The following is a 224,292-nucleotide window of genomic DNA, read 5'->3' as shown; positions in this document are numbered from 1 at the left end:
TGATCATGGTGCCGTTCCAGGTCACGCTGATTCCCACTTTTATCGTGCTGGCCAGAATGGGCGGCGTGGATACCTACTGGGGACTCATCCTCCCCACCCTGGCGAATGCCCAGGCGGTATTCCTCATGCGGCAGTTCATCGGCGGGCTCCCCGACGAGTTGTTCGAGGCGGCGAAACTCGACGGAGCAGGTGATCTCCGCGTGTTCTTCACGATCGTGCTTCCGCTGTGCAAGCCGGTTCTCGCGACACTCGGACTCTTCGTCTTCCTGTGGCATTGGAACGACTTCCTCTGGCCACTCATCGTCACGCAAAGCTCCGACCTGTGGACGCTCACGGTGGGCATCTCCTCCCTCCAGCAGAAGAACGTGACGCTGAGCAGCGTTCTCGCCGGATCGGTCATCGCGCTCGTCCCGATCTTCCTCGCCTATCTCATGGCGCAGCGCTACGTCGAGGAGGGCGTCACGAGCACGGGGATCAAAGGATGAGTGCCGAGGTCTTCGTAGAGAAGCCGAGGGACGAATGGCCGAACTGACCGCACCCCGGGTGCTCGCTCTCGTCGCCGAGAAGCTCCAACCTCGCTTCTTCGATCAGCCAACGCTCGATCGACTCGCGAAAGCCTCCGGGGGATCCCGCCCATCCGGCCTCCTTTTCCGTGGCAGCCTCCCCGCCGTCGGCCCCGATATCGACCTCTCTGCCGTGGAGGTTCTGATCACCGACTGGGGGACCCCACCACTGGATGCGGTCACCCTCGATCGCTTCCCCGCGCTGAAACTCGTGGCGCACACGGGCGCCAGCGTCAAGTCCTTTGTCACCGATGAGCTTTTCAGGCGAGGAATCCTGGTCACGCAGGCCGGTGACGCGATGGCCCGACCCGTCGCGGAGGTCTCGCTGGCGTTCACCCTGGCCCTGCTTCACCAGCTACCGCGTTTCGACCACGCCATGCACGACCGCGCCGACTGGGCGCTTGCCGAGCAAGCTCCCCCGCAACACGAGATCGATGGTGCGACCATCGGCATCGTGGGGGCGTCTCGCACCGGACGGGCATACCTGCGGCTCGTCCAGTCGCTGGGTGCGCGCACCCTCATCTACGATCCGACCCTGGACGCTGACGATGCGCACGCCCTGGACACCGAACTCGTCGGCCTGGACGCGCTACTCAGCCATTCGCGCATCGTCGCCCTGCACGCGCCATCCCTCCCCGGGACCTATCGAATGCTCTCGGCCGAGCAGTTCGCGCTGATGCAGGACGGGGCAGGCCTGGTCAACACCGCGCGGTCATGGCTCGTCGACCCCGCCGCACTGCTGGCCGAGCTTCAGAGCGGTCGGATCGACGCGGCTATCGACGTGTTCGACGACGAACCGCTGCCGACCGACAGCCCGCTGCGCCTACTCCCGAATGTGCTGCTCACGCCGCACCGCGCCGCCGGCACGTTCGAAGGACACCTGCGTCAGGGCGGAATCGTCGTCGATGAGATCGAGGCGTTCTTCGGCGGCAAGCCTCTCAAGCACACCGTGGGCCCGAAGGACCTGAACCGAATGGCCTGACTCGGGAGCCGCGGTCATCCTGGAGTCGAGAACGCAAGTGTGCGGCACCCTTGCGGGCACCGCGCACTCGACGATCGTCTAGCGGTCGCAGCCGCCGTCCTTGTCGGGACGGGACATCGGCCTGGAGACGTCGTCGATGCCCTTGTAGGCGTATGGGTCCTCACCGGCGACCATGACGATGTCGCGGAAGTCGAACTCCCCCACGTACTCGCCCGCGGGCATCTCCCTCCACGGGAGCAGCGAGGTCGCGCTCATATAGTGATTGGCGAGCGCGCGACGATATCCGTGCTTGCCGGAGTTCTCCAACGAGCGGTGCAGGAGGTAACCGTTGAAGATCACCGCGGCGCCCGCGGGGATCTCGACGGGGACGGCATCCGCGTCGGTGTACGGGAAGTCGAAGGCCTCCCGCGTGCAGTCGAACCGCGCGTCGTCCTGCTCGCGGTCCGGGTAGAGCACCCCTCGCCGGTGCGAGCCGGGGATGACCCAGAGGCATCCGTTCTCCACCGTGGCATCGTCGAGTGCGATCCAGACCGCGGTGAGCGAACGATCCCGCGTCGGGATGAAGTGCTCGTCCTGATGCCAGGCCTGACCCGGCTTCCCCTCCGACTTGATGAACAGCATCGACTGCATGGCCTTCACATCGGGGCCGATCGCGCCAGTCAGCGCGCTGACGATCCGCGGATTCTTGAGCGCGCGGAGAGCGACGTCGGACACCTTGTGCGGGTAATGGATGCAGAGGAATCGCCGCAGGACGTCCTCGTCGGACTCGACCGTGGCGACCTCGGGCTGGTACGAGATCTCCCCGAGGTCGCCCCGACACAGGCGGAGCGCCTCCTCATTGACCTCGGCGACCTCCTCGGGGCTCAACGCATTGCGGAGGATCCCGTAGCCGTCGACGCGGATCTGCTCGATCAGGGCGTCCGTGACGTCGTCGTGAAGGACGACCGACCGGGAGGCTCGCTCCATGGTCTGGGTGTTCATTGTGACTCCTTTATCCATAACAAGTATTGATTGATCCATGTTCTCCCCCGATCTCGGGCTTCTCAATGCCAGATCAGTGCCATAGAATATCTGATCGTGACATGGTCCCCGCTGCGTATCCGACCGCAGCCCGTTCGGGTGGCGGACTATCTGCCCGCGGAGACCTATGGGCCGCGCGTGCTCCACGACTACGAGTTCGTCTGGCTGCTCAGCGGCTCAGCCCAGTGGCGCGTCGAGGAACGGGCTGCGGCGGGCGGGGGGCCGACTCGGCATGAGCACGACCTGCGGCCCGGCATGCTGGCGCTGGCCAGGGCGGGCACCACAGACTCCTACCGGTGGGACAGCCGGCGGGCATCGTCCCACGCCTTCGTGCACTTCGAGGTCGAGTCGCGAGGCCTCCTCGGCCCGGAGAGCGACTGGCCGCTCATACAGACGATGACCGGCAACGAACCCCTGGCGGGACTGTGCTCCTATCTTCTGAACCTCGCGAACGATGACAGCCGGGAGGCCCGCCTCCGCAGCGAGGAGATCGTCACGCTGCTCCTCGACATCTTCGTACGCGGGCCACTGCCACCGGCGGCGAGATCGCTCATCCCTGCGCGACTGGTGCTCGTCATCGACGTCATCCGCTCCATCTGGGAGACCGACGGCATCCGGATCGTCTCCACCTCGGAGCTCGCCCACGCCACGCGGATGTCTCCCGGCCACCTCTCCCGACTGTTCCACCAGGAGTTCCACTGCGGCCCGGCGGGCGGCCTCGAGATCATCCGCCTCACGCGTGCCGCCATCGCACTACAGCGCAGCAACCTGTCCCTCACCGAGGTCGCGGCGTTGTCGGGCTTCAGCAACCCGTACCACTTCTCCCGACGGTTCTCCCTCATCTACGGGACCTCTCCAGGACGGTTCCGCAGGCACGGTCGCAGCGATCCGCTGCAACCCCTCGAGGAGGCGGGCCTCCTGCCGCTGTGGGGCGCGTTGTTCGACCGCGAACGGCTCGCTCCGGAGTCCCCGCGGCACTGAATCCCACGGCACTGAGCACCGTAGCGCTGCGCAGCTGCGCCCAGCAGGCCTCGACTATCTCGCCGGCAGGATCCCGGCTCGGTGATGCGCACGACTCGACGCGGTCACGATCCCCTCGAGGATGGCGTGGGTGTGCTCCCATGCCACGGGCGAGACGATGGGAAGACCACGGCGACCGGCGTCGACCATCCCGAGGAAGTGCTCGATCGTCCTCTCGTAACCGAACGGATCCTGACCACCGGAACGGAGCTCGATCGTCTCGGTCCCGTCCAGGGTCTCGAGTGCGACGCTGTAGCGCTCCTCCTCCGTGGCGCCGATCACCTCGATCGTCCCGAGCACGCCGTTCGACCAGCGCACCCCGATCACCGCCGTATCCTCGCTCTTCAGTCCCTCGAGATGACGGATCCCGGACATCGTCGACTCGATCTCGAAGCGCGCGCCCAGGAGAGTGACGAGCAGTTCCATCCCGTGGATACCGATCGTGACGATGGCGCCCCCACCGACCCGGACATCGTCCTGCCAGTCGGTGGAGCCGGCAAGCCAGCGGGCGACATCATGTCGCACCGTGGCTCTCGCCGTCAGAACCCGGTCCAGGTCGATCCGGGCGGCAAGGCTCTGGACCGGTTCAGCGAAACGAAGGACCGAGGTGCTGAGAACCCGCTCGGCGATCGGGCGCACCTGCGCGTCGACATCCGCGAGTTGTTCGAGGGTCGCGGCGGCCGGTTTGTTGATGAACACGGGAATCTCGTGGTCGGCGAGCGCAGAGACGGCTGCGGCGATCTCCGGCGGCCTGGTGGAGATGATGGCGCCATCCGGACCGGAGTCGATCACGCCGGCAAGCCCGTCGTGCGCGCTCGCAGTGGGGAAGCGATCCAGGAACACGGCCAGCCGGTCCGCCTCGGGTTCCCACACCTGGACGGCGGCATCCGGATGTCGCGAAATGATGGTCGCGGCATCGGCGAAGGGGTGGCTCGTCGCCAACCCGATGAAGCCGATCGTCAGCGGTCGACTCCGTGATTCACGCGTGTTTCCCACGGCGCTAGTTTCTCATAGCCGGTTGCGCCGCAGGGGCAACAGCCAGCAGGCGGCCGCGCAGTCGAAGAGGGTCCGAGGGTCGCCGGGGAGCCCGTCGTCGAGTGCCAGCGCGACGACGCGGGAGTCTCCCCGACCCGCCACAAGGAGCTCAGAGCCGCTGACGAGCAGATGTTGCGGCCACACCACGCCGGAGTCGACCTCGGAGACCAGACGCGGCGCGCCCTGCCCTACGGCGAGGGTACTGATCGTATCGAGACCACGATTGGCGACGTAGACATATCGACCGTCGTCCGAGCGCTGGATGTCACCGGGATAGTTCCGGGGCCGCTCGCTCATTGCACGCGCGGTTCGCTCCGTGCTCGACGAGACGTACCACCCCTCCCGATCGTCCAGCCCTCCGGCCAGCACGGTGGAGGCGAGCTCACCGCTGAGCACGACCTCGCCTCCCGGCAGGGTGACGCCGTGACGCGGACCGGTCCCGGCCGGCACCGTCGTCTCACGCACCGGTGTCACCACTGCACCACCGCCGTTCGCGGAGACCGCGAAGGTCCGTACGAGGTCGGCTCCGAGATCGATGACGCGCAGCAGCCCGCCGTGGAAACTGACGTGATGGGGGTGAGAGCCCTCCTGGCGCTCGGGATCGACGCTCGCCCCCTTCAACTCGACGCCCTCACCTGCCCCGAGAAGCGACCCCTCCTCCCCCAGCGGCCAGATCCGCAGCGAACCCGTCGCGTAATTGGCCACGACGAGCAGCTCCCCTCCGGGGGAGATCGCGACGTGACAGGGCTCCGCGCCACCGCTCGGCGTCTCCCCGAGCGCCACGGCGCCCTCTCCGGATACATCCCAGACGTGGACCAGTCCCTCGCGCCCCAGCCCGGACAGGCCGTAGACGACCGGCAGCACGGGATGCCAGGCGAGGGCCAGGAGATTGTCCACCATGGCGAGCTGCTCGCCCTCCCACTGAGCACCGCGCCTCAGAAACCGATGGAGTCCGTCCCTGGGGCCGACCCCCATGCCGGCCACATAGACACCCTCGGCATGGGAGCGGCCTCGCGGTTCAGGCATCGCCGCTCGGCTCGCTCCGCTCCGGAGCGACGGCCCTGGCCATGGCGAGATTGCCGGACAGCAGGCCGCCATCGACCGGCAGGACCACTCCTGTGATCCATGCTGCGGCATCCGAGGCCAGGAACAGGAGCGCGTCGGCGACGTCGGCCGGCTCGCCGATACGGCCGAGCGGGTACCACTGCGCCGCCTTCTCGAAAACGAGAGGATCGAGCTCCCTCCTGTGGTCCCAGTACTCTGTCGCCACCGTGCCCGGCGCGACAGCATTGCACCGGATGTTGTTCCGGCCGTATTGAATCGCGATCGACCTCGTGAGGCTCAGAAGCCCCGCTTTCGCCGCAGAATAGGCCTCATTGCCGAAGTAGGAGAGCCCGTTCACCGAGCCCACGTTCAGAATCACGCCCCCGCCCCGTTCGATCATGCCGGGCACGATCTCCTGGCTTGCGAAGAACGGGCCCATGAGGCCTACCGCGAGATCGCGCTCGACCTCCTCGGGAGCGATCTGGAGAAAGGATGCGTCGCTGCAGGTCGCAGCGTTGTTGATGAGCACGTCAGTGCCACCGAAACGAGTGTCGACGGCTCGGACCATGGCCCCGAGGGACTTGCGCGAGGTCACGTCGACTTCGAGCGCGAGAGACCCCGGGATCGAGGCGGCCACTCGCTCCGCCGCCGAGAAGTCGATGTCGGCGATCACCGCGTTGGCGCCCTCGGCCGCGAACCTTCGAGCGGTCACGGCTCCGATACCGCTCCCCGAGCCGGTCACGATCACTGTTTTTCCTGAGAATCTCATTGCTCTCCTGTTCCGGCCCCGGGGCGCGTCGGTCGATTAAGCGGCAAGGCCCCGCTTCTCGGAAGCGAGGCCTTGCTGAGTCATGGGTCTACTTGCTGTCGTCGTCCGCCACCTCGGCGTCGGCATCTGCGGCCTCGTCGGCCACCTCCGACTCCTTAGCGCGCTCGAGTTCGACGACGTCGGCCTCAGCGGGAGCATCCTCCGTTGCGTCGGCCTTGCTCTCGGAACCCGCCTCAGGAGCCTCATCGACTATCGCCTCGACGGGCTCCTGCTCGAGCGACGAGGACCCGGTGGCATCCGGAGCGGTCTCGTCGGCCGGCGCGTCCTCCACCGGCGCAGCCTTCGGCTTCTTCGTCTCGGCCTTGGCCTTCGGCTTGGCGTTGACGGGCTCGAGCACGAGCTCGATCTGCACCATGGGGGCGTTGTCGCCCTTGCGGAAGCCGAGCTTCGTGATGCGGGTGTAGCCGCCCTCGCGCTCCGCGACGAGCGGAGCGATCTCGGTGAACAGCTCGTGCACGACGCCCTTGTCGCCGATCACGGCGAGCACGCGACGGCGCGCGTGCAGGTCGCCGCGCTTGGCGAAGGTGATGAGCCGCTCGGCGACGGGACGCAGGCGCTTGGCCTTCGTCTCGGTCGTCTTGATGCTCTTGTGGGTGAACAGCGCAGCGGCGAGGTTCCCGAGCAGCAGTCGCTCGTGAGCCGGTCCGCCGCCGAGACGCGGGCCCTTGGTTGGCTTAGGCATTATCAGTTATCTCCAGGATCGAAAATGGTCGGGGCCGACTCAGTTGGACTCGTCGTCGTCGTAGCCGCTGTAGAAGTGGGCTCCGTCGAATCCGGGGACCGTGTCCTTGAGCGAGAGGCCGAGCTCGACGAGCTTGTCCTTCACCTCATCGACCGACTTCTGCCCGAAGTTCCGGATGTTCATGAGCTGCGTCTCCGAGAGCGCGACGAGCTCGCTCACCGAGTTGATGCCCTCGCGCTTGAGGCAGTTGTAGCTGCGCACCGACAGGTCGAGGTCCTCGATCGGCATGCTCAGCTCGCTCGAGAGCACGGCGTCGACCGGCGCGGGGCCGATCTCGATGCCTTCTGCGGCGCTGTTGAGCTCACGCGCCAGGCCGAACAGCTCGGTGAGCGTGCGGCCCGCCGAGGCGATCGCGTCACGCGGGGTGATCGCGTTCTTGGTCTCGACATCCACCACGAGGCGGTCGAAGTCGGTGCGCTCACCGGCACGCGTCGCCTCGACGCGGTAGGTGACCTTGAGCACGGGCGAGTAGATCGAGTCGATCGGAATCTGCCCGGCCTCGCTGAACTCGCTGCGGTTCTGCGTCGCAGAGACGTAGCCGCGGCCGCGCTCGATCGTGAGCTCGAGCTCGAAACGCGCCTTGTCGTTGAGTGTCGCGATGACGAGCTCGGGGTTGTGGATCTCGACGCCGGCGGGTGCGGAGATGTCCGCCGCGGTCACCTGGCCACCACCCTGCTTGCGCAGGTACGCGGTGATCGGCTCATCGTGCTCGCTCGAGACGACGAGGCCCTTGATGTTCAGGATGATCTCGGTGACGTCTTCCTTCACACCGGGGATCGTGCTGAACTCGTGCAGCACGCCGTCGATGCGGATGCTCGTGACGGCCGCGCCCGGAATGGACGACAGCAGGGTACGGCGAAGCGAGTTGCCGAGGGTGTAACCGAAGCCGGGTTCGAGCGGCTCGATCACGAACCGCGAACGGAACTCGGAGATGTTCTCCTCGGTCAGGGTTGGACGCTGTGCAATGAGCACTGTTGATTCCTTTCGGCGAAGTGTCCGCTATATGACACTTGTTTCTCGACGAGGTGGCTGGCCTGTCGGTCTGTTGAGTTGTGCGCTGGAGCTTGGAGCGAAGGCCATTTCTGGCCTTCGCGGCGACGCCAGCACCGACCGGCTCTGCCCGTCGGATCTGACGCTTACTTCTGGTTAGACACGGCGCCGTTTGGGCGGACGGCATCCGTTGTGCGCCTGCGGGGTCACGTCGTTGATCGAACCGACCTCGAGGCCGGCTGCCTGGAGCGAGCGGATCGCGGTCTCGCGCCCGGAACCCGGACCCTTGACGAAGACGTCGACCTTCTTGACGCCGTGCTCCTGCGCCTGGCGCGCGGCCGACTCGGCCGACATCTGGGCGGCGTAGGGCGTCGACTTGCGCGAGCCCTTGAATCCGACGACGCCGGACGAGGACCAGCTGAGCACTGCGCCGCTCGGGTCGGTGATGGTGACGATCGTGTTGTTGAACGTCGACTTGATGTGGGCCTGGCCCACGGCGACGTTCTTCTTCTCCTTGCGGCGCGGCTTGCGAGCGGCCGACTTGGGTGCTGCCATGTTCGTATCTCCTGTCGAAATCTTCGGGGGGCCGCGCTAGCGGGCCTTCTTCTTGCCGGCGACGGTGCGCTTCGGGCCCTTGCGGGTGCGCGCGTTCGTCTTGGTGCGCTGACCGTGCACGGGCAGTCCCTTGCGGTGCCGGATGCCCTGGTAGCTTCCGATCTCGACCTTGCGACGGATGTCGGCGGCCACCTCCCGGCGAAGGTCGCCCTCCACCTTGAAGTTGCCTTCGATGTAGTCGCGGAGTGCGATGAGCTGGTCATCGCTGAGATCCTTCACGCGGATCTCCCCGCTGATGCCGGTGTCGGCGAGGGTCTTGAGCGCCCTCGTGCGGCCGACGCCGTAGATGTATGTCAAGGCGACTTCCACCCGCTTGTCGCGGGGAATGTCGACGCCTGCTAGACGAGCCATGGTGGCTTCTCCTGTGAATGAGTGGAGGTCTGCAGCAGTACCTGTTCCCGGGCCTCCAACCCGGGGTGTCCTCGCTCGCGCGATTGGCGGTACTGCCTTTTTTTCCTCTCGGATCGAGCGTGTCGAGATCCCGTCGCGGTTACCCGGATGGTGGTCTCGGCAAGCTCGACCAGAGAAACTTTGTTAGCCCTGCCGCTGCTTATGCCTGGGGTTCTCGCAAATGACCATGACCCGGCCGTTGCGGCGGATCACCTTGCACTTGTCGCAGATCTTCTTGACGCTGGGGTTGACCTTCATGATTGTTGCTTTCTCGCTGTCCTCGTACCCGCGGGGTGCCGCGGGCCGTTACTTTCCAGCAGGCTCTACTTGTAGCGGTAGACGATGCGGCCGCGGGTCAGGTCGTATGGGCTGAGCTCTACGATGACCTTGTCCTCGGGGAGGATTCGGATGTAGTGCTGGCGCATCTTGCCCGAAATGTGGGCGAGAACGCGGTGTCCGTTGGTCAGCTCGACGCGAAACATCGCGTTGGGCAGCGCCTCGACTACTGCGCCCTCGATCTCGATGACACCGTCTTTTTTGGCCATAACTCACTGTCGCTTGCCAGCACCGTCTGCACAGTGCTGTTTGCTGGTCGTGCGGGTTGATTGCGGTGAAACGGGCACGAAAGTACGCACCCCAAGACACCAAAGAGCAATCTTATGCTATTTTTCGCCCCTTCGCCACGTAGCCGCTCATCCCGCCGAGAGGAGCCTGCCCGAACCGACGACAACCCCGTCCTCGTCGCTCACGAGCATCATGCCCGGCTGGATCTCAACCCCTCCGATCCACACCGGTACCTCGCTGTCGCCGGCTCCCGTCTTGGCGCTCGTGCGCGGATTGGAGCCGACCGCCTTGATCCCGAGGTCCAGCAGCCGCAACGCCGCGACATCCCGTACGGCGCCATGGACGACGACGCCGGCCCAGCCGTTCTCGAGCGCGGTCGCCGCGAGAACATCGCCCATGAGCGCGGTGTGAAGCGAGCCACCACCGTCCACGACGAGCACCCGCTCCAGTCCGGGGCGCCGAACAACCGACCGCAGGAGGGCGTTGTCCTGCCAGCAGCGCACGGTGGAGACGAGGCCATGGAACTGCCGCCGGCCCCCGTAGTCGGCGAATTGCACGTCGCAGGACGCGACACCGTCGCCGTGCCGGTCGACGAGATCCGCGGTCGACGGGACGCTGCTCATCCGACCACCTCCGGGGCCAGGTGCCGTCGACCGGGCAGGGAGGTCCGGTCGACGGCAGACTGCTCCACGTTCAGGAGGAGACGCGGGCCGGCAAGACCGTCAGCTGCTCGACGACCTCGTGCGTCGGGCGCACATCCGCGTACTTCATCGCCATGTCGAAGAGGTTCGCATTGTGCGGGGTGATGGCACGGTCGAACACGGCGTCGCTGGGAACGACCACGCGATAGTTGTAGGAGAAGGCATCGATGGTCGTGGAGCGCACGCAACCGCTTGTGGTCGCTCCGGTGATGATCAGGGTGTCGACCTCGAGGTCGACGAGGTAGCTCGCGAGCGACGTTCCGAAGAACCCGCTCGGGTGCCTCTTGGGTACCAGGATGTCCTTCTCCCGCGGCGCGACCCCGGGCGGGAAGTGATATCCCCGCTCCGGAACCTCCATGATGGAGGGCATCTTCGAGCCGAGCCGGCCGGCATCGTAAGCCAACTTGGGCGCCACGTGAGGGTAGAGCACCGGCCAATCCTTCTCCCGGAACAGGGCGAGGATGTCCTCGATCCTCTCCATCGCATCCCAGGCGGCCTCACCGCAGCTCGTCTTGTAGTCCTTGATGGACTCGAAGAAGGGCTTACGGGTGTCGCCCGTCGTGCGGTACTGCACGTCGATGATGAGCATCGCCGGGCGTTTGCCGATGCCGCCGGGGCCACCGAATTCGGCAGCTGCGTATCGGCGCACGTCCTCGTCCGTGACGAGCCCGTCCCAGGGCTTGCTCGATTGCGCGTCTACCATGTTGTCCTCCTGATGTTGATAGGTGATGGTCGCTGAAGCCTGACGGTCATTCGATTCCCGCCTCCGCGAGCGCCGCGGCACCGGAGTGCGCGCGGGAGAGATAGGCCCCGAAGGCGGGCTGGAGCTCGCCGTCGCGCACCGCGAACCGGCCGCGGACGATGGTGTCGGTGATCCGGCAGTCGAGCGTCGTGCCCTCCCACACCGAGTACGCCGCTGCGCTGTGCTGGGTGGATGCGCTCACAAGCGTCTGGGCATTCAGGTCGACGACCGCGAAGTCGGCATCGGACCCGACGGAGATGACGCCCTTGCGCGGGTAGAGTCCGAACAGCTGCGCCGGCCGCGTCGACGTGAGGTCGACGATGCGTTCGAGCGGAATCCCCCGATGCTGATGCCCTTCGCTGATGAGCGTCGGCAGCAGGGTCCCGACCCCGGGGAAGCCGGCCGACGCGCTCCAGATGTCCTTGTCCTTCGCGGTGAAGTGGCGTGAATTGTGGTCGGATCCGATGGTGTCGACGAGCCCGTCGCGGATGGCGTCCCAGAGGGCATCCTGATCGTCCTGCGTCCGAATCGGCGGGTTGACCTTCGCCCGTGACCCCATGGGGGTGTCGTAGGTGAGGGTCAGGTAGTGCGGACAGGTCTCCACGAAGACGTTCGGATAGTCGCGCCGGATCCGCTCCAGCGCCTCGAGGGCCTCCCGCGAGCTCACGTGAACCGCGTAGAAGGATGCGCCGAGCACCTTCGCGAGGTAGGCGACGCTCTGCGCTGCCTCGGCCTCCACGAAAGGCGGCCGGGTCTCGTTCCACGCCTCGAGGCCCGCCTCCGGAGTGCGGGGCACGTCGCCCCGGAGGCGCCAGATGAGCTCGACGTTCTCCGGATGGGCGTTGATGAGCGCGCCAGACTCCGCGCCGACCTTGAGCAGGTCGAACATGAAGGAGTCGTCGATGCCGGGAACCCCGAGGTAAGCGCCCTCATCTCCGCGGAAGTTCATGAAGAACTTGAAACTGGAGACCCCCAGGTCGGAGACGTAGGAGGGCACCGCCTCGAGCTGCTCCTTCGTGACGATACAGAAGTGGAATCCGAAGTCGGTGTGCGAATGCTCCCCCATGACCTGGGTGGAGGTGGCGAAGGATTTGTCGTAGGCATCCGGACCGATGAGGTAGACGAGCATCGTCGTGATACCCCCAGCGGCGGCGCTCGCCGACTCGGCGGAGGCATCGATCGGCTCCTCGGGGGCGGCGATGTTCTTGCCGAGGTGGACGTGCGGGTCGATGCCGCCGGGGAGCACGACCTTGCCCGAGACGTCCACCACCTCGGCGGCCGGCGCCGGATCGTCGTGCGCCACGATGGCCGCGATGATCCCGTCCCGCACGCAGATGTCCACCGCGGTGAGGCCCTGCCCGGGCAGTACGGCCTGCCCTCCGGTGAGCCGCAGATCGTAGTCCGTCGAATTGTCCGTCATCGCCTGTTCCTTACTGTTCGCACTCGCCGCCGATGGTCGCGAGCATCATTAGACGTAAAGCGCTCCGAGCGCGGCCACCGGGTCCTTGCCGAAGTCGTCGCGCACACCCTCGAAGACGGTCTCCCCGTTTCGTACGACCATGAACCGATCGCACAGTTCCAGGGCGACGTCGATGTTCTGCTCGACGAGCAGGATGCTGAGCCCATCGCCGCGCATGAGCGCGAGGAACTCGGCCACCTCCTTCACGAGCACGGGGGCGAGGCCCGAGGTCGGCTCATCGAGAACGAGGAGCACCGGATCGCCGATGAGGGCGCGACCGATCGCCAGCATCTGCTGTTCGCCGCCGCTCAGCGAGTTCGCTCGCTGGTTGCGGCGGTCCTTGAGCCTCGGGAACAGGGTGAACACCCTCTCGAGACCGTCAGGCCGGCCGGGGCGCCGCTTGGTGAGCGCCTGCTCGCCCAGCATGAGGTTGTCCTCGACACTCAGCGCGCCGAAGAGTTCCCGGTCCTGAGAGACCTGCAGCAGCCCGAGGTGGGCGGTGCGGAACGGAGAGAGCCGTGAGATGTCCTGACCCAGCAGCCGCACGGTGCCGCACTCCTTGCGGGCGAAGCCGCTGATCGCATCCACGATCGTCGTCTTGCCGGCGCCGTTGGCGCCGAGCAGGCCGAGGACCTCCCCGGGGTTCACGGTGAACGAGATGTCCCTCACGACCGTGGAGTTGCCCCGGATGGCGTTCACACTCTCGACCTGAAGCACGGGCTCGACAGTTTTCGCGTTCATAGCTCCTCCTAGCCCAGGTACGCCGCGACGACGTCTTTGTCGCTCTTGATCTGCTCCGGTGTGCCCCGACGCAGTTCGCGACCGAAGTTCATCACGACGATCTCGTCCGAGACCGAGAAGAGGAAGTCGGATGCGTGCTCCGTGACGAGCACGGCGGTTCCGCCCGCGGCGACGTCGCCGAGCACCGCGGCCAGCTCCGCTCGCTCCGCGACGGTGAGGCCGGCCGCGGGCTCGTCGAGCATGAGCACCTTGGCGTCGGCGGCCATGGCTCTGGCGACCTCGACGCGGCGGCGAAGCCCCGCTCCGAGATCCGAACCCATCTGCGAGGCGACGGACAGGAGGTCGAACCGTTCGAGGACCTCTGCCGCCCTCCGCCTCGTGTCACGCCTCCGCAGGAACCGGCCGCTCATCCGGGAGCCGTGGTCCAGCCCGAGGGCGATGTTCTCGATCGCAGTCAGGTCGTCCACGAGGCCGCCGAGCTGGAACGTCCTCGCGATCCCCAGTCGTGCCCGACCGTGCGCGGACAGCCGGGTCACGTCCCGGTCGCCGAGGACGACCCTCCCGCTCGTGAGCTCCTGGTGGCCGCTCACCGCGTTGAAGAAGGTCGTCTTGCCGGCACCGTTCGGCCCCATGAGCCCGGTGACCCTGCCCGCCGACAACTCGATGGAGACGTCGGCGACGGCTGTCAGGCCACCGAACTGGACGACGATGTCCTCTGCCCTCAGCACCACTTGCTGCTCGCTCACAGTACTTCCTCCCTCAGGGGGCGCCAACGCTTCGAGAGCGCGCCATAGATGCCCTTGGAGAAGAACAGCACGGCGATCAGGAGCACGGCGCCATAGATGAGTTCGCTGAGCCCCGGGAACCCTCGCAAGTACTCGCGCAGCAGCACGAGAACGACCGACCCGACGATCATCCCCCTCGTCGAGCCGAGACCTCCCACGATCACGATCAGGAAGAGGAAGATCAACTCCCGGAACATGAAGGTCTCGGGGAGGAACCGCAGCGAGAGGAAGCCGAACCAGGCTCCGGCGACGGCCATCAGGGCGGAGGTCACGGTGAAGGCCGAGAGCTTGCTTCGCCACACATTGATCCCGAGAGACTGGGCGACCCCCGGGCTCCTCCGAACAGCTCGCCATCCTCTGCCGAGCGGGGTTCGCTCGAGGTAGCGCGCGAAGACATAGGTGAGGATGACGAGCACCAGTCCGACGTAGTAGAGACCTCCCTGGGCAAACAGCGGCTTGCCGCCCAGCACCAGGAACTGCGGCGCGGGGATCGCGAACCCGCTGTAGCCGCCCGTGATATCGGAGAAGTTCCGGTAGAAGTAATCCAGGATGAACATGAAGGCGATGCCGGAGATCGCGAAGTAGTAGTGGTTGAGCTTCATGGTCATCGCGCCGAACACGATCCCGACGAGCCCTCCGGCAACACCCGCGACGATGATGACCAATTCCGCAGGGAGGCCGAGAACCGACATCCGGCCCCCCACGAAGGCGCCGAGCCCGAAGAAGGCGGCGCCCGTGAAGATCAGAAGTCCTGCCCAGCCGAGCGAGATGTTGAACCCGATCGTCGCGATCGCATAGCTCAGCGCGAGGCTCAGGATGAACAGCTGGAATCCGTTGAGGAACAGCGGTGCCGAGGCCGCGAGCGCGACGATCGCCACGGCGACCACCGGACCGAGCCAGCGGGGAGCGGTGAAACGGGAGGCGGCTCCGCCTTGCGGGTTCGCCACGCGACCCGTCACCTTCGCCATCACCTTGTCCAGCGCGCGGCTCATGTCATCACCTGCATTCTCGTGTCCTTCATCCCCAGAAGCCCGCTCGGACGGGCGATCAGCAGGGCCAGCACGACGACGAGGCCCGCGACGGCGCCGAGCTGCGTGGAGATATAGAAGCCGGAGAACCCCTCGAGCAGGCCCATCGCGAGGCCACCGATGAGAGCGCCGGGGATGCTGCCGAACCCTCCGAGTGCCATGGCCGCAAGGCCGATGACGAGCGGCCGGTTGCCGATATCCGGTCCGACCAGGAGGGTGGGTGCGGCGAGGATGCCGGCGAGGCCTGCGAGTACGGCGCCGAGGGCCCACATGATCGCGAAGACGCGCTTCACGTTGATCCCGACCAGGTCCGCCCCGCGGAGGTTGCTCGTGCAGGCGCGGATCACGAGGCCGATCCTGGTGCGCTGGAAGAAGTAGCCGAGGACGAGGCTCACGGCGATGAGGCTCGCGATCATGGCCAGATGCTGGGTGTTGATCGCCAGCCCCGCCGACTTGATGTAAGCCGCGTCACCGAGGAGCGGCGGCATGCCGCGCTGGTCGACGGTGAAGTAGCGGGCGATGCCGGTCACGATGAACGACACGGCGACGGTCGCGAAGACCTGCGTCACATGGTCCTTCTTCAGGAGCGGCTCGAAGGCGACCTTGTCGATGACCCAGCCGAGGATCGCCATGAACACGAGCGAGCCGACGATCGCCACGAGGTACGGAACGCCGAAGATCATGAGCTCCAGCGCGACGAAGGCGCCGAGCATGAAGAGCGAGCCGTGAGCGAAGTTCACCGTCGTCGTGGACCGGAAGATCAGGGTCAGGCCCAGTGCGAGAAGTGCGTAGACGCTCCCCTGGCCAAGCGAGGAGATCAGGACCTGGAGCAGGTCGGTGAGTGCGGTACCCAAGTGGTTGCTTCCCTTTCCCTGGATGGAGCTTCGTGATCGAGGTGGTGCCGGAGGACGGGATCCCGTCCTCCGGCACCGCTCGGGCGGTTACCCGCTCGAGACCTGGGCCTACTTGCGGGACAGCCAGTCCTTCCAGTCCGTGACGACGATGGTGCGCGAGTCCGTCGCTTTCGGGTCGAGCACGGTGAACCGGATGGTGATACCGGGGCGACGCGTCCGCGGGTCGTCCGCGTCGAACGCCTGGAAGCTCATCTCGCCACTGGGGATGGTGGTGTACGTTCCCGTTTCGGCGGTCTTGATCCAGTTGTCCCAGGTCAGGTCGTCGCCCATGCGCTTGAGCACCTCGATGTTGAACTCGGTGCTCACCGCGCCTTCGAGCGCGACGCTGTCGAACTGCAGCTCCGGGAAGCCGTCCTTGAGGAGCTCGCGGTGGTGGTCGTACGCGGGGTCGTCGATCGGCGCCGTGTAGGAGTAGGCGCTGAAGAAGTTCTCCACGAGTGCACGATCACCGAGACGCTCGACCTGCTCATCCGGCCTGGTTCCGTCACCGGTCACGATCGGGATGTCCAGCCCCTGTGGGCCGGCGGCACCGAGGAACACGGTCATGGGCTGCGGGTAGGCGAAGACCGCTGCCATGTCGGAGTTCGCGTTGAGCAGCTTCCGGATGGCCGGCGTCATGTCGCCACCCTCCGGGTCGAGCTCCTCGACCGTGCCGATGCTGGCACCGGCCTTCTCGAGCTCGGTCTGGGCCGCCGTGCCGAAGCCCTGGCCCCATTCGTCGCTCGTTGCGGCGACGGAGACGGTCTTCGCGTCCTCGTTCGAGGCGATGAATCCTGCGATCGCCTCAACCTGCTCGGCCGCGGTCGGCTTCGGGTGGAAGAGGTTGCGGACCGGCGGGTCCGAGATGGCCGCGCTCGCCGCGTTGACGACGAGGAACGGGATGCCGAGGTCTTCGATGAGCGGCTTCGAGGCGATGATGGCGTTGCTGCACGAGCCGCCGTGGATCATGAAGACCTGGTCCTGCTCGACGAACTTGCGGATGAGGCCCTGCATGCTGGCGGCATCGCAGTTGTCATCGCCGAGCACGAGTTCGATCTGGCGGCCGTTGATGCCGCCGTTCTCGTTGATCTCCTGGTACATCATCTCGGCCAGGCGCTGGGCCTTGCTGTAGACGGATGCGTTTCCAGAGTATGGGGCGAGCATGCCGATCTTGATGGTGTCATCGGTCACGCCCTGGGAGTAGCCGCCCTCCGAGTCGCCGGCCGGGCCGGTGGCACAGCCGGTGACGACGAGCGCCAGAGCGGCGATCATCGGGATCGTGATCTTTCCTGCACGGCTCTTGGCGAAGCCGCGAGGACGAAATGCGGTGCGAGGCACTTGGTGGTCCACGGTTACCCTCTCTTCAGTCTTCATTGACAACAAACCAACTCCCGGTATGTTATGTAGACAACCGGCCGCTTGTCAACCGATCTCGCACGAATAGTGCAGGCGGTCCGCACCACTCCCGCCATCCGAGAGAAGAGAGGCCGCCGTGCCCAAGACCGTCATCAACATCCCCGATGCCCCGCAGCCCGGCGGACCCTATAACCAGGCCGTCGTGGCTAACGGGCTCGTGTTCGTGGCCGGCTTCGGGCCGCGCGACCCGAAGACGCGAGAGATCCTGGGAGACGACATCGCCGCTCAGACCAGGATCACCCTCCGGCACATCGAATCCGTGCTGGCCAGCCATGGCCTCGGACTGTCCGATCTCGTCCAGGTGACCGCCTATCTTCAGGATCCGGCGCGCGACAAGGCCGCTTTCAATGCGGCGTATGCGGAAGTCGTTCCGCAGCCCTGGCCGGCCCGCGCGACGATCGGCGCCCAGCTGGCCGGCTTCCTCGTAGAACTCGATGCCATTGCGGTAGACCATAGCAGCGAAGAACCCGCCGCATAGGGATCCGGATGCCGACGTGACAGTAGACCGTCGGCATCCGGGCTCACGACGATGGGCGCTCCCCCTCAGACGCGACCGTGCACGAGCTCCCCGCGTACGATCACGCCCTGGATGTCCGCCGCTGACGCCCGTTCGACAAGGCTGGCGACGAGATCCACTGAGTCGACCAGGTTCGGCGACTGCGCATCCAGTACGACGATGGATGCCTCCTTGCCTGCGACAAGAGAACCGAGTTCGTCATCGAGACCGAGGATCCTGGCACCCTCGATCGTGGCCGAGGCGACGAGCGCGCGAGGATCGACCACCGCCGTATCGTGCGTGACGGCCCTCGTCACCCGGCTGAGGAAGTCGAGCTCCGCCAGCACGTCCGGGCTGTTCACCATGAGGTTGTCCGTGCCGATGCCCACTCGTCCGCCCAGGCCGAGGATCCTGGCATAGGGCGAGAACCCGTTTCCCAGAGCGGCCTGGCCGCGAGCGCACAGCACGATGGGGGCACCGCTCTCGACGATCGTCGAAAGCTCTGCATCCGAGGCATCGGTCATGTGGACGACATAGTCCGGGGCGATGAAGCGCACGACCCTCTCGACGTCCGCGAGACCGGCCCTGGTCAGCGACAGTTGCCGGTAGAGGTCGGTCTCGCAGGCGTGAGTCGCAAGGCGCTTGCCATGACGGCGCACGATATCGGCCGTCTCCTTCAGGCCGGCATCCGTCGTCTCGTTCGCCCAGACCGGGGAGAATCCGTCAGCGACGCTGAGGGCGTCTTCGATCTCCTGACGGTATTCCTCGGCGAGACCCTCCTCGTTTCCCAGGAAGCCGTCGTCCGTGTGCATCGGGGCATGGGCGTGGCGCGCATAGATGATGTCGCGGATCGGCAGGCCGTCGCACGCCTCCCGCAATTCCTTGACGCCCTCGATTCCACCCTCCCGGAAGTCGGCGAAGGCCACGACACCGAGCCGGAGCATGTGCTCCGCGGCGCGGCGCATGGCACCGATCCGCTCCTGGCGGGAGTGCTCGGCCATCCAGCCGTGCCGGAGGCCCTCCGGCTGCCAGAGAAGGTTGGTCCCGGCCGGGTATCCATATCCCCTCTCCTTGAGGATGGCGTCTCCGATGTGGGTGTGGCAGTTGATGAGTCCCGGGATGAGGAGCTTGCCGCTGGTATCCACGATGGGCACCCCCGCAGTCGGCTTCCCGCGCCCGATGCTCGCGATGCGTCCCTCACGTATCGTCAGGTGTGCGTCGCTCACGAGCTCGAGGTCATCGCCGACGAGGGCGTCTCCCCCCGCGAGAATGTATTCCGAACCCAGGTCCCCGTGTCCCATATGCTTCAATCCTTCGCTCGACTCTCATAACAAACCTACTGTTGGTATGTTATGAGTAGGGTTCCGGAAGTGTCAATATGTTCAATGGCTCTTCGGCCGTCGGGCACCGCCTACACAGAGAGGGGGGCAGGATGCTCAAGCAGGAGAGGGCGCGCATCACCCGGGGCAACATCGTCTCCAGCGCCTCACGCTCGTTCCACGATCACGGCTTCGCCCGAGCCTCCCTCTCCGACATCATCGAAGAGGCCGGTGTCACCAAGGGCGCGCTCTACTTCCACTTCGAGTCGAAGGAGGATGTCGCCGCAGCCGTGCTGGACGCCCAGCTCGAGCACGTGACTGCCGTCTTCACGGAGTTGGAGAACTCGGGACGCCCTCCACTGGAACTGCTCGTGGACCTCTGCTCCCTTCCAGCCAGGCCCCGGGAAGACGAGCAGGAGCTGCCCGTCGACTTCCGTCTCGCCACGGAACTGGCGAGCCTTCAGCCGGCCCTCGCCTTCTCGTTCTATGAGCGGTGGCTGCAGATGATCACCGCCCTCACACGCCGCGCCGAGGCTGCCGGCGCCCTCAAGAGCGGCATAGATCCGGACGTGCTCTCCAGGTTCCTTCTCGACACCATCACGGGCACAGAGCTCCTCTTCGCGGTCTTTTCCGCGGGAGAGGAGCGCGAAGACCACGGTCGCGGTCTATGGCGACTCCTCCTCCCACAGATCGCCGCGGAAGAATACGCGCAGGGGATCGACCGTATCCTCGACCGGGTCTTCAGTCCCGTCTAGCCCAGGTCCACACGGCCCGGCTCGGTACGGCCGAGGAACCACTCGGGTACCGAGACGAATCGGTCGCCCTCCATGCCGAGAGCGTCGCCCTGGCGGTAGTCGAAGTCCTCGACCCTCCCCACGTAGAGCGTTCTGTCGCCGAGGTCGTAGTCGGCCCACTCGGTGCACTCGAAGTGGGCCAGCATGCCGCGAAGGCGCGGCGCATACTCGCCCGCCACCCAACTCGGCTCGCTGCCGCACTGCCCGCGGAAGTGGGCAGCCAGACTGCGGTGCTCTGCACCGAGCACGTTGATGACGAAGGGCCGTCCGCGCATCGCGTCATGGACGATCGTCGACTTTCCGACCGGGACGAGCACGAGGGGCGGCTCCTTCGACACCGAGGTGAAGGAACCGACCAGCGTTCCAACGGGACCCTGGTCGCCCTCGGCCGTGATGACGGCCGCTCCCGTGACGAACCGGCCGAGGCTGCTCTGCAGATGTCGATGCCACGCAGGTCTCTCCAGGCCCGGGTTGGCGATCACTTCCGGCGACGTGAGGTTCATCATCGATTCCCTGCGGTCGAGACACTTCTTACCGTGGTAGCGCTGGCAAGAGATAGTGTTCTATAATCGAACGACTCTTCTCTTATATAGAACACTACTAGGTAGGTCTCGTGGCTGCAACGTCCGATCTCGCCCCCCACTCTCAGACCTTGTCTCGAGGCATCAACATCCTCGAGGTTCTCGCCACCGCGGGGCGCCCGCTCTCCATCGCCCAACTGGCTGCGGCGCTGGGCGTGCATCGTTCCGTCGCGTACCGGATCCTTCGCACGCTCGAAGACCACAACCTGGTCGCCCGCGACCCCTCGGGGGGAGTGCGACTCGGCGCCCGCCTGGCCGAGCTCTCGCAAGCGGTGTCCCGAGAGCTCCAGGTTGCGGCGCTGCCCGAATTGACCGCCGTCGCGAACGACCTCACCATGACAGCGTTCCTCGCCGTGATGGAGGGCAAGGAATCCGTCATCCTCACCAGTATCGAGCCGCGACATCAGGCCGCGACCATCGTGTACCGGCCGGGATCCCGTCACCCGGTCACCCATGGCGCCCCGGGCATCGCCATCCAGTCATTGCTCGATGAAACGCAGTGGAAGGCCGCCTTCCACGACGAACCCCGGCGCCCTGATGTGGAGAAGATCACCACGATCGGATACGTCACCACCCGGGGTGAGGTGATTCGAGGGATGGCCGCCACCGCCGTCCCCCTGAGCATTCCCGGCGAGATGCCGACAGCGCTCGCCGTGGTCTACGTCGAGTCCGAGCTCTCCGAGGACCAGATCGGGCAACGGCTGCTCATAGCGGCGCAGCGAATCGAGAGCGCGTTCAGCCAGTAGGAGGCAGCGCGACCGGCACGATCCCATACGACGCCAGTCCCGCCGCCCCGCCGTCCTCCGCCGTGAGCACCCAGACCCCGTCGGCGTGCACCGCGACCGAGTGCTCCCAGTGGGCGGATGCCGAGCCATCCGTCGTCGCCACGGTCCAGTCATCCTCGCGCACGAGGGTCTCGATCCCGCCCGCCGTGACCATGGGTTCGATCGCGACGACGAGTCCCGGCCTGATGCGCGGCCCCCGGTCACGCACACGGTAGTTGTATACGGTCGGCTCCTCGTGCATGGACCTCCCGATGCCGTGACCGACGTAGTCCTCGAGGATGCCGTACGCCTGACCATCGACCGCGTGCGACTCCACATGGTCCTCGATCGCTGCGCCGACCTCACCGAGGCGGCTCGCGCCGGCGAGCGCCGCGATGCCCGCCCAGAGCGCCCCCTCGGTCACGGCCGAGAGTCGCTCGCGGGCCGCGACAAGAGCCGGTCGCGTCGCATCCGGGACGACCATGGTGAAGGCGGCGTCCCCGTTGAACCCGTCCACCCGCGCGCCGCTGTCGATCGAGACGATGTCACCCGCCTGCAGGACGCGATCGCCGGGGACGCCGTGCACCACTTCCTCGTTGACCGAGGTGCATACCGTGTGGTGATAGCCCGGAACGAGCATGAAGTTCGGTTCGCCGCCCGCCGACCGGATCGTGTCCTCCGCGATCGCGTCGAGTTCACCGGTCGTGACTCCCGGCCGGATCGCGGCGCGCACCGCGGCGAGGGAGGCGGCCGTCACGAGGCCCGGGCGGACCATCATGCGGAGTTCGTCCGGCGACTTGTAGATCCCGTTGCGCGACACCACGGGAAGAGGTCAGCCGTGGGTGGCGTCGGACGCCGCAGCGGATGCGGCGTCGGGAATGGCGACTCCCCGCTCGGCCAGCCCCGACAGGATGCGTTCGCCGACGACCTCGACATCGCCGAGCCCGTCGACGGTCACGAGCAGCCCGCGGTCGCCGTAGACCTCGATGAGCGGCGCCGTCTCGCGGCGGAAGACATCCTGGCGGTGCCTGATGGCCTCCTCCGAGTCGTCGACCCTCCCCTGCTCGATCGCGCGCTTGCGGAGGCGGGTGACCACGACCTCCACGTCCGCGACGAGTCGGATGACCGCGTCGAGTTCCTGGTGCTTCTCCGCGAGGATCTCGTCGAGGAACCGCACCTGCGAGGTCGTGCGCGGGTAGCCGTCGAGCAGGAAGCCTGCTGCGGCATCCGGCTCCTCGAGCCGCGAGCGGACGAGCTCGTTGGTGAGCGAGTCCGGGACGTAGTCACCGGCATCCACGATGCTCTTCACTTCGAGGCCGAGCGGCGTCTCGTTCTTGATGTTGTAACGGAAGATGTCGCCGGTCGCGATCGCCGGAATCCCGAAGAGCGTCGAGAGTCGTGCGGCCTGCGTTCCCTTGCCCGCGCCCGGCGGGCCGATGATGAGAAAGCGACTCATCGCAGCAGTCCCTCGTAGTGGCGCTGCTGCAGCTGTGCATCGATCTGCTTCACCGTTTCCAAGCCGACGCCGACGATGATGAGGATGCTCGCGCCGCCGAACGGGAAGTTCTGGTTGGCCCCGAACAGGCTGAGCGCGAAGAGCGGGATGAGCGCGACGATGCCGAGGTACAGAGAGCCGGGCAGCGTGATCCGGGTGAGCACGTAGTCGAGGTACTCCGCCGTCGGGCGGCCGGCCCGAATACCCGGGATGAAGCCGCCGTACTTCTTCATGTTGTCAGCGACTTCCTCCGGGTTGAAGGTGATCGCGACGTAGAAGTAGGTGAAGCCGATGTTGAGCAGGAAGTAGACGAGCATGTAGAGCGGGCTGTCGCCCGACCGCAGGTTGTCGGTGATCCACTGCACCCATCCCGCCGGCGCTTCGCCCGGAGCGGGCTGGTTGAACTGCGCGATGAGAGCAGGCAGGTACAACAGGCTCGAGGCGAAGATGACCGGGATGACGCCGGCCATGTTGACCTTGATCGGAATGTAGGTGTTGTTGCCGCCGTAGGTACGACGGCCGACCATGCGTTTCGCATACTGCACGGGGATTCGTCGTTGCGACTGTTCGACGAACACGACGAGCGTCATGATCACGAGGCCCAGCACGAGCACGAGAAGGAACGCCTCGAAACCCTTGGCGACGGCGATGCCCCACAGCGCGGTCGGGAAGGTCGCCGCGATCGAGATGAAGATCAACAGGGACATGCCGTTGCCGATGCCGCGCTCGGTGATGAGCTCGCCCATCCACATGATGAGGCCGGTCCCGGCCGTCATGGTGATGACCATGAGCAGGATCGCGTACCAGGCGTCGTTGCTCAGCAGCTGGCTGCACTCGGCCGTGGTCGAACTCGGGAACAGGGCGCCGCTGCGGGCGACCGTGACGAGGGTCGTCGACTGCAGGATCGCGAGGCCGATCGTGAGGTACCGGGTGTACTGCGTGAGCTTGCCCTGGCCGGCCTGGCCCTCCTTGTAGAGGGTGTCGAAGTGGGGGATGACGACACGCAGCAGTTGCACGATGATCGACGCGGTGATGTACGGCATGATGCCGAGCGCGAAGATCGACAGCTGAAGGAGCGCCCCGCCGCTGAACAGGTTGACGAGGTCGTAGAGCCCGGTCGTTCCCGCACTGCTGGCCAGGCAGAGCTGGACGTTGCCGTAGTCGATGAACGGCGTGGGGATGAACGACCCGAGCCGGAACAAGGCGACGATGCCCAGCGTGAAGCCGATCTTCCTGCGAAGATCTGGCGTGCGGAAGATCCGCATGATTGCGCCGAACACGAGGCCTCCTGAGTTTACGGGTAGAACGGTCCGGGCGGCCCTTTCGGGCCCCCGCGACGGCTACGGTTCACTGGCAGGGATCTCCGGATGGCGAGCCATCCGGCCTGCTCACTTGACCGAGCCGCCAGCGGCGACGATCTTCTGCTCAGCTGAACCGGAGACCTTGTCGACCGCAACATTCAGCTTAACGTCAATCTCACCGCCCCCGAGAACCTTGACTTTCTCGTTCTTGCGAACGGCGCCCTTCGCGACGAGGTCGCTCACAGTGACCTCGCCGCCCTTCGGGTACAGTTCGGCGAGGCGCTCGAGGTTCACGACCTGGTACTCCACGCGGAACGGGTTCTTGAACCCGCGCAGCTTCGGCGTGCGCATGACGCTGTTGAGGTTTCCGCCTTCCAGCCCGACGCGCACCTGGTAGCGTGCCTTCGTTCCCTTGGTTCCACGACCGGCCGTCTTGCCCTTCGAGCCCTCACCGCGTCCCACGCGGGTCCTGGCCGTCTTGGCACCGGGCGCAGGACGCAGGTGGTGGACCTTGAGCACCTGCGGCCGGGCGACATCCTCGGATTTCGCCTTCTTCGGTGCAGCGGTCTTCGCAGCCGGCTTCGTCGTGGAGGGGGACTTGGCAGCTGCCGGCTTCGCGGCAGCGGTCTCCGCCTTGGGAGCAGCAGCCTTGGCTGCAGCGGCCTTCGCCGGAGCAGCTTTGGTGGTGGCAGCCTTGGGTGCGGCAGCCTTGGCGGCCGGCTTCTCGGCGGCAGTCTTCGCGGTCGCCGTCTTGGGCGCGGCAGCCTTCGCGGCAGCCTTGGGCGCAGTGGCCTTCGGGGCCGCGGCCTTCGCCGGAGCCTTCTTCTTCTCGGCTTCGTCAGCCATTAGTCAATCTCCTCGACTTTCACCAGGTGAGCGACCGTCCGGACGTAACCGCGGTTCTGCGAGTTGTCCTCGCGCACCACGACATCGCCGATGCGCCTGAGCCCGAGGCTCCGCAACGTGTCGCGCTGGTTCTGCTTCTCACTGATCTTCGACTTGATCTGGGTCACCTTGAGGCGCGCCATCAGACACCTGCCTTCTCTGCAGCTGCGGCCTTCGAGGTCTCCGCCTGGATCCGGAGGATCTGCTCAGGCACGACGTGCTCGATGCTCAGCCCGCGACGTCCAGCGACCGCGCTCGGCTCTTCGAGCTGCTGCAGCGCCGCGACCGTCGCGTGGACGATGTTGATCGTGTTCGACGACCCGAGCGACTTGCTCAGGACATCGTGGATGCCTGCGCACTCGAGCACCGCGCGAACCGGACCGCCGGCGATGACACCGGTACCGGCGGCGGCGGGGCGCAGCAGCACGACACCGGCGGCCGCCTCACCCTGGACGGGGTGCGGGATGCTCTTGCCGACGCGCGGGACGCGGAAGAAGTTCTTCTTCGCCTCCTCGACGCCCTTCGAGATCGCGGTCGGAACCTCACGCGCCTTGCCGTAGCCCACACCCACGAGTCCGTTGCCGTCACCGACGACGACGAGCGCCGTGAAGCTGAAGCGCCGACCGCCCTTGACGACCTTGGAGACGCGGTTGATGGTCACAACGCGCTCGAGGAACTGGCTCTTGTCGGAGTCCCGGCTTCCCCGCTGCTGGTTGGGGTTGCGCTCGCGTCCGCCGCGACGGGCCTCACGAGGCTCGTTGGCGGCATCCGCCTCCTCGACCACCGGGGCCGCGGTCTCGGCGGCCTTCGCGGTCTCGGCACCCGTTGTGGGCTCTGCGGCCGCAGTGGTCTGCTCGACCTCGGTCGCTTCTGCAGTCACTTGCTGCTCCTTGTCATTCGTGCTCTCGTCGCTCACAGGTTCAATCCACCCTCTCGAGCTCCTTCAGCGATCGCTGCGACGCGACCGGCGTAACGGCTGCCTCCGCGGTCGAAGACGACCGCATCGATACCGGCCTTCTTCGCACGCTCCGCGACGAGCTCGCCGACCTTGCGGGCCTTGGCGGTCTTGTCCGCGGAGAGTCCGCGCAACTCGGTCTCCATGGTCGAGGCCGAGGCGAGGGTACGACCCTTGCTGTCGTCGACGACCTGAACGAAGACGTGGCGGGCGGAACGCGTCACCACGAGGCGCGGACGCGCCTCGGTACCGACGACCTTCTTGCGAAGACGGGCGTGCCTGCGATCCCTGGCCGCCGACTTGCTCTTCCCTCTGGTTCCTGTAGCCATGCTTACTTACCAGCCTTTCCGGCCTTGCGGCGGACGACCTCGCCGGCGTAGCGCACGCCCTTGCCCTTGTAGGGCTCTGGCTTGCGCAGCTTGCGGATGTTCGCGGCGACCTCGCCGACCTGCTGCTTGTCGATGCCGTGCACCGCAAGCTTGGTGTTGCCCTCGACCGAGAACGTGATGCCGGCGGGCGGGTCGACAGTGATGGAGTGCGAGTAGCCGAGGGCGAACTCGAGCGAGTTGCCCTTCTGCGCCACCCGGTAACCGGTACCGACGATCTCGAGGCCCTTGGTGTAGCCCTCGGTGACGCCGATGATCTGGTTGTGGATGAGCGTACGCGTGAGGCCGTGAAGCGACCGCGACTCCCGCTCGTCGTCCGGACGGGTGACGAGCACCTGGCCGTCCTCGAGCTTGACCTCGATGGGATTCGCGACGGTGAGGCTCAACTCACCCTTCGGACCCTTGACAGTGACAGCCGAGCCGTCGACCTTGACATCGACGCCCGAGGGAACGTCGATGGGAAGCCTTCCAATACGTGACATGACCGGCTACCACACGTAGGCGAGGACTTCCCCACCCACGCCCTTCCCTGACGCCTCGCGGTCCGTGAGGAGCCCCGAGGAGGTGGACAGGATGGCGACGCCGAGCCCGCCGAGAACGCGCGGGATCTCGGTCGACTTGGCGTAGACCCGCAGACCGGGCTTCGACACGCGCTTGATGCCGGCGATGGAGCGCTCACGGTTCGGTCCGTACTTGAGGTCGATCGTGAGCGTCGAGCCGACGCGCGCGGGCTCGACCTTCCATCCCACGATGTAGCCCTCCGTCTTGAGGATCTCGGAGATGTGGGTCTTGAGCTTGCTGCTCGGCATCGACACGGTCTCGTGGTACGCCGAGTTCGCATTGCGCAGTCTGGTCAGCAGGTCTGCGACCGGATCTGTCATTGTCATGGTGTTATTCCTGTTTCTCGTCTGGTTTCGACATCCGTTACGCGAATGCCGACCTGGTCGATCGGTTACCGCTGGTGGATATTACTGTTCGGTGGTCTCGTTGCTGCGAAACGGGAAGCCGAGCGCCTTGAGGAGCGCACGACCCTCGTCGTCGTTCTTCGCCGTCGTCACGACGGTGATGTCGAACCCGCGGACGCGGTCGATCTTGTCCTGGTCGATCTCGTGGAACATCGCCTGCTCGTTGAGACCGAAGGTGTAGTTGCCGTGACCGTCGAACTGGCGGTCGGACAGCCCGCGGAAGTCGCGGATGCGGGGAAGCGCGAGCGTCAGCAGACGGTCGAGGAACTCCCACGCGCGGTCGCCGCGCAGCGTGACGTGCGCGCCGATCGGCTGGCCCTCGCGCAGCTTGAACTGCGCGATCGACTTGCGGGCGGCGGTCACCTGCGGCTTCTGGCCGGTGATGGCGGTGAGGTCCTTCACGGCGCCGTCGATGATCTTGCCGTCGCGGGCGGCCTCGCCGACACCGGTGTTCACGACGATCTTCGTCAGGTTCGGAACCTGGTGGACGTTCGTGAAACCGAAGTCGCTCTTCAGCTGCGCCGAGATCTCGGTCTTGTACTTCTGCTTGAGGCGCGGCTGCACCTTGACAGCCTGCGCGGCAGTAGTTGTGTCAGTCATTACAGGTCCTCACCTGAGCTCTTGGAGTAGCGGACGCGGACGGTCCTTCCCTCCTCGTTCTTCTCGACGCGGAAACCCACCCGGGTCGGCTTCTTCGTCTTGGGGTCGACCAGCGCCACGTTGGAGATGTGGATGGGGGACTCGAACGTCTCGAGGCCACCCGTCTTCGTTCCGCGCTGGGTCTGGCCGACACGCGTGTGCTTCGTGACGAAGTTGATGCCCTCGACGATCACGCGGTTCCTCTCGACGAGGACCTCCTTGACGCGACCCTGCTTGCCGCGGTCACCGCCACGAGCCTGCGACGGCCCGCTGATGACCTGCACGAGGTCGCCCTTCTTGATCTTCGCCATGACTAAATGACCTCCGGTGCCAGCGAGATGATCTTCATGAACTTCTTGTCGCGAAGCTCACGGCCGACCGGCCCGAAGATGCGGGTGCCGCGGGGGTCACCATCCGCCTTCAGGATCACAGCGGCGTTCTCGTCGAACTTGATGTAGGAGCCGTCGGGACGACGGGTCTCCTTCCTGGTGCGGACGATGACGGCCTTGACGACCTCGCCCTTCTTCACGTTCCCACCCGGGATCGCATCCTTGACCGTCGCGACGATCACGTCGCCGAGGCCGGCGTAACGCCGCCCCGACCCGCCGAGGACGCGAATCGTGAGGAGTTCCTTGGCGCCGGTGTTGTCGGCGACCTTGACTCTGGATTCCTGCTGAAGCATGGTTTCTTCCTGTTCACGAGCAAGCCGCGAGGCTTACTTGGCCTTCTCGAGGATCTCGACGAGCCTCCAGCGCTTCGAAGCGCTCAGGGGTCGGGTCTCGCTGATGACGACGAGGTCGCCGACACCGGCCGAGTTGGCCTCGTCGTGCGCCTTGACCTTGGAGGTGCGGCGGATGACCTTGCCGTACAGCGGGTGCTTCACGCGGTCCTCGACCTCGACGACGATGGTCTTGTCCATCTTGTCGCTCGATACGTAGCCGCGCCGGGTCTTGCGGTAGCCGCGCTCGAGAGCGGGCGCCTCGGCCACCTTGTCAGTGGTCTTCGCCATCAGCTGGCCTCCTCAGTGGTCTCTGCGGTCTCGGATGCCGCGGGAGCGTCATCCTTCTTCGCCGTCTTCTTCTTGGGTTTCGCCTCGGCCTTGGCCGGGACCTCGATCGCCGCCGGCGTCGCCCGGATGCCGAGCTCGCGCTCGCGGATGACCGTGTAGATCCGCGCGATGTCGCGCTTCACGGCGCGCAGGCGACCGTGGCTCTCCAGCTGTCCGGTCGCCGACTGGAAGCGCAGGTTGAACAGCTCTTCCTTGGCCTTCTTGAGTTCGTCGACAAGACGCTCGTCCTCGAAATTGTCGAGCTCGTCGGGGCGAAGCTCCTTGGAACCGATCGCCATTATGCGTCGCCTTCCTCGCGCTTGATGATGCGTGCCTTGAGGGGCAGCTTGTGGATGGCACGCGTGAGCGCTTCGCGGGCGACGGTCTCGTTGACCCCGCTCAGCTCGAACAGCACGCGTCCCGGCTTGACGTTCGCAACCCACCACTCGGGGGAGCCCTTCCCGGAACCCATGCGGGTCTCGGCGGGCTTCTTCGTGATCGGGCGGTCCGGGAAGATGTTGATCCAGACCTTTCCGCCACGCTTGATGTGACGGGTCATCGCGATACGAGCGGCCTCGATCTGGCGGTTCGTGACATAGGCGGGGGTGATCGCCTGGATGCCGAACTCGCCGAACGACACTGTCGTGCCACCGGTCGCCTGGCCGCTGCGCCCCGGGTGGTGCTGCTTGCGGTGCTTGACTTTACGTGGAATCAGCATGTCTAGGCCTCTGCTCCTACGGCCGCGGGAGCGGCATCCGTGCGTGCTCCACGACGCGGGCGGTCGCCGTCACGGCGCTCGGGGCGCTGGGACTTGGCGGCGGCCTGCTCGCGAGCGAGTTCGCGGTTGGTGATGTCACCCTTGTAGATCCACACCTTCACGCCGATACGGCCGAACGTCGTGCGGGCCTCGTAGAAGCCGTAGTCGATGTTGGCGCGCAGCGTGTGCAGCGGGACCCGGCCCTCGCGGTAGAACTCGGAGCGGCTCATCTCCGCGCCGCCGAGGCGGCCGGAGACCTGGATGCGAACGCCCTTGGCGCCGGCGCGCTGGGCGCCCTGCAGTCCCTTGCGCATCGCGCGGCGGAACGCGACACGCGCGCTCAGCTGCTCGGCGATGCCCTGGGCGACGAGCTGCGCCTCGGCCTCGGGGTTCTTGACCTCGAGGATGTTGAGCTGGATCTGCTTGGCCGTGAGCTTCTCGAGGTCTGCACGGATGCGCTCCGCCTCCGCACCACGGCGCCCGATGACGATGCCGGGGCGCGCGGTGTGGATGTCCACGCGAACGCGGTCACGGGTGCGCTCGATCTCGATGCGGGCGACGCCTGCACGGTCGAGGCTCGTCTTGAGCAGGTTGCGGATCTTCACGTCCTCGGCGACGAAGTCGCTGTAGCGCTGGCCGGCCTTGGTCGAGTCGGAGAACCACCGCGACACATGGTCGGTCGTGATCCCGAGTCGGAACCCGTACGGATTGACTTTCTGTCCCATTACTTCTTCCCTGCCTTCTTCGAGGCCTGCTCGACGTGGGCATCGGTCGGGGTCGAGAGTACGACCGTGATGTGGCTCGTGCGCTTGAGGATCTGGAACGCGCGCCCCTGGGCACGCGGCTGGAACCGCTTGAGAGTCGCCCCGTCGTCGACGAACGCCTTCGTGACGAAGAGATCCTGCTCATCGAGGTAGCTGTTCTCGTTGTCCGCCTTGACGCGGGCGTTGGCCATCGCCGAGGCGACGAGCTTGTAGACCGGCTCGCTCGCACCCTGCGGCGCGAACTTCAGGATGGCCAGGGCCTCGGCAGCCTGCTTGCCGCGGATCATGTTGACGACACGACGAGCCTTCTGAGGCGTAACGCGGATGTGTCGCACGCGTGCGATCGACTCCACCATTTCTCTTCCTCCTTCACGCCCCCGCGTCAGCGGCGGCGGCCCTTCTTGTCGTCCTTCACGTGGCCGCGGAAGGTGCGGGTCGGGGCGAACTCCCCCAGCTTGTGGCCGACCATCGTCTCGGTGACGAAGACCGGGATGTGCTTGCGACCGTCGTGAACGGCGATCGTGTGACCGAGCATGGCCGGCACGATCATCGAGCGGCGCGACCAGGTCTTGATGACGTTCTTGCTCTTGGCCGTGTTCTGCGTGACGACCTTGCGAAGCAGGTGGTCGTCGACGAAGGGGCCCTTCTTGAGGCTGCGTGGCATCTTTCCTGACTCCTACTTGCGCTTCTTGCCGACGGTGCGGCGGCGAACGATGAGCTTGTCGCTCTCGAGGTTGGGCTTGCGGGTGCGGCCTTCCTTCTGGCCCCAGGGGCTGACCGGGTGACGTCCACCGGAGGTCTTGCCCTCACCACCACCGTGGGGGTGGTCGACCGGGTTCATCGCGACACCGCGGACGGTCGGGCGAACGCCCTTCCACCGCATCCGGCCGGCCTTGCCCCAGTTGATGTTCGACTGCTCGGCGTTGCCGACCTCGCCGATCGTGGCGCGGCAGCGCGCATCCACGTTGCGGATCTCGCCCGAGGGGAGGCGCAGCTGGGCGTAGGGGCCGTCCTTGGCGACGAGACGCACGCTCGAGCCTGCGGAGCGCGCGAGCTTGGCGCCGCCGCCCGGCTTGAGCTCGATCGCATGGATCACGGTACCGACCGGGATGTTGCGCAGCGGCAGGTTGTTGCCCGGCTTGATGTCGGCCGAAGCGCCCGACTCGACGATGTCGCCCTGATTGAGCTTGTCCGGAGCGATGATGTAGCGCTTCGTTCCGTCCACGAAGTGCAGCAGCGCGATGCGCGCCGTGCGGTTCGGGTCGTACTCGATGTGCGCGACCTTGGCGTTGACGCCATCCTTGTCGTTGCGCTTGAAGTCGATGACGCGGTACTGGCGCTTGTGGCCACCACCGATGTGGCGCGTCGTGATGCGGCCGGCGTTGTTGCGGCCACCCGTCTTCGGCAGCGGGCGCAGCAGCGACTTCTCCGGGGTCGAGCGGGTGATCTCAGTGAAATCGGCGACCGATGAGCCGCGACGACCCGGGGTCGTGGGCTTGTACTTGCGAATTGACATGATGTATCCCTTGCGCCCTAGCCGACAGCCGTGAAGATGTCGATCGAGCCGGACTTGAGCGTGACGATGGCGCGCTTGGTGTCCTTGCGCTTGCCGATGCCGAAACGGGTCCGGCGCGTCTTGCCCTTCTTGTTGAGGGTGTTGATGGAGGCGACCTTCACGTTGAAGATCTTCTCGATCGCGAGCTTGATCTCCGTCTTGTTCGAACGGGGGTCGACCTCGAAGGTGTACTTGCCCTGGTCGATGAGCCCGTAGCTCTTCTCGGACACGACCGGCGACAGGATCACGTCGCGGGGGTCCTTGACTGTGACGCTCATGCGCCGGCCTCCTCGGTGTTCTTGCGATTCACAAAGGACTCGAAGGCGCCCTTCGTGAAGACGATGTCGTCACTGACCAGCACGTCGTAGGCGTTCAACTGGTCGAACGGCAGCACGTGCACGGTCGGGATGTTGCGAACGCTCTTGTAGCTCAGCTCGTCGCTGCGCTCGAGCACCACGAGAACGTGCTTGCTCGTGGCGATGTCGCCGAGCAGCGCGACGACGGCCTTCGTCGACGGGGCATCCCCGACCGACAGCGAGTCGACGACGTGGATGCGCCCGCCGCGAGCGCGATCGGAGAGGGCTCCGAGGAGCGCCGCCGCGATCATCTTCTTGGGGGTGCGCTGCGCGTAGTCGCGGGGGTGCGGCCCGTGCACGATGCCACCACCGGTCATCTGGGGGGCCCGGATCGAGCCCTGGCGAGCGCGACCGGTTCCCTTCTGCTTGAACGGCTTGCGGCCGGCGCCGGAGACCTCGCCCCGGCGGAGCGTGTTGTGCGTTCCCTGCCGGGCGGCGGCGCGCTGCGCGACGACGACCTGGTGGATCAGCGGGATGTTGGCCTGGACGTCGAAGACCTCGGCGGGCAACTCGACGGAGCTGACCTTCTTGCCCTTCGCGTCGAGAACATCGAGCGTTGTGGAGTCGGCCATGGCCTTACGCCTCCTTCACTGAGGTGCGGACGAAAACGATGCGGCCGCGAGCGCCGGGCACAGCGCCCTTGACGAGCAGCAGGCCCTTCTCGGCGTCGACGGCGTGGACGGTGAGGCCGAGCACGGAGACGCGGTCCCCGCCCATCCGGCCGGCCATCCGCATGCCCTTGAAGACGCGGCTGGGGGTCGAGGATGCACCGATCGAGCCGGGCTTGCGGTGGTTGCGGTGTGCACCGTGGCTCGAGCTGACGCCGGCGAAGTTGTGGCGCTTCATGACACCGGCGAAGCCCTTGCCCTTGGAGGTGCCGACGACATCAACGCGCTTGCCTGCCTCGAAGAGGTCGACGGCGAGCTCCTGGCCTAGCGTGTACTCTGCGGCATCCGCTGTACGGATCTCGGTGAGGTGGCGGCGCGGCGTGACACCGGCCTTGGCGAAGTGGCCGGTGGCCGGCTTGTTCGCCTTACGCGGGTCGATCTGGCCGTAGGCGATCTGCACGGCGCTGTAGCCGTCGATCTCCGGCGTGCGCAGCTGCGTCACGACGTTGGGCGAGATCTCGATCACAGTGACCGGGATGAGCCTGTTGTTCGCGTCCCACACCTGGGTCATGCCGAGCTTCGTGCCCAGCAGCCCCTTCGTGGTTCTCGTTGTCTCAGTAGCCATGATTCTCAATAGTCCTTGCAGCCCGGAGCCCCGCGGCTCAGAGCTTGATCTCGATGTTGACGTCGGCGGGCAGGTCGAGGCGCATGAGCGAATCGACGGCCTTCGGAGTCGGGTCGATGATGTCGATCAGGCGCTTGTGGGTGCGCTTCTCGAAGTGCTCGCGGCTGTCCTTGTACTTGTGAGGGGAACGGATCACGGCGACCACGTTCTTCTCCGTCGGGAGCGGCACGGGGCCGACCACTGTTGCACCGGCCCTGGTGACCGTGTCGACGATCTTGCGTGCCGAGCTGTCGATGACCTCGTGGTCATACGACTTAAGTCGGATGCGGATCTTCTGTCCCGCCATAGCCTGACTCTCTCTCTTGTACCTGGCGCATCCGTACGGATGCCCCGTTGCCGAAAGCGCTTCTGCTTTCGCACCACTGTTTTCGTTTCACATGCCCTGGAGACCGGCCCCTGGGCACAACGTCATTGTCTGCTGCTTCACCGACCCCCGCGCTCGGGCGTGTCGCCCCTGTGAGACACACGTGTCACCACGGATGTCTCGGGTGTCGGTTGTCGGTTGCGCCGTTTCACGGGATTCCTCCCGGTCGGCACGCGTTCTGCTACCCGCGGCCTAGGTGCCGATCCTGGAGGATTCCGCCCTATGCACTGCCTGGCAGTGATTCACCCGCTGTCACAGCAGGGAGAAGTATTGAACTAGAAGAGTCTGCCACACCCGGGCATTTGCTGCAACCCGGGCGTGTCGCCCCATCACCCCCGTGAATGCGCCCTCACACGCCGTTTGCTCCCGGACGCCAGGGGGCAGAAGTGTGGCGCGGGCGCAATCGCATCCCCACGTCTCCGCTATCGAATCGGAAGCCCCGCATTCCGCAGGTGCGCCCGGAGTGCTGCCGGCCGGATGGCGATGTTCCAGTCCCACCGCGACACCTCGAGTTTCAGGGCGCGAAGCCGATTTTCGCGAATTCGCTCGTCGCGCATGACCTGCTCGGCGCTGCGCCCCCCACGATAGAGCTCATCCAGGTACTTGATGTCGCCATCCGCTTCACCAACCAGGTTGAACGATGGCCAGTCGAAGTCAGTCTCACCGATGAATCCGCGGTAGTCCGAAAACGGGGACTGCAGCAGCGGGCGCGGACATCCGATCACGCGCATATTCACGCGACTCACCGATTCCAGCGGGGAGTCTGCAAGCTCCGTGGAGAACTCGATGACCCCCTTCGTGCGAGCATGTGCGCGGATCGGCAGCGAACGCTCCCAGACGTCGAGAAGAGCGGCCTTCGTCGTCATGGGCAGGATTTGCCCACGGCGGTCGACATGCAGGGCACGATCGGCCATGGTCACGGCAACCAGCGGAGATGCCGAAGCCGCGACATCCAGAACGGTGCGAGCTATTGAGGTGACAAACAATCCATCGATCTCCACGACGTCGGCATCGTCGAGTAGAAGGGAGTGCTTCACTACACGGTTTCGTGACCGGCCACCTGCCGTCTGCCCGACGATCGTGTGGACCGTCGATGGCCATGCTCCGACCATGGGGAGTCCGTGGATTGCGGCGGCAGAAAGGTGGGAGAGCACCGGTCGAAACTGCCGCGTCGTGGCCACAGCACGGATGAGCGTCAGATACTTCTTTCGATCGTCCAGCGCGGTCCACACATCTGCGGGGAGGTACGCGCCCCTGGCGACGCGGTGCAGTCGGCCGGATGTCGCGGACCGTGCGAGATCCTCTCGACGTGGAAAGGAATCGCCAAGGTCACGCGCGTAACGAAGTTGGGCGTCGATGTCTGACATCCAATGAGAATGCTCTCGGGACAGCACATGTCCCGCGTCAACGTGGGCATTCTGTGGAACTCGGCAAGGTGAGACGCCTGTGGAAAAGTGGAGGGTCGTACGCGAATGCGCCCGCGCGACACGTTTGAACCCGCGCGTACGTGGGCAATTGCGTCGAGCGGGCGCATACGGCCAGGCATGCCCGGCCGCTGTGAGAAGCTACTCGTTGCCGATCTTGCCGTCGACGGCGTCGCGGACGCCATCGACCTGCTCGGAGAACTTGCCACCGGTCACCTTGTTGGCGAGGTCTTCAGCGCCGTCCAGCACCTTGTCACTGATGTCCTCGGCCTGCTCGCTCTTCAGCGCATCCTTGGCACTGTCCGCGAAATCACCCAATCCAGCCATGACCTTCTCCTTCAGTTCATTGAGGCAGTCATCCTACCCACCCGAACTGCACGAATGCAGACATGACGGAGGGCCGCATCCGAAGATACGGCCCTCCGCACGAGATCTCGCTACGCGCTGTGCGCTACTCGATCTGAGTCTCGCCGGGTCAACGCGCTGCGCGCATCGACCCGTCGTGACTCACTTGAGAACCTTGACGACCTTGCCGGCGCCGACGGTGCGGCCACCCTCGCGGATCGCGAATCCGAGACCCTCTTCCATGGCGATCGGCTGGATCAGCTCGACCGTCATCTCCGTGGTGTCGCCCGGCATGACCATCTCGGTGCCCTCGGGCAGCGTGATGACGCCGGTGACGTCGGTGGTGCGGAAGTAGAACTGCGGACGGTAGTTCGCGTAGAACGGGTTGTGGCGGCCACCCTCATCCTTGGACAGGATGTAGGCGGTGCCCTCGAACACCGTGTGCGGGGTCACCGAACCGGGCTTGACGACGACCTGGCCGCGCTCGACATCCTCGCGCTTGGTGCCACGGAGCAGCAGGCCACAGTTCTCGCCGGCCCACGCCTCGTCGAGCTGCTTGTGGAACATCTCGATACCCGTGACGATCGTCTTCTGCGTCGGGCGGATGCCGACGATCTCGACCTCGGAGTTGATCGCGAGGGTTCCGCGCTCGGCACGACCGGTGACGACGGTTCCACGACCGGTGATCGTGAAGACGTCCTCGATCGGCATGAGGAAGGGCTTGTCCTTGTCGCGCACCGGGTCGGGGATGTTGTCATCCACGGCCTGCATGAGCTCGACGATCGACTCGACCCACTTCTCGTCACCCTCAAGAGCCTTGAGGCCGGAGACGCGGACGACCGGAGCGTTGTCGCCGTCGAAGTCCTGGCTGGAGAGCAGCTCGCGGACCTCGAGCTCCACGAGCTCCAGGATCTCCTCGTCGTCGACCATGTCGGCCTTGTTGAGTGCGACGAGCAGGTACGGGACGCCGACCTGCTTGGCGAGCAGCACGTGCTCGCGGGTCTGGGCCATCGGGCCGTCGGTGGCGGCGACCACGAGGATCGCGCCATCCATCTGCGCCGCACCGGTGATCATGTTCTTGATGTAGTCGGCGTGCCCTGGGGCGTCAACGTGCGCATAGTGGCGCTTCGGAGTCTCGTACTCGACGTGTGAGATGTTGATCGTGATACCACGCTGGCGCTCTTCGGGCGCCGAGTCGATCGACGCGAAGTCGCGCTGGACGTTGACGGCTGACGGATACTTGTCCGCGAGCACCTTGGAGATCGCTGCGGTGAGCGTCGTCTTGCCGTGGTCAACGTGACCGATGGTTCCGATGTTGACGTGCGGCTTAGTCCGCTCGAACTTGGCCTTAGCCACTGTGGTCCTCCTCAGGACTTCTCGAGTAGAGACTCCGGACGCGGGTTTGCGCCCTGGGCTTCTACGGGATTGTTTTATGTTACGGGATACTGCTGATTGGTGTTACTCGCCCTTGGCCTTCTGGACGATCTCGTCGGCGACCGCGCGCGGCACCTCAGAATAGCTGTCGAAGCTCATCGAGTACACGGCACGGCCGGAGGTCTTCGACCTCAGGTCGCCCACATAGCCGAACATCTCCGACAGCGGTACGAGTGCCCGGACGACCTTCACACCGGTGGCATCCTCCATGGACTGGATCTGGCCACGGCGCGAGTTCAGGTCGCCGATGACATCACCCATGTATTCCTCAGGGGTGCGCACCTCGACGGCCATGAGCGGCTCGAGCAGCACGGGGTTCGCCTTGCGAGCGGCCTCCTTGAAGGCCATCGACCCGGCGATCTTGAACGCCATCTCCGAGGAGTCGACGTCATGGGCTGCGCCATCCAGCAGGATGGCCTTGACCCCGACCATGGGATAGCCGGCCAGGACGCCGACCTGCATGGCATCCTTCATTCCGGCATCCACCGACGGGATGTACTCACGGGGCACGCGGCCACCGGTGACCTTGTTCTCGAACTCGTACGGGTGCTCCCCGGCGAGGTCGAGCGGCTCGAGCGAGATCTGCACCTTCGCGAACTGGCCGGAACCACCGGTCTGCTTCTTGTGGGTGTAGTCGTGCTTGTCGACGATGCGCTTGATGGTCTCGCGGTAGGCGACCTGCGGCTTGCCGACGTTGGCCTCGACGTTGAACTCGCGCTTCATCCGGTCGACGAGGATGTCGAGGTGAAGCTCGCCCATCCCCTTGATGACCGTCTGGCCGGTCTCCTGGTTCTGCTCGGTGCGGAACGTCGGGTCCTCTTCGGCGAGCTTCTGGATGGCGACACCCAGCTTCTCCTGGTCGGCCTTCGTCTTCGGCTCGATCGCCACCTCGATGACCGGCTCCGGGAACGTCATCGACTCGAGCACGACCTGCGCGTTCGGGTCGCACAGGGTGTCACCGGTCGTGGTGTCCTTGAGGCCGATGACCGCGTAGATGTGGCCGGCGGTGACCGAGGGGACCGGGTTCTCCTTGTTGGCATACATCTGGAAGATCTTCCCGATGCGCTCCTTCTTGCCCTTCGTGGAGTTGGCGACCTGGCCACCGCTGTCGAGGTGACCGGAGTACACGCGGATATAGGTGAGACGCCCGAAGAACGGGTGGACGGCCACCTTGAACGCGAGGGCCGCGAACGGGTCCTTCGGGTCCGGGTGACGCTCGATGACCTTCTCCTCGTCGCGCGGGTCGCGCGCTTCGATGGCGCCGACGTCGAGCGGGTTCGGCAGGTAGTCGATCACGGCGTCGAGCATCGGCTGCACGCCACGGTTCTTGAACGCCGACCCGCAGAGCACCGGGTACATGGCGCTCGAGACGGTGAGCTTGCGGATGCCGCCCTTGATCTCGGCTACGGTGAGCTCCTCGCCCGCGAAGAACTTCTCGAGCAGTGCGTCGTCGGTCTCGGCGACGGCCTCGAGCAGCTCCTGGCGGTACTTCGCCGCCTTGTCCTTGAGGTTCTCCGGGATCTCCTCGACCTCGTACTTGGCGCCCATCGTGACATCGCCCTTGGAGTCCGCGGGCCACACGAGCGCGCGCATCTCGACGAGGTCGACGACGCCCACGAAGTCGCTCTCCGCGCCGATCGGCAACTGGATGACGAGCGGCTTGGCACCGAGACGGTTCACGATCGTGTCGACGGTGAAGTAGAAGTCGGCGCCCAGCTTGTCCATCTTGTTGACGAAGCAGATGCGCGGGACGTTGTACTTGTCCGCCTGGCGCCAGACCGTCTCCGACTGGGGCTCCACGCCCTCCTTGCCGTCGAATACCGCGACCGCGCCGTCGAGCACGCGCAGCGAACGCTCCACCTCGACGGTGAAGTCGACGTGACCGGGGGTGTCGATGATGTTGATCTGGTTCTTGTTCCAGAAACAGGTCACGGCGGCGGACGTGATGGTGATGCCGCGCTCCTGCTCCTGCTCCATCCAGTCGGTCGTCGACGCGCCGTCGTGGGTCTCACCGATCTTGTGGTTGACACCCGTGTAGAACAGGATGCGCTCGGTCGTCGTCGTCTTGCCGGCATCGATGTGCGCCATGATGCCGATGTTCCGGACCTTGCTCAGGTCGGTGAGCACTTCCTGTGCCACTTGGTTTCCTATCTATTTGAAGTCATGAGTTTGACCGAGGCCCGAGACGGGCCTCGGCGCTGGCGTCGCGGCGAAGGCCAGAAATGGCCTTCGCTCCAAGCTCCAGCGCGCCACCGAACGGCGGCAGGCCTTCGGCCTACCACCGATAGTGCGCGAAGGCCTGGTTCGACTGAGCCATCTTGTGAGTGTCCTCACGACGCTTGACTGCCGCGCCGAGCCCGTTGGAGGCGTCGAGGATCTCGTTGGTGAGCCGCTCGGTCATGGTCTTCTCCCGACGCGCCTTGGCGTAGGTCGTGAGCCAGCGCAGCGCGAGGGTGTTCGCGCGGTGCGGCTTGACCTCGACCGGGACCTGGTAGGTCGAGCCACCGACACGGCGACTCTTGACCTCAAGGGTGGGTCGCACGTTGTCGAGCGCCTTCTTGAGCGTGACGACGGCATCCGCACCGTTCTTGGCGGAGACCCCGGCGAGCGCTTCGTAGACGATGCGCTCGGCGAGGGCCTTCTTGCCGTCGAGCAGGATCTTGTTGACGAGCTGGCTGACGATGGGAGCGCCGTAGACCGGGTCGCTGACCACGGGGCGCTTGGGTGCTGGTCCCTTGCGAGGCATTACTTCTTCTCCATCTTCGCGCCGTAGCGGCTGCGAGCCTGCTTGCGGTTCTTCACGGCCTGGGTGTCGAGTGCGCCACGGACGATCTTGTAGCGGACACCGGGGAGGTCCTTCACACGACCGCCGCGGACGAGCACCATCGAGTGCTCCTGCAGGTTGTGGCCTTCGCCGGGGATGTAGGCGGTGACCTCTGTGCCGTTGCTCAGCTTCACACGGGCGACCTTGCGAAGGGCCGAGTTCGGCTTCTTCGGTGTCGTGGTGTAGACGCGGGTGCACACACCACGCTGCTGGGGGTTGGCCTTCAGGGCCGGCGTCTTGGTCTTGGCGACCTTCGGCGAGCGCCCCTTACGGACCAACTGTTGGATGGTTGGCACTGATGTGACTCCTTGAATTGACTGCACGGTGACAGTTGGTGCTGATTGCGGCCCGCATGTTGAAATCCGCGATGCTGGCCGACGTGATCCATCGCACGACGCAGTGTCTGATTCGTTGATGGATATGCCGTGGGGGCGCTGGCCGAGTCGTTCAACTCGTTCAGTCGAGCCCAATTCCGGTTGGTGCCTCAGTGCTCGCCCACCTGTGATTTTGGGCACAGGAAGACGTGCGGCAAAGCGCACACCCAAAGAACACTAGTCGCTCACCGGCACACGGTCAAATGAGTTCGCCCAGCGCGCACAGGAGTCCGGTCCCGGATCGCTCAGCGGGCACGCGACCGGCCGATCGCAATGAGAGGCAGCAGCAGAACAGGAAGAAGCGCGAGAACCGCGGAGGCGATGACGAAGGGACTCCCGAGATAGCGGGCGAGGAACAGCACTCCGGTGAGCAGCTGCTCCTGCCCCGCGACGTAGACGATCGCCCCGGCGAACGGCCCCAGCAGGTAGACGAGCAGGGCCGTGACCACCGCCCGCGCCACCGGTATCGCCGGGCGGGCGGAAGTCGGCCTCAGGCCTCCGAGCACGGAGACGAAGACGATGGCAAGCGCGACGACGGCCATGATCGGCCCGACCAGCGGACCGGCATCCTGCTCCTGGATGACGTCGCGGTCGGCGAGCAGGCTCACGAAACCGTCGAAGGCGAGCAGGATCGCCCCGTACAGCACGGTCACCATGACCGCGACGAGCAGCGCTCGCGAGAACGAGCCGGATGCCGGGGCCGGGTCAGACGGCCGATTGGCCGGCAAACTCCGCTCTCTTCTCTGCTTCGTCGCGCTCGAACTCCTGCCAGGCCTCGTAGTTGCGTTCGCGCACCTTGCGACCGCGGGCCGCGATCGCCGCGCCGAACCATACCGAGACCTCGCGCGCGAGGAGCGCGGCGACGACGACCGCGGGGTTGAGGGCGAAGCCCCGGAACAGGTCTGCCGCCTGGGAGCCGGTCAACCCGAACCCGCCGGCCAGGAGGAGAAGGACGCCGATGGTCGCGAAGTAGACGACAGCCGCGATCACGAGCGAGCCGAGCACCCACGCCCACCAGCTCGCCCGGTTGGCGAGGAGCACCCAGAGCACCATGGCAACGAGGAACACGAGTACCGGAACGTAGAACAGCGGGCCGCTCACGAACTCGCCGACGGCACCCCCGAGGCCATCCGGATTCACGAACAGGATGAGCAGAGCCGTCACGCCCGCGTATGCGGCCGCGAAGACGACGGCTGCGAGGATGGCGAGCACCGTGCCGAGCCCGCGGTTGCCCTTGCGCCTCGGTGGTTGGGGAGCGGTGACGTAGACGGTCTGCACGGGGACGGGTGCGGCCTCGCCCGTGCTGCTGCTCGCTGCGGCACCCGTAACGCCTTCCGTCACGTCGGCGGTTGCGGTGCCTGACTGCTCGGCCGCGTGCTCCGCGGCCTGGTCGGCGCTGGCCTGCACACTCGCAGCGGCGTCCTCCGCGGCAGCCTCGGTCGGCTCGGTCTCGTCCGCTGGATCTATCCTGGCGTTCATCCGTCCCACTCCTCACGCGTCGGGGCATCCGCGCCCGATCAGGGTCACTCTAGCAACGGATGCCCGGCGCGCGACAGGTGGGAGGCTATTGCCCCGGAGTCGGCGAGGGCGACGGCGTGCTGTCGAGCGAGCCGACCGGAGTCGGTGTCGGCGGCGGCGCCGCAGGGTCGACGAGCACGTAGACGAAGCCGGAGATGTTGCCCACATACCCTTTCGCAGTGGGGGCCTCCTCGGAGTCAGGCTCCGTGGCCGCGGCATCCGCCGATTTGGCGACCGTGAGCTTGATAACCAGGAAGAGCCGCTCACCGTATTGCAGATCGTTGATGAACTCGATGACTTGAGGGCGCGTGCCGTCCACGGTCAGGTCGATCGGGATCGCGACGAAGTTGTCCGCCGTGACGAGCGGGTCGGTCGTCTCACCCGGAGCCGCGACATAGCTCTGGCCGTCCCCGGCGCTGAAACTCGTGAGCACCACCCCGCTCGACGCCTCCAGGTCGTGGAGTTCTCCGAGGAAGGTCGAGAGGTCGTCTCCCGGTGGCAATGAGGCCTGCGCCGCAGCGAGCTGCTCCTTGAGCAAGTCGAGCTGGGTGAACTCCTTCTTGAGTGCATCCAACTTCTTCTGGTGCAGGACGTTCTGAGCGTCGACCGAGGCACGTTGCTCGTTCGCAGCGCTCATCTCGTCGAACTTCGGCGCGACACCGAGGAACCAGCCGAGGGCGAGAACGGCGACGCCGGCAATACCGGCAATGACCAGCCAGAGCTTGTTGTTCATCGTCACTCCCCTCCGTCCGTGCTCGAATCGGTGTCGGCCGCATCCTCATCGGCGGCGTCCTGCGCGGCCTGCTCCTTCTCCGCCAGCGCCTTGTCGCGCTCGGCCGCTGCGGCCTCGTCGAAGCGCAGCAGGAGGGCGTCCTTGTTCACGTGCATCGTGATCGTGACCTCATAGGTCTTGGCCGCCCCGTCGAGGGTCACCGAGCCGGGCGACGCGTCGACGAAGCCGTCGAGGGTCGCGAGCGCGTCCAGCCACTTCTGCACATTGGGGAGCGAGGTGCTCGTCGCCGTGAACCTGAGCTCGCCGATCCGGTCTCCCTGGAGGGGGACGGAGGGCGGGGCGAACGCCGTGAACGGCGTCGCCGTCTCCGCGACGACGTTCGTCACGAGCGTTCCGGCCGGAAGGCTTTTCTGGATGTCGGTGAGATAGTCTTTCCAATCGATTTCCGTCGAGGTTCCGACCCTCTGGGCGACGACGGCCTTCTCGAGCATCGAGGTGACCTGCCTGACCTCGGCGTACTTGGCCTGCTCGGCGAGCAGCTCCACCGTCCGCGCGTTCGCGGCGTCGAGCTGGGCCTGCGCGCCGATCGCGAAGAACGACGCACCTCCGTAGGCCGCGATCACGATGAGCACGGCGAGCACAATGAGTGCAATCGCATTGCGCCGCATGACGCGGCCCCTCGCGGCGAGCCCCACCTCGGGCGGGAGGAGGTTCGCCTGCGGAGGCCCCCCGAGGATGAGGCTCCCGCCGTCGTTGCTGTTCTTTTTCATGCTGCGGCACCCCCCAACGCCAGTCCGAGCGCCACGTTCATGCCGAGCTGACTCTGGGTGCCTCTCGATGCTTCTTTGGCGACGTCGATGCTCCCGAAGGTGTCGCCGATGACGACGGGGATCCGGGTCATCTCGGAAAGCGCGTCGGCGAGGCCGAGCAATTGTGCGCCGCCGCCGGTGAGCACGATGCCCGAATACGGTTCGTTCTGGCGGGTATTCGCGAAGTAACCGAGGGTGTTCCGCAGGCTGGTCAAGAGCGTACCGGTGACCTCGCGGATGATGGCGACCACCGGCGCCTCTTCCGCCGTCACATTCACCCCGCCCAGTCCGATCGATCGCTTGGTGTTCTCCGCCTCGATGGGGGAGATGTCCAGCCGATCGGCGAGGGCAGCCGTGAGATCCTGGCCACCGTTGGCGAGGATGCGCACGAAGTGCGGAACCCCTGCGATGGTGACGATGACGTTGGTGGTTCGCGCACCGATGTCGATGTGGGCGACGTTGCCCATCATCCGGGCGGGTGAAGTGAGTCTGGTGAGTGCGAAGGGGATGAGGTCGACGCCCACCGGGCTGAGCCCGGCCAGCTGAACGGCGCGTACGTTCGCGAGCACCGGGTCCTTGATCGCCGCGACGAGGAGGCCGTTGACGACCGGCCCGGTCTCGGACGCAGCCTCGGAGATCGGATAGAAGTCGAGGAGCGCGTCGGAGACGGGCACCGGCAGCATCTCCTGCACGTGAGTGGGCAGCGACTCGCGGATCTCCCGCCGGCTCAACTTCGGTACGGCGAGGTCGCGCACGAGGACCTTCGCGTTCCCGACACCCAGTACGACCTCCTTGGAGCTGAACTTCGCCGCGGCCCACAACTGCCGCAACGCAGCGGCGACAGTGTTGACTTCGAGGACTTCGCCGTTCTTCACGGCGCCCTCCGGCAGCGGCATGCTGAAGAACCGGACGACCGACGGTCGCTTGGTCCCGACCCCTGCGACCTCGACCGCTCGAACGGTGTTGGAGCCGATATCGACCCCGACGAGTTGAGTGCTGGCCATCACATCCCCTAACTGATTCCGAACAGGCCGAGATACGTGCTCATGATGTCACGTCCGAACAGGATTCCGAGCCAGGCGCCCAGGAGCATCCATGGGCCGAATGGTACCGCTGTCTTGCCGGATGCCTTACGCAGGGCCAGGAGGATGAGTGAGAAGATCCCCCCGAGCAGGAACGCGGCGAAGGCGCCGACGACGATCGCCTGCCAGCCGATGAACCCCAGGAACAGGCCGAGCAGGCCCGCGAGCTTGACGTCCCCCATGCCCATTCCCCTCGGGTAGGCGAGGACGAGCAGGAAGTAGAACGTGAACAGGGCCGCCGCGCCGATCGCGGCGCCCAACAGAGCCGTGAGGTCGCCCGCCAGCAGGCCGGAGACCCCGAGGAGCACGGCGCCCACGAGGTAGCCGGGGAGCACGATCCGATTGGGAAGGGTGCGGGTGTCGAGATCGATCAATGCCAGTGCGACGGTGATGGCGGCCAGGTAGAGATAGGCGACCAGGGCCAGACCGGATGCGAAGGTGGCGGCGACACCGGACCACGGTTCGTCGGGAAGCTGCGTGAGCAGGAACCATGCGGTCACGATCGCGAAGAACACACCCGTGCCGAACTCGACGAGGGGATAGCGCACCGAGATCGGGGCGTGGCAGTCGCGGCAGCGCCCCCTCAGCACGAGCCAGGACACCACCGGAAAGTTGTCGTACCAGCGGATGGCCGCTCCACAGCGCGGGCAAGAACTCGGCGGCGACACGATCGAACGTTTCGCCGGCACTCGGTAGACGACGACGTTGAGGAACGAGCCGATGAGCAGTCCGAAGACCCCGACACCGATGATGGCCAGGCTATCCAACGCTGCGATCTCTCATCGTGATGAGGGCACCGGGTTGCGGCTTCGTGATGATCGGGGTGACCGTCGCTTCGTTGAAGTCGACACCGGCGGCGCCGATCGGCACGTAGGTGAAGCTCGGGTTGTTCTCGGCATAGCTGTCGCCTCCGGCGATGATCTGGCCCTGCCAGGTGAAGCCGTTCTTCCCGTCGAAGGCGCACGGTGTGTACAGCAAGGCCGCGATGGGCGGGGAGATCGTCAAGGTGTTCTTGATCGAGAAGTCGCCCTGGTAGCTGTAGTCGCACGTGGGCGCCTTGTCGCCGACGGGGCCGTTGTCCGGGGTGATGAACCACAGACGGTGCCCCGCCGAGCTCGATGAACTGAACGCGAGCGAGTTCGTGCTGGGAAAGTCGAACTTGTTGGCGAAGATCACCAGGTCGCTCGTCAGTTTGATGTTGGTGTTCTGGTTCAGGCTGATTCCCCCGACGCAGCCGAGGGCGTTCAGGATCAGCGGGTAACCGGGAGAGGTGCCGCCCATGTTCCCCGAGCTGAGCTTGCAGGTTCCTGGGCTGGTCACCGTCTGCACCTCGAAGGGAAGCCCGTCGCTCGTGAGCCAGTCGCCCGGCTTGTAGGTGAGGTTGACCCAGTCCGGGCTGGGAGGTACGACCGAACTCTGGGTGTACGTTCCACCCACTTGCGTCCCGGGCGGATTCGGATCTACCGATCCGGCGGTGAGGTCGCCGTCGATGCGACCGGTGTTGAGTTTCGCGGAACCAGTCACTACTGCGCTGCCGGTGACGTTGCACTTCCCGCCGAAGACGAGGTCGCCGAGCACGAGGATGCTGCCGTTGATGACGGAGTTGTTCTTGTCGCAGGTGAAGTTGCCGTCTTTGACGAGAAGCCCGTTCGATCCTGCCTCGGAGATGTCGAAGGTCGAGTTGGCATCCACCTGGAAGTCACCATGGATGTAGACAGCGGATCCGCTCGGGTTCACCCCCGGATGCAGGTACTGGTACACCGCCTCGACAGTGCTGGTATCGCCCGCGGAAACCCCTGCGACGGCGGGCGCTTCGGCCGTACCAATCGAGGTGATACGCACCTGGGAGGTCTTGACGGTCGGGCACCCGACGACCCAGCCGGCCCCGTCGTTGCGTTCGACTTTCGCAGAATAGGCCGGGGAACCGGTGGAAGCATAGACGCCGGCAGTGGGCTGGCTGTTGCAATTGCCCGCCGAGTACAGGCCGGTACGCGCGGCGACGATGCCCGCGTCGGCGGCGGCGTGCGATTGGATCGATGCACGCGAGAAAGTGCTCCACCCCAACCCCTGGACGACAGAGGACATGATGAGCGTCGTCAGGAGCAGACCGATGGCGAAGGCGCCGAGGACGGCGGCCAGCGCTGCCCCGTCCTCGCCGCGAACGGGAACCAACCGTTTCAGAAACATGCCAAACTCCCTGATGCTCCAGCTCTGCTTGTCGCCGAGCTCCTGATGTCAATGGGAAGTGTGAGGCCGTCAAGGCCAAGAATCGAAAGTGAGAGCCGTTCATTGAGCGCGCTGAAGATACCGGTCCCCGATGCAGGCTGGACTCCCTTGGTGAGGAGGGTCCAGGAGGAGAGGTCTGCCGTCGTGGGTGGCGCAATCGCGGTTGAGGACGAAGTGAACCAGACGGCACCTTCACCCGTCGGGGAGTAATACCAGGCAAGGCAACGCCAGTCGACGGTGTCGTCGAAACTGGCGGTCCTTGCCACAAGGAGTTGATCATCGTCGACCGGGGACGTCAGGCGGAAGTCAGAAGAGTTGCGAATTCCCGTGACGACGGATCTAGCGACGAGTTGGCCGGCCGTCGAGGTTCTGGTCATGCTCACGACCGTGTCGGATACGGTCAAGGCACTGATGATCATGCCGCCCACCATTGCTATGACAAGCGACAACAGAAGGGAATACACGAGCAGTTCGATGAGCGAGAATCCCTTGTCGGAATCGATCGCCTGCACGGAGTTCACACCCTCACGTGATTCGTTCATTTCAGGGCTCCGAGATGAAAAGGTACGTTGTCGTCGACGTCACGACGACACCGGTGTCATTGCGCGTGACCGTCACGGTCACGGAGACCGAGGCCGGGTTCTCCGCCGATACTGTGCAGGAGCCCACCGCCGTATCGATGGTCAAGTCGACGCCGCGAGAATCGGTGGTCGCCACAGTCGCCGGTGCCACCTCGCTGCACGAGGTCCAGGTCCGCACATGCTCGAGCTCGTCGTTGGCGAGCAGGGTGGCAGTTCCCAGAGTGGCATTCGATGCCGCCAGCCGAAGTCCCTGGACCAAGATGGGCAGAAGCGAGACGGCGAGAATGCCGAGAAGCATGATGGAAATCAGGATCTCGATGAGTCCGAATCCGCCGTCCGCCCGGACCGAATCAGGTTCAGTGACACGGGAACTGGCCCCTTGACGATAAAGCTTGTTCACGTTCCCTCCCCTCAAGGTTCGCGATGGGCGATGCACTACGACGCCGTCAGTTTGTCGACATCGAGTTAAGTGTCAAAGGTGGGGGACCGCAGTTGCGGCACCCCACCTCGACGTCAGATGTGACTACGGCGTCGCCGCACAGGTGGCGTTCTCGACGACTCCTCCTTCGGCGCTGATCGACCTGAAGGCCGCGCCTCCGTCAATCGCGGCGTGTGCTCCCGAGATGCAGAAGTTCGTTCCCGGGCCGGTCGGTGCCGTCACGAATGCCAGAGTGACATCGGCCGACGGCGTGTAACCCCACGAACCAAGCGACGCGGCGTCGAGCGCCGGCGCGGTCGCGGTCGGGTCATCCGTGTAGTACGCGATGATCGCCGTCTTGGCGTTCGTCAGGTCCGAGGTGACCGCGGCCTTCTTGGCGTTGTCCTGGACACCCAGGAACACCGGGATCGCGATCGCGGCGAGGATGCCGATGATGAGCACGACGACCAGGAGCTCGATGAGGGTAAAGCCCTCTTCGCGCTTGAGGCCGGCGCGCCGGTCGTTGAGCGACTTATTCATGCGAAGAAACATTGCTGTCTTTCCTGTCTGTCAATGAACTTGGACAGGGCCCCCAAAAAATACTTGACCCCCGGCTATCATGTTGGCCCACCTGGGTACCCCCTTGTAATCCCGCAAAGGGGGGGCATCCAGCATTTCGGTGCCCCCAAATGGAGGGACGACGACTATTTGATCAAGCTGAAGATGTTGAAGATCGGCAGGTACAGTGAGACGATCATGCCGCCGACCACGATCCCAAGGAAGGCGATCATCAGCGGCTCGATCATCGCAGTGAGTTGCTCCGTCGCCGCCTGCACCTCGTCGTCATAGAAGTCCGCAATCTTCCCGAGCATCTGCTCCAGCGCACCGGAGTCCTCACCAACGGCGACCATCTGGGTCACCATGGCCGGGAACACCTTTTCATGGCTGAGTGGTTCAGCGATCGACTTGCCCTGACGAACGGATTCGGCAACTTTCTGCAGTGCTCGTTCCACGACCATGTTCCCTGAGGTCTCACCGACGATCTGCAGAACGTGAAGAATCGGCACACCTGCGCCCATCATGCTCGCGAAGTTACGACTGAACCGCGCAACCGCGATCTTCTTGAATAGCTGTCCGAAAACCGGGATCTTGAGCTTGAGGGGATCAACGACATTCCTCACCCGCTCGGTGTGCTTGTTTCTCTGCCACCACACCGAGAAGACGATTACGACGACCAGCAGCGCCGGACCGAGCCAGACCATGATCTCGGAGAGCCACACGAGTATTTGAGTCGGCAAAGGCAGTTGGCCACCGAACTGCTCGAACATCTGCTTGAAGATGGGCACGATGAAGAGCAGCATCCCCACGACGGCGAGAACCGCCATGATGAGCACGATCACCGGGTAGGTCATGGCGGACTTAATGGTCGCCTTGAGTTTCACCTCTGACTCGAAGTTCTTTGCCACCGCATTCAGCGACTCGTCAAGGAACCCGCCGGTCTCGCCAGCACGGACCAGGCTGATCATGATCGGTGGGAATGACGTACCGTGTTTCCCGAATGAGTCGGACAGCGACGAACCGCTCTCCACATCCCTCGAAACCGAGGAGAGGATCTTGGCGAGAGTCTTGTTCTCGGTCTGCTCCGCCAGAATCGTCAAGGTTCGCAGCAGCGAGAGGCCGGAACTGATCATCGTTGCCATCTGCCGGCTCATGACGGCAAGGTCCTTGAGCTTGACCGCCGAAGTGAACGAACCGAGGTTGATCTCCATCTGGAGACCCGTGCCTCCCGAAGCTTCCTGAATCGACAATGGCGAAATACCCATGGTACGCAGCCGGTTGGCGACCGCCCCCTCCGTCATGGCGTCGATGCGGCCCTTGACGAGCTTGCCGTCGGTGTCTCGGCCTTTGTAGGCGAAGGTCAATGCGCTTGCCATGTCAGAACTTCCTCGCCGAGAAGTCGTCGCCGAAATCGGATGCAGCATCGGCCATTCGACTCGACTCCATCCCACCACCCGAATCCGCACGGTGAATTAGCGTCTTGAGCGCCTGGACGTCGTGCGCCTTCTCCATCGCCGCAGCATGGGTGATCTTGCCCTTGTCGACGAGCTCGGCCAGGTGCTGGTCCATCGTGAACATGCCGAGCTCGCGTCCGGCCTGCAGAGCAGACGGAATCTGGTAGGTCTTGCCCTCGCGGATGAGGTTCGCGATGGCCGGGGTGATCACCATGACCTCGGTCGCCACGACGCGGCCCTTGCCGCTCGCCACCTTCACGAGCGTCTGGCAGACGACACCCTGGAGCGTCGCGGCGAGCTGGGCGCGCACCTGGTCCTGCTGGAATGGAGGGAACACGTCGATGACACGGTCGATCGTCTGGGCGGCATCCTGCGTGTGCAGCGTCGCGAAGACGAGGTGGCCGGTCTCCGCCGCGGTGAGAGCGACCGAGATCGTCTCCAGGTCGCGGAGCTCGCCGATGAGGATGACATCGGGGTCCTGCCGCAGCACGTGCTTGAGCGCCGCGCTGAAGCTGTGCGTGTCGCTGCCGACCTCACGCTGGTTGATGAGCGAGCGCTTGTTGCCATGCATGAACTCGATCGGATCCTCGACGGTGACGACGTGGTCGGTGCGCGTGCGGTTCACGAGGTCGATGAGCGCGGCGAGCGTCGTCGACTTGCCCGAACCGGTCGGACCGGTCACGAGCACGAGACCACGAGCGAGCTCGGCGAAGCGGGCCACAGTGTCGGGCACGCCGAGGGCCTCGAGCGGCTTGATCTCGGTCGGGATGAGCCGGAACGCCCCGCCGACCGCATCGCGCTGCTGGTAGAAGTTCACGCGGAACCGAGCACTCTCCGACACCGCGAAGGCGAAGTCCAGTTCCAACTCCTTCTCGAAGAGCTCCCTCTGGGCCGGCTTCAGGATGCTCTGAAGCGCACTCGTCACCCGGTCCCGACTCCAGACCTCAGAACCCTCGACGGGCGTGAGCGCGCCGTCGATACGCAGCATGGGCGGCGCATTCGAGGTGACATGCAGGTCGGATGCGGTGAGTCGCACGACCTCCTGCAGCGCAGCGATGAGGTCCGGGTCTGCATCCGGATGCGGCTGGAATCCGGTCTCGATGTGCCCTTCCGGATCGATGTCCTCGAGCAGGGTGTCCTTCGTCGGCGGAGCCATGGCGGGGATGCTGGCGGCCACGGGGGACGGCGCCTGCACAGGCGGGAATGCAGCCGAGGGCGGTGGCATCGCGGGCGACCCAGTAGGCGGCCCAGCAGGAGGCGGCCCGGCAGGGACTGCGGCGGCCGGAGCAACAACAGGAGCTGGAGCGGCGGCCGGAGCGACCTGCGGCGGCGGCATGGGCGGCAGCGGAGCAGAGACAGAGGGCGCGGGCGGCATCGGCTGCGCGACCGCCGGAATCACCACCTGCGGGTTCGGCATACCCGGCATCGCCGGTGGCGGAGCCGTCTGGTACGGAGTCGGAGCGACCGGCGGTGCGACGGCCGGCGCGGGATCCGCCTGGACGGCGTGCGTACGTGGACGCAGCCTCTCATCATCGCCGAAAACCGGAATCTCGTGTACTTGCTTACCCATCAGGTACCCCCAAGGACCTTTCCGCCTGAACTCAGGCGACGACTCTCAGAATCTCTTCCACCGAGGTGAGGCCCATCTGGGCCTTCATCCAGCCATCCATCCGCAGCGGGATCATCCCCTGCGAGCGGGCGGTGCGGGCGATGTCGGCGGCGGAAGCGCGATCCACGGCGAGACGCTCGATCTCCTCGGTCACCGTCATGACCTCATGAACGGCGATACGGCCCCGGTAACCGGTGCCGGAGCAGGTCTGGCAGCCGACCGGGCGGAACAGCGTCGGGATCGGCTGGCTCGGCTCGAACCCGACCCGCAGGTTCACGAGCTCGGCCGGGTTCGGCTGGTACGACTCCTTGCAGCGGTCGCAGAGCCGGCGCGCGAGGCGCTGGGCGACCACGCAGTCGAGGGCCGACCCGACGAGGAACGGCTCGATCTCCATCTCGGTGAGACGGGTCACGGCGCTCGGCGCGTCGTTGGTGTGCAGAGTGGAGAGCACGAGGTGGCCGGTGAGGGCGGCCTCGATGGCGATCTGCGCGGTCTCGTGGTCGCGGATCTCACCGAGGAGCACGACATCCGGGTCGGACCGCAGGATGCTGCGCAGCGCGCTCGCGAAGGTGAGACCGGCCTTCGGGTTGACCTGCACCTGGTTGATGCCGGGCATCCGGTACTCGACCGGGTCCTCGACGGTGATGACGTTGATCTCCGGCTTCGCCACGGCGTGCAGCGTCGTGTAGAGAGTCGTCGACTTGCCGGAACCGGTCGGACCGGTGACGAGGATCATGCCGTACGGCTTCGTGAACGACGCCCGGTACGCCGCCATGTTCTCGTCAAGCATCGCGAGGTCGCCCAGCGACATCGTCGACTCCGCGTTGTCGAGAATACGCATGACGACCTTCTCGCCCCACACCGTCGGCAGCGTCGCCACCCGGAGGTCGATCTTGCGGCCGCCATGGCTCACCGACATGCGGCCGTCCTGCGGCTTGCGGCGCTCGGCGATGTCGATGTCGCTCATGATCTTGAGGCGCGAGATGACGCCGTTCTGGATCGCCTTCGGCGCCTGCTGCATCTCGTGCAGCACACCGTCGATGCGGTAGCGCACGTTGAGCTGGCGCTCGGCCGGCTCGATGTGGATGTCCGACGCGCGGTCCTGGATGGCCTGGCTGATGAGCAGGTTGACGAAACGCACGATGGGCGCGTCATCCTGCTGCGCCTCCTGTTGGCCCGCGAGTGCCAGGTCGGTACCGGCGCTCTCCTCCTCGAGTTCGGTGGTGAGGTCGCTGAGTTCGCCGTCGGCGCGGTGGAAACGGTCGATCGCACTGATCAGGTCGCTGCGCTCGGCAACGACGAGATGGATCTGCAGTCGCGTCGCTGCGCGCACATCGTCAATGGCGAAGACGTTTCCAGGGTCGACCATGGCAAGAGTTAGGGAGTCCTCACTCATGGCGATCGGCAACACTTCGTGACGACGGCACAGCGAAGCTGCGACGAGAGATACTGCAGTGCGATCGACCGGGTATTCCAGCAGCTCCACGAACGGCAGACCCGCCTGGGCCGCGCGCGCGGAAGCCACTTGGGCTTCAGTGAGCACCCCCTGCTCGACAAGGGCGCGAACGGAGAGTTCCTCCTCGCCCCAACCGCCAGGAATGCTATCGAGACTCTCGATCGGCATGACGCCGCGTAGAATCAGAATCTCCGTCAAGGAAGCCACGGAACTCCTCCCTAAAGTTGTTCCCCCGAACAGCGCACCTCCCGCGTCGGGTGGAGCGAGAACACTGCGCCGAGTTCCCAATCTAACTCGGCGTGTCGTTACATGCCATACCCGCTATTGGGGGGTACACGCGCGCGGGAGCTGGGAGCGAAGGCCATTTCTGACCTTCGCCGCGACTCCACTCAGGCATTGAGAGCCTGGGCCGGCCCGAAGAACGGGCCGGTCCAGGCTCTCAGAACTCGCTCGCAGATCGACTATCCGAGCTGCGCACCCCCAGCGGTCAGGAGTAAGTACCGGGCGCGAAGTCGTCGCTGCTGAAGGTGTCGAAGTCGACGAAGGAGAGATCCGACTCGCTGAACGTCGCCTCATCCGTGAAGATGCGGTTCGGGTAGCGCTCGGCCTTCGCCTCCTCCGTGGCCTCCACGGAGACGTTCCGGTACACCGGCAGGCCCGTCCCGGCGGGGATGAGCTTACCGATGATGACGTTCTCCTTGAGACCCATGAGCGGATCGGACTTGCCCTCCATGGCGGCCTGCGTGAGAACACGCGTGGTCTCCTGGAACGACGCCGCCGACAGCCACGACTCCGTCGCGAGGCTGGCCTTGGTGATACCCATGACCTCCTGGCGAGCGGATGCCGTCTTACGGCCCTCGGTGAGCGCGGCCCGGTTCAGCTCGTTGTACCTCGAACGGTCGACGAGCTCGCCCGGCAGCAGTCCGGTGTCGCCGTGGTCGACCACGGTGACCTTGCGGAGCATCTGGCGGACGATGACCTCGATGTGCTTGTCGTGGATCGGAACGCCCTGCGACCGGTAGACGCCCTGGACGCCCCCGACGAGGTGCTCCTGCACGGCGCGCACGCCGCGGACCCGGAGGACCTCCTTCGGGTCGACGGCACCGACATGCAGCTGCTGCCCGAGTTCGACGTGCTCGCCGTCCTCCACGAGGAGGGTGGCGCGCTTGAGCACCGGGTAGGCGATCGGCTCGTCACCGTTGTCCGGCGTGAGGATGACCTTGCGGCTGCGATCGGTGTCCTCGATCGTGATCCGACCGGCGGCCTCCGCAATCGGGCTCGCGCCCTTCGGGGTGCGCGCCTCGAACAGCTCCGTCACGCGGGGCAGGCCCTGCGTGATGTCGTCTGCGCTCGCCACACCACCGGTGTGGAAGGTCCGCATCGTGAGCTGGGTTCCCGGCTCACCGATCGACTGGGCGGCGATGATCCCGACCGCCTCGCCGATGTCGACGAGCTTGCCGGTCGCGAGCGACCGCCCGTAGCAGGCTGCGCATACGCCGACGGCCGACTCGCAGGTCAGCACCGAGCGCACCTTGGCGTGCGTGATGCCCGCCTTGATGAGCTTGTCGATCATGACGTCGCCGATGTCCTCGCCGGCCTGGGCGATGATCTTGCCCTTGGCATCCGTCGCATCCTCGGAGAGGCTGCGCGCGTACAGCGAGTTCTCGATGTTCGGGTCCCGGACGAGCACGCCGTCGACGTTCGGCGCCGCGACGATGAGGTCGAGGCCCTTCGTCGTGCCGCAGTCGTCCTCACGGATGATGACATCCTGCGAGACGTCCACGAGACGACGCGTCAGGTAGCCGGAGTCCGCGGTGCGGAGCGCCGTGTCGGCCAGTCCCTTGCGGGCACCGTGCGTCGCGATGAAGTACTCGGCGACCGACAGGCCCTCGCGGTAGCTCGAGATGATCGGGCGCGGGATGATCTCACCCTTCGGGTTCGACACGAGACCGCGCATACCGGCGATCTGGCGGACCTGCATCCAGTTACCACGGGCACCGGAGGTGACCATGCGGTTGATGTTGTTGTCGACGGGAAGGTTGTCCTCCATCGCCTTGGCGACCTCGGCCGTGGCCTTGTTCCAGATCTCGATGAGCTCCTGGCGACGCTCGGCGTCGGTCGTGAGGCCCTTCTCGAACTGCGTCTGGACCTTCGAGGCCTGCTTCTCGTAGCCCTCGATGATCTGCCGCTTCGACGGCGGGGTGAGGATATCCGAAAGCGCGACCGTCACACCGGAGCGGGTCGCCCAGTGGAAGCCGGCATCCTTGACGCGGTCGAGGGTCGCAGCGACCTCCACCTTCGGGTAGCGCTCGGCGAGGTCGTTGACGATTGACGAGATCTGGCCCTTGTCGGCAACGGCCTCCACGTATGGGTAGTCCGCCGGAAGCGTCTCGTTGAAGAGCGCGCGACCGAGGGTCGTCTCCTTGAGCACGGGGCCACCGGTGTAACCCTCAGGCGCCTCGCCCTCGGGGAACACGACGTCGTTCAGCCGGATGCGGACCTTCGCGTTGAGGTCGAGCGTGCCCTGGTCCTTCGCGAGGATCGCCTCAGCGACACTCGAGAACGCACGACCCTCGCCCGCGACACCCTCCTTGAGGGTGGTCAGGTGGTGCAGGCCGATGATCATGTCCTGGGTCGGCAGGGTGACCGGGCGGCCATCCGACGGCTTCAGGATGTTGCTCGAGGCGAGCATGAGGATGCGCGCCTCCGCCTGGGCCTCGACCGACAGCGGCAGGTGCACCGCCATCTGGTCGCCGTCGAAGTCGGCGTTGAACGCCGCGCACACGAGCGGGTGGAGCTGGATGGCCTTGCCCTCGACGAGCTGCGGCTCGAACGCCTGGATGCCCAGGCGGTGCAGGGTGGGGGCACGGTTGAGCAGCACCGGGCGCTCGCGGATGATCTCCTCCAGCACGTCCCACACCTGGGGACGGCTGCGCTCGACCATGCGCTTGGCGCTCTTGATGTTCTGCGCGTGGCTCAGGTCGATGAGGCGCTTGATGACGAACGGCTTGAACAGCTCGAGCGCCATCTGCTTGGGCAGGCCGCACTGGTGCAGCTTGAGCTGCGGACCGACGACGATGACCGACCGGCCGGAGTAGTCGACGCGCTTGCCGAGCAGGTTCTGGCGGAACCGGCCCTGCTTGCCCTTGAGCATGTCGGAGAGCGACTTGAGCGCACGGTTGCCGGTGCCCGTGACGGGGCGGCCACGGCGGCCGTTGTCGAACAGGGCGTCGACGGCCTCCTGCAGCATCCGCTTCTCGTTGTTGACGATGATCTCCGGGGCGCCGAGATCGAGCAGGCGGCGGAGGCGGTTGTTGCGGTTGATCACCCGGCGGTAGAGGTCGTTGAGGTCGGAGGTCGCGAAGCGGCCACCGTCGAGCTGCACCATCGGGCGAAGCTCCGGCGGGATGACCGGGACGACCTCGAGCACCATCGCGGCCGGCGAGTTGCCGGTCTGCAGGAACGAGTTGACGACCCGCAGGCGCTTGATCGCGCGGATCTTCTTCTGGCCCTTGCCGTTGGCGATCTCATCGTGGAGGCTGTCCGACTCGGCCTGCAGGTCGAACGCCTGCAGCCGCTTCTGGATCGCCTCGGCGCCCATGAATGCCTCGAAGTAGATGCTGTAGCGGTCCTGCAGCTCGTGGAAGACCGAGTCCTCCGGTTTCAGGTCGCCGACCTTGAGGTTGCGGAAGTCGTCCCACACGCGCTCGAGCTGGTTGATCTGCTCGTCGAAGCTCTTGCGGGTCTGCGCCATCTCCTTCTCGGCGCCATCCTTCGTGCGACGCTTCTGGTCGGACTTCGCGCCCTCTTCCTCCAGGGCGGCGAGGTCGGTCTCGAGGCGCTGAAGACGCTCGGCGACGCGCGTGTCGCGCTGGTTCTCCAGCTCCTTCATCTCGAGGCGGATCTCGTTCTCGAGACCGGGCAGGTCGGCGTGGCGACCCTCCTCGTCCACCGAGATGACCATGTAGGCGGCGAAGTAGATGACCTTCTCGAGGTCCTTCGGCGCCATGTCGAGCAGGTAGCCGAGGCGGCTCGGAACACCCTTGAAGTACCAGATGTGGGTGACCGGCGCTGCGAGCTCGATGTGGCCCATGCGCTCACGACGCACGGAGGACTTGGTGACCTCCACGCCGCAGCGCTCACACACGATGCCCTTGAAGCGCACGCGCTTGTACTTGCCGCACGAGCACTCCCAGTCGCGGCTCGGCCCGAAGATCTGCTCCCCGAACAGGCCGTCCTTCTCCGGCTTGAGCGTGCGGTAGTTGATGGTCTCCGGCTTCTTCACCTCACCGTGCGACCACTTGCGGATGTCCTCCGCGGTTGCGAGTCCGATACGCAGCTCATCAAACGTTGTGACGTCGAGCAATGTCTCTCCTAGTGCCTGAAATTTTCGAATTCGTTGATGGGCCGGGTTCAGATCTCGTCGATCGACGAGTTCTCGAACCGGGCGGAGATGTTGATGCCGAGCTCCTCTGCGGCGCGGAAGACCTCGTCATCCGTGTCCTTGAGGCTCACCGCCGTGCCGTCCGCCGAAAGCACTTCGACGTTGAGGCACAGCGACTGCATCTCCTTGATGAGCACCTTGAAGCTCTCGGGGATACCGGGCTCCTGGATGTTCTCGCCCTTGACGATCGCCTCGTACACCTTGACGCGGCCGAGGATGTCGTCGGACTTGATCGTGAGCAGCTCCTGGAGTGCGTAGGCGGCACCGTAGGCCTCGAGGGCCCACACCTCCATCTCGCCGAACCGCTGGCCGCCGAACTGAGCCTTACCGCCGAGCGGCTGCTGCGTGATCATCGAGTACGGGCCCGTCGAGCGTGCATGGATCTTGTCGTCGACAAGGTGGTGCAGCTTGAGGATGTACATGTACCCGACCGAGATCGGCTCCGGGAACGGCTCGCCGCTGCGGCCGTCGAACAGGCGCGTCTTGCCGGTCGAGTCGATGAGGCGCTCACCGTCACGGGTGGGAAGCGTCGAGTCGAGGAGTCCCTCGATCTCCGCCTCGAGCGCGCCGTCGAACACCGGGGTGGCGACCTTCGTGCCGGGGGCTGCCTTGTGCGCGGCCTCGGGAAGACGAGCGGCCCACTTGGGCTTGCCCTCGACCTCCCAGCCCTGCTTGGCGACCCAGCCGAGGTGCGTCTCGAGCACCTGGCCGAAGTTCATCCGGCCGGGGATGCCGAGCGGGTTCAGGATCACGTCGACCGGGGTGCCGTCCGCGAGGAACGGCATGTCCTCGACGGGCAGGATCTTCGCGATGACGCCCTTGTTGCCGTGACGGCCCGCGAGCTTGTCGCCCTCGGTGATCTTGCGCTTCTGGGCGATGAACACGACCACGCGCTGGTTGACGCCCGAGCCGAGCTCGTCGTCGCCGTCGGTCGCGTCGAACACCTTGACGCCGATGATCGTTCCCTCTTCACCGTGAGGCACCTTGAGGCTCGTGTCACGGACCTCGCGGCTCTTCTCGTTGAAGATCGCGCGGAGCAGTCGCTCCTCGGCGGAGAGCTCGGTCTCGCCCTTCGGCGTGACCTTGCCGACGAGGATGTCGCCGGGGCGGACCTCGGCGCCGATGCGGATGATGCCGCGCTCGTCGAGGTCGGCCAGCAGCTCCGGGCTCACGTTGGGGAGGTCACGGGTGATCTCCTCCTTGCCGAGCTTGGTGTCGCGGGCGTCGACCTCGTACTCCTCGATGTGGATCGAGCTGAGCACGTCATCCTTCACCAGGTTCTGGCTGAGGATGATGGCGTCCTCGAAGTTGTGCCCCTCCCACGGCATGAACGCGACGAGAAGGTTCTTGCCGAGCGCGAGCTCGCCGTTCTCCGTGGCGGGGCCGTCGGCGAGGACCTCGCCGGCCTCGACGCGGTCACCCGCGTTGACGACGACCCGGTGGTTGTAGCTCGTGCCCTGGTTGGAGCGGTCGAACTTGCGGAGGTAGTAGTCCTGGGTGCCGCCCGCGTCGAGCTGGACCGTGATGACATCCGCCGAGACCTCGGAGACGACGCCCGGCTTGTCGGCGGTGAGGACGTCACCCGCGTCGACCGCGGCGTAGCCCTCCATGCCGGTCCCGACGAGCGGGCTCTCGCTCATCAGGAGCGGGACGGCCTGGCGCTGCATGTTCGCACCCATGAGGGCGCGGTTCGCGTCGTCGTGCTCGAGGAACGGGATGAGGGAGGTAGCGACCGACACCATCTGGCGCGGGGAGACATCCATGTAGCCGATCTCCTCGACCGGGAACAGGTCGACCTCCCCGCCCTTCGAGCGGGCGAGGACGCGGTCCTCGGCGAAGTGCGAGTCGCCCGTGAGCGGCGCGTTGGCCTGGGCGACGACGAACTCGTCCTCCTCGGAGGCGGTCAGGTAGTCCATCGTGTCGGTGACCTTGCCCTTGACGACGCGGCGGTACGGGGTCTCGATGAACCCGAACGAGTTGATGCGCGCGAAGGATGCGAGCGAGCCGATGAGGCCGATGTTCGGGCCTTCAGGGGTCTCGATCGGGCACATGCGGCCGTAGTGGCTCGGGTGCACGTCGCGGACCTCGACGCCGGCGCGCTCGCGGGAGAGGCCGCCGGGGCCGAGCGCCGACAGACGGCGCTTGTGGGTCAGGCCCGCGAGCGGGTTGTTCTGGTCCATGAACTGCGAGAGCTGGGAGGTTCCGAAGAACTCCTTGATCGCCGCGACGACCGGACGCACGTTGATGAGCGTCTGGGGCGTGATCGCCTCGATGTCCTGGGTCGTCATCCGCTCGCGCACGACGCGCTCCATGCGGGAGAGACCGGTGCGCACCTGGTTCTGGATGAGCTCGCCGACCGCGCGGATGCGGCGGTTGCCGAAGTGGTCGATGTCGTCGACGTCGAGGCGGATGTCCACCTTCTTGCCGTCACGGGTGCCCTGGATCGTCTTCTGCTCCTCGTGGAGCGCGACGAGGTACTTGATCGTCGCGATGATGTCGTCCTGGCTGAGCACCGAGTTCGACAGCGGGGCCTCGATCCCGAGCTTGCGGTTGATCTTGTAACGACCGACCTTCGCAAGGTCGTAGCGCTTCGGGTTGAAGTAGAAGTTGTCGAGCAGCGCACGGGCAGCCTCGGCGGCGACCTGCTCGCCCGGACGAAGCTTGCGGTAGATGTCCTTGAGCGCCTCCTCCTTGGTGAGGATGGTGTCCTTCTCGAGAGTGGCCTCGATCGAGGCGTAGCCCTTGAAGGCCTCGAGGATGTCCTCGCTCGTCATGCCGAGCGCCTTGAGGAAGACGGTCACCGACTGCTTGCGCTTGCGGTCGATGCGCACGCCGACCTGGTCGCGCTTGTCGATCTCGAACTCGAGCCATGCGCCACGGCTCGGGATGATGCGGGCGGAGTAGATGTCCTTGTCCGAGGTCTTCTCCTGGGCGCGGTCGAAGTAGACCCCGGGGGAGCGGACCAGCTGGGAGACGACGACGCGCTCCGTGCCGTTGATGACGAAGGTGCCCTTCGGGGTCATGAGCGGGAAGTCGCCCATGAACACGGTCTGGGTCTTGATCTCACCAGTGAGGTGGTTCATGAACTCGGCCTCGACGTAGAGCGGGGCGGAGTAGGTCTTGCCCTTCTCCTTGCACTCGTCGATCGTGTACTTCTTCTCCTCGAGGAACGGGTTCGTGAAGGAGAGCTGCATCGTCTCGCCGAGGTCCTCGATGGGGGAGATCTCCTCGAAGATCTCCTCGAGGCCGGTAAGGGCGGGCAGGTCCTGGCGTCCGGCGGCTTTCGCCTCCGCGGCGCGCTGGACCCACAGCTCATTGCCGACGAGCCAGTCGAAGCTCTCGGTCTGCAGTGCGAGCAGATCGGGAACCGTCAGGGTGTCGGTGATCTTCGCGAACGAGAGACGCTCTGCCGAGCGACCGTTCTTGAGGGGCTTCTTGGATGAATTCGAGGTGGATGCGTTGCGCGCAGCAGCCAAGGAAATAACCTCCGGGGCCTCGCTAAAAGGCCGGTTACAGTCGGTGATATGTGGGCTTCACGACTCGCCAGAACCCCATAGGGTTATGCCCTGGACCGTGGTGTCCGGACATGCGCAGCCGACCGCAATATGAAGGCAGAGATTATCTGGGAGCGCAAAGAACAACTATAGGTCGGAAAGCCGAATCTGTCTACTTAATTCTTGACCGAATCCGGATTCTGCGCTATAACCCGTTCTTTCTGCGGTAAGCCATCGCGGCGAGCGCCTCCCAGATGAGGCCGTGCGCGTTGTTGATCGTGATGTCCGCGTGGTCGTAGGCGGGGGCTACCTCCATGACATCCATCGCCACGACGTTCGTGTCGAGCACGATCTGACGCACGATGCGCAGCAGGTCGATGGGGGCGAAGCCCCCCGGCGCCGGCGTCCCCGTGGCCGGTGCGAAGCCGGGGTCGAGCACGTCGATGTCAATAGAGAGGTAGATCGCGTCGGTGCCGTCGAGTGCCTCGGCCACGACATCCTTCATGACCTCCTTTGCGCCCCGCTCCCAGATCTCCTGCATGGGGTGGTGGCGAAGACCGTTGTCGCGCATCCACTTCTGGTCCTCCTCGCCGGGCCAGTACCCGCGCAGGCCGACCTGGATGAAGTTGTGGCCCGGGATCGCACCGGACTCGATGAGCCGACGCATGGGGGAGCCGTGGCTCGCGAGGTTTCCGTCGATGTGCTCCGCCGTGTCGGCGTGGGCGTCGAAGTGGATCATGCCCACCTTGCCGAAGCCGTGGTGCTCGGCGACGGCGGTCGCGGCGGGCCAGGTGATCGAGTGGTCGCCGCCCAGGATGATCGGGATGATCCCCCGGCTCGCGATCTCGGCCACCCGCTGGTGGATGGCCTCCTTCGACGGCTCCCACATACCGTGGCTCATGATGGCGTCGCCGTAGTCGACGACCTCGAGGTGGTCGAACATCTCGACCTGAAGGTCGAGGTGGTAGGTGCCGGGGTCGTAGGCGTTCGCCCTCATCGCCCTCGGGCCGAAGCGGGCGCCGGGCCGGTTGGTCGTGTTGTCATCCCAGGGGGCGCCGACGATCGCGACATCCGGCTGCCACTCATCGAGCTGCTCGGGCTCGGTCAGGAGAGGCCGCATGCCGAAGGTCGCCGGACCCTGGAAGGAGGATGCGTCGAGCTGGGCGCGCAGGCCGGGCGGGAGGTCGCGCTTCGGTCCGGGTTTCTGCGATCCGGTGCTCATGGCCTCGACACTAGTGCCGATCTCCGTCGGCAATCATTCGCGATCGATGCCGAACTCTCGGCGCATGAGCAACTGGACGTCGCGGTCGAGGCCGTCGATCTTGAGGTTCATCGTCTCGAAGCGGGCATTCATCTCTGCACGCAGGCCACCGATCTCACCGCGAATACCACTGATCTCGCTGCGCACGACCCTGATGAACAGCGTCGAAACGATGGTGAGCATGCCGAACATGAGGGCCGTGAAGACGCCGATCATCGTCCATACCTGCGGCTCGGTCACGTTGATCACCTTCCTATTCTCCCGGTTTCCCCTGAGAATGCCAGCACTTCGGGAGGCGCCCCGCGTGGTCGCAACCGATCGGTGGAGTGTGCGCACATCCGAACCCTGTGAGGGAGTGGTCACGACCTTGGCTAGGGTCGAGGAGTGCACGAGAATCGGTCGGCGGTCCTGAAGTTGAGCGGCTTCCGCGCGGTCATCGAACCCGACCACTGGGTGCCGGGTTCCTACACGCTCGTCGTCGACGGCACCCCGCAGTCGCACGTCAACGTCGAAGACCCGTCGCAGCTCTTCTTCGAGTACGTGCAGCGCATGGGCCATGTCATCGACCGCGTTCGGATGCCGGGCGAGCCGATCACGGCCGTGCACCTGGGTGCGGGGGCGCTCACCCTCCCGCGCTACATCGAGACCACGAGGCCGGGGTCGCGGCAGCAGGTCATCGAACTCGAGAGCGACCTCGTCGACCTCGTGCGCCAGGTGCTGCCCTGGTCGAGGCAGGCCTCGATCCGCATCCGCTACGGGGACGCCAGGGACGTCATGGGCCGGCTGCCGGCGGGACTCCATGGCACCGTCGACCTACTGATAGTCGATGTGTTCGCCGGCGCACGGACCCCGGCGCACGTCACGAGCGCGGAGTTCTACCGCGAGGCCGTTTCGCTGCTCGCCGGCGACGGGGTCATTCTCGTGAACATCGCGGACGGCCCGGGCCTCGCCTTCGCACGCGGGCAGACCGCGACCCTGCGATCGGTCACCCGAGATGTGGCGGCGCTCGCCGAACCACAGGTGCTCAAGGGCCGTCGGTTCGGCAATGTCGTGCTTGCCGGCTCACCCAGTCCGCTCCCGCTCGAGTGGATGCCGCGCCTGCTCGCCGGCGGGCCGCATCCCGCGAAAGTCGTCTCCGGCAGGGAGCTCGTCGACTGGATCGCGGGCGCGCCGATCGTCACCGATGCGACCGCCGTCGCCTCGCCACTGCCCTCCGCGGGCATCTTCCGCGCCCGGTCCTGAGAATTCACACCCTCTCGGCACCGAACTCCTGAATGATGGGAGCATGCGAGGGTCCGGGGTGAGGACGCAGTGGGTGGCGGTTGCGGCCGTTGCCGGCCTGCTCCTGCTCTCCGGATGCTCGGACAGCGAGCCGGGCGTGCCGAGCGCGGCGCCCCTGCCCACGACATCCGGTTCGCCGTCGGGCGAGGCCACGCCCGAGCCGACGCTCGAGCCCGGGCCGGTAACCCCGGCCGGCGACCCGACGGTGCTCGTGACCGGACTGACCTCGCCGTGGTCGATCGTGCGCCTCGCATCCGGTTCAGCCCTCATCAGCGAGCGCGACACCGCTCGCATCGTCGAATATTCGGCTCCCGGCTCGACCCGGATCGCCGGCACCGTCGAGGGCGTCGCGCACGGGGGCGAGGGCGGCCTCCTCGGCCTCGCGGTGCTCGAGACCGGCGACACCCGCTACCTTTACGCGTACTACACGTCCGCCTCCGACAACCGCATCGTGCGGATGCTCCTGCTCGGCGCACCCGGTGCGTACCGTCTGGGCGCCCAGGAGGCGATCCTCACCGGCATCGCGAAGGCCAGCAACCACAACGGCGGCCGCATCGCGTTCGGACCCGACGGCAAGCTGTACGCGACGGCCGGCGACGCGGGCCAGCCGAGCCGCTCGCAGGACGCCAACTCGCTGAACGGCAAGATCCTTCGGCTGAACCCGGACGGCTCCGTCCCCTCCGACAACCCGTTCCCCGGCTCGCCCGTCTACACCCTCGGCCATCGCAACCCGCAGGGGCTCGCCTGGGATGCGAGCGGGCAGCTCTGGGCATCCGAGTTCGGGCAGAACACCTGGGACGAGTTCAACCGCATCGAGGCGGGCAAGAACTACGGCTGGCCGATCGTCGAAGGGATCGGCCAGCGCGAAGGCTACGTCGACCCGGTGCTGCAGTGGAAGACCTCCGAAGCGAGCCCGAGCGGTCTGGCCTTCACGCGCGACACCTTCTTCATGGCTGCCCTGCGCGGCCAGCGACTGTGGGCCGTCTATCCCGGCCCGGCGGCGGATGCTGTGGCCTGGTTCACCGGCGAGTTCGGCAGGCTGCGCGACGCGGTTGCCGGCCCGAACGGAACCCTGTGGGTGCTCACCAACAACACGGATGGCCGGGGGAGTCCGAAGTCGGGCGACGACAAGCTGCTGCAGATCCGCCTCGAGCCGCTGCGCGAAGGCTAGATCGGGCAGGTTAGGGTGGTCCGCAAGGATCAGGAGCCTTAACGTGAGTATAATTCTAGGTTACGATGCGGCGACCCTTCGGGAGAAGGTCGACCTCATCGAAGCGGGACAGCGTCTCGCACTGCTCGAAGACCAGGATGAGCCGGCAACGCTCACCGAGCGCATCGGGCTGCTCAGGCTCGTCGGGCGCCTCGACGAGGCACTCGTGCTCGCCGAGGAGTCGCTCGCGGCCACGCGAGAGAACGGCGACGAGGAGCAGGTGCTGCTGGCCCGCATCCGTCGTGCGCAGGTGCGACAGTTCCGGGGCGAACTCGACATCGCCCTCGACGAACTCGCCGACTGCGCCACGAGCGCCCACGACCACGGCTGGGAGTCGACGGAGGCCGTCGCGCTCCAGCACCATGGCAAGGCGCTGTTCGAGAAGGAGGACTTCGCGGCGGCGCTCACCGATTTCCGGAAGGCGATCGCCCTCCGGGAGAGCATCGACGCCCCGGCCGAACTCGTGGAGAGCTGCCGGTTCGCGGCGGAGACCGCGGAGGCCCGGCTGGCCGAGCCTCCGTTGGGCGACCCTCCGCTGGCTGAGGTCGGCTGAACCCTCCGTCTCCTCTCCTCCACAGGCCTGATCCGGCGAGGAACTCCCCCGCCGACCGTGGCGCGCGGCCCCCGTCGGTGGGTGCGGGTTATCGTCGAGTCATGGCGGAATTGATGCGCGTGCGACGGTGGGCGGATGCCCTCATAGCGCTGCATCTCGACCCGGCCGAGTGGTCGTTCGGCTTCGACACCGCGAAGACCAGGGCCGGACTCTGCGACTACAGCGCGAAGCGCATCACCGTCTCGAGATACCTCGCCGCACGGTTCGACGACGACGAGATCCACCAGGTGCTGCTGCACGAGGTGGCCCACGCCCTCGCCGGCAAGCGAGCCGGTCACGGCCCCGCCTGGCGGGCGGTGGCGCGCGAGCTCGGCTACGTCGGCAAGCGCACGCACGATGGAACCGTCGCGGACGAACTCGCTCCCTGGCTCGGGACCTGCCCTGCGGGGCACGAGCTCTACCGCTACCGGCGGCCGACGAGACCCATGTCGTGCGGAAAATGCTCGCGGCGCTTCGACGAGCGCAACCTCATCTCGTGGTCGCACCGGATCGTGACGGCGGCAGCCAGGCGGCGCGCTGCCGTGGGCTAGCGTGCCGGGCGCGCGGCGAAGAGGACGATAATCGATCGGTGGGCGAACGCGAGAAACCGGTTTCCGAACCGTCGCGCTGGCGCTACGTGAGCCGACTCTGGCGCCGTTCCCGCAACAGGCTTCCGATGAACAGCGACATCGAGGTCGCCCGCACCGTCGTCGGCGTACCGGTCGCCGTGCGCATCCGGCCCAGTTACCTCGGCATGGCCATGCTCGGCGGAGCCGTCGGGACGTTCGCGCGTTTCGGGCTGACCCTCGTCGCGCCGAGTTGGGCGTCGCTGAACGCTGGAACGATGATCGTGAACCTCCTCGGGCCGTTCCTGCTGGGAGCTCTCCTTCAGGCGCTGTCGGAAGGCACCGAGACGAGCCGCCGACGCGGGCTCCGGATCGTGGTCGGAGTGGGGTTCCTCGGAGCGCTCACGAGCTACGCCGAACTGGCCCTGGACATCGTGACCGTTGCGGGGCGCGGCGATCTGCTCCTGGCCGTGACCTACGGGGTCGGCACGATCGCCCTCGGGGCGCTCGCCACCTGGCTGGGCATCTTCACCGCGGCACGCTGGCAACGCCACGCGGCACGGCACGCGGTGGGGTCCCAATGATGGTGCTCTCACTCCTCGTGGCGGTCGCGGGAGGAATCGGCGCCGCACTCCGGCTCGCCCTGAACGGGGCGATTCACCGACGGGTCAAACCCGAGTACCCGATCGCCATGACGATTATCAATGTCGGTGGATCGTTCGCACTCGGACTCATCACCGGCCTTCTCGACGGGCGGATCCTCCCCGAGTCGTGGGCGATCGCCCTCGGGGCCGGACTCGTCGGCGGGTTCACCGCTTTCAGCACGACGAGCTTTCACACCCTCCGACTCGTGCAGGAGAAGCGCTGGTGGTCTGCCGTGGCGAATTCGTTCGGGATGATCACCCTCTCCGTCGTCGTCGCGGGACTCGGGCTCTGGCTCGGCCGCATGCTGTGACCGCGTACCCGCGCACTCGTCAGGCGAGCGTCGCGGCCGGCCTCCCACGCCGACGGCTGTAACTGTCGATACTGGTTACATGGAGATCGCGACCGGTCAGTGGCTCGAGTCCGGCGAGGGAACCCGATGGTGGTTCGACGCGGGGGCGCTCGCGCTGGACTTCGCCTGGACGGGCGCCATCAACGGCGAACATCTCGAGACACTGCACGCGCCGGCTGACCTCGGCGTCTGGCTGGCCGACCGGTTCCCCCGGCTGGACCAGTCCATCGGCGAACGCGAGCTGAGCGACGCACTCATGCTGCGCGCGGCCATCGCGGGGCTCGCAGCAGGTGCGGCGACGGCGAGACCCGCCACGGCATCCGACATCGACATCATCAACCTGTTCGCGGCTACGCCCGACGTGCCGCCGGCGCTGGCCGGCGGTTCACGCCAAGCCGGTGCCGGTGCTGTGCGGGCGACGCAGGCGCTCTCGGCGATCGCGCGCGACGCCGTGCGGATCTTCGATCCGGATGCCGATGGGCGCATCCGGGAGTGCGCGGCCGAAGACTGCGGCTACCTCTATCTAGACACCTCGCGCAGCGGCAACCGGCGCTGGTGCTCGATGCAGCGCTGCGGCAACCGGGCGAAGGTGCGAGCGCACCGAGCCCGAACCAATGGCTTGAAGGTCAGCGGCCTGCAGGTCAGTCGATGACCTGCACCTCTTTCCAGAACGCGACGTAGTTGCTGTAGTCCTGTCCGACCCGCTCGAAGGAGCTCGGCATCGGGTTCGGGTAGCTCCAGGCGCGATCCTGCAGCGCGGTCGACCCGTCCGAGACGGTGAAGTACTGGCAAACGCCCTTCCACGGGCAGGTGTACGGAGTCGGACTCTCGGTGAGGTGCCCCGGCTTCACGCTCGACGGCGGAAAATACCAGTTGCCTTCGATGGAGATGAGGTCGTCCTTCGACGCCTCGGCGATCACGGTTCCGTTCAATACTGCCTTCAATGGATTCTCCTCAGACTCATCTGGGGAAACGTCATTCGGTGAAGGCGTATTCCTTCAGCACCGGAACGACGTTCGACGAATCCAGTTCCGACGCGAGAGCGACATCGGCGCCGAAGCCGCCTTCGATCAGCTCCTTGCCGCTCGCGGAAGCGCTCACGAGGTGGCCGACAGCACCCCGCAGGCCGGTGAACGCGGCGCAGGCCGCTGCCGCCTCCGGGGAGCAGTAGTCGATTCCGACCGTGGCGAGCGCGTCGATGATGGCGCCGGCACCAAGCTGGTCTTCGACCGAGAACCGGATGCTGCCGTCCTCACGCGTCTCACCGGCCGCGATCACGGCAACCGCAAACCGGTCGCCCTTCTCAGCCTGCCGCGCGAGCACCCATTCGGCCACGGCGGTACGGTTGCGCAGATCCCCCGCGACAACGGCGGGGCGCAGCCCGTCGACGTCGGGGAGCGCCGGGGACAGGACGTCGACCACGACGATGACATCGACATCCGCACCGATCGTCTCGGCCCCGGCGAGGCCCCAGTCGAAACGAACCTGGTACTGGCTCTGGTCATGGGGATGTGTCATCCCGTCATGCTATGGTGGAGTTTCTTGCGAACGCGAATCTCGTGTTCCCTGCGTCGTAGAACGCATCACCGCCCATCATCGGGCTGATTCTCTTCATACGGCGAACAAGTGCGGCCACCGCCGCGTTTGCCACCGACCTCCTTGGTTTCGACACGCCGCTTTGCGGCTACTCGGCCGACGAGTCACCACCAAGAAACAACCATGACTGAAACCACCTTCGGCACGCTCGGCGTGCCTGCACCACTCGTCGCCGCCCTCACCCGTGGCGGCATCACGAGCCCCTTCCCGATCCAGGAGGACACCCTCCCCGACACGCTCCGCGGACGCGACGTGCTCGGCCGCGGCAAGACCGGCAGCGGCAAGACGCTCGCCTTCTCCATCCCGATGGTCGCGAGGCTCTCGGATGGCGGTCGCCCGCAGGCGGGTCGACCACGCGGCCTCGTGCTCGCCCCCACGCGCGAGCTCGCCACCCAGATCACCGCGACCATGGAGCCGCTCGCCGCAGCCTATGGCCTGAAGATCACCACGATCTTCGGCGGCGTCTCCCAGCAGCGCCAGGTCGCAGCCCTCAAGGGCGGCGTCGACATCGTCGTGGCCTGCCCCGGCCGCCTCGAAGACCTCATGCAGCAGAAGTTCGTGACCCTCGACGCGATCGAGATCACCGTGCTCGACGAGGCCGACCACATGGCCGACCTCGGGTTCCTGCCCGTCGTCACGCGCATCCTCAACAAGACGCCGGACGGCGGCCAGCGGATGCTGTTCTCCGCCACCCTGGACAACGGTGTCGACAAGCTCGTCAACCGCTACCTGCACGACGAGATCCTGCACTCGGTGGATGACGCCACGAGCCACGTGGAGGCGATGACCCACCACGTCTTCGAGGTCGACGGCGTCGACGCGAAGAAGGACCTCGTGCAGGCGCTCGCCTCGGGCACCGGGCGCCGCATCCTGTTCATGCGCACCAAGCACCACGCGAAGAAGCTCGCGCGGCAGCTCATCGAGGCCGGCATCCCGAGCGTGGATCTGCACGGCAACCTCTCCCAGCCGCAGCGCGACCGCAACCTCGCGGCCTTCGCCGCGGGGGATGCCCGGGTGCTCGTCGCGACGGATGTCGCAGCCCGCGGCATCGACATCGACAACGTCGAACTCGTCGTGCACGTCGACCCGCCCGCCGAGCACAAGGCCTACCTGCACCGCAGCGGCCGCACCGCTCGCGCCGGCAGCTCGGGCGACGTCGTCACCGTGATGCTCCCGGCTCAGAAGGCGGATGTCGCGGTGCTGCTGCGCAAGGCGGCCATCGCTGTCACGCCGCAGCGGGTCACCGCGAACTCACCCGCCGTCACCGAGCTCATCGGCGAGGTCGCGGCGTATGTGAAGCCGGCACCGCGTGCGGCGAAGCCGGCGCGGGGGCAGTCGCAGGGCGGACGCTCGCAGGGCGCGAACGCGCAGCGCAAGCGTGCGAACCGCGAGCTTGCCGGTGGACGCAATGGTGGACGCGGTACCGGCGGATACGCCGGCAATAGTTCAACAGGCGGCGGCCAGGCGGCGAGCGGGCGCGGTGCCGACGGGCGCGCGTCCAGCGGGCGCGCGTCGGATGCGCCGCGCCGGGACCGCTCGGGCCGGCCCGCGGCATCCGGTGCCCCACAGGGCGCCCGCTCGGGCCAGGCTCGCGAGGGCCATGCTCGATCTGGCCAGGCACGCACGGCTCAGGCACGCGCCGGGCGCACTGGCTCCACCTCGCAGCGCAGCTTCACGAGTTACAGCACCTCGACCCCCACCGGCGGCGAGCGCCGCGCGGGGCGTCGCGCCCAAGGCTGATAGCCACAGGGCAGACACCCACAGGGCAGACACCCACACAAGGGTCCCGAATGCCCCTTCCCCTCACCCGGGAAGGGCACTTCGGGGCCCTTTTCTGCGCAACCCTCCTCCGCGAGGGGCCAGTAACTGTCGTTCATGAGGTCGCACAAGAGCAACTACTGACCCCTCGCAACCCTGAGGGCGGTCGACCCGGCTTCGGCGCGATGCCGCCGAACGCTCAGGGCTCGCTCGGGGGCGCCAGGCGCAGGATGACCTCGGTGACGTACGGGGCGTCATCCGGTGCCGCGATCGTCGCCCCGGCCAGCAGGTCGTCGATCGAGACCTCCTGCGTCAGTCGATACACCGGCGCGGTGCTGTCGTAATCCGCGTCGCAGTAGGCCCGCGTCCCTTCGGTGCTGCCCCACGATTCGGCGAGCTGCACCGTGACCTCGACGGTGACGCTCTCGGAGAGGCGCGCGTTCTCGAGCACCGCACTCGGGGGAAGGTACGACTCATTGCCGTAGATGCAGTCATCCGCGGGCAGGTTCGGCTCGATGTACTGTCCGTCGACCTTCACCCGGAACTGGCGGACCTTCGTCTGATCGACGCTCTCCTTGAGCCCGAGGCGCTGGCCCAGCACCACGTTGTAGCGGTAGCCGGGGACGATGATCCTCGAGTCGGGCCACGGGTTGCCGCCCGGCCCGCCGAAGACGTTCGTGTTGCCGCCCTCGTCGGTGAGAGCCACCTGGATCGAGTAGGCCTCGCCGGGGCAGGCGCCCGCGAACACCACACTCGTGCCGGTCGCGGTCTCTCCGGAGACCTCGAAACCCGAGGAGCCGGGCCGCTGGCAGTCGCCGAGGAGCTTCGCGGTGTAGCTGACCGGGCGGTCCACCTCGAGGACGAACTGCACGAAGGTCGAGCGCGGATCCGAGCTCGCGGGGAAGGTCGGCGTGACCAGCCAGTCCATCTGCGGCAGCGGATCGAGTTCATGCTCGACGGCTCCCGCCCGCGGTGGTGAGAACACCCAGGTGTCGGCGCCCCGGATGCCGTCGGTCCAGTCGACCCGGAGCCGGGCCGAGCCGATGGTCGTCGCCGGGCACGGGCCCACGATGCCGGAACCGCACTGCTCGCCCGGCCGCTGCTGAAGCTTCACCGGGACCGAGTACCAGGCCGTCTCGGGGGTCACGCAGTCGTCGTGGCAGTCGATGCTGCCGAGCGGCAGGAGCGCGCTCCAGTCCGTTCTCCAGTCGCCGTTGAGGGTCGCCTCGGTCGTCACCCACACGTCGCCGCGCGTCACGTCGTGCGGGTCCGCACCGCAGGTGCGGGGCGTGTCGGAGGATGCCGACAGCAGCGTGCAGGACAGGTGCGACCCGGTGCCCTCCCACTGCGCCACGATGCTGGTCTTCGCATGCTCGTACCCGGAGCGCAGGTCGAGCTCGTCGAGGGTGATCGTGGGCCGCGGGGTGTCCGGCGTCTGCACGACCATCGAGTAGCGGTACTGGGCCTCGTGCCACAGCCAGCCCGGGCGATCCGGCTCGTAGACTCCCGCGCACACGAGCACGGTGCTGCCGGAGGGCACGTACACGCCGAGACTCGTGCGCTTGGTGTAGCGCGGCAGGTAGCCGTGGTCGGCCAGGTACTCGGCGGAGACATCCACGGTCGTGGCACCACGCGACTGGTCGACGAGTGGCAGCCGGTCGTCGGTCGCCGTACAGTCATCGGCGTCGCCAGGGTCGATGACCTGCACGTTGAACCTCACCTCGGTGCCGTCGCGGTGCGGAGCGGAGGCCAGGATGGCGTTGCGCCCGAGCGGCTCGACGCGGAAGGGCGGCGCGGTGCGGTCATCCGGAAGCGAGAACGGCGTCGTCATCGAACTCGTGAACTCACGTCCGAGGGTGTCGTGGATGGCGAGCTCGTAGTCATAGCGCACGTACTTCTCGAGCCCGTCGAGGATGCCGCAGTGCTGGAGCGTGGCCCAGTCGCCTTCGAAGGCCTCCGCCTCGGCGAGCCCGCTCTCCCAGTCATCGGTCTGTTGCGGGGAGCTCGAGAGGGCGATAGTGGTCGGGTGGTCCTCCTCGCCCCACGCCCAGTAGCGCAGCTCGATGGCCCCGGGCGCGTTCGTGACGACGCTGTAGCGCAGCGCATTCGGCCCGACCTCCGCGGCGGGGCAGTGGGCGATCTCGTAGGGGTTGGTGATCTCGACGGGAGGGTTGGCGCGGAGCATGCCCCACAGGTTGTCGGGCGAGATCAACGCGAAGGTCGCGCCGTGGAGGCCGTTCGGGCAACCCCCGACCTCGCCGCCCTCCTCGGGCGAGCAAGGGTCGTCGCTGCCGTCGACCGGGGAGAAGTCCCAGTCGTCGACGACGGGGTCCGGCGACTCGGAGAGGATGCCGAGGGCGCCCTCGATGTCGCTGCCCGGCAGCGGCAGGCCGTCCGCGTCGACTGGTACGGTGCGCGTGCCCTGCTCCGGACTCGTCGTGACGTCGTCCTCGTCGGCGCCGTCGGCCGGGGCATCGGGCGCAACCGGTCCATAGCCGATCGGCTGCAGGACCGGGAACTCGGCGGTCGTCGGCGCGGCCGCGGGCGCCGGTGCGGCAAACATCGAGCCGACGACGATGGATGCGGCACCAACAGCGACGACGGATGCCGTGGCGATCGCCGGGCGGAGCCAGCGGGGTGTTGTGGGCATGTCCTCGGCTCCTCTCAGATCAGGCACTGGACACTGACGACGAACGACTTCGGCGTGCTCTGGTTGCCGGCCGCGTCGTGGGCGACCATCGTGAAGGTCACGTTGCCGAAGGCGTCGTTGGGTGGGTTGTAGGTGAACTTCCACGTGCTCCCCGACTTCGTCATCGAGCCGTTGCCCGAGTCGGCCCCGTTCCAGCTGATCGACACACCCGTCACACCCTTGTTGTCGGATGCGGAGATCGAGATCGTTGTCGCCTCGGGCGCGAGGGTGGAGCACCAGATGTTCTGCACCCCACTCGGTGTACCGAGCGTCGGAGGCGTCGTGTCCGCGGCAGGCGGTTGCGGCGGGGCGGGCGGCTGCGGCACGGGCGAAGCAGACGGCGTCGGAGGCTCCGTCGGCTGCTCGGGGGCAGGGACGACCGTGACGACCGGTTCGGGGCATCCGTCGACCTCGAGCGAGGCGAGATCCGGCTCGCCCTCGTCGAGCACGAGGTCCGACACCGGCAGCCACACCGTGTCGGCGCGGTCGAACGGGCTACGCACCGCGAGGTAGGCAGAGTCGTCGCTGCGGGCGACGGCGAGCACACGATCGCCGGGCCGGAAGGCGACGACGACGCTGCCACCCGGGCAGTCGAGGCCGCTCGTGAACTGCGCGACCGGGAACCCCGGAACCGGAGCGGAGTCGGCGGGCTGGAGCGACCCGAACACCCCGGATGCGCCGACCACCGCCCCGGCGATCGCGACGACGAGGCCAGCGCCCGCCCAGGGCAGCCAGCTCCAGCCGCTGCTCGCGGCGAACCCGGAGTCGCCGGAAGGAGTGCCGGTGTCGCCGGCCGCCACCCGCGAACGGATGAGCTCGGCGACACCGGTCGGGTCACCTGGTTCAGCGACGCGCTTGAAGCTTCCGCTCAGAACGGTGTCGATGTCAGCCATGGTGATCCTCCTTCCTCAGCCGTGCAGCGAGCGCTGTGCGCGCCCGGTGCAGCTGGGTCTTGATGGTCCCCTCGGTGACGCCGAGCCCCTCAGCGATCGTCGTCACCGATTGGTCCAGCAGGTAGTGGAGGACGCACACCTGCCGCTGGCCGTGGGGCAGCTCGCGCAGCGCGGCGACGACATCGCGGTCGAGACCGGCCATGGTATCCGTCGATTCGGTCTCGGGAACGCCGACCTTCTGAAGGGCCCGGGCCTCCGCATCCTTGCGACGGTACGAATCGCGGATGCGATTGCTCGCCACGACCGTGATCCACGCGGCGATGTTGTCGACCGGATGCCGGGGCGGTTTTGCGAGGAACCCCACGATGGCATCCTGAACCGCGTCGACCGCATCCTGCCGGTTTCCGGTGATGAGGCCGACCGCGCCGACCACGGCCGGATACTCGGTCTCGATGAACGATTCGAGGTCCAGCCTGGTCTTCTCAGCCAGTGCGGGGTTCACGTTTCTTCGACGTACTCCTCCCCGGGCAGGGTTGACGAGTTGTCGAGAGTATTACGGAAGACAGCCCACCGAGGCAAGGGCAGCGCGGATGAGCACACCGCGTCCGCCCTCCATTTCGCGCGCCAGTTCGTCGCTCGCCGCCTCGTCGGGGGCGAGCCAGGTGACTTCGAGCGCATCCTGTCTCGGCTCGCAGGTTCCGGTGACCGGCACGACGTAGGCGAGCGAGACGGCGTGCTGGCGTTCGTCGGTGAACGCGCTGATCCCCGGCATCGGGAAGTACTCGGCGACCGAGAACGGCACGGGGCTCGGCGGCAGCTGCGGGAACGCCATCGGACCGAGATCCTTCTCGAGGTGGCGGAAGAGCGCCTCGCGCAGCGTCTCGCCGTACATGACCCGACCGGAGACGAGCGTGCGGGTCATCTCACCGGTCGGCGACGCGCGCAGCAGAACACCCACCTCGACGACCTGGCCGAGCCCGTCGGTGCGCACCGGAACGGCCTCGACATAGAGCAGCGGCAGGCGCATCCGGATGCTGGTCAGCTCGTCGTCCGACAGCCAACCGGAGTTGGGGTCTGGCGTTCCGACGGAGCTCATGCTCCATTGTGGCTCATGCGGGGTCGCCGGGGGTGCAAGGATTGACGGGACGAAAGGGGGCGACCGTGGGGATCGATCCGGATGCGGTGCTCTGGTCGGCGCCGGAACGCGAGCGGGCGGGGCGACCGCTCCTCGTGCTGCTTCACGGGTACGGCTCGCACGAGGGCGACCTCTTCTCGCTCGCGCAGTCACTGCCGCTCGAGCCCGTCATCGCCTCCGTCCGGGCGCCGCTGGCACAAGGCCCCGGGTACGCCTGGTTCCCGCCCGTGGGGCCCCTCCTGGCCGGCCAGTCTCCGGCGGGACAGGTTCCGGCGGGGCAGCCGTCGGTCGAGGAGCGCTTCGCAGCGATCAATGAGTCGACGTCGGCACTCATCGACTGGCTCGACACGACCGAATCCACGGGCGTCGGTCTCCTCGGATTCTCCCAGGGCGCCGCGATGGCGCTGCAGTTGCTGCGCGAACAACCGACCAGGTTCGACTATGTCGTGGCGCTCAGCGGATTCGTCGTCCCGAACGACCATGGCGGCGACGCGCGTCTCGCCGAGCTGCGTCCGCCGGTGTTCTGGGGCCGCGGCACCGACGACACCGTCATCGCGTCATCCCTCATCGATCACACGATCGAGTGGCTGCCCGCCTACTCAACGCTCACCGAAGGCATCTACGAGGGCGTGGGCCACTGGGTGTCGCCGGACGAGATCAGCGAGCTAGGCGCCTTCATCCGCTCACAGTTGTGACCCGGCCGTGAACGAAACGAAGGAGTCCGAGCGCAAGACGGCTCCGGCGGTTCAGCAGCACCGCGAGGAGGCGCTCCCCTTTCGTTTTCGTTCAGCGCGTCCCCGGGCGCGCTGGCCCAGGGTGCACTGGCTCAGGGACGATGCCAGCGCGCGGCGAGGATGACGATCGTCGAGGTGATGGTCGCGAGGCCGAGCACGATGAGCATGGGGGCGCCCCACAGCGTCGACTGCATGAGGACCGAGCTCGCAAACCCGAATCCGGCCTGCTGCTGCGGGGAATTCACCCACTCGATGACGAGACTCATCACGCCGGCCCCGGTCAGAACGAACGCCAGGCCGAGCGCCCACAGCACGAAGAACCACGGGTTGATGCGACGCCACCGCGATACCGGCCCCACGTCCTCGAATGCCATGACTCCGGGTTCGCCGGCGGCATCCTCGGGGATAGCGAAGAGCGAGAGCCCGTCGGGGGCTGCCCCCGTGGTGGCCTCCGTGGCCTCGCGGCGGGATTCGGGCCAGTCGCGACGCGGTGGGGTGCGATCGAGGGTCGGCTCCGACCAGTCGCGACGCGGTTCCTCGCGCAGTGGGGCCGAGGGCGGCGTTTCGCGATGCACTCTCGGGTCGTAACCCGGTTGGAAGGCCGGGCTGAACCGCGGATCGAACCGCTTGCTCAGGCCTTCATTGCTCAGGCCCTCGTCGCCCCGACCTTCCTTGCCCAGGCCCTCGGGCTCGCTCATGACATCCTCCCGTCGGCACGAGTCTAGCGAGGGCCGATCATCGGGCATGCTTCGAGGGGATGCCCTGCTCGCTACAGTGTGGGAATGAAGAGGCTCGCCGCACTCGCCGTCGTGATCCTGCTGATCGCTCTCGCGGTGTACTACGTCGTGGCGAACCTTCCGGGTGCGGTCGACAGCTCGCTCGGGGACACGGATGGCACGGGCGGCCCAGGCGGCAGCAACCCGGGCGGCGGAGGCGGCACGGTCGTGGCATCCGGGGTCGAGAGGCCGGCCGAGGCGACCCTCTCCCACGTCGCCTACGTGCACGACGGGGACACCCTCTACCTGCAGCCGGATGGCACGACCTCGCGCGCCGAGGAGATCACGGTGCGCCTCATCGGGATCGACACCCCCGAGCTGCGGCCCGCCGTCGAGTGCTACGCACTCGAGGCGCGCGACCGGCTCCGTGAACTGCTCCCGCAGGGCGCTGCCGTGTGGATCGCGGAGGACGAGGGTGCGCTCGACCAGTACGGACGCAGCCTGCTCTATCTGTGGACGGAGCGCGGAGACTTCGTGAACCTCGAACTCGTGGCCGAGGGCTACGCCTGGGCGGTCGACATCGCCCCGAACGACGCGTACTGGCCCGAACTCGAGGCCGCCGAGCGTTCGGCCTCGGATGCCCGGCTCGGCCTGTGGGGAAGCTGCTGATCGCTGTCCCGGGTCCGTCGGTGCGCCCCCGTCTGCAAGGCTCACGGATGCCCGAAATGTTAGGGTAGCCTCAGCCGGGCTGGTCCGAATGCGCCGGTTCTCGCACTTGAAGGGGCCCGATGAGCCACATCACGTCAGCCATCCTCGACGAGAGGGGCTTCGTCGTCCTCGACCGCTATGAGCAGTCGAAGGACCCGAAGGAATGGCTCGACCTAGAGTACGTCGACTGGAAGTCATCCGGCGATACCCGGTTCGCCCCACTCGCCAGCGCGGCGGGCGAGATCGACGCCAACGGATTCTGGAACCACCGGCCGCCCCGCACCGACAAGGATGGCGTGTGGATCGAGTCGCAGGTCGCGAAGGCGCCGAACCTCGTTCGCCGGGCGAAGGAGCCGGGAGCGAACGTCGGCCGTTGCCGGGTGATCGAGTTGCAGCCGAGCTCCTACGCAGATGCGCTGTACAACCTGCACCAGGACGACAACAACCGGCTCAACCCGGACGGCACCGGCTGGATCGTGCGCGGCTACTACAACCTCTCGGACGACCCCGACTCGTTCATGGTGCTGCGCGAAGAGCGCTACGACCCCACCACCGAGGTCCGTATCCCCCTGCCCGCCGGAACGCAGGTGATCATCGACACACAGCGGTTCTGGCACGCCACCTGGCATCCGGGCACTGCACCGCGCTACAGCCTCATCACCTCGTGGGAGTCAGGCCCAGCCCTCGACGCCTACATCGAGAAGTACCACGGTCACACGACCCACGTGAACACCCCGCTCGAACCAGACCTGGCCGAGAAGGCTCAGGCGACCCTGCAGCGTCGCCTCGCCGAGCGCGCCGAGGCCCTCGCGGAGAAGCGCAGCGGTCGTTAGCAGTCGCCGCGCAGGGAGTGCGGTCGGTCTGGTCCCGCCGTCCCGCCGTCCCGCCGCTCCGCCGCTCCGCCGCTCCGCCGCTAGGATCGGATTCTGCCGCCCAGTGACCACCCGGCGACGAGGCTTCGCGACATCCGCGGTGTCGGTCGCGCCGACCCACGAGAGACGAGACCACGTGTCGGAGACAGGACAACGACAGCCGGCCGAGCGACCACGCAGGAAATGGGACGGCTATCGCCGGATCTCCGCCTGGGCCGGACTCGTGGAGGCGCTCGCCGTCGTCGTCATCGTCATGACGCTCGGCCACAACCTCACGGGCGGCCAGGATGAGGGCACCACCTGGGCGATCATCGTGCTGCTTGCGGCCCCGGCCGTGCTCGCCGGACTCGTCTCCGGCAGTCGCTTCTTCGCGCTCTACGCCGGCTACGCGCAGCGCCTGGATCCCACGGCGGAGCTGTCCGCGGCGGATTCGGCCGGCGGTGCAGCTGCCGCGAGCTCGGTCATCGGCGACGGACTGTGGGGCTCGCTCTTCGCCGGGCTCGCCGGCAGCATCCCTGCGACGTTCGCCCTCTCGACGCTCTTCGGGCTCCTCACGGTGATCATGATGCCGGTCTTCGTGCTGGTGATCGGGATCGCATGGTTCGCCGGCTGGACTATCGGCGCCGTCGCATCGCTGTTCTTCAGCACGGCCATCGGCATCGCGGTAGGCGCCGGACGGCGGAAGCGGATCGGCGAGCGCCTGCCCTGGATGCTCGTGGCCGGCATCCTGCCCGCCCTTCTCGTGGCGGTCGTCATCCCGGCGATCGGCACGCGCTTCGCCGATGGGCGGATCGACGTCTGGGGGGCGATTCTTGCCACGGCCGGGGTGCCCGTGGAGGGCGCCGAGTTCGTACTCGGCGGCGTCCTTCAGGTGATCGTCGTTGTGGCGATCTGGCTCACGGCTCTGCTGTTCGCCGCCATTGTGGTGGTGGGCACGCCGGCGCTCGTGCAGCGTCGCGGTCGGGGTCTCTCCGGAGAGCAGGCGGAATCGTGACCATCCGCCCGACGACGCTCGGAACCCGCGCGGTGCTGGCGAGCCTCTGCCCGCCGGTATCCGGGTGATCATCCGCAGCAGGACGGTGGAGGCGCTCGACCCCTCGCTCCTTTGCGGAGTTCAGGCTGCCCGCTCGTCCTCGCGACGACGACGTCTGCGCGCGATCACGTACCACGCGACGAGCAGCAGGAGCACGAGGGCGGCGAGCCACCAGCCCAGCCAGATGCCACCGGCCGGCGAATGAGCGGAGACGGTCTGTGCGTCGAGCACGCGGATCCCCACCTGCATGGTCACCGGCTGGCCGTGCGCGCCCACCCCGATCACGATCAGCGTGTGTACGCCCGCCGCCAGGGCGTGTGGCAAGGGCACGCTCTCCCCTGTCGCGCCCGAGGCATCCGTGTGCGACACGGCCAACTTGAGCGGATCCGACATGGCCCAGATCGTCACGACCGACCGCGGGGAGAATCCGGCCGTGGTGACCCAGAGCTGGCCGGAGCGCTGCACCTCGACCACGCCATCCGCGGCGAGCGGGAGAATCGTGTCGTCCCGCTGGGCGGCGACGGTCAGGCTCAGGCCACCCGCCGCGCCGATCTTCACCGTGGTCTTCGAGGCGCTCACTGTCGACGAGACCGCGCTTCCGTCGCTCGTCACCGCGGCATGTCCCGGCTTCGACTCGTGCAGCAGAGCTAGCACGGAACTGTCGCTTTGGACGCTCGGCGGTGCGGGCGTCGTCACCGGAGCAGTGGGCTCGGTCGGCGCTGCAGCGGGGATGAGCGCGCGTCCCGTTAGGCTCGCGCTCGCCGCGCGGTAGCCGTCCTGCGCGGCGACGAGCCGTACCTGGGCCGTCTCTCCCGCGGCCAGGCCTACGACCGTCACCCGTTTGCCGTCGCGCGTGATGGTTCCGGCCGAGGTGGACAGCGCATAGCTGAATGCTGCCGAGTAGTTCGTGATCATGAACCCGAATCCTGTGGCCGCGGCGACCGGGCTCGAGAAGGTCGGCACGACACCCATGTCGATCGCGGTGCCCGCGACATCGGTGGTCGCGTCGAGCGCGCCCGTGGCGGACGCCGTGACGTGGGCCGTCGTCGTGGCACCGGCGGCCAACCCGGTCACCGTGACGGTCGAGCCGGAGAGCGTCGCCGTGCCCGCGTCGGACGTCACCGCGTAGGCGGTGCCGGGCTCCAGCCTGATCGTGAACGTGAAGCCGTCGATCGTGCGCGTGACCGTCGAGACGGCCGGCGCGACCCCGGTGAACAGGGCGGCTCCGGTCTGGGTCGCGGTGGCCACATCGACGCCCGGGTCGGTCGCCGTGACCGTGACATCGGCCGACGCCCCGTCGCTCAGGCCGGTCACCGTGATGGTCGAACCGCTGAGGGTCGCGACGGCTCCCCCGGTCACGCCGAGCGTGTAGCTCAGCGTCGGTTCGTAGTTGGCGATATCCACTTCGAAGCCGGAACCCGTGGACACGAGGTCAGTGAAGGTCGGTGCGGTCCCGACGGCCATGGCGGCGCCGGAGTTGATGGCGGATGCGGTCGTCGATCCGCTCTTCGCGACCGATACGGTCACCGTCGAGCCGGCGTCGAGAGCCAACCCGCTCACCGTCACAGCGGCTCCGCTGCGAGTCACCGTTGCCCCGCCGTCGGCAGCGAGGGTGTATGTCGCCGCGGCATCGTAGTTGGTGATGGTGAAGCCGAAGCCCGTCGTCGTCGCGATGTTGCCGGAGAAGGTCGGGGCGATTCCCGTCAGCAGGGCGGCACCGACGAGGGACGTTTCCGTCGTGGTCGTCGCCGCCTTCATCGCGGTGATCGTCACCTGCGATGAGCCGCCGTCGCTGAGCCCCGTTACGGTGATGGAGGAGCCGCTGAGTACGACGGTCGCGCCATTCGTCGCGGTCGCAGAGTACGTGGTCGACGCGTCGTAATTGCTGATGACCGACGTGAAGCCGGTGGCCGTCGGCGACGCGGCAGCGAGCACAGGAACCGTGCCGGCGGCGAGTGGCGTGACGGCGTCGGATGCCGCGCTCACCGGCCCCGTGCCGTCGGAATTCGCCGTGAAGACCTCGAAGGTGTAGCTCGAGCCGTTGGTGAGACCGGTGACCTGAACGGAGCTCGTCGTGGACGTGGCGCACTGCGTGTACGCACCGCCCTCCACCGAGCACCACACCGTGTAGCCGGTGATCGCGCTGGCGCCGGTGCTCATCGGAGCGGTCCACGAAACGGTGGCCGTCGCGTCGCCCGCGACTGCGGTGACATCGGTAGCGGCGCCGGGCTGCAGGGACGGTGTTGCGGGCACGCGAGGTGCCGACCGCACGCTGTACATGGCCGAGGTGTTCTGGGTCTGCAGGGAGACGTAGTAGGTCCTCCCATTGATCAGCCCGGTGATCACACAGCTCAGCCCAGCGGTCGTACAGCGGCCTGCCGTCGAGCCACTGCTCAACTCGGTGAATGCGGTGGCGGTGTAGTTGAGCAGTGTTCCACCGTTGAGGTCCGCGGCGGCCCAACTGACCGTGATCTGTCCGTTCCCGCCGTTCGCGATGATCGTGGCGGTGTCGGGGGCCGAGGGGTAGGTGAACGGCGTGCCCTCCCGGGTGTTCGAGGCGGCGCCGACGCCGGCCGAGCTCACGGCCCGCAGCGCAACGGTGTAGGTGGTGCCGTTGGTCAGGCCGGTGATGAGGATCGGGCTGCTCGTGCTGCTCGCGGTCTCCCAGGTGACGCCGCCATCGACCGAGTACTGGTAGCCGGTGATGGGACGGTCACCGGCGCTCCCGGCGCTGAACGCGGCGCTGATGGTGCCATCGCCGACCGTGAGTGAGTTGAGGGTCGGGGCCGATGGGCGCGCCAGCGGAGTCACCGGCACGCGCGGAGTGGAGGCTGCACCGGTGCCCGCGGTGTTGATCGCCGCGACCTCGACATAGTATGTCGTCCCGTTGGTCAGACCGTTGAGCGAGCAGAAGGTCGCGCCGCTCGTCGAGCAGGTGGAGACCGCCGTGGTGCTCGCGCTACTCGCGTACGCCGAGACGGAATAACCGGTCACAGGAGCCCCACCGGTGAATGCCGGCGCCACCCAGGTGACGTCAGCGGATGCGGAGTTCGAGACCGCGGTGACTGAGCTCGGCGCGTCGGGAACGGTGTGCGGCGTCGCCGACGCGGGTGACGACGCGACGCCTGCCCCAATGGCGTTGTCGGCCCGCAATTGGATGGCATACGCGGTGCCGTTGGTCAGTCCTCCGATCGTGAAGGGGCTTGAGAGCGTACCGGTCGGCGTCCAGCTGGATCCGTCGTCGAGGCGGTACTCGAGTTGCGTGACGGGCGAGCCGCCGTCGGCCCCGAGCACGAAGACGACGCTCACGCTCGCGTTGCCCGCGGTCACCGCGATCGACGGGGCCGCGGGGGCCGAGGCCGGCGCGACGATCGTCGTCGCCGAGGCCGGGCCGGTGCCGACCGCTGTCACCGCACGCACCTGCAGCGCGTACCCGGTTCCGTTAGCAAGGCGTGTCATTCCGTCGGAAGAGATCACGGTGAGTGTCAGCGGGCTGACCGTTCCAGCGGCCGTGGTCCAGCTCGCACCACCATCGGTCGAGTACTCCCACGCGGTGACCGGCGAACCACCGTTGTCGGCGAGGGCGACGGATGTCGTGAGTGTCTGGTCGCTGCGGACGACCCCGTTGATCGACGCCTGGCCGGGCAGCCCCACCGGTGTCGCCGTGACAGCAGCGGAGTCGTCGCCCGCCCCGACCGAGTTGATGGCCCGCACCTGCACCGGGTACGCGGTGCCGTTGCTCAGGCCGCTGATCACGAACGAGGTGCCGAGAGTCTCCGTGGACACCCAGTTGTTACCGCCGTCGATGCTGTACTCGTAGGCGGTGATCGTCGCACCGCCATTGGATCCGGCGGTGAAGCTGACGCCGAGCGACCGGTTCGATGGCGTGACCGCGGTGATCGTCGGCTCGCTCGGGTAGGTCGTGGCGATACCGCTCGCCACGGCCGAGGCGGTGCCTGCACCGACCGCGTTCACGGCACGGAGCTCGACGTAGTAGGTGACACCGTTCGTCAGCGGGGTGGTCCCGTCGTTCGACTTGGTAGTGATGACGACCGGACTGGAAACGCTGTCGCCGTCAGTGCGGGTGCGCCAGGTGGCCCCCGCATCCGTCGAGTACTCGTAGGTGGTGATCGCCGAGCCGCCGTCATACGACGGGGCGGTGAAGGCGGCCGACAGGGTCGCGTCGCTGCCGGCGACCGTGTTGCCGACGATCGACGGGGGCCCGGGGACCGTGGCCGGAGTGACGGCGACCGCGACGGATGCGGCACCGGTGCCCACCGAGTTGATGGCGCGAATGCTCACGGCGTACACGGTGCCGTTCGTGAGTCCGCTGATGAGCACGGGACTCGACGAGCCGGGCACGGTCGTCCAGGCGCCACCCGCGGTGGTCTGGTACTCGTAGCCCTCAATCGGGGAGCCACCGGTGGTTCCCGGGCTGAAGCTCACGCGAGCTGTGCTGTCGCCGGCGATGGCCGCGGTGATCGTCGGAGCTCCCGGCAGCGCCGGGGTGGTGGCCGACGCGGGCACCGATGCAGCTCCGGTGCCGACCGAGTTGACGGCGCGTAGCGCCACCGAGTAGGTGGTGCCTGCGGCGAGGCCCGTCACGGAGATCGGGCTGGAGGTACCGCTCGCGGTCGTCCAGCTTCCACCGTTGAGTTGGTACTGGTACGAGGTGATCTCACCACCACCACTGAATCCGGGCGTGAAGGCGACCGAGAGGGTACCGTCCCCGACTCCCAGGGAACTGATGGTCGGTGCGCCGGGCACAGCCAACGGGGTGCCGGATGCCGGGGTGGAGACCGCCCCTGCACCGACAGAGCTCTCGGCGCGGACCTCGACCGTGTAGGAGGTTCCGTTGATCAGGCCCGGGATGACGAGCGTGGTCGAGGTGGAGGCCACGGCGATCCACGAACCGCCATCGACCCGATAGTCGTAACCGGTCACCGGAGCGCCCGAGCTCGGCGCTGTGAGCGTGAGGCGCAGTGCTCCGTCCTGGGCGGTGACGAGCGAGATCGTGGGTGCCGTCGGCGGACCGAGAGGCGTGACCGGCGAGGACGATGCCGAGTAGGCCCCCGCCCCGACCGAGTTCACCGCAGCGACCTGGAAGATATACGTCGTTCCGTTGCTGAGACCGGTGACGGTTCCCGAGGTCTCCGTCGTGTTCTGGGCGATCCCGCTACTCCAGGTGCTGCCGCCGTCGCTGCTGTACCGCACGAGATAGTCGCTCACGACGGACTGGCCGCTGTCGGTCGGTGCGGTCCAGATCAGGTGGACGGAGCCATCTGCGGCCGTGCCGCTGACAGCGCTCGGCGCGGCAGGGGCCCCGGTCGTGTACGAGATCACCACGGACCCGGCCAGGCCGTTGCTGGAGTAGTACTGGTACGACGCGGTCAGGCCGGCGAGCGAAGCGGTCGAGTTCTGCCCGACCGAGCCGCCGAAACCGTACCACTCGTTGGACGTGCCCGCACCGAACTCGATCTGCCCCTGGGCTCCACCTTGAGCGCCGCCGCCGCCACCACCGGAACCGCCACCATCGTTGTTGGAGCAGCTGGTCTGGATGCACGCGTCGTTCGCGTTGATGCCCGCCTGGCCGTTGGTCGTGGTGCTGTCGCTGCGGCCCATGTAGGTGGCCGTCGCGGTACGTCCCTGCGTGGACGCGAACTGACCGCTGCCGCCGTTGCCACCACCACCACCGGCGACCACGGATGCGCCGGAGAGCTGAACCACAGACGCCGCACCACCCGCGCCGCCCACTCCAGACGACCCGTTCGCGCCGGCCCGACCGCCGACGCCTCCGGCATAGCTGCCGAGGGGGTTGCTGCCGCCGATGGGGGGAGCGGTATTCGCGTTGACCCTGCTGCTGCCCGTTGCGCCACCGCTGCCGACACCGATCGTGAGCACCTGGTTCGGGGCCACCGCGATGGTGCCGGAAACCACACCGCGGTAGCCGCCTGGTGCAGGCGCCGGAGTGGCATCCGCGCCGCCGTTGCCACCCGCTCCGCCGGTGACCGTGATCGTCAGGGCCGAGATTCCTGCAGGCACGGTGAAGGTGGCGACGCTGCCTGTGTAGGAGAACGTCTGGGTGACGGTCGACGGGCCGGCGATGGCTGCGTGCGGCGTCGCGACGAGCAGAGCGCCGACAGCGACGGCCGATGTCGCCAAGGCGATGAGACGCGCACGGCGCGAAGACAGGTCGAGCTGCATGGGTTCCCCTCGGGAGCCGACGACCTTGCGGCCGGCGAAGGAATGGCGCCTGGGTACTGGCGCCTTCTGGAGCCTATTACGCGAGAGAACTTCGCCCCGACACCCAATGCGGGGGGTACCCTGCCCGGGCTGGGATGAGCCTGTCCGCCACATGATTGAGGACGAACCACGGCTCCAACCGGGCGGCAACTATACCTGAACCTCTGCCGACGCCCACCGGGTGAGACGACACGGCAGCGATCAACGGGAAAGTCTTCTGATCAGGACTTTTGTTGCGGAGACGGAGGGATTTGAACCCTCGGTTCCCTTACGGGAACTCCACCTTAGCAGGGTGGTGCACTAGGCCGGACTATGCGACGTCTCCAGTTGCTCGCACCATCATAGCCGCCGCGGGCCACGGCTCCGATTCGAGAGCCGACGTCGGCAGGCCGGTGCGGTGCCCCATCGCGCGATCATGCCGGAGCGTACGCCCAGCACTCGACTTCGACCTCGGCGCCGAGGGCAAGAGCATTGGCGCCGAACGCGCTCCGCGCAGGCAGACGCCCCGCGTCGAAGTATTCGAGGTAGATCGTGTTGAACTCACCCCACCTGGCCATATCGGCGATCATGATCGTCGCCTTGACGACATCCGCCATGCTGGAGCCCGCCAACGTGAGCGATGCGGCGATGTTGTCCATCGTTTGCCGGGCCTGGGCTTGAAATCCCTCGGCGAGCACGCCGTCGCTGCGAACCCCGATCTGACCCGATAGATAAAGCATGTCGCCAACGCGGACGGCTGTGGAGAAGGGCAGGTCGTGTGGCGCTGCGATGAACTCGATCTGGGGTCTGCTCATGACACTCCTCGTGATCCGACTCGGCGTTCTCGGGCCAGAAAGTCGGCGACCAGCCTGTTCCAGGAATCCGGATCTTCGAAGTAGGGGGAGTGCCCGAGGCCGGGCATCTCGACGAGCCTCGCGTTGGCCAACCACGAAGAGGCCTGCCGTAGAAGCGCTGTCGTCATGAGCCCGTCGCGTTCGCCCGCGATCATCAGGACAGGAATGTCCAGCCGCCGAAGCTGCTCGTCGTCGAAGGTGGTCTCGGCGAGCATGCGCATGAGTTCGGAATCCGCGGGCCGGTCACCGAACGTGCCGAGCGCCTGGTAGAGGTATGCCCGTGCGGGGTCCCTGAGACGCAGGCTCTCATCGATCGCAGGATGCCCGCCCAGCGGGAGCGCACCACCTGCGACCGGTGCAGGCTGCTCGCGCACGGGTTCACGCTCAACCGGGATTCCCGCGGTCGTGCAGGCGAGCACGAGCGACGCGATCCGCTCAGGTATGGCGAGTGCCGCGCCCAAAGCCACCCAGCCGCCCATGGACTGGCCGACGACATCGGCACTGGACACCTCGAGGTGGTCCAGGAGAGCGCCCAGGTCGGAGACTGCGGTGAGCGGTCCGTGCTTACGGTTGACGTTCGAGGATCTGCCGAACCCCCGCTGATCCCACGTGATCACCCGATTGCCCCGCGCAAAGTACGGTACCTGCTGATACCAGACCGTTGCGTTGCCGCCGAGGCCGTGGCACAACACGAGGTCCGGTCCTGTTCCGGCTGTTTCGAACCAAATTCGTTCCCCATCGTCGACCTCGACGAAGCCCTCGGTTCTCGAGGCGCCCACCAGGGTCATCGGAGCGCGCTCGTCGAATCGCGCACCACCAGTTCGGGTTGGAAAACGATTCGCTCCGGTTCGAATCCCGCGCCGCCCGCTACCTGGCGGAGCAGGAGCTCGACCGCGGTGCGTCCGATCTCGGCGCTCGGCTGGCGGACGGAGGAAAGGGAGACCATCGCCGTCGATGCGAAGTCGATGTCGTCGTAACCGATGAGGGCGATGTCATTGGGCACGGAGACCCGCCCGGACAGGTTGAAGGCCTGCAGAACACCGAGCGCGAGGAGATCGTTCGCTGCGAAGATCGCATCCGGTCGGGCGGAGGCCTTCCGTTGACTGATCCTTTCGCCGGCCTGACGCCCCTGGAGCACCGTGAGCGACTCGGTATCGATCACCTCCAACGTTGCCCCCGGGTGCTGGGCGATGGCATTGCGCGCTCCCGTGAATCGATCGCTGACCTGACGGATGCTGTGCGGGCCACCGACGAACGCGATGCGGCGGTGCCCGTTCTCGATCAGATGGTTCACGGCGAGATATCCGCCCGCGACGTTGTCGACCGTCACCGATGAGAACCGGTCGCCCTCGGTCTGCCAGTCCACGAGCACGGTCGACAGGCCCCGTTTCTTGAGGTCCCGAAGTCGGTTCATGGCCCCCCCGAGCGGTGACACGAGCAACCCGAAGACCCGCTGCTCTGCGAAGAGGTCGATGTAGACCCGCTCCCGCGCCGGGTCTTCTTCCGTGTCGCCGAGCAGGACCGTGAGGCCCTCCTCGGTGGCGCGGCGCTCGGCACCCCTGGCCAGGTCGGAGAAGAACGGGTTGCCGATGTCGAGGACGACCAGGCCGATGCAGCGGCTCTGGCCCGCCCTCAGTTGACGTGCAGCGTCGTTGCGAACGTATCCGAGGGAGTCGATCGCGGACTGGACGCGTTCGGAGACGCTCGCCGACACGCTTCCAGGACGATTGAGGACGTTGGAGACCGAGCCCACCGAGACTCCGGCGAGCGCTGCCACATCACGCAGACTGACAGAGCTCACGAACCCACCTTCCGATCCGAAATCCGGACAGTTCCCAGCGACTCTCCGTCCGTGTCGTGGAGTCGTGAGGACTCATTGACGACGGCTACACGTGTCAATAAGCTTACCTATGAAACGATTCAAATCTACTATCCGCTACCATGTGGTTCGTCCGCTGATTCCGTGAGTACCGATGAAACTCGATGATGCCCGCTGGCAGGGTGAATGGATCTGGTCCGCCGGGGCGGACCATCCGAAACCCACGTCGCGATTCGGCGGATTGCCCGCAACCGACATCGGCGATACCAAGGTTCTGTTCCGACGCGAGTTCTCCCTGAACGACCTTGCGCAGACGGCTCGTGTTCGGGTCGCCTCCAATTCGCGACACATCCTCTACGTCAATGGACACGAAGTGCTTCGGGGGCCTATTCGTTCGTCGGCGCGAGAGCTGTTCCATGACCTCGTCGACATCAGCGAGTACCTCGTGATCGGCGTGAACTGCATCGCCGTGCTCGTGCGTTACTACGGGTTCCCCACGAGCTGGTGGGAACCGACGCCGATGACGGGGCCGGGAGCTGCCGGCGGCCTCGTGCTCGAGGCACAGTTCGATACGGGACATTCCGAAACCGTGACACTGCTCACTGGTCCGTCCTGGCGTGCTCAGATCGCCAAGGCCTGGACACCACACCGGCCGACCGACGAGATCTCTGCCCAGATCCCCGAGGTCATCGACGCAGCCCGGTTCGACCCGGCATGGACAATGCCAGGATTCGACGACTCGAGCTGGGAACCGGCGGTGCCGGATGCGACCGTCCAGTTCGGTCGACCCCCGTCTACGCGGCCGCCGTCCGAGCCCTTCGGCACTCCTCTCGGTAATCCGCTTCCGCGGCCCGAACCCAGACGGCGCGAGCCGTGCGCCGTCTGGCACGTTCCCCTCGCCGGCAGCGCGGCCGACTCCCCAACGGTCCTCCGCGAGATGCTGGTCCAGTTGGCAGGTACCGAGCTGCCTGACGCCGACCAGAAGACGCCGCTCCCCGCAGAGATCCCATCACACACCGGCTGGGTGCTGGATCTCGGCGGCATCGTGTCGGGCATCCTCTCCTTCCGATTGACCGCGGATCCCGGCGTGCGACTGGCCGTCAGCCTGGTCGAGGTTCTCGAGTCGTTCGCCCTGGACTCCGCCAATTACATCGAATACACCGCGCGCGGCGACGCCGACGGCTACGACAGTCTCGAATTCATGGGTGGTCGATATGCCATCGTGACGACGATCGGAGCAGGAACGCTTCGCCTGGACGAGTTCGCCGTCGTGGAACATCTGCGACCTCGGCCCACCGGGCCGAGCTTCTCCTGCGACGACGAAGCCTTGAATCGGTTGCACGCCGTTGCACTGCGAACCGTTGACCTCTGCTCTCGCGACGCCTATCTGGACTGTCCGACGAGGGAACAGCGGGCATGGGTCGCCGATTCGGTCATTCACCAGTCGGTCGATCTCACGAACAACACCAACTGGTCGCTCGCCATCCGAAATGTACAGCTCCTGGGGCGCGCACGGGGTGACGGCCTCCTGCCGATGGTGGCGGCGGCAGACTTCTCGGACCCCGGCTTGGTCACCATCCCGGATGCATCCCTGCACTGGACCCGTACGGTGCATAACCTCTATCGCTACACCGGCGACGAGGCTCTGATAGCCGGCCTTATGCCGACCTTCGAGTCCGTTCTGCGCTGGTTCCTCCCATTCCAGGGCGATGATGGCCTGCTGCGGGATGTCACCGGCTGGGTTCTCATCGAGTGGGCTCCCACCGAGGTGGAGGGTGCGGTCGCCGCACTCAACGGGCTGTGGGGGAGGGCACTGCTGGACTTCGCCGAGATCGCCGAGTGGCTGGGAGATCAGAGCCGGGCTCGGTGGGCGCGTACGGTTCACACTCGACTGCGCGAGGGGTTCGAGCGTTTTTGGGATGCCGAACGCGGGATCTACACCGACTCACTCCAGAACGGCGCGAGGAGTCGCCGCCTCAGCGAACATGCGAACGCAGCGGCGGTTGTCGGGGGGCTCGTTCCCGACTCTCGCAGAGCACGACTTGCCGAGGTCCTGCTCGATCGGGCCCGGGTCGTGGATCCGACCATGCTCATCGCGGATTACACACCATCGATGTTCTTCCGCCAGACTCTTGAGCTGCGTTACAAGCCCAACTGGGATGTCGAGCACGACCTGGTCGCCGCCCAGCCGTTCTTTCGCTACGTGGTGCATGATGCCCTCGCCCTGCTGGGCAGGGCCGATGCGTTGCCTGCGCTGCTTCACGACTGGGACCGCATGTTGGCGATCGGCCCGAGCGCCCTGCGCGAGGTCTGGCGCGGCCAGTCGTATGCCCATGCGTGGTCTGCCACGCCGGCGCGTGACCTCGTCCGGTATGTCGCGGGCATCTCACCCGCGGAACCGGGATTCGCGACGGTGAGAATCGAACCACGGCTTGGCCCCTTGCGAAAACTCGAGGTCACAGCCCCAACCCCGCACGGACCGGTTCACGTCGAGGTAGAGGATGGACTCCTCACCATGGAGTCACCGCGCCCGGTGTATCTGGTCGGCTTGGGTGGGGCTGTCGACGAACATCCGGCCGGCCGAACGAGCGTCGCGTGGCCGAACGGGGATGCGCCCGAAGGAGGAACTCCGCGATGATGGCCCGCCTGCAGGGGCCGCGTGTCACGGACGCGCTCGAGCCAGCCCCTCGCGCAATGGCCAGCTTCATTCGCGCTCGCCCCAATCGATTGTGGCGGCGACGGGTTCGAGCCGTGCCAGAATGATGTCCGTCATGGCGGCCACGATGGCCTCCGGGCCTCGTGGGACCCTGCCTACGAGTTCCTCGAGAGGCAGCCTCCCAGCGCGCATCAGCTCGAGGGTCGCGGTAAGGCGTTCGCGCGTCCATCCGGAGACGAAGTGGGCGGTGAGTTCCTTCTTCTGCATCGCTTCCATGTCCCCCCACGTCGTCACGCCGCCGGGCGTGTGCCCGCTGAACACGATCTGGCCCGTGCGCTCGGGCAGCGCGGGGAAGTAGGTGCCGAAGGAGTCGGACGTCTGGATTGTGTCGATCGCCACCCTGGGCGCGAATTCGACAACGCGGTCGAGCGGTTCGGTGCGGCTGTTGAGGGAGCTAAGTCCGAGACGGGCGAGCTGTGCGAGTCGTGAATCGTGCCGTCCGACTACGAGCACCCGGAATCCGCGAGCGAGCGCGCACAGGGCAGCGGACGAACCGATGATCCCGTCGCCGATGACGACGACTCCCGATCCGGCCGGTGCGTCGATCCGAGACGCAGCGTTGTACCCCACTTGCGCCGACACGAACAGCGACGCGGCTCGGGCGTCGATGCCCTCGGCGGAATACACGGTGCCGACGCTGGATGCGGCGCGCGCGATGTGAGCCCCCCAGAGTGGATGCACGCCCTCGAGCCCCACGCTCATCGTCGCCGCGACGAGTTGGCCGGGCTCGAACTCGGTCACATCCGCGCCGACCTCTTCGATGACCCCGACGCGCTGGTAGCCGGGGCACAGCGGATACTCGGCGTTGACCCACGTGAACCGGCCCCGCAGCATCCACTTGTCAGTGCCCGTGCTGATGCCCGAATACAGGGTGCGGATCATGACCTCGGCTCGGCCGAGCGGGGCGAGAGCAACCTCGCCGATGGTGATGTCATCGGCTCGCGCGGAGATCACAGCGGTTGACCTGCTCGACATTCAATTGCTCCTCTTCGCCAAGGTGGTGTCCGTCACAGTGGCACCGAGCACGAGCTCTGCGAATCGGAGCCCGATATGCCGTTGGGCGGCGGAGTCCGGGTGCAGACCGTCCCGCATCGGCATTGACTCGCTCTCTGCCTCACCGTAGAGCTCGCGCCCGTCCAGGTAGTGCAGGTTCGAGTCGGTCCGGGATCGCCACTCGACGATCTGTTGGAGAAGTTCGCGGGTCAGGGAGAGGCTCAGGCGACCGCGCTGAAGATCGTGTGGCTGACTCTCGGTTTCCGCGCGACGCGCACCAGGCAGCCCGACCATCATCGTGGGTCCCGGCCGATCTTCGACGACAGGACACAGTATGGCCGAGACCACCCAGATCGGCGTAGTCGTGTGGCGCTCGCGAATGGTGTCGAGAAACGCCGTCACCGCCGACAGAAACGTTCGCACCCGAAATCCGTCATGGTTGATGACGTTGATCCCGATCTCGAGAGAGATGAGGTCGGCTTCCCTGTCGCGGATCGTTGTGGCTACCAGCGAGTCGAGCAGGGCGTTGCCGCTGAAGCCCATGCTCAGAAGATTCCTCCCGGCCGCCGTCGCGGCTACGGCCGCCCAGATCCCCGTGGGCGCCGACGCATTGACCCCGTGACTGATGGAGCTTCCGTAGTTCAACCAGATCGGCCGCGCATCACGCACGGCCGCGAGCGGGGCATTCGCGTCAACCGATGCCACCGCGACCTCCACATCGTGAGGAAGCCAGATCTCCACGGTCTTGTCGCGTCCAGGCAACCCCTCGAAGTCGACGGTCACCGGGACGCCCGGGCTCACCGTCGAACTGTTGGTGAGAACCTCCATCGTCCGAATACCACCGGAGGGGACGACGAGGTGAGAGCACGGTCGACCATCGACGAGAAGGTCGAATCGCCCAAAGGACTCGACGGGTTCGTCGGGAAAGAACACGGCTGCCGTCGTCGTGACCACCAGCCTGATGGTGGTGGCGCGCGTCGCCATGACGAGTCTCACTCCACTGGGCTGGGCCTCCACGACCCGGAAGAACTCCATGGGGATCTTGGCGATGGCGGACTCCGGGAGTCGGTGGAACACCAGTCCGGAATCGGTCTGCTCGACATGGTCGGCACCCTCGACGGCGAACTCGCCCTGCGTCGTCTTCAGGATCGGCCAGTGCGCGACATCCATCGGAGGCGCAGGCTCGGTGTCGTGGAGGGATGTCGCCATGTCAGAGCACCGACTCCGACTCCGCCAGAAGTCGACGCGCCTCCCTGCGCTCGCGCTGTTCGTCCGGGTCGGACACCGGCGCCGCGAGCAGAAGCTTCCTGGTGTAGGCCTGTGTCGGATGATCGATCACCGCGCCCGTAGCGCCGTGCTCGACGATCTCACCCTGGTACATGACAGCCACACGGTGGCAGACGGCTCGCACCACGGAGAGATCGTGGGAGATCACGAGCAGGGCGACCCCGGTGCGCTCCTGAATGTCGATCAGGAGATCCAGCACCCGAGCCTGAGTCGAAAGGTCGAGCGCGCTCACCGGTTCGTCGCAGATGATGAGCCTCGGCTCGAGCGCGAGCGCTCGGGCGATCGCGATTCGTTGTCGCTGGCCGCCGGAGAACTCCACCGGGTAACGCTCCGAGGCATCGGATGGCATCCCCACCCGGTCGAGCAGTTCACGCACCCGCCTGCGGGCCTCGGTACCGCCGATACCCGCAGCCCGAAGCGGCTCGGAGAGGATGTCCGATACGAGTAACGATGGATTGAGGGAGGAGTAAGGGTCCTGGAAGACGACCTGGATCTCCTTCGCCAACGCCCGGCGCTCACGGCGCCGAGCGTGGGTGATGTCCCGACCGGCGTAGAGAATGCGCCCCGATGCGACCGGGACCAGGCCGAGGATGCTTCGCCCCAACGTCGTCTTCCCCGAACCGGATTCGCCGACGAGACCGAGGGTTTCGCCTTCCTGAATCGAGAGCGAGACATGGTGCAGCACACGGTTGGCAGGCTTGCGCCATCCGGCCTTTCGGTACTCGACCTCGAGGTCCTCGACCTGGAGCAGCGCGGTCCCCTCCCGGCTCATGCCCTCACTCCATCCCGTGACGTGAGCGGGGCGCGCATGGGTACGTTGTCAAGAACCGAATCCAGCAGCAGGCGGGTGTAGGGATGCTCCGGCCGCTTCATGATCGCCCTCGTCTCCCCGGTCTCCACGATCTCTCCGTCTTTCATCACGGCTACGCGCTCGCAGATGTCGGCGACGACGCCGAAGTTGTGCGTCACGAGGATGAGCGCCATCGATCGCTCCTGCTGAAGATCGCGCAGGAGGTCGAGCACTTCGGCCTGCACCGTGACGTCGAGCGCAGTCGTGGGCTCGTCGGCAATGAGCAGTTTCGGATCGCAGGAGACGGCGATCGCGATGAGCACGCGCTGAGCCATCCCACCGGACAGCTGGTGCGGGTAGTAGTCGTACACCCGCTCCGGTTCCTTGATGTTCACCCGAGCGAGCAGTGACAGTGCCCGTTCCCGCGACTCGACTCTCGAAAGCCCGAGCTTCTTCCTCATGGCGAACCCGAACTGCTGACCGACGGTGAAGGCTGGGTCGAGGTTGGACATGGGCTCCTGAGGAACGTAGGCGATCTCCCTCCCGCGCAGCTGGTTGAGCCTCTTCTCCGTGAGCTCGAGCAGCGGCAGTCCGTCGAACACGATTCGACCGGATGTGACGATCGCCTCCGGAGGGAGGAGCCCGAGGATCGCGAACGCGGTCTGCGTCTTTCCGGAACCGCTTTCGCCGACGAGCCCCAGCACCTCGCCCCGATTCACCTGCAGCCCGACCTTCCTCACGACGGTTCGGGACTTCTCCTTCGAGAGCGGGTAGGCGATGGAGAGTTCACGAACGGAGAGGAATGCATTCGGCTCGCCGAGCTCCGCCGCGCCTGGTGGAGTCACGGCATGGGCGATCGCCTTGCGGGCTGTGCCGCCACTGCTGCGCGGGTCCCCCAGCGTGTCTCGCACGGCATTGCTCAGGAAGACGAACGCGAGCACCGTGAGAATGATCGAGAGCGCGGGCCACAGGATGGCGAAGGGGGAGATATACAGCGCGTTGAACGAATCCTGGAGCATGCCTCCCCAGGTCGGGCTCTCCGGGCTGCCCAGTCCGATGAACTCCAGGGCGGCTTGAATCACAAGGGCGATTCCGGCGATGTACGCCATTTCGATGATGATGGGGGCACGGATCACCACGAAGATGTGCCTGCTCATGATGCGGATGTCCGACAGCCCCGATACCCGAGCAGCGTCGACATAGAGTTCGTTGCGCACGGAGATGACGACATTGCGGACGAGTCGGAAGTACGCGGGCGCGATGAGGATGCCGACGACGATCATGCTCGTGACCGTCGACGGCCCGACCACGACGAACACGGCGATCAGCACGATCATGCCGGGAACCGCCTGAATGAGGTTGGAGAGCCAGGCCCCGATGGCATCGAAGGTGCGTCCGTAGTATCCGGCCATGAGTCCCACGGTCACGCCGATCGCGACAGCCACCGAAACGGCGATCGCGGCACCACCGATGGTGTTCGCCGTGGCGAACATGAGACGGCTGAGGATGTCACGGCCCGCCCTGTCGCCACCGAGCAGGTACTCGGACTGGAATGGCCCGATGTTGACCATGGCGAGTTTGGTCAGGTTCGGGTCGAAGGGCGTGAGAATGGCGCCGAAGAACGAGAAGAACAGCACCGTGGAGAGGATGACGGCGGAGATCCAGACCGTCGGCTTCCTGGCGAGCCGGCGGAGCGTTCCCTGCCGGATGAAGGTGGGGAGCTCCGGCGCCACCACAAGTCCGAGTTCGCCGCTCATCATGCCCTCGACTTCGGGTTGGCCCACGCGATCGCCAGGTCGACCACGATGTTGACGATGACGACCACCACCACCAGGAACAGCACGGTGCCCATGATGACCGGAATATCCGACTTGAGGGCCGAGGCGATGACCAGCGATCCGATGCCCGGAAGCGCGAAGACCTGCTCGATCACCACCGCACCGCCGAGCAGCCCCACGAACTGCATTCCGAGGGTCGTGAGGCCCGGGGCGCTCGCATTCTTGAGGGCATGACGGAGATACACGGCACTAAGGGGTATACCTCGGCTGCGGAGCGTGCGGATGTAGTCCTGCTTCATGACGTCCATGACCGCGCCTCTCACCTGCTGGGACGCGGAGGCGATCGTTCCGACCGCGAGAGCCGTCACCGGAAGGACCAGGGAGAGCATCCATCCACCGAGGGATCGCGTCGGAGGGATGTATCCGGTCGCCGGCAACAGCTTGAGGTTGAGAGCGAAGAGAACCACGAGACCGATGGCGATGAGGAAGTGGGGGGTCGCGAACCCGAAGACGCCGAAGGTTCGCAGTCCGGAGTCGACCCATCCGCCCTTGTAGGCGCTGTAGAGCCCGATGACCACCGCGAAGACGAGCGTGACGAGCAGGGTGAATCCGACGAGAGCGAGCGTGACGGGGACGCGGGACAACAGGGTTTCGATGACGGGTCGGTGGTCGCTGAGGGACCGACCGAGGTCACCGTGGAGGAGGTTGCCGAACCACACGAAGAACTGCACGATGAGAGGCTCATTGAGTCCGAGCTCCTGGGCCCGCTGCACCACGGCGGCCTGATCCGCGTCCGGTCCGAGAATGAGTCGGGCGATGCGCTCGCCATCGCTATAGATGAGAGTGAACGTCACCGCAGAGACGACCACGGTCAGCACGATGCCTGCCACTACTCGCCGAGCGAGAAATACGAGCATGAAGATTCCCTACTGCTTCACCGAAGTGTGCCACGTCGCAGGGTTGGATTCCCTGCGACGTGGCATCGGGGCCTCTACTTCGCGGGCTTGATGTCCCAGATCAGGGGTTCGACCTGTCCGGGGCTCAGTTCCGCCGTGATGGCACTGTCGGTTCCGTACAGCACGTGAGGCGTCGCCCACGGTGCGTACCAGGCGTTGTCGATGAGGTACTGCCCGATGTTCTGGAAGGCGGCCTTCTGCTCGTCGCCAGCACTGGTTCGTGCGGCCTCGATGTAGCCGTCGAGTACCGGGTCCTCCGTCTTGAACACGTTCCACAACGCTGTCGGGGTCACCATGCCCTTCACGTCCCGCCAGTCATCGAAGCTCGGAAGGTTGACGAAGACGAGCGGGTACTTCTTGGCGAAGACCTCATTGAAGTAGTCGCCGAGCTGGAACGAGTCCACCGTCAACCGGATTCCGATCTCGCCGAGCTGCTGCTTGATGATCGGCATGATCACGTCGTGGTTGCCGGTGATCGCCGGTATCTTCATGTCGAAACCGTCCGCGTATCCGGCCTCGGCCATGAGCTTCTTGGCTGCCTCGATGTCGAACGGATAAGTGTCCTTCTCGCTTGCGACGTAGGCAGCACTGCCTTCGCGGAACACCTGGTTGTTAGCCACCCCGTAGCCCTGGAAAAGATTCTTCACGAGCGATTCGCGGTCGAAGACCATGTTGATCGCCTGGCGCACCTTCACGTTCGCGAGCGCCGGAACAAGGGTGCCCCCACGGTCGATGAGATGGAGGCCGGCCCAGTTGGCGATACCCGAGTTGAGGGTGAGACCGCTCGCCTCGATGTCCGCGGCATTGGCCGCCGGCACCATGGCACCATCGACCTCACCGGCCTTGAGGGCGTTCATGCGAGCCGCAGTATCCGCCATCGGACGAAGCACGAGCTTGTCGAACGGGTAGGAGGCCGGATCCCAGTAATCCTTGTTACGCACGTAGGTGTATACGGATCCAGGGGTCGTGTTCGCGTCATCGAGGATGTACGGACCTGAACCAACCGGCACGACCGACTTGTCCTTGTCCGGGTTGGCGATGTCCGCCGGGAGGAAGACCGCACCGAGGGAGGCCGCCATCGCGGGAAGGATGGCCGGGTCGGCCTGCTTCAGGGTGACGACGACCGTCGTCGCATCCTCCGCCACCGCATCGGCGATCGACGACGCCGCCTGGGTGACCTCGCCGCCGCCGCCATCACGGAAGGTGAGGAGGTTCTTGACGACCGCCTCGGCATCGAGCGGAGTGCCATCCGTGAACTTCACATCGTCGCGAAGCGTGAGGGTGAGTACGGTGAGGTCGTCGTTGTACTCCCACTTGGTCGCGAGATTGGGCAGGATCTCCAGATCCGGCGTGATCTTCACGATGGTGTCGTACAGCGGCATCCAGTATGCCGACGACTGGTGAACCTGGGTTCCGATGTCGGTGCGGACAAAGCCCCACAGGCTGTCGGAGGAAACTGCCAGGGTCAGCGTCTGCTCCGCATCGGTGCCTGGCTCGTCCGTGGGGGTACATCCGCTGAGGGCCAGCGCGGCGACCGAGGCCGCGGCAAGCGCCGTCACAATCCTCTTTCTATGTTTCATTCTTCTTGCCCCTTCTATCTACGACGTTGTACGGGCCACCCGCAACATGAATCGTTTCAATGTTGTGGTTTCTACTGAGGGTACAGGTGCGGGGCAGGCTTGTCGAGTGCCGTTATGAATCGTGATAATTTCCGACCTCCCTTCACCCCGGGGTCACCCCTCGACCGGAGTCGTTGTGAGCTCAACAGCCATCATGTCGAAGATGTCGACTGCCATACCGACGGTCACGATGTCGCCACCCACGCGCCAGGGAAACGGCTCACCGGAGCCGACATCGCGCACGGCGGCCACCGCGGAACCCTCAGGAACGCGAATGCGGACCGCCATGGGCACCGGAACGCCCGACGCATCGCCGGCAAGTCGCAATGCGCTGACGACAATGCGGCCGCGATCGGGTTGCTCGAACCCCGTGACCCACACATCCGGGTGACCCGCCGCAGAGAGTCGGGGGTCGAGACCGAGTTCGTCGGCCAGCAGGTGGAGAAACGTCGCCTCATGCGCGGGACTGTCGATCGACTCGATCGGCGCACTCGAGTAGAGGGCACGCCCGGCGCCGACGTCATTCATGACGATCGCGGGGTGCGCGGTGTCGTCCCACGGCGGCGACGAATGGATGCTCGCGAAGTCCCTGGCTGTCATGCTGCCATCGGACGGGTAGCCGAAAGGCAGCGTCAGACGCGCAAGCACCCGCGCGCCTTCGGCCGCCGAGATCCGGGGAAGCCCGAGCGGAGCCCCTGGGCCGGTGGGCAGCGGGCGTCGCTGCCCGACCGGCAGATAGGGCTCCGGCTCCATGGCCGCCACAAGACCCGGCGTCTCCGGACGAAGATACACCATCACGCCCTCCTCCGTGCCGGTCTTGTGGCACCCGAAGAGGTCTGCGAGCGCAAAATCACCGCTCGTCGATCCGTCGGATAGGAGAAGGGAACTGCGACCACTCGCATAGAGTCGCCCGCCCCCTCTCACGTAAGCACGCAGGGCCTGAACGTCCTCGGACGACAGCCGACGGGCATCCGGCAGAACGATCACCGAGAACTCGCCGAGCCTCCCGTTGTCGAGACGCGTCACGACGGAGAACGGTATGTGGCCGCGGCGGAGAGCGCGAACCGCGCCCATCACCGCATCCTGGTGGCGAGATCCACCTCCCGGTACAGCATCCGCCACGAGGTCGACGCCGGGTTCTTCGATGCGGGAGTCATCCGAGTAATAGATCGCGACATCGGCGATCGCGCTGCCGCCCGTCTCCGCCTCGAAGGGGCGGGTCGCGCCGAACACACGCCCGATGCGCTCATACACCTTCTCGTTCAACCGGCCGGACGGCTCAACGGCGTCGATGAACAGGAACGCGGAGTCGGCCGCAACCGCCGCGAAGGCCTGGGTGAGCATCTCGTGCTGGGTCTTCGTGCTGGAGTGGTTGAACAGATCCCTCGTCCGCGTCGTCATGAACTCCGGTAATGCGGGGCGTCGGAACCCCCGCATGAGTTCAAGAACGAAGACCTGTTCGTCGAACCCGCCGTAGAGGTCTCCCGCAGCGAAGTCGTCGAGGCCGGCGTCCTGCGCCCGTTGCGTCTGGAACCAGCCGCGGAGCCCCGGGGCGAGATTGTGGGTGACAGCGATCCCTGGTCGCACCCGGCGCGCAGTCTCCATGAGGTCGGCCGCGAACCCGGAGATCCACCGCTCACGCGCGGACTGGAAGGTGCACCAGGCGGTGTCGCCCCAGTCGATGACCTTCGGAATGTCCATCCCGTGTTCGGCATGGAACCGGGTGGCACAGGCCTCGCATACGCACACCGCGGTCCAGAACGCCATGTCCAACCACAGTGTCTCAAATCCGTACCGCTCCAGAAGTGCGGTGATCTGGGCCTTCTCGTAGTCCACATACTCCGGATGATTCGGGCACATCGTGCCGTAACGATGGCCGAGCACCGTCCACTCCTTGCCCACCGCTCGGCTGGCCGGGATGATCCGCCAGTCGGGGTGGGCCTCGGCGGCCCAATTGTCGAAGATGACACTGTGGTAGGCGGCAACGGCGATTCCGGCTTCCTCGAGCGCCGCCTTCGCCTCTCCGACGAAGTCGCGCTCATGTGCGGCACGATGAATTCCGCCCACCGGTGTCGGCCAGTAGTTCAGCCCCAGGTGCGACTTGCAGTACAGGAGCGCCCCATCCGCTCCCGCCAGCCGGTAGAGACGCACGAGTTCGGTGGGTTCATAGTCCGAGAGAAATCTCTCATCCCAGTCCGGGATGTGCATGTCGAGGAGCAGCCGTCGGCGAGAGCGGAGGTAAGCGTTCATGATCCCTGTGCGAACTCAGACGCGAAGCGCCAGTTCCGCATTCCCCGGACCGAAGTGCTTGAGAATCACCAGGTCATCGGTTGCACTGCGGTTCGTGATCTTCACCCCTTCACGCGCCGCCACCTCCGAGACGAAGAACTCGTCCTGGCTGAGCTGCCCGTATCGGATCAGGGTCGCGGCTGCGATGTCGTGGGACCCGAAGGCGCCGAACCCCTGAACGGCGATGAGGCCGTATGCGTCCGTATCGATGATCGTCACCGTCTGTCCCGGATGCACCGTGAGCTCCTTCGCACTGAAGTGCGGCGACCGGAACACGATCCACTTCTCCACGTAGGCTCCCCCGCCGTCGGCCACGGACTGCTCGGTGGAATAGGGAACCATGAATCGATTCCTGACGAAGTGCGGGTCGGTATTGAGGTCCCACTTGAGCAGACCGATGATGAAGTCGAGGTCGCCATGCCTGCCCGTCGGCACGTCCTTCCAGAGCAGCTCCTCCGGCACCTCCCGGTTATTGCTCCAGGACTCGCACATGCAGAACACATCGCATGCGGCCTGGGGTTCGTAGGTCGCGACGCTCGCCGGTGCATGCAACACTCCGGACGGGATGTCCCAACCGGTTCCCAGCCGGGTGCGATAGCCGAGGGAGAGTTCGGTGATGCGATTGTCGCCGCCCTGCGCGAAGCGTTCGAGCCGCTCCTTCACCTGTTCCGGCCTGACGTCGGGTTGGAGCCCAAGGAAGGAGATCGGCTGGTCGCCGAGATGGTTGTTCATGTGCGGTGAGTAATAGTAGGCCTCCGGCTTGCCGGGCTTGCCGACCAGGGCGGCCTTCTCATCGGTGTGATGGACGTGAAACGGCAGCGCCTGCTGGTTGTCGAAGAACTTGGAGTACATCGGCCACGACGCGTGAGCGCCGTACACACGGCCCCCGATCAGCTCCGCCTTGTGGTGAGCGACGAACTCGTCGAACGGGATCAGCGGGCCACCGTCCGGATCCACAACGAGGCTGAGGCCTTCGTCCGTGCCGGTCAGCGGTCCGTTGTCCGCGCGAACTGCGGAGGCCAACCACCGCTCATCGATCCCACCGCGAGTCTGCCCGAACGGAAAGTAGTCGTCCGGGTGCAGCCGGATGCGCCGCCCGGGAGTGCAGAACGCTCGAGGAACCCAGGCAGGAGCGAGCCGCACGATCCCGTTTCCGGCGTCGAGGGCACGATCCATTCCCGAAGCAGTGGCTCTTACGTCGTCGTACGCTCCGACTGCGATCATCAGCATTCCTTACGTTGACCCGGCCTGGTGGTGCGCCTAGTATAAGGCGTGCGATGAAACGATTCAATCGTGATCGACTGGAAGTACCGGGGAGTCGGGTCGTCCTCACGACGGGCCCGCGCTGCAGAGAGAAGGCGTCATGAGTTCGATGTTCACCAGTCAGGATCTGGACGCACTCGCAGACCAGTCCATCGAGTTGCCATCCTGGGCATTCGGAAACTCAGGAACACGATTCCGCGTCTTCCCCCAGGCCGGCGTACCGCGTGACCCCTTCGAGAAGGTGGCCGACGCGGCCAAGGTCCACGAGCTGACGGGCCTGGCACCCATTGTCGCCCTGCACATCCCCTGGGACCTCGTGGAGGACTTCGCCGCATTGCGTCGCTATGCGGAAGACCTCGGGATGACACTGGGGACCATCAATTCGAACACGTTCCAGGACGACGCGTACAAGCTCGGCAGTCTCACCCACAGTGATCGCAGGATCAGACAGCAGGCCATCGACCATCACTTCCAGTGCATCGACGTCATGGGCCAGACCGGATCCCGAGACCTGAAGATCTGGTTGGCCGATGGGACGAACTACCCGGGCCAGGACGACATCCGCGGGCGTCAGGATCGGCTTGCGGACTCGCTCGCAAAGATCTACCAGCGCCTGGGCGAGGACCAGCGCCTGGTCCTGGAGTACAAGTTCTTCGAGCCGGCGTTCTATCACACCGACGTACCCGACTGGGGAACCGCCTATGCTCACGTCGAAGCCCTCGGCGAGCGCGCCCTCGTCTGCCTCGACACCGGCCACCACGCACCAGGGACGAACATCGAGTTCATCGTCGCGCAACTGTTGCGACTCGGAAAACTCGGCGCCTTCGACTTCAACTCCCGGTTCTACGCCGACGACGATCTCATCGTCGGCGCCGCGGATCCGTTCCAGCTGTTCCGGATACTCGTCGAAGTCATCCGCGGAGGAGGTTTCGGCAGCACGAGCGGCGTGTCCTTCATGCTCGACCAGTGCCACAACATCGAGAAGAAGATTCCTGGCCAGATCCGCTCTGTGCTCAATGTGCAGGAGATGACCGCGCGTGCGCTCCTCCTCGACCGTGCTGCTCTCGGTAGTGCACAGGATGCCGGCGACGTGCTCGCCGCGAACGATGTCCTCATGGACGCCTTCTACACGGATGTCCGTCCTGCACTCGCCGAATGGCGGGCATCCCGCGGCCTTCCAGCGAACCCGATGGCCGCCTATGCCGCAGACGGCTACCAGGAGCGCATCGAACTCGAGAGGGTCGGCGGCGCGCAGGCCGGGTGGGGCGCGTGAGCGACACCACCACAGGCGACCTCATCGCCCGGTCGAACCGACTCGGTGCCGACCCGAAGAACACGAACTATGCCGGCGGGAACACCTCCGCAAAGGGCTTCGGCACGGATCCCGTCACCGGTGAACCCGTCGAGTTGCTCTGGGTGAAAGGCTCGGGCGGCGACCTGGGCACACTCACGGAGGAGGGACTCGCGGTCTTGCAGCTGGATCGTCTGCGCGCGCTCGTCGATGTCTATCCCGGCGTAGGCCGCGAGGACGAGATGGTCGCGGCCTTCGACCACTGCCTGCACGGTAAGGGCGGTGCCGCCCCATCGATCGACACCGCGATGCACGCGCTTGTGGATGCTGCGCATGTCGACCACCTGCATCCGGACTCCGGAATCGCCATCGCGACCGCCAAAGATGGTGAGGACCTCACCACAAGGATCTTCGGCGACAAGGTGGTGTGGGTTCCCTGGCGACGCCCCGGGTTCCAGCTGGGCCTCGACATCGCCGCGATCAAGGACGAGAACCCGGGCGCGGTCGGCTGCATCCTCGGCGGACACGGCATCACGGCATGGGGCGACTCGAGCGCCGCGGCCGAGAAGAACTCGCGCTGGATCATCAGGACTGCGCAGGATTATCTCGACAAGCACGGCAGGAAGAACCCGTTCGGACGCACCGTGGCGAAGAAAGCCGCCCTCGACCCCGCCGAGCGTAGAGCGAAGGCTGCCGCTCTGGCGCCGACTATCCGTGGAATCGCCTCCCACGACAGGCCGATGGTGGGACACTTCACCGACGATGAGCGCGTGCTCGACTTCCTCGCCTCCGCGAATGCACCGCGGCTCGCTGCCCTCGGCACAAGTTGCCCCGACCACTTCCTCCGCACCAAAGTCAGGCCGATGCTGCTCGACCTGCCGGCCGCGGCTTCGCTCGAGAAGATGAGAGGGCGGCTGAGGGAACTGCACGAGAACTACCGCGCCGAGTACACGGCGTATTACGAGAAGTACGCCACCGCCGACTCACCGGCCATGCGCGGTGCCGACCCGCTCATCGTCCTGGTGCCGGGAGTGGGCATGTTCTCCTACGGCGCGAACAAGCAGACCGCTCGGGTGGCGGGGGAGTTCTACCTGAACGCCATCAATGTCATGCGGGGGGCGGAATCGGTCTCCACCTACAGCCCGATCTCGGAGGTCGAGAAGTTCCGCATCGAGTACTGGGCCCTCGAAGACGCCAAACTGCAGCGTATGCCGAAGCCGAAGAGCCACGCGACGCGCATCGCGCTGGTGACGGGAGCAGCATCCGGAATCGGCAAGGCGATCGCCGCCCGGCTGGCCGCCGACGGCGCCTGCGTGGTCGTCGCAGACCTGGACCTGGCACGCGCGCAGGCCGCCGCCGCGGAGATCGGCTCCACCGACGTCGCGGTCGGGCTGGCCGTGGATGTCTCCGACGCCGCCGCGATCGAGGGGCTGGTTCGCGACGCGGTACTCGCATTCGGCGGTCTCGACATCATCGTGAACAACGCCGGCGTCTCCCTCTCGAAATCGCTTCTCGACACGACCGAAGAGGACTGGGATCTCCAGCACGACATCATGGCCAAGGGTTCGTTCCTGATCTCGAAGGCGACCGCGCCCGTGCTCATCGAGCAGGGAATGGGGGGCGACGTCATTTACATCGCGAGCAAGAACTCGGTGGTCGCCGGACCCAACAACATCGCCTACTCGGCGACCAAGGCGGATCAGGCGCACCAGGTGCGACTCCTCGCGGTCGAGCTCGGTGAACACGGCATCAAGGTCAACGGTGTCAACCCGGACGGGGTCGTACGAGGGTCGGGAATCTTTGCGTCAGGCTGGGGAGCGAACCGCGCCAGGACCTACGGGATCGCCGAGGAAGAGCTGGGCAGGTTCTACGCTCAACGCACGATTCTCAAGCGCGAAGTCCTCCCGGAGAACGTCGCCAATGCCGTCTCCGTACTCACCGGGCCCGACCTGTCGCACACCACCGGACTTCATATCCCGGTCGACGCCGGCGTCGCGGCCGCCTTCCTGCGATGAACGCCGGAGTCGTCGCCGCCGTCGACCTCGGCGCGACGAGCGGGCGAGTACAACTGGGGTACGTCGGGCAGGGCACGCTCCGGCTCACCGATGTCGCCCGATTCCCCAACCTGCCGGTTCGTACCGCCGACGGCCTCCATTGGAGCATCCTCGAGCTGTATCGCCGGGTGGTGGATGGGCTTGCTGCGGCGGTGCGCCAGGAGCCTGGATTAGCGAGCATCGGCGTCGATTCGTGGGGAGTCGACTATGCGCTCATGCGGGATGGTCGGATACTGGGCTCACCTTATGCGTATCGGGACGAACGCAGTGCCCCCGCCGTCGAGGTCGTGCACGAGATCATGTCTCCGGCGGAGCTGTACTCTCGCAACGGATTGCAGCACCTTCCGTTCAACACGCTCTTCCAGCTGACGGCCGACCGCACCGCCGGAACCCTCGAGTTGGCCGACTCATTCCTGCTGCTTCCCGATCTGTTCGCCTACTGGCTGACCGGGCACTCCCTCGCCGAGCGCACGAATGCCTCGACGACGGGGTTGCTGGGCGTCGAGACAGCGGAATGGGACAGGGCTCTCATCGAACGCCTGCACCTCCGGCGCGAGCTGTTCCCCCAGCTCGTCGACCCCGGCACACCGCTCGGTGGACTCACCGGGGAAGTCCTCCGCGACCTGGGCGGGACGGAGGCTGTCGTGACAACGGTGTGTTCGCATGACACCGCCTCGGCGGTCGTAGCCATCCCGGCCCTCGATCCCGACTTTGCCTACATCTCGTGCGGGACCTGGTCACTCGTCGGGGTCGAACTGGAGCATCCTGTGCTCAGCGAAGCAAGCCGGCTGGCCCGGTTCACCAACGAGGGCGGCTTCGACGGTCGGGTGCGCTACCTGCACAACGTCATGGGCCTGTGGTTGCTCAATGAATGCGTACGTGAGTGGAAGAAGGACGGTTCGACGGTTTCGGCTTCCGAGCTCGTCGAACAAGCCGCAGTGGTCAGCGAGGCCGTTCCGATCTTCGACGTCGACGATGAGGTGTTCCTGGCCCCGGGGAACATGCCTGCGCGAATCTCGGCCTGGCTGGCCGCCCGTGACCTGCCTGTGCCGTCTTCCCGCCCCGCCATGGTGAGTGCGATCCTGCGGTCACTCGCCGAAGCCTACGCTCGGACGATCCGATCGGCAGCCGAGCTGAGCGGGCGTACGGTGTCGGTCGTGCACCTGGTCGGTGGTGGCGCGCAGAATGGGCTGCTCTGCCAGTTGACGGCGAACGCCGTGGGACTGCCGGTGGTGGCCGGCCCCGTCGAGGCGACGAGCATCGGCAACGTGCTGGTGCAGGCGCGCGCGCTCGGATATGTTTCAGGCGACCTCGACACTTTGAGGGCGCTCATCGCGCCCGCCTTCCCCACAATCCGCTACGAACCTCGATAGGAACTCTCCGATGGTCACTATGGTGAAGCGCCAGTTCCCTCGCCCTTCCGAGATCCTCGAACTGATGCACTTCAAGAAGCCCGAGTTCAACGCGAAACGTCGACGGCTGGCGTCGGCGCTGACGATTCACGACCTGCGTGACATCGCGAAGCGTCGCACCCCGAAAGCGGCATTCGACTACACCGATGGTGCCGCCGAGGGCGAGATCTCGCTCGCGCGTGCACGCCAGGCCTTCGAGGATGTGGAGTTCCATCCCTCGGTGCTGCGCGATGTCTCGCAGGTCGACATGTCGTGCACGATCTTCGGCGGACCATCGGCGCTGCCGTTCGGTATCGCCCCGACCGGCTTCACCCGGCTCATGCACACGGAGGGCGAAATGGCCGGAGCTTCGGCCGCGGGTGCCGCGGGCATCCCGTTCACCCTGTCGACCCTCGGGACCACGTCGATCGAGGCCGTCAAGGAGGCGAACCCCGCCGGTCGCAATTGGTTCCAGCTCTATGTGATGCGAGACCGGGAGATCTCCTACGAGCTCACGCGCCGTGCCGCTGCAGCCGGCTTCGACACCCTGTTCTTCACCGTCGACACCCCTGTCGCCGGCGCCCGCCTTCGAGACAAGCGGAACGGCTTCTCGATCCCGCCGCAGCTCAGCCTGGGCACGATCGCGAATGCGATCCCACGCCCGTGGTGGTGGTGGGATTTCCTGACCACCCCGAAGCTCGAGTTCGCGTCGCTGAAGTCGACCGGCGGCACGGTCGGCGAACTTCTCGACGCCGCCATGGACCCGACGATCAGCTTCGCGGACCTCGACATCATCCGCGTAATCTGGCCGGGCCAGCTCGTCGTCAAGGGTGTGCAAAGCGTGGCAGACGCAGAGGCACTGGCCGCGGCCGGTATCGACGGCATCGTTCTCTCGAACCATGGCGGTCGTCAGCTCGACCGTGCTCCGATCCCGTTTCACCTCCTGCCCGCCGTCGTCAAAGCGGTAGGCAACGACATCGAGGTGACCGTGGACACCGGCATCATGAACGGAGCGGATGTCGTCGCCGCGATCGCGCTCGGCGCCGGATTCACGCTCATCGGCCGGGCCTATCTGTATGGCCTGATGGCTGGAGGTCGCGCCGGAGTCGATCGGGCGATCGAAATTCTCACCGGCGAAGTCGAACGCACGATGAAGTTGCTCGGTGCTCATTCCGTCGCAGAGCTCGAGCCGGGGCATGTGACGCAACTCGCTCGCCTGGTACCGCGCCGGCCATGAGGCGCGGCATCGCCCGGGATTCACCCGACCTGGTCCCCCGGATGGGGGCAGCCGCCTTCCTTGTCCGGCCCCAAGTCGCCGGATAGCCTCGAACTGGCGAACAATTCCGGCTCACCCCGACCCCGGATCGACCCGATCGCCCGCTGATCACCCGAAGGCGCAGACGCATGCCGCACCCCGTCCACGTGACGCTCCACGAACTCACGCTCCCCAGGATGCTCGCGGAAGCCAGCCCGGAATCGATCGGCTACGCCATCATCGCGATCGGACTCGTCGGTCTCGGGCTCGCGCTCGTAGTGCTCTTCGTCGCCACCCGGCGACGCCAGCATCACCGCTGAACACGGGGCCCGGTCGGCTCGCGCCCGGTCAGTTCGCCTTCGAGCAGGTGTAGTCGGCAGCGCTCTGCCCCTTGACGCCGGGGAGCACCTCGAGACCCCCCGTCGTCGGAGCCTCGCTCTCCTTCGGGGCGTTCGGGTCGGCGACCGAACCGATGCCGGTGTTGCCGGCCTGCAGGGTGAATGGCTCGTCGGCCCGGATCTTCGCGAACAGCGCGTTCGCCGCCGACGTCACCGGCGCCACCTTGCCTGCGTAGACGCCCGGCTGCCCGGTCACGCCCGGGTACTGCACGAACAGCACGCGGTCGAGCGGCAGGTTCTTGAGCACCTGCGCCATCGAGATCATCGTGTTCAGGTTCTTGAGGCTGTTCGACACGGTGAGGTTCTGGGTCGCGACCGTGGCGATGTTGTAGAGCTTGCCGAAGTCGTCCAGCACCCCGCCGCCCTTGACCGTGCGCACGAGTGAGGAGAGGAAGACCTGCTGGTTGCTGATCCGCCCCAGGTCGCTGCCGTCGCCCACGCCGTGCCTGGTTCGCAGGAAGGCCAGCGCCTCCCAGCCGTCGAGCGTGTACTCGCCCGCAGCCGGCAGGTTGATGCCCGAGTAGTTGTCGACGACCGGGCCGTTCACGCAGACCTTGACCCCCCCGATCGCGCTCGAGATCCTGGCGACGCCCGAGAAGCTGACCTCGGCGGCGAACTGGATGTCGAGCCCGGTCAGCTTCGACACGGTCAGCACTGTGCACGGCAACCCGCCGTAGAAGAGCGTCACGTTGATGGGCTGGGCCGACATCGAGTAGTAGCTGCCGCCATCCGGGTTGGGGCATGAGGGGATCGGCACGACCAGGTCGCGCGGGAAGCTCACCGCGACGGCGTTGCTCTGGTCCTGTGCCACATGCAACAGGATCGTCACGTCGTTGAGTTCCGCGGAACGGTCCTTGCACCCCTTCGGATCCTCGCACCGGTCACTGCCCACGAGCAGGATGTTGAAGCCACCCTCGTAGGCGCCGAGCGCGGGCGGCGGCCCCTCGGTCTCCCCGACGATCGTCACCGTCTTGATGTCACTCTCGAGCTTCCAGATCGCGTATCCCGCGACGGTCACGCCGCTCACGAGCACGACGGCCATGGCCGCGCTCACGTACTTCAGCGCCGTGAGCCAGGGGTTGCTGCGGCGCAGCCTTCCGTGCCGCGCCACCAACGGCAGCCCGCTGGCCCTGCGGCCACGCGGCCTGGTCTCGCTCATGGGTGTCTCCCGGTCTTCAACGTTGCGTCAGGCGCGGAGGGCGTGGGATTCGAACCCACGAGACATTTCTGCCCACCAGTTTTCAAGACTGGCTCCATCGGCCGCTCGGACAGCCCTCCCTGGGGCGATGTCGCGCCCGTGCGATTCTAGCCGACGGCGACCGTGGTGCGTCTGAACGCTACCGGGGAAGCATGCTGGCGACGGGGAGCGCATCCAGGACGGGCACGAGGCCGTCGGCGCGGACATCCGCCGTCACCTCGGTCGCGACCGCCTTGACCTCGGGAGGTGCCTGACCCATCGCGACGGCGCGGCCGGACTCGCCCGCCCACTCGAACATCTCGATGTCGTTGCGTCCGTCGCCCGCCACGAACACCCGATCGCGTGGAATCCCGAGGATGCCGCGCACCCGTTCGAGCGCCGTACCCTTGTTGACTCCGTCGGGGGCGATGTCGAGCCATGCCGTCCACCCGATCGCGTAGCTCACCTGGTGCAGGCCGAGCGAGTCGATGAGTGCGACGAACTCGTCCGGCTCGTGACCGGGCGACACGACCACGACGCGGGTGACCGGGGTTCCGGCGAGATCTTCGAAGTCGACGAGCGTCGCGTTCTCGAGGTTCCAGTCCTGCATGCCGTCCGTGTAGAGCCGCTGCCCGGTGGCATCCTCGACCATGAATCGGCCGTCCGGCAAACCGCTCCGGATGCGCTGCAACACCGGCCCCGGATCGAACGTCTCGACGAGATCGCGCCGGTACCCGCCCTCGATATCCGGGTCGCGTTTCATGGTGATCGCGCCGTTCGCGCAGACGACGTACTCGGGTTCGAGGCCGAGCGCCTCGAGGATCGGACGAGTGGTCTCCCAGGATCGCCCCGTCGCCAGCGTGACGGTGTGACCGGTGTCGCGTGCGCGACCGACGGCATCGACGACCGCCTGGGTGAGCGTCTCGTCCTCGTGGATGACGGTGCCGTCGATGTCGAGTGCGACGAGCCAGGTCTCGACAGGCTCGACCGGAGAAGCGGGCGGCTCGACCGGAGAAGCGGGCGGCTCGACCCGAGAAGGGGTGCTCACTGCATCGGCTCCATGATCTCGAGGCCGCCCAGATACGGCTGCAGCGCTTCTGGCACGCGCACCGAGCCGTCCGCCTGCTGGTGGGTCTCCAGGATCGCCACGATCCACCGGGTGGTCGCAAGCGTGCCGTTGAGGGTGGCGACCGGCGCGGTCTTCCCCGATTCGGTGCGATACCGGATGTCGAGACGGCGCGCCTGGTAGGTCGTGCAGTTGCTCGTGCTCGTGAGCTCGCGGTAGGCGCCCTGCGTCGGCACCCAGGCCTCGATGTCGAACTTGCGTGCCGCGCTCGAGCCGAGGTCGCCCGCGGCGACATCGATCACCCGGTAGGAGAGCTCGCAGGCCTGCATCATCTGCTCCTGGTAGCCGACGAGGCGCGCGTGCTCGGCCTCAGCATCCTCGGGGAGTGTGTAGCAGAACATCTCGAGCTTGTTGAACTGGTGCACGCGCAGGATGCCGCGGTTGTCTTTGCCCGCGGCCCCTGCCTCCCGCCGATAGCAGGTCGACAAGCCTGCGTAGCGCAGCGGCCCGGTCTCGAGATCGAGGATCTCGTCGGCGTGGAATCCGGCGAGCGCGACCTCGCTCGTACCGACGAGGTAGAGGTCGTCGGCGGGGAGGTAGTAGATCTCGTCGGCGTGCTCGCCGAGGAAGCCCGTGCCGCGCATGATCTCCGGCCGCACGAGCGTTGGCGTGATGAGCGGGGTGAAGCCCTCGACGAGCGCCTTGTCGAGGGCCATGTTCATGAGCGCGAGCTCGAGACGCGCGCCGATGCCGGTGAGGAAGTAGAAGCGGCTGCCGGAGACCTTCGTGCCACGCGTGATGTCGATCGCCTTCAGGCGCTCACCGAGTTCGACGTGGTCGCGAGGCTCGAAATCGAAACTCGCCTTCTCGCCGACCTCGCGGAGGGTCACGAAGCTCTCTTCGCCTCCCGCCGGAACGCCGTCGATGACCGGGTTCGCGATCGAGCCGGCGATCCTGTCGAACTCGACTTCCGCATCCGAGGCCTTCTGACCGGCCTCCTTGACCCGCGCCGCGAGCTCCTGGGCACGGGCGACGAGGGCCGGTTTCTCCTCCTTGGACGCAGCAGCCACGGTCTTGCCGAAGGCGTTCTGTTCTGCGCGCAACTCCTCGAACGCGGTGATGGACGAACGGCGTTCGAGGTCGGCGGCGAGCGCGGCGTCCACGAGTTCGACGGAGTCGCCGCGAGCGTCCTGCGAGCGCCTCACGGCATCCGGGTTCTCGCGCAGCAACTGGGGGTCTATCACCTCCCCAGTCTATTGAACGGTTTCGTACCGTACGGTTGGTGTCGTGGCCGCAGGATCGGGTTCGGGGACGGGACGGGTGTCGACCGCCAGGCGGCATGCCGCCGTCGTCTACAACCCCATCAAGGTCGACCTGCGCAAACTGCGGCGCGCGGTCGAGAAGGCGGAGACCGGCAGCGGCTGGGGGCGCACCCGCTGGTATGCGACGAGCGAGACGGATGCCGGGCAGTCGGTCACGCGCGAGGCGCTCGCGAAGGGGGCTGCGGTCGTGCTCGCCGCCGGCGGCGACGGGACCGTGCGGGCGGTCGCCGAGGTGCTGCGCGGCAAGTCCGTGCCGATCGCCCTCCTGCCGGCGGGCACCGGGAACCTCCTCGCCCGCAACCTCGACCTCAGCCTCACCAGCCTCGACGCCTCGGTCGAGACGGCGTTCGGCGAGGCCGAGCGCACGATCGACGTCGGCGTCGCGACGATCACCAGGGAGAAGGATTCGACCGAGGAGCACGTCTTCCTCGTCATGGCGGGTCTCGGACTCGACGCGAAGATGATCGCGAAGACGAACGCGAAGCTCAAGAAGGCCGTCGGCTGGCTCGCCTACGTCGACGCAGGGATGCGCGCGCTGCCCGAACTCGCCCCCGTACGGCTCCGGTACCGGCTCGACGGTCTGCCGGAGAAGCCGCTCACCGCACACACCCTCATCGTCGGCAACTGCGGTGCGCTGCCGGGAGGCATCCTGCTCATCCCGGATGCGACGCCGGATGACGGCATCCTCGACATCGCCGCGCTCAAGCCGCGCGGTCGCTTCGGCTGGCTGCGCGTGTGGAACAAGATCACCTGGGAGAACGGCGTGCTGCGCAGGAGCGCGGCCGGCCGGATGATCATCGACCTCTCGACGGACGTGAAGGATGTCACCTACTTCCGTGGGAGGCGCCTGGGCATCGCGCTCGAGTCGCCGCAGGAGTTCCAGCTCGATGGGGACGAGTTCGGCACTGTGACCGCGGTCGACTGCTTCGCCGACCGTGGCGCGCTCACGGTCAAGGTGCCCGGCTAGTCCTCCACGAGTATGGAGATCAGCATGACCGAACCGCAGGTCTGGACGGCGCTCGCGATCCTGCTCGCCTTCCTCACCGCGACCCTCACGGTCGTGACACGCACGATCTCGGTGCTGAGATCGGCGGCCTGCGCTCGGAGATGAACGCCCGATTCGACGCCGTCCACGACAAGTTCGATGCCCGATTCGATCGGGTGCAGGATCAGATCTCAACCCTCGACCGCGACGTCCAGTGCTCACCGCACGCGTCTTCCGCGACGACCTGCCCTAGGTCCCGGCTGGCGGGCGACGCTCCTTGGCCCGCCGACGGGCGCGCTGGCGCGCATGGAGGAAGAGCAGGCCGGCGATCGTGCCGAACCCGACGTAGAGGGCGGGCGAGACCACCGCATCCGCCAGCTCCTGGAAGAACACCACAACGGGACCCGGGCTCACCTCGGACGACGACGGATACCAGAAAGAGGTCTGCCAGACTCGCGCGGAGAACGCTGCGACGATGAGCCCGGTTGCGCAGAGCCACAGTGCACCGATCCACGGATTGTGTCGCCTCATTCCGGGGGCTTCCAGGTGATGGCCCGTCGGAACAGGATGCCGACACCGATCGCCAGGCCGGCCGTCACCATGGGGGCCGAGAGCGCCCACGCCGCGGCCTGAAGGAGTTGCTGCCACGACAACCCGGTGCCGAACGACGGGTACTGATAGTTCAGGCCGTTCGCCCAATACGCGACGGCGACGCCGCCGACGACGAGCACGGCTCCGATGACGAGCAGCGTCCGCTCGAGGGGGTTCGGTTCGGGCGGGTCCGACTCGGATGCATTCGACTCGGATGGGGTGACCGGCGGATCCGGCTCGGCTTCGAGCGCGAGGACGTCATCGCGAACCCCCTCAAGCGTCGACGCCTCGGCTTCGACAGGATGAGGAGCACGGCGGGGCAGAGGCGCGGCATCCGATTTCGGCCGGCCCGGTCCTGGCACGTAGCCCGGCTGGAATCGCGGGTCGAACCGCGGGTCGAAGTTGTCAGCCATGCGAAGGTCACCCCTCCGGCTCTCCTGCGATGAGTCCGCGCAGCCAGTCGCGCGCCTCGACGAAGACCTCATTGCCGTAGCGGTGGGTGACCTCCGTACGCACCCGGTCGGCGCGCGGGTACGAGCCGAGGAAGATGACCTTCGGGCTGAACCGTTTGAGGCCGAGCAGGGCATCCGCGACCCGCTCGTCGAGGATGTGCCCGTCGAGGTCGATGACGAAGCGGTAGCGCCCGAGGGTGTCGCCGATCGGACGTGACTCGATGAGACTCAGGTTGACGCCCCTGGTCGCGAACTGCTCGAGCATCTCCAACAGCGCCCCCGGCTGGTCGGAGGGGAGTTCGGCGATGATGCTCGTCTTGTCCGCACCCGTCGCCGGCGGGGTCGGGACCGTGCGGCTCACGAGCACGAAACGGGTGACCGCATTCGGATTGTCCCCGATATCGGTCGCCAGCACGTCGAGGTCGTGGTGGGCGGTGATCCCGGGCGGTGCGATCGCTGCATCCGCCGCGCCAGCCGGGTCATCGAGAAGGCTTGCCGCGGCAGCCACGTTCGAGCTCGCGGGAATGTGCCCGTGGGTGGGCAGGTTGCGCTCGAGCCAGCGGTGGCACTGGGCGTAGGCGACCGAATGCGCGTTGACGACCTTCACCGCGGCGAGCATCGTGCCCGGCCGCGCGACGAGAACGAAGTTGACCGGAACGAGGTACTCACCGATGATGCGCAGGCCCGGGATGCTCGCGAGCGCATCCTGGGTCGCACTCACCCCGCCCTCGACCGAGTTCTCGATCGCGATCATCGCGGCGACGCTGCGTCCGGCGACGACATCCTCCAGCGCTTCGCCGACATTGTTGACGGCGTGCCAGGTCTTGCCGGCGGCATCCGGGACCTGGGCGAGCGCGGCCTCAGTGAACGTCCCCGCGGGGCCGAGGTAGCTGTAGGTCTCGTGAGGATTCGCGTGAGGCATGGAAGCGAGTCTATTTGTGCGCCAGAGTGGGAGCATGGACGATCGCGCCGGAACCCCCGCCCAGGAATCGGATCTCGTCGACATCGCGGAACTCCTCGATGCCTACCACCACCGGCATCCGGATGTCGCGAAGCCGGCCGAGCGCGTGGCCTTCGGCACGAGCGGCCACCGCGGGTCATCGCTCGACACCGCCTTCAACGAGGACCACATCGCGGCCATCACCCAGGCGATCGTCGAGTATCGGGCGGGCCAGGGCATCACTGGGCCGTTGTTCATCGGCACGGACACGCATGCGCTGAGCGCTCCAGCACAGACGACGGCGCTCGAAGTGCTCATCGGCAATCGGGTGGATGTGCGCGTCGACGAGTTCGGCGACTGGGTTCCGACGCCCGCGCTCTCGCACGCGATCATCGCGCATAATCGCCGGGTCTCGACAGGCTCGACCGGAGAAGCAGGCTCGACCGGAGAAGCAGGCTCGACCGGAGGGGGGCGGCACGGGGACGGCATCGTCATCACCCCGAGCCACAACCCGCCCCGTGACGGCGGCTTCAAGTACAACCCGCCCCACGGGGGCCCGGCCGACAGCGACGCGACCGGGTGGATCGCGAACCGAGCCAATACGCTGCTCGCCGACGGCAACCGCGACGTGCGTCGCGCGGAACCCTCCGCCGTCGGCACCTACGACTTCCGCGGCCACTACGTCGACGACCTCGCGAGCATCGTCGACGTCGACGCGATCCGCTCCGCGAACCTGCGCATCGGCGCCGACCCGCTCGGCGGGGCGAGCGTCAATTACTGGGCCGCGATCGCCGAGCGCCACCGGCTGCCGATCACCGTCGTGAACCCGACGGTCGACCCGCGCTGGGCGTTCATGACGCTCGACTGGGACGGGAGGATCCGCATGGATCCGTCCTCGCCCTCGGCCATGGCGTCCGTGCTCGCCCACCGGGGCGACTTCGACATCCTCACCGGCAACGACGCGGATGCCGACCGCCACGGGATCGTCACCCCCGACGCCGGCCTCATGAACCCCAACCACTACCTCGCCGTCGCGATCCGGTACCTGTACACGCACCGGCCGGGCTGGCAGGCGGATGCCGCGATCGGCAAGACCCTCGTCTCGAGCTCGATGATCGACCGGGTGGCGGCCTCACTCGGCCGGCGGCTCTGGGAGGTCCCCGTCGGGTTCAAGTGGTTCGTGCCCGGCCTCGTCGACGGGTCGGTCGCCTTCGGCGGCGAGGAGAGCGCGGGGGCGAGTTTTCTGCGGATGGACGGGACGGCCTGGACGACCGACAAGGACGGCATCCTGCTCGCCCTCCTCGCGAGCGAGATCCGCGCCGTGACCGGCCGGTCGCCTTCCGAGCTGTACGCCGAACTCGTCGAGGAATTCGGCGACCCGGCCTACGAGCGCACGGATGCCGTGGCCACGAAGGCGCAGAAGGTCGCGCTGGGCGGGCTCACCGGGTCCGCGATCGAGGCGACAGAGCTCGCCGGCGAACCGATCACCGCGAAGCTCAGCGAGGCGCCGGGCAATGGCGCGGCGATCGGCGGGGTCAAGGTCGTCACCGAGAACGCCTGGTTCGCCGCCCGCCCGAGCGGCACGGAGGACGTCTACAAGATCTACGCAGAGTCGTTCCTGGGCGGAGAGCACCTCGCCCGGGTACAGGCCGACGCGAAAATCATCGTCGACGCGGCATTGCGACCTCAGTCCGCGTAATCGGGCGCGGGCGGAAGGCCGAAGAACTCCTCGAGTGTGAGGATCCCGGTGTTGTGCATCTCGGTCGACAGATAGGTGCCGACATAGCGGACGTGCCATGGCTCGTAGATGTAGCCGGTGACATCCGTCTTGCCTTCCGGATAGCGGATGACGAACCCGAACCGCCATCCGTTCTTCGCGAGCCATTGGCCCTGCGGTGTATCGCCGAAGCAGGTCTGGATCGAGCACACGACCGGGTTGCCGACGAGGTCCGCGGTCAGACCGGTCTGGTGCTCGCTGTAGCCGGGCCGTGCGCTCTGCGCCTGGGCCCTCTCCCGACCCAGCTGGGAGACGAGGCGCTCGTGGATGCTCTTCTGCAACGTGTACGACCGGTAGGCGTTCTGGATCTGGATGGCGCCGGCCCCTTCGGCAGCGGCGGCGACGACCAGCTTCTCGAGCGCGGCGGCGGCCTCCTTCCGCATGAGCGGGCTTGAGATGTACGGCACCGCGGGGGTCACGAGATCCGGCGGCACGTAGTCGATGGGGTTGAGCGGGCGCAGTTTGTCGTTGACGACCCAGATGCTCAGCGGGTCGTCGATCGAGTAGCGGTTCTTGTCGAAGAAGGATTTGGTCTTCTGCACCGGCGCCGGGAGTTGCGCCGCCGGGGAAGGCGACGGGCTCTCGACGGGCACCCGCTCGGGGGCGCAGGCGGCCAGGACGAGGACCACGGATACCGCCGCGATGGCCGCGACGTGGCGGCGGAGCGGCACGAGAAACATGGTCTCGATCCTAGCTTCCGGGCCGGAACACCCCGGACGCGGGCGGACGTTCGGCACGAATCCGGACGTTTCGATTGACAGGAGGCCTCTGGCCTGAATATGGTTAGCGCGATTGCGTGAGAGCGCTCCCACAACTCGAAATGAGAGCGCTCCCACTAGATCGACACCCTATCCACGCACACAAAGGAGTGACCGTGAAGTTTTCACGACGCACCAAAGCCGGAGCCGCGATCCTCGCCGCATCGGCGCTCGCCCTGGTCGCCACCGGATGCTCGACCCCCGGCGGCGACGGATCCGACGACAACGAGAAGATCACCCTCACCCTCGCCACCTTCAACGACTTCGGCTACACCGACGACCTGCTGCAGGAGTACGAGGACCTTCACCCGAACATCACGATCGTCCACAACAAGGCGGCGACCTCCAACGACGCGCGCGAGAACATGTTCACGAAGCTCGGCGCCGGAAGCGGACTCTCCGACATCGAGGCGATCGAGGTCGACTGGCTCGCCGAGCTCATGCAGTACTCGAGCAAGTTCGTGCCGGTGACCGACCCCGACGCCAAGGACCGTTGGGTCGACTGGAAGGCCGCCGCGGCGACCGACGGAAGCGGCAACCTCATCGGCTACGGCACCGACATCGGGCCGGAGGCCGTGTGCTACCGCTCCGACCTGTTCGCGGCCGCCGGGCTCCCCTCCGACCGTGACGCGGTCGCCGAGCTGCTCAAGGGCGACTGGCAGCACTACTACGACGTCGGCGCGCAGTACCTCGCCGGCGGCGGGACCGGCTCCTGGTTCGACTCGGCCGGCGCCACCTACCAGGGCGTGATCAACCAGATCCAGAACGCCTACGAGAAGAACGACGGAACCGTCATCGCAGCCGACAACCCCGAGGTCAAGGCGGCGTTCGAATCGGTGCTGAAGGCGAGCTCGACGCTGTCCGCCCACCTCGGCCAGTGGGGAGACGACTGGACCGCCGGTCTCGCGAACGGCGCCTACGCGACGATGCTCTGCCCGGGCTGGATGCTCGGCGTGATCTCCGGAAACGCTCCGGACGTCAAGGGCTGGGATGTCGCGAACGTCTTCCCCGGCGGCGGCGGCAACTGGGGCGGCTCGTACCTGACCGTGCCCAAGCAGAGCGCGCACCCGGAGGCGGCATCCGCCCTCGCGTCCTGGCTGACCGCCCCCGAGCAGCAGCTCAAGGCCTTCGCCAACGCCGGCACGTTCCCGAGCCAGGTCTCGGCCTACGGCAGCGACGCGCTCGACGGCGCCACCAACGAGTACTTCAACAACGCGCCGGTCGGCAGCATCCTCACCGACCGCTCGAACGCCATCACGGTGTCTCCGTTCAAGGGCGTGAAGTACTTCCCGATCAACGACGCGCTGCAGAAGGCGCTGACCCGGGTCGAGGACGGAACCCAGTCGATCGCCGACTCGTGGAACCAGTTCGTCGAGGACGTCAAGGCGCTGAGCTAGCGCTCACCACCACGACACAACACTGAGTGGGCACTCGTTGCCCGAAGCCACCCGGTTATCGGCCAACGGGTGCCCACTCGCCTCACCCACCAACCATCACTCAGGGAGTCAGCCATGAAGACAACCGCGCCCGCCCGCAGCCCGCGGCGCATCGCCTTCGGTCATCGCCTCGGGCGTTGGGACCTCAAGTTGTCCCCCTACCTCTACGTCTCCCCGTTCTTCCTGCTGTTCGCCGTCGTCGGACTGTTCCCCCTCCTGTACACCGGATGGGTGTCGCTGCACGAGTGGAACCTCATCGGCGGCCAGGGCGACTTCGTCGGCCTCGACCACTTCGCGTTCCTGCTCGGCCAGCGGGCGTTCTGGATCGCGGTGCGCAATACGTTCAGCATCTTCCTGCTCTCCACGATCCCCCAGCTCATCATCGCCATCATCATCGCCGCGATGCTCGACACCAACCTGCGCGCCAAGACCTTCTGGCGAATGGGCGTGCTCCTGCCCTACGTCGTCATGCCCGTCGCCGTGACCCTCATCTTCAGCAACATGTTCGGCGACAAGTACGGGCTCGTGAACACCCTCCTCGGCCAGATCGGCATCGAACCGATCAAGTTCCACTCCGACGCCCTCTCCAGCCACATCGCGATCGCCACCATGGTGAACTTCCGCTGGACCGGCTACAACGCGCTCATCCTCCTCGCCGGAATGCAGGCGATCTCGCACGACTACTACGAGGCCGCCTGGATCGACGGCGCGGGCCGCATCCGGCAGTTCTTCTCCATCACCATCCCGCAGTTGCGGCCGACCCTCATCTTCGTCGTCATTACGAGCACGATCGGCGGCCTGCAGATCTTCGACGAGCCGCGACTCTACGACCAGTTCGGCCAGGGCGGGGCCGACGGCCAGTGGATGACGCTCACGATCTACCTCTACAACCTCGGCTGGGGGCAACTCGACTTCGGCCGGGCGGCCGCCGTCGCATGGATGCTGTTCCTCATCATCGTCGTGTTCGGCATCCTCAACTACCTCGTCACCCGACGCATCGCGAGCAACGAGGGGAGCAGGACATGACCGCCGTGCGCACCCGGCGCGCCAGGGCACGGATCAACCTGCGACCCGGATTCCTCGTCTACGGATTCCTCTCCGCCGTACTGCTCGGGGCCGCCTTCCCGCTCTACTGGACGATCCTCATCGGCAGCGGGAACGCCTACACGATCAACGACCCCAACATGAGCTGGATCCCGGGCGGCAACTTCCTCGTGAACGCGGCGACCGTGATCAACAACGACAGCGTGCACTTCTGGAAGGCGATCGGCAACAGCATCATCGTCTCCACCGTCGTCTCCGCGTCGGTCGTCTTCTTCTCGACGCTCGCCGGCTACTCCTTCGCCAAGCTGCGCTTCAAGGGCAAACAGTGGATGCTCGTCTTCGTCATCGCCACGATGGCCGTCCCCACGCAGCTCGGCGTCGTGCCGCTCTTCATCGTCATGGCGCAGCTCGGCTGGGCCGGCTCGATCGGCGCCGTGATCGTCCCGGCACTCGTCACGGCGTTCGGCGTGTTCTGGATGACGCAGTACATCAGCCAGGCACTCCCCGACGAGCTCGTGGAGGCGGGGCGCGTCGACGGGGCGAACATGTTCCAGACCTTCTGGTACATCGGGCTGCCGTCGGCCAGGCCGGCCGCTGCCATGCTCGCGCTCTTCACCTTCATCGCGACGTGGACGAACTTCTTCTGGCCGTTCATCGTGCTCGACCGGCAGAACCCGACGCTCCCGGTCGCCCTCCAGCTGCTGCAGGGAAGCTACTTCGTCGACTACTCCGTCGTCCTGGCTGGCGTACTGTTGGCTACTCTGCCGCTTATCGTGCTCTTCGTCTTCACCGGCAAGCACCTCGTGGCGGGAATCATGCAAGGAGCTGTGAAGGGTTGAGCGAGTTGACGAACAGCCAGGCGGTCGGAACCGCGCTCCGCACCTTCCCGGAGGACTTCCTCTTCGGCGTGGCGACGGCGGCGTACCAGATCGAGGGCGCCGCCCACGAGGAGGGGCGCACCGACTCCATCTGGGATGCCTTCTCCCGCGTGCCAGGGGCCGTCGTGAACGGTGACAACGGCGACGTGGCCTGCGACCACTACCACCGCTACGCCTCGGATGTCGCGCTCATGGCCGACCTCGGCATCCAGACCTACCGCTTCTCGACGTCCTGGGCGCGCGTCCGGCCCGACGGCGGGGAGCCGAACGCGGCAGGGCTCGACTTCTACTCCCGCCTCGTCGACGAGCTGCTCGCGAAGAACATCAAGCCGTGGTTGACCCTCTACCACTGGGACCTGCCGCAGGCGCTCGAGGAGAAGGGCGGCTGGGCGAACCGCGACACCGCGTACCTCTTCGCCGAGTACGCCGCGAGCGTGCACGACGTGCTCGGCGACCGGGTCGAGGCCTGGACGACCCTCAACGAGCCGTGGTGCTCGTCCTTCCTCAGCTACACCGGCGGAGAGCATGCGCCGGGCCGCCAGTCGGTGCCCGACGGCCTCGCCGCCGGCCATCACCTGCTGCTCGCACATGGCCTCGCGACAAGGGAGCTTCGCGCGCGGGACGAGAAGCTCCAGCTGGGGATCACGCTCAACCTCACGGTCGCCGACCCCGTCGACCCGGATGACGCCGGCGACCGCGACGCGGCCCGACGCATCGACGGCCAGTTCAACCGGTTCTTCCTCGACCCCGTCTTCCGCGGCGAGTACCCCGCCGACCTGCTCGCGGATGTCGGCGACCTGGGCCTCGACGCCGTCATCCGGTCCGGCGACCTCGAGATCATCTCGGCGCCGATCGACGCGCTCGGCGTCAACTACTATCACGGTGAGGCGGTGAGCGTGCATCCGGCCCCCGCCGAGCTCACGACCGCGGCGCCGTCGGAGCGACCGAAGCGCTCGCCGTTCCCGGCCGCGGACTCCGTGCACTGGCATCCGCGCGGCCTCCCGGTGACGGCGATGGGGTGGGAGGTGCAGCCCGAGGGCCTCACCCGGCTGCTGCGCCGCATCCACGAGGATTACACCGGACCGGCCGGGGTCGCGCTCGCCGTCACCGAGAACGGCGCAGCCTACGACGATGTCGTGGGGCCAGATGGCACGGTGGACGACGGCGAGCGCACCGAGTTCCTCGTCTCGCACCTGGCCGCGATCCTCGACGCCACCGAGGCGGGCGTGCCGATCGCCGGCTACTTCTACTGGTCGCTCATGGACAACTTCGAGTGGGCCTGGGGCTACGACAAACGGTTCGGGCTCGTGCGAGTGGACTACGAGACCCAGCAGCGCAGCCTCAAGCGCAGCGCGATCGAGTACCGCCGCATCATCGCCGACCGTGCGCTCTGAGCTGGTCGCCGGCTCCGGGCCGGCCGCGGACTCCGGGTCGGCTGGCTAGAATTTCGCAGGACATGACTATGCCACCACCGTCCAGGCGTCTCGCGCCGACGCTCGAGGCCGTCGCCGCGGAGGCGGGGGTCTCCCGCTCGACGGTGTCGCGCGTCGTCAACGGCTCGTCGAAGGTCCGGGCGGATGTCGTGGACATCGTGCAGGCCGCCATCGAGCGCCTGAACTACGTCCCCAATCGAGCCGCCCGCTCGCTCGCCAACAGCCAGACGATGGCGATCGCCCTCGTCATCCCCGAGGACACCGGCCGGTTCTTCGGCGATCCATACTTCGCGGCGATCGTGCAGGGTCTCGCCCGTGGACTCGAACCGAGCGACTACGTCCTCAACCTGCAGCTCGCGAGCCAGTCGAATCCGTCACGCAAGACCGTGCGATACCTCACCGGCGGCAACGTGGACGGCGCCTTCGTCGTCTCGCACCATTCCGGCGACAATTTTCTCGCCGATCTCGGGACGAGCCTGCCGGTGGTCTTCGGCGGTCGACCGCTGACCCGTGGCGACACCCCCAGCTACTTCGTCGACGTCGACAACGACGACGCCGCGGCCATGGGCACACAGTTCCTCATCGATCGCGGCCGCACGCGCATCGCCACGATCGCCGGCCCGCCCGACATGCCGGCCGGCATCGACCGCACCGCGGGTTGGATGCGCGCGCTCGAGCGTGCCGGCCTCGGCCGCGATCGAATCGTGCACGGCGACTTCTCCCAGGCCAGCGGTGCCAGGGGGATGCGCGAACTGCTCGCGCGGCATCCGGATCTCGATGCCGTGTTCGTCGCGAGCGACCTCATGGCCACCGGGGCGATCTCGGTGCTGCTCGAGAATGGCGTTCGCGTGCCGGAGGATGTCGCTGTCGTCGGCTTCGACGACAGCCCCGCCGCAACCACGGGAGTCATCCCGCTCACGACCGTGCACCAGCCCTCGGAGTCACAAGGGAAGAAGATGGCGGAGATGATGCTCGCACTCCTGCGCGGGGAACCCGTCGAGCCCGAGTGCATCATGCCGACGCACATGGTCGTCCGCGCCTCGGCCTGAACTCAGGGAGCGGTTTCGCTGAAGCGGGCGGGGACACCCGCTGCGGCGAGGCGTCTGCGGATCACGGCCACGGCATCCGGACTCGTGTCGACGAGCACGAACCGCCGGCCGAGGGATGCCGCGACGGCCCCTGTCGTGCCGCTCCCGGCGAAGAGGTCGAGCACCCAGTCGCCCTCGCGGCTGGATGCCTGGACGATTCGGCGAAGCACCCCCTCCGGCTTCTGGGTCGGGTAGCCGGTCTTCTCCCTGCCCGTCGGCGAGACGATCGTGTGCCACCAGACGTCGGTCGGCAGCTTGCCGCGCGCCGCCTTCTCCGGCGTCACGAGGCCGGGCGCCATGTAGGGCTCGCGGTCGACGGCCTGCGAGTCGAAGAAGTAGCCTTTCGGGTCCTTCACGTAGACAAGGATCGTGTCGTGCTTCGTCGGCCAGCGGCGCTTCGACTTGCCGCCATAGTCGTAGGCCCAGATGATCTCGTTGAGGAAGCACTCGCGGCCGAACAGGGCGTCGAGCAGCACCTTCGCGTAGTGCGCCTCGCGGTAATCGAGGTGCAGGTAGAGCGTGCCGTCGTCGGCGAGCAGCCGCCAGGCCTCGGCGAGCCTCGGCTCGAGGAACGACCAGTAGTCCTCGAACTCGTCGTCGTAGCTCATGAGGTCGCCGCGGATGCGCTCATACCGTTGGCCCTGGAACCCGACGACGGTTCCCGCCGTGGTTCCGGATGCGCTGCGCACGCTCGTCGTCGACTGCCGGGTCTGGCTGCGCCCGGTGTTGAACGGCGGGTCGAGGTACACGAGCGTGAACGCGCCATCGGGAAGGGTCGCTGCGGCGGCGAGGTTGTCGCCGTGGATGACGAGGTCGCCGGTGGGAGGCCAGGTCACCGCGCCCGGCCCTCGTCCTTCGGCACCTCGATGACGACTTTGCCGCCGAAGATTCCTTTGTCACCATCGCCGGGGATCGGAGCCGGCGCCGGCATCCTCGTCTCGCGGTCGGCCTCGATCGCCGCCTCGTGCTTGGTCGGGGCGAAGACCTCGTCGACCATCGTGACCATACCGCCGAGACCGCCGCGACCACGTCGGGTCGGTGTGAGGTCGATGAGCCGGAAGTGCTGCAGGAGCCAGCCGATCACGACAATGCCGATAGCGACGCCGCCGAAGATCCACCAGTTCACGGCTCCAGCCTAGGTCCCCTCCGCGGCCGCACGGTGGGCGGGCCAGTGCCCTCCTGGGTGAGGGTTTCGACCTCGAGCCCGATGCGCCTCACGGAACCCGGTAGAGCCACTCCTGCGTGGAGAACTTCTCGGCGACGAGTTGCTCGGCCCGCGCGAGCTCGGCGGCCGTCACGTCGCCCCCGGTGAGTCCGTACAGGCCGCGGAAGGTCGCCTCCATCTTCGCGATGATCTCGGCGCGGGAGAGTCCCGTCTGGCTGCGCAGCGGATCGACGCGCTTGGCTGCGCTCTTGGTGCCCTTGTCGCTCAGCTTCTCGCGGCCGATGCGCAGCACCTCGACCATCCGTTCGCCGTCCATGTCGTAGCTCATGGTCACGTGGTGCAGCACGGCGCCGGTACCGAGACGCTTCTGCGCTGCGCCGCCGATCTTGCCCTTCGGGCTCGTGATGTCGTTGAGCGGCTGGTACGAGGCCTCGATGCCGACGGCCTTGAGTGCCGTGATCACCCACTCGTCGAGGAAGGCGTAGGAGTCGGCGAACGACATCCCCTGCACGAGGTCGCTCGGAGCGTAGATCGAGTAGGTGATGACCGACCCGGCCTCCATGAACATCGCGCCACCACCGCTGATGCGCCGCACGACCTGCATACCGTACTTCTCGGCGTTGTCGAGGTCGACCTCGTTCTTCACCGACTGGAAGCTTCCGATGACGACGCCGGGCTCGTCCCACTCCCAGATGCGCAGGGTCGGCTTGCGGCGACCGGCGCCGACCTCCTCCGCGAGCACCTGGTCGAGTGCCATCTGCAGCACGGGCGGATACGCGTTGCCGTGGATGAGCTGCCAGTCGTAGTCGGTCCAGCTCGTGGCGCGCGAGAGCGACCGGCGGATGGCGATGGCCACGGCCTCGGGGGTGAAGCCGAGCAGCAGCGCGCCCTCGGGGAGCGCCCCCTGAACCGCGGCCGCTATCCAGTCGGCCGTGCTGTCGGCGGGGAGTCCGTCGACCGCCGCGTTGATGTCGTCGAGGGCGCTGTCGGGTTCGAGGAAGAAGTCGCCGGCCAGCCGGAAGTTCGCGATCCGGTCATCGATGACATCCAGGTCGACGACGACGAGCTTCCCGCCTGGAACCTTGTACTCGCCGTGCATGCCGTGCCTCTCTGTAGTCCGCCCCACCCTCTCCGGTCGAGCGTCGAGACCAGGGCAACTGACACGTGGGATCTCGACGAGCTCCGCCCGAGAGGCGGTAAGGCAAGCGTAATCAACCCTCGGGCGGGACGTGCTCACCGTACCCGGCTGCGCGCAAGCGCGCGCGCAGGCGTACGGCCGCCGCTTCGAGGTCCGCAGGCTCCGCCGAGCGGTCGATGCCCGATGGATGAAACTCCCGCGGCGACCAGGACGGCCACACGTGGATGTGCAGGTGCGGAACCATGTAACCCTCGATCATGAGGCCCGCGCGGTCGGAGCCCCACTCCTCTCGCTGGGCCGTGCCGATGCGGTGCGCCACGACCATGAGCTCGGCGATGAGGCTGTCGGGTGCATCGAGCCAGCGGTCGACCTCGAGCCTCGGGACGACGAGGGTGTGGCCGGGCTGGCGTGGTTCGATCGTCAGGAAGGCGACGCAGTTCTCGTCCTTCCAGACGAATCGCGCCGGCTCCTCGCCGCGGATGATCTGGGTGAACAGCGTTGTCATGGGCAGGAGGTCTCGACAGGCTCGACCCGAGAAGAGTGGACTGGCAATGGACTAACCGACCCGATCGGCCAGCCAGGCGAGGGTGTCGGCGACGACCTCGTCCTTGTTCGTCTCGTTGAAGATCTCGTGACGGGCATCCGTGTACACGATGAGTTCGACATCCGTGAGTCCGCCGCGCTTCAGGTAGCTCTCGGCGAGGAGCTCGGCGCTCTTCGTCCCTCCGAAGGAGTCGTCGCCGCCCACCTGGATGAGCAGCGGCAGGTCGTGCTCGATCCCCTTCGCGGGCTTGCCGAGCAGGCGCAGGCTGTCGACGAGCCCGAAGAGCTTCAGGGCCTTCGCGCTGAACATGAGCGGATCGGCCGCTGCGGCGGCCACCACGGCCGGGTCGCGGCTCAGCCACTCGTAGCCGGTCGTGCCGAGATGCTTGTGCTTCGCGTTGAGGTCTCCGCCGTTCATGTGCGCGAACGTGCGGAACGCCGAGCCGCTCAGGATGACGGCGTCGTAGTCGGCGGAGTGCTCGTTGACGAGGAGCTGCGCGAGGATCGAACCCCAGCTGTGCCCGAGCAGCACGACCTTCGATCCGGGATTCTCGGCGCGGATCGTCCTGGTCAGCCTGTGCACGGCCTCGACGGTCGCCGGCATCCCGCCCGGTCCGAGCCTGCCGAGCTTCGCCTGGTCGCCGTCGTACTGGTCGAGGCCGGTCTGCCCGTGGCCACGGTGGTCGTCGGCGTACACCGTGTACCCCGCCGCGACGAGCCTGCCGACGAGCCATTCGTAGCGGGTCGCGTACTCGCCGAGGCCATGCGCGAGCTGGATGATCGCCCGCGGCTCGTCCGCCTTCCAGACGTAGTAGTGGATGGTCACGCCCTGGGCGTCGACGTAGGTGCGATCTTCGCGAGAAGCGGCCACGTTGCCTCCTTTCCCCCAGTGTATTGCCGAGGCATCCGACGGCGTCGTCCGGATTCGTTAGCAAAACTAATTTGCTAAACTAACAATATGCCCCACGACAGCAATCAACAGCTTCGCTTCGCGATCCAGCGGCTCTCCCGGCGCATCCGCACGATGCAGGCCGACCAGGAGATCACGGAGGCGCAGAGATCGGTCCTGTTCACCCTCGCCAACGACGGCCCGCAGACCCTGCGGTCGCTCAGCGAACACGAGAACGTGACACCGCCCAGCATGAACCGCACGGTCAACGCGCTCGCCGCCTCCGGGCTCGTGACGCGCGAGAGCGTGAAAGATGACGCCCGCAAGGTCGCGATCGACCTCTCGAAGGCGGGGCACGACTTCGTCGAGGAGACGCGTCGCCGCCGGGACGCCTGGTTCACCCAGCGACTCGCGGCGCTCACTCCAGAGCAACGCAGCATCCTCGACCAGGCGACGCCCATCCTGAAGGAGCTCTCCGAGCAGTGAATTCGACCTTCCGCTCCCTCCGGGTGCACAACTATCTGCTCTGGTTCATCGGCGCGCTCACCTCCAACATCGGCACCTGGATGCAGCGCACCGCCCAGGACTGGATCGTGCTCACCGAGCTCACCGACCACGATGCCGCCGCCGTCGGGATCACGATGGCCCTGCAACTCGGCCCCGTGCTCGTCCTCATGCCCTGGGCCGGCCTGATCGCCGACCGCGTGAACGTACGGCGGATGCTCATGGTCACGCAGGCGGTGATGGGCATGCTCGCGCTCGGACTCGGCGCCATCGTCGTCACCGGTGTGGCCCAGCTCTGGCACGTCTACCTGTTCGCGCTGCTGCTCGGGATCGCGTCGGCGGTCGACGCCCCGATTCGCCAGACCTTCGTGGCCGAGCTCGTCGAGAAGAAGGACCTCACCAACGCGGTCTCGCTCAACTCGGTCTCCTTCCACACGGCCCGGATGATCGGCCCGGCCGTCGCGGGCCTCCTCACCGTCGTCATCGGTGCCGGCTGGGTCTTCGTGATCAACTCCCTGACCTTCGCCGGAACGCTCATCGCACTGTGGTTGATCCGCGTGAGCGAACTGAGGGAGCAGCCCCGCGCCCCCCGTGCGAAAGGCCAGATCATCGCCGGGTTCCGTTACGTGCGCGGCAAGCCGGCGATCGTCGTCATCCTCGTCATGGTGAGCCTGATCGGCACCTTCGGGATGAACTTCTCCATCTTCACCTCGACCATGGCGACGATCGAGTTCCACAAGGGGGCGGGAGAGTTCGGCTTGCTCAGTTCGATCATGGCGGTCGGTTCGGTGACGGGTGCCCTCGTCTCCGCGCGGCAGGAGAGGCCGAGGATGCGCACGATCTTCTTCGCCTCCGGGCTCTTCGGCGTCGCCTGCCTGCTGGCGGCGCTCATGCCCAGCTTCGCGAGCTTCGCCGTCTCCCTCGCGCTCATCGGCTTCGCCTCCCTCATGTTCATGACGACCGCGAACGCGACCGTGCAGACCACGGTGAATCCCGCCATGCGCGGGCGCGTCATGGCCCTGTACATGGCGATCTTCGTCGGCGGCACCCCGGTGGGGGCACCGTTCGTCGGCTGGGTCGTCAACCAGTTCGGCCCGCGCTGGGGGCTCGGAGTCGCCGCGATCTCCGGAGTTCTGGCGGCATCCGTATGCCTCTACTGGCTCGTGAGATACAAGCACGTGCGGGTGCGCTACTCGAGGTCGTGGCCGCAACTGCGCGTCGGCTACGCGAGCGATGCCCGGGCCCATGAACTCGCGACGCAGGAGATCGCGATCGTGGAGGCGGAGGTGCAGAAGGGCTGATCCATTGAACTTCCGGATGCTGGTGCCCGGCGCGGCGACCGGCGCCGAAGACCAGCTGGACCCGCTACGGCGTCGGGTCGAGAGCGTCGCGGAGCGAGTCGAGAATGCCCATGATGGCGATCGAGTCGTCGAGCGAATGCACCGGCGACTCGGTGAGCCCGTCGGCGACGTGCTGGGCGACGGCGACCGCCTGCCAGCAGAGACCCTCTCGGAGACGCAGGCCCGAATCGTCCGTCCAGGTGCTGCGCTCCTGCGCGGTCACGAAGTCGAAACCATCCGGCATGAGGAACGGGCTGCGCACCTCGGCGCGGGCGAGGGTGCCGCTGATGGTCGCCTCGACCGGGGTGCCGGCGAGCATCGTCGCGCTGAGGATCGCCTGCGCACCATCGGCCCTCTCCAGGATCGCGGCGACCTGGGCGTCGACGCCGGTCTCGAGCCGGGATCCGCGCACGGTCATGGATGCGGGGTCGCCGAGTACGAACCGGGCGAACCAGACCGGGTAGATGCCGATGTCGCGAAGGACCCCACCACCGAGCTCCGGGCGGAAGACCGGGGCGGAGCGGTCGTCGCCGAAGTCCTCACCGAAGTCCGCGGTCACGACCTTGACGTCCCCGAACGCACCGGCGTCGAGGAGCTGGCGCAGCAGGTCGGTCTGGGGCAGGTAGCGGCTCCACATCGCCTCCATCGCGAAGACGCCCGCGGCGCGGGCGGCGCGGGCGATCGCACGGGCGTCCTCCGCGTCGACGCCGATCGGCTTCTCGATGAGCACGTGCTTGCCGGCAGCGATCGCGAGTTCAGCAAGAGCGCGGTGCTCGCTGTTGACCGACGACACGTAGACGATGTCGATGGCCGGATCGGCGACGAGCTGCCGGTAGTCGCCGTAGCTTCGCGGCACGCCGTGAGCCGCCGCGAAGCGTTCTGCGCGCTCGAGCGATCTCGATGCGACCGCGTGAACCCGCTGGTCGGTGTTCGCATGGAGGGTGGCCGTGAAGTCGCCGGCGATCCCTCCCGGACCGAGAACACCCCAGCGCAGGATCGGTCCCCCTCGCAACGGGGTGACCCGCGGCGTCGGGAACCTCATGCGAGCCGCATTCCGAGGTAGCGCACACCGGGCCGCATGGCCAGCTCCTCGAATCCGAGGTGCCGGTAGAACCGCGTCGCATTCTCGTTGTCCTCTGCGACGCCGAGGTGCGCGCCGCGCACGCCGAGCGCCTCGAGGCTTCCGAGAACACGATCGATGAGTCCACGGCCGAGACCCTGACCCTGGATGCGGGGAAGGAGGTCGATGTGGAGGTGGGCGGCGTACTCGGCGACCACCTCATCCGGGGCGGTCTCCGGGGCGTGGAGGAGCCGGGTGACCTCGTCGTCGGGCGAGGACCCCTCGGTGAGCGGGTACTGCTCGCGCAGCGGAGGCCACCACTCGGCCTCCGCCCAGGCTTCGAAGGCGCGGGTGTCGGCCGCGGCGAAGGTGTACCCGGCGATTCCCTGCGCGTCGGCGGCGACGAAGGCGTGCGCAGGCTGCCCCACGAGGTACGGGCCGACGTAGACGTGGCCCAGCAGGTCGGGATTCCGGTAGAGCCCGGTGGCATCCCCGCCGGAGTCGCCGGTCTGCAGGCATACCCGGTAAACGCCGGGGATGTCCTGGACGGTCGCGGATCGAATCACGGTCACGGCGCTTAGATTACCGCTCCCGCTGAGTGGTCTACCGATATTTCGGCTGCAGGTCGCGGAGTGGTCTAGCCCGCCACGTCGAATATGTGCGATTCCACTGGTATGGCTTGAATCAGGTCAGACTGAGCGGTCTCTGCTCCAAGTCGCACCCGGCGAGAAGTGGTCTCATTCTGCTCTTGCGCGCCACGATCATCCGGGGTCTACTGTCAGGGTGTCACCCACCCAAGCCTCCATGCGTCACTCCCTGCGCGCCCGCCTGCGGGAACTCATCGCGGCGGCGAGCGTGGGCGACCGGCTGCCGAGCGAACGCGACCTGAGCGCGCGGTGGGGGGTCGCCCGGATGACGCTGCGGCGAGCCGTCGACGCTCTCGTCGCGGAAGGGATCGTCGAGCGCCGGCACGGCTCCGGCACCTATGTGACCCCGCAGCCCTTCGTTCGACTGCTCGGCCTCACCTCGTTCTCGCAGGACATGCGCGACCGCGGTCTCGTCCCCTCCAGCCGCCTGCTCGCGTTCCGCGTGGTCCCCGCCGACGGAACGCTCGCCGGCCAGCTGAGGATCCCGATCGGCGACCCCGTCCTGAGCTTCACGCGGCTCCGCCTCGCGAGCGGCGACGCCATGGCCGTGGAGACCGTGTGGATCCCGCAGAAGCTCGTCCCGGGCCTCGGCGGAGGCGATCTCGGCGGCTCCCTCTACGAGCTCCTCGCCGAGCGCTACCGGATCGTCACGGGTGCCGCCAAGGTCTCGATCGAGCCCGTCCTGCCGGAGCCCCGGGTGCGCGAACTGCTCGCGCTCGACGACGAGCAGGCCTGCCTGCGCATCCGCATGGTCGATTCGGACACGCGTGGCCGGGTCATCATGATCGCCCACTGCATCTACCGCGGCGACCGCTACCAGCTCACCGCCGACATCTCCGGCGCCGCGTTCTCCACCATCCAGGCCAGGCGGGCAGGATGACCGCGAGAGACACGCCGGGCAGGATGACCGCGAGAGACACGCTGGGCGGGATGGTGGCCGTACTGGCGGTGGATGGCGGCCAGTCGGGCATCCGGCTGCGACACTCGTCTGCGCCTCGGGTCGTCGAGGCGGCCGGCGTGAGCCGCGCGGGCGACAGCGTCACGGCGGTCGCCGAGACGATCGCGACCGCGTGGGAGGCATCCGGATTCCCTCCCGCGGACCGGGTCGTGCTCGGGCTGACAACAGCGCCCGTCGAGCCGGGGGAGGCCGACCGGCTGTGCGCCCTCGTCGCGGCCGGCACGCGTTCGCCCGAGGTGTGGCTCGCCGACGACACCGTCACCTCGCACGCCGGCGCGCTCTCCGGAGCGCCAGGGGTCTCGCTCGTCGTCGGAACCGGTGTGGCCTGCCTCGCCGTTCCCGGGGCCGGTCAGGCTCGCGTGTTCGACGGCCACGGCTACCTCCTCGGCGATGAGGGCGGAGCATTCTGGATCGGCCGGCGCGCCCTCGGCGAGGTGCTGAGGGATCGCGACCGCGGCCGAACAAGCGCGCTGAGCACGCGCGCCGCCTCGCGCTACGGGGATCTCGACGGCCTGGCCATCCGCCTCCACGACTCCGCCGGCCCCGTCAACGAGATCGCCCAGTTCGCGCGTGAGGTGCTGGATGCCGCAGCCGACGGGGACGACGTCGCCGGGGGCATCCTCGACGACGCGGCCGCGCGCCTGCTGAAGACCGCCATCGCCGCTGCAGAGTACCTCGCCGCGACGGACCCCCTCGATGACGCCCCCCTCGCCCTCGGCGGACGGATGCTCGAGGCCGGCTCGCCGCTGCGGACCCGCCTCGACGCCCTCCTGGCCGGACATCCCGGCATCCTCCCGCGCAACGCCGATGCCGAACCCATCGATGGCGCCCTGTTGCTCGGCTCAGCCGACTCTCCCGGACGCTACCGGGCCCTCACTCATCTCTGGAAGGACGGGGCCGCAGCATGAGCACCGAGCAGGACTCCGCAGGACGCACCTACCTCGCGACCGCTGAACGCCTCATCGAGCGACTCGGCACCGAGGAGTGGCCGAACATCGCCGCCGCCGCCGAACTCGTCGCGGCCGCCCTCGAGGACGGTCGCACCCTCCACGTCTTCGGGACCGGGCACTCGCACATGCTGGCCGAGGAGCTGTTCTACCGAGCAGGCGGGCTCGTCCGCGTGAGCCCCATCCTGTTCGAGGGGCTCATGCTCCACGCGAGTGCACCGCTCAGCACCTCCCTCGAGCGGCTGCACGGTCTCGCCGAGGCACTCCTGCTCGACCACCCGGTCGTGGCCGGCGATGTTCTCATCGCCGCCTCGAACTCCGGCAGCAACGCCGTCACCTCCGAGCTCGTGCGCCGGGTCCGCGATAGCGGCGCCTCGGTCATCGCCGTCACGAGCCTGCAGCATGCCACCTCCTCGAAGGCGCGCGCCACCGATCTCCCTCGTCTCCACGAGCTCGCGGACGTCGTGATCGACAACGGCGGATGCGTCGGTGACGCTGCCGTGGACATCCGCGGGTTCGCGAAGAGGGTCGCCCCCACCTCCACCGTGGTCGGAACGGCCATCCTCAACGCCATCGTGGCCGAGGCCGTGCAACTGCTCGTCGACCGCGGTGTCACCCCCGAGGTCTATTCGAGCAGCAACACCGAGGGCGGCGACGCCGACAACCTGAGATTCCTCCATAGGGAGACGTCGTCGTGACCGCCTCGCCGTTCGCCATCCGCGGCGTCATCGAGGGCTTCTACGGAACCCCGTGGACGCACGAGCAGCGGCTCGAGCTTGCCGGCTTCCTCGGCGAGCGCGGGATGAACACCTTCGTCTACTCTCCGAAGGACGACCCTCTCGTCCGCCAGGACTGGCGCCAGGCCTACAGTGGCGCGGAACTGGCACGGCTCTCCGAGTTGATCGAGCGATGTGCCGCCCACGGCCTCGACCTCGTCTACTGCCTCTCTCCCGGGCTCTCGATCGAGTACTCGAGCGAGAGCGACCGCTCTCTGCTCTCGGAGAAGTTCGACTCCATCGCGGACCTCGGGGTCACCTCCTTCGGGCTCCTGCTCGACGACATCCCGGGCGAGCTTCAGCACCCTTCCGACCGCTCGGTCTTCGCCGGCCTCGTCGAGGCGCACGCCCGCCTGGTCGGCGACGTGCATGACCGGCTGGCCGAGGGGAGCAGGCTCTTCGTCTGTCCGACGCAGTACTGGGGCTACGGCGACGAGGAGTACATCTCCCGCCTCGGGCAGTCGATCGACCCGCGCATCGAACTGTTCTGGACCGGGCGGGCGATCTGCTCGGCCACACTCGACCTCGCCGACGCCGAGGTGTTCGCGAAGGCGACCGGCCGGGCACCGACCTACTGGGACAACTATCCGGTCAACGACGTCGCCATGAGGCACGAACTGCACGTCGGCCCGTACCGCGGCCGCGACCGGGAGCTGTTCCGCAGCTCGCGCGGCGTCATCGCGAACGGCATGGAGTTGTTCGAGTCATCGAAGATCGCGTTCGCCACGATCGCCGACTACCTCGCCGACCCGGCCGGCTACGACCCGGAGGAGAGCTGGCACCGGGCCATCGCGGCGGTCGCCGGCGACGACGCGGAGGCCTACACGGTGTTCGCCGACAATGTGCGCTCGTCGTGCCTCGCCGCAGAGGATGCCCCCCTCCTCCAGCACGCGCTCGAATCGTTCGCCTTCGAGAGCGTCTACGGCGACCCTGAGCACGCGGCGGACGAACTCGACGAGGTGGCGGACCGGATGCTCGCGGCGGCCGAGCGACTCCTGCGCGGACCGGCCCGCACGCGGCGACTCGTCGCAGAGGCACGGCCCTGGATCGAGGCTTTCAAGATCGGGGCCAGGGCGGTCAAGTGCGTCGTCGAGCTCTATCGGTCCGGCCGACTCGGTTCCGACGGCCCCACCGAGCTCGCGCCGTTCCTCGGGCGGATCCGCGACCTGAGGGTGCGCGTGTTCGGCGACGTCCTCGACATGACCCTCTCCGAACTCATCGTCCGCCGCCCACCGGCGGAGAACGCCCAGCCAACACCAACCCCACACAGTAAGGAAGCTGCATCATGACACAACGCATGAAGACCACGATCGCGGCCATCGCGGCCGCGGCGGTAGCGCTCAGCATCGCCGGATGCACCCCTGGCGGCGGCGGGGACGACAACGTCCTGCGCGTCGCGATGGGCTCGCCCGGCGAGGCGCAGATCCGCGTCTGGGATGACGTCGCCGCCCAGTTCATGAAGGACCACCCCGACATGAAGGTGGAGATGAACTACCAGGACGACGACCTGTACCAGACCATCGGACTACCCAACCTCCTCAATGGCCGCAACGCCCCCGACATCTACTTCGAGTGGGCGGGCAGCCGGCTCCAGCAGCGCGTCGACGACGGGTTCGCCGCCGACCTCACGGATGCCGTGAAGGACGGACCCATCGCCGGGCTGTTCGACGACAGCGTCTTCGACTCGGTGACTCTCGACGGCAAGATCGTCATGGTCCCGCACTCGGCCGACGTGACGAACGTGCTCTGGTACAACAAGGCCATCCTCGCCGACGCCGGCGTGACGCCCCCGACCACCTGGGCCGAGCTGCTGAGCGCCTGCGACACCCTCAGCGCGAAGGGCATCATCCCGATCGCCTCCGGCAACAAGGACCTGTGGGCGGCGGGCAACTGGCTCGCTCACCTCGCCTCCCGCGTGGTGGGTGAGGATGTCTACGAGCAGACGCTCTCCGGCAACGCCAAGTTCTCGACCCCCGAGTGGGAGAAGGCGCTCGGCTACGTGAAGGAGCTCGCCGACCACAAGTGCGTCAACGACTCCGCCAACGCGATCGACGACAACGAGGGTGCCCAGCTGTTCTTCCAGGGCAAGGCCGCGATGCACGCGATCGGATCCTGGCTCGTGAGCTGGGCGATCGACGAGGCGCCCGACCTCGACTTCGACTACGTGAACCTCCCGGCCATGCCCGACGGCGCCGGCGACCAGGGGAGCGTCATCGGCGTCGTGACGGGTTACGTCGTCAACGCGAAGAGCACGAAGCAGGATGCCGCGGCCGAGTTCCTCGCGCTCCTCAACAGCGATGAGAACGTGCAGGCGTTCATCGCCGCCGAGCTCACGCCGATGGCGAAGTCCGCCGCAGCAGGGCAGGATATCGACTCCCGCTCCGCGAGCCTGAACAACCTGCTGACTACCGCCCCGGCGATCGTGCTTCCGCCGGACACCGGGTACGACCTGGAGATGGCGAACGCCCTCTACTCGGCACTCGCCGAGGTCCTCGGTGGCCAGAAGTCGCCGAGTGACGCCCTGGCCGGCATCGACCAGAAACTGGGCTGAGACCTCCGGCTCGTCCGCGACCCGAACGCGGACGAGCCGGACATTCGGGAGAGATTCCACCGTGAAACCGACGCGCACCGCGACGCCGTACCTGTTCCTCGGGCCGGCGCTCCTCGTGTTCGGCTTCGCCGTGCTGTGGCCGGTCGCGATGACCGTCGTCTACAGCTTCACGACGTGGAACGGCTACGGGCCGATGGTCTTCGCCGGCATCGACAACTACGTCAAGGCCATCCAGGACGCTCTCTTCCGCGACTCCTTCGCGCACGTGCTCGTCTACATCGCCGCGACGCTCGTGCTCGAGGTGCTCGTCGGGCTGTGCCTCGCCGGTCTCGTGAGCGCCCTGCGCCGCGGGTCGCTGTGGTTCCGCGTCGCGATCTTCACGCCCGTCATGCTGCCGATGGTGGTCGTCGCGGTGCTCTGGAAGTTCGTCTACAACGCGGACTTCGGCCTGCTCAACGCCGCGCTTCAGGCGATCGGATTCGAGGACCTGCAGAGGGTGTGGCTCGGCGACACGAGCACCGCGCTCCTGGCGATCTGCGTCGTCTCAGGCTGGGTGTACGCGGGCTTCTACATGACCATCTTCTATGCGGCGTTCAACCAGGTGCCGAGCGAGATCGTCGAGGCGGCGAGGCTCGACGGCGCGGGGGAGTGGCAGATCTTCCGGCGCGTGAAGGTGCCGATGATCCGGAACGCCGTGACCGTCGCGGTGCTGTTGTGCGTGACGGGCGGGTTCCAGGGCTTCGACCTGTTCTACGTCATGACCAATGGCGGGCCATACGGTGTCACCGAGATCCCCACGACGTATCTCGTGAAGTCGGTGTTCAGCTTCGGCAACGTCGGCTACGGCTCGGCCATGGCCGTGCTGCTCACGGCGATCGTCGTGGTGGTCGGGCTGCTGTTCGCCCGGTTCAGCCGGGGCAGGACGGAGGGTACGGGATCGTGACGGCGACGGCATCCGCGCCGCGCACCGCGGCATCCGCGCCACACTCCTCGGCCCCACGGCCGGGAACTGGGATGCTGACGCGCCGCCTTCCCGGCATCCTCGTCTCGATCGGCCTCGTCGTCATCGCTGTCGTGTTCTTCTTCCCGATGGTCTGGATGGTCGCCTCGAGCTTCAAGTCGAACTCGGCGATCTTCTCCACGCCCTTCGCCCTGCCGGAGAGCATCGACCTCGGCCAGTGGGCCAAGGCCTGGGATGTCGGCCACATCGGCCAGTACGCGCTCAACAGCGTCATCGTCACGGGGGTCTCTGTTCTCGCGATCCTCGTGCTCGGCGCCGGCGCCGCGTTCGCGTTCAGCCGATACCGGTTCGCCGGGCGGGGGTTCTTCATGGGCGCCCTCGCGCTCGGGCTGCTGCTCCCCCTGCAGTCCTACTTCATCGCCCAGTCGACGATGTTCACCGACCTCGCGATCACCGACACCCGCTGGGCGCTCATCATCCCCTACACGGCGATGGGCCTCCCTCTCGCCGTCTACCTGCTCAAGGTGTACCTCGATGCGCTGCCGAATGAGTTGTTCGAGGCGGCGAAGATCGACGGGGCCGGCGACCTCCGGGTGTTCTGGGGCATCGTGCTCCCGCTGCTGCGGCCCGGCCTCGCGACGGTCGCGATCTTCTCGGCGTTGGCCTGCTGGAACGAATTCCTCCTCGCGCTGCTCTACATCCAGGACGACTCGCTCAAGACGATCCCGACCGGGCTGCTCGCGTTCTCCAGCCGTTATGTGACCGACTACGGGTTGCTGTTCTCCGCGCTGACGATCATCACCCTCCCGATGATCGTCATCTACATCGTCTTCAACAAGCAGATCGTCGAGGGGATCACGGCGGGCAGCCTCAAATAGCGACGAGCGATCCGGCCCCGGGAGCCAACCCCGGAGAGATCGTACGGAACCCGAGTTCGCTCGCAGCCAGGAGCAGCCGCTGGTCGTAGGCACAGACGAGGTCGGCGTTCACGAGGGTCGCCGTCGCGAGATGGATGGCGTCCAGGCTGCGAAGGGAGAACGGCCCCAGCCGGGCGGCGATACTGGCGACCTGGTCGGTGATCGGGTACTCGATGACGCCAGACAACGCGGCTCCGATGAGGTCGACGACCGTAAATGGATCCATGTCGTCAAGACGCTGGCGGATGATCCGCGTCGTCTCGATCGTTCCGAGCGCCGAAGAGAACAATCTCGCCCCCGAGTCAACGTGCCCCGCAAGGGCGTCAACGAGCTGTCCTGATTCCGCCTCCTGCAGCGCGCGCTTCACGAGGGCGCTGCTGTCGACGTAGATGAGCACTCAGAACCTGTCTTCTCGGTCGAGCAGGTCGACGGTGGTGACACCCTCCGGCAACGGAGCCAGCCGCGGTGCCCGGCGGAACGGCTCACGTGGCGGATGCACGATGCCGGCGGCGATGAGCTCGTCCAGCGTTCGGCCGGTCGGCTTGTTCGGCGCAAGGCCGAGGAAGCTCTCGAGCGCCTCCCGGATGAGCGCCTGCTGCGAGCGCCCTGTGCGCTCGGCTTCCTTGCGCAGCGCGGTCTCCACCTCAGGCCGCAGTCTCAGATTCGTTGCCATGCACGGAACAGTACCATTCGGTACTGATACGGTACCGACTGACTTTGACATGTCGTCGCAGCCCGGCTGATACCCGGGACGGCGCGGCCGCCACCGTCAATGCCGGTCGAGGATGGCCCTGAGGTCTGCACCGCGCGGAAGCACCCCGTAGAGCCGACCGCGGTCATCGCCCAGCCGGGACTGCACGAACGTGTCGGCAGCAGCCGCAGTGGAGAAACGCAGCATGAGCGATGCCTGCAGGATCAACGCCAGATGTTCCGTGATGCGGCGGGCCTGAGCCGGCTCCGGAGTCCCCGCCAGGATGCCGCGGGTATCGGCCAGGTAGGCGTCGAAAACGGGGTGGACGCCGTCGGCCAGTGAGACCTCCGCGAGGAACGCCTCCACCGTCTCCGGCTCGCGGGCCATCGCGCGCAGCACGTCGAGCGCGATGACGTTGCCCGAGCCCTCCCAGATCGCCATGACCGGCTGTTCCCGATACCGTCGGGCGAGCGGGAAGTCCTCGATGTAGCCGTTGCCGCCGAGGCACTCCATCGCCTCGTAGGCGTGCTCCGGTCCACGCTTGCAGATCCAGTACTTCGACACGGCCGTCGCCAGGCGGCGGAACTGCTGCTCCCGGTCATCCGCGTCATCGTCGTGCGCACGGGCGAGGCGCAACCCGGTCACGGTCGCCGCCTCGGACTCGAGCGCCAGGTCGGCGACCACAGCGGTCATCGCCGGCTGGTCGATGAGCTTCGCCCCGGACGCCGACCGGTGCCGAACCAGCCACAGTGCCTCCGCGACCGACTGGCGCATCCCCGCCGCCGTGCCGAGCACGCAGTCGAGGCGTGTTCGCGCCACCATCTCGATGATCGTCGCGACGCCGCGCCCCTCCTCGCCAAGAAGGTACGCGACCGTGCCGTCGAACTCGACCTCGCACGACGCGTTCGAACGATTGCCGAGCTTGTTCTTCAGCCGTTGGATGGCGAAGGCATTCCGGGTACCATCCTCGAGCACGCGGGGGAGGAGGAAGCAACTGAGCCCGGCCGCCGTCTGCGCCAGGACGAGGAAGGCATCAGACATGGGTGCGCTGCAGAACCACTTGTGCCCGGTGAGGCGGTGGCTTCCGTCGCCGGCATCCACCGCGACCGTCGTGTTCGCCCGCACGTCGGAGCCGCCTTGCTTCTCCGTCATCGCCATGCCGAACAGGGCCGATGACTTGCCGGCCGACAAGGCCCCGTCGTAGTCGCGGCTAAGGAGCCGCGGAAGCCAGCGCGTGGTCAACGCGTCGGATGCCGCGAGCGCCGGCACCGCCGCGTGCGTCATGGAGGTCGGGCAGGCGTGACCGGGCTCCACCTGGGCGAACAGCATGAACGTGGCCGCCCTCGCAACGTTCGCCCCGGGCCGCGGATCCGCCCAGGCGCTCGTGTGGGCGCCGTGCGCGACGGCGGCCGACAGGATGCGGTGGTATGACTCGTCGTAGTCGACCTCATCGATCCGGTGCCCGAAACGGTCGTGCGTGCGCAGCACCGGCACCTGGGTGCTCGCCACCTCCGCGTCGCGCTGGAACGTCGCGCTCCCGACGAGCTTCCCCACCCCACGAAGGTCGCCGAGCGCCCACTCGGCATCGAAACGGGCCACCGCATCCACGAGCGGCCGGTTGGTCCCGAACTCGTCCACGTCGACGCGCGGCGGTGCCTGGTTCTCGACTTCGTGAGTGGGCATGCCACCACGCTAATCCCGAACACGGAGATCCGTGCCGGCTGCTACCCCAGCCCGTCCTCCGGTATGAACACGATCGAGTAGGCCTGCAGGGCGGGAAGCGAGAAGACCGTGCTCGATTGCCCCGCCGACAGCGCGTCGGTCTGGGCGGAGGCGGATGTCCCGGTGCGAGGCAGCGCGACCATGTCCGGCTCATCCACGCTCGCGAACCAGACCTCGGTGCCCTCGCGCACGAGAGCGAGCTCGAGTGAGGCGCCCGCGAGCGCCTGGGTCGGGTTCTTGCCCGCGTCCCAGGCGGTCTCGGTCTGCCCGACGAGATTGATGAGGTGGATCACGAGGCCGAGCGGGGTGCGCACGACGTGCGTCCAGACGGCGCCAGCGTCCGCCTTCGTCGAGAAGTCGGCGCCGGTGAGCACGACATCCTCGTTGATCCCGCCCGTGAACGACCCGGTGACATCCTGCGCCGCCGGGTCGAACAGCAGGTCGCCGTAGCGCACGGCGAAGTCGTACCAGGCCGCGAAGAAGTCGATGCTCCCCTCGGCCAGCTCATGGTTGCGCGGGTAGTAGGGGTCGGTGAGGGCGTGCCCGTCCTCACCGAGGAGGAGGTGGCTCGCCCCGTGCGAGAACGCGGTCGCCATGACGAGGCCGGCCGCGCGGTTCGCGCTGGCCTCGTCCGACTGGGCCCCGTCCTCCCGGTAGCAGCTGAGATAGGCGGAGAGGATCGGCGGATGCTCTGGCCGGGCCGCGCGGGCATCCGTCGCGAGCGTCGCCAGGTCCTGCAGTTCGGTGTGCGGAGCCCAGACCTCGATGTAGGTGGCGTCCTGCGGCGTCGGCGCTGTGGCGAGCGTCGGGAAGTCGTTGACGTTGTTGAACATGAAGCGGGCGCCGGGCATCCGGTCGCGAACCGCTCCGAGGAGCGCGACGAACGAGGCCGAGAGGTCGACGCGCGCTCCGTCGCCGCGGGTCGCGAACTTCGGCCAGCCGTACTGGTCGAGGTGGAACCCGCGCAGCGCCGTTCCCTCCAGCACCTGCTCGAGTTGCGCGAGGTAGTGCTCGAGCCAGCGCGGCTCGGCGGGGTCGACGAGCACGAGGAAGTCCTCACCGAGCCGGTACGGTTCGCCGTCGGAGCGGAGCAAGAGACTCTCGCCCCAGTCGGCGACCTCGTCGCTGCCGATCGCGTAGACCGCGCTGTAGCCGAGCGGGACGGTGCCGGCGTCGGCGAGCGCCCCGGCCATCCGGTCGACGGTGCCGAGGTCGCGCTCCTGGCCGAGCGGGTCGACATAGTGCTGACCGGGCGGCATGAGCTGCGAGTGACGGTAGGCCCAGTCGTAGAACTGGGCGAGGTTGAGGTGGAGTCGGCGGAAGAACCGGGAGACCTCCGGCACGTCCACACCCTCGGTGATCTCCACGACGAAGCCGTACCGCGGACGCTCGAAGGGGTCGTCGAGCACGTCGAACGCCGTGACCGCCGATCCGATCCGGACTCCGTACCCGCCCCGGTCGAAGCTGCCGAGATCGGCCATGGTCGCCAGGGCGGCGACGGGCACCGTGCGGACGATCTCGTTCAGTCTCGAGACGACGGCCATGCCGTCTGCCGGGGCGGGCGCGGAGAGTTCGATGACGACCGGATGGCCGGGCGCATAGGTCGCGCGGTCGGGGATCAGCGCCACGTCGCCGCCCCCGCATCCGACTCCATGAGGATGAACTTGGCGTGCGACCAGAGCAGCGGGTTCGCGACCGGGCCCCAGCGCTCGAGCCACGGCCCGACGAAGGCGGCATCCTGCGGTTCGTGGAGGATCTGCTCCGGCAGGTCGCCGCCCTTGGACACGTGGTCGAGCACCCAGTTGCGCGCGGCCGTGTGACCGAGCTCATCGCCCGTGAGCCGGTCGTGCCAGCCGAGCCAGGCGGTCAGCAGCAGCCAGGGGTTGCCGCCGAAGTAGGTGTCGCCCCGGTAGCGGCGGATGCCGCCCGTCGGCGAGGCGAGCTCGGTACGGATCCTGTCGACCGTGGCCCGCATGACCGGATGCCCGGCATCCAGCAGACCGAACGGCGTCGCGAGGGACACCAGGCTCGCGTCGACGCGAGGATCCTCCGGCCCTTTGCCGAGCACGCCGTCGACGACGCAGTTCTCGAGCACGAATCCGACGATCCCGTCGGCGATGGTGTCGAGCTCGGTCCGGCCGAGCATCCGGGCCGCCGCACGAAGACCGGCGGCGATCGCCGCGAGGGTCGAGGTGTGCTGACGTTCGCCGAACTCCTCCCAGTAGTCGAAGCACGGGAGTCGCCAGGTCGCCAGGAGGTAGTCGGCGGCGAGGTGGGCCGCCGGCAGCAGCCGGGCAGGCAGGTCCGCGCCGTAGTGGGAGTGCAGCGCGAACAGCCAGGTGCCGTAGCCGTCGAGCTGGAAGTTCGGCCACGCCTCGCCTTCGACGTGCTCGGCCTCGCCCTCGAGCGTGTACCGGGTCGGGAGGAGTTCGTCGGGCCCGGGGATGTCGCCGCGCAGCATCCGGGTCTCGACCGAGCGGATGCGCGGTGACTGCGCCTCGACGACGCCGGCGACCCAGTCGTGAAAGGCGGCGGCGGACTCCCGGCGGCCGGCGGCATCCATCGCGAGCGCGCAGTACGCGCCATCGCGCAGCCACGCGAAGTGGTACTGCGGAAAGTTCGGGCTCGCGATGTAGGCGCCGGAGGGCGCCTGCCCTTCAGTGATGACCCCGACGCCGTGGTCGATGAGGGTCTGCGGGGAGAGTGTTGCGGTCATTCTTATCCTTTGACGGCCCCGGCCGTGAGGCCCTGGACGAAGTAGCGCTGGAACACGAGGAAGACGATGATCACCGGGATGACCGCGATGAGCGAGGCGGCGAAGACGAGCCCCCACTGGGTGGCGTTCTGACCCTGGAAGAGCTGAATCGCCACGGGCAGCGTCAGGTGCTCCGGTGTGTTGATGATTGTGAGCGCCCAGGCGAACTCGTCCCAGCAGGAGAGGAACGTGAAGATCGTCGCCGTCGCGAGCGCGGGTTTGGCGAGCGGAAGCGCGAGTCGCCAGTAGCGGGTCCAGGCCCCTGCACCGTCCACCTGCATCGCCTGATCGAGCTCCCACGGGATCGACTCGAAGAAGCCGCGCAACAGGAAGGTGTTGAGCGCGAGGGTGCCCGCCGTATAGAAGACGATGAGACCGAGCAGCGAGTCCAGCAGGTGGAGCTGCTTGGCGAGGATGAATTGCGGGATGATGAGCATCATCGCCGGGACGATGAGCCCGAGTAGCAGGATCCGGAAGATCAGCTCGCGCCCCGGAAAGCGGAACCGCGCGAAGGCGTACGCCATCATCGAACTCACGAGCACGGATGCCGCCGTCGCGATCACCGAGACGACGATCGAGTTGAGGAAGTACAGCCCGAAGTTCTGGGTCGTGAGCGCCTGGACGTAGTTGTCGGTCGTCGCCGGGTCGGGGATGAACTGGGGCGGGAACGTCAGCACGTAGGCCTGGGCCTTGAAGCTCGTCGACACCATGTAGATGAACGGCGTGACCATGACGAGAGCGCCCGCGACGAGCGCGACGTATCGGAACGTCGTCGAGAGGCTGCGCGCGGAACGGTTGCGACTCATGCGAGCACCTCCCCGCTCCGGTCGCGGAACAAGCGCAGCTGGATGACCGCGACGATGAAGACGATGACCGTCAGGATGACCGACAGCGCCGAGCCGTACCCGAAGTCGAGGAAGGAGAACGCCTGCTGGTACATGTAGGTGAGCACGACATCCGTCTGCCCCGCCGGCCCGCCGCCGGTCATGAGAAGCACGGAGGTGAAGACGTTGAACCCGCCGATCACGAGCATGACGACGACGAACAGCATCGCCGGCCAGATCGCGGGGAGGGTGACGGCGCGGAAGCGCTGCCAGCGATTCGCCCCATCCACGGTCGCCGCCTCTTCGAGCTCCTGAGGGACGCCCTGGAGCCCGGCGAGGAAGATCATCATCGCCCAGCCGACGCCCTTCCAGACGCCAAGCGCGCAGATGGCGGCGAGGGCGGTCCAGCGGCCCGCGAGCCAGGACGTGTCGCCGCTCGTGAGGTGCAGGAAGTCGCCGAGAGTGAAGTTGATGAGACCACGGTCGGCGAAGAGGTACTTGAACAGGAGCGAGACGACGACCCAGCTCGTGACCACGGGGAGATAGAACAGCACGCGGAACAGGGGCTGCGCCGGGCTCTTCTTCTTGAGAAGGAGGGCGACGAGGAGTCCGAGCACGATCTGTGGCGGCACGGTGAAGAGCATGTAGATGCCGCTGTTGGTCAGGCTCAGCCAGAAGTGCTCGTCCTGGACTGCCCGGATGTAGTTGTCGAGCCCGAGGAACTCGCTCGTCGCGCTCCCGACGATCTTCCAGTCGAAGAAGCTCATCTGCACGGCCTGCACCATCGGGTAGACGATCATGACACCGAACAGGATCGCGCCGGGCGCGACGAAGAGGTAGGGGGTCAGGCCGGCCCGCAACCTGCTGCCGGTGAGCCTGCGCCGGGGACCGGGTCGTGCAGCGGAGGCGAGCCCCGCTGCACGACCGGTCACGGTCTGATCCCTGGCGATGGTGGACAAGTCCGCTAGTTCCCGAGCAACTCGTCGATCTGGGCGGCGGCCTTGCTGAGTGCGTCCTTGACCGAAATGGTGCCCTCGAAGGCCGGTGTGAGTTCAGTCGACAGGATGGTGTCGACCTTGGACGCCTGCGGGATCGCGAGCCGGGACTTCGCCGTGGTCAGCTGGTCGGAGAACGTCGAGTAGTAGTCGGCGATCCCGGTCTGCTGGTCGGCGTACGCCGGGATCACGGTCATCTGCCCAGTCTTGACCATCTCGATCTGGAACTGCTCGCTCTGCGTGAAGCGGATGAACTTGATCGCCGCATCCTGGTGCTTCGAGCTCGCCGTCAGCACGATGTCCTCGCCCCCGACGACGCTCACCGAGCCGCCGTCACCAGCGGGAACCGGAGCGTAGATGGGTTTGAAGTCGGGGTACTGGCCACTCCAGACCCCCTGCATCCACGGTCCGTCGAGGATGGTCGCGTACTGTCCGCCTGGCAGACCATCGGATGTCCCGGTCGCGCCTTCGTTGCCGGTGATCAGGTTGGGGATGAGGCCGTCCTGGTAGAAGTCGACGAGCATCTGTACGGCTGCGACGCTCTTGGCGCTGTCCAGATAGCCGGTCGCGGTCGTGAGGTCGTCGTCGGTGATGGCTCCTCCGCCGGACCAGATCCATGGCGAGATGTTCCAGGCGCCGAGCCCGCTGTCGGCGAAGATCGAGACATCGGTTCCCTTGAGTGCCGCAGCCATCGCCTTCAGCTCGTCGAAGGTCGCCGGCGGGGAGTCCACTCCGGCGGCATCCAGTGCAGCCTGGGTCGTGATGAACACCCTGGTGTTGGTGTCGAGGGGAAGCCCGTAGTACTTGCCGTCGTAGAGGTTCGTGGACAGCGAGCCGGGGTAGGTGGCGTCCGCGAGCTCCTGGAAGTCGTCCATGGCGTCGGAGAGCGGCACGAGCACACCGAGGTCGGCGAACTGCGGCACCCAGCCGAGGTCAGCCCTGACGAGGTCGGGCAGTTCATCGCCGGCGGCGCTCGTCGTGAGCTTCTGCAGCAGGTCGTCGTACGGGATGTCCACGTACTTGACCTTGATGCCCGGATTGTCCTTCTCGAAGGCGGGGATGAGCACCTTGTTGAGGGCGTCCTGCTGGGTGGAGTTTCCTCCGTTGCCATAGGACCCCCAGAACGTGATCGTCACGGGGTTGTCTGCTGTACCGTCTCCGCCACCGGAATCGCCGGAACACCCGGTGACCGCCATCGCGAGTGCTGCCGCGATCGCCACCGCCGATCCGAACTTGCTGGAACGCTTCATTGCGATTACTCCTATCGTTTCGATACTCCGCCTCCAGGGAACGAGTACGGAGGGAGTGGTGCCTGGCATTAGTTTTACTGCAAAAGTAATTCGATGTCAATCGTTGTCTTTGGTCGAAGAATTCGTCATAGTATCTTGAATAGCAAAATAAACACGACGAGGATGTAGAACTGTCCGTGAGGAGGGACCGTGAGAATCGCGACCCCGCCGTGGACGCCATCGCCCGGCCCCTCACAGTCCGTCGCCCTCGAGGTGCTCATCAACGGCCCGATCTCGCGGAGTGAGATCGCCCGGCGCCTCGACCTCTCCCCCGGCTCACTCACTCGCCTGAGCACCCCGCTCATCGAGGCCGGTCTGCTCGTCGAAGTCGAAGAGCGCGTGGATGGCCGCGCCGGTCGACCGTCACGACCGCTCGACGTCGTCGCGGACTCCCGCCACTTCATCGGGATGAAGCTCACCGGCAACGGAGTCCTCGGCGTCACGACCGATCTGCGCGCGAACGTCGTGGCCACGGCATCCGCCGCCCTCGATTCGCGCGATCCGGATGCCGTGGCCGGCGTCCTCGCCGAGCTCGCCACCCGCCTCGGCGGGAGCGTCCCATCGGTGACGGCCCTCGGCGTCGGCATCGGCGGCCTCGTCTCCGACCATGCGATCGTCACGAGCGCGCCGTTCCTGGAGTGGAGCGAGGTCGCACTCGGCACCATGCTCGAGACCGCGACGGGGATTCCCACCGTCATCGAGAACGACATCGTCGCCTTCACCGAGGCCGAGCACTGGTTCGGCGCCGGGCGCGGTCTCGACAGCTTCGCCGTGCTCACCCTCGGCGCGGGGATCGGCTATGGGCTCGTGGTCCACGACCGCCTCGTCGTCAACGAGGACTCCGGCATCGGCCTCGTCGGGCACTGGCCGATCGACCCCTTCGGCCCGCTGTGCCCGGCCGGCCATCGCGGCTGCGCCCGGAGCATGCTCACCCAGGCGGCCATCACGCAGGCGGTCTCGACGGCGCTCGGCCGCGAGGTGGGCTACGACGAGGCCCTCGACCTCGCGGTCGCCGGAGAGCCCGCGGCCAGGCGGGTCGTCGACGACGCCGGGCGAGGCCTCGGGCGGATGATCGCGGCCATGGCCAACCTCACCGTCCCGGAGCGGATCATCCTCGGCGGGGAGGGGGTGCGGCTGGTCGACGTGGCGGGAGAGGCCATGCACCGTGGAATCGCCGAAGACCGTGACCCGCGGACCCACAAGCTGGACATCGTTGCCACGCCGGGAGACGACACCGAGTGGTGCCGGGGCGCCGCGGTCATCGCCATCCAGCGCTACGTACTCGGCCGCCGGCTCTGATCCGTCCGGCGATCGACCGCGCTCGACGCTACCTGCGAAGTTCCAGCGTGCAGCACTTGACCCCGCCACCGCCGAGCAGCAGCTCGGAGAGGTCGACACCGATCGGGTTGTAACCGCGCTCGCGCAGCTGCCGCTCGAAGTCCTTCGCCCGGGAGGCGATCACGATGTTGTAGCCGTCCGAGTAGGAGTTGAGGCCGAGAACGGCCGCGTCCTCCTCCGTGACGAGGATCGCATCCGGATACCGCTCGCGCAGGATGGCGAGCCCGGCCTCGTTGAAGGCCGACGGCAGGTAGGCGATGTTCGCCTTCTCGCCGGGCGCGGGAGACGGGTCGAGCACGGCGATCGCGGTGTCGAGGTGGTAGAAGCTCGGGTTGACGAGCTCGAGCGTGATCACGGTGCGACCGAAGATCTCGGCGACCTCGCGGTGGCTGTCCGAGTCGCTGCGGAACCCGGTGCCGGCCAGGATCGTGTCCCCGACGAGCAGGAAGTCGCCCTCGCCCTCGTTGACCTCCTTCGGGACACGCACGTCGTAGCCGTGCTGCCGGAACCAGTCCATGTAGGCCGGGCCCTCCGGCTGGCGCTCCGGGAAGGTGAAGCTCGCACCGTAGGCGATGTTGTCGAGCACGAAGCCGCCATTGGCCGCGTAGACCATGTCGGGGAGCCCCTCGATCGGGTCGATGAGCTGCACGTCGAATCCGAGCCCGCGGTACGTCTCGTAGAGCGTCTCCCACTGCTTCACGGCAAGCGAGGTGTCTGTGGGGGTCTCCGGATGCATCCACGGGTTGATCCGGTAGCTCACGGTGAAATGGTCCGGCCGGCACATCAGGATGGTGCGCTGGGACGGGCGCCGCTGGGGAACGGACTTCTGGTTGTCGACGAGTGTGTCGCTCATGGGAGCCTCCGATGGGATGTCGGCGGACCAGGTCACTCGCACGAGCCCCGGTACGGGACGCCATCTCCAGTTTTGCACGGTGGTATCTGACGCTTCACGCCGAAGAGCGCACTGATCCTGCGTGGCGGCTGGCCCTGACACAACGATTCACCGTAAAGTGTCGGCATGGACAGCCTCGACTACGGCATCATCGACCTCCTGCGCCAGAACGCCCGGGCCGGCTACGGCGACATCGGCGAGGTCATCGGCCTCTCCGCCTCCGCGGTGAAACGCCGCGTCGACCGGCTGGTGGCCGACAAGGTCATCCGCGGGTTCACGATCCAGGTCGACCCGAACGTCGACGGGCTTGCGACGGAGGCCTACGTGGAGCTGTTCTGCCGCGGCACGGTCGCCCCGGAGGAGCTGCGCCGCATTCTCGCCGCCGTGCCGGAGGTGGTCGACGCCGGGACCGTCACCGGCAGCGCCGACGCCATCGTCCACATGCGCTCACGTGACATCGCGAGCCTCGAGGTCGCCCTCGAGCGGGTGCGGATCGCGCCGAACGTCGACCACACCCGCTCGGCGATCGTGCTCTCGAAGCTCATCCACCGCACGCACGAGTCCTGACGTCGCGTCCCAAATGAAGGCATTTCGCCGACTGGTGCTCTCCGTCGCCTGATTCTGCGGGCTGCGGATGTCGGAATGCCTTCATTTGGGACGGGCAACGACCCTTAGGCGGCGAGCGCCTCGTCCTCGGCGCGCAGCGGCTTGAGCGCTCCGGCCCAGGCGGTGAGCTGGTCGACCTGCTTCTGCAGCTCGGCGAGGTGCATGTCGGCGGGGGTGAACTCCGAGAAGTTCTTCCAGTCGGTGAAGATCGAGAGCATGACGTTCTGGCGTACGTCGGCGATCTCGAGCTCGGCGAGGATCTGGCGCAGGTGCTCGTTCGCGCGAACCCCGCCCATGCTCCCGTAGCTCACGATCGCGGCCGCCTTGTTGTGCCACTCTGCGGAGAGGAAGTCGAGCGCGTTCTTGAGCGAGCCCGGGAGGGAGTGGTTGTATTCGGGCGTCACGAAGATATAGCCGTCGAACTCGTCGATCTTCCTGCCCCAGGCCTTGGTGTGGGCGTTCTGGTACTGGCCCATGCTGGCCGGCAGCGCCTCATCGAGATTCGGCAGGGCGAAGTCGGCGAGGTCGACCAGCTCGAACTCGACGCCGTCGGCCTTCGCATTCGCCTTGACCCACTCACCGACCGTGAGGCCCTTGCGCCCCGGACGAACGCTGCCGACGATGATTCCGATTCTGAGGTTTGACATTGGTGCCCTTTCGCTGCGACTCTGACCCCACCAAACTTGGTGACACATCACCATAAGTCATTATTGGTTGATGTGTCAACCATCAGATAGAATGTTCAGGATGTCCGAAGTCTCCGAGGTCACCCGAGAGGAATGGGCCGTCTGGCGGAAGTTCTATGCCATGCGACGGCAGCTCGACCGCGCCCTCGAGGACCAGCTCCAGCGGGACGCCGGGATCTCCGGCCCCGACTACGAGATCCTGCTCGCCCTGTTCGAGTCCCCCCAGAGGCGGCTGCGCAGTCGCGACCTCACCGCGAGGATCGGCTGGGAGAAGAGCCGGATCTCCCACCAGGTCACCCGCATGGAGGCGCGCGGACTCGTCGAGCGCAGCGAATGCGAAGACGACCTGCGCGGGACCTGGATCGAGCTCACGACCCAGGGCCGGCGGGCCGTGCTCGGGGCGATGCGCGAACACACCACGGCCATCCGGGGCCTGTTCTTCGACGTGCTGACGCCGGAAGAACTGAGTTCCCTCCAGGCCGTCTCCGAGCGGGTGCTCGAGGCGATCAACCCACCGGCCTGCGACGAAGACTCCTGACCGCAGACCGTCAGGCGGCGACCGGCTCCCGCTCCTCGACGAGGTAACGCGAATAGGCGTACAGGGTGAGGAACGTCGGGTACTCCTCGCGCAGCGCCACATCCCGGAACACCTCCACGGCGTCGTCGAAGCGATCCTCCACGGTTCTCGGCAGCGTGCGAAGCAGGTCATCCAGCATGCTCTCGATGAGCTCGCGGGTGACCCGCGTACCCTCCTGGGTCACGACATCCTGATGGATCCACTGCCACACCTGGGACCGGCTGATCTCGGCGGTCGCCGCATCCTCCATGAGGTCGTCGATCGCCGCCGCGCCGACACCGCGCAGCCAGGATTCGATGTACCGCACGGCCACGGAGACGTTGCCGTACACCCCCGCGTAGGTGATGGCGCCATTGACCGACCGGATGTCCAGCAACTGGCCAGCCGTGACGCGCACGTCGTCGCGGAGGCGGTCGAGCTGGTTCGGTTCGCCACCGAGCACCTCGTCGAACTCGGCACGAGCGGTGCCGATGAGATCCGGATGCGCGACCCAGGTGCCATCGAACCCGTCGGCGGCCTCCCTGCGCTTGTCCGCGCTCACCTTCTCGACGGCCCTCTCGGTCACGACGGGGTTGCGCCGGTTGGGGATGAACGCACTCATGCCTCCGATCGCATACGCGCCCCGGCGGTGGCACGTGCTCACGAGCAGTTCCGTGTAGGCGCGCATGAACGGCACCGTCATGGTGATCTCATTGCGGTCGGGAAGAACGAAGCTCTGCCCGCGGCCTCGGTAGTTCTTGATGATGCTGAAGATGTAGTCCCAGCGGCCCGCGTTGAGCCCGGCGCAGTGATCGCGCAGTTCGTAGAGGATCTCCTCCATCTCGAAGGCGGCCGGGATGGTCTCGATGAGCACCGTTGCCCGGATGGTCCCGTGCGGGATGCCGAGCGCCTCCTCCGAGAACGAGAACACGTCGTTCCAGAGCCGGGCCTCGCGGTGGCTCTCGAGCTTCGGCAGGTAGAAGTACGGACCGCGACCCTGAGCAATGAGCGCCTGGGCGTTGTGGAAGAAGTACAGTCCGAAGTCGACGAGCGAGCCGGAGGCCGGCATGCTGCGGCCGGCGCGATCGAGATGGCTCAGGTGCTTCTCGACGAGATGCCAGCCGCGTGGGCGCAGCACGATCGTCGGGGTCTCGCCGGTCACCCGGTACTCGCGACCGTCCTCACTCGTGTGCTCGAGCGTTCCGCGGATGGCGTCGAGCAGCGTGAGCTGCCCCTCGATGACGTTCGTCCAGGTCGGGCTCGTCGCGTCCTCCTGGTCGGCGAGCCACACGTTCGCCCCGGAGTTGAGGGCGTTGATCGCCATCTTGCGGTCGGTCGGGCCGGTGATCTCGACCCTGCGGTCGGCCAGGCCGGGGCCCGCACCCGCGACGCGCCAGTCCGGGTCGGCTCGGACATCCGCCGTCCCGGAGAGGAATCCGAGGTTGCGGCCGTTGCCGAGGTCGTAGCGCACCCGCATGCGCGCCGCGAGCTCGTCGTGGCGGCGGCCGGCAAAACGGTCGTGCAGTTCGGTGAGGAAGGCGAGTGCCTCCGGCGTGAGGATGTCGTCGTAGCGCGCCCGTAGCGGGCCGTCGATCCGGATGCTGGTCATGATGGTGTTCTCCTTCATTTGGGACAAGCGATCAGTGGAACTGGGCGGTCTCGGTGGAGCCGACGAGGGCGAGCGTCTGGCTGCCGGGGTTGAGCACCGTCGCCACGCGGTCGAAGTAGCCGGTTCCGACCTCGCGCTGGTGGCGGGTGGCGGTGTAGCCGTTCGCCTCGGAGGCGAACTCGGCCTCCTGCAGTTCGACGTAGGCGCTCATCTGGCGGTCCTGGTAGCCGCGCGCGAGCTCGAACATCGAGTGGTTGAGCGCGTGGAATCCGGCGAGGGTGATGAACTGGAACGCGTAGCCCATGGCGGCGAGCTCGCGCTGGAATCGCGCGATCGTGTCATCGTCGAGGTGGTTCTTCCAGTTGAAGGACGGCGAGCAGTTGTAGGCGAGCTTCTTGCCGGGGAACTCGCGGTGGATGCTCTCGGCGAAGGTGCGCGCGAGTTCGAGGTCCGGCTCGGACGACTCGACCCATAGCAGGTCGGCGTACGGAGCATAGGCATGCCCGCGCGCCAGCACGGTGTCGATGCCGGGGGCGGTCTGATAGAAACCCTCCGCCGTGCGCTCGCCGTCGATGAACGGGCGATCCCGCTCGTCGATGTCGCTCGTGATGAGGGTCGCGGCGAGCGCGTCGGTCCGTGCGATGACGATCGTCGGCACCCCGGCGACATCGGCCGCGAGCCTCGCAGCATTGAGGGTGCGGATGTGCTGGCCGGTCGGGACGAGCACCTTGCCCCCCATGTGCCCGCACTTCTTCTCGGATGCCAGCTGGTCCTCCCAGTGCACACCCGCCGCTCCCGCCTCGATCATCGAGTGCATGAGCTCGTAGGCGTTGAGGGGTCCGCCGAAGCCGGCCTCGGCATCCGCGACGATGGGGGCGAGCCAGTCGATTCCGGACCCCTCGACCTGGCTCGCGCGCAGGAGCGCGTTGTTGATGCGGCGCACGACCGCCGGGACCGAGTTGGCCGGATACAGGCTCTGGTCGGGGTAGGTCTGGCCGGCCAGGTTCGCGTCGGCGGCGACCTGCCAGCCGGACAGGTAGATGGCCTTCAGCCCCGCCCGAACCTGCTGCACCGCCTGGTTGCCGGTGAGGGCGCCGAGCGCGCGCACCCAGTCGTCGTCCTCGTTGATGAGCCGCCACAGGTTCTCGGCGCCGCGTCGGGCGAGCGTGCGCTCCTCGCGCACCGAGCCGCGCAGTTCGATGACGTCCTCGGCCGAGTAGTCGCGGGCGATGCCGCTCCACCGCGCGTTCGTCTTCCACTCGGTCTCGAGCTGCGCTGCCGTCTGGGTCTGGTCACCTGGCCTGGGTCCGGTGGCCGGGGTCTGGGTGCTCATGATGTCTCCTCGGTGTGTGCTGGTGGAACCCACTCTCTGGCAACATCGACCCGTCTTCGCTGGAAATAAGTGCAGAAGTTTTGCGGTTCTTCTATTCCGTAGAAGAACCAGTTCTGCGAAGCTGGGCGGATGACTCCCCAGCGCCCGCCCGTCGACCACGATGAGGAGATGCTCGACGCACTCACCATCGGCAAGCGCATCCGGAGCCTGCGCACGCAGCGCGGTATGACGCTCGACGACCTCGGCGCCGCGATCGGTCGTGCGGCGTCCCAGGTGAGCGTGCTCGAGAACGGCAAGCGCGAGCCCAAGGTGAGCGACCTGCAGACCGTCGCGAAGGCGCTCTCCGTGCCGCTCGCCGAGCTCCTGAGCGCCGAGGCGCCCTCACCGCGAGCCGCGCGGGAGATCGCGCTCGAGCGCGCCCAGTCCGGACCGCTGTTCTCCTCGCTCGGGCTCGCGCCGGTGCCGGTGCGCAAGAGCCTGGGCGACGAGGCGATCGAGGTCATCCTCGGGCTGCACGCCGAACTCGAGCGCCTGCACCGGGAGCGCGCGGCGACCCCCGAGGATGCCCGTCGCGCGAACACCGAACTGCGCAGGCAGATGCGCCGGCAGAACAACTACTTTCCAGAGCTCGAGGCGGAGGCGCGCAGGCTGCTGGCCGCGGTCGGGCACGCCGGCGGTCCGCTCTCCCAGCGCACCGCATCCGACCTCGCCGCCCACCTCGGCTTCACGCTGCACTACGTCCCTGACCTCCCCGACTCGACGAGGTCGGTGAGCGACCTCGCCCACCACCGCATCTACCTGCCGGTGAGCCGCGGAGGGGACCCGCGCGGCGCACTGCTGCGCGCGCTCGCCGGCCAGGTGCTCGGCGCGAAGGAGCCCACCGACTACGACCAGTTCCTGCTGCAGCGGGTCGAGACGAACTATCTCGCGGCCGCCCTCATGATCCCCGAGGATGACGCGGTCCCCTTCCTCCTCCAGGCGCGCGACCGCCGTGAGCTCTCGGTCGAGGACCTCCGGGACGCCTACGCCGTCACCTACGAGACGGCCGGCCACCGCTTCACGAACCTCGCCACCCAGCACCTCGGCATCCCGGTGCACTTTCTCAAGACGCACGAGACCGGCACGATCCTGAAGGCCTACGAGAACGACGATGCGCAGTTCCCGACCGATGTGCTCGGTGCGGTCGAGGGGCAGCTCGTCTGCCGGCAGTGGTCCGCGCGGCAGGTGTTCGACATCGCCGACCGGTTCAGTCCGTACAACCAGTACACCGACAAGCCGAACGGCACCTACTGGTGCTCCTCGAGCATCCAGTCGACGTCGCGGGGAGACTACTCGGTGAGCGTCGGCACCCCGTTCGCCCACGTCAAGTGGTTTCGAGGGCGGGACACGACGCACCGCAGGACATCCGGATGCCCGGACCCCGCCTGCTGTCGCCGCCCGCCGCAGGGCCTCGCCGATCGCTGGACGGGGCGCACCTTCCCGAGCCCCCGCCTGCAGTCCTCACTGCTCGCGGCGGTGCCCTCCGAGTCGTTCACCGGGGTCGACCGCACCGAGGTCTACGCATTCCTCGAGCAGCACGCCCCGTCGGGCGAGTAGGCGTACCTGCCACTTCCGGCCGCTCAGTCCCATTCACTCGGCGCGGGCGACTTCGTGGAGGGCAGGGCGCCATCCGTTCCCCAGGTCAGGAGCCACTCCGGCACCTGCAGCCAGTCGGGCAGTTCGCCGAGCAGTCCTACGAGTTCGTCCATGGGCACGTGACCGCCGGCATCCTTCAGGAACCGCCCGCGCACGAAGAGGCGGGCATAGATCTCCCCGCCCACCACGAAGCGCTGCTCAAGATAGACATTGCGCTCGTCGACACCGAGGAAGCGGCTCTCCACCTCGAAGCGCTGCCAGGGCCTCAGTGATCTGCGGTAGCTGATCGTCGAACTCGCGACGACCGGGTACCAGCCGCGGCGGCGCAGCTCCTTCCAGAGCCCGGATGATCGCAGCAGGTCGAAGCGGCCGATGTCGGAGATCGAGAGGTACCGGCCGTTGTTCATGTGCCGGTTGACGTCGAGATCGGTCGGCAGCACCCGGAACCGGGTGGTCACGACCTCGTACGGCCCGCGGACCGTGCGGATCGGGGAGAGGAAGTGCAGGAGAGTACGCCACAGCAGGTTCACCTCGGCAGCCTACCCGTGACCGATCGGACGTTGACCGCGACATTCTGTATTGGTACGTTGCGACGGATACCAGACCGTCCAACGCGATCAGAAGTGGAGGCGCCCTCGCCATGATGCTCTCCGTCGACCCGCGCTCGTCGGTGCCACCGTTCGAGCAGCTGCGTGTGCAGTTCCGAGACCTCGTGGCACGTGGCGACCTCGTCACCGGCGCCCGGTTGCCCACCGTGCGGCGTCTCGCCGAAGACCTCGGTCTCGCGCCCAACACCGTGGCCCGCACCTATCGCGAACTCGAATCCGACGGCATCATCGAGACCAGAGGTCGCAACGGTTCCTTCGTGTCGAGCCACGGGGACCCCGCCGAACGGCAGGCGCAGGAGGCCGCCGCCGACTTCGCCCAGCGCATCCGCAAGCTCGGCATCGGCACGGAGGAGGCCGTCGCCCTCGTGACCGCCGCGCTGCGCGGCCAGCCCGCTCGCTAGGCTTGCGCCATGAGCGATCGCGCCGACGTCGAGTGCTGGCTGACCGACATGGACGGCGTTCTCGTGCACGAGAACATTCCCCTCCCCGGCTCCGCCGAACTCATCCGCCAGTGGCGTGACCGGGGCACGCCCTTCCTCGTGCTCACCAACAACTCCACCTACACGCCTCGCGACCTCAGCGCGCGGCTGCGGGCGAGCGGGCTCGAGGTGCCCGAGGAGTCGATCTGGACCTCGGCGCTCGCCACCGCCGACTTCCTGAGCAAGCAGAAGCCCGGCGGCACGGCCTTCGTGATCGGCGAGTCGGGCATCACGACCGCCCTGCATGAGGCCGGGTTCGTCATGACCGAGACCGCACCGGATTTCGTCGTGGTCGGCGAAACGCGCAGCTACTCCTTCGAGGCGATCACGCGCGCCATCCGCCTCATCAACGCCGGGTCGCGGTTCATCATCACCAACCCGGATGTCACCGGCCCGTCGGCGGACGGCCCACTTCCCGCGACGGGTGCTGTCGCCGCACTCATCAGCCAGGCGACCGGCAAGGAGCCCTACGTGGTCGGCAAGCCGAACCCGATGATGTTCCGCTCGGCGATGAATCGTATCGGCGCGCACTCCGAGAACACCGGCATGATCGGCGACCGCATGGACACGGATGTCGTCGCCGGCATCGAGGCGGGTCTGCACACGATCCTCGTGCTCACCGGCATCAGCGACCGGGCCGAGATCGAGCGCTACCCGTTCCGGCCGGACGAGGTCCTGGACGGGGTGCACGAACTTCTCGAGCCGACCGACGGCTGAGGGCCACGGGACGGGGTCTGCGGCCCGGGTCTAGGGGGTCGGGGTCTCGCTCGGCTCCGGGGCGACCTGCGGCATGGCGATGCTGCCGGTGATCGGGCCGCCCGACGCACGCGACAGGAAGCAGGAGTAGTCGCGGTCGCCCTCGACCCAGTCGTCCGCCGTCGCAGCGAAGCTCGCCTCGAACTGGATGTCGGTGTACGCCCTGGCCGCCGCGTAGTCGATCACCTCTGGAGCCGTGCAGAGGAGATTGACCTGCGACTGCAGCGCCTCGACACCCGGGTAAGGGGTCACGAAGCCGTCATCGGGACCGAAGGTCCCGCGGGTAGCAAGCTGTGCCGGATGCGGTCCCGCGCAGTCGACGACCGTGTACTCCTCCGCCCACGGGCCCTCATACGGGTCGAGACATTCGCCACCGAGCAGCTCGTCCCAGTCGTAGACGCCGGGATCGACGGGCCCGAGGGGCGCGGCGGTCGGAGTTGGCGTCGGTGTGGTGCTCGGCGTCACGACGATGGCAGGAGCCGGTCCGAGCAGGTCGGGCAGCCTGGTTCCGAGAAGGAACAGGGCGAGGAGTGCAAGGGCGGCTACGAGCGACCCGGCGATCCAGAGAAGCACCTTCTGGGCTCGGGAGATTCCCGCCGGGTTGGGCTGGGCCGCCTCTCCCGCCTGGGTGGCCGTCAGTCCGCGGGGATCGAACGGGCGGGCGGCAAAGGGGTTCTGGCTCGGGCCGGGCTCCACCTCGTAGTCCCGGAACTTTGACTCGCCGAACAGGTCGTCGAGCGCGGAGGCGCCCCCCGCCGCGCCGAAGAGTTCGGTCGGATCGGCGGGAACGTCGGGCTCCGGCGGAAGCCCCGCGAGTTCGCCTGCAACCGGCGGAGTGGGGGGCGGTTCCGGCGGGGGCTGCTGGCTCGCGCCGGATGCCGACGGCCAGGCGCCGGGGGGCGGGGCCGCAGGGGCCTGGTCCGTCAGGGGCGGCGGGAACACCGGTGGCAGCTCGAGGGAGACCGGAGGGGTGGGCTGGGCCGGTTCCACCAAAGGTGGCGGCTTAGGTGACGGCGACACGGGCGGCACAGTGGGCGGCGGCTCGGTGGGCACGGTGAGTGGCGGCTCAGCCGACGGCGGCTCAGGCGGCGGCACGGCATCCGGGGTCTTCGGCGGGAAGTTCGCGGCGAGCCAGGCGTCGAGCGCCTCGTCATCGCTCGCGCCGCCCCGGCTGTCGCGGTCGTCGGTCATGGCGTGAGCCCGAGGTCGTCGAGGCCGATCGCGGCGAGGTATCGGTAGCCGGCCCCCTCGATGGCCTCACGCGCGCCGGTGTCGCGGTCGACGACGACGGCGACGGCGGCGATCTCGGCACCCGCGCGCTCGAGGGCGGCGATCGCCGAGAGCGGTGACCCGCCCGTGGTGGAGGTGTCCTCGACGACGACGACTCGCTTGCCCGCGACATCCGGACCCTCGACCTGGCGACCTCGCCCGTGGTCCTTCGGCTCCTTGCGCACGACGAAGGCGTCGTAGCTGCGATCGCGGCCGACGCTGCGGTGCAGGATGGCGGCGGCGATCGGATCCGCGCCCATCGTCATCCCGCCGACGGCCGCGACATCCGGCACGTCGGCGATGAGGTCGAGCATGACGTCGCCGATGAGCGGCGCGACACGATGGTCGAGACTCACTTTGCGCAGGTCGACGTAGAACGTCGCCTTCGCACCGCTCGTGAGCGTGAAGTCGCCGTGGAACACCGCGTCGGAGGCGATGTGGTCGATGAGCTGGCGGCGGGCGTCGGTCACGCAGACAACTTTATGTCATCCGTCCCGTCCCAAATGAAGGCATGTCCGCGCTGCGGATGGGCCCTGCCCTTCCAGCGACGTGCAGCTCGTCAGAAATGCCTTCATTTGGGACAAGCGGTAGCGTTCAGGTATGCGCGTGGCGACCTGGAATGTGAACTCGATCCGTGCGCGGTCCGGCCGCGTCGTCGACTGGCTCGTGCGCGAAGACGTGGACGTCCTCGCCATGCAGGAGATCAAATGCAAGCCGGAGCAGTTCCCCCTCGAAGCGTTCGAAGACGCCGGCTACGAGGTCGTCGCGCACGGCCTGAACCAGTGGAACGGCGTCGCCTTCGCGAGCCGCCTGCCCATGACGGATGTCGACCTGAGCTTCCCCGCCCAGCCCGGCTTCCTCAAGGGCGCGGAAGGCCCCGACCTTCCCCTCGAGGCGCGGGCGATCGGCGTCACGATCGACGGCATCCGCCTGTGGAGCCTCTACGTGCCGAACGGCCGCGCGCTCGACGATCCGCACTACGCCTACAAGCTCGACTGGCTGGCCCGGCTGAACGAGGAGACGAGCAGCTGGCTGGCGCGGCATCCGGATGCGCCGCTCGCCCTCATGGGCGACTGGAATGTGGCCCCCACCGACGCCGACATGGGCGACCCGAGCTTCGTGCCCGGCCTCTCCACGCACATCTCGCCGCCCGAACGCGCGGCCTTCGCCGCCTTCCTCGACACCGGCCTGACGGACGTCGTGCGCCCGATCGTCCCCGAGGGCTACACCTTCTGGGACTACAAGCAGCTGCGTTTCCCTCGCAACGAGGGGATGCGCATCGACTTCATCCTCGGTTCGGGCGCCTTCGCCGACCTCGTGACGGATGCGCGCATCCACCGGGATGAGCGCAAGGGCGATGCGCCGAGCGACCATGTTCCGGTCAGCGTCGACCTCGAGCTCGAGGGCGGCGACGATCTCGACAGACCGATGATCTTCTGAGCAACACGTGAGCCCCGACCTAGGATTGCAGGGATGACAGACACCAGTCCTTCGAGCCGTGCGATCCACGCGAGCCTGGACGCCGGAATCGCCACGAGCAAGGTCGTGACGACCGTGTTCGAGGAGGTCCTCGAGGCCATCCACGAGGGCCGGCTGCTCCCCGGCGAGCGCATCAGCGACACGGCGCTCGCCGCCGAGTTCAAGGTCTCGCGCACTCCGGTGCGCGAGGCGCTCCAGCGGCTGCGCGAGATCGGCGTCGTCGAAGCCTCGGCGAGCCGCTTCACCCGGGTCGCCGTCGTGAGCCCGCGCGAGACCGCCGAGGCCATGGTCGTCTGGGCCGCACTGTATGGCGCACTCCTCGACGAGGTCGTCCCGACCGCCGGGGAGGATGTCCGCGACGCGATGGCCCGCGACCACGAGGACTTCCGGGGTGCAGTGACCGCCTTCGACATGCAGGCCATCGCCACGACGAACTTCTCCTTCTTCAGCCGACTGGTCGCACTGTCGACCAACGAGTCGCTGCGCCGGGCGATCACCTCGGTCGTGCACATCGTGCGACTCGGCAGCCTGCACCTTCCCGACTACCTCGACTTCCAGGCCCTCGACGGGGCGCAGGCGACCCTCATCACCGCCGTCGGGGCGAACGACGCGACCCTCGCGCACAAGGCGATTGCGGACATCCGCGCCATCCGCATCCCCGTAGAGCCGGCGTAGCCGACGGCGCGAAGGCGCCCCGCGTTACCCCCTGTTTCTCCGCGTGTCCCCCCGTTTCGGGGCGCCGTGACAGGCGTCACCCGACCTCACTAGGTTCGAACCCGTCCCCCTCCCGCCACCCGGACGAGACCCTGAGGCAGGCATGTCGATCCTCGAGCCCACCGCGCAGCACAACACGACGTTCGGCGTGACCTTCACCGCCGTCGCGCGCAGCTTCGGCGACCGCAGTGTGCTCCGCGACGTCTCGCTCACGATCGAGCCCGGCGAGGTGGTCGCCATCATCGGCACGAGCGGATGCGGCAAGTCCACACTGCTTCGGATCGTCGCCGGGCTCGACCGGGCGACATCCGGGCGGGTCACGATCGATGGCTCGACGGTCGACGGGATCGACCCGCGGTGCGCGGTCGGTTTCCAGGAGCCGAGGCTCCTGCCCTGGCGGACCATCGCCGCCAATGTCGAACTCGGGGCACGCCCGGGGGCGAGCAGATCCGACACTACAGAGCGGGTCGGCCGCCTCCTCGAACTGGTCGGCCTCGACGAGTTCGCGGACCACCGGCCGCGCGAGATCTCCGGTGGCATGGCCCAGCGCGCGTCCCTCGCCCGGGCGCTCGCGCGGAACCCGGGCGTACTGCTGCTCGACGAGCCCTTCGGTGCGCTCGACGCCCTCACCCGGCTCCGGATGCAGGACCTCCTGCTCGACATCCACACGGCCGCCCCGACGACGGTGCTGCTCGTCACTCACGACGTCGACGAGGCCCTGCAGCTCGCGGATCGCATCGTGCTGCTCGGCCGGGAAGAGGGTCGCGACGACGACCAGGCCGGTGCGACCATCCTCGAAGTCGTCACGGTTCCGGGAGCCCGGCCGCGGGACCGAGGCTCCGCCGAACTCGCCGAGCTCAGGGCACGGCTGCTCGCGGGCCTCGGAATCGACCGCCACGAGAGCCGCCGTGAACTCGAGTCACGAGCCCGCTTCCCCGTCTACGCGCTGTGAGCGCGTCCCCGACCGCACCAGCCCAACACCGCAACAACCAGGAGTAACCATGAAGCACAGAACGAGAACCATCGCCGCGGTCGTCGCCACGGCATCCGCCACCGCCCTGCTGCTCAGCGGATGCCTCGCCGGCGAGAGCGCGGCCCCCGACTCCGACGGCGACGGCGTGACGACCGGAGGCACCCTGAACATCGACTTCGCGACCTACAACCCGCTGAGCCTCATCATCAAGGACCAGCACTGGCTCGAGGATGCCCTCGCCGACCAGGACGTGACCGTCAACTGGCTGCAGTCGGCCGGCTCCAACAAGGCCAACGAAGCGTTGCGGGCCGGGGCGATCGACGTCGGGTCGACGGCGGGAAGCGCCGCATTGCTGGCCCGCGCGAACGGCTCGGCGATCCAGGTCATCGACCTGTACTCGCAGCCCGAGTGGTCGGCGATCGTCGTCGCGCCAGGGTCGAACATCACCTCGGTCGCCGAGCTCAAGGGCAAGCAGATCGCGGCGACCAAGGGTACCGACCCGTACTTCTTCCTGCTTCAGGCGCTCGAGGCGAACGGCCTCACGGCCGACGACGTCACGATCCAGAACCTCCAGCACGCCGACGGCTGGGCCGCACTGCAGAACGGCTCGGTCGACGCCTGGAGTGGTCTCGACCCGATCATGGCCGGGGCGGAGGTCGCCGGCGCATCCCTCATCTACCGGAACGTCGACTTCAACAGCTACGGCTTCCTGAACGCGACGGAGTCCTTCCTCACCTCGAGGCCCGACCTCGCCCAGGCGGTCGTGAACGCCTATGAGCACGCTCGAGTGTGGGCGCAGGAGCACCCGGAGGAGACCGCGAGGATCCTTGCGGAGGTCGCGAGCCTCGATCCGGTCGTCGCGAAGAAGGTCATCGACGAGCGCACGAACCTCGACGTCGACCCGGTCCCCGGTGCCAAGCAGCTCGCCGTGCTGAAGGTCATCGGCCCGATCTTCGTCGCCTCGGGGGATGTCGCGAGCCAGCAGCAGGTGGATGACGCCCTCGCCTCGCTCGTCAATGACACGTTCATCCTCAAAGCCGACCCGGCCGCGATCGGCTGACGATGGCCACAGCGCTCGAGTTCGTGCTCGCGCCGACGCGCGCCTGGTCCACCCGCGTGGGGTGGACCGGGCGCCGCTGGGCCATGGTGGCCGGCGGTCTGCTGCTGCCGGTGGCGATCCTCGTCCTGTGGCAGGTCCTGTCGACCTCGGGCGCCTGGACGATCGCGCAGCTTCCGACGCCGGCGATGGTCGTGCAGGCCGGGATCGACCTCGCCGCCCGTGGACAGCTCGGCCTCTACATCGGGATCTCGACGCAGCGCGTGCTCATCGGGTTCGCGATCGGGGCAGGGCTCGGCATCCTGCTCGGCGCCGTCGTCGGGCTCTCCCGGGCCTGGGACATCCTGCTCGGCGCGACGCTCGGGGCGATCAGGGCGGTGCCGTCGCTCGCCTGGGTTCCGCTGCTCATCCTCTGGATGAAGATCGGCGAGGAGTCGAAGATCACCCTCGTGGCGATCGGCGCCTTCTTCCCGGTCTACACGACCGTGTCCTCGGCGCTGCGCCACGTCGACCGGCAGCTCGTCGAGGCCGGGCGGGCTTTCGGGCTGAGCGGCGTGAAGCTCTTCACCACCGTGCAGTTGCCCGCGGTGCTCCCCTCGGTCATCTCCGGGTTGCGGCTAGCCCTCGCGCAGGCCTGGCTCTTCCTGGTCGCCGCCGAACTCATCGCCGCGTCCATGGGCCTCGGCTGGCTGCTCATCGACTCGTCGAACAACGGCCGCACCGACCGACTGTTCCTCGCGATCCTGCTGCTCGCTCTCGTCGGCAAGACGACGGATGCCCTCATCGGCCTGTTCGAGCGGTGGGCGAACCGGCGGTGGGCGTGACGCTGGTCATGCGAGGCCTCGTCGCGTAGCGTGAAGGGATGCCGCACCTGGACGTGGACGGGGCGTCGCTCTACTACGAGACCGACGGGCAGATCTCCTCGCCCGCCGTGCTCCTCATCCACGCCGGCATCGCCTCCCTGCGGATGTGGGATCCGCAGGTGGCCGCCCTCGCAGCCGGGCACTTCGTCATCCGCTTCGATACGCGCGGCTACGGGCAGACCGAGACCGAGGACGTACCGTTCTCCAACCGCGCTGACGCCCTCGACCTGCTCGATCACCTCGGTGTCGCCCGGACGACCGTGATCGGATGCTCGCGCGGCGGCTCGATCGCGATCGACCTCGCGGTCGCGCATCCGGATCGCGTCGCCGGTCTCGTCACGATCGGTTCCGGCCCGAGCGGGTTCCCGGAGGTCGAGCTCACCGAGCGCGAGGACGAGCTCTTCGACGAGCTCGACCGGCTGTACGAGGCGCAGGACTGGGAAGCGGTCGCGCGTCGCGAGGTCGAGCTGTGGGACTTCGGCCCGAACCGCTCCGCGGCCGCCCTGGACCCCTCCTTCGTGGCGACCGCCTATGAGTTGAACGCCGTGAACGCGCGCCATGCCGCCGAGAACCCCACCCCGATCCCGCTCGAGCCCCCGGCCTACGACCGCGTCGTCGACATCGCCGTGCCCGCGCTCGTGATGGTCGGTGACCACGACCTCTCTCCGACTCTCGCCCAATACGAATACCTCGTCTCGACGATCCCCGCCGCCGACGGATGCCGGTTCCCCGACTCCGCGCACATCCCGAGCGTCGAGCAGTCCGCCGAGTTCGAACGCGTGCTGCTCGAGTGGCTCGGCGAACACAATCTCTGAATCGACCCGCCTTCCACGCAGCTTTCCGCAGGATCTCACAACCAAACGCCACGATCCGCCGGATACCCTTGGATAGCAGCAATATCCGCGCTCACGACGACGGGAGGTCGAACCATGTCACAGCTCATCCACGAGAAGTCCATCATTGGCGAACCCGAGGTCGTCGAGCGCCGCCCTGAGCCTGTCGAAGGGGACGTCCGCAACGTCACCGAGAACCCTTCGTGGCTCGCCCTCAAGGCGGCGGCCACGGACATCCGCCCGCTCCAGGCGCAGGACGGCAGCGTCCCGAAGAAGGCCGACCACGCCAGGGCGCAGAAGCTCGTCGCCGCGATCGATCAGGCCATCGGCGAGCTCGCACCACTGTTCCCGCACGACGAGGAATACCTCACGGCCCTCGTCGCCGATTTCGAGCGCTGGGCGAAGGGGGGCTTCGGGGTTCCCGACTTCTACGATTCGCTCGTGGCGTTCCACCCCGAGCAGCACCGGATCGATGGGCTCCGGCACCTCGTGGTGTTCCCGATGTACACGCAGAACGGCAGCAGCGATCGTCTCGTGGAGGCGGTGCTCATCGAGGTCGTCTGGCCAGAGTTCGTCGCCGCGCTCGAGGCGGGGGAGTACTCGAACAAGCTCTTCGTCCCGATCCAGTTCCTCGACTTCACCGCCGGCTACGACACGAACGCCGCCGTGCTCTTCCCCGAGACCGTTGCCGTCCGCGAAACGCCGAAATTCACCTGGGGTGCGATCTTCGCCGACCGCGAGGCTGCACGCTTCCGCCGGGTCGTCACGGCGGCATCCGAGATCACCGGGCTGCAGTTGCCGGATGACGCCCTCGAGCTGCTCGGGGACCAGCGGCTCGCCGAGGAGACCTTCGTCATGTGGGACCTCATCCACGACCGCACCCACATGCGCGGCGACCTGCCGTTCGACCCGTTCATGATCAAGCAGCGGATGCCGTACTTCCTCTACTCGCTCGAGGAGCTGCGCTGCGACCTCACAGCCTTCCGCGAGTCGGTGAAGCTGGTAAGGGCTGACGACACGGATGCCGTGACGCGCAAGCACGCCCAGCTCGTGCAGTACACGGTCATCTTCGACCGCATCTTCCGGTTCGCCCTGACCGGCAGCCGGGTGCGCAACTACGACGGGCTGGGCGGCCAGCTGCTGTTCGCCTGGATGCACCAGCACCACGTGCTGCACTGGACCGACACGACGCTCAGCATCGACTGGGACGAGGTTCCGGATGTCGTCAACGCGCTCGGCGAGGCGATCGGCGACCTGTACTGGCGTTCGATCGACCGTCCGAAGGTCGCGCACTGGCTCGCCGCGTACGACCTCGTCTCGGGGACGCTCGCACCGCATCCGGCGTCGAAGTGGGCGACGCGCGACCTGCCGCTCGACGGACTGCCCAAGGACCTGACGAACGCGGTGCTGGACGACGAGTTCCCGCTCTCGATGTTCTACGAGGCGCTCTCGCGCAAGATGACCGCGGTCATCGAGTCGACGGCGGGCATCACCGGCGCCTCCGACTGAGCCACGGCCTACCGTTTGTGCGCGATTCTGGTCGGAAAGGACTGATCCTTTCCGACACATATTGCGCACAAACGGCTGGCGAGGGAGTGGCTTAGGGTAGTCGGGTGCTTCAGGTAGACAACATCAACCGCTCGTTCGGCTCCAAGCGGGTACTCACCGACGTGTCGTTCACGGTGGGCGGTGGCCGGATGACCGGCTTCGTCGGCGCGAACGGTGCGGGCAAGACCACGACGATGCGCATCATCCTCGGGGTGCTCTCCGCCGACTCAGGGCGCGTCTCCCTCGATGGAGCCGACCTCGGTGACACCGATCGGCGGCGCTTCGGCTACATGCCGGAGGAGCGCGGGCTGTACCCGAAGATGAAGGTCGCCGAGCAGATCGTCTACCTCGCCCGCCTGCACGGGCTCACGCCGGCCGCAGCGCAGCGGAACACGACGCAATTGCTCGAGAGACTCGGTCTCGAGGAGCGAGCGGACACGACGGTCGAGAGCCTCTCGCTCGGCAACCAGCAGCGCGCACAGATCGCCGCCGCTCTCGTGCACGACCCGGAGATCCTCGTGCTCGACGAGCCGTTCTCCGGTCTCGACCCGATCGCCGTCGAGACCGTGCAGGGGGTGCTCAAGGACCGTGCGGCCAGCGGTGCACCCGTGCTCTTCTCCTCACACCAGCTCGACATCGTCGAGCGCCTGTGCGACGACCTCGTCGTCATCGCCGATGGCGCCGTTCGGGCCTCCGGATCCCGCGAGAAGCTGCGCGCGGAATTCGGGGAGTCCCAATACGAACTCGTCGTGACGGGCCCGGCCGAGTGGGTGCGTGACGAGGGCGTCGAGACCATCAGCATCGACGGCGGGCATGCGGTGTTCCGGGCCGACAGTCCGGATGCCGCCCAGGTCGTGCTGCGTGCTGCACTCGACAGGGGCCGCGTGCTGCGGTTCGCCCCGCAGGAACCGTCGCTCGCCCAGATCTTCCGGGAGGTCATCCAGTGACCACCTTCCAGAACCCCGGATTCGCGGCGAGCTCCTGGCTCGTCGCCGAGCGTGAGATCCGGATGAAGCTGCGCAGCAAGGCGTTCCTCATCTCGACCGGCATCCTCATGCTCGCCGTGCTCGGGTCGATCCTCGCCAGTGGGCTCTTCGGCACCGCCAACTCGAAGATGCACGTCGCCGCGACCGGCGCAGCCGTCGCGGTCGCCGAGCAGCTCCCGAACCTGAGGGTCACGACGGTGGACTCCGTCGAGGCCGCCAGGGAACTCGTGCGGGACGGCACGGTCGAGGCCGCGCTCGTTCCCGCGGAGGATGCGCCGACCGGCGTCCAGATCCTCGCGCTCGACTCGGCGCCGCAATCCCTCGTCGTTGCGCTGAGCACCCCACCGACCGTCGAACTGCTCGATCCGGACGCGCTCAATCCGCTGCTCGCCTACCTCGCGGCGATCGCCTTCGGCATCGTGTTCTTCATGTCGGCCATGACCTTCGGGACGACGATCGCGCAGAGCGTCGTCGAGGAGAAGCAGACCCGCATCGTCGAGATCCTCCTGTCGACGATCTCGGTGCGGGCGCTCATGGCCGGCAAGGTCCTCGGCAACAGTCTGCTCGCCTTCGCACAGATCGCTGCGATCGCGGCCCTCGCCGCCATCGGCCTGACCGTCACGGGTCAAGCCGAACTGCTCGCGAGCTTCGGGCCGTCCATCGCCTGGTTCGTGGTGTTCTTCGTGTTCGGATTCATCATGATCGCCGCGCTCTACGCGGCGACCGCATCCCTCGTCTCCCGGCAGGAGGATGTCGGAAGCGCGACCTCGCCGGTCATGATCCTCGTGATGCTGCCCTACATCCTCGTGATCGCGTTCAACGACAACCCCGTCGTGCTCGCGATCATGTCCTACGTGCCGTTCTCGGCGCCGGTCGGGATGCCGATGCGCGTCTTCCTCGGCGATGCAGCGTGGTGGGAGCCCCTGCTCTCGCTCGCCATCCTGCTGGCGACGACCGCGGTCGTCATCGTGATCGGAGCCCGCATCTACTCGAACGCACTCCTGCGCACGGGCGCCCGCGTGAAACTCTCCGAGGCACTCGCCCGCTGACGCTCGGTGCGAGAATGGGTCGGTGACTCGACTTCATGATCCCCAGCTCCGTGGCTTCGCGAGCGACAACTACGCCGGCGCCCACCCCGAGGTCCTCGCGGCGATCGCCGAGGCCAACGAAGGCCACCAGGTCTCCTACGGCGAGGATGTCTACACCGAGCGTCTGCACGAGCGCATCCGCGAGATCTTCGGCGCACAGGCAGAGGTGTTCCCGGTCTTCAACGGCACGGGGGCGAATGTCACCGCGCTGACCGCGATGCTGCCGCGCTGGGGCGCGGTCGTCTCCTCGAAGACGGCGCACATCCACTCCGACGAGGGAGGGGCGCCGGAGCGCGTGAGCGGGCTCAAGCTGCTCACGGTCGAGACCCCCGACGGCAAACTCACCCCAGGGCTCATCGATCAGGAGGCCTGGGGCTGGGGCGACGAGCACCGCGCCCAGCCGCTTGCGGTGAGCGTCACGCAGACGACGGAGCTCGGCACCCTCTACTCGATCGACGAGCTGAAGGCGATCACCGCGCACGCCCACGCGAAGGGCATGACCGTGCACATGGACGGCGCCCGCATCGCGAACGCCGCCGCCGCACTCGGCACGGGACTGCGCGAGTTCACGACGGACGCCGGCATCGATGTGCTGAGCTTCGGGGGCACGAAGAACGGCATGCTCTACGGCGAAGCGATCGTCGTCCTGAACCCGGATGCCGCCGACGGCCTCCTCTTCCTCCGCAAGTTCAACATGCAACTGGCCTCCAAGATGCGTTTCGTCTCCGCCCAGTTCCTCGCCCTCCTCGAGGGCAACCTGTGGTTGCGCTCGGCGAGCCACGCCAACGCGATGGCCGCGCACCTGCGGCGCTCGCTCGAGGATCGCATCGCCGACGGCTCGATCGCGGGGCTCTCCTTCTCCCAGGCCACCGAGTCGAACGCGGTATTCGCCGTGCTGCCTCCGGGAGTCGCCGACCGGCTGCGGAAGGTCTTCCGCTTCTACGACTGGAGCCAGGCGACCGGCGAGGTGCGCTGGATGTGCTCCTTCGACACCACGGAGGCCGACATCGACGCCTTCGTCACCGCCATCGTGCGGGAGCTCACGCCCTGACCCAAGCGGCGAGACAGCCCGCAACCACGGGAATGTTACGTCACAACCAGACACACGGCGTCACGTCGATCGCGTGCGGTTTCCGGCTTCTCTACTCTGCGTAGAAGAAACCTGAAGGAGAAGCCATGACGCTCATCGACACCAGCATCCCGACCACCAACGTCGAGTCGATTCCAGAATTGGCCGACCACTGGAAAAAACTCGACCTGCGGAAGATCCTCCGGCGACCGGCGGCCTTCCTCTCGGTGAGTCAATCGAACTCCCTCTACAAGCCGGGGGGCGTACAGTATGGCGAACGTCACGACCTCCGTGGAAGCCTCGAGGCGACCGTGCGCTCCGTCGAGGCGGCTCGCCACCGTGACAACTTCGTGTCCTTCAACTGGATCGGCTACTCCGTCTTCCGGCAGGGTTACCCGCAGTCCGCCTTCGACACGGTGCAGTACGACTCCTGGACGGGCGCCCTCGATGCCACCCCGGAGCAGATCGCGTGGGACAACGAACTCGTCGGCGAGTTGCGCGAACTCGTGCGCCCCGGCGACAACGAGCTCTTCGAGAAGGCGCTGCAGACCGCTTTCGTGGGCACTGATCTACCCCTGGAACTCGCCCGCAAGAAGGTCGAGGTCGTCGTCATCACCGGCATCCACCTCGACTGGTGCGTTGAAGGCAACGCACGAGCGGCCCGCGACAACGGCCTGCTACCGATCATCATCGGCGATGCGACGGGTTGCCACCACGCGGAGTCGGAGCCGGCAGCCTTCGACCGGATCAACAAGTTCTTCGCTCCGGTGATCTCCTCGGAGACGTTCCTCGACCTTCTCACCGACTGACGCGGGAGCATCCCATGGGAAACATCGGACTACTCTTCGTCGGAATCGTCCTGCTCGTCAACGGACTCAATTCCCTGGGCATCGTGCCCGCGCGCAGCGCGGCCATCCTGAACCTGTTCGTGGGCACGATGCAGGTCGTCCTGCCCACGATCATCCTCATCCAGAACAGCACGGATGCCGCGGTGATCAACAGCACCTGGCCGACCTACCTCTTCGGGATCACCTACCTGTACTTCGGGCTGAACATCCTGTTGAAGCTGGAGCCGGAGGGCTTCGGCTGGTTCAGCGCGTTCGTGGCCGCGATCGCGTTCTATCACAGCATCATCAGCATCGGTCCCGACCCGATCTTCGCGGTCGTCTGGTTGACCTGGGCGATCATGTGGTCGCTGTTCTTCCTGCTGCTGGCGCTGGGACTCTCCGGTCTGACGCGGTTCACCGCCTGGTTCCTGATCATCCTGGGCATACCGAGTTGCACGGTGACGGCACTGTTCCTCTTCAAAGGGGTGTGGAGTACAAGCCCGGCAGCCGGGCTCCTGGCTCTCACCGCCCTGGCGGGCGCATCCGTGCTGGCCTGGTTGCTGGCCCGATCGAACCTGGCCCGCACGCTCGAACCCCAACCCCACCAGCCGGCCTCGGCACAGCAGCCCGTGACCGCCTGATACCGGCGCCACCCTGCGGAAGTGGTGGAGGTGACATCACCTCCACTGATTGCTTCTAGGCTGACCCTCATGAGATTCGGAATGTTCGTACCGCAGGGCTGGCGTCACGACCTCGTCGGCATCGACCCGGCCGACCAGTGGACGGCGATGAGCGGCCTGGCCGCACACGCCGACAGCGGGCAGTGGGAATCGATCTGGGTGTACGACCACTTCCACACCGTGCCGGTTCCGAGCGAGGAGGCGACGCACGAGGCATGGTCGCTCATGTCCGCTTTCGGCGCGACGACGAAGCGCATCCGGCTCGGCCAGATGTGCACCTGCATGAGCTATCGCAACCCCGTCTACCTCGCGAAAGTCGCCGCCACGGTCGACGCGATCTCCGGCGGACGGGTCGAGATGGGCATCGGCGCCGGCTGGTACGAGCAGGAGTGGCGCGCCTACGGCTACGGCTTCCCCCGCGCAGGCGAGCGCCTCGCCCGGCTCGATGAGGGCGTGCAGATCATGCGACAGGCCTGGAAGACCGGATCCGCAACCCTCGACGGCGTCCACTATCAGGTCGACAACGCGATCGTGCGACCGCTCCCGCTGCAGGAAGGCGGCATCCCGATCTGGATCGCCGGCGGCGGCGAGAAGGTCACGCTGCGCATCGCGGCGAAGTATGCCGACTACACGAACTTCGCCGGCGGCAACCCAACGGTCTTCGCCGAGAAGAGCGAACTGCTGCGGACCCACTGCGCCGAGGTCGGAACCGACTTCGAGGGCATCGTGCGCTCAACGAACCTCTTCACGGTCGTCGCCGACACCGAGGCCGAGGTGAAGGACCGTCTCGACGCGATCGAGGCACGCCTCGTGCCGGCGCTCGGCGCTGAGCGCGCCGCGGCGTTCGCCCGCGACTACCGCAACTCACCGGGCGCCGGAACCGCCGAGCAGGTCGCGGAGCGCCTCGCGGGCCTGCGAGACCTCGGAGTCGGCTACGCCATCCACAACTTCCCCGAGGCCGCCTACGACCGCTCGGGGATCGAACTGTTCGAGCGCGAGGTCATCCCCGCGCTCGCTTAGGGCAGTCGCGCGGCGATCGCGTCCCCGATCGCGGGGCCGAGGGTGAGGGCGAAGGTTCGCGTCAGGTGATCCTGGTCGCGGTACACGTTGGCCCCTCCGACAACGCTGAAGCACACCGTGTCGTCGCAATAGCTGTCCGTGAAGTCGAGCACGGTCGCACCCGCCATGGCACCGGCGAGGGCGAGAGGGTCGGTCTGTGCGAGCACGTCCGCGCGGAGTTCCGTGCAGGCATCCGGTGCTGCGTTCCGGAGACACTTGTTCGGGTCCTCTACGAAGTCGGGATTGTCGACGATCGTGACGATCGCCGCACCGGCGGCCTGCTTCCACGCCTCGAGGAAGCCATCGCGCAGCACCTCATCGTGGTCGGCGGCGCTGACCGTGTACGGCGTGTGCGCGAGCGCCGCGGTGAACACCACGTCGTAGGGCGCGACCGCCGAGAGTTCGTCGGCGAGGTTGGCGCGCCAGTCGACGCAGGATGCCGTGAACGCCGGGCTCGGCCCGCTCACCGGTGCCGTGGTCCACGGGCAGGCGCCCTTGAGGTAGGTCGTGAGCGACCAGCCGCGCTCATCGGCGAGCGCGATGAGGGTCTCGATGTACTGGTAGGCGTGGCTGTCGCCGATGAGGGCGATACGCGGAGCATCCGGGGATTCCGAGCCGAAGTGGCAGGCTTTCACCGCCGACTCGTTGAGCTGGACGAAGCACTCGACGTGACCAGGGGAGTCCGCGTTGCCGAAGCCGGGACTCGGGATGATCGCGCCGGCGAGTTCCGGGTTCTCGCAGTCGGGACCGGCGAGCGCACCGAAGCAGTCGGGCAGGTCGGCGCGGATCTGCTGCAGCTCGGCGGCCTCCGCCTCGTAACGCGGGTTGTTGACGACCCACGCGGCACCGACGAAGAGACTCGACACCGCCATGAGCCCGATCACACCGAGGTACGTGATGCGAGGACGTCGCAGGGTGAAGAACTTCCAGGTGCGGACCGGATCCTCGATGAACTTCTTGGTGAGCCAGGCCAGCAGGAAGCAGATCGCGATGAGAGCCACCCGGTTCCAGCCGGAGAGGCCCCAGCCCGGGATGTAGGGGGCGACGATGATGAGCGGCCAGTGCCACAGGTAGAGCGAGTACGAGATGTCACCGACGAAGCGCTGCGGCGGCCCGCCCAGCACGCTTCCGACATCCCACCAGTGCTTCGCACGGTCGGTCGTGATGACCATGGCCGTCCCGATCACCGGAAGGAGTGCGGTGTAACCGGGGAAGGGGGTGTCGCGATCGAAGAACCATGCCGCGGCGAGAATCATCGCGAGCCCCGCGTAGCCGATCAGGTTGGGCCACCACGCGCCCGTCGGGCGCAGCCTCGGAAGCAATGCCAGGATGGCCCCGGCCCCGAACTCCCAGAACCTCGTCCACGTCACGAAGTACGCCTCAGCCGGATTGGTGGCGGTGTAGAACGCGGATGCTGCCAGCGAGACGACGCTCACGACGACGACGATCCCCACCATCGGCAGCCAGCGCCGCGCGGCGAAGAACTTCACACCGAGCCAGGTCGCACCGAGCAGTAGCAACGGCCAGACGATATAGAACTGTTCCTCGAGCGAGAGCGACCAGTAGTGCTGCACGGTCGTGGCGTCATGCGAGGCGAGGTAGTCGACCGAGCTCAGGGCGAGCTGCCAGTTCTCGAAGTAGAACGTGCTCGCAAGGATCTCCTTCGCCTCGGAGACGAGGCTCGAGAGGGGCAGCAGGAAGAGCACGGCGAGCGCGCAGAACACGAGCACCGTGATGGCGGCGGGGAGCAGGCGACGTGCGCGCTTCGCCCAGAAGCTCGGGAGGGCGATCCGGCCGGTGCGGTCGAGCTCGCGGGCGAGCTGCCCGGTGATGAGGAAGCCCGAGATGACGAAGAAGATGTCGACGCCGATGTAGCCGCCGGAGAGGCGTCCGGGCCAGACGTGGTAGAGCACGACCAGCATCACGGCGATGGCACGAAGGCCCTGCACGTGGGGAAGGAAGTGGCTCGCCTTCGTGGGGCGCTGTCGAAGGCGGGGCTCAGTCATCGCCGTTCAGGCTATCAAGTACTGCGCACCGAAAGTTCATCCTCCTCCGGATCGAGGTCGACGAGAACGGTGTCCCCGTCCCTGGTCGTACCGGCGAGCAGCGCCGTCGCCAGCCGGTCGTCGATCTCGTGTTGCATGAGCCTGCGCAACGGCCGGGCACCGTAGATCGGGTCGTAGCCCCGCTCGGCGAGCCAGGCCCGCGCGTTCGGCGTGACGGCCAGGTCGAGGCGACGGTCGGCGAGGCGACGCTGCAACCGGTCGACGTAGAGCTCGACGATCTGGCCGAGATCCTCCTCCGAGAGCGGCGAGAAGATGACGATGTCGTCGAGCCGGTTGACGAACTCCGGCTTGAACGCCTGGCGCACCATCGCGGTGACCGCCTCCTCCTTCTGCTCCCAGCTGAGGTCGGGGTCGACGAGGAACTGGCTGCCGAGGTTCGAGGTCAGGATGAGGATCACGTTACGGAAGTCGACCGTGCGCCCCTGGCCATCGGTGAGCCTGCCGTCGTCGAGCACCTGCAGAAGCACGTCGAAGACATCCGGATGCGCCTTCTCCACCTCGTCCATGAGCACGACCGAGTATGGACGCCGCCGCACCGCCTCGGTGAGCTGGCCGCCCTGCTCGAACCCGATGTACCCGGGAGGGGCACCGAGCAACCGGGCGACGGAATGCCGCTCGCCGTACTCGCTCATGTCGATCCGGATCATCGCCTTCTCGTCGTCGAACAGGAACTCGGCGAGCGCCTTGGCGAGCTCGGTCTTGCCCACACCCGTCGGGCCGAGGAACAGGAACGAGCCGGTCGGGCGCGAGGGGTCGGCGATGCCGGCACGGCTGCGACGGACAGCATCCGCCACAGCCTTTACGGCGGGCCTCTGGCCGACGAGCCGCCTCGCGAGCTCGGATTCGAGGTGCAGGAGCTTCTCGGTCTCACCCTGCAGCAGACGTCCGACCGGGATGCCGGTCCACGCCGAGATGACGGCGGCGATGTCCTCCGCGGTCACCTGGTCGTTGACCATGAGCGGGGTCTCGGCCTCCGACTTCTCGGCATCCGCGACCTCGCGCTCGATGACCGGGATCTCGCCGTAGAGCAGCCGGGAGGCCAGCTCGAGGTCGCCCTCGCGCTGCGCGCGGTCGGCCTGCATACGGAGGCTGTCGAGCTTCTCCTTGAGCTCGCCGACCCGGTTGAGGGATGCCCGCTCCTTCTCCCAGCGCTCCTGCAGTTCGGCGAGATGGGCGCTCTTGTCCTTGAGGTCGTCGCGCAGTTTCTGCAGCCGCGCCTTGCTCGCTTCGTCCTTCTCCTTCTTGAGCGCCAGCTCCTCGAGCCTGAGCCGGTCGACGCCGCGCCGGAGCTCGTCGATCTCGACCGGGGCCGAGTCGATCTCCATGCGCAGGCGACTCGCCGCCTCGTCGATGAGGTCGATCGCCTTGTCGGGAAGCTGGCGACCCGAGATGTAGCGGTTGCTGAGCGCCGCCGCCGCGACGAGCGCGGTGTCGGCGATCGCGACCTTGTGGTGGGCCTCGTAGCGCTCCTTCAGCCCACGGAGGATCGCGATGGTGTCCTCGACACTCGGCTCGCCCACGTAGACCTGCTGGAACCGGCGCTCGAGCGCGGCATCCTTCTCGATGAACTCGCGGTATTCGTCGAGGGTCGTCGCCCCGATGAGGCGCAGCTCGCCGCGCGCGAGCATGGGCTTGAGCATATTCGCCGCAGCGACGGAGCCCTCGCCACCGCCCGCACCCATGAGGGTGTGCAGCTCGTCGACGAAGGTGATGATCTGGCCGTCGGCGTCGTTGATCTCCTTGAGCACGGCCTTAAGCCGCTCCTCGAACTCGCCGCGATACTTCGCGCCGGCGACGAGGGCCGCCAGGTCGAGGGAGACGAGACGCTTGTCCTTGAGCGAGTCGGCGACATCACCCGCGACGATCCGCTGGGCGAGCCCCTCGACGACCGCGGTCTTGCCCACGCCCGGCTCCCCGATGAGCACCGGGTTGTTCTTGGTGCGTCGTGTGAGCACCTGGCTCACCCTCCGGATCTCCGCATCGCGACCGATGACCGGGTCCAGCTTTCCGGTGCGGGCGATCGCGGTGAGATCCACCCCATACTGCTCGAGAGCGGTCTTCTGCTCCTCGTCGCTGGCCGGTGCGCCCTGCATGTTCGCCATCTTCCTATCCCTGCGCCCTCTCCGCCGTCACGGCACCGGCCGAAGCCGGACGGAACGCGTGTGCCATCCACCACCAGGCGAGCCAGCCGATCACCGCGTTCACGACCAGTGCCAGCAGGAAGCCGAGGAGGCCGGTCGTTCCGAAGTTCGCCCAGCCGTCGAGGCCGGCCGCCGTCAATGCGCCCGACAGGAACTGCAGCACGACGGTGGGGATCCATCCCACCAGCCAATAGGCGATGATGGCGATCCCGGCTCCGGCCCAGGTGACGGCCCACGGCCGGGTCGTGCCGTGCGAACGGAGGATCGATCTGCTCGCGAAGAGCGCGGCCGTCATGATCGCGAGGCCGACGATCACCACCACGAGACCGATGATCGCCACGATCCCGTAGTCGAACGAGGCGAAGAAGCCGCGTACTGCCAGGAACCCGGTGCTGAGCTCATCCCCGCTTCGCGCGACCTGCTCGAACAGGATTGCGAAGAAGGCGCCGAACACGGCGACCACGAGGGGGACCACGATGAGCGTGAAGCCGAGCGTCAGGACGTTGAAGCCGACAGCGCCGGCCCAGAACGCACCCCGCTTCTCGCGCGTCGAGAGCGGCGGCCGCACGGCACGGTACGAGGGCGGCGGCCCGCCGTAGGGCTGGGCGGCAGAGGGCTGGGCCGCGGCGGGCTGGACTGCAGGGGGCTGTGCTGTGTAGGGCGAGGCGGATTGCGGTGCCGCCGGGGGTGGGTTCTCGATGGTCATCGTTCGTTTCTCCTGGTTGTGCGAATCGCGATTTCGATCGGTGCGGTCAGTGTGCGGTGCGGTTGATGGTGACGGTCACTCGTCGAGCGGTCGCCAGACGACGAGCTGGGTGTTGCGCTGCGCCCGCGTCCCCGTGCGCAGTGAGACGACGTCGCCGGACTCTCCCGCGGCGAAGACGCGCCGACCTGGCCGGTTGAGCAGCTCGTCGGCGAGCGCCCGCTCCAGCTCGCGCACCCGATCCTGCAGCTCCGTGACATGATTCTCGAGCTCGAGGACCCTCCGGATGCCCTCCAGGCTCACCCCTTCCGCCCCGAGTCGGGCGATCTCCCGCAGCTGCGCGACGTCCCGCATCGAGTAGCGGCGGGAGTGGCCGGCGGTGCGCCGAGGACTCACCAGGCCGAGCCGATCATACTGTCGGAGCGTCTGCGGGTGCATCCCGGCGAGGTCCGCGGCCATGGCGATCGCGAAGAGCGGCGAGTTCTCGTCCATCGTCATGCTTTCGCCTTGGCGATGAGGTCGGCGCGGGGATTCTCCACCGGCATGGCCTTCTCGAACTTCTCGAGGTACTCTTTCGCGTCGACCGTGAGGTGACTCGGTACAGCGATGACGATCTCGGCGAGCAGGTCGCCGGTGCCCTTCGCGGTGGTGACCCCGCGACCCTTGACGCGCAGTACGCGTCCGCTCGGGGTTCCGGGCGCGATCTTGAGCTTCACCGGCTCGCCACCGAGGGTCGGAACCTCGATCGTCGCGCCGAGGGTCGCCTCGGCGAAAGTGACCGGAACGTCGACCCGCAGGTTCTGCCCCTCCCGCTCGAACACCGGATGCTTCCGCACGGTGACCGTGAGCGTGAGGTCGCCGGGGGCGCCGCCGTCGGGACTCGGCTCGCCCTTGCCCTTGAGTCGGATCTTCTGCCCATCCGCGACGCCCGCGGGGATGCGCACGCTGATCGGCTTGCCGCCGGATGCCTGGAGCCGAGCAGTATCGCCCTTGATCGCGGTCATGAAGTCGAGCGTCGTCGAGGCCGTGATATCGCGCCCCTTCGTCGGACCGCCCGCTCCGCGGAATCCCCCGCTCGCCTGGCCGAATCCTCCATTGCCGAACATGCTGCCGAAGATGTCCTCGAAGCCGCTGGCCTGGTAGCTCGTGCGCTGGTTGCCGCCGCCGCCGAACATGCCCCCGAAGACATCCTCGAACCCGCCGTTCTGGCCGCCCGCCGCGAATCGCGGCATGCCGGAGCCCATCGCGCGCATCTGGTCGTACTCTTTGCGCTGCTCGGGGTCGGACAGCACGGCGTTCGCCTCGCTGATCTCCTTGAACTTCGCCTCGGCCTTCGCATCGCCCGGGTTGGAGTCCGGATGGTACTTGCGCGCAAGCTTGCGGTAGGTCTTCTTGAGGTCGGCCTGGGAGACGTCCTTCGACACTCCGAGGACCTTGTAGAAGTCCTTGTCGAACCAGTCCTGGCTGGCCACGGTTACTCCTCGGGAACGGAAACGGCGACCTTGGCCGGACGGAGCAACCGCTCGCCGAGCCGGTATCCGGGCTGGACGACCTCGGCGATCGTGTTGCTCGTGGCGTCTTTACTCGGGATCTGGGCGATCGCCTCATGGACGTTCGGGTCGAACGGTTCGCCGGCCTCCCCGACCTGCACAAGGCCGTACCGTCCGAAGATCGTGCGCAGCTTCTGCGCGACGAGCTCCAGCGGGCTGCCTTCCAGGTCGCCGTGCGCATGCGCGAGGTCGAGATCGTCGAGCACCGGAAGTATTCCGGTGATGACCTCGGCGACGGCGAGGTCGCGAGCGACGTACCGATCGCGGTCGACGCGCTTGCGGTAGTTCGCGTACTCGGCCTGAACCCGTTTGAGGTCCTCGAGATGCTCGGATGCGGCATCCGCCTCCGAGCCCGACTCGGCCGGCACCGGCTCCTCGAGGAGCCTGGCGAGGTCGTCGTCGGTCAACTTCTCTCCGACATCCTCGACGTCCTTGCGGGCCTCGCCCGTCTCCGGGTCGATGCGCCTCTTATCGCGCACGACCGGCTCCGACGAGGAATCCTCTCGCCCTGAGCCCCCCGAAGGGTCGCGAGACACCGGCTGGTCAGAGTCGTCGCCTCGCCCTGAGCCTGTCGAAGGGTTCTTCCTGTCCTTGTTCTTGTCGGCGGCCATTGCTACTTCGAGCCACCCTCAGGCTCGTCCTCGACGACTTCGGCGTCGACGATGTCCTCGTCGTCCGGCGAGGCGGCTTCACCCGTCTCGGAGTCGGCCGCGGTCGCCTCGGCGGTCTCGCTCTGCTGGTACAGGGCCTCGCCGATCTTCGTCTGGCTCTCGTTGAGCTTGTCGAACGCGACGTTGACCGCATCGTCGTCCTCGCCCGCGAGTGCGGTCTTGAGGGCGTCGACATCCGCCTGGATCTCGGTCTTGACGTCATCCGGAAGCTTGTCGGCGTTGTCGCTCAGCAGCTTCTCGGTGGAGAAGGCGAGCTGCTCGGCCGTGTTGCGCATCTCGGCGGTCTCCCGGCGGGCCTTGTCCTCAGCGGCGTGCTCCTCGGCCTCGCGGATCATCCGGTCGATGTCCTCCTTGGCCAGCGACGAGCCGCCGGTGATCGTCATCGACTGCTCCTTGCCGGTGCCCTTGTCCTTGGCGGACACGTGCACGATGCCGTTCGCGTCGATGTCGAAGGTGACCTCGACCTGCGGCACGCCCCGGGGGGCCGGCGCGATGCCGGTGAGCTCGAAGGTGCCGAGCGGCTTGTTGTCCTTGGTGAACTCGCGCTCGCCCTGGAACACCTGGATGGCCACCGACGGCTGGTTGTCGTCGGCCGTCGTGAAGGTCTCGCTGCGCTTGGTCGGGATGGCGGTGTTGCGCTCGATGAGCTTCGTCATGATGCCACCCTTGGTCTCGATGCCGAGACTCAGCGGGGTGACGTCGATGAGCAGGACATCCTTGCGCTCGCCCTTGAGGACGCCGGCCTGCAGCGCGGCGCCGACGGCGACCACCTCATCCGGGTTGACGCCCTTGTTGGGCTCCTTGCCGCCGGTCTCCTTCTTGATGAGGTCGACGACGGCGGGCATGCGGGTCGAGCCGCCGACGAGCACGACGTGGGCGACATCGGCGACCTTGATGCCGGCCTCCTTGATGACGTCGGCGAACGGCTTCTTGGTGCGGTCGAGCAGGTCGGAGGTCATCTGCTCGAACTGGGCGCGGGTGAGCGTCTCGTCGAGGTTGGCCGGCCCGTTCTCGGTGAGCGAGAGATACGGCAGCTGGATGCTCGTGCTCGTCGAGGAGCTGAGCTCCTTCTTCGCCTGCTCCGCAGCCTCCTTGAGGCGCTGCTTGGCGATCTTGTCCTTCGAGACGTCGACACCCGTCGTCTCCTTGAACTTCTTGATGAGATGGTCGACGATGCGCTGGTCCCAGTCGTCGCCGCCCAGGCGGTTGTCGCCGGAGGTGGAACGCACCTGAATGGTCGAGAAGTCGTCGTCCTTGCCCACCTCGAGCAGCGAGACGTCGAACGTACCGCCGCCGAGGTCGAAGACGAGGATGAGCTCGTCCTCCTTCCCCTTGTCGAGGCCGTAGGCGAGCGCGGCCGCGGTCGGCTCGTTGATGATGCGCAGCACGTTGAGGCCGGCGATCTCACCGGCCTCCTTCGTGGCCTGGCGCTCCGCGTCGTTGAAGTAGGCGGGGACGGTGATGACGGCATCCGTCACGGTGTCGCCGAGGTACTGCTCCGCGTCGCGCTTGAGCTTGCCGAGGATGCGGGCGGAGATCTCCTGCGGCGTGTACTTCTTGCCGTCGATCTCGGTCTTCCAGTCGGTGCCCATGTGGCGCTTGACGCTCGCGATGGTGCGGTCGACGTTGGTGACGGCCTGCCGCTTGGCGGTCTCGCCGACGAGCACTTCGCCGTCCTTGGTGAAGGCGACGACGGAGGGGGTGGTCCGGAAGCCTTCCGCGTTCGCGATGACGGTGGGTTCCCCGCCTTCCAGGACCGAAACAACCGAGTTGGTCGTTCCGAGGTCGATTCCTACTGCTCGAGCCATGCGCTCTGTACTCCTTTGATGAAAGCTGAAAAGTGGGACTTGAGTCCCGATCACTCAAGTTTTATGCCTGTGGATAACTTTGTCAAGTTCAGCGACTGAAAGTTGAGTGTGAGCGACTCAAGTCGAACCGCCCCTCCGAATGGACTCCCTCTGGATACCGTTCGCCACTAGCCTGACTGCATGACGAATGAGACTCCCGGCAACGACGTCGCAGCCACCACTTCGATGAGGATCCCAGTCGCCGCGAACACGGGGGCCGTGGCCGCCGTCGGCCTCGACCTGCAGGAAGGCAAGGTCATCCCGCGCAAGCAGGTGTTCTCCTGGGCGCTGTGGGACTGGGCGACGCAGCCGTTCAACTCGGTCATCATCACCTTCGTCTTCTCGGTCTACCTGACCAGTTCCCTCTTTCTTCCCGCCGGGGTGACACCCGACGAGAGCGGTGAGAATGCGATCCTCACCTCCGGGCTCGGCTGGGCGGTCGGCGCCGCCGGCATCCTCATCGCCCTTCTCGCGCCGGTCATGGGGCAGCGTGCGGATGCCGCCGGCCGTCGCAAGTTGTGGCTCGGCCTCGCGACCGGAGCGCTCGTCATCACGACGGCGCTCATGTTCTTCGTCGAGGCCGACTACTCGTTCTTCTGGTTCGGGGCCGCCCTCATCGCCATCGGCAGCGTGTTCAGCGAGCTCGCCGGCGTCAACTACAACGCGATGCTCGTGCAGGTCTCCACGCCGAAGACGGTGGGGCGGATCAGCGGGCTCGGCTGGGGCTTCGGCTACCTCGGCGGGATCGTCGCGCTGGCGATCGTCATCGTGATGCAGCAGAACGGATGGTTCGGCATCCCCACCGAGGACGGGCTCAACATCCGCGTCGTCGCGCTCGGGTGCGCCATCTGGACGATCATCTTCGCCATCCCGATCTTCCTCAACGTGCCGGAGGCTCCCCCGGGAGCTGGCCGTGCCCGCGTGGGCTTCTTCGCGAGCTACCGCGAACTCGGCAAGGACATCGCGCGACTGTTCCGCGAGTCGCGGCCGACCTTCTGGTTCCTGCTCGCGAGCGCGGTGTTCCGCGACGGCCTGGCCGGTGTCTTCACCTTCGGCGCCATCATCGCGGCGACGGTCTTCGGGTTCAGCCCGATGCAGGTGATCATCTTCGGTATCGCGGCGAACCTGGTCGCCGGGGTGAGCACGATCCTCGCCGGGCGACTCGATGACCGGCTCGGTGCGCGCACCATCATCCTGTGGGCACTCGGCGGCCTGGTCGTCGCCGGGCTCGTGGTGTTCCTGGCCCGCGACCTCGGCACCACGGTGTTCTGGATCTTCGGACTCACTCTGACCCTCTTCGTCGGCCCCGCCCAGGCGGCCAGCCGGTCCTTCCTCGCCCGCGTCACCCCCGCCGGGCGCGAGGGCGAGATCTTCGGCCTCTACGCGACGACCGGCCGCGCGGCGAGCTTCCTGTCTCCCCTGGCATGGGCGGCCGGTATCGCGATCTTCCACTCGACGGCGTGGGGCATCCTCGGCATCGTGCTCATCCTCGCCATCGGCTTCGTGCTCATGTACTTCGTGAAGGCCGGCGGCCGTCCCGCGCGCTCATGACCAGCACCGCCGACAAGGCAGACCTGCTCCGTTCGCTTCACGTCCCGGGCGATCCGCTCATCGTGGTGAATGTCTGGGACGCCGTGACGGCAAGGACCGTTGCCGCGGTTCCGGGGGTCACGGCGCTCGCGACCGCAAGCCATGCGATCAGCTTCGCGCACGGCGTTCCGGATGGAGAGGGTTTGTCGGTCGACCAGGCGCTCGCCGCCGCGAGCATCGTCATCGACGCCGTCGAACTGCCGGTGTCGGTCGACTTCGAGCGCGGCTATTCTCCGGACGCGGCCGGCGTCGCGGCCAACGTGCGCCGACTGATCGCGGCCGGGGCTGCGGGCCTCAACCTGGAGGACAGCTACGGATCCGGCCCGGGTGAGCTCTTCGAGATCGAGGATGCCGCGGCGCGGGTCGCGGCTGCCCGCGCGGCCGGGGACCAGGCGGGCATCCCGATCGTCATCAATGCCCGCGTCGACGCGCTCGCACGCGGGGCGGACCTCGACGAGGCGATCCTGCGCGGCAACCGCTACCTCGCCGCAGGCGCCGACGTGATCTTCGTGCTCGGACTGGGCACGGAGGAACTCGTCGCGCACGCGGTCGACGAACTCGAGGGAAGGCTCTCGGTCATCGCCGGCCCGGCATCCGTACCGCTCAAGCGCCTTGCCGAGCTCGGCGTCAGTCGGGTGAGTTTCGGCCCTCGATCTCTCGGCCTGACCCTGTCGCATCTGCAGGCCACCACGGCCACCCTGACCGCTCGCGGCGATTACCCGCCGGAACTCGGCTTCTCGTACTAGCTGCGGGTAGGGTGCAAGCATGACCACCTCGCCCGAACTCGTCGTCCTCGTCGATGAGGACGGCATGCCCACCGGCTCGGTCGAGAAGTTCGCCGTCCACACGACCGACACCCCCCTGCACCTGGCATTCTCCTGCCACGTCTACAACACGGAGGGCCAGGTGCTCGTCACGCGCCGAGCCCTCGGCAAGCTCACCTGGCCGGGCGTCTGGACGAACTCGTTCTGTGGGCATCCGGCCCCCGGCGAGTCGATGGACGACGCGCTGGCCAGGCGGGCCGCGCTCGAGCTCGGTATCGCGATCGCGAGCATCGAGCCGCTCCTGCCGGACTTCCGGTACCGCGCCGTCGACGCGAGCGGCATCGTCGAGAACGAGATCTGCCCGGTGTTCCGGGCCGTGACGACGGATGCCGTGGCCGGCAACCCGGATGAGGTCGCCGAGTGGGCCTGGGCCGATCCGGCCACCGTCACGAACGCTGTGGTCGCCGCGCCCTATGCCTTCAGCCCGTGGCTCGTGATGCAGACCGCGCAGCTCACCGCCTGACGATCAGCGTCGGCCGCTCCGCAGCGCGTCGGGGTCGGCGCCGGCGGCGAGAAGCCGGTCGTGCATGGCCGCCTCCGCCAGCTCGTAGGCACGATCGGTGCCGTGCAGAAGCGAGCCGCTGTTCGCGGCATCCATGAGGGCGATCAACTCGAACGCGAGAAGCTTCGGGTCCCGCAGCGCGGGCAGGTCGTCTGCGGCGAGCAGGACGCAGCGCTCCACGAAGGCGATCCAGTCCTCATCCACGGCGACGAGTGCGTCGTGCACCGGTCCGCTCTTGGAGTCCGCTTCCGCCGCCGCGGCCCGGAAGAAGCATCCGCCCTCGAACGTGCGGCCCCGCGAATACTCGAGCCAGGTGAGGCACAGGCTCCACAGGCGGGCGATCCCCCTGGGCGCACGGAGCGTCGGCTCGATGATGCTCGCGATGTAGATCTCACGTGCCGCTCGGATCGTCGCGAGCTGAAGGTCGAGTTTGCTTCCGAAGAGGGCGACGACGCCGCTCTTGCTCGTCCCGGTGCGTTCGGCGAGCGTTCCGATCGATACACCGTCCAGGCCCTCGACCGAGGCGAGGTTGACCGCCTCGCCCAGGACTGCCCGGCGGGACTGCTCTCCTCGCCGTCGACGCCCATCCGTCAGTGTCGTAGCCATTGTCACCTCGCAAAGTTAATTGTACGATCGTTCGTATTGTTTTTCAATCCTGGAGAAACGACATGCCCGCTCTGCTGAACTCACTTCCCGTGCTGGATAAGGTTGCACCTCCGCTGGCCGCCGAGATCGTCTGGCGACTGTGGCGCACCCCTCGAAGATCGCGTTCACTCACCGCAGACGCCGCCCGTGTCATGGAGCTGGCCGGCCGATCGACGATGCCGATCGCGGGGAGACGTATCGCGACCTACCGCTGGGGTTCCGGCCCACGAGTCGTCCTGCTGGTGCACGGCTGGGAGGGGCGCGCTTCCGACTTCGCGCCGATCGTGCGAGAACTGCGCTCGCCCGAGCGCACCATCCTCGCCGTGGATGCGCCCGGTCACGGCAACTCAACGGGCAGGCGGACCACGGTCATCGACTACGCGGAGGTTCTCGCCGAGGTGGCACGCCGGCACGGCCGGCTCGAGGCCGTCGTGTCCCACTCGCTGGGGACGCCATCCGCAGCCGCGGCGGCGAGCCACGGGCTGCGAGCCGACCGTTACGTCTCCATCGGCGGTGTCGCTGATCTGGACAGGCTCGTGCCGACGTTCTGTGAGGCTCTGGGGGTGCGCCCGTCCACCGCGGAACGGGTTCGCGCCCGCATCGAGAACCGCGTCTTCGACGGGAACCGCGATGTGTGGGCGCAGTACTCCGCCGCTGAGAGCCCCCTCCCGGCCTCAGCCCCGCTTCTCGTGATCCACGATCGATCGGACCGCATGGTCCCCGTCGTCGATGCCACCCTGCTCGCCGACGCCCACGGCCCGCTCACCCGGGTCGTCGTGACCGAAGGGTTGGGGCACTACCGGATCCTCGGCGCCGATGCCGTGCTCGACGACGTGTCGTCGTTTCTCGGTGCACCCTCCGAGGTGGACGGCAACGTGCCGGCGTTCGCCTGATACGGCCGCTAATCCCGCTGTGTGCTGATGCGGTGGAAGTTCTGGAACGACCGGCTCGCCGTCGGCCCCCGCTGTCCCTGGTACCGAGAGCTGTACTCGCTCGAACCGTAGGGCTTCTCCGCCGGCGACGACAGCCGGAAGAAGCACAGTTGCCCGATCTTCATCCCGGGCCACAGTTTGATCGGCAGCGTCGCGACATTGCTGAGCTCGAGCGTCACATGCCCGGTGAACCCGGGGTCGATGAAGCCCGCCGTCGAGTGCGTGAGAAGGCCCAGCCGCCCCAGGGAGCTCTTGCCCTCGAGCCGGGCGGCCACGTCATCCGGGAGCGTCACGAGCTCGAAGGTGGAGCCGAGCACGAACTCGCCGGGGTGCAGGATGAACGGCTGGTCATCCTGCGACTCGACGAGATGCGTGAGCTCCGGCTGGTCCTCCGCCGGATCGATGAACGGATACTTGTGGTTGTCGAACAGGCGGAAGAACCGGTCGAGTCGCACGTCGATGCTCGAGGGCTGGATCATCGACAGGTCGAGCGGGTCGAGCCCCACTCGGCCGGCATCGAGCTCCGCCTTGATGTCGCGGTCGGAAAGCAGCATCCTCACATCGTACTGAGGCATAGCAGCCACCGGTCGAAGCCCGCCCGGGCGCATCAGCCACCCGCCTAGAATCGGGGTGGTGGTCGGCGACGACCTGCTGGCGACGAGGAGAAGCCGTGACCGATTCGGGATTCGTGACCGAGACCGTGTTCGACATCGACGCGCTCCTCTCCCCTGAAGAGCTCGACTGGAAGCACACGGCGCGCGAATTCGCGACGACACGCATCCTGCCGGTGATCGAGCAGGACTTCGAGGAGAAGCATTTCCGCGCAGAGCTCGTCCCGGCACTCGGTGCCGCCGGCCTGCTCGGCATGCACCTGGAAGGCTACGGATGCGCAGGCGCGAGTGCGGTGAGCTACGGCCTGGCGTGCCTCGAGCTGGAGGCGGCCGACAGCGGATGGCGCACCTTCGTCTCCGTGCAGGGCTCGCTGGCGATGAGCGCGATCCACAAGTTCGGCTCGGAGGAGCAGAAGCAGCGGTGGCTGCCGCGGATGGCCGCGGGGGAGGCGATCGGCTGCTTCGCACTCACCGAGCCGACCGGCGGCAGCGATCCGGCGGCCATGGAGACGATGGCGCGCCGCGACGGCGACGAATGGGTGCTGGGCGGCCGCAAGCGCTGGATCGGCCTCGCCAGCGTTGCCGATGTCGCGGTCGTCTGGGCGAAGACCGATGAGGGCGTTCGCGGCTTTCTCGTGCCGGGGGGCACCGCGGGCTTCCGGGCGGAACCGATCGAGGGCAAGCTCTCGATGCGCGCCTCCATCCAGTGCGACGTCTATCTGGACGACTGCCGGCTGCCTGCCGAGGCCATGCTGCCGGGGGCGAAAGGGCTCTCCGGGCCGCTCAGCTGCCTCAACGAGGCGCGCTTCGGGATCATCTGGGGCGCGATGGGCGCGGCGCGCACCTGCCTCGAGGTGGCGATCGCGCGGTCACTGTCACGTGAGGTGTTCGGGGCGCCGATCGGTGCGCGGCAGCTCGTGCAGCAGAAACTCGCCGACATGCTGCTCGAGTACGAGAAGGGCACGCTGCTCGCGCTGCACATCGGACGGCAGAAGGATGCCGGCACCCTCACCCACGCGCAGATCAGCGTCGGCAAGCTCAACAACGTGCGCGAGGCGATCGCGATCGCGTCGGCCGCGCGCAGCATCCTCGGCGGCGACGGGGTGACGAACGAGTTCCCGGTCATGCGGCACCTCGCCAACCTCGAATCGGTGCGCACCTACGAGGGCACCGACGACATCCACACGCTCATCCTCGGTCGGGAACTCACCGGCATCGCCGCCTTCGACTGACCGCGCCGCCGCGGCTTGCTAGTATTGCCCGTACCGTTCGCCGAGCCCGTCGACGCGATCGGATGCGCGAGTGTAGTTCAATGGCAGAACTCCAGCTTCCCAAGCTGGTAGCGCGGGTTCGATTCCCGTCACTCGCTCTCATCAGCAAATATCCCGCCCGTCCAGACGATCACCAGACGCCAGCGCGAGGCGATCCGCCGTTTACTCGCTGTTTTCAGCGAACACATTGAGCAGCTCGGAGCGGTCAGGGCGGGCCAGATTCCGGGCCACATAGTGCCGTCGAGTGACACCGATGTCCGACTGTCCCAGCTGATCTTTCGCCGCCTCGAGCCCGAGCTCTGCGTCAATGACGGTGGCTACTGCCTTCCGGCAGGCCTTCGTCGTCATCCACTCCACCGGACTATCAGCGACCGCAGTCGCCCACTGCTGACGAACATTCTCCGGCCAACGGAGCGTGCCTGTCGCCGAGGGGAATACCCATTCGTTGTAGGCGTTCACCCGCCGAGTGGCGAGCATGTCGACGACGAAAGTCGGCAGGGTGAGTGTGCGGTTGGATGAGTCCGACTTGGGGATGTCTTGGCGGTAGATCCCGCGACCACGCTCGCGCGTGACCGTCCCCGTGATGGTGACCCGCCCCGCGAGGTCTACGTCGTCCCATCGCAGCGCGAGGATCTCGCCAATGCGTCCTCCTGTGCCAATGAGCAGGTCGCCGATGTCCGCGAGGTCTCGGATCGCGTTGCCGCGTGCGGGAGTCTTTGAGTCGTAGGCGGTGAGCAGAGAGCGCAGCAATTTCACATCATCGATCGAGGGTGCCCGTACAGTGCCCCGGTCGACGGTCGGCAGGAGCAGGTCACTCCCGATGTTGGAGTCGGCGGCGCCATACCGGACGGCGAGGGAGAACATGCCTTTGAGGACGACGCCGAGCATGCGCGCCTGGCCTTCACCGGATGACTCTGCGACACGATCGACGAGCCGTTGCATACGCGGCACGGTGGCCTCGCGGACACGCACTTCACCGACGGCCTTGTTGACATGCGCTCGCACAGTCGAGGAGTAACGCTCTTTCGTGGCGACCGCGCGCTTCGACTTCCAAACGTCAGCGAGCCACTGGTCGGCGAGTTGCTGCAGGGTCGACTCTCGGGTGAGATATTCGGCGGTGGGGGCGAGGCGATCGCGCAGAGCCACTTTCAATCGGTTCTCGGCATCAGCCGGCGTGCGTCCCGTGCGCTGCGCTTTACGCGTGGATCCGTCCGAATCGCGGTAGTAGGCGACAGCTGTGGGCTTGCCGCCTACAGTGGTGCGGCGGATCTTGCCCCACGTCTCAAGGGGGAGCGGCGGCCTAGACATGGTCAGGCCGCACGTCGGTCGAGAACGGCCCTCTCGATGAGGTCTGCCGAGACGCCGAGTTCGTGGCACCACTCACCGGGGTCGCCGCTGAACAGGGCAACGCGCTCAAGGGCCTCCGGTGTAATGAGGTGGCGCACAGCCCATCGGTCTGCGCGCAGTTCGTTACGTGGCGACGACTCACGGTGACCGAGGCAGACGTGGCCGAGTTCATGGGCGAGAACCGATCGCTCGATGATTCTCCGCATGCGCGGCTGGAGGATGATCGTCCGGTAGTCGGGTAGCCATAGGCCGTTCGCCGTTCGAAGGCGCTGGTATTCGACTCTGATTCCGAGGGCGTCGGCGTGCTCGTGCGGGTCATAGCTCGCCGCCAGGTTGGTCTCCATCGCTCTCCCCGGGTGTGGTGTTGCGCGGCTCGTCCGCCGCGTAGGGGGTCTCTGTATTGAGGCCCAGTTCGCGCGCGTCCTCGATGTTTCGGATCGTGTCGGTCAGATCAGTATCGGCAGCAGGTACGACAGTGAGGCGGGGACGCGAGGCCGCCTTCATGAGCTCGAAGGGGTCGGCGCCCAGGGCGTTGGCGATCTTCTCGATGTCGTTCATGTTGAACGGGGCCTTGTCAGCGAGACGTGTGCCGATGTAGTTGAGGGAGAGCCCCGTGCCAGCGGCAAGCCAACGATATCCCTCGCCTCGCTCCGCGAGTTCGGCCCGGATGAGTGCGGAAATGCGCTGCCCGAATACGTCGGTCTGACCAATCGATCCTCTACCCATAGGGACACAGTACCAATTTAGAGAAATTCTGTCTATAGGGGTTGCGTTCTGTTCCTATTTAGGTACGATGGAGCCATGAACACCCCGACCCCCAGTCTCAGCAAGGCGATCTCGGCAGAGATTCGCGCGGAGCTCGCGCGGAAGCAGCTGGATGCCAAGGCACTCCTCCCCGTACTGGAGTTGAGCAAGAACACGATCTACAGCCGGGTCAAGGGCGATACCGACTTCACGACTGCGGAGATCAGCAAGGTCGCGCACTTCTTCGGTCTCACTGAGTACGACCTCATCGATGCCGCACAGAAGACATCGTCTCGGGGCGCGGCCGCATGAGTGGCGTCCTGACTGTCGCGCGCGCGGCCGAGTATTGCGGGCTCAAGCCCAAGACCCTCTACAACCTCAAGGCCAGGGGTGAAGGCCCGGTGGCGTACAAGCAGGGCCGGCTCACCGTCTACTACCCCGCTGATCTTGACGCGTGGCTCAAGTCTCACTTGGTCCCTGCGTCCATCAATTCTTCCGCCTCTGGTGTACCCGAAGCACCGGAGTCGGACCCTCTCACCACCGCTGCCTGACTCGGAAGGAAAGGCCATGAAGAAGAAGTGCATCTGTTGCAACGAAGCGACCGATAACGAGACGGTCGGCCAGATCGGGGCGAAGGTTGGCCCGCTCTGTCCTGATTGTGAGTTCTGGTGTGACGGGAACATCATCTCGACAGCCGAGGCCACAGCATGAACGGCCGGACCCCGGCCATGTGGGGACGGTGGCTGCTCAACAAGATGGGCCTCCAGCGTCAGATCCTGAGCGCGCTCCAGTCGAAGCCGATCTATGAGGGCACCGCGAACGCGAAGGCGGTTGCTCGTCGTCGCGCGAAGAACAAGGTCGCCCGTCGCTCGCGCCGCATCAATCGGATGCACTCATGACGACCACATCCCTCACCCCCATGTTCGACCTCGAAGAGTCCGTCGCCGGCTCCGGCCCTCGCGCCCGCAAGACCGACAAGGTCACCTCGCACATCGCCGCGGATGCCTCCCAGGTGCACATGAAGGAGACGAAGCGGAACGTCCTGCGGATCGTCTCGGAGCATGGGTCTCTGGTCGGTTCGGAGATCAACGAACAGTACCTCGCGTATGCGATGCGGAAAGGGTGGCGGCGCCCCGCCTATGACACCCCACGCAAGAGGGCGGGTGAGCTCGCGCTCGATGGGTTCCTCGACGACTCCGAGACTCGCATCGCTGAGGGCAACAACCTGCCGGAGTCGGTGTACCGGCTGACGGCCAAAGGCGAAGCGGCGGTCGGGCTGTGAACAGCGAGGTTGCGAAGCGCGACGCGCTGACGCCGACCATCGTCACCCAGCGGTACGCACCCGAAGCGCTCGACAATCATGACGACGACGGCACAATGCCGGAGAACGTGGCCGCTCTGGCTGAGCATGTTATCGGTCACCGCATCGTCACCGCCGAGAAGGGGGCAGTTCCCAGTAGGTGGTACGGCGATCAGCAAGCACTGATCATCACCCTCGACAACGGCAAGCGGGTCACTCTCGCCAATTCGTCCGATTGCTGCGCGTACACCGACCTCGAATCGTTCCTGCTCCATGCCGACCAGATCCATCATGTGATCACCGGTGTCGGCACAACGGACGGTTTCACAACGTGGCACGTCTACGCCGACTTCGGGGACATCCTCGAACTCAAGGTCGGGTGGTCGTGCGGTAACCCTTTCTATTACGGCTACGGGTTCGACATCGCTGTGCTCGATGCGGCGGCGGCGTCATGACCTCCATCACTCCGATCGACGTGGACCCGCACAAGGATGCGATCGAACTGTGGGCGCACCCGCGCCGTGCCGAGCGTGCTGCTCGTGAGCAGCGCGTCGCCGAGTCGAATCCGCGCTACGCACCCTTTGTGGATGCGTTGATCGAGGCGCGGGATGCGGAGCCGATCCGCCGCCGCCCATCCCGGTGGGAGCGCCTCAGTTCCGGATCCGCCTTCCGCGGTTCCATGGTCGCGTTCATCCTCGTCTGCTGCATCGCGGCCGGTCTGATCATCGCGAGGTTCTTCGCATGATCGACGACGAGCGCCGCGCCATGCGGAAAGTGAACCTGATCCTCACGGGCATCTGGCTGGTGTTCGCGGCCGCCGTCGCTGTCGTGATCCTCTACCTGATCGGGGAGGGTGCACTGTGAGGTCGTCAGGGATGCTCGTGGCCGAATGGGTCGAGCACAAGGAATGCGACGAGACGTTCACCCGCAACTACCTTCTGTCCTCTGGGGAGAACTTCAGCTGGTCGGGCCCGTGCGGTTTCGCCGGCGACGTGGATGTCATGGGTGACCACGAGACCGCTACCGCGTTCTGGTCGTGCCCCCGCTGCGGTGCCGAGCATGACGTATCTCGGGAGGTGTTCCCGTGATCGACCCCCGGAACATCCGCCGCGCCTCCCAGACCCGCGCACACCTGCGCTACTGGGCGACCCTGCTCATCCAGATCACCATCTGTGTCGGCCTCCTGTTCTTCGCCTCCTGGGCGTTCGTCACCGTCAACGCCCTGCTCCACCCGACCCCGAATTACCAGATCCAGTTACCCACCCGATGAAAGGCATGAACATGAGCACCCCGTCCCGAACAACCGTCTTACACGCTCTCGCTGACCTGCTGGCGGAGCACCCCGAGATCGAGATGCCCTATGTCGATCCGTCCGGGGAGGACATCGCGATGATCCGGTTCCAATTCACCTCCCACGGGGAGGCCTCTGCTTCTGCTGCCGCAGCGGCGGCGAAAGCGTTCCCCGGCTCGTGGCGGAAGTCATACGACGACAGCTGGTTCACCATGTACAACGAGTTCTGCGGCATCCCGGTGGAGATTCGCACGATGCGCGCGGACGTGTGCGAGGCCCGCCAAGTTGGCACCACGATCGTCAAGCAGCGCGACCCGGAAGCACTCAAGCTGGTGCCCGAAATCGACGTTGAAGTTCCGGTCTATGAGTACGACTGCAAGCCCATTCTGGCGGCCGCATCATGAGCACCATCACATTGAGCCGTGAGCAGGCCCGCTACCTCGTGGATGTGGCCCTCTCCGCAGCTTCCACTGACGATGTCACCCCGGTCATCTGCGGCGCCCACATCACCGTCGAGGACGGCAAACTTCGCGTGGTCTGCACCGACCGCTACCGGGCGCACACGGCGCTCCTGAAGGCCGAGAAGATCGACGGCGACCTCGACTTCATCATCCCCCGCGACGCGCTCCAGTGGCTGAAAGCGAACTACACCTACTTCGGATCGTCCATGCGGGACTTCCAGCGCGTCACCATCGAGGTCACGCCGCACCCTGACGGCCCGCCGTCTACCGGCCCCGGTGAAGTGGTCGTCACAGTCCAAGAATTCGAGGCGGCTGACGCCAACTCGGTCCGGTGGAAGGGCAAGCACATCCGCGGCAACTTCCCGCCGGTCATCAAGCTGATCGAGACCGCGCGCGATGCCGAAGCCGTACTGGCCACCCCGCGCCTCCGACTCGACTACCTGAGCAGGATGAGCGCGCTCAGCAGGCTGGGCCGACAGGACTCTCCATGGGTGAAGTGCACATCGAACACCAACCCGAACAAGCCGGGACCTGTCTACGTCTCATGGCGTGACGGATCCGGTGTCTACGCCGAAGCGCTCATCCAGCCGAATCTGGAGCCGACAGCATGACCGACCACGGCACCTTCGACGGCCCCATGCCCGCACAGGCCGAAACCGTCCGCGTCTCCCTCCCCTGCACCGAACGCCAGCATGCGGGCTGTGAAGCCTCCTGGTGCGCGTGCCCCTGCCACGGAGAGGCGGCCGCAGCGTGAAGGACCTGACTGTAAATCAGACGTCATGGACTGACCGGATCCTCGACGACGGCACCGACCGGGCCCGGTGGCTTGCCCTCCACGGCAACCTCATCACCGCCTCCCGTGCCGCGACCCTCGCCAAGCCCGAATCGGTGGACAAGTACCTGCTCGCGATCCTGCGAGACGGCCAGTTCACCGGCAACCACTACACCGAGCAGGGCCACCGCTGGGAGCCGATGATGCTCGCCTGGGCGGGCATCCCCTCCAACCTCGCGCTCATCCACGCACCGGACGAGCCGGGTTTCGCCGCCACCCCTGACGGCATCGGCACGGTCCTGGCCGAGTGCAAGGTCAAGCACAACCGCGTTGTCACCGGCCCAACCCTCGGCGAGCAGCGCCAGGTCGCCTGGCAGTTCCTGTGCCTGCCCGAGTTCGACACCCTCCACTGGCTGTGGATGGAAGTCGACGAGCACGGCGAACCCTTCCACGAGGAACCCAAGGCGATCCTCATCCACCGCGACGATCCGAACATCGTCGACCTGACCGCGCGCATCCTCCCGATCGCGACGGACCTTCTCGGCCGGCTCCGCGCCGCCCGCCAATTCGAAAAGGAACTGAACGCAGCATGAGCACCGCATTGACCACCTACGATCGCTCGAGTCTCCCCGAGCGCGCACAGTACGCGCAGACGCTCGCGGGCGCCGCGGACCTGATCCCGCGCGGCCTGTTCGACAAGGCCACCGGCAAGCCGTCACCGGCGAAGATCCTCCTCGTCATGGAGACCGGAGCCATGCTTGGCCTGCACCCGATGGCGGCCCTGCAGGGTATCGATGTCATCGAGGGAAAGGCGACGATCTCGCCCCAACTGATGACGGGTCTGATCCGTGCGGCGGGTCACCGTCTGGTCATCGAGAAGCGCGGGTCGGTCAGAGCCGGGGACCTCTCGGTCACCGTCACGGCGACGCGTGCGGACAGCGCCGACGTGTTCACCGACACCTGGGATCTGGACCGCGCGGTCCGCGCCGGCCTGTGCGAGCTCGTGCGCGACAGCGACACCGGGGAGTTCGCGGTCCGCGCGCGGTCGGAGAAGGGCAATCCGCTGCCGTGGGAGAAGTACCCGGAACTGGTGATGACGTGGCGCACGATCGGCGTCGTCGGCCGGGAAGGTTTCGACGACGTACTCAAGGGCATCTCGTACACGCCTGAGGAACTCGGCGCTGATGTGTCGGCGGAGGGCGTCATCGAGGCCGCCCCTGAACCGTCTGAGGATTGGGCCGCCGCGATCGAAGGGTGCAGCACCAAGGAGGAGGTCACGGCCGTCGTCGACCGCGCGAAGTCGGTGGGTGACTGGAACGACGAGGTGCGCACGCTCGCGTTGGCCCGATACGGGATGTTGAACCGCGACCCGGAACCGGTCGACGCGGGGGTCGAGGACGACTCGGGCACGGATGCTGTGCAGCGCGACGCCGAAGCAAGCCTCGTCGAGCGCGAGCACGACCCGGCCGAGCCGACCGCTGAGGAGTACGCGGCCCTGGCCCCAGAGGGTGAACAGTGACCACCGACATCGCAAACCTCTCCACCGGGGAACTGGTCGACTACCAGCCCGTCTCCCCGATGGAGCTCGAGCTCATCATCCGGGAACTCGGCGACCGTCTCGAATCGGCTGTCCCCGTCCTGAAGGTCATGTGGCACGAACGGTACGAAGCCGAGCGTGACATGATCTCGGCACGCGCGAAAGCGATGCTCTCCTCCAAGGCCGCCACCGTCACAGAGAAACGCGCCGAAGCCGACCTGGCCGCCCTCCCTTACCGACTCACGTTCGACCTCAAGAAGGAAACCCTGCACGCTGCGGAGGAACTGCAGAAGGCACTCACGGCGAAGCTCTACGGGTACTTGAACCTGAACAAGGTGCAGTCGGCCGCATACAACGCGGGAGGGTTCGCGCGATGACACGCACCGCAGAAAAGCAACTGCAGACCGCCTACTGGCTCCTGGCCATGTTCAATGCACAGATCGCGGAGTTCGAAGCGACCGGCGCCAACGCTGACCGCATCGAGGGATTGCGTGAGGGCAAAGCGAAAACGGAGCAACGCATCCGCGAGCTCGGCGGGGCGGTGGCCGAATGACCCTCACGGCTTACGAGGAGTTCCTCCACCAGAAGGTGCACTTCTCCCGCTCGTTCGGATTCCACATCGAGCTCGACGAGATCAACCCGATGCTGCTCGGCCACCAGAAGGCGCTCGTTCAGTGGGCGATCGCCGGCGGTCGACGTGCCTTGTTCGCCGCGTTCGGCCTCGGCAAGTCGTTCATGCAACTGGAGATCCTACGGCTGATCCTCAAGCACAAGGGCGGCCGCGCGCTGATCGTCATGCCTCTGGGTGTCCGGCAGGAGTTCATCAGCGACGCGGGGAAGCTCGGCATCCCGGTGAAGTTCGTGAACCGTGACGAGCAGGTCGACGGGGACGGCATCTACCTGACCAACTATGAGGCGGTGCGGGAAGGCAACCTCTCCCCGGACCTGTTCCGCGCCACCTCGCTCGACGAGGCGAGCGTGCTCAGGTCGTTCGGCTCGAAGACTTACCAGACATTCCTCAACCTGTTCGAGAGTGTCGAGTTCCGCTTCGTCGCCACCGCCACGCCCGCACCGAACCGGTACAAGGAACTGATCCACTACGCCGGCTACCTGGGCGTCATGGACACCGGGCAGGCCCTGACGAGGTTCTTCCAGCGCAACTCGGAGAAGGCCGGCGACCTCACCCTGTACCCGCACAAGGAGCGCGAGTTCCACCTGTGGCTGAACACGTGGGCGGCGTTCGTGCAGAAGCCCTCCGACCTCGGCTTCCCCGACGACGGCTACATCCTGCCGGAGATGATCATCAACTTCCACGAGGTCGACGTGGTCACGGCCACAGCTGTGGAGCGGGACGGGCAAGCGAAGTTCATCACCGGCGGCGGAATGTCGCTCGGCGAAGCAGCCAGGGCGAAGCGGGACTCGATCATCGCTCGCGCGGAGAAGGCACGCGAGATCGTGGACGCCTCCCCGGAGGAGCACTTCATTCTCTGGCATGACCTCGAGGATGAACGTCACGCGATCGCCGAGGCCCTCCCCGATGTCTCCGAGGTGTACGGCTCCCTCGATCTGGAGGTGCGCGAGCAACGCATCATCGACTTCTCCAACGGCGAAACCCGCCTGCTGGCCACCAAGCCGATCCTGTCCGGATCCGGCTGCAACTTCCAACGCCACTGCCACCGGGCGATCTTCGTCGGCGTGGGGTTCAAGTTCAACGACTGGATTCAGGCGGTCCACCGCATCCACCGGTTCCTGCAAACCGAGCAGGTCGTCATCGACATCATTCACACCACCGCGGAGCGCGACGTCGTCGAGACGCTCATGCAGAAGCGCACCCAGCATGAGGAGCTGATCGACACCATGAGCGACATCGTCCGTGAGTACGGGCTCGACACCACCGCGATCGAGCAGGCCCTGATCCGAACGATGGGGGTCTCCCGCCTCGAGGCGAGGGGTGAAGGGTGGCTGGTCGCGAACAACGACTGCGTGCCCGAAACGCAGTCGATGGACGAGAACTCCGTGGACCTGATCGTGACCTCGATCCCCTTCTCGAATCACTACGAGTACACGCCGAGCTACAACGACTTCGGGCACACGGACGACAACGATCACTTCTGGGAGCAGATGGACTTCCTCACCCCCGAGCTCTACCGGGTGCTGAAACCGGGCCGCGTCTACGCATGCCATGTGAAGGACCGGATCCTGTTCGGTTCCGTCACGGGCGCCGGCATCCCGACCTCGTCACCGTTCCACCAGGAGGCGACCTTCCACGGGCTCAAGCACGGCTTCGACTACATGGGCATGATCACCGTCGTCACCGATGTGGTGCGGGAGAACAACCAGACCTATCGCCTCGGCTACACGGAGATGCGCAAAGACTCCACGAAGATGGGCGTCGGCTCCCCCGAATATGTGCTCCTGTTCCACAAGCCCCAGACGGATCGGGCAAAAGGATACGCGGACAAGCGGGTCGTGAAAGACGTCGCCGACTACTCGCTCGCCCGGTGGCAGGTGGATGCTCACGCCTTCTGGCGCTCATCCGGCAACCGCTCACTCACCCCGGACGAACTGGCCGCTCTCGACCCCGAGACGATGCAGCGCCTGTTCACCGAGCAGACCCTCTCGAACGTCTACGACTACGAGTCGCACATCAAGCTCGGCGAAATGCTCGCCGGCAAGGGACGCCTCCCCTCCACGTTCATGGCCCTGAACCCTGGCTCCTGGCATCCCGACGTGTGGCATGACGTGAACCGGATGCTCACCCTCAACGGGTCGCAGAAGCAGAAGAACCTGATGATGCACGTCTGCCCCCTCCAGTTCGACATCGTCGACCGGCTGATCGAGCGGTACTCGAATGAGGGATCGCTCGTCTACGACCCCTTCGGCGGACTGTTCACTGTCCCGTTGCGGGCGATGATGCTGCACCGTCAGGGGCGCGCGGCCGAGTTGAACCCCGGCTACTTCCTCGACGGGGTCAAGTACCTCGAGGCGGAGGAGCGCAAGCAGGCCATGCCGTCACTGTTCGACCTCACGGAGGATGCGGCGTGATGTTACCTCTAGACGTTCAGGTCGTGGATCGAGACCGCATCTCCGCGTCGAATCGCAGCGGCGCATGCTTCGCACTGTTCACGTCGCCTGTCGAGTTCCTCAAACACTTCCGTGAAGGTCGAGAGCGGAACTCCTTGGCTCTGAGCGGTCGCGATGATCGACTCTTTGAGTCGAACGCTGTTGCGCGCGATGTCCTCGAAAGTCGCGAGCAATTCTTCTGTCGTCATCCCCGCACTCTAGTCCTGACCTCCACCGGGAGGACAGCATGAGCACCCTCGCCCCGATGTTCTCGCTGGATGACTTCGAGGAAACCCGCACCGTGTGGGAGCCGATCTACGGCGATCCGATCACTCATGCATGCCGGGATTGTGGCAAGCGGACGTCGTTCGATCAGGGCGGCGGCATACCGGGCGTTGGCGGGTTCACCGTCTGCGACGGGTGCGCCCAGATTGACCAATGCCGGTTGCAGGTGTGCACACCGGTCATTGAGCGTCGGAAGGCCGCAAGCTATTTCGTCGTCCCGGAATTGGCCCATTGCAACGACTGCTACTGGTTTGTGCTGGAACCGTCGACGATCTCCGGGGAGACGATCACCGCCGATGACCTAATCGATATGTGCGCGGAGCATGCACGGCCCCGTCACGTTTCCCATTGGGGCGAATCGCATCTTGTCGAAGCTCATGACGGGCTGGTGCGGAAACAGGCGCAACGTCGCGCGAAGTACCTCGCGGAGCGTGCGGCATGATCGAGCCGTTCATCGTCGGCTACCCGGAGATCCACTGGTCTGTCCCTCAACCGGAACCGTGGATGGATGACGCCCTGTGTGCGCAGACGGATCCGGATGCGTTCTTCCCCGACAAGGGCGGGTCGACCCGCAACGCGAAGAGCATCTGTGTTTCGTGCGAGGTTCGCGCTCAATGCCTGGCGTACGCGCTCGAGCATGGGGAACGGTTCGGCATCTGGGGCGGCCTGTCTGAGCGGGAACGCCGCACGTTGCGGAGGGATGCCGCATGAGTCACATCCACGTCTGGATTCACGTCCTCCACAACGGTCGAGTCGTCTGCAGTTGCACCTGCGGCCGCACTCTCTCCCCGTCTCAGATTCTGTCGATGCAGGAGTCCAACCGATGATCGGCCCGAAGCTCGACAAGACGGTCCCGGTGGAGTTCACCGGGCCACGCAAGAAGGCTCTCACGGTGCGCGCGAAGGGTGTCTGTGAGGGCTGCGGCAAACCGTTGCGCACCGAGTTGCATCACCGCCTCTACCGGGGTCGTGGCGGACGTGGGGACGTCGTGAACGGGTTGAGCCTGTGCGGGTTCGGCAACCATGCCAGCGAGGGCTGTCACGGCATCGCACACACGGGCGAAGGTCAAGCTCTCGGCTGGTCGGTCCGGTCCGGCTACGACCCGGCCGAGGTTCCTGCACTGGTGTTCGTCGACGGCCGTCAACAGTGGGTCCGGTTCCTCCCGGATGGTCACCATGTGCCAGTCCACGAAGCGGACGCGATCGAGTACTTGCAGCTGATCCACGCACGAAAGGAGGCGTGAAGTGGCGCGCATTCGCTCGGTGAAGCCGTCGTTTTTCATGTCGAGGGCGGTGAAAAAGCTCACCGACAAGCAGAAATTGGTGTGGCAGGGTCTCTGGCCGAACGCTGACGATGAGGGCCGGCTGCTCGATGAGCCCGGCATCCTCGTCGGATTGCTGTGGGCGTTGTCGGTGTCCGAACCGAAGCTGGACCAGATTCTGGACGACCTGCACCGTCACGGTCGCATCATTCGCTATGTAGTTGCTGGGGAGCGGTACATCCAGGTGACGAACTGGCGGGAGCACCAGAAGATCAGCAAGCCGACGCCCTCCCTGATTCCACCTGTACCGCTCACGGATGACTCCCGGAGCGCTCCCGGAGCCGGGCGGGAGGCCTCCACCGGGGAAGGGAGGGGAGGGGAAAGGAAAGGAGGGGGAGGCGTCAACGACGCCGAACCCCCCACGAAATGTCCACTGCATCAGTCGATGGACTTCCCTCCCCGCTGCCCTCAATGCGGTGACGCTCGACGCGCTCACGAAGCGTGGTTGCGGGCACAGAAGAACAAGCCGACCGTCTCCGGGATCGTCACCGATGAGGACTGTCCGAAGCATCCTGGGCGTCCTGCGCGCGGGTGTGACCGGTGCGCTGAGGAGGCGGTGGCGTGATGGTGTTGCGGACTGTTCCGGTGACTCTCCCGGAACCGGTGTGGGGTCGTCTGGCGTCGATCGCTGACCGCCGAGGAGTGAAGGTCGCGGATTTGATTGCGGATGCTGTCCAGGCGGTGGTGTCGGCCCCGAACCATGATGTGCGAGCTCATCTGGTGCCGGTGATGTTGCCGCCGGTGGAGGACCGGTTGGCGGAGTTGAACCGTGAGTTGAATGCGGCTCGTGCGTCGGGTTGGCATGTGCCGCGTCGTGATCGGAAGGCGGCGTCGTGACTGATTCGCATTCGCATGACTGGTGGCGAACACCTTCGGGCGCGTTGGAGTGCGCTTGTGGTGCCAGCCGCCGACCGATAACCGAAGAAACGAAGGAGAAATGATGAACGGCACGATCACGGTCGGCGAGTCGCAGACCTACAGCGCAAGTCTCGTGGTGATCGAGTGCGGCAGCACTGGGTGCGGGGTGGTGTTCGCGTTGAGCGACAACTACGTCGCGGCGCGCAGGCGAGATCACAAGACGTGGTACTGCCCGAACGGGCATGCCCAGCACTATCCGTCCGAGTCGGACATTGAGAGGGCCGAGCGGCGTCGGAAGGAAGCGCTGAGGCACGCTAACGACGGTTGGGCGGCATGGTCGGCGTCCCAGGATCAACTGCGCGCGTCGGAGCGGTCGAAGGCTGCCCTCAAGGGTCACCTGACTCGCGCCAGGAACAAGGTCGCGGCCGGGAATTGTCCCGCCCCTGGTTGTGGCCAGCATTTCGCGAACGTGCGGGAGCACATGAAGTTCAAGCATCCCGAGTTCCATCTGACGGACCCTGAGACGGGGAAGGCGGCGGACCTGTGAGCGCCCCGGAACTGACGCCAGCGCAGCGCGTGAAGGTCGACGGGTTCGGCATCCACCATGAGGATGCGATCGCGGTCATCGCCCGCCATGTCCTCGCGCACCGCCGCGATCGCGACTGGCTCTACGGCTGGGACTTCTACCCGGAGATTGGCGAGCATGACTGGGCGCGTGTCGAAGCGGTACTGAGCGCCGCTAGCCCTTACCCGTCGAACGCCGAGTTCGAGGCGGCCTACGAGTACCTGTCGGGAAGGGCTGAGCACGCGTGATCTGTCGTGACGAGTCCTGCAACGCGCACATTGGGCGCGGACACTGTGCGGTGTGCTTCACCCCGTTCGGGTGTTTCCGTCCTGCCTGCGGTTGTCATGTGCAGTCAGCTGGGGCGCGGTGTCGTGCGGACTCGTGCGGGCAGGCCCTGCTGTTCGTGGCGCCTACGCGGGTTGTGACGTTCGATGTGGTGTTCGGGAGGCGGTGGGCGGCATGAGGATTCTGACGGTGCGGCAGCCGTGGGCGTGGGCGATCATCCACGGCGGTAAGAACGTGGAGAACCGGCCGCAGAACTTGGCGGGCGACTACCGAGGGCCGATCGCGATCCATGCGGGCAAGGAATGGGATCTCCGGGGCGGGCGTTCCGGGCTGATCTGGGACGCTCTGAGCGACGACTTCGGCTGGCCGGTCGGTGCTGAGGCTGCTCGTCATGATCCTCGTCCCGGATTCGATGCGATCCGGCCGCTCGGCGCGATCATCGGTGTGGTCAACCTCGTGGGCGTTCATCGGACGCGCGAGAACGGGGAGTGCCGGCCCATGGGGCTTGGGTGGTGCTCTCGATGGGCGGAGCCGAACGCTTGGCACCTCAGGCTTGCTGACCCGCGTCCGCTGGTCGAGCCGATCCCGTACAAGGGTGCTCTGGGGCTGCGCGAGCTCCCGGCCGACGTCGTCGAGCGCATCCTCGCCGGGGTGACCTCGTGACCCTGATCTGCATCACCCACTCCATGCCGGGCCGTTCGTGCACGTTCCGGGGTCACCACCTCGACACCTGCGACGGAACCCGCAACGGCAAGGAGTGCCACGGGTGTCTCCCCCGGCCGGCCGAGACCGGCATTCTCTGTCGCTCCTGCTGGGAACGTTTCGAGGCTGCCCTGTCGACGGCCGTCGACCTGATCACCCACCTGCGGTCGGTCGAGAAAGGCCCGGTCTCGATTGATGGGGTGCGGACCTCCACCGTGGTGGCTCCGACGTTCCCGGGCTCCTGGCAGGCCGCTGACCGGCTGTGGGTGGCCCTCTGCAAGGTCGCGATCGTGCACGCGATCGACACGCGCGGGGAGGAACCGCTCTGGCCGTCATGGACTTCGGAAGGTCTGGGGTTCTCCATGACCGCCACGATCGACCAGGTCGCGGATGCGGTGAAGGGACTCGTCGAATGGGTCAGCGCATCCCCCGAATCTGTTGTTGCCCGGACAGCTGGTGCTGAGGCGGCGGTGGAGTTCTTCCGTGAAGTCCAGAGAGCTCTGGCGATGTTCCCCATCTCGGAGCGTGACCAGAAACTCCGCCCGATCCGGTGCCGTGAATGCCAACAGTTCACCCTGTGGAAGCACCCGCCATTGCACTATCTGGACGACATTGTGGTGCAGTGCGCGAACCCTGCCTGTCAGGCGCTCTATGACCCGGACATGGCCCGGTTCGACATGCTCGTGCTCGCGCAAGAACTGAGCCAGCAACGCCCGGATGTGAGCGCGGCGATCGCGGAACAGGTCACGAAACTGCTGGCGCAACCGTCCGCCGAACTGCTCAGTCTCGCCGGGTTGAGCGCAGCGTGTGAGGCAGGTGACCACTGGAACAGCCTCGGCTGGGGCGGCTGTCGGTCGGTCTCGTGCCATTGCGAGTGTCACGAGCATGCCGACGTCACGGTCGGCCATGGCGCCCTCACCACGGTGACGGTGGGCGCCCCACTCTCGTTGCCGCCGAGTACGGCGGTGCAGGATCCGGGAACGTGTCCGCGTTGCTGGTTGATTCACGAAGGAGCATGCGCATGAGCGACAAGCACGAAGCACTCGCGAAGGTGATCGCGGACGCTCAGAATGTCCCGTTCCCCGGTGTGAAGCAGCGAAACATCGCTGCTGCGGTGGTCGAGTTCCTGACCAGCGACGAAGCCGTGACAAGGGCTGATCGAGCTGCACGCGGGTGGTTCCTGCTTCGCCCCATGCCGGGCGACATCGGACGCGCTGCGATCCTCGCCGCTGTAGGGGGTTCCGATGATTGACGGAGTGACCACCGAATACACGCCGACAACGGCGCAGGTGCGTGACGGTTACGCGATGAACGAGTTCGGAGAGGTCAGCGATCGCTACGCGGCCGAGTTCGACCGTTGGCTTGCCGCCCATGATCGTGAGGTCGCAGAGAAAGCCTGGGACGAGGGCTACCAGAGGGGTCTCGACACTCAGTACGGCACGGCAACTCCCACTGGGAAGTCCTATGACCCCGACCCGAACCCTTACCGATTGGAGCAGAGCAATGACTAAGCACGACAAGACGGCAATTCCCGAAGATACGAAACTCGTTCGGCTGGCGCACGGCGGACGCGAACAGAACTGGTGGCGAGTCCGCGCACAGGACGACCGCTACGTGGTCCTCACCCGCCAGGCCCCATTCCGCCCCGCTGGCGAGGTTGAGTACACGATCATCGACTGGGAGCGAGGGGTCCGGGGTCCGAGCAACCTGATCGGGCAGGGCTGGCACGAGACGATGCCGGACGAGGAGTGCGAACACCTGCTCAGGGCGTTGAACGGTCTGGACGATGATGGTCACCCCCATGTTGAGGTCTCGCATCGGAACAACGTGCCGATCCAGATTCTCAGGATTTCCGGGGTGGAGCGATGACCGAGAACGACACTCGAAAACTGATCGAGAAAGCCGACGAGTGGCTGGTGAACTTCGGGCAGGGATTCCAAGAGTTCCCCGGAGGCCCGATGGTTGCCTACGAGGGCACCGAACTTATCCGCTCCCTGCATGCGGCTTTGGAGGCGTCTCTCCCCACCGAGGACGACCGGACTGCGTTGATCGAGCATCTTCGCAGGAGGTTGGGGCAGTTCAACGGAACTCAGTTCTGGGTTGAGTTCATGGGGACTGCGGAAGTCATGGCCGACGAGATTCTGGCGGGCTTCCACACTTCTCACTTCCCACCAGAGACCGAGGAGACGAGCTGATGGTCAACATGGTCGGCTTCTCTCACGACCACTACGGCCCCAAGGCAAACTCGACCGAGGTTGGCGCGGCCGGATCATTCCTGCGGATTGAGTGGCTACTGGGCGGAGCGATCAAGGTGGGATTCCCGTGCGGAACTGCGCGGTTCGAGTCTTTGCATGATGCGCGTGCGTATGTGGATGCTCCGGGTGATGTTGGTCTCGCGGCTCGTGCGGTTTCGGTTGTGGGGGTGACGAAGTGAAGCGTTCGGTCGTGGTTCCGTCGCACCAGCACAAGACGTTTGACATCAAGCCGCTCGGTGAGTGCCGCGCGTGTGACGACTTCCACGAGCGTCAAGGGTTGACGAGCGAGGACGTGGAGGCCGCGATGCTCAGGGAACCGCCCGGCGGAATGCTGAGGTTGCTGCGGATGCTGCGCGACCTGAACCCGGAGAGGCACGCCCAGTATCTGGAGTGGATTGCTGAGGGCGTGACGTTGGCGGATGCCGTCGACGAGGCGATGGGCGAATGGCCCAGCGAACGAAAGGAGCAGTGATGACTGACGGAGTGACCACCGAATACACGCCGACAACGGGCGAGGTCAAGGAGGTTTACGCGCAGGGCCTTACTAGGCGGTGGGGGATGTTCGACCGTTGGCTTGCTGCCCATGATGCGGTCAAGGACCAGCAGATCACAGAACAGGCGATCAAGTGCAATAACGATCGGTTCGACTTGCTGCGTCGTGCTGAGGTTGCCGAGGCGAAGATCGCGGCGGTAGCTGAGCTGGCGGATGCGATCACCCGCGACTCGCACTGTTCACACCTGGGGCGCGACATTCGGACGTTGCTCACCACTACAGGGCAGGAGCAGAGAAATGACTGACGGAGATAAGCGAGCAGCGCAGATTGAGTACCTGCGTCTGCTCAAGGACGAGTTCCGGTTCTACTGGCCGCACGGGACTGTGAGGTCAAGCGAGCCGGGCGAGCGCGAGTCGTTCGATAAGGCAAAACAGAAGATCGCGGAGCTAGAGCGGAAGATCGAGATTGGATTGGGGATGAGGTATGTCTGACGACACACGAAAGCTGATCGAGCGACTGCGGACGGATGCGCACCATCCGGGCGTTGCTCCGGCGACTGCGCTGCAAGCTGCGGATGCGTTGGAGGCGTCTCTCCCCACCGAGGACGACCGGGGGGCGCTGATCGATGTCTACCAGTCAACGTGGAGGCTGTGGCAGACGCTTGATGCCCCCGATCGCACGGGCTTTCCGTCGTTCCGCGCGCACCTTGTCGAAGCGCTGATCGCTGCGGGTTTCCGTCGTGCTCCCGTCCCACCCGAGACAGACGAGGGGCCGTGGACCGCTTGGGACGGCATCTGGCGGACCATCCCGCAGGACCGCGCCGAGCAGGCGCGCGTGCTCATGACGTGGACAAAGCGCGAGCTGGTCGAGGCGTTGATTGCCGAGCGTCAGGCAGACCTACAGCGGACCGAGTTCGGCATCCGATTCCTGGAGGGGAAGGTCGCTCGCCTCGAAGCCGCTCTTGCTGCTGTCCCACCCGTGACCGAGGAGACGGAATGGGAGTACCGCCGAGTCGCGCCGGATGGCCGACCGGTGATCGAGTGGACGTTTGAGTCGATGCCTCTATTGGACGAGGGATGGTCGGCTCAACGGCGCTCGCTTGGCCAGTGGGTGCCGGTACCCGAAGGAGGCGACCGTGGCTGAGCGCGGCGCGGAGGTCGCCGTGGACTGGGTGAACGGGCTGGTGCTTCACGAGGGCGATGCTCAATGGCACTCGTGGGATGAAGCGATCTACGGCCCGGTACCCGAAGGAGACAAGCGATGAGCCGCCTCGAGAGTGCCGCGACGATCGAAGCGAAGGTCGGCGTCGAGCGTCACCCGGTGTTCCACTGGGCGCGAGCTGTCTCTGCAGAGCAGCGCGTCTATGTGTTGCATTCTGCCAAGTGTCGGGACTCGGGCATCGACCTTCGCGACTGCGAGTTCTCTGTCGCCCTTGACCGTGGGATCGAAGCCGCCGTGCCACGAGCGGGATGGGCCGGCCAGTATGACCGCCCTGTTGTGCTGTGCATCTTCCGGGGGTACCTGATACCAAGTTCGATGAGTGAAGCCGCGGCGGCTGCGGATCTACACGAGCGGGTCACGGTCGATGCGTACGACCTCGAGTGCAGCTTCGGTGATTGCGAGCACGACGGCGACTGCCCGTCTAGTCCGCTCGAAGTCTGCCTGGCTTGCTCGACGTGGGTGGAGGACACCGAGGTCTACACGCCGTGGTCCGACGCCGAGCAGGCGAACCATCGTCCCGAGGGAGGCGACCATTGAGCGACACCAAGTACGATCACGACCCCGAAGCCCTCGCATGGGCTCGCGCCAAGGTTGAGGCGTTCGTCGAGAAGATGCGCAACTTCGAGGAGCAGGCGTCTCACGCCGATCCTCCCGCTCCTGAGCGTGAGCGGCAGTGGCGGGTGTTCGCGAACGTCGCGGAGTCGCATTTCATCGGCGGTGAGGGCTGTGTGATCGCGGCGTTCGATGAGCGCCTGCCGAAGGTCCTTGACGCGTTCGATTCCGCTCCGGTTGTGGGTGGGCGGTCCGATGCCTGAGCAGGTCTGGCACCACCAGCGCAAGGGTCGCATCGTCGGCGAGATCGTCCGCCAAGACGACACGTGGACTCACATCCGGCTCTCCGAGGACGCATGGGCCGACGTTCGCAAACGTCACCTCGACCCCTCCGGCACAGTGCAGACGTACCGGACCGAGTACCTCGTCGAGTTCGAGGGCACCGCATGACAGGCGCCACTCGTCCCACGGGCCGCACCCTCACCTACGAGGAAGCCGCCGAGCTCGCCGGTAAACACCTGGCCACCATCTACCGGTGGGTGAAGAACGGCCACGTCCGCGAAATACTCGGCACCGACTCCACAGGCCAATCCTTCTGGGGAGTAGCCGAAACCGACATCCTCACCATGCGCGACAAGAAATGGACGCGACGCGCCCGACCACACGCCGCAGCCTAACTTGACACAAGATGCGAAAGGCCATCAGATTGAGATAGATGATGGCCTAGTCCATCCCGAAGCCCCGGAAGAGCCGACAACTCCCGGGGCTTCACTCATTCCACCGAGGAGACGCAATGACTCTCGACACGTCCACGCGACCCGGATACGCGGACATCCGCATCGGCGGCATCCAGTTCGGCGCCACCAACCTACACCGAGCCAACCCAGACGCACGCTGGACAACCGGCATCTACGGCGATCGATGGACCAAACCCAACGGTGAACGCACATGGTGGGTCATGATCGCCCTCCTCGGGTTCGGCATCGAAGCCTGCAAGTAGTCCACAACACTCAACACTCCTGAGGCCCTAAGCCTCATCCGCAAGCAGCCAGGCGCTGCGAACCGAGGTGATGGCAATGGCTTCAGGTGTGCCAGTTCAGCCAGAGCAACGCGCGCGCGCGAAGGCTCTCATGTCCGAGGGCAAAGGCCGCAACGAGATCGCACGCGAGATTGGCATCTCAACCCGTCAGGTGGACCGGATCGCTGAGGAAGAGGGCCACAGCTTCGACGCGTCGGGGACTGAGACCGCGGTCAACGCCCGTCGCACTTCTCGTGCTGCGCGTCGAGCGGACATCATCGACCGCCTGTATGACCGCACCGAGAGAATCCTTGACAGGCTCGAAGCCGACACGTTCGAAACTCTCGGAACTGGTGAGTACGGGACATCCCGAGAGTTGACCCTGAGCTTCGTCCCCACGGCGGACGAGAAGAACCTCGCCTCGACGATCAACATCTACCTCGACCGTGCCGCGAAGCTCGAGCTCGTCGACGACGGTGACGGTGTTGCCGAAGCAGATTCGATGCTGGGCCGTCTGGCGAAGAGGTTCGGTCTTGTCGACTGACCTCGAGTTCGACATCTCCCCGAAGCAGGAGCTCTCCATTCGGGAAGCCACCAAGCAGGTGTGCGTCTGGGAGGGTTCGGTCAGGTCGTCGAAGACGATCGCTTCGCTGATCCGGTTCATCATTCAGGTGCCGTTGGCCCGTCAGGGTCGCATCGTGATCATGGGCCGCACTCGTGAGTCGATCTTCCGCAACGTGTTCGAGCCGTTGATGGACCCGGAGTTGTTCGGCCCGTTCGCTAAGCATGTGAAGTACACGGCCGGCGCCCCGACCGCGCGCATCCTCGGCCGGGTTGTGCATGTGATCGGCGCGAACGACAAGCAGGCTGAGGACAAGATCCGCGGTATGACCGTGGCCCTCTGCTATGTGGATGAGATCACTGTTCTGCCTGAGGGCGCGTTCAAGATGATGCTCTCCCGGCTCACCGCTCCCGGTGCGATGCTGCTGGGCACAACGAACCCGGACTCTCCCGGTCACTGGCTGAAACGCGACTACCTCGACCGTCTCGATGAGCTCCCGAACTGGGCGTCATGGCACTTCGTCCTTGACGACAACATCGCCCTGTCGGCTGAGGCGATCGCGAACCTGAAAGCCAACTACACGGGCCTCTGGTACAAGCGTTTCATCCTCGGCGAGTGGGTTGCCGCTGAGGGCGCCATCTACGACATGTGGGACCCGTCACCGGGCGCCGGCTACGTCATCCCCTGGGAGACCTTGCCGGAGATGCGCGAGCTCGTCGCGGTCGGTGTGGACTACGGGACCACGAACCCGACCGCCGCACTCCTGCTGGGCATCAGCGCCGAGATTGATCATCTGGGCCGGCCGACACCGCGCATGTTCTTCATCGACGAGTACCGGCACGACTCGAAGGTGACCGAGCAGAAGCTCACCGACGCCGCCCTGTCTCGCGAGCTGGTGAAGTGGTTGAACGAGAACCACCTGCCCGCCTCGACCCGCTCCCGTCTGGTGCCCCGCTACACGATCCTCGACCCGTCCGCCGCTTCCCTGCGTGTGCAGATGCAGCAGGACGGTGTCACCACCACCCAAGCCGACAACGACGTCCTGTACGGGATCCGCACGATGGCGTCACTGCTGGCCGAACACAAGCTCATCGTCACCGACCGCTGCAAAGGGTTCATCACCGAAGCATCCGGGTATGCGTGGGACCCCGACGCGACTCTCAAGGGTGAAGAGAAACCGATCAAGGTCGCCGACCACAGTCTCGACGCCGCCCGCTACGCGGTCACCACGACCGAGAACATCTGGCGTCAACACATCAAGCTCGCAGCATAGGAGGCACCCATGGCGTCAGCCGACGAGTTCCCTCCCGCCCCATTCGACATCGCCCTCGACCGGTTCCGTGAGCATGAAGCCTGGTGGACAGGCGACACTCTCACCCTGCAGTCGATGTATTCGGGCGAGGTCGCCACGCACACCCACAATGGTGTCCCGTACCGGGGTGGACTGGTCGGATCACTGTCGAAAGCGTTCTGGGGCGCGCCGATCGTGGCGACCGAGAAGCGCATGAAGATGCACGTCGACCTGGCTGGGGGTATCTGCCGGCTGTCCGCCACGCTCCTGTTCGGGGAGCAGGTGAAGATCCGCTACCCGAAACCGCCTGAGTTGGATGCGGCCGGCAAGGATCCGTCGAAGCCGACCAAGAAGTGGGAGCACGAGGGGCAGGCTCGACTCGACGAGATCATGAGTTCGGATGAGACCCGCGCGCAACTGTTGCAGGCTGGTGAGCTCGCTGCCGCCCTCGGTGGTACTTACCTGTCGGTGACGTGGAATGAGCGCCTGGCTGACCGGGTGCGGATTCGCGCGTACGCCGCCGATTGTGCGCTCCCGGAGTTTCAGGACGGCATCCTCACCGCTGTGACCTTGTGGACCGAGTACCGGGTCGAGCAGGCCGTGTATCGGCTGTTGGAGCGTCACGACCCGGGGATGATCTCCTACTCCCTCCACAAAGGGTCGGAGAAGGTTCTGGGTCCGGTGGTGCCGATCAACTCACTGGATGCGACCGCGCACTACAACGGGCTGCGCTCCCAGGCTGAACTGGATCTCGCGATCGCCGAACCGGGCTCCTGGTCGGAGACTGTGACGGTCTCCACTGGTGTTCCGAAGCTCGCTGTCGTGTACATCCCGAACAGGATGCCGAACAAGGACTGGCGCAAGCAGGGCGTTTTGGCGAACCTCGGCCGGTCTGATCTCGCCGGCATCGAGGATGAACTCGACAAGGTTGATCAGGCATGGTCCGCCCTGATGCGTGACGTTGCCCTCGGGCAGGGGCGTCTCACCGTCCCGGAGTCGTGGCTGGAAACGGCCGGCCGCGGCGAGGGTGGAACCGTCGATCTCGATCGGGAAGTGTATGTCGGCGTCAACGCGCTCGGCAAGGCCGACGAGCAGATGTCGGGGCAGATTCACGAGTCCCAGTTCGACATCCGCGACGAAGAGTTTGGCAACGTCATCGAGGGCCTGAAACGGGAGATCGCCTGGACCACCGGGTATTCCCTCGCCCACCTTGGGGTGGATGGTTCGGGGACGATGAAGACCGCCACCGAGGTGGATGCCGACTACTCCGACTCGGAGCGTGTGCGGGACGAGAAGGCCATGTACGCGAAGCCTGCCCTCGCCCAGCTGGCACAGGTGGCGCTCGCTATCGACGGGATCGTGTTCCCCGGCAAGGGCGGCGCCTGGTTCGAAGAACTGCCCGATGTGGACTTCCCGCCCGTGTCGCAGGAGGACATGGAGAAGGCGGCCCGCATCATCCAGTCGCTGTTCCTGTCCGAGTCGATCTCGAGGCGTGAGCGTGTGCGTCGCTCGAACCCTGACTGGGATGAGGATCAGGTCGACGACGAGGTTGATGCGCTATCCGAAGAGTTCGGGGCTCAGGCGCCGGACCCGACAACGTTCACTGGCGACCCGACCACACCGGACGGGACGCGACCGAAGCCTGACGAGGAGCCGAAGCCGTGAGCGCCGCGACCAAGGCCGCACTCGACGACGCGATCGCCGCGCATGTTGCAGACGAGCTTGACGGCGCTCTGCTCACCAACTATGTCGGCGTAGCCGCAGCGGTGAAGCCGGAGGATAGCGACCAGATGACGTACTACCTGCGGGTCGCGGCGGAACAGCCGATCCATGTGTCCATCGGCCTCACCGAATACCTCGCCAACAGGCTCGCTCTCTCGGTTGCCGACGACCCCGAGGAGTAGCTCATGGCCGTCTTCGTTCCGGATCCGGAAGCATTCGACCTCGAGGAGTTCATCGAGCAACTCTCCGACGAACTCGCACTCAGGTACCGGGATGCCGAAGACGAACTGATCCGAGAACTAGCCACCCGCGTCTACCGTGACCTCGAACTGCGCGAAATGCTCCCCACTGAACCGGTGCGTGGTGGACTAACGGCTGCGGAGCGTCGCGAGCAGAACCGGATCCTCGGCCAGTTGGCTGTGCACCGGGCACAAGCTGTCAGAGAACTGCAGGGCATGGCCGTGGCGATCGTGGAGCGCCTGCGTCGTTCAGGCATGGCTGAGGAGATCATCAAAGTCGCCGCCGAGGAAGGCGAAGCGGCCGCGGCTGCACGTCTCGGGCTTGCCAAGCGTCTCCCCACCGTCTTCCAGACCGGCTCTGCCGCCACAGCGGTGAGTGCCCTCGCGATCTCCCTCCAGTCACGGCTTGAGGTGATGAATCAGCGGATCACCCGCTACCCTCAAGACGCGTACCAGCGCATCGTGTCCCTCACCGCGCCGAACACTCTGCTGGGTGTGACCACGTCCCTCCGGCAGCAGCAGGCCACGGTGCAGCGGTTCCTCCGTGAAGGCATCACCGGGTTCGTGGATAAGTCGGGCCGCAACTGGCGGATCGGTTCCTACGCGGAGATGGCGGGCCGTACCGCGGTCAACCGGGCGTTCAATGATGCCGGAATCTGGCGAATGGAACAGTCAGGCATCCACCTGGTGACCATCGTCGGCGGGTTCGATGCCTGCAAACGGTGCGCGCCATGGATCGGCAAGACTCTCTCCACCGATGGGACACCTGCTGGCCCCCGGATCATGCAGCACTCCACCCAAGACCAGACGGTGACTGTGTACGTCGCGGGGACGATCGAGCAGGCGCGCAACGCGGGCTGGAACCATCCGAACTGCCGGTGCCGGCCGGTGGCGATGCTCCCCGGGCTCGCCGCTCCTCAACAGGACTTCGAGTACAACCAGCAGGCGGACGAGGACCGTCAGAAGCAGCGGGAGCTTGAGCGAGACATTCGGTCAGCGAAACGGGATCTGGATATCGCTCCCGATGCGGTGTCGCGGAAGCGTGCGGAACGGGACCTGAGGGAAGCGCGCGCGGCCCGCCGCGAGTTCACTTCTCGCACCGGTCGGCGTGTGCAGTCTCACCGCGAGCAGTTGCACTTCGCGGACGGCCGCTAACGAATTGGCGTAGCTCAACTGGTAGAGCGCCGGTCTCCAAAACCGGAGGTTGCAGGTTCGAGTCCTGTCGCCTTTGCCACTCACAGACGGGCGTAGAGACCGCCCGGTCTTCAACAAACTCGCGTGGCCCTGCTGTGGGGTTGAGGCGAGTCGGCCCGGCCCCGTGATTGCCGATGGAGGGGCGTCAACGCGGCAATTTCGGGTCTTCCACCGCGAAGGACGTTCCATGATGCTGCACCTTTCCAGCTAGGCGTACCTGCGCCCCTCCCCGCTTCTCGAACCAGCCCGTCCTTTCACGGCGGGCCTTTTCGTCCCTGCGCGCCGAGTGGCGAGCGTCGACACCTCAACGGTAGGCGCGCAGGGCCCTCACGTCCCGGAAGTTCCGGGCGATACACCGATGCGGCCAGGTGCCGCGAAGGAGAATAACCGTGTCCATCACGACGAACACCCTTGCCGAGCGTGGCCCCGATGGGCTGGCGATCATCGGCCGCACCCGCCACGCCCTCATGGGCATCCGCTACGAGAACGGCGAAGGCGGGGATGCTGCCGCGCAGGCCGCCGCCGCTGTAGCCGCCAAGGCCGCCGCTGATGCTGCCGCAGCCGCCGACGCGAAACCACCGTGGGGCGATGACCCGACCAAGTTCGACCCGGACAAGGCGTGGAAGCTCATCCAGAACCTCCGCACCGATGCTGAGGAACGGCAGACGAAGACGGACGCCGCGATCGCCGCAGCCGCGACGAAAGCCGCGGAGGATGCGCAGAAGGCCACCCTCGCCCAGTTCGCCAAGCTTCTCGGCGGTGAAGGGGAACCGGAGACGGACCCGGAGAAGCTACGTCAGGCGCTCGCTGAGCGGGACACGAAGCTCACCGAAGCCACCACGACAGCGGAGACCGCACAGACGGCCGTTAAGACCGCCGAACGCGCCCTGCAGGTTGCCCTCCACGCCCCCGGGCTCGGCGCCTCCGCCACCCTCCTTCTCGCCAACGAGAAGTTCAAGACCTCCATCGAGTCGGTAGAGCCGACCGATGAGGCGGCCATCAAGGCTGCGATCACCAAGGCCGTGCAGGACACGCCAACCCTCAAGGCAACCCCTCGCCGCTCAGGCAGCGGCGAACACCAGGGTGCCACCGTGCAGTCCCTCGAAGCCCAGCTGAAAACCGCTGAGGAGAAGAAGGACGTGTCGGAAACCATCCGCCTGAAGCGTGCCATCGCGTCCGCGCGAGCCGCCCAGGGATAACAACCCAAGGAGAACAGCATGGCTGGAATCAGCGGGCAGGGGACAACCTACAACCTGCCCAACTACGTGGGCGAGCTCTTCAATGTGAGCCCGTCCGAAACGCCCCTCCTCTCCGCAATCGGTGGTCTCACCGGTGGCGAAGAGGTCAAGTCGGTCGAGTTCGAGTGGCAGGAGGAAGACCTCCGCACTTCGACCGCGAACCGGTCCCGTCTGGAGGGTGCGAACGCCCAGACTGCCGACCAGCGTGTTCGCCGCAACGTGAAGAACATCTGCGAGATCCACCAGGAGACCGTCGAACTGTCCTACACGAAGCAGGCGGCTACCGGGCAGACGTCGGGTGTGAACAACGACCAGACCAACCCGGTCACCAACGAGATGGACCACCAGCTTGAGCTTGCGCTCGCGGCGAAGGCCGTCGACATCGAGCTGTCGTTCCTGCTCGGCCTCAAGCACGTCCCGGCCGACAACTCGGAGGAGCGGAAGACGGGTGGCCTGATCGAGGCGATCACCACGAACGTCGTCGAGAACGCCACCACGCTCCTCACGGAGGCATCGGCCGCGACCGACACCATCACGGTCACGCACGCGCTGAACAACGGCGACCGTGTCATGTTCACCGACGTGGGAGCTTCCACGACGATCGACACGAACACGGTGTACTACGTCGTCAGCAAGGCGACGACCGTCTCGTTCAAGGTCTCCCTCACCGAGGGCGGCACGGCGATCACGATCGGCACCGCCACGGTGTCCCTGCGCGTCATGCCCACCGCGGGCCCGACGAAGGACACCTACGACGCCCTGTTCGAGAAGGTGTTCCAGTCGGGCGGTCTCGGCAACGACACCGCCACGATCATCCTCGGCGGCCGCCAGAAGCGGTCCCTGTCGACTGCCTACGCGAAAGCGTTCGGGCAGTACCAGGAGGCGTCGCGGAACGTCGGTGGTGTGAACTTCACGACGATCATGTCCGACTTCGGCGTGTTCAACGTGCTGCTCGACCGGTGGATGCCGGCCGATGCGGTCATCGTGTCGACGCTGTCGCAGCTGAAGCCGAAGTTCCTCGTCACCCCCGGCAAGGGTCACTTCTTCTCCGAGCCGCTCGCGAAGATCGGCGCTGCCGACCGTGAGCAGCTGTACGGCGAGGTGGGCCTGCAGTGGGGCAACGAGCGCGCCCACGGCATCATCCGCGGCCTCCCGGTCGCACCGGTCTGGAGCTAACCCTCCACCCATTGTCCGGCTCGGGTGTGATTCCGAGCATGCCCGAGCCGGACCCCCTCACTTCTAGGAGAGCATCGTGCGCATCATCCATCCGCGTCCCGCACAGGGGCGCCAGAAGTTCATCGGTGTCGAGTTCGTCGACGGGTTCGCCCGTGTCGACTCACTGGACCCGATCATCGAGCAGACCCTGCTGCAGCACCGGTTCGTGATCGAACAGGAACCGACCGTCGACCTCGAGGCGCTCACCGTGAAGGAACTGCGGGAGATCGCCGACGTCGAAGGCGTGGCAGTCCCGGCGAGGGCGTCCAAGGCTGACCTCGTCGACCTGCTCAGCCGCACCCCGGCGGGCACCGGCCCCGACGGGGAACCGTTCGGTATCGCCGAGCTCGCAGACGGGACTGTGATCGGCGACGGCGAGTCCCCCGCCACGATTCCCGCTGACGAGCGCACCGCTGAGGACTGACCATGGCTCAGCGCGTCTACGCCACCGCAAGCGACTTCTATGACTTCACTGGCGGCGACGACCCGAACGAGGACCCGAACGGCGATCCTGTCGCGGAACCGACCACAGACAAGGACCTGAACGCGCTACTAAGGCGAGCATCCGGCCTGATCGACGGCCTCACCCGTCATTCCGTGTACGACGCAGACGATGACGGCTACCCGACGGATGCGGATGTCACGGAACTTTTCAAGGACGCCACCTGCGCGCAGGTCGCCTACTGGGAAGAGACCGAAGATCCCACTGGGGCGGTCTCTCAGGAGGGCACGTTCTCGATCGGTTCCGTATCGATCGGCGCCAGGGGGCGTTCTTCGGGGAATGGCGCGCCCGATGAGCAGCAGTCACGTGTCGCCCCCGAAGCGGTCGAGATCCTGACCACAGCCGGTCTGATCTCCGCAATCACTGCATACCGGTAGGAGCATCATGCCCAGACTGCGTGCCAAGCATCTCCCGCATCTGGTCGATGTGAAGGTTCTGCTCGGTGAGACCTCTGAGGGCGAGTCCTGGTCTGACTGGATCGAGGATGTGCCGGCGTACGTGGAACAGAAGTCGAAGCTCGTCGTCGACCGCCGCTCAACCTCCCCCACAGCGGGGCAGGAGGTCACGTCTTCCACGTTCGTCGTCGTCCTGCATGACAACGACCTCAGCCCCCGCTCCATGGTGAAGGTCTGGAAGGACACACCGCGGGAGCGGACCTCTGAGGTGGTCACCAGCGACTACTTCTCGTACCCGCGCGCACCGGGTCACACCCAAGCCTTTCTGGACTAGGAGGCCACCGTGGGAGTTCAGGCGAATGTCACTGTCGAATCCAACGTCTTCCAGGTGCTCAACGATGCCGAGGGGCGGCTGATGCGCGGCGAGAATAAAGCCGCTGAGCGTCTGCTCGCACTCTCCTCTGCGGAGGTTCCGTTCGAGTTCGGCACCCTCGATGAGTCCGGAGCGGTCCTCCCCGCCGAGAACGCAGAGGATGGGGCAGCCGTCACGTACGACACCCCGTATGCGGCCCGCCTGCACGAACACCCCGAGTACGACTTCCAGAACGGCCGGAAGGGCAAGTACCTCGAGGATCCGGCGATCCACAACCGCGCCGAACTCGGCCAGATTCTCGGCGCGGAGGTGCGTCGTGGCTGACTCCTACCTGGTCCTGTTCGACCGCGCCCTCGCTCAAGCTCTTGACGACCTCGAGTTGGGTTTGTACAAGCCGACGGGCACGTACACGGCCGCCGAATCCACTCTCGCCAAGCCCGCCATTCTGGTGAGCGGCCCAGACCTCCCCACGACTCTGGATAACTGCATCGTCCTGAACCAGCTGGACCCTATCATCGAGGGCCGCGCCGATCTGGTGCACCGGGTGCAGATCATCTCGCGCCTGGCTGGCACCAAAACCCAAGCGCGCAACCTCGCATGGTCATTGCGGGTAGCGCTGGATCAGAAAGAGCAGATCCCGCCGGGCTTCTACGTGTCGTGGTCGACGATATTCTCCGAGCTCGCCGCGACGAGAGATGAGTCCGGTCGGTACACGACGTACCAGAACTTCCACTTCCGCGGTCGCCGACCGCTCTAGACCACCCCTCCATGCGAGGGGCCCGCCCTGATGGGCACCCCCGATAACACAAGGAGAAACCAATGTCAGACACCATCTACGACGCCACCCAGCAGACCGCTGGGACGCTGGCGAAGTCGCATGAGAAGATCATCCGCGTCAAGCGTGACGGTGTGTTCGAGAACATCACCGGCGACGCGAACAACCTCGGCGCTGTCCCCACCGCCGTCATCACCCCACGCGAGAACTACGGCAACAAGGGCATGCCGTCGATCGAGAAGCTCGGCGACTCGTGGGTTGTCACGGTCGACGTCGAGGCGGTGCGTGACTCCAATGGGGTCATCATCCAGACGTGGCTGTCGAACCTCGTCACCATCGCGCAGGCGTCCGGCGCGGACAACAAGGTCGAACTGCAGGTGTTCGATGGTCGCGACGAGAACCTGAAAGCGATCGAAGGTTCCTTCTCGGTCGCCACAGCGGACCTCTCCGCCGTCTCCACTGGTTACCAGGACAAGGGCGCCTACCGGTTCATCTTCACCTCCGACGGTGTCGTGGATCTCGTCACGTCCCCGATCGCCGGTACGGGTGAGCCGATCATCGAGTCGGCGACCCCGACCCTGCAGACGGTGGGCGACCAGATCGTGCTCCGCGGGTACAAGTTCACCGGCACCACCGGGGTCACGATCGACACGCAGGCGGTGACGGAGTTCCTTGCTGGCCCCGAAGGCGGCCTGGACGACTACACCCTCGTCATGGTCATCCCCGCCACGGTGACTGGTGCCGCGGACATCATCGTCACCAACGCGACCGGCGCATCCGCTGCGTTCGCGTACACGGCCCAGACGGTCTAACCCTCGAGGCGGCGGACTCTTCGGGGTCCGCCGCCTCCCTCTCGGAAAGGAACATCATGGCGATCACCGCCACCCAGGAGGGCAGAAACCTCCACCTCCACGTTGAAGGGCTCGACCCTTTCATCGTGAAACCCCTCCCCGGGGAAGCCGGTTACAAGATGACCGAGGCATACCTGAGCACGGCGCGCGGCGGCGGAGACCAGCTGGAAGCGACTCTCGCGCTCGTCATGGCCGTGGATGGCGCAGTACACGATCCTGAGACGGACCAGTGGACACCCGTTCCTGAGGAGGAGCGCACCAACTCGAACCGGATGGGCAAGGAACTCTCCACCTCCGAAACGGAGGACGTCGCCATGGCTGCGTTCTTCTGGCAGACCATCCTCGGTGCAGCAGGGGTGAGCATCTACCTCGAAAACGGGGGAGGTGTCGGCGGCCACACAAAAGCACTGGGGGCGCTGGTCCAGCGTTTGGGGCTCTCACCCCTGCTGACATCGCCCAGTTCGGCATTGGAAAACCTGATCCAGTTACAGGCGTCTATCCCGAGTACGTCTACCCCCGAGGGTGGAAAGAAGCCCGGGCGGCAGCCGCAAGACAGGCTGCCCAAAAAGAAGTAGCCGAACGCTCCCTCACCGCACGAGAGTTCTGGACCCTGCTGCTGCCGAGCCTGTTCGGCGAGATCGAACTGGATCTCGCCCAGTATCACCTGATCCCGGACCTTGACCGCGCCCTGAACTCACGGCCGTGGCATTTCGTCCGCTCCGCCATCGAACGACTCTCCCACGTGGAGGGCTCCTGGACCCAGAGGACGGTGACGGCGCATGTTCGAAGCCGGGTCGATCATCTGGCGAATCCAGACGGTGGGGAAGGACGTTCTCAAGCAGGACCTCGCCCAGTCTGAGGCGGCCGCCCGCAAAACCGGGGACGCGCTGAACCAGACGGGCAAGAAGACTGAAGAGCTCGGCCGGAAGTCCGCTGCTGCCGCGCCACAGGTGCGCACGGTCAAGCAGGAACTCGCCGGCATGTCGTTGACCGCTCAGGCGGCAGCGACGACGGTGGGTCATTCGATGGTGGTCATCGGTGCCGCCATGGTGGCCACCTCCGCCCTGACGGTGAAAGCCGCGATTGATTGGGAGACCGCCTGGACTGGGGTCACCAAAACGGTCAACGCCACCCCGGAGAAGCTCGGCGAGATCGAGGACGGCCTGAGGGGGCTCACCAAGGTCCTCCCGGCGTCACATTCGGAGATCGCGGCGGTCGCTGAAGCAGCAGGTCAGCTGGGTGTCGCCGCCGATGATGTTGTGGGATTCACGAAGGTCATGATCGACCTGGGTGAGACCACGAACCTCTCGGCGGATGAAGCGGCCACGTCTCTGGCGCAGCTGATGAACATCATGCAGACCGCCCCGGAAGACGTTGACCGGCTCGGCTCGGCTGTGGTGGCTCTGGGAAACAATGGCGCTTCCACTGAGCGCGACATTGTCGAAATGTCCCAGCGGATCGCTGGCGCCGGAAAGATCATCGGCCTGTCCGAGGGAGAAACTCTGGGGCTCGCGAACGCTCTCGCCTCCGTGGGGATCGAAGCTCAAGCCGGTGGCTCATCCGTCAGCAACATCATGATCGACATCGCCAACGCGGTCTCCCAGAAGGGTTCGAAGCTTCTCGAGTGGGCGAAGCTCGCCGGGATGGGAGCGGATGAGTTCGCCAAGAAGTACAAAACGGCACCGGCCGAGGCTCTCGCCCTTGTCATCGAGGGGATGGGCCGGCTGAACCGTGCTGGCGGGGATGTGTTCGCCACCCTCGAGACCCTCGGTCAGACCGACATCCGCACCACCCGCTCGCTGCTCGGCCTTGCCGGCGCAGGCACTCTACTGCGTGATTCCATCGAACTGGGCAACCAGTCCTGGAAGGACAACAACGCCCTTCAGATCGAGGCCGAAAAGCGGTACGAGACCACGGCCGCGAAACTCGACATGGCCCGCAACTCCATTGTCGATGCAGCGATCAAGCTCGGCCAGCATCTCCTCCCTGCCGTGGAAGCCGTCGCAGGCGCCGTGGGGAACCTGTCCGACTTCCTCGGCGGCATGCCCCCCGAACTGCAGGGAGCGATTGCCGTGCTGGCGCTGCTGACCGGTGGGATTGTCCTCGCCGGCGGTGTCGCGCTGCTGGCAGTCCCGAAGATCGTCGCGTTCCGGCAGGCGGTGGCCACGCTCTCGACGGAGATGCCGCGCGCCACAACTGCGGTGAAGGGCTTCGCAGGGTTCATGGGCGGGCCGTGGGGCCTCGCGATCAGTCTCGCCCTCATCGGCATTACCGACCTGATCGGTCGAAGCGCTCAAGCGGCCTCCCGCATCGACGAACTCACTCAGTCTCTGGATAAGAACACCGGGGCGATGACCGAGAACACCCGTTCGGTGGCGATCAAGCAACTCTCCGACGCGGGCGCTTTCGACATCGCCAAGAAGTACGGTGTCGCGCTCGACGACGTCACCGATGCGGCCCTCGGCAACCAAGATGCCTACGAGCGGGTCACGAAGGCTATCGACGATCAAACAAGTTCCACTGGGGACGCCAACGGGTACGCGTTCATCTTCCGCAACAGCCTCCGGCAGGTCAGCGGCGAGCTTGACTCGGCGAAGGAGAAGCACGAGCAGCTTGCCGAAGCGCAAGGGGAGGGCACGAAGACCACAATCTCCGCGTCTGATGCCTACGTGGACGCGCAGAAGGAGATCGACGGCCTCGAGCAGGAACTCGATCAGCTGATCGACACCCTGAACAGGGCTAACGGTGTCGGGCAGGACGCGATCACCGCAAACATCGACTACCAGGATGCTCTGGCGGCCGTGGATGAACAGATCGGCAAGATCAAGAAGGGTGCCGACGGGTACGCTGCCAGTCTCGACATCACCACGGCGGCGGGCCGCGACAACATGGCCCTCCTCGTCGACCTCGCCGATAATGCTTGGGATGCGGCGAAGGCGCAGCATGATCTCGACGGTGACACGAAGGCTTACCGGGAGTCATTGGAGACCAGCCGCGCGACCCTACTCGACCGGATCCATGATCTCGGGCTCACGGGGGATGCCGCAGAAACACTCGCGGACCAGATCCTGAAGATCCCTGACGAAACCCAGTGGACGGTGATCGCGGAGACTGCGAACGCCGAGAACCGCCTGCGGGGCTTCATCAATTCGTGGGACGGCAAGCGCATCAACATCACCGTGGACGCTCACGGCGGCACCGTCTATCAGGTCCCCGGAACGAGCATCAAGTTCAATGCCGACGGCGGGAATGTGAAGTTCTTTGCCGGCGGTGGGGAGAACCATGTCGCTCAGTTCGCGCGCGCCGGAGATGTCCGGGTGTGGGCGGAACCGGAAACTGACGGCGAGTGGTACTTCCCCGAGGCGAAGTCGAAGCGCCCCCGCTCCCTTGCTTTGGCCGAAGACATGCTCGCCGGGTGGGGGTTCCAGATTGTTCCTTCTGGGGCGCAAGGTTTCGCCGCGGGCGGCCAGTCTTCTATCCAGTTGAGCTCAGGTCACCCGCGGGCTGAAAGCATCATGGCCACCGATCTATCCGACTCCACTATCGACAAGCTCGCGCGCGCGCTGGCGGGGATTGTGCGAAATGAGAAGCGGCAGGGGTTCTGATGCCAACATATGAAGCGTCCTACCCGTCGAAGTCGTCGTGGAAACTCCGGCTCGTTGTTACCGAGTCGAACCTAGATGCGGTGGCGAACACCTCTGATGTGACCGAAGCGCTCTATATGGTGCGCGGTGACGGGTCTACACCATGGATCAACTCGGGTACCGGGTATTCGGTGGGTGGCCCTGCGGGCGGTTCGGGAGACTTTCCCGCCTACGATTTCGAGGGCATCCATTCGGGGACCGACTACTCGGCCACCCCGACCGGCGGGGCTGTTCTGATCTTCTCGTCTACGCAATCGGTAGTGCATGATGCGGATGGATCGAAGTCGTTTACGGTGTCGGCGTCGCATGCCGCGGCCGCGACGCTGGGGACGGCGTCGATCTCGTCGAAGACTGTCACGCTGACGAAGCTGACTCAGGTGCCGGGGACCCCGACGGGGGTGACCGCGACACGAGTGTCGGACACGCAGACGACGGTCGCGTGGACGAACAATGATGCGGCTAACGGTGCCCGGACGGGGAACAAGGTCCAGCAGTCGGTCAACGGTGGAGCGTATGCGGATGCGGCGACGATCGCTCCGGCATCGTCGGTGGTGGTCTCGACGGCGGTTAACCGGAAGACCGTCTATAAGGTCAACGCGTCGAACTCCGCCGGAACCTCCGCCTACTCGATCCCCTCCGCGCCGATCTACACCACCCCGGCTGCACCCTCAGGTGTGTCGGCGGCGAAGAATGCTTCCCTGGACGTAGTGGTCGTTTGGACCGATAACGTCGCCTTCACGGAGCACACGCACAAGGTGGAGACTGCATCCTCCAGTGATGGCGGGGCGTCGTGGTCAGCATGGTCGACGCTAACATCGGCAGGATCGGGTGGCACGTACACGCATGCGGCACCGGATGCGGCGAAGCTGTGGAAATACCGGGTCACAGCAGTCAACTCGGATACTGCTGCCCTGGCGTCCTCGGCGGTGGAATCGAACACGGTGCAGCTGCTGGCGGCACCGAACAAGCCGACCCTGCCCGCTCTGGGTCCGTTCGTGGACAAGGCTGCCGCGTTCGTGGTCCCGTGGACTCACAATCCGGTGGATACGACACCGCAGACCGCGTACGAGGTCGGCTATTCCACGGACGGTGGCGGGGTGTGGTCAACGACGGGGAAGGTCGCCTCGACCACCTCCTCCAAATCGTTTGCCGCATCAACCTACGCGGCCGATGTTGCCCTGACCGTCCGGGTTCGGACGTGGGGTGAAGCCACCACCGGCGGGGCGGATGGGACCGGTGCGTCACCGTGGTCTGATCTGGCGACGGTGACGGTCAAGACTCGCCCCGTTGTGACGATCACCGCGCCAGTGGATGCGGGGACGTGGACTGAGGCGGAGCTCACTGTCGAACTCGGCTTCTCACAGGCTGAGGGCGCCACGTTCGTGTCCGCGACGATCAGCCTCTACGAAGGTGTGACGCTGCTGGAGCAGTTAGCCTCCACCACGCTCGCGTCAACGGTGATGGATACCCGAGTTGCGAACGGTGGCTCCTACACGGTGAAGGTCACCGGGCTGGATTCGAACGGGCTCACCTCTGCTCTGGTGGAATCCGATTTCACCGTCGCCTACACGGAACCCGTGACGGCAAGTGTCACGGCCACATATTTAGAGGATTCCGGGATCGGGCAACTCGAGGTGACCATTCCGACCGCTGGTGTTGGTGAAGCCGATGCGGTGTCCGTGTCGATCACCCGCACCATTGACGGGGCGACGGAGACCGTGTTCACGGACTACCCCACCGAACCGGTTTTGACTCTGCTGGATCTCACCCCTACGATTCACGGCGACAACCTGTATACGGTCACCACCAAATCGGCTGATGGTGCCACCGCCGAAGTCCAGGTGACGATGACCACGACGGAGGATAGGTGGGCGTTCCTGTCGAAGGGCGCGGATTTCACCGACATCGTGGCGTTCTCGGCAAACCTGAAATTCGGCTCGACACCGACCGTCGACTCGGCTCTCTTGAAAGCTTCGGGCAGGTCACGTCCGATCGGCCTGTACGGCACCGGCGGCGATCTCGTCGTGTCGGGCACGGTCGACATCTTCGAGGACGACCCATCGACTCCGGAAGAGATTGAAGCATTTCTGTTGCTCTCCGGGAAAGCGTGCTACCGGGACCCGAGTGGACGGCGCATGTTCGGGCAGGTGGCCGGTGCGATCAGCCGTGAGAACTCAGCCCTCGCATCGCTGTCGTACTCGATCACCGAAACGTCATAGGGGGCATGGTGGTAATCCCAATCCCTACCGGTGTAGTTCAAGTTCGGTCGCTCACCACTGACGAGATCTTGTACGGAGATCGAGAGACGTCTTACCGGTGGGAGGTTCTTACCCATTCCGACGGGACCGATCATCTGGCCGGCTATCTGGATGGCGTGATCAAACAGTCGGCGAAGTTCGGCCAGTCACTGTATGCGCCGACGGTGAAGGGTAACGGGCATCTCAGGGTTGCCGACCTTGCGGTGGCGCAGCCGGGATTCATGACGTTGAGGGAAGTGACACTCACGTCAGCACGGTTGCGGCCGGTGCTGGTGATTGAGGGCTTGCCGGAGATTCCGTTGGGGGTGTTCCTCTTCGCGGCGGCACCGGAGGACTGGTCAGGATCCGGGAAGGTTGTGAGTCTGGAACTGCTCGATCGGGCGACCGTCTTGGACCAGGATCAGGTGGACGCCTCGTACACCGTGGATACGTCGACCGGGATCCTTGCTGCCGTCTCGGCAGTTATCTCGTCGGCCGGTGAGTCGATCACCATCGACGCCGAAGTGACGACGGCGCTCTCGTCGTCGATGGTGTGGCCTGCCGGGACGACGAAACTGCAGATCGTCAACGACCTCCTCGACGCGCTCGGTTACGACTCGCTGCGGGTGGATGGGGTTGGCCAGTTTCAGGCCAACCCGTACGTTTTGCCGGCGAACCGGTCGCTCACCTATGAGTTATTGAATCTGCCACGCGAGCTCGTCGACGGAGAGACCTCGATCTATTCGGAGGAGTGGTCGCGGGACGTCGACATGTTCTCTGTGCCGAACAAAGTCATTGCGGTGCAGGCCGGGAGTGGGGATGCTCCCGCTCTGGTGGGCGAGTACACGAACACCGACTCCAACTCGCCGTTCTCCTACCCGTCCCGCGGTCGGTGGATCACACGCACCCTGGACAACGTAGACACCCCGGACGGCACCGATGCTGAGGTCATTGCGTTCCTGGAGTCGAAAGCGCAGCAGTCGTTGATTGCGGCATCCGCGGTCCAGGCTGCGGTGACGGTGAGGTGCCTGCCGATCCCGGTTCGAGTCGGGGATGTGCTGCGATTCGCGAATACCCCTGCTGGGATTGATGCTCGCCATGTGGTGACGCGGATCGAGTTGGAGGCGAACTCGCTCGGTCTCATGAGACTCGAACTGCAGGAGGTGGTGAGCCTGTGACGTTCATCTGGGGTACGGTCAGCGCCGTGGGGCCGCTGCGCGTGGTGCTCGACGGCGACTCCGTCGAGATCCCGGTCACTCCTGACTCGCTGGTCGATCCGCTGACCTTCGCCGTCGATGACAGGGTCCGCTGTGAGTTGTCTGGTCGCCGTCTGATCATCCATGGCCGTGCGGGCGGGATCGAGATTCCTCCGTTCGTGGAGACGGTGACGGTCACCTACACGACTTCATCGTTGGCGAACAACGCTTCGGAGACGGCGACGTTGGATCTCGGAGTGGGGTTCACGGTTCTTCATTTCGTGTCTTCGAATGCGGCGAGGTTTCGGGCCTACCAGTCGGCGGCTCATCGAACGGCGGATGCGTCAAGGGTGGTCGGTGTGTTGCCGTCTGGGGATCACGGTCTGATCTTTGAGGATGACGGCAGTGCGGCGTCGAATTATGCGGCCGTCGCGGTCGGGGGGCTCTTGAATGGCGAGACGTTGTGCCCGATCTCGATCACGAACCGGTCTGGGGCGACGCGGACGATCACGATCACGTTGAAGGTGAGGCGGTAATGGCTATCGAGAAGACAACTGCGACGACGTTGGTGTTCACGTCGGCGGACGGGCGCGCCCGTGCGGATGTGAGCACGCAGGTTGACTTGGCGTACATGCTCGACGGTGGTTCGACGGCTGTGGTGTCGTTTCCGCTGACCGGGCTCGACCAGATTGAGACCCTCTTGTCGGCGGTGGCCGCGGATGGGGATGTGCAGGCGCTCGTCGTCGCGGCGACCCCGGTACCGGAACCGGAACCGGAACCGGAGCCGACGCCATGACCTC

Annotated in this window: 250 protein-coding genes and 4 tRNA genes (1 of these 254 cut by a window edge); 125 read left to right on the top strand and 129 right to left on the bottom strand. The window is 66.5% G+C overall.

Annotation, left to right across the window (positions count from 1 at the left end; all coding sequences use genetic code 11):
- Positions 1-485: the 3' portion of a carbohydrate ABC transporter permease gene (locus tag ABD678_RS02930; RefSeq protein WP_344753489.1), read on the top strand. It extends 388 nt beyond the left edge of the window; 485 of the gene's 873 nt are visible here — the last part of the coding sequence; its start codon lies beyond the left edge, outside the window; the stop codon is at positions 483-485.
- 34 nt (positions 486-519) lie between these two features.
- Complete coding sequence (locus ABD678_RS02925) at positions 520-1,545, top strand: hydroxyacid dehydrogenase (protein ID WP_344753487.1); 1,026 nt, start codon at positions 520-522, stop codon at positions 1,543-1,545.
- A 78-nt stretch (positions 1,546-1,623) separates the two neighbouring features.
- Here the strand turns inward: ABD678_RS02925 and ABD678_RS02920 are convergent, their stop codons facing one another.
- Positions 1,624-2,526: a phytanoyl-CoA dioxygenase family protein gene (locus ABD678_RS02920; protein WP_344753485.1), complete on the bottom strand. Its 903-nt coding sequence runs from the start codon at positions 2,524-2,526 to the stop codon at positions 1,624-1,626.
- A 96-nt stretch (positions 2,527-2,622) separates the two neighbouring features.
- On the opposite strand from ABD678_RS02920, the gene ABD678_RS02915 reads away from it, so the two are divergent.
- Positions 2,623-3,546 (top strand): helix-turn-helix transcriptional regulator, encoded by a 924-nt coding sequence (locus ABD678_RS02915; protein WP_344753483.1) that lies wholly within the window; start codon positions 2,623-2,625, stop codon positions 3,544-3,546.
- A gap of 54 nt (positions 3,547-3,600) precedes the next feature.
- Here the strand turns inward: ABD678_RS02915 and ABD678_RS02910 are convergent, their stop codons facing one another.
- The 17 genes from ABD678_RS02910 to ABD678_RS02830 form a co-directional block, all read right to left on the bottom strand.
- On the bottom strand, positions 3,601-4,581 hold the full coding sequence (locus tag ABD678_RS02910; protein ID WP_344753481.1) for a Gfo/Idh/MocA family protein: 981 nt from the start codon (positions 4,579-4,581) through the stop codon (positions 3,601-3,603).
- A 12-nt stretch (positions 4,582-4,593) separates the two neighbouring features.
- Positions 4,594-5,646 (bottom strand): lactonase family protein, encoded by a 1,053-nt coding sequence (locus ABD678_RS02905; protein ID WP_344753479.1) that lies wholly within the window; start codon positions 5,644-5,646, stop codon positions 4,594-4,596.
- The gene (locus tag ABD678_RS02900; protein ID WP_344753478.1) at positions 5,639-6,433 is read right to left on the bottom strand and encodes an SDR family NAD(P)-dependent oxidoreductase; all 795 of its coding nucleotides are present in this window, start codon (positions 6,431-6,433) and stop codon (positions 5,639-5,641) included. The genes ABD678_RS02905 and ABD678_RS02900 overlap by 8 nt, the downstream gene beginning before the upstream one ends.
- A gap of 88 nt (positions 6,434-6,521) precedes the next feature.
- Positions 6,522-7,175 (bottom strand): 50S ribosomal protein L17, encoded by a 654-nt coding sequence (gene rplQ, locus ABD678_RS02895; RefSeq protein ID WP_344753476.1) that lies wholly within the window; start codon positions 7,173-7,175, stop codon positions 6,522-6,524.
- A 39-nt stretch (positions 7,176-7,214) separates the two neighbouring features.
- Entirely contained in the window at positions 7,215-8,207 is a 993-nt protein-coding gene (locus tag ABD678_RS02890) for a DNA-directed RNA polymerase subunit alpha (RefSeq protein ID WP_344753474.1), read from the bottom strand.
- A 174-nt stretch (positions 8,208-8,381) separates the two neighbouring features.
- On the bottom strand, positions 8,382-8,780 hold the full coding sequence (rpsK, locus tag ABD678_RS02885) for a 30S ribosomal protein S11 (protein WP_344753472.1): 399 nt from the start codon (positions 8,778-8,780) through the stop codon (positions 8,382-8,384).
- A 36-nt stretch (positions 8,781-8,816) separates the two neighbouring features.
- Positions 8,817-9,191 (bottom strand): 30S ribosomal protein S13, encoded by a 375-nt coding sequence (rpsM, locus tag ABD678_RS02880; protein ID WP_344753470.1) that lies wholly within the window; start codon positions 9,189-9,191, stop codon positions 8,817-8,819.
- A gap of 183 nt (positions 9,192-9,374) precedes the next feature.
- Positions 9,375-9,488 carry a 50S ribosomal protein L36 gene (rpmJ, locus tag ABD678_RS02875; protein WP_011186712.1) on the bottom strand — a complete coding sequence of 38 codons (114 nt, stop codon included), beginning with the start codon at positions 9,486-9,488 and terminating at the stop codon, positions 9,375-9,377.
- Between the two features lie 65 nt (positions 9,489-9,553).
- Positions 9,554-9,775, bottom strand: coding sequence for a translation initiation factor IF-1 (infA, locus tag ABD678_RS02870; RefSeq protein ID WP_344753467.1), 222 nt, complete (start codon positions 9,773-9,775; stop codon positions 9,554-9,556).
- A gap of 147 nt (positions 9,776-9,922) precedes the next feature.
- Positions 9,923-10,417 (bottom strand): ribonuclease E activity regulator RraA, encoded by a 495-nt coding sequence (gene rraA / locus ABD678_RS02865; RefSeq protein WP_344753465.1) that lies wholly within the window; start codon positions 10,415-10,417, stop codon positions 9,923-9,925.
- A gap of 70 nt (positions 10,418-10,487) precedes the next feature.
- Complete coding sequence (locus ABD678_RS02860; protein ID WP_344753463.1) at positions 10,488-11,198, bottom strand: isochorismatase family protein; 711 nt, start codon at positions 11,196-11,198, stop codon at positions 10,488-10,490.
- Between the two features lie 46 nt (positions 11,199-11,244).
- Positions 11,245-12,657 (bottom strand): dihydroorotase, encoded by a 1,413-nt coding sequence (locus ABD678_RS02855; RefSeq protein WP_344753461.1) that lies wholly within the window; start codon positions 12,655-12,657, stop codon positions 11,245-11,247.
- 48 nt (positions 12,658-12,705) lie between these two features.
- On the bottom strand, positions 12,706-13,437 hold the full coding sequence (locus tag ABD678_RS02850) for an ABC transporter ATP-binding protein (protein ID WP_344753459.1): 732 nt from the start codon (positions 13,435-13,437) through the stop codon (positions 12,706-12,708).
- A gap of 8 nt (positions 13,438-13,445) precedes the next feature.
- Positions 13,446-14,183, bottom strand: coding sequence for an ABC transporter ATP-binding protein (locus ABD678_RS02845; RefSeq protein WP_344753457.1), 738 nt, complete (start codon positions 14,181-14,183; stop codon positions 13,446-13,448).
- A complete protein-coding gene (locus ABD678_RS02840; protein WP_344753455.1) occupies positions 14,180-15,214 on the bottom strand; it encodes a branched-chain amino acid ABC transporter permease in 1,035 nt (344 codons plus the stop codon). The genes ABD678_RS02845 and ABD678_RS02840 overlap by 4 nt, the downstream gene beginning before the upstream one ends.
- Positions 15,211-16,104: a branched-chain amino acid ABC transporter permease gene (locus tag ABD678_RS02835; protein WP_344753453.1), complete on the bottom strand. Its 894-nt coding sequence runs from the start codon at positions 16,102-16,104 to the stop codon at positions 15,211-15,213. The genes ABD678_RS02840 and ABD678_RS02835 overlap by 4 nt, the downstream gene beginning before the upstream one ends.
- A gap of 108 nt (positions 16,105-16,212) precedes the next feature.
- Entirely contained in the window at positions 16,213-17,493 is a 1,281-nt protein-coding gene (locus tag ABD678_RS02830) for an ABC transporter substrate-binding protein (RefSeq protein WP_344753451.1), read from the bottom strand.
- Between the two features lie 142 nt (positions 17,494-17,635).
- Between ABD678_RS02830 and ABD678_RS02825 the strand changes: the two genes are divergently transcribed.
- Positions 17,636-18,037, top strand: coding sequence for a RidA family protein (locus ABD678_RS02825; RefSeq protein ID WP_344753449.1), 402 nt, complete (start codon positions 17,636-17,638; stop codon positions 18,035-18,037).
- Between the two features lie 65 nt (positions 18,038-18,102).
- On the opposite strand, the gene ABD678_RS02820 is transcribed toward ABD678_RS02825, so the two are convergent.
- Positions 18,103-19,356, bottom strand: coding sequence for an amidohydrolase family protein (locus tag ABD678_RS02820; protein ID WP_344753447.1), 1,254 nt, complete (start codon positions 19,354-19,356; stop codon positions 18,103-18,105).
- Between the two features lie 131 nt (positions 19,357-19,487).
- On the opposite strand from ABD678_RS02820, the gene ABD678_RS02815 reads away from it, so the two are divergent.
- Positions 19,488-20,129 carry a ScbR family autoregulator-binding transcription factor gene (locus ABD678_RS02815; RefSeq protein ID WP_344753445.1) on the top strand — a complete coding sequence of 214 codons (642 nt, stop codon included), beginning with the start codon at positions 19,488-19,490 and terminating at the stop codon, positions 20,127-20,129.
- Here ABD678_RS02815 and ABD678_RS02810 read toward each other — a convergent pair.
- A complete protein-coding gene (locus ABD678_RS02810; protein WP_344753443.1) occupies positions 20,126-20,671 on the bottom strand; it encodes a flavin reductase family protein in 546 nt (181 codons plus the stop codon). The two genes, ABD678_RS02815 and ABD678_RS02810, sit on opposite strands and share 4 nt — an antisense overlap.
- A gap of 149 nt (positions 20,672-20,820) precedes the next feature.
- Here ABD678_RS02810 and ABD678_RS02805 point away from each other — a divergent pair, with 149 nt between their 5' ends.
- Positions 20,821-21,495, top strand: a complete 675-nt coding sequence (locus ABD678_RS02805; protein WP_344753441.1) for an IclR family transcriptional regulator — start codon at positions 20,821-20,823, stop codon at positions 21,493-21,495.
- Here the strand turns inward: ABD678_RS02805 and map are convergent.
- From map to ABD678_RS02575, 46 genes are all read right to left on the bottom strand, one after another.
- Positions 21,485-22,336 carry a type I methionyl aminopeptidase gene (map, locus tag ABD678_RS02800; RefSeq protein WP_344753439.1) on the bottom strand — a complete coding sequence of 284 codons (852 nt, stop codon included), beginning with the start codon at positions 22,334-22,336 and terminating at the stop codon, positions 21,485-21,487. The genes ABD678_RS02805 and map overlap by 11 nt on opposite strands.
- A 9-nt stretch (positions 22,337-22,345) precedes the next feature.
- A complete protein-coding gene (locus ABD678_RS02795; protein WP_344753437.1) occupies positions 22,346-22,969 on the bottom strand; it encodes an adenylate kinase in 624 nt (207 codons plus the stop codon).
- Positions 22,966-24,288, bottom strand: a complete 1,323-nt coding sequence (gene secY / locus ABD678_RS02790) for a preprotein translocase subunit SecY (protein ID WP_344753435.1) — start codon at positions 24,286-24,288, stop codon at positions 22,966-22,968. Before secY ends, ABD678_RS02795 begins: the two co-directional genes overlap by 4 nt.
- 108 nt (positions 24,289-24,396) lie before the next feature.
- On the bottom strand, positions 24,397-25,155 hold the full coding sequence (gene rplO / locus ABD678_RS02785; protein WP_344753433.1) for a 50S ribosomal protein L15: 759 nt from the start codon (positions 25,153-25,155) through the stop codon (positions 24,397-24,399).
- Positions 25,155-25,337 (bottom strand): 50S ribosomal protein L30, encoded by a 183-nt coding sequence (gene rpmD, locus ABD678_RS02780; protein ID WP_344753431.1) that lies wholly within the window; start codon positions 25,335-25,337, stop codon positions 25,155-25,157. Before rpmD ends, rplO begins: the two co-directional genes overlap by 1 nt.
- A complete protein-coding gene (gene rpsE / locus ABD678_RS02775; protein WP_344753541.1) occupies positions 25,337-25,978 on the bottom strand; it encodes a 30S ribosomal protein S5 in 642 nt (213 codons plus the stop codon). The genes rpmD and rpsE overlap by 1 nt, the downstream gene beginning before the upstream one ends.
- 128 nt (positions 25,979-26,106) lie before the next feature.
- Positions 26,107-26,478 (bottom strand): 50S ribosomal protein L18, encoded by a 372-nt coding sequence (rplR, locus tag ABD678_RS02770; RefSeq protein ID WP_344753429.1) that lies wholly within the window; start codon positions 26,476-26,478, stop codon positions 26,107-26,109.
- 2 nt (positions 26,479-26,480) lie between these two features.
- Positions 26,481-27,017: a 50S ribosomal protein L6 gene (gene rplF / locus ABD678_RS02765; RefSeq protein WP_344753427.1), complete on the bottom strand. Its 537-nt coding sequence runs from the start codon at positions 27,015-27,017 to the stop codon at positions 26,481-26,483.
- A 6-nt stretch (positions 27,018-27,023) separates the two neighbouring features.
- Complete coding sequence (gene rpsH / locus ABD678_RS02760; protein WP_344753425.1) at positions 27,024-27,422, bottom strand: 30S ribosomal protein S8; 399 nt, start codon at positions 27,420-27,422, stop codon at positions 27,024-27,026.
- A gap of 81 nt (positions 27,423-27,503) precedes the next feature.
- Complete coding sequence (gene rplE, locus ABD678_RS02755) at positions 27,504-28,100, bottom strand: 50S ribosomal protein L5 (RefSeq protein ID WP_344753423.1); 597 nt, start codon at positions 28,098-28,100, stop codon at positions 27,504-27,506.
- Positions 28,100-28,450 (bottom strand): 50S ribosomal protein L24, encoded by a 351-nt coding sequence (rplX, locus tag ABD678_RS02750; protein ID WP_344753421.1) that lies wholly within the window; start codon positions 28,448-28,450, stop codon positions 28,100-28,102. Before rplX ends, rplE begins: the two co-directional genes overlap by 1 nt.
- Before the next feature lie 2 nt (positions 28,451-28,452).
- A complete protein-coding gene (gene rplN, locus ABD678_RS02745; protein WP_344753419.1) occupies positions 28,453-28,821 on the bottom strand; it encodes a 50S ribosomal protein L14 in 369 nt (122 codons plus the stop codon).
- 33 nt (positions 28,822-28,854) lie between these two features.
- Positions 28,855-29,148: a 30S ribosomal protein S17 gene (rpsQ, locus tag ABD678_RS02740; RefSeq protein ID WP_344753417.1), complete on the bottom strand. Its 294-nt coding sequence runs from the start codon at positions 29,146-29,148 to the stop codon at positions 28,855-28,857.
- Entirely contained in the window at positions 29,148-29,486 is a 339-nt protein-coding gene (gene rpmC, locus ABD678_RS02735; protein WP_344753415.1) for a 50S ribosomal protein L29, read from the bottom strand. Before rpmC ends, rpsQ begins: the two co-directional genes overlap by 1 nt.
- Entirely contained in the window at positions 29,486-29,905 is a 420-nt protein-coding gene (gene rplP / locus ABD678_RS02730) for a 50S ribosomal protein L16 (protein WP_344753413.1), read from the bottom strand. Before rplP ends, rpmC begins: the two co-directional genes overlap by 1 nt.
- Positions 29,906-29,907: 2 nt before the next feature.
- On the bottom strand, positions 29,908-30,669 hold the full coding sequence (rpsC, locus tag ABD678_RS02725; protein ID WP_344753412.1) for a 30S ribosomal protein S3: 762 nt from the start codon (positions 30,667-30,669) through the stop codon (positions 29,908-29,910).
- The gene (gene rplV, locus ABD678_RS02720) at positions 30,669-31,064 is read right to left on the bottom strand and encodes a 50S ribosomal protein L22 (RefSeq protein ID WP_344753410.1); all 396 of its coding nucleotides are present in this window, start codon (positions 31,062-31,064) and stop codon (positions 30,669-30,671) included. The genes rpsC and rplV overlap by 1 nt, the downstream gene beginning before the upstream one ends.
- A gap of 26 nt (positions 31,065-31,090) precedes the next feature.
- Positions 31,091-31,372, bottom strand: coding sequence for a 30S ribosomal protein S19 (gene rpsS / locus ABD678_RS02715; RefSeq protein WP_344753409.1), 282 nt, complete (start codon positions 31,370-31,372; stop codon positions 31,091-31,093).
- Between the two features lie 12 nt (positions 31,373-31,384).
- Complete coding sequence (rplB, locus tag ABD678_RS02710; protein ID WP_344753408.1) at positions 31,385-32,224, bottom strand: 50S ribosomal protein L2; 840 nt, start codon at positions 32,222-32,224, stop codon at positions 31,385-31,387.
- A gap of 17 nt (positions 32,225-32,241) precedes the next feature.
- Positions 32,242-32,541 (bottom strand): 50S ribosomal protein L23, encoded by a 300-nt coding sequence (rplW, locus tag ABD678_RS02705; RefSeq protein WP_344753407.1) that lies wholly within the window; start codon positions 32,539-32,541, stop codon positions 32,242-32,244.
- On the bottom strand, positions 32,538-33,191 hold the full coding sequence (gene rplD / locus ABD678_RS02700) for a 50S ribosomal protein L4 (protein WP_344753406.1): 654 nt from the start codon (positions 33,189-33,191) through the stop codon (positions 32,538-32,540). Before rplD ends, rplW begins: the two co-directional genes overlap by 4 nt.
- A 4-nt stretch (positions 33,192-33,195) precedes the next feature.
- Positions 33,196-33,852: a 50S ribosomal protein L3 gene (gene rplC, locus ABD678_RS02695; RefSeq protein ID WP_344753405.1), complete on the bottom strand. Its 657-nt coding sequence runs from the start codon at positions 33,850-33,852 to the stop codon at positions 33,196-33,198.
- Between the two features lie 37 nt (positions 33,853-33,889).
- The gene (gene rpsJ / locus ABD678_RS02690; RefSeq protein ID WP_100388190.1) at positions 33,890-34,198 is read right to left on the bottom strand and encodes a 30S ribosomal protein S10; all 309 of its coding nucleotides are present in this window, start codon (positions 34,196-34,198) and stop codon (positions 33,890-33,892) included.
- A gap of 500 nt (positions 34,199-34,698) precedes the next feature.
- Positions 34,699-35,643, bottom strand: coding sequence for a hypothetical protein (locus ABD678_RS02685; protein ID WP_344753404.1), 945 nt, complete (start codon positions 35,641-35,643; stop codon positions 34,699-34,701).
- Positions 35,644-35,841: 198 nt separating this feature from the next.
- Positions 35,842-36,027, bottom strand: a complete 186-nt coding sequence (locus tag ABD678_RS02680; protein ID WP_344753403.1) for an antitoxin — start codon at positions 36,025-36,027, stop codon at positions 35,842-35,844.
- A 180-nt stretch (positions 36,028-36,207) separates the two neighbouring features.
- A complete protein-coding gene (tuf, locus tag ABD678_RS02675) occupies positions 36,208-37,401 on the bottom strand; it encodes an elongation factor Tu (protein WP_344753402.1) in 1,194 nt (397 codons plus the stop codon).
- A gap of 102 nt (positions 37,402-37,503) precedes the next feature.
- Complete coding sequence (gene fusA / locus ABD678_RS02670) at positions 37,504-39,618, bottom strand: elongation factor G (RefSeq protein ID WP_344753400.1); 2,115 nt, start codon at positions 39,616-39,618, stop codon at positions 37,504-37,506.
- A gap of 136 nt (positions 39,619-39,754) precedes the next feature.
- A complete protein-coding gene (gene rpsG / locus ABD678_RS02665) occupies positions 39,755-40,225 on the bottom strand; it encodes a 30S ribosomal protein S7 (RefSeq protein WP_344753398.1) in 471 nt (156 codons plus the stop codon).
- On the bottom strand, positions 40,225-40,599 hold the full coding sequence (rpsL, locus tag ABD678_RS02660; RefSeq protein WP_344753396.1) for a 30S ribosomal protein S12: 375 nt from the start codon (positions 40,597-40,599) through the stop codon (positions 40,225-40,227). Before rpsL ends, rpsG begins: the two co-directional genes overlap by 1 nt.
- A 323-nt stretch (positions 40,600-40,922) precedes the next feature.
- On the bottom strand, positions 40,923-41,405 hold the full coding sequence (locus ABD678_RS02655; RefSeq protein WP_344753394.1) for a DUF6121 family protein: 483 nt from the start codon (positions 41,403-41,405) through the stop codon (positions 40,923-40,925).
- Positions 41,383-42,156, bottom strand: a complete 774-nt coding sequence (locus ABD678_RS02650; RefSeq protein ID WP_344753392.1) for a hypothetical protein — start codon at positions 42,154-42,156, stop codon at positions 41,383-41,385. Before ABD678_RS02650 ends, ABD678_RS02655 begins: the two co-directional genes overlap by 23 nt.
- An 85-nt stretch (positions 42,157-42,241) precedes the next feature.
- Complete coding sequence (locus ABD678_RS02645) at positions 42,242-42,928, bottom strand: type IV pilus inner membrane component PilO (RefSeq protein WP_344753390.1); 687 nt, start codon at positions 42,926-42,928, stop codon at positions 42,242-42,244.
- Between the two features lie 2 nt (positions 42,929-42,930).
- Positions 42,931-43,698: a hypothetical protein gene (locus ABD678_RS02640; RefSeq protein ID WP_344753388.1), complete on the bottom strand. Its 768-nt coding sequence runs from the start codon at positions 43,696-43,698 to the stop codon at positions 42,931-42,933.
- A complete protein-coding gene (gene pilM, locus ABD678_RS02635) occupies positions 43,695-44,741 on the bottom strand; it encodes a type IV pilus assembly protein PilM (protein WP_344753386.1) in 1,047 nt (348 codons plus the stop codon). Before pilM ends, ABD678_RS02640 begins: the two co-directional genes overlap by 4 nt.
- An 8-nt stretch (positions 44,742-44,749) precedes the next feature.
- Positions 44,750-45,586 (bottom strand): prepilin peptidase, encoded by an 837-nt coding sequence (locus tag ABD678_RS02630; protein WP_344753384.1) that lies wholly within the window; start codon positions 45,584-45,586, stop codon positions 44,750-44,752.
- Positions 45,579-47,006 carry a hypothetical protein gene (locus ABD678_RS02625; RefSeq protein ID WP_344753382.1) on the bottom strand — a complete coding sequence of 476 codons (1,428 nt, stop codon included), beginning with the start codon at positions 47,004-47,006 and terminating at the stop codon, positions 45,579-45,581. Before ABD678_RS02625 ends, ABD678_RS02630 begins: the two co-directional genes overlap by 8 nt.
- Positions 46,997-47,587: a prepilin-type N-terminal cleavage/methylation domain-containing protein gene (locus tag ABD678_RS02620; protein WP_344753380.1), complete on the bottom strand. Its 591-nt coding sequence runs from the start codon at positions 47,585-47,587 to the stop codon at positions 46,997-46,999. Before ABD678_RS02620 ends, ABD678_RS02625 begins: the two co-directional genes overlap by 10 nt.
- Position 47,588: 1 nt before the next feature.
- Positions 47,589-48,026: a type IV pilus modification PilV family protein gene (locus ABD678_RS02615; RefSeq protein ID WP_344753378.1), complete on the bottom strand. Its 438-nt coding sequence runs from the start codon at positions 48,024-48,026 to the stop codon at positions 47,589-47,591.
- 123 nt (positions 48,027-48,149) lie between these two features.
- The gene (locus ABD678_RS02610) at positions 48,150-48,584 is read right to left on the bottom strand and encodes a type II secretion system protein (protein WP_344753376.1); all 435 of its coding nucleotides are present in this window, start codon (positions 48,582-48,584) and stop codon (positions 48,150-48,152) included.
- 164 nt (positions 48,585-48,748) lie between these two features.
- Entirely contained in the window at positions 48,749-49,978 is a 1,230-nt protein-coding gene (locus ABD678_RS02605) for a type II secretion system F family protein (RefSeq protein WP_344753374.1), read from the bottom strand.
- 1 nt (position 49,979) lies between these two features.
- Positions 49,980-51,212 carry a type IV pilus twitching motility protein PilT gene (locus ABD678_RS02600; protein ID WP_344753372.1) on the bottom strand — a complete coding sequence of 411 codons (1,233 nt, stop codon included), beginning with the start codon at positions 51,210-51,212 and terminating at the stop codon, positions 49,980-49,982.
- 445 nt (positions 51,213-51,657) lie between these two features.
- Positions 51,658-53,289 carry a GspE/PulE family protein gene (locus tag ABD678_RS02595; protein WP_344753370.1) on the bottom strand — a complete coding sequence of 544 codons (1,632 nt, stop codon included), beginning with the start codon at positions 53,287-53,289 and terminating at the stop codon, positions 51,658-51,660.
- 319 nt (positions 53,290-53,608) lie between these two features.
- Entirely contained in the window at positions 53,609-57,487 is a 3,879-nt protein-coding gene (locus ABD678_RS02590; protein ID WP_344753368.1) for a DNA-directed RNA polymerase subunit beta', read from the bottom strand.
- Positions 57,488-57,534: 47 nt separating this feature from the next.
- Positions 57,535-61,041: a DNA-directed RNA polymerase subunit beta gene (gene rpoB, locus ABD678_RS02585; protein WP_344753366.1), complete on the bottom strand. Its 3,507-nt coding sequence runs from the start codon at positions 61,039-61,041 to the stop codon at positions 57,535-57,537.
- A gap of 223 nt (positions 61,042-61,264) precedes the next feature.
- Complete coding sequence (speB, locus tag ABD678_RS02580) at positions 61,265-62,281, bottom strand: agmatinase (protein ID WP_344753364.1); 1,017 nt, start codon at positions 62,279-62,281, stop codon at positions 61,265-61,267.
- Positions 62,282-62,314: 33 nt separating this feature from the next.
- The gene (locus ABD678_RS02575; protein WP_344753362.1) at positions 62,315-62,569 is read right to left on the bottom strand and encodes a hypothetical protein; all 255 of its coding nucleotides are present in this window, start codon (positions 62,567-62,569) and stop codon (positions 62,315-62,317) included.
- 135 nt (positions 62,570-62,704) lie between these two features.
- Between ABD678_RS02575 and ABD678_RS02570 the strand changes: the two genes are divergently transcribed.
- The 7 genes from ABD678_RS02570 (at position 62,705) to ABD678_RS02540 (ending at position 67,615) form a co-directional block, all read left to right on the top strand.
- The gene (locus ABD678_RS02570; RefSeq protein ID WP_344753360.1) at positions 62,705-63,562 is read left to right on the top strand and encodes a spermidine synthase; all 858 of its coding nucleotides are present in this window, start codon (positions 62,705-62,707) and stop codon (positions 63,560-63,562) included.
- A gap of 58 nt (positions 63,563-63,620) precedes the next feature.
- On the top strand, positions 63,621-64,772 hold the full coding sequence (locus ABD678_RS02565; protein ID WP_344753358.1) for a PQQ-dependent sugar dehydrogenase: 1,152 nt from the start codon (positions 63,621-63,623) through the stop codon (positions 64,770-64,772).
- Positions 64,773-64,815: 43 nt separating this feature from the next.
- Positions 64,816-65,364 (top strand): hypothetical protein, encoded by a 549-nt coding sequence (locus tag ABD678_RS02560; protein ID WP_344753356.1) that lies wholly within the window; start codon positions 64,816-64,818, stop codon positions 65,362-65,364.
- 101 nt (positions 65,365-65,465) lie between these two features.
- Positions 65,466-65,954: a SprT-like domain-containing protein gene (locus ABD678_RS02555; RefSeq protein WP_344753354.1), complete on the top strand. Its 489-nt coding sequence runs from the start codon at positions 65,466-65,468 to the stop codon at positions 65,952-65,954.
- Positions 65,955-66,079: 125 nt separating this feature from the next.
- Entirely contained in the window at positions 66,080-66,553 is a 474-nt protein-coding gene (locus tag ABD678_RS02550) for a fluoride efflux transporter FluC (protein ID WP_344753352.1), read from the top strand.
- Positions 66,553-66,924 carry a fluoride efflux transporter FluC gene (locus ABD678_RS02545; RefSeq protein ID WP_344753350.1) on the top strand — a complete coding sequence of 124 codons (372 nt, stop codon included), beginning with the start codon at positions 66,553-66,555 and terminating at the stop codon, positions 66,922-66,924. The genes ABD678_RS02550 and ABD678_RS02545 overlap by 1 nt, the downstream gene beginning before the upstream one ends.
- A 79-nt stretch (positions 66,925-67,003) precedes the next feature.
- Positions 67,004-67,615, top strand: a complete 612-nt coding sequence (locus ABD678_RS02540) for a CGNR zinc finger domain-containing protein (protein ID WP_344753348.1) — start codon at positions 67,004-67,006, stop codon at positions 67,613-67,615.
- Here ABD678_RS02540 and ABD678_RS02535 read toward each other — a convergent pair.
- Both ABD678_RS02535 and ABD678_RS02530 read right to left on the bottom strand, forming a co-directional pair.
- Positions 67,605-67,907 carry a DUF427 domain-containing protein gene (locus tag ABD678_RS02535; protein ID WP_344753346.1) on the bottom strand — a complete coding sequence of 101 codons (303 nt, stop codon included), beginning with the start codon at positions 67,905-67,907 and terminating at the stop codon, positions 67,605-67,607. The genes ABD678_RS02540 and ABD678_RS02535 overlap by 11 nt on opposite strands.
- Before the next feature lie 31 nt (positions 67,908-67,938).
- Positions 67,939-68,481, bottom strand: a complete 543-nt coding sequence (locus ABD678_RS02530; protein WP_344753344.1) for a 2-phosphosulfolactate phosphatase — start codon at positions 68,479-68,481, stop codon at positions 67,939-67,941.
- A 201-nt stretch (positions 68,482-68,682) separates the two neighbouring features.
- Here ABD678_RS02530 and ABD678_RS02525 point away from each other — a divergent pair, with 201 nt between their 5' ends.
- Complete coding sequence (locus ABD678_RS02525) at positions 68,683-70,299, top strand: DEAD/DEAH box helicase (RefSeq protein WP_344753343.1); 1,617 nt, start codon at positions 68,683-68,685, stop codon at positions 70,297-70,299.
- A gap of 217 nt (positions 70,300-70,516) precedes the next feature.
- On the opposite strand, the gene ABD678_RS02520 is transcribed toward ABD678_RS02525, so the two are convergent.
- The 4 genes from ABD678_RS02520 to ABD678_RS02505 are packed head-to-tail and all read right to left on the bottom strand — an operon-like array spanning position 70,517 to position 74,995.
- Complete coding sequence (locus tag ABD678_RS02520; RefSeq protein WP_344753341.1) at positions 70,517-72,967, bottom strand: hypothetical protein; 2,451 nt, start codon at positions 72,965-72,967, stop codon at positions 70,517-70,519.
- A gap of 14 nt (positions 72,968-72,981) precedes the next feature.
- Positions 72,982-73,899: an Ig-like domain-containing protein gene (locus ABD678_RS02515; protein ID WP_344753339.1), complete on the bottom strand. Its 918-nt coding sequence runs from the start codon at positions 73,897-73,899 to the stop codon at positions 72,982-72,984.
- Positions 73,892-74,401 (bottom strand): RNA polymerase sigma factor, encoded by a 510-nt coding sequence (locus ABD678_RS02510; RefSeq protein ID WP_344753337.1) that lies wholly within the window; start codon positions 74,399-74,401, stop codon positions 73,892-73,894. Before ABD678_RS02510 ends, ABD678_RS02515 begins: the two co-directional genes overlap by 8 nt.
- 51 nt (positions 74,402-74,452) lie before the next feature.
- Positions 74,453-74,995, bottom strand: a complete 543-nt coding sequence (locus ABD678_RS02505) for an NUDIX hydrolase family protein (protein ID WP_344753335.1) — start codon at positions 74,993-74,995, stop codon at positions 74,453-74,455.
- A gap of 65 nt (positions 74,996-75,060) precedes the next feature.
- On the opposite strand from ABD678_RS02505, the gene ABD678_RS02500 reads away from it, so the two are divergent.
- A complete protein-coding gene (locus ABD678_RS02500; protein ID WP_344753333.1) occupies positions 75,061-75,729 on the top strand; it encodes an alpha/beta hydrolase in 669 nt (222 codons plus the stop codon).
- A gap of 131 nt (positions 75,730-75,860) precedes the next feature.
- Here ABD678_RS02500 and ABD678_RS02495 read toward each other — a convergent pair whose 3' ends face one another.
- On the bottom strand, positions 75,861-76,466 hold the full coding sequence (locus ABD678_RS02495) for a hypothetical protein (protein WP_344753331.1): 606 nt from the start codon (positions 76,464-76,466) through the stop codon (positions 75,861-75,863).
- 84 nt (positions 76,467-76,550) lie between these two features.
- On the opposite strand from ABD678_RS02495, the gene ABD678_RS02490 reads away from it, so the two are divergent.
- From ABD678_RS02490 to ABD678_RS02480, 3 genes are all read left to right on the top strand, one after another.
- Complete coding sequence (locus ABD678_RS02490) at positions 76,551-77,153, top strand: thermonuclease family protein (RefSeq protein WP_344753329.1); 603 nt, start codon at positions 76,551-76,553, stop codon at positions 77,151-77,153.
- Positions 77,154-77,272: 119 nt separating this feature from the next.
- Positions 77,273-78,025: a hypothetical protein gene (locus ABD678_RS02485; protein WP_344753327.1), complete on the top strand. Its 753-nt coding sequence runs from the start codon at positions 77,273-77,275 to the stop codon at positions 78,023-78,025.
- 175 nt (positions 78,026-78,200) lie between these two features.
- The gene (locus tag ABD678_RS02480) at positions 78,201-79,058 is read left to right on the top strand and encodes a hypothetical protein (RefSeq protein ID WP_344753325.1); all 858 of its coding nucleotides are present in this window, start codon (positions 78,201-78,203) and stop codon (positions 79,056-79,058) included.
- A 120-nt stretch (positions 79,059-79,178) separates the two neighbouring features.
- Here the strand turns inward: ABD678_RS02480 and ABD678_RS02475 are convergent, their stop codons facing one another.
- The 5 genes from ABD678_RS02475 to ABD678_RS02455 form a co-directional block, all read right to left on the bottom strand.
- Positions 79,179-85,301: a beta strand repeat-containing protein gene (locus ABD678_RS02475; RefSeq protein ID WP_344753323.1), complete on the bottom strand. Its 6,123-nt coding sequence runs from the start codon at positions 85,299-85,301 to the stop codon at positions 79,179-79,181.
- A gap of 275 nt (positions 85,302-85,576) precedes the next feature.
- Positions 85,577-85,665, bottom strand: a tRNA-Ser gene (locus ABD678_RS02470).
- A gap of 88 nt (positions 85,666-85,753) precedes the next feature.
- Complete coding sequence (locus tag ABD678_RS02465) at positions 85,754-86,134, bottom strand: RidA family protein (protein WP_344753321.1); 381 nt, start codon at positions 86,132-86,134, stop codon at positions 85,754-85,756.
- On the bottom strand, positions 86,131-86,961 hold the full coding sequence (locus ABD678_RS02460; RefSeq protein WP_344753319.1) for an alpha/beta fold hydrolase: 831 nt from the start codon (positions 86,959-86,961) through the stop codon (positions 86,131-86,133). The genes ABD678_RS02465 and ABD678_RS02460 overlap by 4 nt, the downstream gene beginning before the upstream one ends.
- Entirely contained in the window at positions 86,958-87,974 is a 1,017-nt protein-coding gene (locus tag ABD678_RS02455) for a LacI family DNA-binding transcriptional regulator (protein WP_344753317.1), read from the bottom strand. The genes ABD678_RS02460 and ABD678_RS02455 overlap by 4 nt, the downstream gene beginning before the upstream one ends.
- Positions 87,975-88,146: 172 nt before the next feature.
- Here ABD678_RS02455 and ABD678_RS02450 point away from each other — a divergent pair, with 172 nt between their 5' ends.
- On the top strand, positions 88,147-90,630 hold the full coding sequence (locus tag ABD678_RS02450; protein WP_344753315.1) for an alpha-L-rhamnosidase-related protein: 2,484 nt from the start codon (positions 88,147-88,149) through the stop codon (positions 90,628-90,630).
- A 66-nt stretch (positions 90,631-90,696) separates the two neighbouring features.
- On the opposite strand, the gene ABD678_RS02445 is transcribed toward ABD678_RS02450, so the two are convergent.
- The 8 genes from ABD678_RS02445 to ABD678_RS02410 form a co-directional block, all read right to left on the bottom strand.
- Positions 90,697-91,683 carry a medium chain dehydrogenase/reductase family protein gene (locus tag ABD678_RS02445; RefSeq protein ID WP_344753313.1) on the bottom strand — a complete coding sequence of 329 codons (987 nt, stop codon included), beginning with the start codon at positions 91,681-91,683 and terminating at the stop codon, positions 90,697-90,699.
- The gene (locus ABD678_RS02440; protein WP_344753311.1) at positions 91,684-92,910 is read right to left on the bottom strand and encodes an SGNH/GDSL hydrolase family protein; all 1,227 of its coding nucleotides are present in this window, start codon (positions 92,908-92,910) and stop codon (positions 91,684-91,686) included.
- A 1-nt stretch (position 92,911) separates the two neighbouring features.
- Entirely contained in the window at positions 92,912-93,760 is an 849-nt protein-coding gene (locus ABD678_RS02435) for an ATP-binding cassette domain-containing protein (protein ID WP_344753309.1), read from the bottom strand.
- The gene (locus ABD678_RS02430; RefSeq protein WP_344753307.1) at positions 93,757-95,562 is read right to left on the bottom strand and encodes a dipeptide/oligopeptide/nickel ABC transporter permease/ATP-binding protein; all 1,806 of its coding nucleotides are present in this window, start codon (positions 95,560-95,562) and stop codon (positions 93,757-93,759) included. Before ABD678_RS02430 ends, ABD678_RS02435 begins: the two co-directional genes overlap by 4 nt.
- Positions 95,535-96,473, bottom strand: coding sequence for an ABC transporter permease (locus ABD678_RS02425; protein ID WP_344753305.1), 939 nt, complete (start codon positions 96,471-96,473; stop codon positions 95,535-95,537). Before ABD678_RS02425 ends, ABD678_RS02430 begins: the two co-directional genes overlap by 28 nt.
- Before the next feature lie 74 nt (positions 96,474-96,547).
- Positions 96,548-98,071, bottom strand: a complete 1,524-nt coding sequence (locus tag ABD678_RS02420; protein ID WP_344753303.1) for an ABC transporter substrate-binding protein — start codon at positions 98,069-98,071, stop codon at positions 96,548-96,550.
- A gap of 174 nt (positions 98,072-98,245) precedes the next feature.
- Positions 98,246-100,381 (bottom strand): alpha-amylase family protein, encoded by a 2,136-nt coding sequence (locus tag ABD678_RS02415; protein WP_344753301.1) that lies wholly within the window; start codon positions 100,379-100,381, stop codon positions 98,246-98,248.
- A 15-nt stretch (positions 100,382-100,396) separates the two neighbouring features.
- Entirely contained in the window at positions 100,397-101,644 is a 1,248-nt protein-coding gene (locus ABD678_RS02410; RefSeq protein WP_344753299.1) for a hypothetical protein, read from the bottom strand.
- A 148-nt stretch (positions 101,645-101,792) separates the two neighbouring features.
- Between ABD678_RS02410 and rhaI the strand changes: the two genes are divergently transcribed.
- From rhaI to ABD678_RS02385, 5 genes are all read left to right on the top strand, one after another.
- Positions 101,793-102,956 carry an L-rhamnose isomerase gene (rhaI, locus tag ABD678_RS02405; protein ID WP_425561938.1) on the top strand — a complete coding sequence of 388 codons (1,164 nt, stop codon included), beginning with the start codon at positions 101,793-101,795 and terminating at the stop codon, positions 102,954-102,956.
- On the top strand, positions 102,953-104,989 hold the full coding sequence (locus tag ABD678_RS02400) for a bifunctional aldolase/short-chain dehydrogenase (protein WP_344753295.1): 2,037 nt from the start codon (positions 102,953-102,955) through the stop codon (positions 104,987-104,989). The genes rhaI and ABD678_RS02400 overlap by 4 nt, the downstream gene beginning before the upstream one ends.
- Entirely contained in the window at positions 104,986-106,401 is a 1,416-nt protein-coding gene (locus ABD678_RS02395) for a rhamnulokinase (protein ID WP_344753293.1), read from the top strand. The genes ABD678_RS02400 and ABD678_RS02395 overlap by 4 nt, the downstream gene beginning before the upstream one ends.
- A 19-nt stretch (positions 106,402-106,420) precedes the next feature.
- The gene (locus ABD678_RS02390) at positions 106,421-107,656 is read left to right on the top strand and encodes an alpha-hydroxy acid oxidase (RefSeq protein WP_344753539.1); all 1,236 of its coding nucleotides are present in this window, start codon (positions 106,421-106,423) and stop codon (positions 107,654-107,656) included.
- Positions 107,657-107,823: 167 nt separating this feature from the next.
- Entirely contained in the window at positions 107,824-107,994 is a 171-nt protein-coding gene (locus ABD678_RS02385; protein ID WP_344753291.1) for a hypothetical protein, read from the top strand.
- Between the two features lie 28 nt (positions 107,995-108,022).
- Here the strand turns inward: ABD678_RS02385 and ABD678_RS02380 are convergent, their stop codons facing one another.
- From ABD678_RS02380 to serS, 4 genes are all read right to left on the bottom strand, one after another.
- Complete coding sequence (locus ABD678_RS02380) at positions 108,023-109,231, bottom strand: LCP family protein (protein WP_344753289.1); 1,209 nt, start codon at positions 109,229-109,231, stop codon at positions 108,023-108,025.
- A 34-nt stretch (positions 109,232-109,265) separates the two neighbouring features.
- A tRNA-Ser gene (locus tag ABD678_RS02375) sits at positions 109,266-109,350 on the bottom strand.
- A 59-nt stretch (positions 109,351-109,409) separates the two neighbouring features.
- A complete protein-coding gene (locus ABD678_RS02370; RefSeq protein WP_344753287.1) occupies positions 109,410-110,297 on the bottom strand; it encodes an HAD family hydrolase in 888 nt (295 codons plus the stop codon).
- Positions 110,294-111,559 carry a serine--tRNA ligase gene (gene serS, locus ABD678_RS02365; protein ID WP_344753285.1) on the bottom strand — a complete coding sequence of 422 codons (1,266 nt, stop codon included), beginning with the start codon at positions 111,557-111,559 and terminating at the stop codon, positions 110,294-110,296. Before serS ends, ABD678_RS02370 begins: the two co-directional genes overlap by 4 nt.
- Before the next feature lie 43 nt (positions 111,560-111,602).
- Here serS and ABD678_RS02360 point away from each other — a divergent pair, with 43 nt between their 5' ends.
- Entirely contained in the window at positions 111,603-112,604 is a 1,002-nt protein-coding gene (locus ABD678_RS02360) for a diacylglycerol/lipid kinase family protein (RefSeq protein ID WP_344753283.1), read from the top strand.
- Between the two features lie 267 nt (positions 112,605-112,871).
- Here ABD678_RS02360 and ABD678_RS02355 read toward each other — a convergent pair whose 3' ends face one another.
- Genes ABD678_RS02355 through pheA form a run of 3 tightly spaced genes read right to left on the bottom strand, consistent with a single transcriptional unit; the run spans position 112,872 to position 114,587 of the window.
- Entirely contained in the window at positions 112,872-113,153 is a 282-nt protein-coding gene (locus tag ABD678_RS02355; protein ID WP_344753281.1) for a hypothetical protein, read from the bottom strand.
- On the bottom strand, positions 113,150-113,626 hold the full coding sequence (locus ABD678_RS02350) for a hypothetical protein (protein ID WP_344753279.1): 477 nt from the start codon (positions 113,624-113,626) through the stop codon (positions 113,150-113,152). The genes ABD678_RS02355 and ABD678_RS02350 overlap by 4 nt, the downstream gene beginning before the upstream one ends.
- Before the next feature lie 7 nt (positions 113,627-113,633).
- The gene (gene pheA / locus ABD678_RS02345; protein WP_344753277.1) at positions 113,634-114,587 is read right to left on the bottom strand and encodes a prephenate dehydratase; all 954 of its coding nucleotides are present in this window, start codon (positions 114,585-114,587) and stop codon (positions 113,634-113,636) included.
- A gap of 34 nt (positions 114,588-114,621) precedes the next feature.
- Between pheA and pgm the strand changes: the two genes are divergently transcribed.
- Complete coding sequence (gene pgm / locus ABD678_RS02340) at positions 114,622-116,304, top strand: phosphoglucomutase (alpha-D-glucose-1,6-bisphosphate-dependent) (RefSeq protein ID WP_344753275.1); 1,683 nt, start codon at positions 114,622-114,624, stop codon at positions 116,302-116,304.
- Here pgm and ABD678_RS02335 read toward each other — a convergent pair.
- The gene (locus ABD678_RS02335) at positions 116,292-117,062 is read right to left on the bottom strand and encodes a M15 family metallopeptidase (RefSeq protein WP_344753273.1); all 771 of its coding nucleotides are present in this window, start codon (positions 117,060-117,062) and stop codon (positions 116,292-116,294) included. The genes pgm and ABD678_RS02335 overlap by 13 nt on opposite strands.
- Positions 117,063-117,250: 188 nt before the next feature.
- Here ABD678_RS02335 and ABD678_RS02330 point away from each other — a divergent pair, with 188 nt between their 5' ends.
- The 5 genes from ABD678_RS02330 (at position 117,251) to ABD678_RS02310 (ending at position 122,980) form a co-directional block, all read left to right on the top strand.
- Positions 117,251-118,537 (top strand): ABC transporter substrate-binding protein, encoded by a 1,287-nt coding sequence (locus tag ABD678_RS02330; protein ID WP_425561932.1) that lies wholly within the window; start codon positions 117,251-117,253, stop codon positions 118,535-118,537.
- 114 nt (positions 118,538-118,651) lie between these two features.
- The gene (locus tag ABD678_RS02325) at positions 118,652-119,602 is read left to right on the top strand and encodes a carbohydrate ABC transporter permease (protein ID WP_344753269.1); all 951 of its coding nucleotides are present in this window, start codon (positions 118,652-118,654) and stop codon (positions 119,600-119,602) included.
- Complete coding sequence (locus tag ABD678_RS02320) at positions 119,599-120,459, top strand: carbohydrate ABC transporter permease (RefSeq protein ID WP_344753267.1); 861 nt, start codon at positions 119,599-119,601, stop codon at positions 120,457-120,459. The genes ABD678_RS02325 and ABD678_RS02320 overlap by 4 nt, the downstream gene beginning before the upstream one ends.
- Complete coding sequence (locus tag ABD678_RS02315; protein WP_344753265.1) at positions 120,456-121,892, top strand: GH1 family beta-glucosidase; 1,437 nt, start codon at positions 120,456-120,458, stop codon at positions 121,890-121,892. Before ABD678_RS02320 ends, ABD678_RS02315 begins: the two co-directional genes overlap by 4 nt.
- A gap of 62 nt (positions 121,893-121,954) precedes the next feature.
- Positions 121,955-122,980: a LacI family DNA-binding transcriptional regulator gene (locus ABD678_RS02310; protein ID WP_344753263.1), complete on the top strand. Its 1,026-nt coding sequence runs from the start codon at positions 121,955-121,957 to the stop codon at positions 122,978-122,980.
- 2 nt (positions 122,981-122,982) lie between these two features.
- Here ABD678_RS02310 and ABD678_RS02305 read toward each other — a convergent pair whose 3' ends face one another.
- From ABD678_RS02305 to ABD678_RS02285, 5 genes are all read right to left on the bottom strand, one after another.
- A complete protein-coding gene (locus tag ABD678_RS02305; RefSeq protein ID WP_344753261.1) occupies positions 122,983-123,855 on the bottom strand; it encodes a DNA-methyltransferase in 873 nt (290 codons plus the stop codon).
- Positions 123,852-124,145: a hypothetical protein gene (locus ABD678_RS02300; RefSeq protein WP_344753259.1), complete on the bottom strand. Its 294-nt coding sequence runs from the start codon at positions 124,143-124,145 to the stop codon at positions 123,852-123,854. Before ABD678_RS02300 ends, ABD678_RS02305 begins: the two co-directional genes overlap by 4 nt.
- Before the next feature lie 88 nt (positions 124,146-124,233).
- Complete coding sequence (locus tag ABD678_RS02295) at positions 124,234-125,283, bottom strand: lipoate--protein ligase family protein (RefSeq protein ID WP_344753257.1); 1,050 nt, start codon at positions 125,281-125,283, stop codon at positions 124,234-124,236.
- Positions 125,284-125,395: 112 nt separating this feature from the next.
- Positions 125,396-125,827 (bottom strand): HIT family protein, encoded by a 432-nt coding sequence (locus ABD678_RS02290; RefSeq protein ID WP_344753255.1) that lies wholly within the window; start codon positions 125,825-125,827, stop codon positions 125,396-125,398.
- A gap of 51 nt (positions 125,828-125,878) precedes the next feature.
- Entirely contained in the window at positions 125,879-126,736 is an 858-nt protein-coding gene (locus ABD678_RS02285) for an alpha/beta hydrolase (RefSeq protein ID WP_344753253.1), read from the bottom strand.
- Positions 126,737-126,823: 87 nt separating this feature from the next.
- On the opposite strand from ABD678_RS02285, the gene ABD678_RS02280 reads away from it, so the two are divergent.
- Positions 126,824-127,240: a MarR family winged helix-turn-helix transcriptional regulator gene (locus tag ABD678_RS02280; RefSeq protein ID WP_344753251.1), complete on the top strand. Its 417-nt coding sequence runs from the start codon at positions 126,824-126,826 to the stop codon at positions 127,238-127,240.
- Positions 127,237-128,559: an MFS transporter gene (locus ABD678_RS02275; RefSeq protein ID WP_344753248.1), complete on the top strand. Its 1,323-nt coding sequence runs from the start codon at positions 127,237-127,239 to the stop codon at positions 128,557-128,559. The genes ABD678_RS02280 and ABD678_RS02275 overlap by 4 nt, the downstream gene beginning before the upstream one ends.
- A 64-nt stretch (positions 128,560-128,623) precedes the next feature.
- On the opposite strand, the gene ABD678_RS02270 is transcribed toward ABD678_RS02275, so the two are convergent.
- Positions 128,624-129,640, bottom strand: a complete 1,017-nt coding sequence (locus ABD678_RS02270) for a Gfo/Idh/MocA family protein (protein WP_344753246.1) — start codon at positions 129,638-129,640, stop codon at positions 128,624-128,626.
- Complete coding sequence (locus ABD678_RS02265) at positions 129,637-130,230, bottom strand: GNAT family N-acetyltransferase (protein ID WP_344753244.1); 594 nt, start codon at positions 130,228-130,230, stop codon at positions 129,637-129,639. The genes ABD678_RS02270 and ABD678_RS02265 overlap by 4 nt, the downstream gene beginning before the upstream one ends.
- A 211-nt stretch (positions 130,231-130,441) precedes the next feature.
- Here ABD678_RS02265 and ABD678_RS02260 point away from each other — a divergent pair, with 211 nt between their 5' ends.
- From ABD678_RS02260 to ABD678_RS02230, 7 genes are all read left to right on the top strand, one after another.
- A complete protein-coding gene (locus tag ABD678_RS02260; RefSeq protein WP_344753242.1) occupies positions 130,442-131,185 on the top strand; it encodes a GntR family transcriptional regulator in 744 nt (247 codons plus the stop codon).
- Complete coding sequence (locus ABD678_RS02255; RefSeq protein ID WP_344753240.1) at positions 131,182-132,171, top strand: N-acetylglucosamine kinase; 990 nt, start codon at positions 131,182-131,184, stop codon at positions 132,169-132,171. The genes ABD678_RS02260 and ABD678_RS02255 overlap by 4 nt, the downstream gene beginning before the upstream one ends.
- Complete coding sequence (locus tag ABD678_RS02250; protein WP_344753238.1) at positions 132,168-132,908, top strand: SIS domain-containing protein; 741 nt, start codon at positions 132,168-132,170, stop codon at positions 132,906-132,908. Before ABD678_RS02255 ends, ABD678_RS02250 begins: the two co-directional genes overlap by 4 nt.
- On the top strand, positions 132,905-134,275 hold the full coding sequence (locus ABD678_RS02245; RefSeq protein ID WP_344753236.1) for a protein O-GlcNAcase: 1,371 nt from the start codon (positions 132,905-132,907) through the stop codon (positions 134,273-134,275). Before ABD678_RS02250 ends, ABD678_RS02245 begins: the two co-directional genes overlap by 4 nt.
- A complete protein-coding gene (locus ABD678_RS02240) occupies positions 134,272-135,537 on the top strand; it encodes an ABC transporter substrate-binding protein (RefSeq protein WP_344753234.1) in 1,266 nt (421 codons plus the stop codon). The genes ABD678_RS02245 and ABD678_RS02240 overlap by 4 nt, the downstream gene beginning before the upstream one ends.
- A gap of 61 nt (positions 135,538-135,598) precedes the next feature.
- Entirely contained in the window at positions 135,599-136,480 is an 882-nt protein-coding gene (locus tag ABD678_RS02235; protein ID WP_344753232.1) for a carbohydrate ABC transporter permease, read from the top strand.
- The gene (locus ABD678_RS02230) at positions 136,477-137,376 is read left to right on the top strand and encodes a carbohydrate ABC transporter permease (protein WP_344753230.1); all 900 of its coding nucleotides are present in this window, start codon (positions 136,477-136,479) and stop codon (positions 137,374-137,376) included. The genes ABD678_RS02235 and ABD678_RS02230 overlap by 4 nt, the downstream gene beginning before the upstream one ends.
- Here the strand turns inward: ABD678_RS02230 and ABD678_RS02225 are convergent.
- The 8 genes from ABD678_RS02225 to ABD678_RS02190 all read right to left on the bottom strand — a co-directional run bounded on the left by ABD678_RS02225 (position 137,369) and on the right by ABD678_RS02190 (position 145,652).
- Entirely contained in the window at positions 137,369-137,812 is a 444-nt protein-coding gene (locus tag ABD678_RS02225) for a type II toxin-antitoxin system VapC family toxin (RefSeq protein ID WP_344753228.1), read from the bottom strand. The genes ABD678_RS02230 and ABD678_RS02225 overlap by 8 nt on opposite strands.
- Positions 137,813-138,088, bottom strand: a complete 276-nt coding sequence (locus ABD678_RS02220; protein ID WP_344753226.1) for a ribbon-helix-helix protein, CopG family — start codon at positions 138,086-138,088, stop codon at positions 137,813-137,815.
- A 96-nt stretch (positions 138,089-138,184) separates the two neighbouring features.
- Positions 138,185-139,789, bottom strand: coding sequence for an acyl-CoA dehydrogenase family protein (locus tag ABD678_RS02215; protein WP_344753224.1), 1,605 nt, complete (start codon positions 139,787-139,789; stop codon positions 138,185-138,187).
- A 41-nt stretch (positions 139,790-139,830) separates the two neighbouring features.
- On the bottom strand, positions 139,831-141,456 hold the full coding sequence (locus ABD678_RS02210; RefSeq protein ID WP_344753222.1) for a glycoside hydrolase family 66 protein: 1,626 nt from the start codon (positions 141,454-141,456) through the stop codon (positions 139,831-139,833).
- Positions 141,447-142,544, bottom strand: coding sequence for a glycoside hydrolase family 15 protein (locus tag ABD678_RS02205; protein ID WP_344753221.1), 1,098 nt, complete (start codon positions 142,542-142,544; stop codon positions 141,447-141,449). Before ABD678_RS02205 ends, ABD678_RS02210 begins: the two co-directional genes overlap by 10 nt.
- 2 nt (positions 142,545-142,546) lie before the next feature.
- Positions 142,547-143,389 (bottom strand): carbohydrate ABC transporter permease, encoded by an 843-nt coding sequence (locus ABD678_RS02200; RefSeq protein WP_344753219.1) that lies wholly within the window; start codon positions 143,387-143,389, stop codon positions 142,547-142,549.
- Positions 143,386-144,339, bottom strand: coding sequence for a carbohydrate ABC transporter permease (locus tag ABD678_RS02195; RefSeq protein ID WP_344753218.1), 954 nt, complete (start codon positions 144,337-144,339; stop codon positions 143,386-143,388). Before ABD678_RS02195 ends, ABD678_RS02200 begins: the two co-directional genes overlap by 4 nt.
- Positions 144,340-144,371: 32 nt before the next feature.
- Positions 144,372-145,652: an extracellular solute-binding protein gene (locus tag ABD678_RS02190; RefSeq protein ID WP_344753216.1), complete on the bottom strand. Its 1,281-nt coding sequence runs from the start codon at positions 145,650-145,652 to the stop codon at positions 144,372-144,374.
- A 189-nt stretch (positions 145,653-145,841) separates the two neighbouring features.
- Between ABD678_RS02190 and ABD678_RS02185 the strand changes: the two genes are divergently transcribed.
- Positions 145,842-146,990 carry an ROK family transcriptional regulator gene (locus ABD678_RS02185; RefSeq protein ID WP_344753215.1) on the top strand — a complete coding sequence of 383 codons (1,149 nt, stop codon included), beginning with the start codon at positions 145,842-145,844 and terminating at the stop codon, positions 146,988-146,990.
- A gap of 28 nt (positions 146,991-147,018) precedes the next feature.
- Here the strand turns inward: ABD678_RS02185 and ddaH are convergent, their stop codons facing one another.
- Entirely contained in the window at positions 147,019-147,882 is an 864-nt protein-coding gene (gene ddaH / locus ABD678_RS02180; protein ID WP_344753213.1) for a dimethylargininase, read from the bottom strand.
- A 165-nt stretch (positions 147,883-148,047) separates the two neighbouring features.
- Between ddaH and ABD678_RS02175 the strand changes: the two genes are divergently transcribed.
- Positions 148,048-148,488, top strand: coding sequence for an Lrp/AsnC family transcriptional regulator (locus ABD678_RS02175; RefSeq protein ID WP_344753212.1), 441 nt, complete (start codon positions 148,048-148,050; stop codon positions 148,486-148,488).
- Positions 148,489-148,592: 104 nt separating this feature from the next.
- Here ABD678_RS02175 and ABD678_RS02170 read toward each other — a convergent pair whose 3' ends face one another.
- Positions 148,593-149,174 carry an NADPH-dependent FMN reductase gene (locus ABD678_RS02170; protein ID WP_344753211.1) on the bottom strand — a complete coding sequence of 194 codons (582 nt, stop codon included), beginning with the start codon at positions 149,172-149,174 and terminating at the stop codon, positions 148,593-148,595.
- A gap of 100 nt (positions 149,175-149,274) precedes the next feature.
- On the opposite strand from ABD678_RS02170, the gene ABD678_RS02165 reads away from it, so the two are divergent.
- Positions 149,275-149,751 (top strand): MarR family winged helix-turn-helix transcriptional regulator, encoded by a 477-nt coding sequence (locus ABD678_RS02165; protein WP_344753209.1) that lies wholly within the window; start codon positions 149,275-149,277, stop codon positions 149,749-149,751.
- 10 nt (positions 149,752-149,761) lie between these two features.
- Here ABD678_RS02165 and aceB read toward each other — a convergent pair whose 3' ends face one another.
- Both aceB and aceA read right to left on the bottom strand, forming a co-directional pair.
- A complete protein-coding gene (gene aceB / locus ABD678_RS02160; protein ID WP_344753208.1) occupies positions 149,762-151,378 on the bottom strand; it encodes a malate synthase A in 1,617 nt (538 codons plus the stop codon).
- A 31-nt stretch (positions 151,379-151,409) separates the two neighbouring features.
- Positions 151,410-152,711, bottom strand: coding sequence for an isocitrate lyase (gene aceA / locus ABD678_RS02155; protein ID WP_344753207.1), 1,302 nt, complete (start codon positions 152,709-152,711; stop codon positions 151,410-151,412).
- Positions 152,712-152,840: 129 nt separating this feature from the next.
- Between aceA and ABD678_RS02150 the strand changes: the two genes are divergently transcribed.
- Positions 152,841-154,307, top strand: a complete 1,467-nt coding sequence (locus ABD678_RS02150; protein ID WP_344753205.1) for a helix-turn-helix domain-containing protein — start codon at positions 152,841-152,843, stop codon at positions 154,305-154,307.
- 23 nt (positions 154,308-154,330) lie between these two features.
- Here the strand turns inward: ABD678_RS02150 and ABD678_RS02145 are convergent, their stop codons facing one another.
- Complete coding sequence (locus tag ABD678_RS02145; RefSeq protein ID WP_344753204.1) at positions 154,331-154,876, bottom strand: acyl-CoA thioesterase; 546 nt, start codon at positions 154,874-154,876, stop codon at positions 154,331-154,333.
- Positions 154,877-154,986: 110 nt separating this feature from the next.
- On the opposite strand from ABD678_RS02145, the gene ABD678_RS02140 reads away from it, so the two are divergent.
- Together ABD678_RS02140 and ABD678_RS02135 are read left to right on the top strand one after the other, a co-directional pair.
- The gene (locus ABD678_RS02140; RefSeq protein ID WP_425561931.1) at positions 154,987-155,355 is read left to right on the top strand and encodes a GntR family transcriptional regulator; all 369 of its coding nucleotides are present in this window, start codon (positions 154,987-154,989) and stop codon (positions 155,353-155,355) included.
- 9 nt (positions 155,356-155,364) lie between these two features.
- Complete coding sequence (locus tag ABD678_RS02135; protein WP_344753201.1) at positions 155,365-156,150, top strand: HAD-IIA family hydrolase; 786 nt, start codon at positions 155,365-155,367, stop codon at positions 156,148-156,150.
- Between the two features lie 30 nt (positions 156,151-156,180).
- Here the strand turns inward: ABD678_RS02135 and ABD678_RS02130 are convergent, their stop codons facing one another.
- Both ABD678_RS02130 and pyrE read right to left on the bottom strand, forming a co-directional pair.
- The gene (locus tag ABD678_RS02130) at positions 156,181-157,380 is read right to left on the bottom strand and encodes a hypothetical protein (RefSeq protein WP_344753200.1); all 1,200 of its coding nucleotides are present in this window, start codon (positions 157,378-157,380) and stop codon (positions 156,181-156,183) included.
- Positions 157,377-157,928, bottom strand: coding sequence for an orotate phosphoribosyltransferase (gene pyrE / locus ABD678_RS02125; protein ID WP_344753198.1), 552 nt, complete (start codon positions 157,926-157,928; stop codon positions 157,377-157,379). The genes ABD678_RS02130 and pyrE overlap by 4 nt, the downstream gene beginning before the upstream one ends.
- Positions 157,929-158,058: 130 nt before the next feature.
- On the opposite strand from pyrE, the gene ABD678_RS02120 reads away from it, so the two are divergent.
- From ABD678_RS02120 to ABD678_RS02060, 13 genes are all read left to right on the top strand, one after another.
- A complete protein-coding gene (locus ABD678_RS02120; protein WP_344753196.1) occupies positions 158,059-158,898 on the top strand; it encodes an exodeoxyribonuclease III in 840 nt (279 codons plus the stop codon).
- 33 nt (positions 158,899-158,931) lie between these two features.
- Entirely contained in the window at positions 158,932-159,612 is a 681-nt protein-coding gene (locus ABD678_RS02115) for a GntR family transcriptional regulator (protein WP_344753194.1), read from the top strand.
- A gap of 142 nt (positions 159,613-159,754) precedes the next feature.
- Positions 159,755-160,603, top strand: coding sequence for an ABC transporter ATP-binding protein (locus ABD678_RS02110; protein ID WP_344753191.1), 849 nt, complete (start codon positions 159,755-159,757; stop codon positions 160,601-160,603).
- A 49-nt stretch (positions 160,604-160,652) separates the two neighbouring features.
- Entirely contained in the window at positions 160,653-161,684 is a 1,032-nt protein-coding gene (locus ABD678_RS02105) for an aliphatic sulfonate ABC transporter substrate-binding protein (protein WP_344753189.1), read from the top strand.
- Positions 161,685-161,686: 2 nt separating this feature from the next.
- Positions 161,687-162,505: an ABC transporter permease gene (locus ABD678_RS02100; protein WP_344753187.1), complete on the top strand. Its 819-nt coding sequence runs from the start codon at positions 161,687-161,689 to the stop codon at positions 162,503-162,505.
- Positions 162,506-162,543: 38 nt separating this feature from the next.
- Positions 162,544-163,359, top strand: a complete 816-nt coding sequence (locus ABD678_RS02095) for an alpha/beta fold hydrolase (RefSeq protein WP_344753185.1) — start codon at positions 162,544-162,546, stop codon at positions 163,357-163,359.
- A 114-nt stretch (positions 163,360-163,473) separates the two neighbouring features.
- Entirely contained in the window at positions 163,474-164,886 is a 1,413-nt protein-coding gene (locus ABD678_RS02090) for a DUF6421 family protein (RefSeq protein WP_344753183.1), read from the top strand.
- Between the two features lie 104 nt (positions 164,887-164,990).
- Positions 164,991-165,872: an ABC transporter ATP-binding protein gene (locus ABD678_RS02085; protein ID WP_344753181.1), complete on the top strand. Its 882-nt coding sequence runs from the start codon at positions 164,991-164,993 to the stop codon at positions 165,870-165,872.
- The gene (locus ABD678_RS02080) at positions 165,869-166,960 is read left to right on the top strand and encodes an ABC transporter permease (RefSeq protein ID WP_344753179.1); all 1,092 of its coding nucleotides are present in this window, start codon (positions 165,869-165,871) and stop codon (positions 166,958-166,960) included. Before ABD678_RS02085 ends, ABD678_RS02080 begins: the two co-directional genes overlap by 4 nt.
- 22 nt (positions 166,961-166,982) lie before the next feature.
- Positions 166,983-168,050: a threonine aldolase family protein gene (locus ABD678_RS02075; protein ID WP_344753177.1), complete on the top strand. Its 1,068-nt coding sequence runs from the start codon at positions 166,983-166,985 to the stop codon at positions 168,048-168,050.
- A 125-nt stretch (positions 168,051-168,175) separates the two neighbouring features.
- Positions 168,176-168,877, top strand: a complete 702-nt coding sequence (locus tag ABD678_RS02070; RefSeq protein WP_344753175.1) for a cysteine hydrolase family protein — start codon at positions 168,176-168,178, stop codon at positions 168,875-168,877.
- Positions 168,878-168,891: 14 nt separating this feature from the next.
- A complete protein-coding gene (locus tag ABD678_RS02065; RefSeq protein WP_344753173.1) occupies positions 168,892-169,536 on the top strand; it encodes an AmiS/UreI family transporter in 645 nt (214 codons plus the stop codon).
- 69 nt (positions 169,537-169,605) lie between these two features.
- Positions 169,606-170,595 carry an LLM class F420-dependent oxidoreductase gene (locus ABD678_RS02060; protein WP_344753171.1) on the top strand — a complete coding sequence of 330 codons (990 nt, stop codon included), beginning with the start codon at positions 169,606-169,608 and terminating at the stop codon, positions 170,593-170,595.
- Here ABD678_RS02060 and ABD678_RS02055 read toward each other — a convergent pair.
- The 7 genes from ABD678_RS02055 to dnaK form a co-directional block, all read right to left on the bottom strand.
- Positions 170,592-172,640 carry an acyltransferase family protein gene (locus ABD678_RS02055; protein WP_344753169.1) on the bottom strand — a complete coding sequence of 683 codons (2,049 nt, stop codon included), beginning with the start codon at positions 172,638-172,640 and terminating at the stop codon, positions 170,592-170,594. The genes ABD678_RS02060 and ABD678_RS02055 overlap by 4 nt on opposite strands.
- A gap of 14 nt (positions 172,641-172,654) precedes the next feature.
- Complete coding sequence (locus ABD678_RS02050) at positions 172,655-174,802, bottom strand: ATP-dependent Clp protease ATP-binding subunit (protein WP_344753167.1); 2,148 nt, start codon at positions 174,800-174,802, stop codon at positions 172,655-172,657.
- Between the two features lie 4 nt (positions 174,803-174,806).
- Positions 174,807-175,547 carry an MFS transporter gene (locus tag ABD678_RS02045; protein ID WP_344753165.1) on the bottom strand — a complete coding sequence of 247 codons (741 nt, stop codon included), beginning with the start codon at positions 175,545-175,547 and terminating at the stop codon, positions 174,807-174,809.
- Positions 175,548-175,622: 75 nt separating this feature from the next.
- Positions 175,623-176,036 carry a heat shock protein transcriptional repressor HspR gene (locus tag ABD678_RS02040; RefSeq protein ID WP_344753535.1) on the bottom strand — a complete coding sequence of 138 codons (414 nt, stop codon included), beginning with the start codon at positions 176,034-176,036 and terminating at the stop codon, positions 175,623-175,625.
- A gap of 2 nt (positions 176,037-176,038) precedes the next feature.
- Positions 176,039-177,016, bottom strand: coding sequence for a DnaJ C-terminal domain-containing protein (locus ABD678_RS02035; RefSeq protein WP_344753163.1), 978 nt, complete (start codon positions 177,014-177,016; stop codon positions 176,039-176,041).
- Positions 177,017-177,018: 2 nt separating this feature from the next.
- A complete protein-coding gene (locus ABD678_RS02030; RefSeq protein WP_344753161.1) occupies positions 177,019-177,573 on the bottom strand; it encodes a nucleotide exchange factor GrpE in 555 nt (184 codons plus the stop codon).
- A 134-nt stretch (positions 177,574-177,707) separates the two neighbouring features.
- Positions 177,708-179,573, bottom strand: coding sequence for a molecular chaperone DnaK (gene dnaK, locus ABD678_RS02025; RefSeq protein WP_344753159.1), 1,866 nt, complete (start codon positions 179,571-179,573; stop codon positions 177,708-177,710).
- Between the two features lie 180 nt (positions 179,574-179,753).
- Between dnaK and ABD678_RS02020 the strand changes: the two genes are divergently transcribed.
- From ABD678_RS02020 to idi, 3 genes are read left to right on the top strand one after another with little or no spacing between them, the layout of a single operon-like run.
- Positions 179,754-181,163: an MFS transporter gene (locus ABD678_RS02020; RefSeq protein WP_344753157.1), complete on the top strand. Its 1,410-nt coding sequence runs from the start codon at positions 179,754-179,756 to the stop codon at positions 181,161-181,163.
- Positions 181,160-181,948, top strand: a complete 789-nt coding sequence (locus ABD678_RS02015; protein WP_344753156.1) for an isocitrate lyase/PEP mutase family protein — start codon at positions 181,160-181,162, stop codon at positions 181,946-181,948. Before ABD678_RS02020 ends, ABD678_RS02015 begins: the two co-directional genes overlap by 4 nt.
- A 19-nt stretch (positions 181,949-181,967) precedes the next feature.
- Positions 181,968-182,489, top strand: a complete 522-nt coding sequence (idi, locus tag ABD678_RS02010) for an isopentenyl-diphosphate Delta-isomerase (protein ID WP_344753154.1) — start codon at positions 181,968-181,970, stop codon at positions 182,487-182,489.
- Between the two features lie 3 nt (positions 182,490-182,492).
- Here the strand turns inward: idi and ABD678_RS02005 are convergent, their stop codons facing one another.
- Complete coding sequence (locus ABD678_RS02005; protein ID WP_344753153.1) at positions 182,493-183,134, bottom strand: TetR/AcrR family transcriptional regulator; 642 nt, start codon at positions 183,132-183,134, stop codon at positions 182,493-182,495.
- A 62-nt stretch (positions 183,135-183,196) separates the two neighbouring features.
- On the opposite strand from ABD678_RS02005, the gene ABD678_RS02000 reads away from it, so the two are divergent.
- On the top strand, positions 183,197-184,066 hold the full coding sequence (locus ABD678_RS02000) for an alpha/beta fold hydrolase (RefSeq protein WP_344753151.1): 870 nt from the start codon (positions 183,197-183,199) through the stop codon (positions 184,064-184,066).
- A gap of 8 nt (positions 184,067-184,074) precedes the next feature.
- Here the strand turns inward: ABD678_RS02000 and dcd are convergent, their stop codons facing one another.
- Positions 184,075-184,659 (bottom strand): dCTP deaminase, encoded by a 585-nt coding sequence (gene dcd, locus ABD678_RS01995; protein WP_344753150.1) that lies wholly within the window; start codon positions 184,657-184,659, stop codon positions 184,075-184,077.
- Positions 184,660-184,775: 116 nt separating this feature from the next.
- On the opposite strand from dcd, the gene ABD678_RS01990 reads away from it, so the two are divergent.
- Together ABD678_RS01990 and ABD678_RS01985 are read left to right on the top strand one after the other, a co-directional pair.
- The gene (locus ABD678_RS01990) at positions 184,776-185,948 is read left to right on the top strand and encodes an acyl-CoA dehydrogenase family protein (RefSeq protein WP_425561930.1); all 1,173 of its coding nucleotides are present in this window, start codon (positions 184,776-184,778) and stop codon (positions 185,946-185,948) included.
- A gap of 66 nt (positions 185,949-186,014) precedes the next feature.
- Positions 186,015-186,085, top strand: a tRNA-Gly gene (locus ABD678_RS01985).
- 64 nt (positions 186,086-186,149) lie between these two features.
- Here the strand turns inward: ABD678_RS01985 and ABD678_RS01980 are convergent.
- The 3 genes from ABD678_RS01980 to ABD678_RS01970 form a co-directional block, all read right to left on the bottom strand.
- Positions 186,150-187,133 carry a tyrosine-type recombinase/integrase gene (locus ABD678_RS01980; protein ID WP_344753148.1) on the bottom strand — a complete coding sequence of 328 codons (984 nt, stop codon included), beginning with the start codon at positions 187,131-187,133 and terminating at the stop codon, positions 186,150-186,152.
- Between the two features lie 164 nt (positions 187,134-187,297).
- Positions 187,298-187,678 (bottom strand): ImmA/IrrE family metallo-endopeptidase, encoded by a 381-nt coding sequence (locus tag ABD678_RS01975; protein ID WP_344753147.1) that lies wholly within the window; start codon positions 187,676-187,678, stop codon positions 187,298-187,300.
- On the bottom strand, positions 187,650-188,060 hold the full coding sequence (locus ABD678_RS01970) for a hypothetical protein (protein WP_344753145.1): 411 nt from the start codon (positions 188,058-188,060) through the stop codon (positions 187,650-187,652). The genes ABD678_RS01975 and ABD678_RS01970 overlap by 29 nt, the downstream gene beginning before the upstream one ends.
- A 75-nt stretch (positions 188,061-188,135) precedes the next feature.
- Here ABD678_RS01970 and ABD678_RS01965 point away from each other — a divergent pair, with 75 nt between their 5' ends.
- The 16 genes from ABD678_RS01965 to ABD678_RS01895 all read left to right on the top strand — a co-directional run bounded on the left by ABD678_RS01965 (position 188,136) and on the right by ABD678_RS01895 (position 196,484).
- Positions 188,136-188,390, top strand: a complete 255-nt coding sequence (locus tag ABD678_RS01965) for a helix-turn-helix domain-containing protein (protein WP_344753144.1) — start codon at positions 188,136-188,138, stop codon at positions 188,388-188,390.
- Entirely contained in the window at positions 188,387-188,629 is a 243-nt protein-coding gene (locus ABD678_RS13780) for a helix-turn-helix transcriptional regulator (RefSeq protein WP_425561929.1), read from the top strand. Before ABD678_RS01965 ends, ABD678_RS13780 begins: the two co-directional genes overlap by 4 nt.
- Before the next feature lie 156 nt (positions 188,630-188,785).
- Complete coding sequence (locus tag ABD678_RS01960) at positions 188,786-188,977, top strand: hypothetical protein (protein WP_344753143.1); 192 nt, start codon at positions 188,786-188,788, stop codon at positions 188,975-188,977.
- The gene (locus tag ABD678_RS01955; protein ID WP_344753141.1) at positions 188,974-189,360 is read left to right on the top strand and encodes a hypothetical protein; all 387 of its coding nucleotides are present in this window, start codon (positions 188,974-188,976) and stop codon (positions 189,358-189,360) included. Before ABD678_RS01960 ends, ABD678_RS01955 begins: the two co-directional genes overlap by 4 nt.
- Positions 189,357-189,833, top strand: coding sequence for a DUF7448 domain-containing protein (locus ABD678_RS01950; protein ID WP_344753140.1), 477 nt, complete (start codon positions 189,357-189,359; stop codon positions 189,831-189,833). The genes ABD678_RS01955 and ABD678_RS01950 overlap by 4 nt, the downstream gene beginning before the upstream one ends.
- Positions 189,830-190,123, top strand: coding sequence for a hypothetical protein (locus ABD678_RS01945; protein ID WP_344753138.1), 294 nt, complete (start codon positions 189,830-189,832; stop codon positions 190,121-190,123). The genes ABD678_RS01950 and ABD678_RS01945 overlap by 4 nt, the downstream gene beginning before the upstream one ends.
- Entirely contained in the window at positions 190,120-190,242 is a 123-nt protein-coding gene (locus ABD678_RS01940; protein ID WP_344753137.1) for a hypothetical protein, read from the top strand. Before ABD678_RS01945 ends, ABD678_RS01940 begins: the two co-directional genes overlap by 4 nt.
- On the top strand, positions 190,239-190,466 hold the full coding sequence (locus ABD678_RS01935; protein WP_344753135.1) for a hypothetical protein: 228 nt from the start codon (positions 190,239-190,241) through the stop codon (positions 190,464-190,466). The genes ABD678_RS01940 and ABD678_RS01935 overlap by 4 nt, the downstream gene beginning before the upstream one ends.
- The gene (locus ABD678_RS01930) at positions 190,463-190,648 is read left to right on the top strand and encodes a hypothetical protein (RefSeq protein ID WP_344753134.1); all 186 of its coding nucleotides are present in this window, start codon (positions 190,463-190,465) and stop codon (positions 190,646-190,648) included. The genes ABD678_RS01935 and ABD678_RS01930 overlap by 4 nt, the downstream gene beginning before the upstream one ends.
- Positions 190,649-190,659: 11 nt before the next feature.
- On the top strand, positions 190,660-191,073 hold the full coding sequence (locus ABD678_RS01925; protein WP_344753132.1) for a hypothetical protein: 414 nt from the start codon (positions 190,660-190,662) through the stop codon (positions 191,071-191,073).
- The gene (locus tag ABD678_RS01920) at positions 191,070-191,741 is read left to right on the top strand and encodes a DNA polymerase III subunit beta family protein (RefSeq protein WP_344753130.1); all 672 of its coding nucleotides are present in this window, start codon (positions 191,070-191,072) and stop codon (positions 191,739-191,741) included. Before ABD678_RS01925 ends, ABD678_RS01920 begins: the two co-directional genes overlap by 4 nt.
- Positions 191,742-191,880: 139 nt before the next feature.
- A complete protein-coding gene (locus tag ABD678_RS01915; protein ID WP_344753128.1) occupies positions 191,881-192,495 on the top strand; it encodes a hypothetical protein in 615 nt (204 codons plus the stop codon).
- Positions 192,492-193,421 carry a hypothetical protein gene (locus ABD678_RS01910; RefSeq protein ID WP_344753126.1) on the top strand — a complete coding sequence of 310 codons (930 nt, stop codon included), beginning with the start codon at positions 192,492-192,494 and terminating at the stop codon, positions 193,419-193,421. Before ABD678_RS01915 ends, ABD678_RS01910 begins: the two co-directional genes overlap by 4 nt.
- The gene (locus tag ABD678_RS01905; protein ID WP_344753124.1) at positions 193,418-193,816 is read left to right on the top strand and encodes a hypothetical protein; all 399 of its coding nucleotides are present in this window, start codon (positions 193,418-193,420) and stop codon (positions 193,814-193,816) included. Before ABD678_RS01910 ends, ABD678_RS01905 begins: the two co-directional genes overlap by 4 nt.
- On the top strand, positions 193,813-193,992 hold the full coding sequence (locus ABD678_RS01900; protein ID WP_344753121.1) for a hypothetical protein: 180 nt from the start codon (positions 193,813-193,815) through the stop codon (positions 193,990-193,992). The genes ABD678_RS01905 and ABD678_RS01900 overlap by 4 nt, the downstream gene beginning before the upstream one ends.
- On the top strand, positions 193,989-196,484 hold the full coding sequence (locus ABD678_RS01895) for a DNA methyltransferase (RefSeq protein WP_344753119.1): 2,496 nt from the start codon (positions 193,989-193,991) through the stop codon (positions 196,482-196,484). The genes ABD678_RS01900 and ABD678_RS01895 overlap by 4 nt, the downstream gene beginning before the upstream one ends.
- Positions 196,485-196,492: 8 nt before the next feature.
- Here the strand turns inward: ABD678_RS01895 and ABD678_RS01890 are convergent, their stop codons facing one another.
- A complete protein-coding gene (locus ABD678_RS01890) occupies positions 196,493-196,711 on the bottom strand; it encodes a hypothetical protein (protein WP_344753117.1) in 219 nt (72 codons plus the stop codon).
- 38 nt (positions 196,712-196,749) lie between these two features.
- Here ABD678_RS01890 and ABD678_RS01885 point away from each other — a divergent pair, with 38 nt between their 5' ends.
- From ABD678_RS01885 to ABD678_RS01670, 44 genes are all read left to right on the top strand, one after another.
- A complete protein-coding gene (locus tag ABD678_RS01885) occupies positions 196,750-197,229 on the top strand; it encodes a hypothetical protein (RefSeq protein ID WP_344753115.1) in 480 nt (159 codons plus the stop codon).
- A 62-nt stretch (positions 197,230-197,291) separates the two neighbouring features.
- Positions 197,292-197,498: a WhiB family transcriptional regulator gene (locus ABD678_RS01880; RefSeq protein WP_344753531.1), complete on the top strand. Its 207-nt coding sequence runs from the start codon at positions 197,292-197,294 to the stop codon at positions 197,496-197,498.
- Between the two features lie 112 nt (positions 197,499-197,610).
- Positions 197,611-198,030 (top strand): hypothetical protein, encoded by a 420-nt coding sequence (locus ABD678_RS01875; protein ID WP_344753113.1) that lies wholly within the window; start codon positions 197,611-197,613, stop codon positions 198,028-198,030.
- 1 nt (position 198,031) lies between these two features.
- A complete protein-coding gene (locus ABD678_RS01870) occupies positions 198,032-198,673 on the top strand; it encodes a hypothetical protein (RefSeq protein ID WP_344753111.1) in 642 nt (213 codons plus the stop codon).
- Complete coding sequence (locus ABD678_RS01865) at positions 198,670-198,945, top strand: hypothetical protein (RefSeq protein ID WP_344753109.1); 276 nt, start codon at positions 198,670-198,672, stop codon at positions 198,943-198,945. Before ABD678_RS01870 ends, ABD678_RS01865 begins: the two co-directional genes overlap by 4 nt.
- Before the next feature lie 103 nt (positions 198,946-199,048).
- Positions 199,049-199,513, top strand: coding sequence for a hypothetical protein (locus ABD678_RS01860; protein ID WP_344753107.1), 465 nt, complete (start codon positions 199,049-199,051; stop codon positions 199,511-199,513).
- The gene (locus ABD678_RS01855; protein ID WP_344753105.1) at positions 199,510-199,779 is read left to right on the top strand and encodes a hypothetical protein; all 270 of its coding nucleotides are present in this window, start codon (positions 199,510-199,512) and stop codon (positions 199,777-199,779) included. Before ABD678_RS01860 ends, ABD678_RS01855 begins: the two co-directional genes overlap by 4 nt.
- Before the next feature lie 211 nt (positions 199,780-199,990).
- Positions 199,991-200,479, top strand: coding sequence for an ASCH domain-containing protein (locus ABD678_RS01850; protein ID WP_344753103.1), 489 nt, complete (start codon positions 199,991-199,993; stop codon positions 200,477-200,479).
- Entirely contained in the window at positions 200,476-201,543 is a 1,068-nt protein-coding gene (locus tag ABD678_RS01845) for a hypothetical protein (RefSeq protein ID WP_344753101.1), read from the top strand. The genes ABD678_RS01850 and ABD678_RS01845 overlap by 4 nt, the downstream gene beginning before the upstream one ends.
- Positions 201,540-201,770, top strand: a complete 231-nt coding sequence (locus ABD678_RS01840) for a hypothetical protein (protein ID WP_344753099.1) — start codon at positions 201,540-201,542, stop codon at positions 201,768-201,770. Before ABD678_RS01845 ends, ABD678_RS01840 begins: the two co-directional genes overlap by 4 nt.
- Positions 201,763-202,029 (top strand): hypothetical protein, encoded by a 267-nt coding sequence (locus ABD678_RS01835; protein WP_344753097.1) that lies wholly within the window; start codon positions 201,763-201,765, stop codon positions 202,027-202,029. Before ABD678_RS01840 ends, ABD678_RS01835 begins: the two co-directional genes overlap by 8 nt.
- Positions 202,022-202,387 (top strand): hypothetical protein, encoded by a 366-nt coding sequence (locus ABD678_RS01830; RefSeq protein WP_344753095.1) that lies wholly within the window; start codon positions 202,022-202,024, stop codon positions 202,385-202,387. Before ABD678_RS01835 ends, ABD678_RS01830 begins: the two co-directional genes overlap by 8 nt.
- Positions 202,384-202,713 carry a hypothetical protein gene (locus ABD678_RS01825; protein ID WP_344753093.1) on the top strand — a complete coding sequence of 110 codons (330 nt, stop codon included), beginning with the start codon at positions 202,384-202,386 and terminating at the stop codon, positions 202,711-202,713. The genes ABD678_RS01830 and ABD678_RS01825 overlap by 4 nt, the downstream gene beginning before the upstream one ends.
- Positions 202,713-202,952: a hypothetical protein gene (locus ABD678_RS01820; RefSeq protein WP_344753091.1), complete on the top strand. Its 240-nt coding sequence runs from the start codon at positions 202,713-202,715 to the stop codon at positions 202,950-202,952. The genes ABD678_RS01825 and ABD678_RS01820 overlap by 1 nt, the downstream gene beginning before the upstream one ends.
- Positions 202,949-203,245, top strand: a complete 297-nt coding sequence (locus ABD678_RS01815) for a hypothetical protein (protein WP_344753089.1) — start codon at positions 202,949-202,951, stop codon at positions 203,243-203,245. Before ABD678_RS01820 ends, ABD678_RS01815 begins: the two co-directional genes overlap by 4 nt.
- A complete protein-coding gene (locus tag ABD678_RS01810) occupies positions 203,245-203,571 on the top strand; it encodes a hypothetical protein (RefSeq protein ID WP_344753087.1) in 327 nt (108 codons plus the stop codon). The genes ABD678_RS01815 and ABD678_RS01810 overlap by 1 nt, the downstream gene beginning before the upstream one ends.
- Positions 203,564-203,758 carry a hypothetical protein gene (locus tag ABD678_RS01805; protein ID WP_344753085.1) on the top strand — a complete coding sequence of 65 codons (195 nt, stop codon included), beginning with the start codon at positions 203,564-203,566 and terminating at the stop codon, positions 203,756-203,758. The genes ABD678_RS01810 and ABD678_RS01805 overlap by 8 nt, the downstream gene beginning before the upstream one ends.
- A complete protein-coding gene (locus ABD678_RS01800; RefSeq protein WP_344753083.1) occupies positions 203,751-204,410 on the top strand; it encodes a hypothetical protein in 660 nt (219 codons plus the stop codon). The genes ABD678_RS01805 and ABD678_RS01800 overlap by 8 nt, the downstream gene beginning before the upstream one ends.
- Positions 204,403-204,531 carry a hypothetical protein gene (locus ABD678_RS01795; protein ID WP_344753082.1) on the top strand — a complete coding sequence of 43 codons (129 nt, stop codon included), beginning with the start codon at positions 204,403-204,405 and terminating at the stop codon, positions 204,529-204,531. Before ABD678_RS01800 ends, ABD678_RS01795 begins: the two co-directional genes overlap by 8 nt.
- Complete coding sequence (locus ABD678_RS01790) at positions 204,528-205,025, top strand: hypothetical protein (protein WP_344753080.1); 498 nt, start codon at positions 204,528-204,530, stop codon at positions 205,023-205,025. The genes ABD678_RS01795 and ABD678_RS01790 overlap by 4 nt, the downstream gene beginning before the upstream one ends.
- Positions 205,022-205,303, top strand: a complete 282-nt coding sequence (locus ABD678_RS01785; protein ID WP_344753079.1) for a hypothetical protein — start codon at positions 205,022-205,024, stop codon at positions 205,301-205,303. Before ABD678_RS01790 ends, ABD678_RS01785 begins: the two co-directional genes overlap by 4 nt.
- A complete protein-coding gene (locus ABD678_RS01780) occupies positions 205,296-205,490 on the top strand; it encodes a hypothetical protein (protein WP_344753077.1) in 195 nt (64 codons plus the stop codon). Before ABD678_RS01785 ends, ABD678_RS01780 begins: the two co-directional genes overlap by 8 nt.
- The gene (locus ABD678_RS01775; RefSeq protein WP_344753076.1) at positions 205,487-205,717 is read left to right on the top strand and encodes a MerR family transcriptional regulator; all 231 of its coding nucleotides are present in this window, start codon (positions 205,487-205,489) and stop codon (positions 205,715-205,717) included. The genes ABD678_RS01780 and ABD678_RS01775 overlap by 4 nt, the downstream gene beginning before the upstream one ends.
- Before the next feature lie 116 nt (positions 205,718-205,833).
- Positions 205,834-206,040 carry a hypothetical protein gene (locus ABD678_RS01770; RefSeq protein WP_344753075.1) on the top strand — a complete coding sequence of 69 codons (207 nt, stop codon included), beginning with the start codon at positions 205,834-205,836 and terminating at the stop codon, positions 206,038-206,040.
- Between the two features lie 130 nt (positions 206,041-206,170).
- Positions 206,171-206,602, top strand: coding sequence for a hypothetical protein (locus ABD678_RS01765; protein WP_344753073.1), 432 nt, complete (start codon positions 206,171-206,173; stop codon positions 206,600-206,602).
- On the top strand, positions 206,592-207,893 hold the full coding sequence (locus ABD678_RS01760) for a PBSX family phage terminase large subunit (protein WP_344753072.1): 1,302 nt from the start codon (positions 206,592-206,594) through the stop codon (positions 207,891-207,893). Before ABD678_RS01765 ends, ABD678_RS01760 begins: the two co-directional genes overlap by 11 nt.
- Positions 207,894-207,902: 9 nt before the next feature.
- Positions 207,903-209,576: a phage portal protein gene (locus ABD678_RS01755; RefSeq protein WP_344753071.1), complete on the top strand. Its 1,674-nt coding sequence runs from the start codon at positions 207,903-207,905 to the stop codon at positions 209,574-209,576.
- Positions 209,573-209,815: a hypothetical protein gene (locus ABD678_RS01750; RefSeq protein ID WP_344753069.1), complete on the top strand. Its 243-nt coding sequence runs from the start codon at positions 209,573-209,575 to the stop codon at positions 209,813-209,815. The genes ABD678_RS01755 and ABD678_RS01750 overlap by 4 nt, the downstream gene beginning before the upstream one ends.
- Positions 209,816-209,818: 3 nt before the next feature.
- Positions 209,819-211,027, top strand: a complete 1,209-nt coding sequence (locus ABD678_RS01745) for a phage minor capsid protein (RefSeq protein WP_344753068.1) — start codon at positions 209,819-209,821, stop codon at positions 211,025-211,027.
- 1 nt (position 211,028) lies between these two features.
- Positions 211,029-211,106, top strand: a tRNA-Trp gene (locus ABD678_RS01740).
- Positions 211,107-211,455: 349 nt separating this feature from the next.
- Positions 211,456-212,265: a hypothetical protein gene (locus tag ABD678_RS01735; protein ID WP_344753067.1), complete on the top strand. Its 810-nt coding sequence runs from the start codon at positions 211,456-211,458 to the stop codon at positions 212,263-212,265.
- A gap of 18 nt (positions 212,266-212,283) precedes the next feature.
- Positions 212,284-213,480 (top strand): SU10 major capsid protein, encoded by a 1,197-nt coding sequence (locus ABD678_RS01730; RefSeq protein WP_344753065.1) that lies wholly within the window; start codon positions 212,284-212,286, stop codon positions 213,478-213,480.
- A gap of 76 nt (positions 213,481-213,556) precedes the next feature.
- Positions 213,557-213,943, top strand: a complete 387-nt coding sequence (locus tag ABD678_RS01725) for a hypothetical protein (protein WP_344753064.1) — start codon at positions 213,557-213,559, stop codon at positions 213,941-213,943.
- A gap of 2 nt (positions 213,944-213,945) precedes the next feature.
- Positions 213,946-214,398, top strand: a complete 453-nt coding sequence (locus ABD678_RS01720) for a head-tail connector protein (RefSeq protein ID WP_344753063.1) — start codon at positions 213,946-213,948, stop codon at positions 214,396-214,398.
- Between the two features lie 7 nt (positions 214,399-214,405).
- Positions 214,406-214,750 carry a hypothetical protein gene (locus ABD678_RS01715; protein ID WP_344753061.1) on the top strand — a complete coding sequence of 115 codons (345 nt, stop codon included), beginning with the start codon at positions 214,406-214,408 and terminating at the stop codon, positions 214,748-214,750.
- A gap of 9 nt (positions 214,751-214,759) precedes the next feature.
- The gene (locus ABD678_RS01710) at positions 214,760-215,113 is read left to right on the top strand and encodes a hypothetical protein (protein ID WP_344753060.1); all 354 of its coding nucleotides are present in this window, start codon (positions 214,760-214,762) and stop codon (positions 215,111-215,113) included.
- Positions 215,106-215,546 carry a hypothetical protein gene (locus tag ABD678_RS01705; protein WP_344753058.1) on the top strand — a complete coding sequence of 147 codons (441 nt, stop codon included), beginning with the start codon at positions 215,106-215,108 and terminating at the stop codon, positions 215,544-215,546. The genes ABD678_RS01710 and ABD678_RS01705 overlap by 8 nt, the downstream gene beginning before the upstream one ends.
- A gap of 62 nt (positions 215,547-215,608) precedes the next feature.
- Positions 215,609-216,376, top strand: coding sequence for a hypothetical protein (locus tag ABD678_RS01700; protein WP_344753057.1), 768 nt, complete (start codon positions 215,609-215,611; stop codon positions 216,374-216,376).
- Positions 216,377-216,432: 56 nt separating this feature from the next.
- Positions 216,433-216,990 (top strand): hypothetical protein, encoded by a 558-nt coding sequence (locus ABD678_RS01695; RefSeq protein WP_344753055.1) that lies wholly within the window; start codon positions 216,433-216,435, stop codon positions 216,988-216,990.
- Positions 216,991-217,194: 204 nt separating this feature from the next.
- Positions 217,195-220,020, top strand: coding sequence for a phage tail tape measure protein (locus ABD678_RS01690; RefSeq protein WP_344753053.1), 2,826 nt, complete (start codon positions 217,195-217,197; stop codon positions 220,018-220,020).
- Entirely contained in the window at positions 220,020-222,278 is a 2,259-nt protein-coding gene (locus tag ABD678_RS01685) for a fibronectin type III domain-containing protein (RefSeq protein WP_344753051.1), read from the top strand. Before ABD678_RS01690 ends, ABD678_RS01685 begins: the two co-directional genes overlap by 1 nt.
- 8 nt (positions 222,279-222,286) lie before the next feature.
- On the top strand, positions 222,287-223,474 hold the full coding sequence (locus ABD678_RS01680; protein ID WP_344753049.1) for a hypothetical protein: 1,188 nt from the start codon (positions 222,287-222,289) through the stop codon (positions 223,472-223,474).
- Positions 223,471-224,028, top strand: coding sequence for a hypothetical protein (locus ABD678_RS01675; protein WP_344753047.1), 558 nt, complete (start codon positions 223,471-223,473; stop codon positions 224,026-224,028). Before ABD678_RS01680 ends, ABD678_RS01675 begins: the two co-directional genes overlap by 4 nt.
- Positions 224,028-224,288: a hypothetical protein gene (locus tag ABD678_RS01670; protein ID WP_344753046.1), complete on the top strand. Its 261-nt coding sequence runs from the start codon at positions 224,028-224,030 to the stop codon at positions 224,286-224,288. Before ABD678_RS01675 ends, ABD678_RS01670 begins: the two co-directional genes overlap by 1 nt.
- Positions 224,289-224,292 lie beyond the last annotated feature (4 nt).

Source organism: Leifsonella bigeumensis (assembly GCF_039537265.1).
GTDB classification, from domain to species: domain Bacteria; phylum Actinomycetota; class Actinomycetes; order Actinomycetales; family Microbacteriaceae; genus Terrimesophilobacter; species Terrimesophilobacter bigeumensis.
This window is presented reverse-complemented; position numbering and strand designations above follow the sequence as displayed.

Bases quoted from the DNA above. Each gene is read 5' to 3' on its own strand.
- ABD678_RS02925 (WP_344753487.1), top strand. From the start codon at position 520: ATGGCCGAACTGACCGCACCCCGGGTGCTCGCTCTCGTCGCCGAGAAG.
- ABD678_RS02920 (WP_344753485.1), bottom strand. From the start codon at position 2,526: ATGAACACCCAGACCATGGAGCGAGCCTCCCGGTCGGTCGTCCTTCAC.
- ABD678_RS02905 (WP_344753479.1), bottom strand. From the start codon at position 5,646: ATGCCTGAACCGCGAGGCCGCTCCCATGCCGAGGGTGTCTATGTGGCC.
- ABD678_RS02900 (WP_344753478.1), bottom strand. From the start codon at position 6,433: ATGAGATTCTCAGGAAAAACAGTGATCGTGACCGGCTCGGGGAGCGGT.
- rplQ (WP_344753476.1), bottom strand. From the start codon at position 7,175: ATGCCTAAGCCAACCAAGGGCCCGCGTCTCGGCGGCGGACCGGCTCAC.
- rpsK (WP_344753472.1), bottom strand. From the start codon at position 8,780: ATGGCAGCACCCAAGTCGGCCGCTCGCAAGCCGCGCCGCAAGGAGAAG.
- rpsM (WP_344753470.1), bottom strand. From the start codon at position 9,191: ATGGCTCGTCTAGCAGGCGTCGACATTCCCCGCGACAAGCGGGTGGAA.
- rpmJ (WP_011186712.1), bottom strand. From the start codon at position 9,488: ATGAAGGTCAACCCCAGCGTCAAGAAGATCTGCGACAAGTGCAAGGTG.
- infA (WP_344753467.1), bottom strand. From the start codon at position 9,775: ATGGCCAAAAAAGACGGTGTCATCGAGATCGAGGGCGCAGTAGTCGAG.
- rraA (WP_344753465.1), bottom strand. From the start codon at position 10,417: ATGAGCAGCGTCCCGTCGACCGCGGATCTCGTCGACCGGCACGGCGAC.
- ABD678_RS02860 (WP_344753463.1), bottom strand. From the start codon at position 11,198: ATGGTAGACGCGCAATCGAGCAAGCCCTGGGACGGGCTCGTCACGGAC.
- ABD678_RS02855 (WP_344753461.1), bottom strand. From the start codon at position 12,657: ATGACGGACAATTCGACGGACTACGATCTGCGGCTCACCGGAGGGCAG.
- ABD678_RS02850 (WP_344753459.1), bottom strand. From the start codon at position 13,437: ATGAACGCGAAAACTGTCGAGCCCGTGCTTCAGGTCGAGAGTGTGAAC.
- ABD678_RS02840 (WP_344753455.1), bottom strand. From the start codon at position 15,214: ATGAGCCGCGCGCTGGACAAGGTGATGGCGAAGGTGACGGGTCGCGTG.
- ABD678_RS02820 (WP_344753447.1), bottom strand. From the start codon at position 19,356: ATGGGACACGGGGACCTGGGTTCGGAATACATTCTCGCGGGGGGAGAC.
- ABD678_RS02815 (WP_344753445.1), top strand. From the start codon at position 19,488: ATGCTCAAGCAGGAGAGGGCGCGCATCACCCGGGGCAACATCGTCTCC.
- ABD678_RS02810 (WP_344753443.1), bottom strand. From the start codon at position 20,671: ATGAACCTCACGTCGCCGGAAGTGATCGCCAACCCGGGCCTGGAGAGA.
- ABD678_RS02795 (WP_344753437.1), bottom strand. From the start codon at position 22,969: ATGAGTCGCTTTCTCATCATCGGCCCGCCGGGCGCGGGCAAGGGAACG.
- rplO (WP_344753433.1), bottom strand. From the start codon at position 25,155: ATGGCTGACGAAGCCGAGAAGAAGAAGGCTCCGGCGAAGGCCGCGGCC.
- rpmD (WP_344753431.1), bottom strand. From the start codon at position 25,337: ATGGCGCGCCTCAAGGTGACCCAGATCAAGTCGAAGATCAGTGAGAAG.
- rplR (WP_344753429.1), bottom strand. From the start codon at position 26,478: ATGGCTACAGGAACCAGAGGGAAGAGCAAGTCGGCGGCCAGGGATCGC.
- rplF (WP_344753427.1), bottom strand. From the start codon at position 27,017: ATGTCACGTATTGGAAGGCTTCCCATCGACGTTCCCTCGGGCGTCGAT.
- rpsH (WP_344753425.1), bottom strand. From the start codon at position 27,422: ATGACAATGACAGATCCGGTCGCAGACCTGCTGACCAGACTGCGCAAT.
- rplE (WP_344753423.1), bottom strand. From the start codon at position 28,100: ATGACTGACACAACTACTGCCGCGCAGGCTGTCAAGGTGCAGCCGCGC.
- rplX (WP_344753421.1), bottom strand. From the start codon at position 28,450: ATGGCGAAGATCAAGAAGGGCGACCTCGTGCAGGTCATCAGCGGGCCG.
- rplN (WP_344753419.1), bottom strand. From the start codon at position 28,821: ATGCTTCAGCAGGAATCCAGAGTCAAGGTCGCCGACAACACCGGCGCC.
- rpsQ (WP_344753417.1), bottom strand. From the start codon at position 29,148: ATGGCGAAGACCACTGACAAGGTGGCCGAGGCGCCCGCTCTCGAGCGC.
- rpmC (WP_344753415.1), bottom strand. From the start codon at position 29,486: ATGGCGATCGGTTCCAAGGAGCTTCGCCCCGACGAGCTCGACAATTTC.
- rplP (WP_344753413.1), bottom strand. From the start codon at position 29,905: ATGCTGATTCCACGTAAAGTCAAGCACCGCAAGCAGCACCACCCGGGG.
- rpsC (WP_344753412.1), bottom strand. From the start codon at position 30,669: ATGGGACAGAAAGTCAATCCGTACGGGTTCCGACTCGGGATCACGACC.
- rplV (WP_344753410.1), bottom strand. From the start codon at position 31,064: ATGGTGGAGTCGATCGCACGCGTGCGACACATCCGCGTTACGCCTCAG.
- rpsS (WP_344753409.1), bottom strand. From the start codon at position 31,372: ATGCCACGCAGCCTCAAGAAGGGCCCCTTCGTCGACGACCACCTGCTT.
- rplB (WP_344753408.1), bottom strand. From the start codon at position 32,224: ATGTCAATTCGCAAGTACAAGCCCACGACCCCGGGTCGTCGCGGCTCA.
- rplW (WP_344753407.1), bottom strand. From the start codon at position 32,541: ATGAGCGTCACAGTCAAGGACCCCCGCGACGTGATCCTGTCGCCGGTC.
- rplD (WP_344753406.1), bottom strand. From the start codon at position 33,191: ATGGCCGACTCCACAACGCTCGATGTTCTCGACGCGAAGGGCAAGAAG.
- rplC (WP_344753405.1), bottom strand. From the start codon at position 33,852: ATGGCTACTGAGACAACGAGAACCACGAAGGGGCTGCTGGGCACGAAG.
- rpsJ (WP_100388190.1), bottom strand. From the start codon at position 34,198: ATGGCGGGACAGAAGATCCGCATCCGACTTAAGTCGTATGACCACGAG.
- ABD678_RS02685 (WP_344753404.1), bottom strand. From the start codon at position 35,643: ATGTCAGACATCGACGCCCAACTTCGTTACGCGCGTGACCTTGGCGAT.
- ABD678_RS02680 (WP_344753403.1), bottom strand. From the start codon at position 36,027: ATGGCTGGATTGGGTGATTTCGCGGACAGTGCCAAGGATGCGCTGAAG.
- rpsG (WP_344753398.1), bottom strand. From the start codon at position 40,225: ATGCCTCGCAAGGGACCAGCACCCAAGCGCCCCGTGGTCAGCGACCCG.
- ABD678_RS02650 (WP_344753392.1), bottom strand. From the start codon at position 42,156: ATGAACGCCAGGATAGATCCAGCGGACGAGACCGAGCCGACCGAGGCT.
- ABD678_RS02645 (WP_344753390.1), bottom strand. From the start codon at position 42,928: ATGAACAACAAGCTCTGGCTGGTCATTGCCGGTATTGCCGGCGTCGCC.
- ABD678_RS02640 (WP_344753388.1), bottom strand. From the start codon at position 43,698: ATGAAAAAGAACAGCAACGACGGCGGGAGCCTCATCCTCGGGGGGCCT.
- pilM (WP_344753386.1), bottom strand. From the start codon at position 44,741: ATGGCCAGCACTCAACTCGTCGGGGTCGATATCGGCTCCAACACCGTT.
- ABD678_RS02625 (WP_344753382.1), bottom strand. From the start codon at position 47,006: ATGTTTCTGAAACGGTTGGTTCCCGTTCGCGGCGAGGACGGGGCAGCG.
- ABD678_RS02620 (WP_344753380.1), bottom strand. From the start codon at position 47,587: ATGAACGAATCACGTGAGGGTGTGAACTCCGTGCAGGCGATCGATTCC.
- ABD678_RS02610 (WP_344753376.1), bottom strand. From the start codon at position 48,584: ATGAATAAGTCGCTCAACGACCGGCGCGCCGGCCTCAAGCGCGAAGAG.
- ABD678_RS02605 (WP_344753374.1), bottom strand. From the start codon at position 49,978: ATGGCAAGCGCATTGACCTTCGCCTACAAAGGCCGAGACACCGACGGC.
- ABD678_RS02600 (WP_344753372.1), bottom strand. From the start codon at position 51,212: ATGGCTCCGCCGACGAAGGACACCCTGCTCGAGGACATCGATCCGGAA.
- ABD678_RS02595 (WP_344753370.1), bottom strand. From the start codon at position 53,289: ATGCCGATCGAGAGTCTCGATAGCATTCCTGGCGGTTGGGGCGAGGAG.
- speB (WP_344753364.1), bottom strand. From the start codon at position 62,281: ATGAGCACCGGATCGCAGAAACCCGGACCGAAGCGCGACCTCCCGCCC.
- ABD678_RS02555 (WP_344753354.1), top strand. From the start codon at position 65,466: ATGGCGGAATTGATGCGCGTGCGACGGTGGGCGGATGCCCTCATAGCG.
- ABD678_RS02550 (WP_344753352.1), top strand. From the start codon at position 66,080: ATGAACAGCGACATCGAGGTCGCCCGCACCGTCGTCGGCGTACCGGTC.
- ABD678_RS02545 (WP_344753350.1), top strand. From the start codon at position 66,553: ATGGTGCTCTCACTCCTCGTGGCGGTCGCGGGAGGAATCGGCGCCGCA.
- ABD678_RS02540 (WP_344753348.1), top strand. From the start codon at position 67,004: ATGGAGATCGCGACCGGTCAGTGGCTCGAGTCCGGCGAGGGAACCCGA.
- ABD678_RS02530 (WP_344753344.1), bottom strand. From the start codon at position 68,481: ATGACACATCCCCATGACCAGAGCCAGTACCAGGTTCGTTTCGACTGG.
- ABD678_RS02525 (WP_344753343.1), top strand. From the start codon at position 68,683: ATGACTGAAACCACCTTCGGCACGCTCGGCGTGCCTGCACCACTCGTC.
- ABD678_RS02520 (WP_344753341.1), bottom strand. From the start codon at position 72,967: ATGCCCACAACACCCCGCTGGCTCCGCCCGGCGATCGCCACGGCATCC.
- ABD678_RS02515 (WP_344753339.1), bottom strand. From the start codon at position 73,899: ATGGCTGACATCGACACCGTTCTGAGCGGAAGCTTCAAGCGCGTCGCT.
- ABD678_RS02505 (WP_344753335.1), bottom strand. From the start codon at position 74,995: ATGAGCTCCGTCGGAACGCCAGACCCCAACTCCGGTTGGCTGTCGGAC.
- ABD678_RS02495 (WP_344753331.1), bottom strand. From the start codon at position 76,466: ATGAGCGAGCCCGAGGGCCTGGGCAAGGAAGGTCGGGGCGACGAGGGC.
- ABD678_RS02490 (WP_344753329.1), top strand. From the start codon at position 76,551: ATGAAGAGGCTCGCCGCACTCGCCGTCGTGATCCTGCTGATCGCTCTC.
- ABD678_RS02485 (WP_344753327.1), top strand. From the start codon at position 77,273: ATGAGCCACATCACGTCAGCCATCCTCGACGAGAGGGGCTTCGTCGTC.
- ABD678_RS02475 (WP_344753323.1), bottom strand. From the start codon at position 85,301: ATGCAGCTCGACCTGTCTTCGCGCCGTGCGCGTCTCATCGCCTTGGCG.
- ABD678_RS02465 (WP_344753321.1), bottom strand. From the start codon at position 86,134: ATGAGCAGACCCCAGATCGAGTTCATCGCAGCGCCACACGACCTGCCC.
- ABD678_RS02460 (WP_344753319.1), bottom strand. From the start codon at position 86,961: ATGACCCTGGTGGGCGCCTCGAGAACCGAGGGCTTCGTCGAGGTCGAC.
- ABD678_RS02450 (WP_344753315.1), top strand. From the start codon at position 88,147: ATGAAACTCGATGATGCCCGCTGGCAGGGTGAATGGATCTGGTCCGCC.
- ABD678_RS02445 (WP_344753313.1), bottom strand. From the start codon at position 91,683: ATGTCGAGCAGGTCAACCGCTGTGATCTCCGCGCGAGCCGATGACATC.
- ABD678_RS02440 (WP_344753311.1), bottom strand. From the start codon at position 92,910: ATGGCGACATCCCTCCACGACACCGAGCCTGCGCCTCCGATGGATGTC.
- ABD678_RS02435 (WP_344753309.1), bottom strand. From the start codon at position 93,760: ATGAGCCGGGAGGGGACCGCGCTGCTCCAGGTCGAGGACCTCGAGGTC.
- ABD678_RS02425 (WP_344753305.1), bottom strand. From the start codon at position 96,473: ATGCTCGTATTTCTCGCTCGGCGAGTAGTGGCAGGCATCGTGCTGACC.
- ABD678_RS02415 (WP_344753301.1), bottom strand. From the start codon at position 100,381: ATGAACGCTTACCTCCGCTCTCGCCGACGGCTGCTCCTCGACATGCAC.
- ABD678_RS02410 (WP_344753299.1), bottom strand. From the start codon at position 101,644: ATGATCGCAGTCGGAGCGTACGACGACGTAAGAGCCACTGCTTCGGGA.
- rhaI (WP_425561938.1), top strand. From the start codon at position 101,793: ATGTTCACCAGTCAGGATCTGGACGCACTCGCAGACCAGTCCATCGAG.
- ABD678_RS02395 (WP_344753293.1), top strand. From the start codon at position 104,986: ATGAACGCCGGAGTCGTCGCCGCCGTCGACCTCGGCGCGACGAGCGGG.
- ABD678_RS02390 (WP_344753539.1), top strand. From the start codon at position 106,421: ATGGTGAAGCGCCAGTTCCCTCGCCCTTCCGAGATCCTCGAACTGATG.
- ABD678_RS02385 (WP_344753291.1), top strand. From the start codon at position 107,824: ATGCCGCACCCCGTCCACGTGACGCTCCACGAACTCACGCTCCCCAGG.
- ABD678_RS02380 (WP_344753289.1), bottom strand. From the start codon at position 109,231: ATGAGCGAGACCAGGCCGCGTGGCCGCAGGGCCAGCGGGCTGCCGTTG.
- ABD678_RS02355 (WP_344753281.1), bottom strand. From the start codon at position 113,153: ATGAGGCGACACAATCCGTGGATCGGTGCACTGTGGCTCTGCGCAACC.
- ABD678_RS02350 (WP_344753279.1), bottom strand. From the start codon at position 113,626: ATGGCTGACAACTTCGACCCGCGGTTCGACCCGCGATTCCAGCCGGGC.
- pheA (WP_344753277.1), bottom strand. From the start codon at position 114,587: ATGCCTCACGCGAATCCTCACGAGACCTACAGCTACCTCGGCCCCGCG.
- pgm (WP_344753275.1), top strand. From the start codon at position 114,622: ATGGACGATCGCGCCGGAACCCCCGCCCAGGAATCGGATCTCGTCGAC.
- ABD678_RS02335 (WP_344753273.1), bottom strand. From the start codon at position 117,062: ATGTTTCTCGTGCCGCTCCGCCGCCACGTCGCGGCCATCGCGGCGGTA.
- ABD678_RS02325 (WP_344753269.1), top strand. From the start codon at position 118,652: ATGAAGACAACCGCGCCCGCCCGCAGCCCGCGGCGCATCGCCTTCGGT.
- ABD678_RS02320 (WP_344753267.1), top strand. From the start codon at position 119,599: ATGACCGCCGTGCGCACCCGGCGCGCCAGGGCACGGATCAACCTGCGA.
- ABD678_RS02310 (WP_344753263.1), top strand. From the start codon at position 121,955: ATGACTATGCCACCACCGTCCAGGCGTCTCGCGCCGACGCTCGAGGCC.
- ABD678_RS02295 (WP_344753257.1), bottom strand. From the start codon at position 125,283: ATGCACGGCGAGTACAAGGTTCCAGGCGGGAAGCTCGTCGTCGTCGAC.
- ABD678_RS02290 (WP_344753255.1), bottom strand. From the start codon at position 125,827: ATGACAACGCTGTTCACCCAGATCATCCGCGGCGAGGAGCCGGCGCGA.
- ABD678_RS02280 (WP_344753251.1), top strand. From the start codon at position 126,824: ATGCCCCACGACAGCAATCAACAGCTTCGCTTCGCGATCCAGCGGCTC.
- ABD678_RS02270 (WP_344753246.1), bottom strand. From the start codon at position 129,640: ATGAGGTTCCCGACGCCGCGGGTCACCCCGTTGCGAGGGGGACCGATC.
- ABD678_RS02255 (WP_344753240.1), top strand. From the start codon at position 131,182: ATGACCGCGAGAGACACGCCGGGCAGGATGACCGCGAGAGACACGCTG.
- ABD678_RS02250 (WP_344753238.1), top strand. From the start codon at position 132,168: ATGAGCACCGAGCAGGACTCCGCAGGACGCACCTACCTCGCGACCGCT.
- ABD678_RS02240 (WP_344753234.1), top strand. From the start codon at position 134,272: ATGACACAACGCATGAAGACCACGATCGCGGCCATCGCGGCCGCGGCG.
- ABD678_RS02220 (WP_344753226.1), bottom strand. From the start codon at position 138,088: ATGGCAACGAATCTGAGACTGCGGCCTGAGGTGGAGACCGCGCTGCGC.
- ABD678_RS02215 (WP_344753224.1), bottom strand. From the start codon at position 139,789: ATGCCCACTCACGAAGTCGAGAACCAGGCACCGCCGCGCGTCGACGTG.
- ABD678_RS02205 (WP_344753221.1), bottom strand. From the start codon at position 142,544: ATGACCGCAACACTCTCCCCGCAGACCCTCATCGACCACGGCGTCGGG.
- ABD678_RS02200 (WP_344753219.1), bottom strand. From the start codon at position 143,389: ATGAGTCGCAACCGTTCCGCGCGCAGCCTCTCGACGACGTTCCGATAC.
- ABD678_RS02190 (WP_344753216.1), bottom strand. From the start codon at position 145,652: ATGAAGCGTTCCAGCAAGTTCGGATCGGCGGTGGCGATCGCGGCAGCA.
- ddaH (WP_344753213.1), bottom strand. From the start codon at position 147,882: ATGAGCGACACACTCGTCGACAACCAGAAGTCCGTTCCCCAGCGGCGC.
- ABD678_RS02175 (WP_344753212.1), top strand. From the start codon at position 148,048: ATGGACAGCCTCGACTACGGCATCATCGACCTCCTGCGCCAGAACGCC.
- ABD678_RS02170 (WP_344753211.1), bottom strand. From the start codon at position 149,174: ATGTCAAACCTCAGAATCGGAATCATCGTCGGCAGCGTTCGTCCGGGG.
- ABD678_RS02165 (WP_344753209.1), top strand. From the start codon at position 149,275: ATGTCCGAAGTCTCCGAGGTCACCCGAGAGGAATGGGCCGTCTGGCGG.
- aceB (WP_344753208.1), bottom strand. From the start codon at position 151,378: ATGACCAGCATCCGGATCGACGGCCCGCTACGGGCGCGCTACGACGAC.
- aceA (WP_344753207.1), bottom strand. From the start codon at position 152,711: ATGAGCACCCAGACCCCGGCCACCGGACCCAGGCCAGGTGACCAGACC.
- ABD678_RS02150 (WP_344753205.1), top strand. From the start codon at position 152,841: ATGACTCCCCAGCGCCCGCCCGTCGACCACGATGAGGAGATGCTCGAC.
- ABD678_RS02140 (WP_425561931.1), top strand. From the start codon at position 154,987: ATGATGCTCTCCGTCGACCCGCGCTCGTCGGTGCCACCGTTCGAGCAG.
- ABD678_RS02135 (WP_344753201.1), top strand. From the start codon at position 155,365: ATGAGCGATCGCGCCGACGTCGAGTGCTGGCTGACCGACATGGACGGC.
- ABD678_RS02130 (WP_344753200.1), bottom strand. From the start codon at position 157,380: ATGACCGACGACCGCGACAGCCGGGGCGGCGCGAGCGATGACGAGGCG.
- ABD678_RS02120 (WP_344753196.1), top strand. From the start codon at position 158,059: ATGCGCGTGGCGACCTGGAATGTGAACTCGATCCGTGCGCGGTCCGGC.
- ABD678_RS02115 (WP_344753194.1), top strand. From the start codon at position 158,932: ATGACAGACACCAGTCCTTCGAGCCGTGCGATCCACGCGAGCCTGGAC.
- ABD678_RS02110 (WP_344753191.1), top strand. From the start codon at position 159,755: ATGTCGATCCTCGAGCCCACCGCGCAGCACAACACGACGTTCGGCGTG.
- ABD678_RS02105 (WP_344753189.1), top strand. From the start codon at position 160,653: ATGAAGCACAGAACGAGAACCATCGCCGCGGTCGTCGCCACGGCATCC.
- ABD678_RS02100 (WP_344753187.1), top strand. From the start codon at position 161,687: ATGGCCACAGCGCTCGAGTTCGTGCTCGCGCCGACGCGCGCCTGGTCC.
- ABD678_RS02095 (WP_344753185.1), top strand. From the start codon at position 162,544: ATGCCGCACCTGGACGTGGACGGGGCGTCGCTCTACTACGAGACCGAC.
- ABD678_RS02090 (WP_344753183.1), top strand. From the start codon at position 163,474: ATGTCACAGCTCATCCACGAGAAGTCCATCATTGGCGAACCCGAGGTC.
- ABD678_RS02070 (WP_344753175.1), top strand. From the start codon at position 168,176: ATGACGCTCATCGACACCAGCATCCCGACCACCAACGTCGAGTCGATT.
- ABD678_RS02065 (WP_344753173.1), top strand. From the start codon at position 168,892: ATGGGAAACATCGGACTACTCTTCGTCGGAATCGTCCTGCTCGTCAAC.
- ABD678_RS02060 (WP_344753171.1), top strand. From the start codon at position 169,606: ATGAGATTCGGAATGTTCGTACCGCAGGGCTGGCGTCACGACCTCGTC.
- ABD678_RS02055 (WP_344753169.1), bottom strand. From the start codon at position 172,640: ATGACTGAGCCCCGCCTTCGACAGCGCCCCACGAAGGCGAGCCACTTC.
- ABD678_RS02050 (WP_344753167.1), bottom strand. From the start codon at position 174,802: ATGGCGAACATGCAGGGCGCACCGGCCAGCGACGAGGAGCAGAAGACC.
- ABD678_RS02045 (WP_344753165.1), bottom strand. From the start codon at position 175,547: ATGACCATCGAGAACCCACCCCCGGCGGCACCGCAATCCGCCTCGCCC.
- ABD678_RS02040 (WP_344753535.1), bottom strand. From the start codon at position 176,036: ATGGACGAGAACTCGCCGCTCTTCGCGATCGCCATGGCCGCGGACCTC.
- dnaK (WP_344753159.1), bottom strand. From the start codon at position 179,573: ATGGCTCGAGCAGTAGGAATCGACCTCGGAACGACCAACTCGGTTGTT.
- ABD678_RS02020 (WP_344753157.1), top strand. From the start codon at position 179,754: ATGACGAATGAGACTCCCGGCAACGACGTCGCAGCCACCACTTCGATG.
- ABD678_RS02015 (WP_344753156.1), top strand. From the start codon at position 181,160: ATGACCAGCACCGCCGACAAGGCAGACCTGCTCCGTTCGCTTCACGTC.
- idi (WP_344753154.1), top strand. From the start codon at position 181,968: ATGACCACCTCGCCCGAACTCGTCGTCCTCGTCGATGAGGACGGCATG.
- ABD678_RS02005 (WP_344753153.1), bottom strand. From the start codon at position 183,134: ATGGCTACGACACTGACGGATGGGCGTCGACGGCGAGGAGAGCAGTCC.
- ABD678_RS02000 (WP_344753151.1), top strand. From the start codon at position 183,197: ATGCCCGCTCTGCTGAACTCACTTCCCGTGCTGGATAAGGTTGCACCT.
- dcd (WP_344753150.1), bottom strand. From the start codon at position 184,659: ATGCTGCTTTCCGACCGCGACATCAAGGCGGAGCTCGATGCCGGCCGA.
- ABD678_RS01975 (WP_344753147.1), bottom strand. From the start codon at position 187,678: ATGGAGACCAACCTGGCGGCGAGCTATGACCCGCACGAGCACGCCGAC.
- ABD678_RS01970 (WP_344753145.1), bottom strand. From the start codon at position 188,060: ATGGGTAGAGGATCGATTGGTCAGACCGACGTATTCGGGCAGCGCATT.
- ABD678_RS01965 (WP_344753144.1), top strand. From the start codon at position 188,136: ATGAACACCCCGACCCCCAGTCTCAGCAAGGCGATCTCGGCAGAGATT.
- ABD678_RS13780 (WP_425561929.1), top strand. From the start codon at position 188,387: ATGAGTGGCGTCCTGACTGTCGCGCGCGCGGCCGAGTATTGCGGGCTC.
- ABD678_RS01960 (WP_344753143.1), top strand. From the start codon at position 188,786: ATGAACGGCCGGACCCCGGCCATGTGGGGACGGTGGCTGCTCAACAAG.
- ABD678_RS01955 (WP_344753141.1), top strand. From the start codon at position 188,974: ATGACGACCACATCCCTCACCCCCATGTTCGACCTCGAAGAGTCCGTC.
- ABD678_RS01945 (WP_344753138.1), top strand. From the start codon at position 189,830: ATGACCTCCATCACTCCGATCGACGTGGACCCGCACAAGGATGCGATC.
- ABD678_RS01940 (WP_344753137.1), top strand. From the start codon at position 190,120: ATGATCGACGACGAGCGCCGCGCCATGCGGAAAGTGAACCTGATCCTC.
- ABD678_RS01925 (WP_344753132.1), top strand. From the start codon at position 190,660: ATGAGCACCCCGTCCCGAACAACCGTCTTACACGCTCTCGCTGACCTG.
- ABD678_RS01920 (WP_344753130.1), top strand. From the start codon at position 191,070: ATGAGCACCATCACATTGAGCCGTGAGCAGGCCCGCTACCTCGTGGAT.
- ABD678_RS01910 (WP_344753126.1), top strand. From the start codon at position 192,492: ATGAGCACCGCATTGACCACCTACGATCGCTCGAGTCTCCCCGAGCGC.
- ABD678_RS01900 (WP_344753121.1), top strand. From the start codon at position 193,813: ATGACACGCACCGCAGAAAAGCAACTGCAGACCGCCTACTGGCTCCTG.
- ABD678_RS01895 (WP_344753119.1), top strand. From the start codon at position 193,989: ATGACCCTCACGGCTTACGAGGAGTTCCTCCACCAGAAGGTGCACTTC.
- ABD678_RS01890 (WP_344753117.1), bottom strand. From the start codon at position 196,711: ATGACGACAGAAGAATTGCTCGCGACTTTCGAGGACATCGCGCGCAAC.
- ABD678_RS01885 (WP_344753115.1), top strand. From the start codon at position 196,750: ATGAGCACCCTCGCCCCGATGTTCTCGCTGGATGACTTCGAGGAAACC.
- ABD678_RS01880 (WP_344753531.1), top strand. From the start codon at position 197,292: ATGGATGACGCCCTGTGTGCGCAGACGGATCCGGATGCGTTCTTCCCC.
- ABD678_RS01875 (WP_344753113.1), top strand. From the start codon at position 197,611: ATGATCGGCCCGAAGCTCGACAAGACGGTCCCGGTGGAGTTCACCGGG.
- ABD678_RS01860 (WP_344753107.1), top strand. From the start codon at position 199,049: ATGAACGGCACGATCACGGTCGGCGAGTCGCAGACCTACAGCGCAAGT.
- ABD678_RS01850 (WP_344753103.1), top strand. From the start codon at position 199,991: ATGAGGATTCTGACGGTGCGGCAGCCGTGGGCGTGGGCGATCATCCAC.
- ABD678_RS01840 (WP_344753099.1), top strand. From the start codon at position 201,540: ATGAGCGACAAGCACGAAGCACTCGCGAAGGTGATCGCGGACGCTCAG.
- ABD678_RS01835 (WP_344753097.1), top strand. From the start codon at position 201,763: ATGATTGACGGAGTGACCACCGAATACACGCCGACAACGGCGCAGGTG.
- ABD678_RS01830 (WP_344753095.1), top strand. From the start codon at position 202,022: ATGACTAAGCACGACAAGACGGCAATTCCCGAAGATACGAAACTCGTT.
- ABD678_RS01825 (WP_344753093.1), top strand. From the start codon at position 202,384: ATGACCGAGAACGACACTCGAAAACTGATCGAGAAAGCCGACGAGTGG.
- ABD678_RS01820 (WP_344753091.1), top strand. From the start codon at position 202,713: ATGGTCAACATGGTCGGCTTCTCTCACGACCACTACGGCCCCAAGGCA.
- ABD678_RS01810 (WP_344753087.1), top strand. From the start codon at position 203,245: ATGACTGACGGAGTGACCACCGAATACACGCCGACAACGGGCGAGGTC.
- ABD678_RS01805 (WP_344753085.1), top strand. From the start codon at position 203,564: ATGACTGACGGAGATAAGCGAGCAGCGCAGATTGAGTACCTGCGTCTG.
- ABD678_RS01800 (WP_344753083.1), top strand. From the start codon at position 203,751: ATGTCTGACGACACACGAAAGCTGATCGAGCGACTGCGGACGGATGCG.
- ABD678_RS01790 (WP_344753080.1), top strand. From the start codon at position 204,528: ATGAGCCGCCTCGAGAGTGCCGCGACGATCGAAGCGAAGGTCGGCGTC.
- ABD678_RS01780 (WP_344753077.1), top strand. From the start codon at position 205,296: ATGCCTGAGCAGGTCTGGCACCACCAGCGCAAGGGTCGCATCGTCGGC.
- ABD678_RS01775 (WP_344753076.1), top strand. From the start codon at position 205,487: ATGACAGGCGCCACTCGTCCCACGGGCCGCACCCTCACCTACGAGGAA.
- ABD678_RS01770 (WP_344753075.1), top strand. From the start codon at position 205,834: ATGACTCTCGACACGTCCACGCGACCCGGATACGCGGACATCCGCATC.
- ABD678_RS01765 (WP_344753073.1), top strand. From the start codon at position 206,171: ATGTCCGAGGGCAAAGGCCGCAACGAGATCGCACGCGAGATTGGCATC.
- ABD678_RS01755 (WP_344753071.1), top strand. From the start codon at position 207,903: ATGGCGTCAGCCGACGAGTTCCCTCCCGCCCCATTCGACATCGCCCTC.
- ABD678_RS01745 (WP_344753068.1), top strand. From the start codon at position 209,819: ATGGCCGTCTTCGTTCCGGATCCGGAAGCATTCGACCTCGAGGAGTTC.
- ABD678_RS01730 (WP_344753065.1), top strand. From the start codon at position 212,284: ATGGCTGGAATCAGCGGGCAGGGGACAACCTACAACCTGCCCAACTAC.
- ABD678_RS01720 (WP_344753063.1), top strand. From the start codon at position 213,946: ATGGCTCAGCGCGTCTACGCCACCGCAAGCGACTTCTATGACTTCACT.
- ABD678_RS01715 (WP_344753061.1), top strand. From the start codon at position 214,406: ATGCCCAGACTGCGTGCCAAGCATCTCCCGCATCTGGTCGATGTGAAG.
- ABD678_RS01700 (WP_344753057.1), top strand. From the start codon at position 215,609: ATGTCAGACACCATCTACGACGCCACCCAGCAGACCGCTGGGACGCTG.
- ABD678_RS01695 (WP_344753055.1), top strand. From the start codon at position 216,433: ATGGCGATCACCGCCACCCAGGAGGGCAGAAACCTCCACCTCCACGTT.
- ABD678_RS01690 (WP_344753053.1), top strand. From the start codon at position 217,195: ATGTTCGAAGCCGGGTCGATCATCTGGCGAATCCAGACGGTGGGGAAG.
- ABD678_RS01685 (WP_344753051.1), top strand. From the start codon at position 220,020: ATGCCAACATATGAAGCGTCCTACCCGTCGAAGTCGTCGTGGAAACTC.
- ABD678_RS01670 (WP_344753046.1), top strand. From the start codon at position 224,028: ATGGCTATCGAGAAGACAACTGCGACGACGTTGGTGTTCACGTCGGCG.